The organism is Streptomyces sp. NPDC091371 (assembly GCF_040684275.1).
Taxonomy (GTDB): domain Bacteria; phylum Actinomycetota; class Actinomycetes; order Streptomycetales; family Streptomycetaceae; genus Streptomyces.
In genome coordinates this window covers 1-229,493 of the sequence record NZ_JBFBFP010000008.1, presented here as the reverse complement: position 1 = coordinate 229,493, position 229,493 = coordinate 1, and the positions used below count along the sequence as shown (strand labels likewise).

Genomic DNA, 229,493 nt, shown 5'->3' with positions numbered 1-229,493 from the left:
ACTGCCAGAGCTGTACGCGGGCGATCTCGGCGGTCGCCGCGTCCTCCATCAGCCCGTCGAGGGCGACGGCTCCGCTGCCGCGCAGCCAGGCGTCGAAGTACCGCAGGGCGACGGAGACGTTGGCGCGGATGCCTTCGGGGCTGGGCGGACCGGAGACGCGCCGCACCGAAAGCAGTTCGGCGGCGGTGACGCGGACGTCGTCGCGCAGCCGGTCGAGCTGGTGCGGCCGTGCTCCGAGCACCCCGTCGAAGACGGTGCGGCAGACGGGGACGAGCCCGGGGTGGGCGACCCAGGAGCCGTCGAATCCGTCCTCGGCCTCGCGTTCCTTGTCCAGGCGGACCTTGGCGAGGGCCGCCGCGTTGGCCTCGGCGTCCTTGCCGGGGACGTGGGCGGCCATGCCCCCGATGGCGTGTGCGCCCCGCTTGTGGCAGGTGCGGACGAGCAGTTCTGTGTACGCCCGCATGAAGGGGGCGGTCATGGTGACCTTGGCGCGGTCGGGCAGCTGGAAGTCCGTACGGTGGCCGAAGGTCTTGATGAGGCTGAAGAGGTAGTCCCAGCGGCCCGCGTTGAGTCCGGCGCTGTGTTCGCGCAGTTCGTAGAGGATCTCCTCCATCTCGAAGGCGGCGGTGACCGTTTCGATGAGGACGGTGGCGCGGATCGTGCCGCGGGGGATGCCGAGGAGCTCCTGGGCCAGTAGGAAAACGTCGTTCCAGAGGCGGGCCTCGTAGCGGTTCTCCAGTTTGGGGAGGTAGAAGTACGGGCCGTGGCCGGCGTCGATGCGGGCCCGCGCGCAGTGGAAGAAGTACAGCCCGAAGTCGACCAGGGAGGCCGGGACGGGCCGGCCTTCGATCTCCAGGTGCTGCTCGGTCAGGTGCCAGCCGCGCGGGCGGACCATGATGGTCGCGAGCTGCTCGCCGAGGCGGTACTCCTTGCCGTCGGGCGCTGTGAAGTCGATCCGCCGCAGGCACGCATCGAGCAGGTGCAGCTGGCCGCCGATGAGGTTGTCCCAGGTGGGGGCGGTGGCGTCCTCGAAGTCGGCCATCCACACGCGGGCGCCGGAGTTCAGGGCATTGACGGTCATGCGGCGCTCGGGCGGGCCGGTGATCTCCACCCGCCGGTCGGTCAGGCCCGGCGCCGGCGGGGCGACCTTCCAGGAGGGGTCCTCGCGGACGGCCGCGGTCGCGGGCGAGAACGTGAGCGGGGAGCCGGCGGCGAGCCGGTCCGTGCGGCGGCGGCGCTCCTTGAGCAGGTCCAGGCGCCGGTCCGCGAAGGCCGCGTCGAGCCGTCCGATGAAGTCCAGTGCCTCGGGGGTGAGGATCTCTTCGTGGCGCTCACCCGGCGCGCCGAGGACCCGGACGGTGCTGGTCAGGGGCGAGAGGGACATGCGGTGCTCCTCAGGTCGGCGGTACGGCCGCAAGTGCGGCGGGGCGGCTCAGTGGAACTGCTCTTCCTCGGTGGAGCCGGAGAGCGCGGTGGTGGAGGAGGCCGGGTTGACGGCGGTGGAGACGAGGTCGAAGTAGCCGGTGCCGACCTCGCGCTGGTGCTTGACGGCGGTGAACCCGTGCTCCTGGGCGGCGAATTCGCGTTCCTGGAGGTCGACGTAGGCGGTCATGCCGTGCTCGGCGTAGCCGCGGGCGAGGTCGAACATGCCGTGGTTGAGGGAGTGGAAGCCTGCGAGGGTGATGAACTGGAAGCGGTAGCCCATCGCGCCCAGCTCCCGCTGGAACTTGGCGATCTGGTCGTCGTCCAGCGCGGCCTTCCAGTTGAAGGAGGGCGAGCAGTTGTACGCGAGCATCTGATCGGGGTACCGCGCGTGGATCGCCTCGGCGAACTCGCGGGCCTGCGCCAGGTCCGGGGTGCCGGTCTCGACCCAGATCAGGTCGGCGTAGGGGGCGTAGGCGAGGCCCCGGGCGATCACCGGTTCCATGCCGCCCCGGACCCGGTAGAAGCCCTCCGCCGTGCGCTCGCCCGTGGTGAACCGCGCGTCGGTCTCGTCGACGTCGCTGGTCAGCAGGGTCGCGGCGAGGGCGTCCGTGCGGGCGATGATCAGGGTCGGGGTGTCGGCGATGTCCGCGGCGAGGCGGGCCGCGTTGAGGGTGCGGATGTGCTGGGAGGTGGGCACGAGGACCTTGCCGCCGAGGTGGCCGCACTTCTTCTCGGAGGCGAGCTGGTCCTCGTAGTGGATGCCGGCCGCGCCCGCCGCGATCATCGCCTTCGTCAGCTCGAAGGCGTTGAGCGGGCCGCCGAACCCGGCCTCCGCGTCGGCGACGATCGGCGCCAGCCAGTCCGTGGTGTCCGTGCCGCCCTCGGCGGTGGCGATCTGGTCGGCGCGCAGCAGCGCGTTGTTGATCCGGCGTACCACCTGCGGCACCGAGTTGACCGGGTAGAGGCTCTGGTCCGGGTAGGTGTGCCCGGCCTGGTTGGCGTCCGCCGCGACCTGCCAGCCGGAGAGGTAGATCGCCTGGAGTCCCGCCCGGACCTGCTGGACGGCCTGGCCGCCGGTGAGCGCGCCGAGCGCGTGGACGTAGTCCCGCTCGTGCAGCTGCCGCCACAGGCGCTCGGCTCCGCGCCGGGCCAGGGTGTGCTCCTCGCGGACGCTTCCGGAGAGCCGGACCACGTCCTCGGCGGAGTAGGTCCGCTCGATCCCGGCCCAGCGCGGGTCCGTCGCCCACCGCTGTGCGAGCTGCTGGGCCGCCGCCGTCGTCACCGTCGTCGTCACCGTCATCGTCGCCGTCTCCATGAGTCGCTTGATCTGCCAATGTTCCGGCCGGTTGCGAAAGCACTGGCACCAGATGCCAGTACGAAGGGTCGCCGCCACGGAATCCGCCCGTGGACCTGGCCGCAGGACAGACTCTGGCAGCGGCACTCAGTGCCAACAAGCAGGGACGAATGTCAAGTTGTGCGAATCTTCCACCGCGCTTTTGCCAAGATTGCGAACGCCCACGGCGCCGGGATTCCGCATAGGGTGACGGCAGTCCCGATCACACGAGGAGCACGGTGGGCAAGACGTACGCGGGCGCGCGGCTGCGGCGGCTGCGCGAGGAGCGGCGGATGAGCCAGGCCGAACTGGCCCGCGTCCTCGCGATCTCGCCGAGCTACCTCAACCAGATGGAACACGACTCGCGTCCGCTCACGGTGCCCGTACTCCTGCGCCTGACCGAGGCGTTCGGCGTCGACCCCGGCTTCTTCTCCGAGCGTGACACCAGCCGTCTCGTCGCGGACCTGCGCGAGGCCCTCGCGGCGGAGGTCGCCGAGGCCCGGGTGTCCCCTTCCGACCTCGCGGAACTCGCCACCCGGATGCCCGCGGTCGCCGCCGTCCTGCTGGACCTCGGCCGGCGCGGCCAGCTGCTCGCCGAACGGCTCGCCGGGGCCGCGGACGGCCGGGACGGCACGACGGAGCTCCCGCGCTCGCCGCACGAGGAGATCCGCGAGTTCTTCTACCGCCGGCAGAACTACCTCCACGACACCGATCTCGCCGCCGAGGCGCTGGCCCACGAGATCGGCATCCGCCCGGGGGACGTCGTACGTGTCCTGTCGGCGCGGCTGACGGAGCGTCACGGCGTGCGCCTGGCCGTCGATTCGGACCGGCTGCACCACTACGACGCCCGCTCCCGCGTGCTGCACCTGTCGAGCCGGCTGCGGCCGGGCCAGCAGGCCTTCCGGCTGGCCACCCAGCTGGCGCTGCTCGAGTACGGCGAGGAGCTGGACCGGCTCGCGGCGGAGGACTTCCCGCCGGACTCCCCGGCCCGTGCGCTGGCCCGGATCGGCATCGCGAACTACTTCGCCGCGGCGCTGATCCTCCCGTACCGCGCCTTCCACGCGGCCGCCGAGGAGTTCCGCTACGACATCGAACGGCTCGCCGACCGCTTCGGCCTCGGCCACGAGACGGTCTGCCACCGGCTGAGCACCCTCCAGCGTCCGCGGCTGCGCGGGGTGCCCTTCTCCTTCGTCCGCGTGGACCGCGCCGGGAACATGTCCAAGCGGCAGTCCGCGACCGGCTTCCACTTCTCCCGCGCGGGCGGCACCTGCCCGCTGTGGAACGTGTACGAGGCCTTCGCCGCGCCCGGCCGCATCCACGTCCAGGTCGCCTCCATGCCCGACGGGCAGCGCCACCTGTGGACGGCCCGCGCGGTCACCCGGCACCGGGGCGGCTGGGGCGAACCCGGCAAGACCTTCGCCATCGGCCTCGGCTGCGAGATCCGGCACGCGTCCCGGCTCGTCTACTCCGACGGCCTCGACCTCGGCAACGCCTCCGCCGCCACCCCCATCGGCATGGGCTGCCGGCTCTGCGAACGCCTCGACTGCCCCCAGCGGGCCGTTCCGCCGCTCGGGCGCGCGCTCGCCGTCGACGAGCACAGCAGCACCTTCGTGCCGTACCCGGTGGTGCCCGACCGGGGGTGCGCCGGGCCCGGCCCGGACCTACGCTGATCAGGTGACCGGCTGCGCGTGACGCGGCCGGACGGAGGTGGTGCCCGATGTCCGCATCCCGGGCAGCCGCGGCCCGTCGCGCGGCCGCCGGAACCGTCTGCCTGCTGCTCTTCTCGGGCGCGGGCGCGGCCGCGGGGGCCGCCCGGGCCGATGACAACGGCATCGCCGACAAGAGCGCCCAGGCCATCGCGGAAGCCGCGCGCGAGGCCATGTCCGGGGCCACGTCCATGCGCATGGTGGCCAAGGTGACCGACCCGTCGGGCACCACCGCGCTGGACCTCAGGTTCGACGAGCGGGGCGACTGCGCCGGCACCGTCACGCCTCCCGGCACTTCGGGCACGGCCGAGATCATCAAGCGCGGCAAGGACGTGTGGATGAAGCTCGACGACTCGCTGCTGCGGGCCCAAGTGCCGGGCGCCGCGGCCGAGGACGCGATCGCGCTCATCAACGGCCGCTACCTGCACGGCACCACGGGCAGCCTCCTGTTGCGCGACTTCGCCGAGTTCTGCGACCTGGACTCCTTCAGGAAGGAGTTCTCCTCGAAACCGGTGAACGAACGGCTGACCAAGGGCTCGCGGACCACCGTCGACGGCCGGCCGGCCATCACCGTCACCAGCGTGCGCGACGGAGAGACGGGCACCTACCAGGTCTCCACCGAGGACACGCCGTACCTGCTGCGGATCCAGGGCAGCGCAGAGTCCGGCGAGCGGGTGGACGCCTCCTTCTCCGCCTTCGACGAGCCCGTCCAGGCCACGCCCCCCGCACCCGCCGACTCCGTCGACCTGTCCCAGCTGCAGTAGCGGATCAGCCGGTGAAGGAGCCGTGCCGCCCGGCGCCGCCCGCGAACCGGTCCGCGCCGGCCCGGGTCTCGCCCGCGGTCAGCGGGACGAGGCCGTGCCGGTATTCGGCGGCCAGCGCCTCCGGCTCGCCCAGGCCGTGCTGTTCCCGTACGGAGAGCCGGTCGTGCCGCAGGCACAGCTGCGGGAACCCGGCGATCTCGTGGGCGAGCCGCTCCGCCTCCCGGCGGGCTTCCCCGGGCGGTACGAGGCGGTTGACGAGGCCGATCGCGTACGCCTCGGCGGCGGTCACGGGGCGGCCGGTGAGGATCAGGTCCATCGCGCGGCTCTCCCCGATCAGGCGCGGCAGCCGCACCGTGCCGCCGTCGATGAGCGGCACGCCCCAGCGGCGGCAGAACACGCCGAACGTCGCGTCCTCCTCGGCCACCCGCAGATCGCACCACAGGGCCAGTTCGAGCCCGCCCGCCACCGCGTGGCCGCCGACCGCGGCGATCACGGGTTTGGTGAGGCGCATCCGGGTGGGCCCCATCGGCCCGTCCCCCTCGGGGAGCACCCGGTTGCCGCGGTCGGTGCCGACGGCCTTGAGGTCGGCGCCGGCACAGAACGTTCCGCCCTCGCCCCACAGCACGGCGACGGACGCCTCCTCGTCCTCCTCGAACGCGCGGAAGGCATCGGCGAGTCGGGCCGCCGTCGGCCCGTCGACCGCGTTGCGGACCGCGGGCCGGCTCAGGATCACCGTACGGACGGGACCGTCGCGCTCGATCCGGACGGCGGGCGGGTCGGCGGGCGCCGGCCCTGACGTTTCAGCGGTCGTGGCCACAGCGGAACTCCAGGGGTCCATGGGCGGTGTCGGATGCGTGGGAGGTGCGGAGGACCACTCTGAAGCAACCCGTCGGGTCAGTCCACGCCCAGCAGCCGCCTGAGGTCATCGGGGCGGGACGCGAGGTCCGCGCAGGACGCCTGGTGGACGATGGCGCCCTTCCGCATGACCACCACGCTCCGGGCGGCGGAGAGGGCGAGTCCCAGGTTCTGCTCGACGAGGACGACCGACATGCCCTGCGCGCTCACCTGGCGGATCACGTCCCCCACCTGGGAGACGATCGCGGGCGCGAGGCCGTCGGAGGGCTCGTCGAGGAGCAGCAGGCGCGGGTTGCCGAGCAGGGCCCGGGCGATGGCGAGCATCTGCTGTTCCCCGCCGGAGAGCTGGTCGCCGCGGTGCCCGAGCCGCTCTCCCAGCCGCGGCAGCAGGTCGAGGACGCGCGCCCTGGTCCAGGGTCCGCGGACCGGGCGCCGGGCGGCGATGGTGAGGTGTTCGTCCACGGTCAGCGGCGCGAAGACCCGGCGGCCCTGGGGGACGACGCCGACCCCCGCCCGGGCGATGGTGTCGACGCGGGCGCCGGCGATCTCCCGGCCGTCGAGGGTGATGCTGCCTCCGTAGGGCCGGACCAGCCCCATGACGGTCGACACGAGGGTGGTCTTGCCGACGCCGTTGCGCCCGAGGAGCGCGACGGTCCCGCCCGCGTCGAGGTCCAGGTCGACACCGCCGAGGACGATGCCCCCGGCGTAGCCGGAGCGCAGCGCACGGATGCGGAAGAACGGCTTCATGAGGGGACCTCCACGGTGCCGAGGTAGGCGGTCTGGACTTCGGCGGAGGCCCGTACCTCGTCCGGGGAGCCGGTCTTCAGGTGTCTGCCGAGGTGCATGACCGTCACGGTGTCGGCGAGCTCGAAGACCATGTCGAGGTCGTGTTCGACGAGGAGTACGGTCACCTCCCGGGGCAGGGCGGCGATCAGTTCGGTGAGCCGCTCCGTCTCCGCCGGTGACATGCCGGCGGCCGGTTCGTCCAGGAGCAGCAGCCTGGGTTCGGTGCCCAGCGCCACGGCGACCTCCAGCTGGCGCCGTTCGCCGTGCGAGAGCTCGGCGGCGGTGACGCCGTGCCGGGCGGGCAGGCCCACCCGGTCGAGCAGTTCGCGCGCCCGCGCGAGCGCCGGGCCGGCGGAGCCCGTCCGGCGCTGGACGGCGAGCAGTACGTTCTCCAGTACGGTCTCGCGCAGGAACAGGCTGGAGTGCTGGAACGTCGCCGCGATGCCGAGCCCGACCCGGCGGTCCACGGGCAGCCGCGTCACGTCCCGGCCGTCGAGGAGGATGGTTCCGGCGGTGGCCGGGAGTGTTCCGGAGATCAGGCCGAAGAGGGTCGACTTGCCCGCTCCGTTCGGCCCGATGACCGCGTGCCGGGCGCCCGGGCGCACGGCGAGGTCGACCTCGTCGAGGGCCCGGAAGGAGCCGAAGTGCCGGGAAGCCCCGCGCAGTTCCAGTAGGTCGTGGTCTGTCACGCCGTCCTCTTCCGGGTGGGCTTGGGCGGGATCCGTACGCCGGCCAGTCCTCGGGGCAGCGTGTACACGGCGATGACGAAGAGCAGCCCGAGCAGCAGGGGCCCGCGCCCGGCGAGGGCTTCGAGGTTTCCGAGGTAGTCGCGGGTGAGCCAGACGAGCGCGGCGCCGGCGCAGGCTCCCGCCATCGAGCCGGAGCCGCCGATGACGACGGCCAGCAGGGCCAGGGCGGCGGTCTCGAATCCGGCGTCGCCGGGCGAGACGAACCGCTGGACCGAGACCCACAGGGCTCCGGCGGCGCCGGCCAGTGCCGCGGCCGCGCAGTAGGCGGTCAGGGCGTAGCGCCCGGTGGGGTAGCCGATCGCCCGCATGCGGGGCTCGTTGTCGCGGATTCCGCGCAGGGCGAGGGCGAAGGGCGTCCTCCCGAGGCGGGCGATCGCCGCGAAGAGGAGGAGGAAGACGGCGAGGACGTAGAAGTAGACCAGACCGTCGAGCTCCAGGGCGGGCACGCCGGGCAGCGGTACGACGGGCGGGATGCCCGACATGCCGTCGGTGCCGTTCGTCAGCGACTTCCAGTTGACGGCCGCGCTGTAGGCGATCTCGCCGATGGCCAGCGTCAGCATCAGGAACACCACGCCCCGGGCTCTGACCGCGAGCCATCCGGTCGGCACGGCGACCAGCGCGGAGACGCCCGCGGCGATGAGGAGTTGGAGGATCCCGATGTCACTGACCCCCGTGGCCACGATCGCAGCCGTGTAGGCGCCGACTCCGAAGTGGGCCGACTGGCCGAGGGTCGGCAGTCCGGTCAGGCCGGTGAGCAGGTTCACGCTCATGGCGAGGAGGGCGAACACGAGGATCCGGGACAGCGTGCCGATGGCGTACGGGCCGAGGAGGAACGGCGCCAGGGCGAGTACGGCGACCACCGCGCCGGTCAGCGTCCGCCGGGTCGCGGGTCCGGCGGGGACCAGGGCCGGGCTCATGCGCGCACCCCCGCCGGGACGAGGCCGTTCGGGCGGACCACGAGGACGAGCAGCATGGTGCCGAACAGCAGGAAGGGGGCGTACTCGGGGAGCAGTGCCACCCCGAGGGTCTGTACCTGGCCGATGAGCAGGGCTCCGGCGAGGGCGCCGCGCACCGATCCGAGGCCGCCGACGACCACGACGACGAGCGAGAGGACGAGCACGGTCTCGTCGACGCCCGGCCCGGGGCCGAGGATCGGGGCGCCGAGGACCCCGCCGACCACCGCCAGGGCCGCGCCGGACGCGAAGACTCCGTACAGCACCTTGCGGACGTCGACGCCGAGTGCGCGCACCATGTCCCGGTCGGCGACGGTGGCCCGGACGAGCGCTCCGAGCGAGCTGCGTTCGAAGACCAGGTACACGAGCAGCGCGAGGCCGGCCGCGACGCCGATGAAGACCAGGCGGTAGACGGGGTAGGCGTGGCCGAGGAGTTCCACCGTGCCGCGCAGCGGCGTGGGCGGGTCCGTGGGCAGGACGTCTCCGCCGAAGGCCGCGGCGAGGAGGTCGGCGACGATGAAGGTGATGCCGAGGGTCAGCACGGCCTGGTCCAGGTGGCCGCGGCGGGCCAGGGGCTGGGTGAGGAAGGTCAGGGCGGCCCCGCCCGCGGCTCCGACGAGGACGCCGGCCAGCAGGGCGAGGAGCAGGCCGGCCAGGGTCCCGTCCGAGAGCGCGTAGGCGGTGTAGGCGCCGGCGAGGTAGAGGGTTCCGTGCGCCAGGTTGAGTACGTCCATCATGCCGAAGACCAGGGAGAGTCCGACGGCGATCGTGAAGAGCAGCAGACCGAAGGCGACCCCGTCGATGACGCTGACGGCGTTGCCGTCCAACCATCCGTACATGTCAGCCGCCCAGTCGGCCGAGCTCGGAGCTGACGGTGTTGGCACCCTGCTTGACCTCGCGCAGGTACCAGGGCTGGACGGGCGTACCACCGCCGTTGAAGCGCCAGGTGCCGCGCGGGCTGTCGATGTCGCCGAGCCCGGCGATGGCGGCGTTGACGGACTGCGACGTCACCGTTGCGCCGGCCGCCGCGATCGCCCGGTCGAGGACCTGCGCCGCATCCCATGAGGCCATCGCGTAGGTGGTCGGGGGCGTGCCGTGGGCGGCGGTGTAGGCGGGTGCGAACTTCTTGTTGGCCGGGTTGTCCAGGTCCGCGCTGTAGTTGAGCGAGGTGAGGATGCCGGTGGCCGCCTCTCCCTGGCCCGCCAGCACGCCGCCCTCGGTGAGGAAGCCGGGCGCGTAGAGCGGGATCCTGCCCGCCAGTCCGAAGTCCCGGTACTGCTTGACGAAGTCGACGGCGGCGCCTCCCGCGTAGAAGCAGAAGACGGCCTTCGCGCCCGACTTCTCGATCTGCGCGAGGTACGGCTGGAAGTTCTTGGTCCCGGGGAACGGCGTGTAGACCTCCTCCCCCGCGAGCGTGCCGCCCGCCGGGAGGAAGGTGGACTTGAAGCCCTCCACCTCGTCCTTGCCCGCCTGGTAGCCCGCGGCGATCAGGAAGACGGGGCCGCCCGCCTTCTCGGCGACGTGCTTGCCGAGCGCCTTGCCGGGTTCGTCGTTGACGTAGGACGTGCGCCAGATGTACTCGGTCCCGGTCAGCGTCGTGGGCGAGGCGTTCGAGCCGACGAGCGGGACCTTGTTGCTCTCGAACAGGTCCTTGACCCCGTTGATGGTGGCCGAGCTGACGACGCCGCTCACCGCGAGGACCCGGTCCTGCTTGACCAGCTTCTCGGCCGCCGCCTTGCCCGAGTCGGCCGTCTCCCCCTCGTCGGCCACCACGATCTCCACTTCGCGGCCGCCGAGCTTGCCGCCGTGCTGCGCGAGGTAGAGCTCGAAGCCCTGTTTCATGTCGTCGCCCAGCGCCTTGTAGGTGCCCGACCGCGGTACGAGGAGCCCGATCTTCACGGGCCCGCCGTGCGCGTCCCCGCCGCTGCCGAGGCTGGCACCACCACATGCGGTGGTCATCAGGAGGGCCGCCGATGCGGCGACCAGACCAACGGGACGGAATCGACCTGCCATGGAAACTCCGAACGTCGTCAACCAGCCCCGGAGGGCTGGATGTTGCTGAGTGACACGTGTCTATCGCGTCTTTCCGACGCCCGTCAAGACTTCTCAAGATTTGAGGTGCGCCGACACACCCGGCCCTTGACCTGGACCAGAGGCATGTCGCAATACTGACCCTCGTCAAATTTCCGCCATGTTCCATTCTGGCAACGGGCCACGATCAGTCAGGGAGTGAAGCACCATGACCGACGATCCATCACGGCGCAAAGTCCTCCGGAACTCCGGGGTGTTGGCAGGCGCCGCGCTGTTCCCCGGGGTGTCCGGCGCGCGGGCCGCGCAGGCCGCCCCGCGCGCGGACGAGCCCTCCCCCGTCGTGCAACTGCCGTCGGGCCGGCTGCGCGGGAGCACGGAAGGCGGCCTCGCCGTGTTCAAGGGCGTGCCCTACGCCGCGCCGCCGGTCGGCGCCCTGCGGTGGCGGCCCGCCCAGCCCCATCCCGGCTGGCAGGGCACGCGCGACGCGACCGCCTTCGGCCCGAGCGCACCGCAGCCCTACCGGGAGGGGGGCGACCAGGTGCTCGGCACCCACGGCTCGCCCCCCTTCGACGAGGACTGCCTCACCCTCAACGTCTGGACCCCCGGCGTCGACGACGCCAAGCGGCCGGTGATGGTGTGGATCCACGGCGGCGGCTTCATCTCCGGGTCCGGCTCCATGCCGCAGTACTCCGGAGAGACCTTCTCCCGCGACGGCGACCTCGTCGTCGTAACCGTCAACTACCGCCTCGGCCCGCTGGGTTACCTGTACTTCGGCGAGGACGGCGCCGGGGGCAACTTCTGGCTGACCGACCAGCTCGCCGCACTGCGCTGGGTGCGCGACAACATCGCCGCGTTCGGCGGCGACCCGGACGACATCACCCTCGCCGGCCAGTCCGGCGGCGCGTTCTCGGTCGCGGCGCTGGCCGGCGCCCGCCCCAAGGGCCGCCCGCTGTTCCGCCGCGCCGTCCTGCAGAGCCCGCCGCTCGGGCTGCGGATCCCCACCCGCGCCGAATCCCTCGAGCGCACCGCCGCCTACCTCGACGTCCTCGGAGCCAGGAACGTGACGGAGCTGCGGGCCGTGCCCTGGCCCCGCCTGATCGCCGCCACCTTCGAGATGTTCGGCCGCACCGGACGGTGGGGCCACTGGTCGACCCCGTTCCTGCCGGTGCTCGACGGGGTCACGCTGGACCGCGACCCCGCCGATCTGCTGCTCGGCGGCGCCGGGGCGGACATCGACGTCCTGATCGGCTGGACCAGGGAGGAGGCCAACTTCGCCTTCGCCCTCAGCGAGCCGTACGCCGCCGCGACCAGGGAGCAGGTGGTCGCCCGGGCGCGGGACACCTTCGGGAACCGGGCGGAACAGGCGTACACCGCGTACGAGGACTCCCGGCCGGGCGCCCGCCCGGTGGACGTCCTGATGGACCTGGTCACCGACGAGCTGTTCCGCATGCCCGCCGTGGCACTGGCCGAACGGCGGGCCGCGCGCGGACGGCCGGTGTGGGCCTACCAGTTCAGCCTCCCGACGCCCGCGCACGGCGGCCGGCTCGGCGCCGCGCACTGCCTGGAGCTGCCGTTCGTGTTCGACAACTTCGACAAGTGGTCCCAGGCGCCCTTCCTGGCAGGGCTGGACCCGAGGGTGCGTGACGGTCTCGCCACGACGGTGCACGCGGCCTGGATCTCCTTCATCCGCACCGGCGACCCCAACCACCGACCCGTGCCGCAGTGGGACCGCTACGACCAGAACTCCCGTACGACGATGGCCTTCGACTCGGTCACCGCCGCCGTCGGCGACCTCACGGGCTACTGGCGGCGCCTGCACCATCCGGCGGGGCGGTAGCCGCCACGGGATCCGCCGGTCCGGCGGTCCACGGCCAGGCGGCCTCGCGGCCGGCCTCGATGAGGCCGACCATCCGGAACGCGGCGTCCGTGAGGCCGCCGAAGGTGTGCCGGTGGGGGCCCGCGGGGCCGTGGGCGGGCTGGTACCCCGCCAGGTTCCAGGTGTAGACCGGGATCTCGGCCGGTACCGGTTCCGCCGGGCCGCGGGGGCCGTAGTACACGGCCTGCTCGTCGGTGACGATCAGGACCCGGTCCTGCCCCTTGTAGTGCTTGCGGACGGCCTTGGTGGTGTCGGTGCCCCCGAGAGAGTGGAACCGTTTCAGTACGTCGAGCACCGGTTCCCCGGCCTGGAACGGCACCTGCGCGCTGGACCCGCCGAACTCCACCAGGTCCGCCTGCTCGGCGCGCAGGGCCAGCGCGGCGCCGAACACGGCGGCCGCGTCCGCCCGGGTCAGGGTGGAGCGCTCGGAGACGGTGTCCCAGAACATGGAGTCGGACCGGTCGACCAGGATCAGGGTCCGGCCGGGCAGGGCCGGTACGTTGGCCAGGGAGTGGCCCAGTGCCCGTTCCAGCGCCTCCGCCCAGCGCGCGGACGGCGCGTGCTGGTGGGCGGCCAGGTAGCGGAAGGGGAACTGCCGGGACCGGGCGACCTCGGCGGCGCCCGAGATCCGTGCGGCGACCTGGGCCGCCACCTCGTCCGGGACTCCCGCCTCGTCGAAGTTGCGCAGGTTCCGCACCAGCGCCATCGGCCCCATCGAGGGGATCACGGCCTCCCAGACGGCGGCGTCCATGGGCCCCTGGAGCCGGCCCGCCACGGCCTCCCAGGTCATGCCCGCCGCGGCCAGCCGCTCGGCGCCGTCCGGCCCGGTCACCACGGCCCGCCGCTCGTCCACCGAAAGCGCCATGAGGGCCCGGTGCGCGGTCAGCAGCCGGTCGGAGGCCGGCGGAAGGGCCTGCTCGGGGTGGTGGCGGCGGTCCAGGGCGTACCGGAAGATCGCGCCCTGCCAGGGCTTGTCGGGGTCGGGGGAAGCGTGCACCAGGTTGAGCACGTCACCGAAGCGGAAGCCCTTGGACGCGGTGTCGTACTTCAGCAGCGACCGCGAGGAGTACAGCCGGCGTACGGCGTCGGCGATGCCGCGCTTCACGGGCTGCGGCACGTTCCGCCCGTACTCCGAGGTCCAGTGGGCGAGCAGCTCGCCGGGCTCGTCGGCGCGCTGGAGCACCGAATCGATCACGGACCGGTTGGACGGCCCCCCGGACGCCCCCGCCTCGAGCCGGGCCCGGACGTACGCGGCCGCGCCCACCAGGGACGCCGTGCGCATGTTGCCCTCGCCGCGCAGCCAGCGCAGCAGTCCGGCCGTCCATACGGGGTCCTCGACGGCGAGTTCACGCACGAGCCGGGTGTACCGCGCGTCGCGTTCCCGGCCGCTCTCGTAGAAGGTCTGCTGGGTGACGAAGTTGCCGACGGCCAGCAGGAAGAGCTCTTCCCGGGGCTCCCGGGCGTAGGCCGCGCCGCCTTCATAGGTGCGGAAGTCCGGTCCGGCGGGCCGGTGGTGGAGACACGGTGCGGCCTGGGTGTTCCGGGCGGCCGCCGCCGATACGTGCGGGGCCACGAGCATCTCGGACCAGACCTTGGAAACGCGCTGGGTGTAACGAGGCAGGGAATCCCCCCGGATCCAAAAGGAGCGGAAAGCCCCGGCCGGAAGGTCTGACGACGGGCACGGGGCGAACACGGCCGCGCCACCCGAGATCAAAGGAGGCCGCGGCGTCACTTGAGTGTCAGAAAGGAAGTAGCCGCAGCCGGGCGCATCGGGGGCGCGGTCGCACCGTCACTCTAGGAGGACCGCCGAACCGCGCGCCAGCGATTAAATCCCGGCCCGTTCCCGAAAGGTACGCGCTGATCCGCCGGACACCCCCTATGCCTCCGGGGTCCCCTCGGTCAGGCCGGTGACCTCTTGTACGTGTCGCAGGCTCGGCTCTGCGAGCACCTCGTTGAGCTGCTGGAAGGTCTGGCGCGCGGCGACCGCGTTCCAGTCGGCGGGGAGCAGTTCGGCGGGCAGGCCGGGGTCGAGGTAGGGCAGCCTCCGCCACTGCGTGAGCATGGGGACGTAGTGGCGGAAGGCCTCGGCGCCCTCGATGTCGCGCTGCTGCGTCAGCGTGCCGGCGACGGGTCCGTACGCCCGGGTGAATCCGGCGTACTGCTCCTGGATCGCCGGGAAGTCCCACCAGGAGCTGACCGTCCCGGGCAGGTCGCTGAAGGCCGCGTAGTCGGCGGCGAACAGGTGGACGTACTCGCTGAGCCCGCGACGGACGAGCATGTCGCGGGCGTCGTCGAGGAGCCGGCCGGGGGCCAGCCACACACCGGGGGCGATGTTCCCGAAGCCGAGCCAGGTGAGCCGGGTGCGCAGCTGGTACCGGTAGGACCGCTCGGACTCGGGGACGGAGAAGACGGCCATCGCCCAGCCGTCGCTCAGCTTGGCCGGTTCCAGGCTGCCGAAGATCCGCCGGTCGCCCTCGTCGAAGACGGGACGCGCGGCCGGGCTCAGCCGGTAGCCCGTGGCGCCGCGGCGTTCCGGTTCGAGGACGCCCTTCTTCTTGAGCCGGGAGATCGCCGAGCGCGCCGCCGGGCCGTCGACGTCCAGTTCGGACATCAGGGTGATCAGGTCGGCGACGGAGATCCAGCCGCCGAGGCGTCGCAGGAACGCCCCGTAGACCGTGTTGATCAGGGAGCTGGGCCGAATCGGACTGTCCGCCATGATCGCCTTCCGTCGTATGCGGTGGCGATCCTATCGAGCCGGGCGGACGGGGTGTCGTCCAGGTGCAGGTCAGGGCTGTCAGGCGTAGGCGCCGGACAGCAGGTGGCCCGCTCCGGGGGCGACCGCCGGCAGGTCCAGGGCGCGCAGCATCTGGTGGGCCGTGCAGACGGCCGCCGAGACCACGGGCTTGCCGAGGAGCTGTTCGGCCTCCTCGATCGCGCCGAGGGAGGGCATCTGTACGCAGGCGGAGAGGACGACGACGTCGGCGTCGCTGTGGTTCAGCGCCTTGGCGAGGCCGGGGAGGCGGGCGGGGTCGTGTGCGGCGACGTCGAGGTTGTCGGGGATCTCCAGGGCCTCGTAGTCGAGCACCTCGATGCCCTCGTGGGTGAGGTAGCCGACGACGGTCTTCGTCAGCGGGCGCATGTACGGGGCGATCAGTGCGATCTTCTTCGCCCCGAGGGTGTGCAGACCGTGGACGAGGGCTCCGGCGCTGGTGACGACGGGCGCGGGAGCCGCGTTCTCCACGGTGCGCAGGTGGAGCCGCTCCTCGGAGGTGCGGTGGTAGCCGAGGCCCATGCTCATGATGGCGACCAGGCAGGCGTAGCCGAGCACGTCCACGTGCGCGTCGGAGAGCTCGACGGCGCACCGGTCGGAGTCGGCGTCCATGGCCCTGAGCTGCTCGGGGGTCACGTGGGTCATGCGCATGCGGCTGGAGTGGAAGGTGAAGCGTTCGGGCGCGACGGATTCCCGGGCGCGCAGGATCGCCGGGACCTCGGTCTCCATGGTGACGTTGGAGCTCGGCACGATCTGGCCGATGCGGTAGGTGCGCGGTGACATGTTTCTCGCTCCTCAGCGGGCGTCGACGACGGGGTTGGTGAGGGTGCCGATGCGCTCGACCGTGGCTTCGACGGTGTCACCGGGGTGCAGGAACTCCGGCGGGACCATGCCCGCTCCGACGCCGGCGGGCGATCCGGTGGCGATGACGTCACCGGGTTCGAGGGTGACGCCGGAGGAGATGTCGGCGATGAGGCGGGCGATGGGGAAGAGCATGTGGCGGGTGTTGGACTTCTGCTTGGTCACCCCGTTGACGCGCAGCGAGAGGTCGAGGTCCATCGGGTCGGGGACGTCGTCTGCGGTGACCACTGCCGGGCCGAAGGGGGCGTAGGAGTCCTGGCCCTTGGAGAAGAACCACTGGCCGGAGCGGCGCTGGTCGCGGGCGCTGATGTCGTTGACGATGCTGTAGCCGAAGATGTGGTCGTACGCGTCCTCCTCGCTCACGCGGAACGCGGTGCGGCCGATGACGACGGCCAGTTCGCACTCCCAGTCCAGCTGGGTGGTGAGGTCGGCGTTGTGGAGGATGGGCTGCCCGGGGCCGGTGACGGCGGTGGCGGGCTTGCTGAACAGCACGGGGCGCGTGGGCCGTTCCTTGTCGGTGTCCAGGCTGCGGCTGGACTCCTCGACGTGTTCGACGTAGTTGAGCCCGACGCCGATGATCTTGCCGGGGCGCAGCGGGGCGCGCAGCGTCACCTCGTCGATGCCGTGCACGGCGTCGACGGGCCAGGCTGCCGGTCCGGCCGCCAGCAGGCGGCGCGCGGTGTCCTGGGCGGGGGTGCCCGCCTGGATGAACGACAGCAGGTCGGAGGGGAGTTGTACGCCGGCCCGGCTCGCCAGGACGGCGAGGTCGACCACGCGGTCGTCGCTCTGGGCGCCGAGGCGCAGGGGCGGTCCATCGAGGGTGTAGGTGACCAGCCGCATGGGTGGTGCTCCTTGTGTGTGGTGGGGAAAGGGGGTGCTCAAGAGGTGGGCTGGTGCCCGCCGTTGTCGGTGTACGCCTCTTCCCGGAAGAAGCTCAGGGAGCGCATCACGGGGAAGTCGTTGAAGGAGAAGAGGCAGGCGTCCTCGGCGGGGTCGAGGTTCGCGTGCTCGTGCCAGGCCCAGGAGGGGACGCAGAAGATGTCGCCCTGCTTCCACTCGAAGCGCTGTCCGGCGATCACCGAGACGCCCCGCCCCTTGGCCGCGGTGTAGATGACCGAGCCGGTGTGCCGGTGGGCGAGCGTGGCCTGCCCGGGGCGCAGGAGCTGCATGTGGGCGCCCATGGTCGGCATCACGGAGCCGCCGGTGAGGGGGTTGGTGTATTCGGCGATCACGCCGTCGTACGGGGAGCCCTCGGTGGCCCCGGCCAGGTTGCGCAGGGCTTCGTAGGTGGGCTCCCAGGGGAAGGCGAGCAGCGGCGAGTAGGGGCGCGTCCACTTCTCCAGGCCGTAGGGCAGCAGGTTGCCGCCGTAGCTGAGGACGGAGGAGTTGATCACTTTGCCGGGGGTCTGGTAGAGGTCGGGGTGGACTTCGTAGAAGCCGGCGTCCAGTGCGTTGACCAGGGGGATGTCGAGGCCGTCCTGCCAGATCACGGGTACGTCCGCGGATTCGTTGCCGTGCTCGTGCCAGGTTCCGTTCGGGGTGATGGCGAAGTCGCCGGGGGCCACCCGCAGCTTCTGGCCGTCCACGATCGTCCAGGCGCCGGTGCCCTCGTGGACGAAGCGCAGCGCGGCGGCCTGGTGGCGGTGGGCGGTCATGGATTCGCCGGGGCCCATGATCTGCAGGCCGGTGTAGAGGAGTCCGGCGGCCGCGCTGACGTCCTTGCGGCCGGGGTTGACGAGCATGACCACGCGGCGGCCCGCGTCGTCGGCCTTCACGAGCGGCAGGGCCTTGTGGACGAGCGGCCGCAGTTCGTCGTACCGCCACAGCACGGGGACCGACTTGGGCTGCGGATACCAGGGCTCGATGTCGTTGGCCACGGTCCACAGGGCGCCCGCGTCGAGTGCGGCGAGTTCCCCGTAGTACGCGGTGAGTTCGGGACTCTCCGATACCCGGGCGCGGCCCAGCCGGCTGTCGTCGTACTCGGTGGTCATGAGTCCTCCTTGATCGGGCCCGGTGCTTCGGTGCGCGGGGGCGCGACGGCGCCCGCGGGGTCGGTCGCGAAGGTCACCGGGGGGCGGGGGCGGTTGTCGACGTGCAGCTGGAAGACGTCGAAGCGGTTGTAGTGGCCGACGATGTCGTGCATCTGCTTGGGCTGGATGCAGCGGGCGAGGTCGATCTCGGCGTAGACGATGCCTTCGTCGTCGACGAGCGGTTCGGTGACCGGGCGGCCGTCGGGGCCGAAGATCCCGGACAGGGCGCTGCGGGGGCGGGTGAACTGCTTGCGCAGCTCCTCGTCGTCCCCGGCGAGGGTGTCGACGATCTCCGGGGAGATCGTGGAGCAGGCGACGACCGAGAAGACCTTGCCCTCGAAGCTGTGGGCGGCGGTGCGGACCGCGATGGCGTCGGCCATGTCGTAGTCGGCGGGCGCCACGGGCAGGGCGATGTAGCAGGAGGCGTGGACCAGTTCCCCCTGCGCGAGGAGGGCGAACCGGGCCAGGGTGTTGGTGTTCTCGCCGCAGGCGAGGGCACCGAGCGGGCCGACGGGCGTCTGGTGGACCTTGAGCGAACTGCCGTCGCCGCCGGTCCAGGTGAGCTTCTCGGCCCAGGTGGGGACGAGCTTGCGGTGGATCCCGAGGAGTTCGCCGTCCGGGCCGATGGTGAGCAGGGTGTTGTACAGGACGCCGAGGCTGTGCGGGCCGCGCTCGTTGACGCCGATGACGACGACGACCTCGTGCCGGCGGGCCGCCTCGCGCAGTTGATCGACGTAGGGGCCGGGGACGTCGATGGCGGAGCGGTAGAGGAGCTCGAACCAGGGCGAGCCCTGGACCGGGTTCATCGTCCAGTTCCAGTACGGGTATCCGGGGACGAACACCTCGGGGAACACGATGAGTTCGCCGCCGTGAGCGGCTGCCTCGGCGATGAGGCCGACGGCCTTCTCGACGGTGGCGGCGGTGTCGAGGTACACGGGGGCCGCCTGGACGGCGGCGGCGGTGAAGCGTGGCAGGTCGTCCATCGGTTCTCCAGGTCAACGGGCGGCCGCGGCGGCGGCCTGCGGGTGCGGAACCCAGCGCTGGTGCACGGGCGGCGAGGCCTCGCGCAGGAGCTGGAGGCGGGGCGGTATCCGGTCGGCGCGGGCCCCCGGCGGCCGGGCGCTGCCCGCCCGCCAGGAGGCGGGCCAGGGTGCTGCCGGACCGCTGTAGCCCTGGGCGGCCGCGGCGTGCAGGGTCCACAGGGGGTCGTGCAGGTGGGCGCGGCCGACGCCGCACAGGTCGGCCCGGCCCGCCAGGATGATCGAGTTCACGTCGTCGTAGGTGGAGATGGCGCCGACGGCGATGGTGGGCACCCCGGTGGCGTTGCGGATCAGGTCCGCGTACGGGGTCTGGTAGCTGCGGCCGTACCGGGGCCGCTCGTGCGCGACGACCTCGCCGGTGGACACGTCGACCGCGCCGGCGCCGGCTTCGGCCAGCGCGCGGGCGATCTCCACCGCGTCGGCTTCGCTGGTGCCGCCCTCGGCCCAGTCCGCGGCGGAGATGCGGACCACGAGCGCCTTGCCCTCGGGCCAGACGGCGCGCACCGCGCGCAGCACTTCCAGGGGGAAGCGCAGCCGGCCGGCGAGGCTGCCGCCGTACCCGTCGGTCCTGGTGTTGGTCAGCGGGGAGAGGAAGCCGGACATCAAGTGGCCGTGGCCGTACTGCAGTTCCAGGGCGTCGAAGCCCGCGCGGTGGGCGCGGGCGGCCGCGGCGGTGAAGCACCGGGCGATGCCGTCCATCTCCTCGCGGGTCGCTTCCCGCGGGATGGCGGCGGATTCGCTCCAGGGCAGCGGGGAGGCGGCGACGAGCGGCCACCCCTCGCGGCCGAGCGGCGCGGCCCTGCCGTCCGGCCGGGGCACGCCGGTCGCGGCGCGGCGGCCGGCGTGGGTGAGCTGGATGCCCAGGCAGGTGTCCGACTGGCGGTGGACGAAGTCGGTGACGCGCCGCCAGGCGGCCTCCTGCTCGTCCGTGTACAGGCCGGGGCAGCCGGGGGTGGCCCGGCCGTCCGCGCTCACCGCCGTCATGCCGGCGAAGACCAGGCCGGCGCCGCCGAGCGCCTGGGTGCTCAGGTGGACGAGTTCGAAGTCCCCGGGGACGCCCTCGCGCGCGGTGTACAGGGCGGTGGGCGGTACGACGACGCGGTTGCGCAGGTGCAGGCCGCCCAGCCGGAACGGGCGGAACATCGGCGGAACGGTGCTGCCCGCGCCGCCGGGCCGGGTGGCCGTGAGCGCGCTCAGGCCGGCGTGCCAGGAGTCGACCGCGCCGGTGAACTCCTCGTCCCGTACGCGCAGGTTGTCGTAGGTGACGCGGCGGCTGCGGGTGAGGAGGTTGAAGGCGAACTGCCGGGGCTCCTGGTCGGTGTAGCGGCCGACGTTCTCGAACCATTCGAGGCTCGCCTGGGCGGCGCGCTGCGTGGACTCGACGACCGGCCGCCGCTCGCTCTCGTACGCGGCGAGCGCGGAGGGCACGTCGGCGTGTTCGTGCAGGCATCCGACGAGGGCGAGCGCGTCCTCCATGGCGAGCTTGGTGCCGGAGCCTATGGAGAAGTGGGCGGTGTGGGCGGCGTCGCCGAGCAGGACGACGTTGCCGTGGCGCCAGGAGGCGTTGCGGACGGTCGTGAAGCGGATCCACTTCGAGGCGTTGGGGATCAGGCGGTGGCCGTCGAGGTGGCCGGCCAGGATCTCCTCGCACAGGCGGACGCTCGCCTCGTCGCTCTCGCCCCGCGCGAACTCCCGGTCGGCGAAGGCCTCGAAGCCCGCCCGCCGCCAGTCGTCCTCCGCCATCTCCACGATGAAGGTGCTGCGTTCGCCGTCGTACGGGTAGGCGTGGACCTGGACGCTGCCGAAGTCCCGCTTCTCCACGATGAAGGTGAACGCCTCGAAGACGCGGTCCGTGGAGAGCCACATGTAGCGGCAGTGCCGCTCGTCCAGCTCCGGGCGGAAGCTCTCCGCGTACGTCTCGCGGACCGTGGAGCGGATTCCGTCCGCGGCCACGACCAGGTCGTAGTCGGCGGAGAGCTCCGCCACGGGCGGCGCCTGGGTGCCGTAGCGGACGTCCACCCCGAGCTCCTCGCAGCGCTGTTGCAGGATCTCCCGCAGCCGGTTGCGGTCGAGGGCGGCGAAGCCGTGGCCGCCGGAGACGTGGACCTCCCCGTCGTAGCGGACGTCGATGTCGCTCCACCGGGCGAACTGCGTGGACATGGCCGCGAACACCGCGGGGTCGGCCTGCGCGATGCCGTCGAGCGTCTCGTCGGAGAAGACGACGCCGAAGCCGAACGCGTCGTCGCGGGCGTTGCGCTCCCAGACCGTGATCTCCCAATCCGGGGAGAGCTGTTGGGCCAGGGCCGCGAAGTAGAGCCCGCCGGGCCCCCCTCCGATGACTGCTACGCGCACGGTGTTCCTCCTAGTGGTTCCAGAGCAGAATATGTCGCTCATTTGGCGAGCGTCAATAATGCGGCACATCGCATTGGCCCTGCGGCCCGCTCCTGCGATCACGCGAAGAGCTCCGGGGCCTGCGGACCGGCCTGGGTGAGGACCGCGCGCACGTCGTCGGGCCAGGCCGTGGAGCCGGTGGCGCGGGCGGCCGAGTGGGCGATGACCATCCGGCCCACGGCGGCCGTCCCCTCCCCCTCCCCCCGGACCGTGAAGGCGTAGTGCAGGGAGCTGGTCCCGACCTTGGTGACCTCCAGTTCGACGCGGACGGTCTCGCCGAACCACAGCCGGGCCCGGTAGTCGGCCTCGAAGCGGACGCGGGGCGTGCTGCCGAAGAGGTGGTCCAGCCCCAGCCGCCGCAGCAGGACGGCCTCGGCCGCCTCGACCCAGCGCACGACGGTGGAGTGGTGGTAGTGGCCGGCCGCGTCCGTGTCGGGCCATTCGACGCGCCGCTCGACGACGACGCTCGGCAGGTTCTCCGGGGTGGACAGGGCGCGCTTGCGCAGCTCGGCGCGCTGGAGCTTTCCGTTGCTCGTGCGCGGGAGGTCGGGGACGAACTCCACGGCGCGCGGGTACTTGTAGGGCGCGACGATCCGCTTGACGTGGTCCTGGAGCTCCTTGACCGTCGCCCCGTCGGGCGCGACACCGGGGCGCAGGACCACGTACGCCTTGACGAGCATGCCGCGGCGGTCGTCCGGGGCTCCGACGACGCCGCATTCCTCGACGTGGGGATGGGCGGCGAGCGCCTTCTCGACCTCGGGTCCGGCAATGTTGTAGCCGGAGGAGACGATCATGTCGTCGCTGCGGGCCACGTACCAGAAGTAGCCGTCGGCATCACGGATGTAGGTGTCGCCGGTGATGTTCCAGCCGCCCCTGACGTACGTCGTCTGCCGCGGGTCGTCCATGTACCGGCAGCCGGTGGGGCCGGTGACCGCGAGGAGTCCGGGCTGCCCGTCGGGGACGGGCTCGCCGCTCTCGTCGACCACCCGGGCCCGGTAGCCGGGAACGGGCCTGCCCGTCGAGCCGGGGCGGATCTCGCCGTCGGAGGCCGAGATGAAGACGTGGAACATCTCGGTGGCGCCGATGCCGTCGATGATGCCCAGGCCGGTGGCCGCGCGGAACTCCTCCCACACCGCCGCCGGCAGCGCCTCCCCCGCGGACACGCAGCGCCGCAGCCCCGCCAGCCGGTCCACGGCGCCGGCGGCCATGATCGCGCGGTAGGCGGTGGGCGCGGTGAAGAGCACGGTGACGCCGTGCTCCGCCACGAGGTCGGCGAGCCGGCGCGGGTCGGCCTGCTCGATCAGCAGGGTGGCCGCACCCACGGACAGGGGGAAGACCACCAGTCCGCCGAGCCCGAAGGTGAAGGCCAGGGGCGGGGTTCCGGTGAAGACGTCGTCCTGGCGGGGCCGCAGGACATGGCGGGAGAACGTGTCTGCGTTGGCCAGTACGTCCCGGTGGAAGTGCAGGGTGGCCTTCGGCCGTCCGGTCGTTCCCGAGGTGAAGGCGATCAGGGCCACGTCGTCGGCCGCGGTGGCGACGGTGGAGAACCTCCCGTCCTTCGTCGCGCAGCGCGCGACCAGATCCGCCTCGCCCGGGCCGCCGTAGGTCAGCACGGCCGGCGGGCCGGAGGCGTCGGACTCACAGGACGCGTAGGACGTTGCGGCGGCGAGTTCGTCGAGGTAGCGGTGGTCGCACACGGCCACGGCCGGCCGGCTGATCCCGTACAGCTCGGCGAGCTCACCGGCGCGCAGGAGCGGCATGGTGGTGACGGCGACGCCGCCGGCCTTCAGGACGCCGAGCCACGCGGCCACCAGCCAGGGGTTGTTGGGGCCGCGCAGCAGGACCCGGTTGCCGGGGACCACGCCGAAGTCCTCGGTGAGCACCTGGGCGACCTGGTTGGCGCGCCGCAGCAGGTCGCCGTAGGTCCACCGCTCGGTGGGGGTCAGCAGGCAGGGGCGGTCGGGACCCCAGCGCCGGACGGCGTCGTCGAGCAGGCGCTGGGCGCAGTTGAGCCGGTCCGGGTACTGCAACTCCGGCAGGTCGAAGTGCAGTTCGGGCCAGAGGGGGAAGGGCGGGAGCCGATCACGGCAGAACGTGTCGACGTGCGCGGAAGGGGAGAGCTCCATGGGGCGGCACCTCAATCTCGGGGCAGCGGGGAGAGTGGAGCAAGTATCTCGCCATTTTGGCGACCGTCAATGAACCTCAATATCTGGATTCGATAACGGCGAGTCATACGTATAACTCGCTGCGTGAGAGGGAGAGTTCGAGGTCACCCGGGGGTGCCGGCCACCGTGTGGCCGCCACCCCCGGCCGGGCCGCGGTCAGCCGAGCCGCAGCCCGTGACCGTAGGGGAAGAGCGGGTCGCCCGAGTCGTTGGGCACGTCCTCGTGCCCGGCGGCGACGCTCTCCATCGAGCGGGGCAGCTCGAAGGGCAGCCGCCCTTCGGCGGCCACCCGGCCGAAGATCACGTCCAGCAGGGCGCGGTCCGAGGCGCCGAAGTTCGCGACGAGGGCCGCCGCCCGGTCCGCGATCTCGGGTATCACCGCCGCCCGGTCGAGGAAGATGTCGACGACGGTCGGAACGGCGGAGGCGACGTCGAGCACGGGCCTCAGCTCGTCCTCGGTGAAGTCGAGGCGGCCCGCCCGGAAGAACGCCTCGAAGCCCGTCGTCCGCTCCTTGTCGTACGGGGCTGCGATGCGCAGCACCGCCACGTCCGCCTCCCCGGGCGTCTCCACGACCGTCGCGTACCGCGCGGCGACGACGCGGTCGACCCCCTCCGTGTAGATCCGGAGCCCGGGAGCGAGCGGCAGCAGGGGCCCCGCGGCACCGTCGGGGCGGTCCTTGAGGATGGTGACCGAGCGGCTCTGAGCGGCCAGGCCGGCCGCGGTGAACTCCGGGTTCCCGCAGATCCGGGCCGCGCCGTCGGGGTCCGCGTACGGATCGTCGAAGAGCCCGAGGACGAACTTCTCCTTCAGCAGCCGCAGGGCCGAGCGGTCGATGCGCTCGACGGCCACCCGGCCGGTCCGGACGAGCTCCACGACGAGGTCCGGGGCCGCCTCGCCGCCGAGCTGGTCGGCCCCGGCCTCGAGGATGCGTTCCACCCGGGTGAGCCGGTCCAGGTCCTCCACGCCCCAGGCGCGGGCGGGGAAGGGCGCCCCGAAGATCTGCGTGTCGGTGACCAGGCCCCAGTCGGTGCAGATGATGCCGTCGAAGCCGTACTTCTCGCGCAGCATGCCTTGGATGACACCCTTGTTGAAGGCGAAGCCGACCTCTTCGAGGTGCGTGCCGACGGGCATGGCGTAGTACGGCATGACCTGCGAGGTGCCTGCGGCGAAGGCGGCCTCGAAGGGGATCAGGTGGTAGTCGAAGTTGCCGCCGGGGTAGACCTGCTCCCGCCCGTACGGGAAGTGCGCGTCCTCCCCGTTCAGCTGCGGCCCCGCGCCGGGGAAGTGCTTCGTCATGGCCGCGACGCTGCCGGTGCCGAGCGCCTCGCCCTGGAGCCCCCGGACGTACGCGGCGACCATGCGGGCGGCCACGTGGGCGTCGGAGCCGAAGGTGCCCAGGACGCGTGGCCAGCGGGGTTCGGTGGCCAGGTCGGCCGTCGGGTGGAGGGCGAGGCGGATGCCGACCGCGAGGTACTCCCGGCGGACGATGTCGGCGTGCTCGCGCACGAGTTCCTCGTCGTCGACGGCGGCCAGACCCGGCGGCTCGGGCCAGAGCGAGAACCCCTCGGTGTGGACGCTCGCCGCGGGATTGTCGACGAAGCCGTTGCGCGGGTCGGTGGAGACGGTCACCGGGATCCCGAGGCGGGTGGCGGCGGCGAGGTCCTGGAGGCGGTTGTTCCACTCGGCCATGCGGCGCGGCGCCGCGGCTCCGAACAGGTTGAAGTGGTTCATCGACCTGCCGGTCACCATTGCACTGGTGGAGGCGCGCATCGGGTCGTCGTCCGGCGCTCCGGGCTCCGGTTCCACCAGGGAGCCGTCGGGGTTGATGGTGATCATGGTGTGGAAGAGGAGGCCGGCCTTCTCCTCCAGCGTCATGCGCCCGAGGAGGTCCGCGGCCCGCTCGGCCGCGGGGAGACGGGGATCCTCGTAGGGCTCCATCACGCCGTTGCCGTTCAGGTCACGGAACTCCGTGCCGTCCGGAGCGGTGAGGATGCGCGGCCGGGCCGCCGGGGTGTGTGCCATCGAATTCTCCTCGATCGTTCACAAGGCGTACGGGTCGCCCGTGCGGCCGCGGGCGTCATCCGACGGCCCCTGCCGCGGGGCCGCCGGCTCCCGGCGGCTCGCGATCCGGGCGCCCCGTCGGTCCCGGGCGCTCCCAGCACGCCCGGGACCGACGCGCCGCACCTGTGCCGCGGCGCCCCTGGAACGTGAGATTACACGTGTAACACGCCGGCGAACAGCACCTGCGTTCCGCCGGCGCCCGAGCACCGGCGGCGAGGTGCCGGGCCGCTGCTCAGCCGGCCATGAGCGCGTCCCATTCCGCTCGGGTCGGGCCGTCGTACTCGGGCGCGAAGTCCGGGCGGGCGTCCAGCCAGGCGGTGACGTGCCGGTCCACCTCGTCGGTGCCGTAGGCGTCCCGGGCCGGCCGCAGGAGGTGGCGCACCTGGGCCCGGGCCCTCATGACGACGGGGTCGTCGAAGGCGCAGGCGCCCACGGCGGCGGCCCGCCGGTCCGAGGGCGGCGCGCCCTCGGCGAGGCGCTGCCCGGTGCCGCGGTCGGCCTCCACCTGCGCGTCGAACCACGGGCGCAGGGCCTCTGCCGTCCAGGCGTGGTAGCCGGTGGGGGCCTCGGCGATCCGGTCGGCGTGGGCGGCGAGGTACTGGGCGGCGCGCAGGCCCAGGGATACGCCGTGACCCGAGGTGGGGTTGGTGTGGACGAGGCTGTCCCCGGCGTTGACCAGGCCGGTGACGACGGGTCCGGCGTCGTCGGCGAGGGCGGTCCAGCGGTTGTCCAGGCCGGCCATCGCCAGGACGGCCGACCGCGGTTCGGGGTCCAGGCCGAGCCAGGCGGCGGTGGCGGGGAACCGGCGGGCGGCGGCCTCGAACACGGCGGGGTCGGTGAGCGCGCCGCGGGTCGGATCACCCGTGGAGAGCACCAGGTTCACTGCGATGGTGTCGTTGTCGGAGGGAAAGACGCCGGCGATCGCGTACGGCGCGGCCGAGCCCGTCTTCACCCGCCCGGGGTCGCGCGGGCCATCGGCACGCAGCCGGTACCAGCGGCACAGATAGGCGATTCCGGCGCGGTGGCTCTCGACCACGGGCGGGCGGCAGCCGGCTTCGATCAGCCAGGCGGGGACCGGCGAGCGACGGCCGGACGCATCGACGACGAGGTCGGCGCCGTGCGTTTCCGCACCCACCCGCACGCCGGTGACCCGGGGAGGGCTGCCCTCCTCTACGGCGAGGCCGCTCACCCGGCAGCCCCGCCGCACGTCGACGGCGCGCTCCCGCCGCACGGCGGCGGTCAGGGCGGCCTCCAGCACGATGCGGCGGGTGCGCAGGGTCACCAGGTCCTCGTCGCCGGCCCGGTGCGGCGGGTGCTCACCGAACCAGTCGAACTCGTGGTACTCCCGGGCTCCGCGTGCCAGCAGGTCGGCGTAGACGTCGGGTATCTCGGCGCGCAGCACGGCGCGCACCGGGGCGAGGAGCGAGTGGGGCTGGACGGCCTGCGGGATCCGGGGCCTGTCCCAGTGGAAGAAGTCCTGTTCCAGGTCCTCTCCGGCCTGCCGCGCGTCCTGCTCGAACAACGTGACCGCGTGGCCCCGCCGCCCCAGCATGAGCGCCGCCCCCAGCCCGCTGATACCCCCGCCGACCACCGCAACCCGCGCCACTGAACTCCCCTTCGCGTCGTGTTGCGGAGCGAGCCTACCGCTAAATGATCTACGGGCCGTCAGAGCTTGCGGCACAGCAGGGCGTCGGGGGTCTTGCCCTTGGCCCAGGCACCCGTGAAGGCCACCCCGGCCGCGTACTCGTCCGTACCGCACTGGCCCTTGTGGTTCCCGAGGGCGAACTCGCCGCCCGGCCCCCCGGCCGGGCGATTGTCCCCGCGGTCGAACCAGACGGTGCGGCCGCTCGTCCCCAGGGTCCGGCCGGCGTCCGCGCACAGCACTGCCGACACCGCCTGGCCCCGCACGCTGTACCCGGTCATGAACTGGTCCGGCCCGCACTGGTACTTGGTGTAGCCGCCGGCCCAGTCGCCCTGCTGGACGTACCGCTCGTCCCGCACCACGGTGGACGCGCGCGGAGCGGCCTGCCCCCGGGCCCCGGCGTCGGTGCACAGGCCTCGGCCGTCCCGGTGGGCCAGGCCGATGATCCGCTGGCCGTCGGGGCACGCCCCCTTGCGGGCTCCCGGGTCCCAGTCCCCGCCGGCGCGCGCGGCGAGCGACTGGACCGCGTCGGCGTGGTCGAGGTTCAGCATGTCCCACGTGTCGGAGGCGGCGACCGGGCCGCTCTTCCCGGCCGCCCCGGCCAGCCGGGCCCAGTCGGCCGCGCGCCAGTCTCCGCCGTCGAGGATCCCGGAACGGCGGCCCTGCGCGTCGTAGTTGAGGATCGACCAGGAGCCGTGTCCGGTCCATCCGACGAGCGGCCAGTACGCGAAGTCCGCATCGCGCTCGATCAGGTAGTCCACGAAGTTGCCGAACCACGCCCGCGCCTGCGGGTTCGTCTCGTCGCTGCCGATGCCGAACTCGCTGACCCACACGGGAGCGGTGAAGTGCCGGCCGCCGCCCTCCCCCGCGACGAAGAACGCCTGGCGGTCCAGGGTGGCGAACAGGTCCTGCCGGGACAGCTCCTGGTAGCGCGGATCGTGGGTCTCGCCCATACCGGTCGCCCCGGTGTGGTTCGGGCCTGTGTACCCGTAGAAGTGCGCCGAGTAGACCAGCTTGTTCGAGGCCACCAGCGTGTGCGACACCGTGCGCGCCGGCTCCAGCGTCGGGCGCCCGTGGGAGAAGCCGTCCAGGGGTATGCCCTGCCAGTTGATGCCTTCGACGATCACCAGCAGGTCGGGGTTGGCCTCGGTGAGGAGCCGGTCGCCCAGGCGCTGGGAGGCGGTCCACCAGTCGTGGTCGTTGCCCCAGTTCCAGTTGGCGTCGTCGGTGACCGTGCGGCGGACCTCGTTGTAGAGGTCGGCGCCGACCACGCGCTTGTCGTCCTTGTAGCGGCGGGCCAGGGCGATCCAGTCGTCCTCCCACTGCGTGGTGGACTGGCTGGTGTTCCAGCGCTCGTTGCCGTCCAGTCCGCAGCAGAACCTCGAGGTGTTGGTGTGGTTGTTGAGGATCACCGCGAAGCCCTCGGCCGTGGTGGCGGCGACGACGGCGTCGAAGACCTGGAGCGGGGTCTTGCCGCGCAGCTGCGGATTGGCGGCGACCGAGGCGTCGGAGACGGGCCGCTGGTCGTGCAGCATCTCGTTGGAGAAGGGCAGGCGGATGCTGTTGATGCCCAGCGCGCGGAATCCGTCGAGGATCACGCCGACCGGTGCCCGGTCGAGGCCGAGCGGCATCTGGTCGGCCTTCTCGCCGTCGTGGTGGTTCGCCGGGGCGCCGATGTCCCCCGATCCGTTCCAGGAGCCTTGTGCGCCCTGCCAGTTGGCCGACTTGAGCTTGAAGCGGTTGCCGGAGGCGTCGACGACGTAGCGGCCGCGGGTGCTCAGTGGCGCGGTCCACGCGCCGACGGCCGCCGGAGCCTCCGCGGCGGGCGCCGCGGAAGAAGCCGCGGGGGCGCCCCACGCCCCGAGGAGCAGCACCCCGGCGAGCAGCGCCGGTAACGAACTTCGTTTCACTCTGTCCTCCGGAGGAACGGGCATCGGTCACCAGTGCGATGGACGCGGACGCAGGTTACTCGCGATTCACATGGCGCGTCCCCGCTTTCGGCGCTGCTGTTCCCCCGGAAGTGGGGGACGCTGGTGGAATGGCTTCCTGGACGGACCGACAGCGTCTGGAGGCGCGGCTGCGGCTCATGGAAGAGGCCGTGGAGCGGATCGGGACGTCCTCCGACGAGCGGGAGATCTGCCGGGAGCTGACCGGCTTCCTCGTCCGTACGCTGTGCGACGCCGCGGCGGTGGAGCCGACGGGCGGGAGCGCGGCGACCGGGCTCGTCGCCGCGGCGGGCCCCGCGGAGCTGCTGGACGCCGGCGCGCTGCGGCTCCCCTCCGCGGTCCGGGCCCTGGACCGGGGCCATCCCGTGCGGGTCTGGGCGGGGAGCGCCGCGGCCGGGCCCGTGTGCCTGGTCTCGGTCCCCCTGATCGCCCGGGACGAGGTCTGCGGAAGGCTGCTCGCCGCCCGCCTGCACGGCGGCTTCGGCGATCACGAACTGGCCGCCCTGCACTTCGCGGTCCGGCTCGCGGGCATCCACATCGGACACGCCCGGCGCCTGGCGGCGACCGAGAAGACCGCGGTGGACCTCCAGCGGGCGCTGGTCACCGAGCCGGGCCGCCCGCACCCGAACCTGGAGATCGCGAGCCGCTACCTGCCCCTCGGGGGCCGGGCCCTGGTCGGCGGCGACTGGTTCGAATCGGTACGGCTGCACTTCGGCCGCACTCTGCTCGTGGTCGGGGACGTCATGGGCCACGGTCTGGACGCCGCCGTGGACATGAACGCGTACCGCGCCGTCCTGCGCGAGATCGCCTCCACCGATCTGGCCCCGCACCGGGTGCTGCGCCAGATGGACGCGCTGTCCGCCTCCGACGAGGCCCGCCGGCCGGCGACCTGCCTGCTCGTCCGGGTCGATCCCGCCCGGGGCATGGCCGTCTACGCGAGCGCCGGACACCTGCCGCCCGCGGTGTTCGGCCGCGAGGGCGGGGGCGAGCTGCTGGACGTCCCCGTCGGCCCGCCGCTCGGCACGGGCATCGGCGGCTACGAGGCCCTCAGCCGGCCGATCGGCCCCGGGCAGACCCTGCTGCTCTACACCGACGGCCTGGTCGAACGCCGCGGCGAGGACATCGACACCTCGCTGGCCAGGCTGACCGCGCTGCGCATGCCGCCCGATGCGCGCCCCGAGGACGTGGTGGACGCGGTCTGCGAGGGGCTCGACGCGCAGCACGCCGAGGACGACGTCGCGGTGGTCGCCGCCCGGCTGCGTACGCGCGCCCCGGCCCCGTAGGGCCCCTAAGGCAGGGCCGGCAGGGCCGGGAGGGCCGGCTCGTACAGCCAGGCCCTGAACAGGTCGTCCATCGGCTCGGCCGCGTAGCGGGCCGCGTGCGCCGTGAAGCCGGCCGTGGTCACCACCGCGTTCCGGTGCACGGCCGCCCAGTCGCGCAGCATGCGGAAGAACGCCGCGTCGCCCAGGGCGAGGCGGATCGCGTGCACGGTGAGGCCCCCGCGCTCGTACAGCCGGTCGTCGAACATGAGCTTGCGGCCCGGGTCGGCCAGCCGCAGGTCCTGCGGCTGCGAGGCCAGCAGCCGGTGCGCGGCGGCGGCGAGCTCGTGCGCGGTGCGGCCGCCGGAGCGCTCCGACCAGAGCCATTCGGCGTACTTCGCGAGGCCCTCGTTCAGCCAGATGTGCCGCCAGTCGGCGATGGTCACGCTGTTGCCGAACCACTGGTGCGCGAGCTCGTGGGCGACGAGGCGCTCCGAGCCCCGTCCCCCGTCCACGTGGTTGACGCCGAACAGGGAGAGCCCCTGGGCCTCCACCGGTACGTCCAGTTCCTCGTCGGCGATGACCACCGTGTACTCGCCGAAGGGATACGGCCCGAACAGCTCCTCGAACAATCGCATCATGGCGGGCTGCCGGGCGAAGTCCCGGGAGAACTGCGCCAGCAGGTGCGCCGGCACGTGGGCGCTCTGCGGCACCCCGCCGAGCCCGGGGTCGCCGAGCAGCACCGTCTGGTACATGCCGATGGCCAGGCCGACGAGGTAGCTGGAGGTGGGCGCGGACTGCTCGTACACCCAGGTGGTCGTGCTGGCCTTCGTCGTACGGGTGAGGAGCCGGCCGCCCGCGACCACCGTGTAGGCGGAGGGGGTGTTCACCGAGATCTGGTACGAGGCCTTGTCGGCGGGGCGGTCGTTGCAGGGGTACCAGGAGGGCGCGCCGACCGGCTGGCTGGCCACCAGGGCGCCGTCGGTCAGCTCCTCCCAGCCCAGGCCGCCCCAGGGGCTGCGCACCGGCTTGGGGTTGCCCGCCCAGTGCACCTCGACGGTGAAGGCGGCGCCGGCGGGCAGCGGCTTGGCCGGCCGGATGCGGAGCCTGCCGCCGCGGTGGGTGTAGTGCGGCGCCCGGCCGTCCACCAGGACCCGGCCTATTTTGAACTCGGCCAGGTTCAGGTGGAACTCGGTGAGCGGGGCCCGTCCGGCGATGGCACTGAGCCGGGCCGTCCCGGCCAGCCGGTTGGGGCCGGGACGGTATTCCAGAGCGAGTTCGTACCGGTGCACGCGGTAACGGGCGTCGCCGTTGGCCGGGAAGTACGGGTCCGCTACCGCTGTCTGCTGGCCGCTCACTGCCGGTTCCGCTCCCTGCGCTGTGCTCGTACGACGTGCTGGTGCGGGCGGCCCGTTCAGGAGCGCCACGCCTCGATCGGATTGCCCAGCCAGCGGGTGTCGGCGGGGACGGATTCCCCGGCCATCACGAGGGACGCGGGCCCCAGCGTGCTGCGGGCCCCGACCGTGCTCCCGGGCAGGACGATGCCGCCCGGGCCCAGGGTGGCGCCCTCGCGGAGGACCACAGTATCCGTCCTCAAGATCCGGTCGTGGAAGAGGTGCGTCTGCAACACACAGCCGCGGTTCACGCTGACCGCGTCGCCCAGCGTGACCAGGTCCGTCTCGGGCAGCCAGTAGCTCTCGCACCACACGCCGCGGCCGATCCGCGACCCGAGCCCGCGCAGCCACAGGGCCAGCACCGGGGTGCCGGGGACCGGTCCGACGAGCCATGGCACGGCCAGTACCTCGACGAAGGTGTCGGCCAGCTCGTTGCGCCAGACGAAGCCGCTCCACAGCGGGTGCTCGCCGGTCCGGTGCCGGCCCACCAGCAGCCACTTCGCGGCGACCGAGACCAGGCAGGCGGCGAGGCCGGCGGCGAGCAGGACGGCTCCGGACAGCAGCGCGGCTCCCCAGGTCCCGAGGCCCGTCAGGGTGGCCAGCGCGCAGAGCGCCGCCACGGTGAGCACGGCCAGCGCGGACGAGCAGAAGACCGGGACGAGCCGGCACAGCTCCACCAGGCCGCGCGCCCAGAGCAGGCGGGCGGGCGGGTCGTACGTACGGCTCTGGTCGGCGTCGGCGGCGGAGCGCGGCAGCTTCACGGGCGGCAGGCCGAGGTACGAGCTGCCCTTCTTGGCCTTCTTCGGGGTGGCGGACAGGACGCCGACCAGCCCGTCGTCGGGCACGGTGCGGCCGGGCGCGGTCATGCCGGAGTTGCCGAGGAAGGCCCGGCGGCCGATCTCGGAGTGTCCGATCCGCATCCAGCCGCCGCCCAGTTCGTAGGGGGCGGTCAGGGTGTCGTCGGCGAGGAACGCGCCTTCGCCGACGGTGGTGAGGCTCGGCAGGGCGAGCACGGTGGAGACCTCGGCGCCGCGGCCGATCTTCATGCCGAGCATGCGCAGCCACACGGGGGTGATCAGCCCGGCGTACAGCGGGAAGAGCGTCTCCCGGGACAGGTCCATGAGCTGGGTGACGGTCCAGGCCTGCCAGCCGACCCTGCTGTGCGTGGGATGGCTTCCGGTGCGCAGGCCCAGGCTCAGCAGGCGTACGGAGACCAGCAGCAGCAGCGCGTACGCCAACCCGTAGGCGAGCGCGCCGGGGACCACGGCCGTCAGTGCTCCGAGCAGCGCGTCGAGGAGCCCGGCGTCGGCGGGTACGAACCGGCTGACCACGAGGAGGGCGGGCAGGGCGCAGACGACGGGCAGGGCGGTGAGGCAGAAGCCGGTCGCCCCGTATATGGCCCGCCAGGCGAGCCCGCGCGGCGGGCGTTCCTTGGGCCAGTTGTGCTTGGCCCGGCCCAGTTTCACGGCGGGGGCGCCGGCCCAGCGCTGGCCGGTCGGGACCTGTCCGGCCACGGCCGAGCCGGGGGCGACTTCGGCCCGCTTGCCGACCCGGGCGCCGGGGAACAGCATGCTGCGGGTGCCGACGACGGCGCCCGCGCCGACCTTGACCGGGCCGATGACCAGGCGGTCGCCGTCCAGCCAGTGCCCGGACAGGTCCACCTCGGACTCCACGGCGCAGCCCCGGCCGAGCTTGAGCATGCCGGTGACCGGGGGCAGCGAGTGCAGGTCCACCTCGGGGCCGACCTTGGCGCCCAGGGCCCGCGCGTAGCGCTCCAGCCAGGAGCCGGTGAGCGAGGTCGCGCCGACGTACTCGGCGAGCCGCTCGGCCGTCCACAGCCGCAGGTGCACGCTCCCGCCGCGCGGATGGCGGCCCGCCTTCACGCCCCGCAGCAGCAGGCGGGCGCCGCCGGCCGCGAGGGCGAGCCGGCCCGGCGGGCTGAAGAGCAGGGCCGCGCCGGCGGCGACGAGCCACCAGGAGGCGGTCGGCGCCCACGGGTAGGGCCCGAACCAGTGCAGGACGTTGCCCAGCGCGAGCAGCGCCACCGTCCAGCGCAGGCCGACCAGGGTGAACAGCGGCAGCAGCAGGAGCGACTGCACCGCCTGGGCGCGGCGGGGGACCGGGGCGACGGTGCGGGCCGTGCCGTCCTCCTGGGCGGACTTCTCCAGGCGTCGGGCCAGCTTGCGCAGGACGGGCTGCTGGTAGATGTCGAGGACGGCCGCGCTCGGGTAGCGGGTGCGCAGCCTGGTGGTGAGCTGGGCCGCGGCGAGGCTGTTGCCGCCGATGGCGAAGAAGTCGTCGGCCGCGTGGGTGACGGCCACCCCGAGGGTCTCGCTCCACTGCTCGGCGAGCCAGGCCTCGGTGCCGTACAGCTGCTCGGCGGGGCCGGTGGTCTCCAGTTCGGGCAGCGGCCAGGGCAGTGCGTTCCGGTCCACCTTGCCGGAGGTGCGCGTCGGCAGCTCCTCGACGGGTGCGAGCAGCGGGACGAGGGCGGCGGGCAGCTCGGCGCGCAGCCGCTCGACGGCCGCCGCGTGGTCCCAGCCCTCCTGGGTGACCAGGTAGCCGACGAGGAGCTGGTTGCCGCTGCGGGCGGTACGCACGGCCGCGGCCGCGCCGGCGACGCCGGGCAGGGCCTGGAGCGCCGCGTCCACCTCGCCGAGCTCGATGCGGCGGCCGCCGAGCTTGATCTGCTCGTCGCCGCGGCCGAGGAAGACCAGGCCCTCCGGTTCGGCGCGGACGAGGTCGCCGCTGCGGTAGGCGCGCTCCCAGCCGAGGGATTCGAGCGGGGCGTACTTCTCGGCGTCCTTCTCGGGGTCGAGGTAGCGGGCCAGGCCGACGCCGCCGATCACGAGCTGGCCGCTGCCGCCCATGGGCACGGGCTCGCCGGACTCGTCGACGACGGCGAGTTCCCAGCCGTTCAGCGGGAGGCCGATGCGGATGGGTTCCTCGCCGGTCAGCAGCGAGGCGCAGGCGACGACGGTCGCCTCGGTGGGGCCGTACGTGTTCCAGACCTCGCGGCCCTCGGTGACCAGGCGCTGGGTGAGCTCGGGCGGGCAGGCTTCGCCGCCGAAGATCAGCAGCCGGACCTCGGCCAGGTCCTCGGGGTCCCAGAGCGCGGCGAGGGTGGGCACGGTGGAGACGACGGTGATCTCCTGCTCGACCAGCCAGGGGCCGAGGTCGGCGCCGCTGCGGACCTGGGAGCGGGGTACGGGGACGAGGCAGGCGCCGTAGCGCCAGGCCAGCCACATCTCCTCGCAGGAGGCGTCGAAGGCGACGGACAGTCCGGCCATCACCCGGTCGCCGGGGCCGATCGGCTCCTCCACGAGGAACAGCGCGGCCTCGGCGTCCACGAACGCGGCGGCATTGCGGTGGGTGACGGCGACGCCCTTGGGCTTGCCGGTGGAGCCCGAGGTGAAGATGATCCACGCGTCGTGCTCGGGGCCGGGCCGCCTCGCGGCAGCTTCGTCGGCTTCGGCGGCCGGGGTCGCCGGGTTGGCTCCGGCGCCGGCGCCGTCGGCCACGTCGATGCGCTGCCCGCCGCCCAGTACGGCCCGTACCCCGGCTTCGCCGAAGACCAGTTCGGCCCGCTCGTCCGGGTCCTCGGCGTCGACGGGTACGTAGGCGGCGCCCGCGGCGAGCACGGCGAGGATGGCCACGTAGAGCTCGTTGGTCCCGGACGGCACGCGTACGCCGACGCGGTCGCCGGCCCCCACGCCGGCGGCCGCGAGGGCGCCGCGGCGGCGCTCGACCTCCACGGCCAGCGCCCGGTAGGTCAGCCGGGCGGTGCCGTCGTCCAGGGCGAGTTCGTCGGGGTGGGCTCGTACGGAGGCCTCGAAGATGTCGACGAGGGTGCGCGCCGGCGCCGCGGGCCCGGCGGAGAACCGGGCCGATTTGCCGGACTCCTCCTGATGCTCCCCGTCGTCGAGCAAGGTGAGTTCGCCGCTCTGAGGTGTGGCTGCCATCGGCCCTCGCGTCTCGTTCCCGGAAACGTCCGGGTCGCCGGCGGAGCCCAGGTCTGCCCGGGTTGTTCCGATCCAGCGCCAAACAGCCCGCCAGTTTAGTCCTTGCCTGGGGATTTCCCGGCGTACGCCTTGCGCGTGGCCGGGAATCGGCGGTAATGGGGCCGCGAGGGCACGAGGCAGCCGGTGCGTCAGTCGGTGCGTCAGCCGGCGACGCGTGCCGCGTAGTCCCCGGCCGCTTCCACGGCCGCGATCAGCGCTGCGGGGTCGACGTCGGCACCCCGTTCCAGCCGCACCGCGCAGCGTCCGCGGCGGGTGTCCGTGGTGGCCGACGCGACTCCGGGCACCTCCTCCAACTCGTCGTCGATGAGCAGGCCGCAGCTGGTGCAGTGCATGCCCTCGATCAGGAGGTCCACGCGGCGTCCGGTGTCCGGTTCGGGGTCGGGCCGGCCGCTCTTGCGGCCGAACAGGTTCCGTACGTTCACCGCGGATCCTCGCTGAAGTCGATGGCGCCGGTCTGCATGCCCATGGCGCAGGAGAAGAGGAGGGTGCCGGGCTTGCGGCTGCCCAGGTCGATCTCGGTGTCGCCCTCGCGCTTCACGATCTCCTGGACTCCGAGTTCGGGGATGGTGAACGCGCGGGCGCAGCCACCGGAGTCCCGGCCGTGCAGCACGAGCGTGGTGGGCACTCCGGCCTTCGCGGTGAACTGCGTGGGGCTGTAGAAGTCCGTCACGGTGAGCGTGACGATCTGCCGCCCGGAGGCGTCGGTGCGTACCGGCGACCCGGCTTCGGGTGCCCCGCCCGCGCCCCCGCCCGCGGAGCCGCTGCCGTCGCCGCCCTCCACGATGAACGGGCCGGTCGCCGTGCTCGGTCGGCTCGGGGTGTCGAAGGAGGCCCAGCCCCCCGCCTGCACCGCGGACAGCATCGTCCACGCCGCGACCGCCAGCACCACCACTCCGGTGAGCCCTGCCAGTTGGCCCGACAGGGCCTGGCTGCCGCGCCGGAAGAGGTAGCCGAGCGCCGCGAACAGCGGTGCCGTGCCCACCACGAAGCCCGCCATCACGGCGGCCCCCGCCACCGGGGACCCCGAGGTGACGGCCAGCAGCTCCATCGACAGCGTCACCCCGCACGGCACCAGCACCGTGGCGAGGCCGATCAGCGCCGGCGTCGCCACCGAGTCGGTCTTCGCGCTGCGGCGCATCAGCCGGCCGAACGCGGCGGGTGGTCGCGGCACCAGCCACCCGACCCCCTTCAGGCCGAACAGGTCGAGTGCGAACAGCACCATGAGCACACCGGCGGCCAGCATCAGTACGGCCTGCGTGCGGGGGCTGGGCCGGAGGGTGTTGCCGAACACACCCAGCAGCGCGCCGAGGAGGGTGTGGGAGAGCAGCTTGCCGGCGAGGAACGCGCCGACGGGCGCGAGCGGCGGGGGGACCTCGCGCCGGTCGGGCCGCCGTTTGGCGGGGGACTTCGGGGCGGGGGTGCGGCGGCGGGTCACGGCACCGGCCAGCAGACCCCCTTGTACGGCGGCGCACGAGGCACCCCCGGCGAACAGACCGGTGCTCACACCGGTGATCAGCAATGCGGCGGACGACGGCATGCGTCGTTGCTCCTGTTCTGCGACGAGGACATGGGAAGACGGCGTCCCGCAACGCGTCAGCGCCGCGGGCAGCCTGTCGTCACGTCCGTGACACGCACAACCGGTGGAGGTCGGGAGGGCCCGTATCGGGCGGCGGGGCGTGGGGCCAAGCGGCCCGTACCCGCGGGGCGGATGCCGCCGCCGCGGAGGCGGCCGACGGAACCTGTGCCGTCGGGACGTCATGGCCGAGCGTGACCTTGGGCGCCGCGCACTGCTGGTCGGCCGCCGGGCAGTCCGCGCCATGCGCCGGCTCCCCGGCAACGGGCCCGGCCATCGCTCCGGGCCCGGACTCCGTCATGGCCATCGCCCCGGGAACGGCCTGAGGCTCGGGCGCGGGCGCGGGCATGGACATGGACATGGACATGGGCATGGGCATGCCCATCGCCACGGCCGGGCGCGCCAGCCCGGTCAGACACGCGAAGATCGCCCACACCAACAGCGCTCCGGACCAGGCCCGGAGCGACAGGGGCAGGCGTCGCGGCATGCGCGCCATGCTAGGCGACGGCCCAGCGCCCCGATGACCCCGGCCCGTTGCCGGGCGCCCCGCCCCACACCCCCCTGCCCGTGCGCCCGTCGGGGCCGACGCGCGGCGGCCACCGCGCCCGGGCCTCGGTCGCATCCCGGCCAGTGAGCCGGGAGCTGCCCGGGCCGGGCCGCACCACGCCCGGCCGGCAGGGCGGTGCCGGCGCCGACGAAGCCCATCCGATGAAGCTGTCGCCCGCGCCGGCCTGCGCCCGGTCGCGCGCCACCACCGGATCTGCGTGTGCCGCCGGGGGTGTTCCGGCGCGCCGGAACCGTCAACGGCGCCGGGAGCCCGACGGGCCGGCAGGCCGGCGGCGGGGCCGGGCGGCGGCTGTTTCCGGACACCCGGTAGGGTGCCGGCATGGTCACGGCCCGAGCTGCATCCGGCGCGCCGCGGACCCGCCACCGGGCGGGCCCGCTGCGGCTGTTGTGGCTGGCCGCCCTGTTGTTCGGCTTCCTCTACACCCACGCCGCCGGGGCCGACAGCGCCTCCGCGCACGTCACGGGCGGCGCCGTCACCGTGGCCTACGCCGCGTCCGCCGAGGGGGACGACCCCGGCCACCACGGCGAGCGGACGCCCGAGAGGGACGAGGAAGGCAGCGGGCACTCCCACCCCGCCGAGACCTGCGCCTCCGGGCACCCCCAGCACGGGGTGGACCTGCCCTGCCCGCCACCGGCACCCCTCGCCGACGCCTCGCCCGGCTTCGCCGCGATGACGGCGGGTTCCTGGGCCCGGACGTCCCCGTCCACATTGCCCGCTTTGCACAGTTCCCTCGGTTCCGTGGTGCAGCGCGTATAGGTCCGGGCGTTTTGCCCAGATCTGTTCCGACCCTCATCACCCGCCCCGGCCCGCCCCTCGACGGCGGACCGGGCGATGAGCCACGCCTGCACCACCGAAGGAATTCCGCAGTGACCACGAACCAGCTCCTCGACACCCGGACCCCGGACCCGGAGGCGGCCGGCTCCGCCGTCGGCCGGACCGCCCGGCGCCGCGTCCAGCAGGCCCGCAAGCGCTCCCTGGCCGCCCGCTACCTGGGCTACGTCGGCTATTTCGTCGGCGCCGGCCTCATCAGCGGCGCCGTCGTCCACCACCCCCTCGACCCCGACCGGTACACCCGCATCGCCGGCTACGGCGCCCTCGTCTTCCTCGCCGCGACCGTCCTCAACGAGTTCCTGCTCACCCGGGAACGGCCCGGCCTCCCCCGGATGCTGGCGGTCATCGGCTCCTCGCTGCTGCTGTCCTTCGGCATCGGCATGCTCAGCGGCGGCCTCCAGCACTTCGACGACTTCCCCGACCGCGGCGCCGTGCTGATCCCGCTCGGCCTCGTCGTCTCGTTCACCGCGTTCGTCCTCAAGGACGCGGACACCCCCTGGCACCGCGTCTTCAGCCTCCTCGGCCTGGCCGTCCTGATCACTGCCTCGCTCGCCTTCCTCGGACTGCGTCAGATCGCCGCTTCCATGGAGACCGCCCCGGGCGGCCACGACCACGGCACCGCCGGAACGAAGGAACCGGCCGGGAGCGACCACGCGCCGGCCGCCCCCACGGCTCCGACCGGTCCGACCGCCCCGGCGGCCCCCACCTCCGGCGGCTCCCCGTCGGCCAAGCCCGCCCCGACGAAGGCCCCGGACGACGGCCACGGCCACGGCCACTGAGCTGGTCAGCGGAGCGTAGGGACGGCGCCGCCCTCGGCCCGGGCGATGTCCACACCGGGCACTCGGCCCACCCAGTCGGCTACGACGCCGGCCAGCCGGACCGCGTCCGGCGGGGTGCGGCCGAGGCCGACCGCCAGGCACGCCCGGCCGGGGCCGGTCTCGAACTCCCGGGGCCACGCGGCGGCGTCCGCCGTGCCCGCCCGCGCCAGAGCGCCGAGCAGCTCGGGAAGCCGCTCGCGTACGAGGTCCAGGCGTGCGCCGAGTTCCCCGCCCGGCCCCGCTCGCACGGTCAGTACGGCCCACGCGGCGTGGTGCCGGTGCGAGGGCGGGGCGCCCGGGGCCCCGCCCTCCGCCGGGGAACCGGGATCGGGCTGCCACCGCACCTCGCCCGTCCCGAGGGCGACCGTGGCGCGTGGCCGCATCGGCTCCTCGGCGCGCCGCGAGAGCACGACCAGCCGGTCGACCCGGGCCGACGTGCTGCCCAGCCGCGCCGCGCACTCCGCGGCCAGCCCGCGCGGGTCCCGGGTCCGGCCGAGGGAGAGGTGCGGGGTGAAGCGGGGGGCGCCGCCGAGCGCCGGCGGGAACCGCTCCACCAGCGCGCGTTCGAGCCCGGTCCAGGGGGCCGGGCCGGCCGCGGCGGGATCGAGCCACACGGTCGCGTAGGCGCGGTGCCGGAAGCTGTGCACCCCGCTGAGCCTGGCTTCGAACGGCGCGCACCCGGCCGCCGCGGCCGCCAGGGGCGCGGCGGCCGCCTCGAAGTCCGACTCCGGGACGAAGCCGAAGATCAGGTTCACGTGCGGGGGCCACCGCAGGATCTGCGGATCGTGCTCCTCGCGGATGCTCTGGATCGCGGGCCAGAGTTCCGCCGGGGGCAGCCATGCCACGGCGGTCCGCGGCGTGCGTCCTCCCTCGAAGACCTCCGGCACGCCCTAGGCGGGAGGCGCGGGACGGGTGGTCCCCGGGAGGCACCTCACCGCCGAGTTGAAGGTCTCGTAGGCCCCCAGCGGATTGTGCTTCCAGAGCCACAGGTGCAGGGCGTAGTGAACCGGCTGGCCGGGGAAGTTCCCGCGCTGCGGGCCCTTGAAGGACGTGCCGAACATCGTGGGGCGGTCGTCGTCCGTCGCCGGGTTCCCGTCCCGGTCGAAGACCACCCACTGGACCCCGGCGAGGCGCTTGCCCCCGTGTCCGTCGTCCTCGTAGTACAGCGCGGCCGGTTTGGCCGGGTCGACGGAGTTGTCGTAGGCGTGGTTGAAGTGCGGATAGCCGATCGCACCCTGCCCTTGCCGGTTGGCGACGCAGTACTTGTCCGGTACGTAGCCCGCGCGCACCGCCTCGGAGTGCTGGTGGAAGCGGGCGGTCGCCCGGTAGACGAGGGCGCGTGCCGCGGCGGCCCGGCCGAGGTCCGTGTCGGAGGCGGCGGAAGCGGGGGAGGCGAGGGCCGGCAGGGCAAGCGAGGCGGCTGTGGTGAGGACCAGGGCGAAGCTTCGGAGCATGTGCGGACTCCTCGGGGGGCGGGCCGGCCGGACAGGCTGGCCGACTGGCTGGACGAGGAGCATGTCCCCGGTCCGCCGGGTCCGCCACACCGTCGGACCGGAACGGCTGACGGCCGATCGGCTGACCGCCGGGCGCGCACCCGTCCGGGCGGGCCCGCACGGAGGGCTCGTACCGGCGGGGAACAGCACCACTCCAACGGGACGGCGGACGTTTCGCGGGCCGGCCCGGCCGGGAAACGGTGTGTGGCCGAAAACGCGAGTGTCACGGAAGGTGCGGAGCATGGCGCAGGAGAAGACGGCACGGGCGGGTGGCGAAGGCCTGGAGGAGATCGTGGCCGCCGTGGCCGGCGGGTCGCCGGCGTACCGGGCGTGCCCCCATCCCGCGTACGCCGCGCTGCGCGAGCAGGCACCGGTGTGCCGGCTGACGCCTCCGCACGGCATCGACACCTACCTGATCACGCGCTACGACGATGCCCGGGACGCGCTCGCGGACCCGCGGTTCAGCAAGGACATGCACGGCGCCCTCGACACCTACCACGCGGTGTACGGCAGCGTCTTCGACGCCCTCGACGACAACGTGCTCTTCGCCGACCCGCCCCGGCACACCCGGCTGCGGCGCAGTCTCCGCACCGCCTTCACGCCCCGCCGGGTGGAGGAGATGCGGCCGAGGATCACCCGGATCGCGGAGGTCCTCCTCGACCGGTGCGCCGAGGAGGACCCGGTCGACCTGATGTCGTCGTTCGCGTTCCCGCTGCCCATCGCGGTGCTGTGCGAGCTGATCGGCATCCCCGACGGCGACCGCGCGGAGATCACGGAGCAGTTCTCGATCGTGGCGCGGTCCCGGTTCGATCCCCGTCTGAAGGAGGAGCTGCTGGCGGCGGAGGAGTGGCTGCGCGGCCGCTTCACCCGGCTGATCTCGTACACGCGCGAGCACCCCTCGGACTGCTTCCTCAGCGACCTCATCCGCGCGGAGGAGGGGCTCGACGAAACGGAGCTCCTGTCCTCCCTGTGGGTCATCTTCTTCGCGGGCCACAAGACCACCGCGTTCCAGATCGGCAACACCGTCCTGAACCTGCTGCTGCGTCCGGACCAGTGGGAGAAGCTCCGGCGGGACCCGCGGCTGATTCCCGGGGCCGTGGAGGAGAGCGTCCGCTTCGAGGGATCGGTGGAGTCGTCGACCTTCCGGTACGCGGCCGAGGACGCCGAGGTCCGCGGGACGGTGATCCCCGAGGGGTCCCTCGTCCAGATCGCCATCTCCTCCGCGAACCGGGACCCCGAGAAGTTCGACCGGCCCGACGTGCTGGACGTGACGCGCGAAGGCCTCCAGGGTTCGCATCTCGGCTTCGGCTACGGAACGCACTACTGCCTGGGCGCGCCGCTGGCGCGGCTCGAACTCGAAGTCGCGCTCGCGGCTCTCCTGCGGCGGTTCCCCGGTATGGAGCTGTGCGACGCGGAAGCGAGCAAGGGCGCCTGGATCAAGGGCCCCATGGCGGCGTTCCGGGGCTTGTCGGAGCTCCGGATCGTCCTGGATCCGTCCCGGGTCGACCGGGAACTCGCGGCGGTGCCCACGGCGGGAAGTTGGCCCAGACCCAACGGACGGACGGACGGCGGCTCGGTATGACCGACTCTGTGAGCACCTCTGAACTGCACCTGCCCGGAACGCCCTTGGCCGAGGCCGGGGCCGGGCACGCGGTGCAGTCGAAGATCGACATGCACCATCATTTCTGCGCGCCGGAGTGGCGCGAGTGGGCGGAGCGCCACGGGCTGGTCAAACCGGGGCAGCTGCCGCCGTGGGCGCGGTTCGACGCGGAGGACTCCGTCCGCTTCATGGACCGGGTGGGGATCGCCACGGCCGTGCTCAAGCCCATGCTGCCGGCCAGGTACCACTCCTCCGCGCAGCTGCGCGAGGCGATCAACATCACGCTCCTGTCGATGCTCGAGGTGACCGGCTCGCATCCCGGCCGGTTCTCGTTCTACGTTCCCCTCTTCCTCGACGACCCGGAGGCCTCGTCCTGGGCGATCCGCCGCGGACTCGGCCAGTTCGGGGCGGTCGGGGTGAACGTGACGGCCAACTACGGCGGCGTGTACCTCGGGGACCCCTCCTACGACCGGCTGTTCCACGAGCTGGACGACCGCGGCGCCGTGGTGGACACCCATCCGCACAACCTCCCGGGGAGCCCGCCCGGCGCTACGGCCGTCCCCGGCATTCCGAGCTTCATGTGCGACTTCCTGCTGGACACCACCCGGGCCGCCCTCAACATGATCAGCAAGAGGACGCTGGACCGCTTCCCGAACCTCTCGGTGATCCTGCCGCACGCCGGCGGCTTCCTTCCGTACATCGCGACGCGCGTCCAGGCCCTGGGAGGGTTCTGCGACCCGCCCATCGACCCCGGCGCGGTCCATGACCACCTGCGGCGGTTCTACTACGACACCGCCGGACCGATGGCACCCGCGGCCACCCTCCTCACCCACGTGCCCGCCGACCGCATCCTCTTCGGCACGGACTGGCCGGCCGCTCCGGCCGCCACGGTCGTGGACCTCGCGCTCCCCGCCCTCGACGCGGACCCGGCCTTCACGCCGGAGCAGCTGTCGGGGATCTACCACGACAACGCGCTGAGGCTGATCCCCCAGTTGGCGACGGTCTGACCGGAGGACCGGGCCGCAATAACCTGGATGCATGCAGGGTGATCCGATCACGCTGTGCCTCGCCGGCGACGTCATGCTCGGGCGGGGGGTCGACCAGATACTCCCGCACCCGGGTGATCCGGCGCTGGCGGAGGCCTACCTCCGTGACGCCCGCTCCTACGTCGAGCTGGCGGAGGCCGCGAACGGCCCGATTCCGCGGCCGGTCGACTTCTCCTGGCCCTGGGGCGACGCGCTGCGGATCCTCGAGCGGGCGGCGCCCGACGCGGTGGTGCTCAACCTGGAAACGAGCGTCACGCGGAGCGACGATTTCGCCCCGGGCAAAGGGGTCCACTACCGCATGCACCCCGCGAACCTGCCGTGCCTGGCCGCCGCCCGCCCCGACGTGTGCGTCCTGGCGAACAACCACGTACTGGACTTCGGCCGCCGCGGGCTCGCGGAGACCCTGGACGTACTGGCGGGCGCCGGGTTCGCCGTGGCGGGGGCGGGCCGTGACCGGGCCGGGGCCCGGCGGGCCGCGCGCGTCGCCGTCGGGGACGGCCGGCGGGTCCTGGTCCTGTCGTTCGGCATGCCGTCCAGCGGGATCCCGCCGAGCTGGGCCGCCGCCGCGGACCGGAGCGGCGTCGACTACGTGGCCGAGGCCTCGGACGGCGCGGCGGCCGAGGTCGTCGGCCGGATCAGGCGGGTGAAACGGCCGGGGGACATCGTCGTCGCCTCGGTCCACTGGGGGTCCAACTGGGGCTACGCCGTCCCCCGCGACCAGGTGCGCTTCGCGCACGCGCTCGTGGACGGCGGCGCGGACGTGGTCCACGGGCATTCCTCGCACCACCCCCGGCCGCTGGAGCTGTACCGGGGCAAGCTCATCGCCTACGGCTGCGGTGACCTGGTCAACGACTACGAGGGCATCAGCGGCCACGAGACCTACCGGGACGATGTGCGGCCGCTGTACTTCCCCTCGCTCGATCCCGACGGCGGCACGCTCCGCGAACTGCGCGTCGCCGCCTTCCGGGCCCGGCGGATGCGGCTGTGCACGGCGACACCGGAGGACTGCCGGTGGCTCCGGGGCCTGCTGGGCCGGATCAGCCTCGGCTTCGCCCCGCCGCTCGCGGACGAGCCGGAGGGCACCCTCGCCCTCCGGCCGCGGATGGCCGGATGAGCCCGGACGGGGGGATTCTGGAACTGATGGAAGCAGCGGCGACCGGAGCGCGAGGAGGCAGGCCATGACACACGCCGAGGAGTGGAAGGTGGGCGTCTACCTGACCGAGGAGGACGGGACGACCAAGGCCCGGGCCGTGCTCGACAACGGGAAGACGACGATGGTCGGCCGCGGCAAGGCGCGGTGCAATCCGCAGGACGTGGAGGTCCCCGCGATCGGTGACGAGCTGGCGGCGAGCCGGGCGATGCGCGATCTGGCCGGTCAGCTGATGCGGGCGGCCGACCGGGACCTGGCCGCGGTGGGCGCCGTACCCGAGCCGCCGCGCACCGGCTACGGCTGGCCGGACGACACGGGGCCGGCCAGGTAGCCGGCCCCCCGGCGGGGTCTGCCGCCCGGCTGCCCCGCCGCCGGTCCCGGCTCAGCCGGCCGCCCGCAGGGCCGCGACCGCCTCGGCGAACTCCGCGAGGGTGGAGTCGCGGAACTCCGCCTCGCCGATCTTGACGCCCAGCCGCTCCTCCACGGCCATGGCCAGCTCGACGACCATGAGCGAATCCTCCAGCAGGACGCGCATCGGCGCGTTCGCCCGCACTTCCCCGGCCGGCACTTCGAGCGTCTCGGTGAGCAGTTCGGTGATCACGTCGATGACGGATCCCTGCGCGGAAATGGTCACGGCACCTCTCATGGAACGGAAGGATCGAATCTCGTGGTGGAATAAGTATCACGTCGGCCAATTCGCGTAAAACCCGTGACCGGGCCGGTTATTGACGAACCGACAGATCAGAGCGGGAGTTCTTCATGTCCGAAAGCCTGACCGATTTGCTCGAAGCGGCCTCGGTCGAATTGCGGGCGCTGCGAAGGCTGTTCGGCGAGGTGGGCGAGATCGCCTGGGACCGGACTCTCGACTGGCTGGTCGACGAGTACTTCCGGCTGGACGTCCTGGGCCTGGAGAACGTTCCGGCCGAGGGTGCGGCGGTGCTCGTGGCGAACCATTCCGGCTCCTGGGGGCTCGACGGCTTCGTACTCCTCAAGGTGCTCACCCGCAGCCTGCGCCGCCCCCTCCACATTCCGGCGACCCCCCTGACTTTCCGCGTCCCGGTGCTCGGCTCGTACGCCCGCAAGAAGGGCGCCTTCCCGATCGACCCGACCCTCGGAATGGAACATCTGAACGCGGGGGAACTCGTAGGAGTGTTTCCCGAGGGAATCGCCGGTCTCGAAAAGCCGCTGCACGAGCGCTATCGGCTCCGTCCGTTCAGCCCCGGATTCGCGGTGACCGCGGTCCGCACGGGCGCCCCCGTCGTACCGGTGGCGATCGTCGGTGCCGAGGAGGCCTATCCCAAGCTCGGGGACGTCCCGGCCCTGGCACGCCTCTTCGACCTGCCCTACTTCCCCGTCACCCCCGCGTTCCCGCTGCCGTCGAAATGGCTCATCACCTTCGGCGAGCCGATTCCGGCGCCCGCGCGGCCCTCGTCCCTCGCCGAGCGCTCGGCCGCGGCCCGCACGCTCTGCGCCGACGCCCAGGCCGCCGTGCAGGGCATGCTCGACCACGAGGTCGGGCGGCGCGACACGCCGTTCTGGTAGGGCGCGCACGGCGGGCGGGCCCGGATACCGCCGGGCCCGCCGGCCGCCCGCCCGGCTCAGCGCGGCCGGCTCAGCCCGCCAGCCTCCGTGCCGCCCGCCGTACGTCCGCCGCGGCCTCGGCGCACCGCTCCGCGTGCCCCAAGAGCACCATGCGGAAGTGCTCGCCGGCCTCGTCGGCGTTCCAGCCGGTGTGGGCGGCGCAGGCCTCGAGGCTCTCCGCGTGCCGTTCCAGCCGCTCCGCGCTGGCCTGTGCCAGGGCCCCGTACGAGGCGGGCGCGTACCCGGATGCGGCGGCCGGCAGTGCCGACCGGGACTCCGCCACGACCGCGCGTACGGTCTCCACCGCGACCAGCACCGCGAACGGCGCCCACGCGCAGCCCGCGGGGGCCGTGCAGAGCGCCCCCGGCCAGGGCGCCGGGCCGTCACCGCCCGGGGGGTGCGGCAGCAGGCCGGGCGCGCACAGGATCTCCGTACCGGCCTCCACCGCCAGGTCCTGCCAGGTGAACGGCGCCCGCACCGGGTGCGCGGCGGCGGCCACGGGCGGGTAGCGGCGCAGCGCCTGCGCCACGGCCCGCTCCGGGGAGTCCGCGGCCCGCCCGGCGAGCAGGGCCAGCGCCTGGAGCGCGGTGCCGGAGGCGGCCTCGGACACCAGGGCGAGCGCGTGCGCCACGACGGGGACCGCGCTCTCGGCGGCCTGGCCCCCGGCCATCAGCCGGCCGACCAGCGACGCGGGGTCCGGGTCGGCCAGGTACGGCGCGAGCCGCCGGCCCAGGGCCGCGGACCTCGCCTCGTACGAGCGGCCGTGCACGGCCGCCGTCGCCGCCGCGAGCACCTCGCTCAGCAGGGTGTCCTCGGCGGCCGGGGCGCCCAACACCACGCGCCGGGCCAGGCGCAGCACCCCGGCGCTCCAGACCTGCCGGTCGAGGGTGCCGTCCCCGCGCCGGGCGCCCGTCAACCGGTCCGCGTCCTCGCGGAGGAGCTCCCGCAGGGCGGCGGCGGGCGGGGCAGCGGCCCGGGCGCGGGAGTCCTCGGGGGCCGCGTGCGGGGAGAGCCCGTAGCGGCGTCCCCCGGCGTCGAGCCCGGTCGCGGGCCCCAGGGCGCCGGCCTGGTCCCCCTGGCGCAGCAGCGCCTCGGCGTCGTCGGCGCCGAGCGGTACGAGGAAGGACCCGAACGGGGTGCGCAGCCGCACGGGCCGCCCGGACCGGGTGCGCCGCAGGTGCGCCAGCAGGGCGCGGGCCATCCCCTCGCGGGTGAGCGCGTCGAGCCCGAGCGCGCGGGCGGGGGCGTCCGTCCAGGGCAGCCGCTGGGCGAGCACGGCGGCGCTGAACAGGGCGTTCTCCAGGGGCCAGGCGCCGGCGGGCCCCCGTACCGCCGTCGTCCCGGCGTCCGGGCCTCGGGTGTGGTCGTCGGTCATCGCTGGGTCCCTCTCCCTCGCGGTCGCGGTCACTTGTCGCGGAGCATGTACGGCTGGTTGCCGGTGATCTCGCCGTCGTAGGCCCGGATCAGCGCGTTGACCCGTTCCCGGTGGTGGGCCATCGGGCCGCGGAGGCTGTCGGAGTACGCCTGGGGGGCGTGCGACAGCGGATAGTCGTACGACTCGTCCAGCCAGGTCAGTTCGACCCAGTCGGCGGGGATGTCGTGGGGCGAGGCCGGTCCGCGCCCGTCCAGCGTGGGGATCACGTCGTGCTTGTTGGCCAGGTTGACCACCCTGGTCGTGTGGTCGGCGGGCCGCTTGCCGTCGATCGGGGAGCCCACCGCGATCACGTGGGTGAGGCGGTAGGTCGCGGCGAACTCCGGGTCGGAGGCGAGGTTCATCGCGGTCAGGCCGCCGAGGCTGTGGCCGACGATCATGAGGTCGGTGCCGGCCGGTACGCCCGCCCGTTCCAGGAGGTTGCGGGCGGCGCGGGTGTAGGTGGTGTCGGTGCGCAGCAGTCCGTCGAAGGCGCCGATCAGGTCCTGGGGCGTGCTGTTGCTGAGCAGGGCGAAGCTGGTGCCGGGCAGCAGGAGCACGTACCGGTCGGCGCCGTCGGCGCACCGAACGCGGCGCAGCAGGGCCAGTCCGTGGTTGCCGAGGGCGCCGATGTCGTTGACGTAGCTGACGACGTCGTTGCGGGAGGTCGCCAGGACGTTCGCCAGGATGGCGTCGGGCTCGGTCCGCTCGGCGCGCCCCGGCCCGGGGTTGAAGTAGCCGATCAGCGAACTCGGCAGCCCGAGGAAGGGGTCGGTGGTGGGTACTCCGCCGGCGAGGGTGACCCAGGAGAAGTCGTCGTTGACCGGGTTCTCGTCGAGCAGGCCCAGCAGGGCGAGCAGCTCCATCATGACGGGGCTCACGGTGGTGAGGGCGCGGGTGATGCCCAGCCGTTCGACGAGCCCGTGCAGGGCGCGGAGGGCCTCGATGCGGTGGCCGGCCACCATCGCGTCGGTCAGGCGCCGGGCCGCCGGCGCGTCGAGGTTCGGGTGCGCGGCTGCGGCGGCCTTGATGCGGAGGGCGAAGGCGTCCACGGCCATGGCCACTTGGGCGGGCCGGCGGTACGTCATGCTCCCGGCGATCCGGGCCAGTTCGCCGAAGAGGCCGCCGTTCGCCCCGAAGCCGAGGCCCGCCGGGCTGGTGAGGGCCTTGGCGCAGGAGAACGCGGCGCCGAGCGCCCAGGCGGGGCGGCGCAGGGCTTCGAGCCCCAGGCGCCGGCTGCCGAGGGCGCCCGCCAGTTCCGCGCCTGCCTGCCGCGCCGTGAGGGCCGCGTCCGCCAGCAGTACGGAGGCCGCGATGAGCAACTCCGGTTCGGTGCGGTCGGGTTGCGGCGGCGGTGCGGGTGCGTCCGTTGCGTCCGGTGCGTCCCGTGCGGCTGCTTTCGGCTGCTGCTGCCCGGGAAGGCGCCGCGTCGCTTCGTCGACCACCTGAGGGGCCACTTCCCCACCTCTCGTCCGTGCCCGGCGGCCGCGCGCCGTCCGTGCCCGATGTGTGCGCTGGTTGCGCACGCATGGTGGCACCGAACGGGGGCTCCGCGGCCCGGCGGCGACGCCGCGCGGGCGGGCGCACCTGCGCGGATGCGGGGCGGGGCCGCGTGCCCGTGGGGCCTTCGGCGGCCGGTGGCCCCGGCGGCACCGGGCGGGCCGCCGGGGGTGAACGCCGCGTCCCCGTGTTGACCCGGGGCGGTCCGGTCCTGCGGGACCGCCCGGCGGGCGTCAGCCCAGGCGGGCCGGGGAGGAGGCGCCCGGGGCCAGCAGGCGCGGGCTGCCGCTGCCGTCGGCGGGCACGGTCCACAGGTCGGTGCTGTCGACGGCGCCCTCGGTGGGCAGGGCGTAGGCGAGGGTCCGGTCGTCGAGCCAGGCGGCCTGGTCGTCCACGCTGCGCTTCTCCGCGAGCGGCGTCTCGCGCAGGGTCCGCAGGTCCAGGACGTGTTCGCGCCACAGCGAAGCCCCGCGCTGCACCCGCTTCTTGTAGACGACGCGGGTCTCGTCCGGAGACAGGGAGGGGCATTCGACGTTCTTCGCGAGGGTGGTGACGCTCCGCCCGGAGATGGATCCCTTGACCAGGTGGGTCTGGTTGTCGGTGCCGAGGGTGGCGTAGAAGGTGTCGTCGTCCTTGGAGAAGGTGACGCCCCAGAAGTTCACGTCCCCCGAGGTGTACTTCTTGCCGTCCATGAGGATGGTGAACTTCTCCAGGTCCGGTTCGAGCTGCCAGGTGGTCGTGTCGACGATGGCGGTACGGGTGGAGAAGAACGCGGCTCCGTACGACTCCCCCGCGACGAAGACCGTCCACGCGGCGAAGCGGCCGCTCGGGGAGACCCGGGCCCGGCTCGGCGTCCCGGCCAGGGGGAAGCTGCGCCGGGTGCGCAGGTCGGCGTCGACGATCAGCGCCACGTTGTCCTGGGCGAGGGCGCCCGGTGTGGAGCGCAGGCACACGCCGGTGCCCGCCGCGGCGTGGAACCTCTGGCAGCTCAGGTCGGAGGCGGTGCGTCCGCCCTGGGGGTCCGCGGCCGGGACGGTGGCGAGGGTGCCGCGGTGCGGGCCCTGGGCGGTGTTGAGCAGGGCCAGCGCGCCCGGCCGGTTGAGCGTGACCTGGCCCGCGGTGACGGCGGGCCCGCCCTGCTGCGGCCGCTCGGCCCGGGAGGCGGCGCGCAGGACCATCGCGGTGGCGGCGCCGCCGAGGAGCAGCACCGCCAGGGCGAGGACGAGCAGGCGGCGCTTCGGCGAGAGCGGCATCGGGCGGTTCCTCACGGGCGTCGGGTGGCGTCGGTACGAGGTGTGCCGCGCGGGTCGCGCAGGACGAAGCCGGCGACGGCCGCGCAGCACAGCAGTCCGGCCGCCGCGGCGGCGAGGGCCGGGCCGGGGCCCCACAGGGTCCAGGCGCCGCCGAAGGCCAGTGAGCAGGCGACCCGGGCGAGGGCCTGGCCGGTGCCGACGAGGGCCAGGCCGGTGCCGCGCAGCTCCGTGGGGACGGTGGCGGCCACGGCTGCGGGCAGGACCCCGTCGGTGGCGGCGTAGAAGAGGCCGTGCAGGGCGAGGACGAGGTAGGGCAGGGCCGGCCAGTCGGGGGCCCGGAGCAGCAGCCCGTATCCGGCGAGGAGGAGGGCGTGCCCGGTGAGGAACACGGTGCGCCGGCCGATCCGGTCGGCGAGGGCCCCGGCCGGGACGGCCAGCAGCAGGAACACCGCGGCCGTGCCCAGCGGCAGCAGCGGGAACCAGCGCTCGCCGATGCCGGTGCGGCTCTGCAGCAGCAGGTAGAGGAAGGCGTCGCTGACGGTGGTGAGGCCCAGCAGGGCGGCGCAGAGCGCCAGGGCGCGCAGCCGGGGCAGCCGCAGCAGGGCCAGGGCCTCGCGCAGGCCCACGGCGGGTGCGGCGGACCCCTCGGGGAGGGCCTGCGCGGAGCCGGCCTGCGCGCGGCCGGCCTGCGCCGGAAGGGCATGCGCTGGGCGCCCCTCGCCCGGGCGGGCCTCCGCCGAGGCCGCCGCGGTGCGGCCCTGCGGGCCGCCCCCGCCGGAGCGGGACTGCGCGGGGACGCCTTCCGCGGTGCCGGGCCGCGGGGCTCCGGCCCGCGCTGGGCCGGGGTGGGCGGTCTTGCCCGGTACGAAGAGCACCAGTACGACGACGCCGAGAGCGGCCACGCAGGCGCTGACCCCGAAGACGGCGTCGTAGCCGCCGACCGCCGCGCTCAGGATGAAGAAGGCGGCGAGGGGGCCGAGGAGCGCCCCGGTGGTGTCCATGGCCCGGTGCACGCCGAAGGCGCGGCCCTGCGCTGCGGGTGGCGTGGACAGGGAGATGAGCGCGTCGCGCGGGGCGGTGCGCAGTCCCTTCCCGGTGCGTTCCAGCGCGAGGACCACGCCGATCGGGCCCGCGCTGTGGGCGAGCAGCAGCAGCGGCTTGCACAGGGCGGACAGGCCGTAGCCGAGGCCGGCGATCAGCTTGTGGTTGCGGACCCGGTCGGCGAGGTGCCCGCCGGTGAGCTGGACGAGGGCGCTGACCCCGTTGTAGACGCCGTCGAGGGCGCCGAAGCCGAGGGGGCTCAGGCCGAGCCCGGCGATCAGGTAGAGGGGCAGGACGGCGGTGACCATCTCGGAGGAGACGTCGGTGATCAGGCTGACCGTGCCCAGCGCGAGGACGGCCGGGGCCACCACCCGGGTCCGCCCGGGGCCGCTCGGCGCGGTGTTCGCCCCGGCGGGGGCGGAGCGGTCCGCGAGGTACATGCTCAGGCGCTCCCCGTGTCCTGCCGGCTGCTCTCGTCCCGCAGCCAGGTGGAGAAGTCCCCGTCCCGGATGGCCTTGCGGGACCCCCTGCGGGCGGCGAGGGCCGCGGTGACGAACACCAACACCCCCGGGAGCAGCCGCGGTTCGGCGCGCAGCACGGCGCGCAGGTCCCCGGTGCCGGTGCGCGCGGACGGCGCCGGCGGCGAGGACGGGGACGCCTGGGCGGCCTGTACGCGTTCCAGCTCGGCGGAGGAGGTCGACGCGCGGACCTTCCGCTTGATCAGGTCGGCCCAGGTGCGCGGCGGGCGGACCACGACCCGGGCCGCCTCGACCACGGTCCGCTCCCCCGGTCCGAAGGCCAGCGACGCGGCCAGGTCGTCGGCCATCAGCGGCGGCAGCGCGGCGATCCTGGCGTGCCCCGCCTGCGTCACGGCGATCACCCCGCGCCCGAACAGCCCCTCGCGGACGGCCGGGAGCCGCTGCCAGACCCGGTAGTACGCCCGCACCGGCCAGGCGCAGCCGGCCAGCGGGATGTCCCGGCCGGGGGCGGCGGCGAGGAGCTCCGGGGTTCCGTCGAGCGCGCCGACGAGGGCCCGTACGTCGCCGGCGCCGAGGATGACGTCGGCGTCCACGTAGAGCCGCGGGAAGCCGCGCGCGTGCTCGTCTCCGACCCGAAGTGCCGCGTGTTTGGAGGGGGTCGGGATGTCGACCACCCGGACGCGCGGCCCGCGCGCGGCCGCCACCCGGGCGGTGTCGTCCGTACAGCCGTTGCACACGACGACGATGTCGCCCGCGTCGGAGGTGTCCGCCAGGAGCGCGTCGAGGAGTCGGCCGATGACCCGGCCCTCGTTGTGGGCCGGGATCACGATGCTGGTCACCCGGGCAGTATGCACGTTCGATCATCCGAGTCGGGTGTTTCCCCCAACTCTCCCCAGGCGTAGGCAAGGTGGTCTAGATTGAGCGCGCTGTACGGGTTCGGTCGCCTGGGGGAACACGCGGCCGGTCCGGGGGGCGGAAGCACGCGGTTTACGCAGCATCGGTTGTGGGGGGCCATCGCCGTTGAACGGGTCATGCACGGGTCGCGCGGGCGTCCGGCCTGCCCTCGACGGCACGTCCCTCCCTCATACGTGCCCCGGCCGTGAGTTGTCGGCACGCCGCCCGGCGTGCGCGGAGGGAAGGGGAACGCTGTGAAGGACACCGCGAAGGAGGCGGGGCGGGGCACCGCCGCCGCCGGCCGGGCACCCGGGGACCCGTTAGGCGTTGCCGTGGTCGGTGCGGGCTACTGGGGCCCCAATCTCGTCCGCAACTTCCAGTCGGGTCCGGACTTCCGGCTGCGCTGGCTCTGCGACCTGAACGTGGACCGGGCCCGGCAGGTGCTCGGTGCGTACTCCACCGTCCAGGCCACCGCCGACTACGCGGCCGTCCTCGCGGACCCCGAGGTCGACGCGGTCGCCGTGGCCACCCCGGCCGGGACGCACCTGGACGTGGCCCTGGCGGCGCTGCGCGCCGGCAAGCACGTGCTCGTGGAGAAGCCCCTCGCGGCCACCTACGAAGACGGGCTGCGGCTCGTCCGGGAGGCCGAGGAACGCGGTCTCACGCTCATGTGCGACCACACGTACTGCTACACCCCGGCCGTGGCCCGGATCCGCGACATGGTCCGCTCCGGGGAGCTCGGCGACATCCAGTTCGTCGACTCGGTCCGGATCAACCTGGGCCTGGTGCAGAAGGACATCGACGTCCTGTGGGACCTGGCGCCGCACGACCTGTCCGTGCTCGACTTCATCCTCCCGGACCACGTGCAGCCGGTCGCGGTCGCCGCCCACGGGGCCGATCCCATCGGGGCCGGGCAGTCCTGCGTGGCCTATCTGACGCTCCAGCTCAGCACCGGCGCCATCGCGCACGTGCACGTCAACTGGCTGTCCCCGACGAAGGTCCGCACCACCATGGTCGGCGGATCCAAGCGCACGCTGGTGTGGGACGACCTCAACCCCTCCCAGCGGGTCGCGGTGTTCGACCGCGGAGTGGATCTGACCGCGCCTCAGGAGATCGGCGAGGACGAGCGCCGCGACATGCTCGTCTCCTACCGGACCGGGGACATGGTGGCGCCCGCGATCGGCGAGAAGGAGGCGCTGCGCAGCATGGTCGAGGAGTTCGCCGCGGCGATCAGGACGGGGCGGCCCGCGCTGACCGACGGCCGGGCGGGCCTGAAGGTGCTCGACATCCTGGAAGCGGCCTCGCGGAGCCTGGAGTTCCGTGGCGCGGTGGTGGGACTGCGCACCGGGCGCTGACCGTCGGCCGGGCCTCGGGCCGGGCCGTTCGCACGACAGACGATGAACGAATCAGTGGGGGCGGGGCGTTGAGCAGCGTACGAGGCAAGAGGATTCTGGTCACCGGAGGGGCGGGGACCATCGGGTCGCACGTGGTGGACCTCCTGGTGGACAACGGGGCGCGCGAGGTCGTCGTACTCGACAACTTCGTGCGGGGGCGCGCCTCCAACCTGGCCCGCGCCCTGCCGAGCGGTGTGGTGGAGGTCGTCGAGGGCGATGTGCGCGACGTGGCCGCCGTGCGCAAGGCCACGGACGGCGCCGAGCTGGTGTTCCACCTGGCCGCCATCCGGATCACCCAGTGCGCGGAGGAACCGCGCCTGGCGAACGAGGTGCTGGTGGACGGCACGTTCAACGTGCTGGAGGCGGCGGCCGCCGCCGGGGTGGGCAAGGTGATCGCCTCGTCGTCGGCCTCGGTGTACGGCCTGGCGGAGGCCTTCCCGACCACCGAGCGCCACCACCCGTACAACAACGACACCTTCTACGGCGCGGCGAAGGCCTTCAACGAGGGGATGCTGCGCAGCTTCCACGCCATGTACGGGCTGGACTACGTCGCGCTGCGGTACTTCAACGTCTACGGCCCCCGGATGGACATCCACGGGCTGTACACGGAGGTGCTGATCCGCTGGATGGAGCGGATCTCCGCGGGCGAGCCGCCGCTGATCCTCGGTGACGGCACCCAGACCATGGACTTCGTCGACGTCCGGGACATCGCGCGGGCCAATCTGCTCGCGGCCGAGTCGGATCTGACCGACGAGGTGTTCAACATCGCGAGCTCCACCGAGACCAGCCTGCTCGACCTCGCGCTCGGCCTGCTGGCGGCGATGGACGCGGACGGGCTGGTGCCGGTGCACGGGCCGGCCCGCGCCGTGAACGGGGTGACCCGGCGGCTCGCCGACACCTCGCTGGCCACGGGCCGGCTGGGGTTCACCGCGGAGATCGACCTGCGGACCGGGCTGCGGGACCTCGTGGACTGGTGGCGGGCCGAGCGCGCCGGCGCCTCCGGCGGGGAGACCCGTTGAGCGCCGCCGGGGACCGTATCCCCGTCATGGTGCCGTGGCTGGGTGAGGAGGAGGCGCGGGCCGCCGCCGACGCGGTGCTGTCCGGCTGGGTCGCACAGGGGCCGCGGGTCGCGGAGTTCGAGCGGGCCTTCGCGGAGCGCGTGGGCGCCGAGCACGGCATCGCGGTGAGCTCGTGCACCACCGCCCTGCACCTGGCGCTGATCGCGCTGGAGCTGGGGCCCGGCGACGAGGTGGTCGTACCCTCCCTGTCGTTCATCGCCACGGCCAACGCGGTGCGCTACGTGGGGGCGCGGCCGGTGTTCGCGGACGTGGAGGAGGCCACCGGCAACCTCACCCCGGCCACCGTCGACGCGGTCCGCACGCCCCGCACCAAGGCGGTGCTCGCCGTCCACCAGGGCGGGGTGCCCGCGGACGTGCACGCGCTGCGCGCGGCCTGCGCGGACTGGGACCTCGCTCTGGTGGAGGACGCGGCCTGCGGCATCGGCGCGACCGTCGGCGGCAAGTCGGTGGGCCACGGGGCGCTGCTCGCGGCCTGGTCCTTCCACCCGCGCAAGGTGATCACCACCGGCGAGGGCGGCATGCTGACCACGGACGACGCCGAGTGGGCGCGGCGGCTGCGGCGGCTGCGCGAGCACGGGATGAACGTGTCGGCCGCGGACCGGCACGCGAGCGGCAAGCCGATCGTCGAGAGCTACCTGGAGGTCGGCTACAACTACCGGATGACCGACATCCAGGCCGCGGTGGGCCTGGTGCAGCTGGGCAAGCTGGACGAGATCGTGGCCCGGCGCCGGGCGCTTGCCGCCCGCTACACGCGGCTGCTGGCCGAGGTCCCGGGCCTCACCCCGGTCGCGGATCCCGCGTACGGCCAGGGCAACTTCCAGTCGTACTGGGTGCTGCCGGCCGAGGACTTCCCGGTCGGCCGGGACGAGCTGCTGGCCGCGCTCGCCGAGGCCGGGGTGTCGGCCCGCCGCGGGATCATGGCCTCGCACCTGGAGCCGGCGTACGCGGGACACGGTTCGGCGCCGCTGCCGGTGACCGAGCGGATCAGCCGCGACTCGCTGATCCTGCCGCTGTTCCACACCATGACGCACGCCCAGCAGGACCGGGTGGTGGCGGTGCTCCGCGAACGGGCGGGCGGATGAACGCCCGGCGGGCCGGCGGCCGGCCGGACAGTGAGGACCTGCTGATCGTCGGCGCGGGCGGCTTCGCGCGGGAGACGGCGCAGGCGGTACGGGACGTGGCCGCCGCGGACCTGGCGCAGGGGCGGCCCCCGCGCTGGCGGCTCCTCGGGTACCTCGACGACGACCATTCCCTGCACGGCCGCGAGGTGGACGGCGTACCGGTGCTGGGCGGCTGCGATCGGGTGCACGAGCTGTGGGACGCCCGGGTGGTGGTCTGCGTCGGCAGTCCGCGCGACTACGCGGTCCGGGCCCGCCTGGTGCGGCGCATGGGGCTGCCGGTGAACCGCTACGCGACGGTGGTCCACCCGACGGCGGTGGTGTCGGATTCCTCGATGCTCGGCGTGGGGTCGGTGCTGCTCGCGCAGGTCGTGCTGACCGCCGCCGTCCGCGTGGGATCCCATGTGGCGGTGATGCCGCAGGTGGTCCTCACCCATGACGACGCCGTCGGGGACTTCGCCACGCTCGCCTCGGGGGTCCGCCTCGGCGGCGGGGTGCGGCTGGGGCGGGGTGCGTACGTGGGTGCGGGATCGCTGGTCCGCGAGTACACGACGGTCGGCGCCTGGTCGCTGACCGGTATGGGAAGCACGGTCCTGGCCGATGTGCCGCCCGGCGAGGTGTGGGCCGGCAGTCCGGCCCGCCGGCTGCGGACGGCGGGCGGCCCGGCCCTCGACGAGCTGCGGGCCGATGGGGGCGAGGCGACCGGCCGGTGGCCGGAGACACGGATGGGGAGTCCACTCGTATGAACCAGATACCGCTCGTCGACCTGAAGGCGGCGCACGCCGAGGTCGCGGAGGAAGTGCGCGCAGGGTTCGACCGGGTGCTGGCCGGCACCGCCTTCATCGGCGGTGAGGAGGTCGCCGCCTTCGAGCGGGAGTACGCCTCCTTCGCCGGGGCCGGCCACTGCGTGGGCGTAGCCAACGGCACCGACGCCCTCGAACTGGCCCTGCGCGCGAGCGGGGTGGGGGTGGGCGACGAGGTGGTGCTGCCCGCGAACACCTTCATCGCCACCGCGGGCGCCGCCGCCCGCATCGGGGCCCGTCCGGTGCTCGTCGACTGCCTCCCCGACACCCTGCTGATGGACCCGGGGGCCGCGCTGGACGCGGTCGGGAAGGCCACCCGCGCGGTGGTCCCGGTCCACCTGTACGGGCAGTGCGCGGACACCGCCGCACTGGCGGGGGGGCTGCCGGGGCACGTCCGGATCGTCGAGGACGCCGCGCAGAGCCAGGGCGCGACCCGCGAGGGCCGCTCCCCCGGCAGCGGCGGGATCGCGGCGACCAGTTTCTACCCAGGCAAGAACCTGGGCGCGTACGGGGACGCGGGCGCGGTGGTCACCGACGACGCGGAGACGGCGGCCCTGGTGCGGGCGCTGGCCAACCACGGCGGCGTCGCCAAGTACCGGCACGACGTGGCCGGGTTCAACAGCCGGCTGGACGGTCTGCAGGCGGTGGTGCTGCGGGCGAAGCTGGCGCGGCTGGCCGAGGGGAACGCGGCCCGCCGGGCCGCCGCCGCCCGGTACGACGCCCTGCTGGCCGATCTCGCGGCCGCCGGACGGGTCACCCTGCCGGTGACGGCGGAGGGCAACGTCCACGTGTGGCACCTGTATGTCGTACGGGTCGACGAGGCGTCGGACAGGGACGCCGTCGTCGGCAAGCTCAATGCGGAGGGCATCGGCGCGGGCGTGCACTATCCGGCACCCGTGCACCTCACCCCCGCCTACCGTCACCTCGGTCACGGCCGCGGCGACTTCCCCCACGCCGAGCGGGCCGCGGAACGGATGCTGTCCCTTCCGCTCTTCCCGCAGATCACCGCTGCCCAACAGCAGCGGGTCGTCGATGCGCTCGCGGGCGCGCTGCGCTGACGCAAGAAGAGGTTCAGATGAACAGACGGAGAAGGCTCCTCCGGTACGGTCTCTTCACCGTGATCGCGGCCCTCATGGCCACGGTCCTGCCGCCCTCCACGGTGGCCAGTGCGGCCGACCCGTGCGGTCCCGGTTCGAACGCGATCGTGTGCGAGAACTCCAAGCCGGGCACTCCCATGTCCGACTGGTTCGCGGCCGGCGCGTACGGCGACATCAAGGGGTTCCCCGCCCAGTCCAGCGTCCAGGCCGGCGAAACGGTGCAGTTCAAGATCCAGTCGCCGACCGCGTACCGCGTCTCGGTCTACCGGCTCGGCCACTACGGGGGCAACGGGGCCCGCCTGATGTCGACCGCTGCCCAGGCGGCCCAGACGTACCCGGCGAACTTCGCGCCGGGCGGCAATCCCAAGAGCTGTACGACCAAGGCCTCCACGGGCCTGGTCGACTGCGGGAACTGGCCCGTCACCGCGACGTGGACCGTGCCGGCCGACGCCGTCTCCGGCCTGTACATCGTGAACTTCGACCAGCTGGACGGCAACGGGGTGATGCCCTACCCGTTCGTCGTCCGCAACGACTCCAGCCACTCCGACATCGTGGTGCAGACCAGCGACCAGACCTGGCAGGCGTACAACAACTACGGCGGCCAGGACCTGTACGACGGCGCCGGGCCGGCGCCGGACGGGCGGGCGTACGAGGTCAGTTACAACCGGCCGATGGACATCGGCGGGGAGAACGGGATCTACGGCTCCGAGTACCAGATGATCGCGTGGCTGGAGCGCAACGGGTATGACCTGAGCTACGTCTCCGGAATCGACATGTCTACCCGCGGTGCCGCGCTGATGGGCAACCACAAGGTGTTCATGTCCTCGGGGCACGACGAGTACTGGACCCAGGAGCAGTTCACCAACGCGCTGAACGCGCGCCGCGCCGGGCAGCACCAGACGTACTTCGCGGGCAACGAGATCTTCTGGAAGACCCGCCTCGCCCCGAGCATCGACGGCGCGAACACCGCCAACCGGACACTGGTCTGCTACAAGGAGACCAAGCTGTCCTTCCCCGTTCCGAACGGCGTGCCCGACCCGAGCGGGATCTGGACGGGTACTTTCATGGACCCGGCCAGCGGCACCAACGGGCGGACCTACCAGCCGCAGAACCAGCTGACCGGCTCGCTGTTCAGCGTGAACGGCTCCCGCTCCGACGCGATCACCGTGCCGGGCGCCTTCGCGAAGATGCGGCTGTGGCGGAACACCACCGTCGCGAACCTGACGCCCTCCCAGACCGCCACGTTCCCGGTCGGCACCCTCGGCTACGAGTGGGACAGCGACGTGGAGGACGGCTACCGGCCGCCCGGCCAGATCCAGCTGTCGTCCACCACCGTGGACATCAACGACGGCAAGTACCGCCTCGACTACGGCAACAACTACGGCAACGGCACCGCGACGCACAGCCTGGTCGCCTTCCGTGACCAGACCTCGAACGCCCTGGTGTTTGGCTCGGGTACGGTCCAGTGGTCCTGGGGTCTGACGAACATGCCCACCGGCAATCCGGACGACGCCGTGGTCACCGAGGACAAGCGGATGCAGCAGGCCACGGTCAACATCTTCGCCGACATGGGCGCCCAGCCGAAGTCCCTGCAGAGCAACCTGGTCGCCGCGACGGCCTCGACCGACACCGTCGGCCCCGCCGTCACCGTCACCACCCCGGCGGCGAACGCCACCGTGCCGGCCCTGAAGCCCGTGACCATCAAGGGAACGGCGGCGGACACCGGCGGCGGCGTGGTGGCCCGCGTGGAGGTCTCCACCGACGGCGGGACCACCTGGAAGGCGACGACGGGCGTCGGCTCCTGGACGTACACGTGGACGCCCACCGCCCTGGGCGCGGCCCAGATCAAGGTGCGCGCGGTGGACGACAGCGTGAACATCGGCGCCACCACCACGGTGCCGCTGACCGTCGGGCCCCAGCAGTGCCCGTGCACCGTATGGCCGGCCGCGACCGTGCCCGGTACGGTCAACGGCGGTGACGGCGGCTCCGTCGAACTCGGTGTGAAGATCCGCTCGTCGGTGCCCGGCTCCATCACGGGCATCCGGTTCTACAAGTCCCCCTTCAACACCGGCACCCACACCGGCAGCCTGTGGACCAGCAGCGGCCAGCGCCTGGCCACCGGCACCTTCACCAACGAGACGGCGTCCGGCTGGCAGCAGCTGAACTTCTCCTCCCCGGTGCCGGTCAAGCCCAACACCACCTACATCGCCTCCTACTTCGCACCCAACGGCGGCTACTCCTACGACCCCACCTTCGCCTCGTCCGGCGCTGGTCTGGCCCCGCTCACCGCGCTGAAGAGCGGCACCGACGGCGGCAACGGCGTCTACCGCTACACCACCACGGGCGGCTTCCCGAACAACGCGTCCAACGGCAGCAACTACTGGGTGGACGCGGTCCTGGACACCGCGACGGCCAGCACGACGCCACCCACGGTCACCTCGATCTCGCCGCAGTCCGCGGCGACCGGGACCCCGATCACCACGTCGGTGACGGCCACCTTCAGCGGGGCCGTCGACGCGGACACGCTGGTGTTCACCCTGAAGGACTCCGGGGGCAACTCCGTACCGGGCACCAAGGTGCTCGGCGCGTCGAACAGCGCCACCTTCACCCCGGCCGGCGAGCTCGCGCTGAGCACCACCTACACGGCGTCCGTGCAGGCCTCCGACCTGTGGGGCAATGCCATGGCCGCGCCGGTGACATGGAACTTCACCACCAGTACGACACCGCCGACGGTCAACTGCCCCTGCACGCTGTGGACCGGCACGACGACCCCGAGCACCGCCAACGTGGGCAACGACCCCAACTCGGTGGAGCTGGGCACCCGCTTCCAGTCGGCGGTGAACGGCTACATCACCGGCGTCACCTTCTACAAGGGGCCGAACAACTCCGGTACCCACACCGGCAGCCTGTGGGCCGCCGACGGCACGCTGCTGGCCACCGGCACCTTCGGCAGCGAAACCCTGACCGGCTGGCAGCAGCTCAAGTTCGCCACCCCCGTGCCGATCACCGCGGGGACCACGTACGTGGCCTCCTACCACGCCCCGAACGGCAACTACTCGGTGGACGGGGGCTACTTCGCCACGGCGCACCGCTCCTACCCGCTGGTCGCCCCGGCCGACGGCACGGGCGGGGCCAACGGCCTGTACAAGTACGGCGCGTCGACCGCCTTCCCCAACAACACCTTCGGCTCCGTGAACTACTGGGTCGGACCGGTCTTCACCACGACCCCGCCCGCGCTCGCCGAGTCGGCCGCCGCCTCGGAGGTGTCCGGCCAGTGAGCACGGTCAGCGTGGTGATCCCCTGCTACAAGTACGGGCATTTCCTGGCGGACTGCGTCAGGAGCGCCCTGGACGAGCAGGAGGGCGTCGACGTCCGAGTCCTGATCATCGACGACGCCTCGCCCGACGACTCCGCGGAGGTGGCGCGGGCCCTGGCGGCGAAGGACCCGCGGATCGAGGTGCGGGTCCACGAGCAGAACCGGGGCCACATCGCCACCTACAACGAGGGTCTGCTGGAGTGGGCCGACGGTGACTACGTCGCGCTCCTCTCGGCGGACGACCGGCTGGTCCCCGGGGCGCTGGTGCGCGCCGCCGCCCTGCTCGACGCGCACCCCGAGGCGGGCTTCGCCTACGGCAGGCCGCTGCGCTTCCGGCACGGCGGCCCGCTGCCCGCCGCCCGCACCCGGTCCACCGGGTCGGTGGTCTACCCCGGCCACTGGTGGCTGGAACGCCGTTTCCGGGAGGGCACGGGCTGCATCACCTCGCCGGAGGTGGTGGTGCGTACGAGTCTCCAGCGCAAGGTCGGGGGCTACGATCCCGAGCTCCCGCACGCCGGTGACATCGAGATGTGGATGCGGCTCGCGGCCCACGCCGACGTCGGCTACGTCAGCGGCGCCGACCAGGCGTTCTACCGCGTCCACGGCAACAACATGTCCACCACGGAGTTCGGCGGGCAGCTCGACGACCTGCGCCAGCGCCTCGTCGCCTTCGACTCGGTGCTGGAGAAGTGCGGCGGGCTGCTCCCGGACGCCGACCGGCTGTCCCTCTCCGCCCGCACCCGGCTGGCCCGGTACGCGCTGCGGCGTGCCTACCGGGCCTACGACCGGGGCCGTACCGGGGTGGTTCCGGTGGACGAGCTCGTGGCGTTCGCCGCCGAGTGCCTGCCCGGCGGCTACACCGGGCTCGGCGAGTACCGGGCGCTGCGCACGCGGCGGCGGATCGGGGCGCGGGTGATGCCGTACCTCCAGCCGCTGGTGCTCTCCGCGGTCGCCGACCGGGGGCGCGAGTGGCTGTGGTGGCGGTCCTGGAAGCGCCGAGGGATCTGATGACCCGTCTGTTCCAGTCAGCTGCTCGCCCGTCGGGACCGGCGGGCGAGCAGCTGGTCGGCCCACAGGGCCGCCGGTACTCCCACGGCAACGGCCAGCAGGGCCAGCCCCGCCAGCCCGCGGCTCTTCGTGCCGGTCTGCGCCACGGAGTTCGGCGGCACCAGGAGGGTCACGCTCATCCGCGCCGCATCGGGTATGCCCTGCTTCGTCTGCAGGTCCGTCAGGTGCTTCGTGTAGAGCTCGATGATCTTCGCCACGGTCGCGTCCGCGGCGGCCGGCCCGGACTGCTCGGCCTGGATCTGCAGGGAGGGGATCAGATAGCGCGGGGTCACGCTGGTCCCGCTGTTGCGGGGGATCAGGCGGTAGGTGCCGCTGACCCCCGCGGCGCGGAGCTCGGCCGCTCCGGCGGGCGACTCCAGCTGTCGTACGGCCGCGTAGGAGACGGCGGCGAGCGGCGGCTGCAGGTTGGCGTACTGGTTCGGCTGGGTGCCGGTCACGGGCGGTTTGAGCACGACGATCGCCGAGCTCAGGTACGTCGGGCTGGGGCGCAGCACCTGGTGGGCTCCGGCGGCCGCCAGCGCCATCGCCACGACCAGGACGTACCAGCGCCGACGCAGCGCGCGAACCAGCTCACCAGGCGACACACGATTCCTTCCGTTCCCCACGTCGTGATCGATCCTGTCAGGACACGTGTCGGCGCGCCATCAAATCCGGTACGGCTCGGGAGCGTTCGTGACCATCGGTGAAATCCTCGCGGTGCTGAGGCGGCGCTGGTACGTGATGGTGCCGATGGTGCTGATCGGCGTGCTCGCGGCCGGCCACCTGTACCGGTCGGTGCCGGTGTCGTACCAGTCGCAGAGCTCGGTGGCGCTGACCGACTCCAAGGCGGTGGCCGAGCTGGCCCCCTCGTTCGGCAATCCCATCGCCAACGCGGGCGGCACGCTGGTGGTGACCGCGGACGTGCTGATCAGGACCCTGTCGGGGGCGGACGCGGCCCGGGACCTGCACGGCCTCGGGGTGACGGACCCGTACACGGTCTCCTTCGCCGCCGGCGCCTCGGGCCCGATGCTGACGCTGACCGTCACGGGTACCGACCGGGAGAAGGTCCTCCGGGAGACCACCATCCTCACCAACTTCGCCGGGGAGCAGCTGGGCGCGCTCCAGGCGGCGGCGAAGGTCGAGCCCGCGTTCTTCGTGCAGACCACGCCCGTGGTGCTGCCGCAGATCCCGCGGCCCCAGCTCAAGACCCGCTACCAGCAGGTGCTGAGCGTCCTCATCCTCTGCACCACGGCCGGGTTCGCGCTGTCCTTCGTGACCGAGACCCTGGCCGTGGCGGTGCGCCGCAGGCGCGCGAACGGGTCCGCCGGCGCGGTGCGCGCGTGGCGTGCGCGCAGGCGTGCCCGGGGGCGTCAGCTGGACGCGGTCACGCTGCTCACCGGCTATCTGGCGCTGGCCTTCTTCATCCCCTCGAACATGACGCTGCCGGGGATGGGCGGGGTGGGCACTCCGGCCAACGTGTTCGCGCTGCTGGGCCTGTTCTGGTACCTGGCCGCGTGGATCACCGGCCGGATCCGGCCCGCCCCGGGCACCCGGCTGCCCCGGGTGGTGATGCTCCTGCTGGCGGTCGCGGTGCTGGCCGCGTACCTGGCGAACGCGACCCGGGGCGCCTCCCGCAAGGAGGTCCTCGGGGCGGACCGCGGACTGATCGGGCTGCTGGTGTGGGTGTCCCTGGTGGTGCTGGTCTCCGCGGCGATCCAGGAGCGGGCCCGGCTCGACACGCTGCTGCGCCGGGCCGTGGTGATGGCGTCGGTGGTGGCCGCCATCGGCTACTACGACTTCTTCGCCGCCACGAACATCGCCGACCAGATCAGCATCCCCGGGCTCTCGTCGAGCGTCCCCCAGCTCGCCGCCATGGACCGCGGCGCCTTCACCCGCCCGCGCTCCACCACGGCGCACCCCCTGGAGTTCGGCGGGATGCTCGCCCTGCTGCTGCCGTTCGCCATCCAGCAGGCCTTCGATCCGGTGCGGGCTCACCTGAAGTGGTGGCGCCGCTGGCTGCCGGTGGTGCTGGTGGGCGGCTCGCTGCCGCTGACGGTGTCGCGCACGTCGATCATCGGGGCGCTGATCGTGGTGCTGGTGATGGTGCCGCGGTGGAAGCCGCAGCGCCGGTGGACCGCGATCGGTCTGCTGCTGGGTTCGGTGGCCTGCTTCAAGGTGATCGTCCCCGGGCTGATCGGGACCATCACCACCCTGTTCGGGTCCTTCCTGGCCAACTCCGACAGCAGCACCCAGGCCCGTACGGTCAAGTACAGCGCGATCGTCCCCTATCTGGAGGGGCGGCCCCTGTTCGGGCAGGGTCTGGGGACCTTCATCCCCGAGCTCTACTTCTTCACCGACAACCAGTACATGCTGACGCTGGCGGAGATGGGCTTCCTGGGGCTGATCGCCCTCGTGGCCCTCTTCCTGACCGGGATCCACCAGGGCGGCGCCATCCGCCGGCTGGCCCGGGACGAGTCCGACCGGGAGCTCGGGCAGGCGTTCTTCGCCTCCGCCCTCGTCGCCCTGGTCAGCAGCGCCACGTTCGACGCCCTCAGCTTCCCGATGTTCGCGGGGATGTTCTTCCTGACGATCGCCGCCGGAGGCAGTTGCCTCGGCTTCATCCGGCGCGCGGCGCCGAAGCCCCTGACCATGGAGTCCTCATGCGGTTCGACAGTCCAGCCTCCCGCCGTCCGGCCGGCGGTACCGGTCCCGTAGCGGTCGTCGTCGTCACCTGGAACAGCGCCGAGGTGCTCCCGGAGTTCCTCACCTCCCTGCCGGAGGCCATGACGGGGCTCGACTGGCGGCTCGTCGTCGCCGACAACGATTCGGCCGACGACACCGTGGACGTGATCCGCTCGCTGGCCCCGGACGCGACGATCGTCCAGACCGGGCGCAACGCCGGTTACGCGGCCGGGGTGAACGCCGCCCTCGGGGCCGCCTCCGACTGGGAGGACGGACCGCGGGCCGCCCTCGTCTGCAATCCGGACATCCGGATGCGGCGGGGCTGCGCCAAACTGCTGGTGGACGGGCTCGGCGCGCCCGCGGGCGACGGCGGCCGCGTCGGGATCAGCGTGCCGCTGCTGTACGAGGAGGACGGCCGCACCCTCCTGCACTCGCTGCGCCGGGAGTCGAGCGTGACGCGCGCCCTCGGTGAGGCCGTCATCGGCAACCGCCGGGCCGGGCGCTTCCCCCACCTGAGCGAACTGGTCACCGACCCGTCCGCGTACGGGCGGCCCACGTCCGCGGACTGGGCGACCGGGGCGCTGATGGCGCTCTCCGCGGACTGCCTGGCCGCCTGCGGCCCGTGGGACGAGTCCTTCTTCCTCTACTCCGAGGAGACCGAGTACTGCCTGCGTGCCCGGGACCGGGGGTACGTCACGCAGTTGGAGCCGACGGCCGAGGCCGTTCACCTGGGGGGCGACTCCCAGGTGTCGCCCCGGCTGTGGACTCTCCTCACCCTCAACCGCGTCCGCCTGTACGGGCGCCGGCACGGCCCCCTCGCCACGGCCGCCTTCCGGACCGCTGTCCTGCTCCGGGAGACATCGCGCGCCGCGCTCGGCCGACCGGCCAGCCGAGCGGCCGCCGCCGCGCTCGCCCGGCCGGGCGCCCTGCGCGCCACGCCGGGGCCGTGATCAGGGGCGCGTTCTGCGGCGTCCCAGTCGCCGCATCACGGGCACCTCCACGAACCGGTGCATGAGCCCCGCGAGCGCCACGGAGAGGGCGAGCGCTCCGATGGTGAGCGTCCAGGCCTGTGCCGGCGGCGAACCCTGGGCGTCGAGCCCCCGCATCAGATCCACGATCACGGACTGATGGATCAGGTAGAAGGCGAAGGAGATCTCTCCCAGCCACACCGCGGTCCGGGTCCGCCACACACTCGCCTTCCCCTCGATGTCGGCGACGGCCACGGCGGGGATGAGCAGCGCGAACGGGATCACGGTGACGGCCGACGTTTCCGCGTCCGGCGGGAAGTACGGCGTCACGGCGTAGGCGACGACGAGAAGTACCGCGACGGACCACACGGGGATCCGCGGCCATCGCCCGCTCTTGACGACCAGCGCCATCAGGATCCCGAGCACGAACTCCAGCAGGCGGACCGGCGGGAAGATGTAGACGAACCAGTAGTGCCGCTCGGCGGGCAGCAGCACCGCCACCACGGGCACCGCGAACACGGCCGCCGCGCACGCCGCGGCGCTCGCCCACAGCCGCTCCGGTCGGATGCGGCGCAACACGGGCAGCAGCGCCGGGAAGAGGGCGTAGAAGAACGCCTCGCAGGCGAGCGACCAACTGACCGAGTTCGCGCCGAAGTAGACGGCCGGGTCCGGCCACCACGCCTGGAGGAGAGCCAGGTTCGACGCTCCGACGAGGAACCCGACGGCGTGGCCGGTCGCGTACAGGCCGACGACGGAGATGGCGAAGGCCAGGACATAGTTCGGGTAGATCTTCGCCGCGCGACGCCGCCAGAAGGCACGAGCGGGGTCTCCTTGCCGTGCCGACCAGGTCAGGACGAAGCCGCTGAGGATGAAGAAGAACGAGACGCCCACGGCTCCGGCGCCCGCCATGCGGGCGAACGCATGCTGCGTCGACGACGGAGCCAGGAGCCCCGATATCGAGACGTGGAAGCAGAAGACGAGGAACGCGGCGACGAACCGGAGCCCCGTCAGAGAGGGGAGCCTCGATCCACCGTCCTGCCTTCCGGCGGGCCTGTCCGGTCTGCCGGTGACGTCAATTGCGCTCATGAGCGCTCCGCGGTCGGCAGACCATGGCGATGAAGTCGTGCCCCACCTCCGGGAGCGCCGCGTCCTCGGCGGCGAAGCACTGCTCCAGCAGCTCCAGCGTCTCGGGCTGCTGGTCCCGGAAGTTGTGCGCGATGCCGGAGAAGGCGATGTGGAGCACCGTGCCCCCGTACGGCCGTTCCTCGACGACCTCGAAGTGGCGTCGCAGGCCGGGCAGCAGCGCGGCGGCGTCGACCGCCTCCGAGGGGTCGTCCAGCACCATCGAGAGCCTGCTGGGCCGCACGACGCGGCGCTTGATCCGGCCGTCGGCCAGGCGCCGCCGCTCCTCGGGGAGCCGGGCCAGCAGCGCGTTCGCCGCGTCCAGCTGGGCGTCGGTCCACTGGAACCGGGTGGGGCCGACGAACTCGTCGATCACGAACGTCCCGCCGGGCTCGATCAGCTGGGACAGCCTCGGCAGGGTCTCGCCGAGGTTGTCGAAGTGGTGGAGCGACTGCAGGCCCAGCAGCACGTCGAAGCGTTCCCCGTCGCTGGTCATCCGGTTGACGTCGGTGACCCGGAAGCGCAGGACGTCGGCGAGCCCCTCCTCGGCGGCGGTCCGGGTGGCGAAGTCGATCCGCTGCTGCGCCACGTCCACGCCCTCCAGGAGGCCGAACGCGCCGGTCTTTGCCCAGAGCAGTTCGTTCCCGCCGGTGCCGCACCCCAGGGAGAGGCCGCGCAGGTCGGTGCGCGGCGCGAAGTGCTCTGCCGCCACGTACTGGGGGAAGGAGGTGTCGGCGTCGCCGGTCATCAGCAGGTTCCAGCGCTTGATGACCGCCGGGATCGCCCACCACTCGGTCAGCGACGGGTCGACCTGCGACCAGTGCTGGACCACGCGCGCCCCGCCGCGTACCCGCAGCTTGGCGAGCACCGGGTCGAGTTCCAGCCGTCGCACCTTGCGCAGCAGCCGGTCCGCATCGTGTCGGTTGATCAGGTTGTTCAGCATGCGCGCTCCGTTCGTACGGCGGTCAGCGACTTCGTGACACCGAGCACCCGCTCGCTCAGGAGCACCGACTTGGGGAACAGGTAGCTCATTTCGGCGCGGCCCAGCAGCTCGATGTTGACCACGGCGTTCATGGCGGACTCCGGGCTGTCGGGACGGCTGTGGACCAGCGGCCAGTGCCGTACCAGTCGCGTCCTGGCGGCCAGCGGCAGGAACTGGAAACCGGGCGCGACGAAGTGCGGCTCGACCGGGAAGTAGCGGTAGGGCGTCTGGATCCAGTGCAGCGGCGCCAGTTGCTCGACTGCGGCGACGAACCGCCTGCGCTGGCTGTGGCCGCCGACGTGCTCGATGGTCGAGTTGGAGAACACCAGGTCGTAGCCGCCGTGCTCGCTCAGTTCGGCGGCGACCGCGGGGTCGGTGACGTCGGCGTTCTCCGCGGTGATCCAGTCGGGCAGTTCGGCGGGGTGTTCCTCCAGGTTGACCAGGTGGACGTGCTTGGCGCGCACGGGTGCGCGCAGCCACATCTCGGCCGTACCGCCCAGGTCCACGACGCGCATGTTCTCGATGCCGGGGAAGCAGCGCTGGAATCGCTCCCAGCGGGCGGTGCGCAGTCGTTCGCCCAGTGAGCCGGGTGCGTCGACGAACTTGTTTCGGAGGGCCCGGGATCGGGGCATCGGATCAACCACCTGTGGTCGGAGCGGAAGAGTGGCGGGCTTCAAGTGGACTGTTGCCATTGCGTGTAGAAGCTCGCCGGGTTCATGAGGTAGCGGACGGTGGGGTGTGGCACGTGGCGCACGCGGTGCCGGCGGCCGTACCGGCGGATCAGCTCCCAGTCCTCGCGGGGCAGCACCTCCGGTGTCCGGCGCAGACGGCTGAAGTGCAGGGAGCGGTTGCGGCGGGCGACGAAGGCGTTGGTGTCCAGGAAGGCGTGGCGGGCTGCGCGGCGGCGGTCGTAGGGGACCGACAGGACGTCCTGCTCGCTGCCGTCGGGCAGGACGCGGCGCAGCGCGGTGTAGACGCCGTCGGGCCCGCCCGGGGACTCCAGGACCGCCAGCGTCCGTTCCAGGTGGTCGGGTTCCCACTGGTTGTCGTCGTCGAGGAATGCCACGTACCGCGAGCGGGTGAGGCGGATGCCGATGTTGCGCACGACGCCCGCCACGCCGGTGTTGTGTGCGAGGGATACGGCGAACAGGCGGGGGTCGTCGGGGAGTTCGGGCAGTCCGGCGCCGTCGTCGACCACGATGACGACCTGGTCGCGGACGGTCTGGTCCAGGGCGGAGCGCACCGCGGCACGCAGTTCCCCGGGGCGCCGGTGGGTGGCGATCACCGTGGCGACCAGCGCCGAGGGCGGCGATGGCAGGCCGGCGGCCAGCCGTCGGGTCTCGGCGTCCTCGATCCGGCGCAGCCGCACCGCGGTGGGGGCGAGGAGGACCTTGTTCCTGGTCTCGAAGAGCACCAGCCAGCCGAACACCGCCTTGAGCAGCGTCCAGGGCGCCCGCACGACACCGCGGACGACACCGCGCACGAGGCCGCTCACGAGGCCGGCTCGGGCTGGATGGGGCGGCCGTCGGACATCCGGTTGTTCCGCCACACGTTCCCGGCGCCGCCGTGGTTCCAGTGGGCGACCACGCCGTAGCCGCCGGAATGCGGGTGGTACTGGGTCGAGAAGACGTTGTCGGTGACCTTGATCCCGGTGGCTCCGGTGCTGCCGCCGTAGAGGGCGTACGCGCCGCCGGCGATCCAGTTGTCGTCCACGGTGACGTTGCGGACCACCCCGGTGTCCGCGAACAGGCCGATGCTCCCGGAGGCGCCCTGCGTGAGACTGGTCGCGTTCAGCAGGGTGTTGTGGCGGATGATCAGCTCCCCGGTGTTGCCGCCGCCGCTGATCACCGCGTTCGTGTGCTGCCATTCGCCGCCCAGGTTGACGAACGGGGCGAGGTCGTGGACGTAGTTGTCGTGCAGGTTGCCCTGTCCCATGGCCAGGGCGTCGCCGAAGACCGAGACGTCGCACCAGCCGACCTCGATGGAGCTGCCCCCCATGTTCGACACCGCGTAGTCCACGCCGCCGTTGTCCGGGCCCTTGCCGGGGACGGCCGTGATGGTGGAGTGCAGGACCCGCAGGCCGCTGAAGCCGGGACGCAGGTTGATGCCCCACCAGTTGTCCGAGGTGATCTTGCTGTCGATGACGGTGACGTCGTTCGCGTAGATGTCGAGCGAGCCGGTGATGTCCCAGCCGCGGATGACGAGCCCGTTCTCACGGACGGCCATGTACCCGGTCTTGTGGGGCGTGAGGGGGATCCGCGGACCGGTGGTGGAGGCGTCGGGGAACCCGCAGGCGCCGGGAGAGGCGCAGGCGGTCTTGGCCGCGGGTGTGCCGGACGGACTGGCGGCGCCTGCCGTCGCGGTGGGCTTCTGCGTCGGGGACGCGGAGGCGGTGGGGCTGTCCGTCGCCCGGACGTCCGCGGTCGGCGGACCCGCGCTCGGTGCGGCCGGGGAGCCGCTCGGGGGGCAGGTCCGTGCGGCGTCCGGGCAGTCGGGCAGCGCGGACGACCGGTCGGGTCCCGAGCAGGCCACGCTCAGGACCGCGAGTAAGGCCGCGAGGAGCAGTCCCGCGAGCGGGTTCCTGCTGATGTGCCGTGACATCGGGTTCACCTCAAGTCCTGTCGGGTGGCCGGCACCTGTGCGGACGGCCGGTGCCGGCCGCGGTGGAGCCGGTCGCCGGCGTCGGCGCCGCGCAGGAAGCCGCGGCTGGGCAGTACGCACACGGTGTAGCCGGCCAGGGCGATCGTGCCGAGGGCCAGGAGCGCGGGCAGGCCGTCGCCGAACCGGTGCTCCAGGCCCAGGATGAGCGCGGCCATCACGGCCCCGCCGAGGAAGGGCCACGCGCAGGCCCTGGCGATCCAGCCGACACCGATGCCGCCGCGGCTGAGGGCGTAGAGGAAGACGGGCACCACCAGGCCGCCGGCGACCAGGACATGGGCCTGCGAGGCTCCGACGATGCCGTTCAGGCGGGCGCCGACGAGCAGCACCGGGATCAGGGCCACCAGCCACAGGCCCTGCACCAGGAAGAGCGACCGGCGCTGTCCGATCGCGACCAGGCAGTCGTAGGCGAGTTCGCTGCCGATGCGGATCAGGCCGAGGGCCATCAGCCAGGGCAGGGCCGCGGCGGCGGGCGCCCACTTGCTCCCGTAGATCAGCTCGATCGCCGGCCCCGCGAAGCCGGCCAGCAGGACGCACAGCGGGACGGTGCCGGTGATCACCACGCCCAGGGCCCGGCTGAAGCCCTGGGCGAGCGCCTGCGGCGAGTCGGCCAGGCGGGAGAACCCGGCGAACGCGACCCTGCGTGCGGCCTCGGAGATGATCCGCACGGGCCAGCCGGAGATGTTGAAGGCGAGTACGTAGAAGCCCAGGGACACGTTGCCCAGCGTCGCGCCCACCACCATGGTGTCGACGTTGACCACCGCCAGGGCCAGCATGCTCGCCCCTGCCAGCGGAAGCCCGAACCTGAGCAGCGCCCTGGCCTGTCCGCGGTCCCAGCCGAATTTCAGGGTGCCCGGTGCGGCCAGCCCGCAGCCGATCAGCGTCACGACGTTCCCCGCCACGGCTCCGCAGGCGAAGCTCATCGCGCCCCAGCCCTCGAAGGCCAGCAGTAGCGTCACCGAGGTGCTGAGGACGAAGTTGAGTCCGTCGATGATCATCCGCTTGCCCTGGGCGAACTCGCGGGTGAGGAAGCCCCCGGGCACGTGTGCCACCCCGTCGATCACCACGCACAGGCACATCACCCGCAGGACCCCGGAGGCCTCGGGTGAGCCGAGGACGCCGGCGACGGCCGGGGCCGCCGCGAACAGCGCCGCGTAGAGCAGGCAGCTGGACAGCGCGCTCAGCGTGAGGACGGTCGGGGCGAAGCGCCGCGGATCGCCCTCCCAGCGCACGATGGCGAGCGATACGCCGAGTTCGTTGGCGGAGAGCAGGACCAGCAGGACCGTCTGGGCGATGCCGTACACGCCCCAGGCCTCGGGCCCGAGGAAGAAGCGGGCGAGGACGATCCCGGTGGCGAAGTTGCCGAGGCGCATCACGACCGTGTTGACCAGGCTCCACCTGGCCGCGACGCCGACCTTGCGCCCCAGCGCGGGGGGCGGAGGGGCGTTCTGCCCGTCCGTGACGGAGCCGGTCGCTCCGGAGCCCGTCACTTGGGCCCGGCCGGGGCGCCGGCCGCCGGACGGTGGACCTTCATCTGCAGGGTGTCCGACGGGTCGCGGGAATCGTCCGCGGCCGGTCCGGCTTCCCCTGCGCCGCCTCCGTCACCGGCCCCGTCTCCCGGCTCCTCGGCCTGGTCGGGCCGGTGCCTGCCGGGGCCCCGGGGACGTTTGCGGGCCTCCACGAAGAAGGTCGCGACCAGGCTGAGCACAAAGCCCAGTGCGCCCGCCATGACGAGGAACTGGATCCGGGACTTGGTCTGGGCCTCCGGCTGCTGGGGGGGCACGATCGTGTCCATCCTGATCATGGCATCGGGGGCCACCGACTGCTGGGTCTGGAACTCCTTCAGCCTCTTCTCCGCGTACTCGGTGAAGATCTGGTCCGACGTGAGGACGGCCGCGGGATCGGTTCCGGTGACGGTCAGCCACATGAACGGCCCCAGGGCGTTGTCGGCGATCTTCGCTTCGGGCGTGCCGGTGACGCCGAGGGCCTTCAGGTCGGCGACGGCCCCGTCGGAGTTCAGGTTGCGGGCCAGGGCGTCGGCCATCCCGGTGAGGGAGGTCTGGGTGCTCAGGAAGGGGTTGCCGTCGAAGGCCTTCGTGGCCTTCTCCGAGTTCAGGAGGGTCACCGTGCTCTGCGACTGGTACTTCACCGGGACGAGGAAGTACACGGCGGCGGCCAGCGCCGCCGTGATCACCAGTCCTGGTATCAGCACGTACCAGCGCCTGCGCATGACCCGCCAGATTTCGGCGAGATCCATGGTCTTCCCCTTCTCTGAACTGCCTGGCTGCTGTGGTGGGACGGACTACTGCGGGACGAGGTCGGTGGGCCGGGGCCGGGTGTGCCCGCTCCCGCCGTCCAGCAGGACCGCGGCGATGCGGTCGCTCGCCCGGCCGTCCCAGAGTTCGGGGCAGCGGGGCGGGGGCGGATCGTCGAGCACCCGGTTCACGGTGGCCAGGACGCGGTCCGGATCCGTGCCCGCGAGGACGTTGGTCCCCTGCTCCACGGTGATGGGGCGCTCGGTGTTCTCGCGCAGGGTCACGCAGGGCACGCCCAGTGCGGTGGTCTCCTCCTGGATGCCGCCGGAGTCGGTGAGCACCAGGCGGGCGGCGTCCTGCAGGGCGATGAAGTCGAGGTATCCGGCGGCCGGTACGAGCTTGATGCCGCCGGGTACGCCCAGTTCGGCCAGCTGCGCGGCGGCCCGCGGGTGCACGGGCAGCAGCAGCGGGCACCGGTCGGCGATCTCGCCGAGGGCCTTGAGCAGGCCGCGCAGGGCTTCCGGGTCGTCCACGTTGGCCGGCCGGTGCAGGGTGACGAGGCCGTATCCGCCGCGGGTCAGGCCGTGGCGGTCGAGGACGTCCGACTGCCTGGCCCGCTGCAGGTTGGCCAGCAGCGTGTCGATCATGACGTTGCCGACGAGGTGGATCTGGTCCTCGCGGTAGCCCTCGGCCCGCAGGTTCGCGACGGCGTCGGGCGAGGGGGCCAGCAGGTAGTCGCTGAGCCGGTCCGTGGCGACCCGGTTGACCTCCTCGGGCATGCTCCAGTCGCGGCTGCGCAGCCCCGCTTCCACGTGGGCGAGCAGCGGGCCGGCCTTCGCGGTGACCAGGGCGCAGGCCAGCGTGGAGTTGATGTCGCCGACCACCACCACGGCGTCCGGGGCCAGTTCACCGACCAGCGGCTCGAAGGCGGCCATCACCCGGCCGGTCTGTTCGGCGTGGGTGCCGGAGCCGGCGCCCAGGTACCGGTCGGGGGGCCGGATGCCGAGGTCGCGGAAGAACACGTCGTTCATGGACGCGTCGTAGTGCTGGCCGGTGTGGACCAGGACCACCTCGGCGCCGCGGCGCTCCAGTGCGTCCATCACCGGTTTGATCTTCATGTAGTTGGGCCGCGCTCCGGCGACGCAGATGATCCTCTTCGGTCCGCTCACGGCTCAGAGCACCTCCACGTTCGGTCCGGACAGCCGGTTGCGGCAGTCCAGTACGTACGAGGCGTGCTCGGCCACGGCCGCGTAGTCGAAGGAGTCGTGGTCGGTGATCAGGACGACCACGTCGGCGGCCGCGATCTCCTTGCGGGTCGGTTCGACGCGGACGAGCCGGGCGTCGACCTCGATGCTCTCCACCACGTGCGGGTCGGCGGCCCGGACCTTGGCGCCCATGTCGATGAGCAGTTGGGAGATCCGCACCGCGGGCGACTCCCGGGCGTCGCCGGTGTTCTTCTTGTAGGCGAGCCCGAGCAGCAGGACCCGGGAGCCGTTGACGGAGCGGCGTTTGGAGTTGAGCGCGTCGATGACGCGGCGCGCCACGTACTCGGGCATGTGGCTGTTGATGTCGTTGGCGAGTTCGACGAAGCGGAAGTTCTGGCCGAGTTCCCGCTGGACGCGCCAGGAGAGGTAGGAGGGGTCGATGGGCAGGCAGTGTCCGCCGACGCCGGGGCCGGGGGTGAACTTCATGAAGCCGAAGGGCTTGCTGGAGGCGGCTTCGATGGCCTGCCACACGTCGATGTCGAGGTGCCGGGCGAACATCGCTATCTCGTTGACCAGGGCGATGTTCACGTGCCGGAAGGTGTTCTCCAGCAGTTTGGCGAGCTCGGCCTCCTTGGGGGAGCTCACGGGCACGGTGGTGTCGACGAGGTCCCCGTAGAAGGACTCGACGGCCTTGAGGGAGGCGGCGTCGACGCCGGAGACCACCTTGGGGGTCTGCTGGAAGCCCCAGACGGCGTTCCCCGGGTCGATGCGTTCGGGGCTGTAGCCCAGGTGGAAGTCGGCGCCGGCGGTGAGGCCGGAGCCGTCCTCCAGGATCGGCGCGAACAGCTCCTCGGTGGTGCCCGGGTAGGTGGTGGACTCCAGGACGACGGTGGCGCCGGGGCGCAGGTAGCGGGCGAGGGTGCGGGCCGACTCCTCGATGTAGCGCAGGTCCGGTGTGCCTTCGCGCAAGGGGGTGGGGACGGTGACGACGGCGACGTCGAACCCCCCGCAGTCCCGGGCGAGTTCGCTGGGCCGGTAGGAGCCGCGCTCCAGGGCCCGGGCGATCCGCTCCGAGGAGACGTCCTCCACGAAGGACTCTCCGGCGGCGAGGCTCTTGACCCGGCGGGAGTCCACGTCGTAGCCGATCACCTGGTGGCCGACCTCGGCGGCCCGGATGGCGAGCGGGAGTCCGACGTATCCCTGTCCCACGACGACGACGCGCATCAGTGACTCCTGTTCGCAAGACCGGCAGGCGGTGTGCGGCGGACGAGTTCCCGGGCCGTCATGGCGAGGAAGGCGGCATTGGTGGTGAGGTAGCGCTTCCCGAGCCGGCGCGGCTCCTGGAGGGCGCGGTAGAACCATTCGAGTCCCATCCGCTGCCAGCGCAGGGGGGCCCGCTTGGTGATCCCGGCGAGGATGTCGAAGGAGCCGCCGACGCCGTGCACGACGTGGGCGCCGGTGCGCTTGCCGTAGCCGGCGGTGAAGATCTCCTTCTTGGGCGAGGTCATGCCGAGGAACAGCAGCCGGGCCCCGCTCTGTGCGACGGCGTCGGCGATCGGCCCCTGTGCGGAGTCGTCGAAGTAGCCGTTGCGGCTGCCGGCCACCCGCAGCTTCGGGAACCGCTCGGAGATCCGCCGGAGCATCTGCTCCAGGACGTCCTGCCGGGCGCCGAGCAGGTAGACGGGGATGTCCGCGACCTCGGCCGCCGCGAGCAGCCGCATGAACAGGTCGATGCCCGCGACCCGTTCGGGCAGCCGGACGCCGAGGACGCGGCCGGCCCAGACCACGGCCTGCCCGTCCGCGAGGACGAGGTCGCAGCCGGCCACGGCCTCGGCGAGGCGGGGGTCGCGCCGCATGTTGACCAGCTTCGCGGCGTTGACCATGCCGATCTCGATCTGCTCGCCGCGCCCGACCGCGTCCAGGCAGCGCTGTACGGTCTCGTCCATGGTCAGGGGGTCGAGTCCGACTCCGAAGAGGAATTGTCGCGTCATCTGTGCGGCCCCCCGAGCCAGGCGAACAGCATCCAGCCGAACTCGTACGGGCGGCACTCGCGGTCCACGGAGAGGGGCCGGAAGATCCCGTCGAGCGGTGCGAGCCGCGCCCGGGGCGCCACCCGGGTGGTGAGTCCGCGGGCCGCGCGGACGGCCTTCTTCGGGTCGCCGCGGTAGACCTTGCGCCAGGTGACGCCGAGCTCCTCGCGGATCATCGGCTCGCGCGGGGTGCCGGTGGGCCCGGCGATCTCCGGGACCTCCGTCATCCAGCGCAGCCCGCGGCGGATCTCCGCGCCGAAGTCGGTGCCGCCCGCCTCGGCCAGGTCGAAGAGGGCGGTCGGGGCCATCGCGTGCTGGTGGACGCTGTAGACGGGGTAGCCCTCCACGACGGTGCCGTGCCGGGCGTCGTAGTGCCACCACCACTGTCCGCCGTCGCCCTGCAGGGCGCAGATGCGGGCGGCGCAGGCGTCGGCGGCCGCGAGGGCCTCCGGGTCCCCGTCGCTCGCGTGCAGCCTGGCCAGGGCCTGGAGCGGATACGTCTGGTCCGCGAAGCAGGCCACGTGGGAGCGGTAGCCGGGCACCAGTCCCGGCCCGGTGGCGTGCGGGAACAGCGGGCTGTCCCCGGTCCTGGCCGCCAGCAGGCGGGCGCGGGCGGCCGGGATCCGGCCCTCCACGTCCACCGTGCCGCGGGCGGCGGCGAGGGCGGAGAGCACCCAGGCCGCCTCGACCGTGTACTGCGGCCGTCCCGGCAGGTCCAGGGCGGCGACCCGGTCGAGGGCGTCGGACAGCTTGGCGTGGCCGGTCTCGGCGGCCGCCCAGGCGATGAGCGCCGCGTCGCCGAGGTTGACCACCTCGGGCAGCCGCTGCACGAGCAGTCCCGTGAACTCCTCGGCGGTGCGCCCGCCGAACAGGGCGCGCTGGCGCTCCTCGGGCAGGAACCGGGCTCCGAGCGCGGTGATGGCCGCGTACCGGGTGCTGGTCCCGCGCTGCTCCAGGCCGCGGGTACCGTCGGGGGCCGCCTTGCCGACCCGGGTGAACACGAAGGTCCGCTCCCCGGGCAGGTACATCGCGGGCAGCCCCGATTCGGCCAGTGCGAGCAGCCGCTCGGCGAGGGCGTGCAGCGACGGGTCCTCTTGGGCCAGTGCTCCTAATCGTTTGGTGGTCATCGGGCCCCCACCCCGACTCCCCGGGTGCTGCGCGCACCCCGCATGTCCGAGCCGTAGCGCTCCAACACACTGATCCCCTCTGATCGTTCGGCGGAGGGGGATTGCGCGCACGTCGCCCGCGCCCTCGGCGTCGTCCCGCCGACGGCACGAACCGTCCCACGGCCGCGTCTGGAACCCCCCAGCGATGCCGCGGACTGGGGCACACGTGATCGGCAGTGTCGTCGGGAGCGGTGTCGCCGCGCCCGGACATGACACTGCCCCGGTACCCTCGTCGTGTACAACCCCCCACTGAGCACGGCCTGTTGCCTGCTCAGATCCCGTTGTGCAGGGACACGGTATGCCCACGGATGTTCGTTGATTGTGGTTTTGAGGAAATGCCGTTGCCCTAAATTGCCGACATTCCGTCAGCTGCGCTCGGCGAGCGTGCCGTCCTTCTCCTCGTACAGCGCGCCGGTGCTCGGGCACTCCCATACGCCCGGCTCGCCCGCGCGCTCCACGAGGCGGACTCCGGCCTTCCCCACCCAGCCGGTGCGCCGGGCCGGCACCCCGGCCACGAGGGCGAAGTCGGGTACGTCCCGGGACACCACCGCGCCCGCCGCGACGAGCGCCCAGCGCCCGATCCGTACGCCGGCCACGCAGACGGAGCGGGCCCCGAGCGAGGCCCCCTCGGCGACGACGACACCCGCGGCCTCCCAGTCGCCGTCGCGCTTCAGCTTGCCGTCCGGGTCGACCGCGCGCGGGTAGAAGTCGTTGGTGAGCACGGCGGCCGGGCCGATGAACACGCCGTCGCCGAGCACGGCGGGCTCGTACACGAGCGCGTAGTTCTGCAGCTTCACGTGGTCGCCGATGCGCACGCCCGGCCCGACGTAGGCCCCGCGCCCCACGATGCAGCCGCGCCCGAGCCGGGCCTCCTCCCGTATCTGCGCGAGATCCCAGATGGCGGTCCCCTCACCGAGCTCGGCCGTCTCGTCGACCTGGGCGGTGGCTTGAATGCGGACACTCACGGCGCGTTTCCCCCTACGGTTCGCGAGGCCCCCCGACACGCGGGCCTACGGGCGGAGCATATGCGCCGCCGGCCGAACGCACCCGGCGGATCAACAGACGCCTCGCCCAACGGACTTGGGGGTGTCGGGGGCGGCACCGCCCCGCCCGGATCGCCTGGGGATAAGCTCCCTGACCTGGGGTTTCAACGGACGGGCGAGCAAGGCGGGGGCAGTTCATGACATACCGACGCGCGGGGATACCGGCACTGGCCGGAGGACTGCTGATCACCGCACTCCTCTGGTGGGCCGGGGCGAGCGCCGAGGCCCTGCACCTGCCGGGCAGCTCCGGCGTGTTCGGCCGGGAGGCCTCCATCGAGCTCGACCGCTGGCTGCTCCCCTGGTCGTACGAGCCCGCGGCGGCGCTGCGGATCGGCGCCGGGGTGTCCGACGGGAACTGGGTCGAGGCCGGGCCCGGCAGCGGCCGCTACCTCGCGCTGTACTCGACCGGGGCACAGATCCGGTTCGCCGCGGTCTTCGCCTTCTTCGTGCCGGGGGCGCTGCTGCTGCTCCGCCGGCTGCCGCCCGTGGACGGCCGGACGCCGGCCGCGCTGCTCGCGGTGTGGGCGTGGGGGCTGGTGGCCGGGATGCTGGCGATGACCGTTTCGGCGCCGTGGCTGATCGCCTCCATGGGGCACGGCAGCTACCGGCTGCTGCCCCAGCTGTCGAGCGTGATCGCCTCCGGGCGGCAGGTACTGGTGGTGGCCGCGCTGGTCGCGGCGGTGGTGACCGTGCTCGCGGCGCGCGTCACCGCCAGGGGTGCCGGTCCGGTGCCGCAGAACGTGGTCCCCGCGCGCGCCGCCCGGCTGGCCGCCACCGTCGGTACCGCGGTGATCGCGGTCTCCCTGGTGGTCCTCTCGTACCAGCCGGTCGCCGCCGAGATCCAGATGATCTCCCCGGACGGCGGGCTGTTCGCGGAACCGGGTGAGCTGCTGCGCCAGTGGCTGCTGCTCGGCGCCTGGGACCTCCCGGCGGGCAGCTCGGCCGGGAGCTGGCTCCTCTACCGGACCCCCGACGTGCTGCTGCTCGTCGTGGTGTGGGCGGCGCTGCGGCGGCTGCCCGTGCTGCTCACCCGGGCCACCGTGCCGGCGATGGCGGTGGGCGCGGTGGCCGCGACCGTGCTCGGGCTGCTGGCCGGCCAGTTGCTTCAGGTGGGGGTGAACGGGTCGGGCATGCCGTACGGAGTGCTGCAGTTGTTCTCCGGCCTCGGCGGCGGCATCCCGGCGGCCCTGCTGTTCGGGCTGGTGGCGGGCGGCGCGGCCACCGTGACGCTGCGGGTGGCCGTGGGCCGGGCGGAGGCCGCCGGGCCCACGGCCTGACCTCTTACAGGCCGGCGTCGCGGTGGGTCGGCCGGCCCGCCAGCACCGTGAGCAGGACGGGCAGGTCGGGCAGGTCGGTGGCGGCGGTCGTGAGGGGGTCGTCGGCCAGCACCGTGAGGTCGGCGCGGTGGCCGAGCGCGATACGGCCGGCCTCGTGCTCCTCGCCCGCCGCGTAGGCGGCGTTGACCGTCATGCCCTGGAGGGCCTCCAGGGCGGTGAGGGCCTGTTCGGGGCCGTGCGGGGGCTGCGTCAGGTCGCGGCTCGGGCGGCGGTGGCGGGCGCCCGCCATGACGCCGAGCGGCGGGTGGGGGGCGATGGGCCAGTCGGAGCCCAGGACCACGGTGGCGCCCGAGTCCCACAGGTCGCGGCAGCGCCAGGCGCGGGAGGCGCGCTCCTCGCCGAGGCGGCGGGACCAGTTGTCACTGTGGTCGGCGCGGGTGAAGTCGCAGCAGTGGGTGGGCTGCATGGAGGCGACGACGCCGAGTTCCGCGAAGCGGCGCAGGGTGTCGTCGGGCACGGTCTCGATGTGCTCGACCCGGTGCCGGACCGCTCGCCCGTCGCCTGCCCGGGCCTTCTCGACTCGCGGCCGCCGCGACCGCCGCCTTCTCGCTCGTCGAGATGGCCGGCCTCGCCACCGGCACCGGCGTCAAGATCGCCGTCATCCTGGTCATCGCCGTGCTCACGCTGGCGATCAGCGTCTACGGACACGCCCTGATCGTGCGGCTCTACCTCCCCATCACCCTGGCGCTCACCGCCGCCTTCGCCGTCGTGGCCTTCGGCGTCCTCGGGCACGCGGACTTCTCGTACGCGCCCGCCGAGCCGCTGACCGGCATCGGCCTGTGGGCGACCCTCGCCGCCGGCGTCGCCCTCATCGCCTCGGGCCCGCTGTCCTACACCATCAGCGCGGACTTCTCCCGCTACCTGCCCCGCACCTCCTGGTCGAAGGCGGTCCTGGGCTGGACGGCCCTCGGCGCCTTCCTGCCCAGCGTCATCGTCTGCTCGCTCGGCGCCTTCGCCGCGACCGCGGTGGACATGAGCGACCCGCAGACCGCGCTGCGGGCGCTGCTGCCCGGCTGGTTCTACCCGGTCTTCCTGCTCGCGCTCGTCCTCGGCACGATCTCCGTGAACGCCCTGACCGCCTACAGCGCCGGCCTCGCCCTCCAGGCCGTCGGCGTCCGCATCCGCCGCTCCGTGAGCGTGATCTTCGACGGGGTCGCCGCCGTCGCGCTCACCCTGTACGGGCTGCTCGTCTCCAACCTCCTCGACACCGTGAGCAACGTCCTGCAGCTGATCGTCGTCCTGATCGGCCCGGCCATGGCGGTGTACGCCACCGACGTCGTGCTGCGCCGGGGCCGCTACGACGGCCCGGCGCTCATGGACGAGACCCCGCGCGGCCCCTTCTGGTACACCGCCGGCGTCAATCCGGCCGGCGCCCTCGCGCTCGGTGCGGGCGTGACCGCCGCGGCCCTGTGCGTGGACACCCTCTACTCGGGCCCGGTCGCCGCCGCGCTGGGCGGTGTGGACCTGTCCCTGCCCGCCGGCATGGTCGTGTCCGCGGCCCTGTACGCGGCCTTGATGCGCCGCTCCCCCACCGTGCGCGCCGCCCGCGGCGCGGCATGAGCAGGGGGCCACCGGACCGCGGTCCGGTGGCCCCCTTCACTCACGGGCCGGTCAGCCCAGCAGGCCCTTCATCTTGTTGATCTCGGCGGTCTGCGAGGTGATGATCGCGTCGGCCATCGTCTTGGCGTCCGGGAACGCCCCGCCCGACTGCTCGGCGCGGGCCATCGACACGGCGCCTTCGTGGTGCTTGATCATCAGCTGCATGAAGGCGGTGTCGAAGGCCTTGCCGGAGGCCTTCTTGAGGTTGGCCATCTCCTCGGCCGTCATCATCCCGCCCCCGTCCGCGCCGTGCGCGGAGTGCTCCGCCGGGCCCTCTGCGGGCACCTGCTCGCCCCAGGAGGTGAGCCACCCGGAGAGGGTCTTGATCTCGGGGTCCTGGGCCTTCTTGATCTGCTCGGCGAGCTGCTTGACCTCGGCCGACTCGGCGCGGGAGGGGGCGAGGTCCGCCATCTCCACGGCCTGCCGGTGGTGGGGGATCATCCCCTTGGCGAAGGCCACGTCGGTGGAGTTGTGCTGCCCCTGGGCGGCGGGGGCGGAAGCCGTCGGCGTCTGGCTGCCGTGGCCGCCGTGCCCGGCGGCGCCGTCCTCGCCGGACCCGCAGGCGGCGAGGACGAACGAGGCGGCGGCCACGGCCACGACGGCGGCGGTACGGCGGATGAGCGAACGGTGCGTGTTCATGGTGGTGCGACTCCTTGTACGGAATTGAGGATGCGACGGAGCGCGGCACAACCCCTGGGGGTGTGCCGTGCGGGTCGTCCTAGATCCGCAGGAGTTGCAGTTCGGCCAGGTCGGGCGGTGCCCGCCCGCTCTGCGCCGACGCCGGGGCGACGGCGTGGGGCGCTTCGGCCCCGGGCACGCCGTCGAGGGCGGCGGCCGGCGCGGGCGGCGCGTACGGCGTGCCGATACCGGTCGCCGCGCAGGTGGCGTCCGCGTGGTGCGTGTGGTCCGATCCGCCCGCGGTGTGCGAGCAGCCCTCGGCCGCGTGGACCGCGCTCCCGGCCGGTTCCTGGTGGCCCATCGCCATGGCGTGGCCGCCGACGGCCGCCGGGGTGCGCGCGGAGGCGGGCCCGGGGCCCAGGCCGTGCATGGCCAGCACTCCGGCCAGCACCGCGAGTACGAGCAGCACGAAGCCGCGCCCTGCCGGGCGGCGGCTCGAGGACTGCACGCGGGAGATCACGGGATCATCGTACGAAAGCCATGGGCCTGCCACCGCGGCGGCCCACATCCTGGGACCGCGTGTCGCGGTCACCCACTTGCACATCCGCCGCAGAGGGAGTTGCGTGGATTGTGTCTCCCCTGGACGGGGGTGAACGAAGGTGTTCTTCACCGATAGGGCCGACGCCGGCCGGCGTCTTGCCGCGGCGCTACGGCATGTGGCGACGGAGGATCCCGTCGTCCTCGGGCTGCCCCGGGGCGGAGTACCGGTGGCCTATCAGGTGGCGCGGGAGCTCGGCGCCCCGCTCGATGTGATCGTGGTGCGCAAGCTCGGGGTCCCCTACCACCAGGAGCTGGGGTTCGGGGCCATCGGGGAGGGCGGAGTACGGATCATCAGCGAGGACATCGTCCGGCAGGCGCGGGTCGCCCGCGAGGACGTCGCCGCGGTCGAGCGGGCCGCGCAGGAGGCGCTCGGCCGGCAGGCGCACCGTCTGCGCGAGGGCCGGCCGCGGGTCCCGCTCGTCGGGCGCACGGTGATCGTGGTGGACGACGGGATCGCGACCGGTGCCACGGCCGCCGCCGCGTGCGAGGTGGTCCGCGCGCAGGGCGCGTCCCGGGTGGTGCTCGCCGCACCGGTGGCCCCGCCCGACGCGGTCGCGTGGCTGCGCACCGAGGCGGACGAGGTGGTGTGCCTGTCCACGCCGCGCGCCTTCCGGGCCGTCGGCGAGTGGTACCAGGACTTCTCCCAGACCCCGGACGAGGAGGTCGTCGCGCTGCTGGCCGAGGCCGGGACGGGCGCCTCCCCCTCGCCGCCCGCCCCGCGCCGCGGCGGGGTCGAGGCCGGGGTGGAGGTCGTCGTGGACGGGGGCGCGCTGAGGCTGGCCGGGGACCTCGCCCTGCCGGAGGAGGGCGCCGGGGGCGCCGGCCCGGTCGTCATGTTCGCGCACGGCTCCGGCAGCAGCCGGCGCAGCCCCCGCAACCGCGCCGTGGCGGCCGCGCTGAACCGGGCGGGCCTGGGCACCCTGCTGTTCGACCTGCTCACGCCGTCCGAGGAGGCCGACCGGTCGAACGTGTTCGCCGTCGAGCCCCTGGCCGGCCGGCTCGCGGACGCGACGCGCTGGCTGCGGAACGGGCACGCGCCCGCCGCGATCGGCTACTTCGGCGCGAGCACGGGCGCCGCGGCGGCGCTGCTGGCCGCCGCCGACCCCGACGCGGAGATCGACGCCGTGGTCTCCCGCGGCGGCCGCCCGGATCTCGCCGGGCCGCGGCTGGGCGACGTACGGGCGCCGACGCTGCTCATCGTCGGAGGCCGCGACACGACGGTGCTGGAGCTCAACCGGCAGGCGCAGGCGGAGCTGCGCTGCGAGAACCGGCTCGACGTGATCCCGGGCGCCACGCACCTCTTCGAGGAGCCGGGGGCGCTCGACGAGGTGGCGGAACTGGCCCGGGACTGGTTCACCCGGCACCTGGTCCCGTGACCGGCGAACGCGGCACGATAACACCCTTGTCCGGGCCCGCCCGATTGTTTGTCCAAGGGTGATGGTCCTCGCGCACAGGCACCGGCAGTGGCCTAGCGTCCCGTGACACCCACGGAGCGAGGAGGCACTGTGCTGTCACTGCGGTGGCGATCCATCAACAGCCTGTCGGTGGCCACGCGGCACACGATCGCGAACGGCATCGTCATCACCGCCCTGGCCGTCACCCTGATCGCGCTGCTGGTTCCCGTGGAGGGATTCGGCAGCCGGGCCCAGGCCGGGGCCGCGGCCGCCGGCCCGGCGGGCGAGGACGACGGCGCCGGCACCATGAGCACGGCGTACGGGCCCCTGACCGCGACGGACCGGGACTTCGTCCGCAAGGTCCGGCTGGCCGGGCTGTGGGAGCTGCCCGCCGGGCGGCAGGCCCAGCAGCGCGGGACGCGACCCGCGGTGCGCACGGCCGGGGAGCACCTCGTCGACGGCCACACGGAGCTGGACCAACAGGTCATCCGGGTCGGCCAGGCGCTCGGCGTCGACCTGCCCAACCAGCCGACCCGGCAACAGCAGGAGTGGCTGGGGCAATTGACGCAGGCTCAGGGAGACGCGTACGAGCGGCTGTTCATCCAGCTGCTGCGCCGGGCACACGGGAAGGTGTTCACGCTGCTGGCCGGGGTGCGGGCGCAGACCCGCAACTCGATGGTCCGCTCCCTCGCCACCTCGGCCAACGCCACGGTCCTGGACCACATCTCGGTGCTGGAGGAGAGCGGGCTCGTCGACTTCGACGCCCTCTCGGACTCGGCTCCGCCCGCCACGCCGGCCCTCCCCTCCCCGGTCCTCTCCTCCCCCGCTCCTCCGATCCCATCGAGGAAGAAGCCATCACATGAGTCGACAGGGTCATGAACGCCGCCGGCTGCCGGGCACGCTGCTCGTCGTGGTCTCCGCGCTGGTGCTGGGCGCCGGCGGGGTCGCCGTCGTCGCCGACAACGCCTCGGCGGGCCAGGACGGCGACGGGCCACGGCAGTTGACGGCCACCATCGACTGCCCCGACATCGGGGAGCGGCTGACGTCCGTCCCCGAGCAGGCGAAGGCCGAGGTCGACGAGGGCCTCGCCCAGCTGGACGTCCAGGTGGCCGACGCCTACCGGCGGCTCGCCGCCGGCGAGGCGCGGGGCGAAACCCTCCTCGGCGAGCTCCGCGAGCAGCGCGGCACGACCATCAACCGGCTGGCCGACGCGATAGGCCGGTCCGCCGGGCGGCCCGAGGAGCTCACGGCCCTGAGCGGCTGCCGGATGAAGGAGGCGCCCGCGGAGGACGCATCGGCCCAGGAGCCCGCTTCCGTGCGCAAGGGCGGCCCGGCGCGCGGCGACTTCGTGTCCATCACCAAGGTCCGGCCGAACGTACGGACCCCCGCGCCCTCGGCGGACGCCTCCAAGGGCTCCTTCGCCTCGCGGTGCGGCCGCAACGAGAACGGCCACTTCAACCCCGACAACGTGATCGTGGCACCCGGCGTCTCCAACGGCGCCCACCACATGCACGACTACGTGGGCAACCTGTCCACGGACGCCTTCTCCACCAACAACAGCCTCGCCGCCGCCGGCACCACCTGCGGCAACGGCGACCAGTCCAGCTACTACTGGCCGGTGCTGCGGCTGCGCGACGGAAAGGCCGAGCGGGACGCCAAGGCTCCGGGCGGCGGCCAGGACGGCAACGTGGGCACCATCCTGCGGCCGAAGCAGGTCACCCTCACCTTCCAGGGCAGTCCCGTCGGCCGGGTCACGGCCATGCCCCGCTTCCTGCGCGTCATCACGGGCGACGCGAAGGCCTTCACCAACGGCACCGCCAATGCCAACGCCTCGTGGAGCTGCACCGGCTTCGAGGACCGGCAGCTGAAGGACAAGTACCCCATCTGCCCCAAGGGCAGCGACGTGGTCCGCACCTTCACCTTCCAGAGCTGCTGGGACGGGCGGAACACCGACAGCGCCAACCACCGTACGCACATGGCCTTCGCGGACCGCTCCGGCCGCTGCCCGAAGGGTTTCACCGCGGTGCCGCAGCTGGTGCAGCGGATCACCTACGGCGTCGCGCCGGGGGCCCGGTTCGCGGTGGACAGCTTCCCCGAGCAGCTGCACAAGCCGGTGACCGACCACGGTGACTTCATCAACGTGATGGCGCCGGGCTTGATGGCCCGGGCCGTGGACTGCGTCAATTCCGGCCGCAGCTGCCGCTGAGCTCCCGGGCCGGGCGCCCCCTCCCCCATCCGCCGCGCCCGCCCGGGAAAGGTGTTGGCCCGGAGCCGTCAGGCTCCGGGCCGACACCGCGTTCTCCCCTTCCCGTTGCGTGGGCTACAGCCCGTTGACGCGGGCCATCCGGCCGACGACCACGGGGGTGAAGTCCGCCGTGACCACGCGCGGCGTCCTGCGGCCCACCCGCACGTGCTGGCGCCGCACTTGGGCCATCAGCCGACGGCTGCGCAGGGCCATCTCCAGTTCGAACCGGGTGCGGGGGTCCCGTAGCCCGGTCCCGAAGAGCTTCTCCAGCTGGCGCATGCGGTACCGCACCGTCTGGGGGTGGACGCTCAGGGCCTTCGCCGCCTCGGGGGCTCCGCCGCCTTCCAGCCAGGCGAGCAGGGTCACCTCCAGCCGCTCGCTCTGGCGGGGGGTCAGGTCCGCCAGCGGGCGCAGCCAGCGCGCGGCCAGCGCGTGGGCCAGGGGCTCGTCCTGGAGCAGCAGCAGGGTGGAGAGGTGGTCGTCCACGAAGACGGTCCGGGCGTCCGGGCCGCCGCGGGCGGGGGTCAGGGAGAGCAGGCGCAGCGCCCAGCGCAGCGAGGACGCGGCGTCGCGGAGGGGGACGGCGTGGCCGACGGCGGCGCAGCGGCCGCGCAGTGCGAGTTCCAGGGGGGTCCGGGCGTCCGGGTCGGCGGTCGGGACCAGCAGGCAGGGGCGGCCGGCGAACACGCCGGCGAGGGCGTCGTCGAAGAGGCCGGCCGGCGGACGGGTTTCGCCGGGGACGGCGAGCGCGACGGCGCGTACGGCCATGGGGAGGGGCCATCCGGCCGCCTGGGCGAGTTCGGCGAGGGAGCTCGCGGATGCGGCCCGGTCGTCGGTGAGGGCGGCGAAGAGGTCCTGCCGGGCCTGGTCGGCTAGCCGCGGTTCCGCGGTCTCGGCGTCCGCGCTGCCGTCGGGTACGGGTACGGGTTCGGGTGCGAGTACGGGCTCGGGATCGGGGCCGGCTTCCGCGTCGGGATCGGCGTCCGTGTCGGCTTCCGCGTCGGCGTCGGCCGGGTCGCGGTAGCCGAGTGCGGTAAGGAGTGCCTCCTCCACCTTCTGTCTGAGCAGTTCGCCGTCGATGGCATCGTTGTCATCGACAAGTGCGGAAAGTTCCGGATTTCCATGCAGAAGCTCCTCCACTACCTCGGCCGCCAGCGCGGGGAGCTCCCGGCGCAGGACACGGGTCCACTCGCCGCGCGGGCGGGACCAGATGCGGTTCAGAAGTTCGCACATCGTTACCTCGTTCGTGCCGGTGAGGTCTTGACGAAGGGGAGTCTTCCGGTCTTGTTCGATGCGCCGGAGACGCGGTGCGAGAAATTATCACGTTTCGATAAATCCTGTGGAGGTGCTGCACAGGTCCACGATGCTTCTGCACTCCGACCCCAAGACCCGTCTGTCGGCTCGGAGTTCACAGGAGAACCGGATGCCTCTGCCCCAGCCGCACCCCTCCCGCCCGCACCCGCCCCGCCCGCACCCACGCCGCTCGCTCCCCCGCCGCTCGCACCGGGCCCGCCGCCGTCACCCCGGCGCGCTCGGCGCGGCGGCCGCCGCCCTGTTCTCCGCCGTCGTGGCGGCCCGCGCGGGCGTGCTGACGCACCTGTGGGAGTTCCTCGACTTCGGGGCGGGAGTCCTCTCGCTCGTCTCGCTCACCGCCACCGTCCTGTGGGGGCTGGTGGCCACCGACCGGGCCCTGCTCGGGCCGGGCCACCGGCTGCTCGCCCAGGGCGTGCACCGCGGGCTGGCCGTGGCGGGGCTGGGCTTCCTGGCCCTCCACGTCTGGGTCAAGGTGGCGGAGGGGCGAACGGGCGCGGTCCCGGCGGCGGTTCCGTTCGCCGACGGGGACCGGCCGTTCCTGATCGGGCTCGGCACGCTGGCCGGGTACCTCTTCGTGGCCGTCGCGGTGTCCGGCGGGGTGCGCAGCGCGTTCGCCACCCGGAGCCGCTCGCTGTGGTGGCGCGCGCTGCACATCGGCGCCTACCCCGCGTGGGGCGCCTCCCTGGTGCACGGCCTCAAGGCGGGCCGCCCGGCCGGCGCGTGGGTGACGGCGGCCTACGCGCTGTGCCTGGCCGGGGTGGCGGCCGTGCTCGTGCTCCGCCTCAGGTCCGTGCTGCGCGGGGTGGCGTCACCGCCGATCGCGCCGCCCGCCGGGGGCCGGGAGAGCGCCGGGCGCCGGGCGTCGGTGCGCCGGATCTCCGTGCGCGGGGCCGTCGTCGGCACCCCCCGGGTTGAGCAGCTCGCGGGCCGGGAGCGGTGGAGGTGACCGGCGGGCCGCGCCCCGGCCTCGGCTGCGTGGGCGCTCCCAGGCTGCTGGCCGGCCTCGACCGGGCCGCCCGGCTGGACCGCGAGGCCCATCTGGCGGTGCACGGCACGCTGCCCCGCCACCACCCGGACGAACTGGTCGCGCTCGCGGACGACATCGACCTGCGGGGGCGGGGCGGAGCGGGCTTCCCCTTCGCCCGGAAACTGCGCGCGGTCGCCCGGTCGGCCCGGGGCCGCGACGGGGGCACCGCCGTGGTCGTCAACGGCAGTGAGGGCGAGCCGAGTTGCCTCAAGGACACGGCGCTGCTGCTGCACACCCCGCACCTGGTGCTCGACGGGGCCCTGCTGGCCGCCGCCGCGCTGGGTGCCGAGGAGGTGGCCGTGGCCGTCACGAGGGCGGACGTGGAGCAGTCGGTACGGGAAGCGGTCGCGGAACGCGGCCCGGCGGGGCGCCGGGTCCGCGTGGCGCGGCTCCCCGAGCGCTTCGTGACGGGCGAGGGGACGGCCCTGGCGGCCGGCCTGAACGGCGGTGCCGCGCTGCCGTCCGGGCAGAAGGTGCGCACCAGCGAGCGGGGCCTGGGCGGTGCGCCCACCCTGCTGTCGAACACCGAGACCTTCGCCCAACTCGCCGTCGCGGCACGGCTCGGCGCGCGGGAGTACCGTACGGCCGGCCTGTCGGCCGAGCCGGGCACCGTACTGCTGACGGTCGCCGGTGCCACGGTCGTCGAGACGCCGTCCGGGACCTCGCTGTCGTACGTCCTCCAGGTGTGCGGCACCGGGCCCGGGCAGGGCGTACTGGTCGGCGGCTACCACGGCAGATGGCTGGACGCGGGCTCCGCGCGCTCCGCCCAGCTGTCCCGGCAGTCCCTCGCCGCCCTCGGCGCGGTCATGGGGGCGGGGGCGGTGCTGCCGCTGCCCGAGGACACCTGCCCGGCCGGGGAGGTCGCCCGGGTCACCCGGTGGATGGCGCGGGAGTCGGCGGGCCAGTGCGGGCCCTGTGTACGGGGGCTGCCCGCGCTGGCCGACGTACTGGAGGAGGCCGTTCGGGGCGGGGGCCGGGCCGCCCTCGAAGCGGTGGAGGCGCGGATGCGGGCGGTCCTGGGCCGGGGTGCGTGCAGCCATCCCGACGGGACCTCGCGGTTCGTGGGCTCGGCGCTGGCCGCCTTCCCGGACGAGTTCCGCGACCACGCCCTCGGCAGCGGCTGCGGGCGGCGGGTGCTGGGGGCGCTGCCGCTGCCCCGCGACGAGAGTCCGGAGCGGCTGGTCGTGGACTGGACGCTGTGCCGGGGCCACGGGCTGTGCGCGGACATCCTCCCCGATGTCGTACGGCTCGACGCGGACGGCTATCCGGCGGAGGCGTCCATGGCGGTGCCGGAGCAGCTGCGCCCGAAGGCCCTGCGCGCGGTGCGGCGTTGTCCCGCCCTCGCGCTGCGCATCCAGGGCTGAGCCGTTTCTTGGCGCGATCGGACAAATTCCGGGTGATGTCCACTGCCGCCGCCCCTTTCCCCGTATCAATGTCGAAGGCCCTCGAGAAATCCGAAGGAGCGATCGATCGTGAAGAGAATACGACGCGGGATATGCGCCGGTTCGGCTGTGGCGGTCCTGCTGCTGACTGCCGGATGCGGCTCCGGTGACGAATCCACCGGGAAATCGGGCGGCGTCAAACCGGTGGCCGACAGCGGGAAGATCGGGTCCGTCTACGATGCCGCCGGCGGCGGGTACGGGAGCGATCCGGGCACCGTCACGGCGGCCGGGGCGGGGCGGTTGAAGGTGCGGGACATCCCGGCCGTGGGCGCCGCGGTCACCGACGGGGAGGGCCTGACCCTCTACCGGTTCGACAAGGACACGGCCAAGCCCCCCGCGTCCAACTGCGATGGGGACTGCGCCAAGGCCTGGCCCCCGGTGGCGGCGGACGACGCCACGGCGGGCGAGGGCATCGAGGCGGGCCTGCTCGGATCGGTGGCGCGGGCCGACGGCAGCAGGCAGCTGACCCTCGCCGGCTGGCCCGTCTACCGCTACGCCAAGGACACCGCGCCGGGCGAGGCGCTCGGGGAGGGCGTCGGCGGGACCTGGCACGCGGTGGGAGCCGACGGGAAACCGGCGGGCGCCGGGGCTGCCGCGGCCGGGCCGAAGAAGGGCGCCGGCCTCTCGGTCGCGCAGAACCCGACACTCGGCGGAATTCTCGCGGACGCCGCGGGACGCACCCTGTACCGCTTCGACAAGGACAGCGCGTGGCCGATGAAATTCGGCTGCCTGGATTCCTGCCTGGACGCCTGGAAACCGGCCCAGCCCGTAGACAGGGCGAAAGCATCCGGAATAGCCGCCGAATTGATCGGATCGGTGAAGCGTCCGGACGGTTCGGAGCAATTGACCATCGACTGCTGGCCGGTCTACACGTTCACCGGCGACAAACAGCCCGGTGACATCAACGGGCAGGGAAAACAGGGACTCTGGTTCGCGGTGACGGACCAGGGGAAGAAGGCGAAGCCATCCGTATAGCGGCGGCCCCGGCCCTTCTGGTCCCGGTGGCGGCGTGCGTCGCGCTGATGTGCGGCGGCTGTGCGTCGCCGGGCCCCGGAAAGGGCCCGGCGGCGCACTCCGTCTCGATCGAGGAGATCGCCACGGCCATCGGATGCACGGCGGAAGTGAGCGTGGAGGCCGAGGAGCTGCGCCAGGGCGGCTGCGAGACGGGGCAGGGTGCCTCCCACCGGATGGCCACCTTCGCCACCGCCGAGGGCCTGCGGGCCTGGCTGGCCGAGGCCCGGATCTACGGCGGCAGCTACCTGGTCGGGAACCGCTGGGTGGTCACCACCGGGGAGACTTCCGCGCTGGAGTCCCTGCGCGACCGCCTGGGCGGCTCCCTGGACACCGGTACCCCGCACGGGAACCACCACCCCTGAAGCCCTGCCCTGGCGGGTCACCTCGTACTGCTCTCCAGGACGGCCGCTTCCCGGGTGGCCCGGACGACGGCGGACCTCGACAGGGCCCGGGACAGGCGGACGAGGCCGAGGGTGCTGGTGGCGGAGGCGAGCAGCGGTCCGTCGCCGGCGTGCTGCACGGGGGATGCGTTCCCGTCGGCCGCGTGCCGGGTCCACATGACGATGGCGTGGGCCAGCACGGCGGCATCCGCGATGACGGCCGCCTCCTCGTCCGTCGGGGCCGTCTTGCGTGCTTCGAGCAGGGAGAGTTCCCGTACTTCCGGGTTGAGGAAGGGGTGGACGCTGAGGATGCCGTCGTAGATGTCGGATTCGATCTGGGTCACCCGCACGTCGATGGGTGTCGAGATGCCGCCGGCCAGGTTGATGCTGCGACGGGTCGCCACGCGCAGTTCCCGCCAGGCGGGTTGCAGCTGGTGGTAGCGGCGCCACATGCCCGCGTAGTTCATGAGGCGCTGGGACAGCAGGGGCAGGACGAAGCCGATGCCGATCAGCAGGGCCGAGACGGCGGCGAACGGCGGGGCGATCGGCCAGCTGAGGCGGTCCAGGTCGTGGCCGGTCCAGCGGGCCCCGAGGGCGGTGAACTTCAGTGCGTCGTAGGCCAGGTTGAGGAGGTAGCCGACGACGATGAGGATCAGTCCGGCACGCAGGGGGCCGTGGACCTCGCGGGCCCAGCGGGCGCACAGGAAGGTCATCGTGACGGCGGCCGCGGTGTGCGCCAGCAGGTAGAGGACGATCATCTCGCGGATGTACGGCGTGTTCGCGTAGTACGTGTCGAGGTCGACCAGCCGCTCCACCGGCGCCTCGCCCAGGGCGAAGAGCCCGTTGATCGCGGCGATGACGGCCAGGGTGGCCCAATTGCAGCGGCGGGCCCACCGGGCCGCCCGTTCCGCGTCCTCGGGCCCGCTGCTCCAGCGGATCATGAGCACCAGGTTGGACCCGGAGAGCGCGGTCAGGACGGTGTAGACGACGGGCGCGGCCGCGTTCGGGATTCCACTGAGCCGGTTGATGGCCACGATGGACGGAACCGCGGCGACGGCGAACACGCCGGCGGCCACGAAGAGCAGCACGCACACGGACCGCAGCAGCTCGTCCTTGGGATTGCGCCACAGGGGCGGCAGCTTGAGGCAGCCCGCGAGCAGCAGCAGCGCCCCCGGGATGTAGAACACCGCACCGTTGGGATTGGTCACGCCGCGCCCCCGTCCGGCTCGTCGCGCGGCCGGACCGCCTCCGCCTCCACCTCCGGCTGGCGTTCCCGTCGACGCGGGCTCCTCGTCATCCCCACCCCTTCTTCGTGGTCACTTCTGCTGGTCGTTCATGATGAAGTCCAGCAGGTCCCGCATCTTGGCCAGGGTCTCGGGGGCGCCCCTGAACGCGATCGACCGGAGCTGGAACCTCTCCTTGAGCTCCCGCAGATCCACGAGCTGGCGGGCCTGCTCGCCCGCCAGCTTCTCCTCCAGCGCACGGTTGAGGGCCTGGGAGGGCGTAGCAGTCAGGAAGCCGCGCGGGACCTTGAAGAAGTCCTCGATGCGGGCGGCCAGTTCCAGGCTCGGCACCTTGCGGCCCTTGAGGAGTTCGCCGACCCACTGGGGCGTCACGCCGGCACCGTCGGCGATTTCGGCCTGCGAGTACGGGAGGCCGTCCGGGCGGCGGCGGGTCTCCCGGAGGAAGTCGAGCCGCTGCGCCACCTGCTCCTGGAAGTCGGTCTCGTGGAGCGGACCCCGGCTCAGGCCCGACCGGACGACGCTCACGGGCAGGCCGGTGCTCAGGGAGAGCGGCGCCGGGTCGAGGACCGCCGCCCGGTCGAGGTCGGCCTTCTCGATCAGCTCTTCGAGGAGCCCCAGGCTCTTCAGGTGCGGGGCACCCTCGTCGGTCACGGATCCTCCTGGCGGTTGGCCTGCGAAGCCTTAGATCAGAACGACGATCGATTCTACAGCTGAAACGATCGTCCACCTCCGACTCACCCCCGTCATCCATCAGTTCGGAACCGAGGCTCCCGGGCCTCCCGGACGGCTCGGCAACGGCGACGGCGCGTCGGCCACTTGTCCGGATTTCAGCTCGTTCGTGAGGAGCACAAGGTCCCGCCCTTCGGGATGATTCGCCCGGCGCACGGGTGCAACAGGGTGGTCGGGCAAACGACTTCGGCGACCCCCGAAGTCACCGACTCACCGACTCACCGAAGGGAAGGAACGGCCACGTGCGCATGAAACGCCTCGCACCGCTGCTCGCATCCGCCGCACTCCTCGCCACCACCGTGCCCCTGCTCGCCGCGACCGGCGCCTCCGCCGCCCCGGCGGAGGACTACTCCCGGCAGAAGCCGGACTGGCACCGCTGCAGTCCCGAGCAGCCGGCCTCGTACGAATGCGCGACCCTCAAGGTCCCGCTCGACCACCGCCGTCCCGAAGGGCGGAAGATCGACCTCGCGATATCGCGGGTCAAGAGCGGGAACCCGGCCAAACGGCACGGCATCCTGCTGATCAACCCGGGCGGACCGGGCGGTTCCGGGCTGGGCATGTCGCTGGAGGTGAGCCAGGCGATGCCCCAGGAGGTACGGGACCGGTACGACCTGATCGGCTTCGACCCGCGCGGGGTCGGCGCCAGCAGTCCCGTCTCCTGCGGACTGACCGACGCCGAGCAGAAGTTCGACCGGCCCTACCGCCCGGAGACCTTCGCCTCGGACGTGGAGTGGGCGCGCACCGTCGCAGAGAAGTGCCGCGAGAAGGCCGGCGACGTGCTGCCCCACATCACCACCCGCAACACGGCCCGCGACATGGACGCGATCCGAGCGGTACTGGGCGAGCGCAAGCTCTCGTACCTGGGCTACTCGTACGGGACCTACCTCGGCGCGGTGTACTCGCAGATGTTCCCGCAGCGGACCGACCGCTTCGTGCTCGACAGCGGGGTGGACCCGCAGCGGATCTGGCGCGGCATGATCCAGGTGTGGGCGACGGAGGCCGAGCCCGCGTTCGCCCGCTGGACGCGGTGGGCGGCCGAGCGGTCGGCCGAGTACGGGCTCGGCGACAGCCCGCAGGCCGTGTCGGACACCTTCTGGGGGCTGGTGGCGCGCGCCGACCGGGAGCCGGTCGACTTCGAGGGCATGAAGATCACGGGCGATGACATCCGCACCGCCCGGGCGGTGTTCTTCTACCCGGCGCAGGCCACCCCGCTGATCGCGGCCCTGAAGGCGGCGGCCGAGGGCAAGCCGCTGCCCGCGGGCACCGCCGGCCCGGAGCTGAAGAAGCTCCTCACCGGCGGCCGGAGCGCCGAGCCGGCCCCGGACAACAGCACCGCCGTCTTCTGGTCCGTGGTGTGCGGGGACACGGGCACCTGGCCCCGCTACCCCGAGCAGTACGAGCGGGACGCGGCGAAGGACAAGGCGAAGTACCCGCTGTACGGGGACTTCGCGTCCAACATCAAGCCGTGCGCCTTCTGGCAGCGGCCGGTCGAGGCAGCCACGCCCATGCGGACCCGGGCGGACGTGCTGACCGTCCAGAACGAGTGGGACTCGCAGACCCCGCTGTCCAGCGGGCAGGGCCTGCACCGCGCGCTGAAGGGCTCGCGGATGGTGCTGGTGGAGGGCGGTGAGGGCCACGGCGTGTACCTGGCCGACCCGAACTCCTGCGCCAACGCGCACGTGAACGCGTACCTGGCCACGGGCGTGCTGCCCGGCAAGGACGTGACCTGCCGCAACCCGGAGCCGCCGGCCGCCGCCGCTAGCCCCGGGGCCCCGGTTCCGTCGGGTCCGCTGCCCTTCCCCGCCGGACCCGGCCGGTTCTGACCGGGCCCGGACCGTACGGACCCCGCTGCGCGGCGGCCCGCTCGCCGCGCAGCGGGGTCAGCAGCGCGCCGCCGAGGATGAGCAGGCACAGCGCTCCGGCGCCCAGGCTGACCGCGGGGACGCCGTATCCCTTGGCGAGCAGGGTGAGCACGGCCGCGCCGATCGGGCCCGAGGCGTTGTGCACCGTCCAGAAGGCGGAGGTGACCCGGCCGAGGAGGTGGTCCGGGGTGACCTCCTGACGCAGGGTCATGGTGCAGACCCCGCCCAGGGTGAGCCCGAACATGAACAGCGCCGCGAGTCCCGCGATCACCGGCACGCTGCGGCTGAGGCCGATGCCCGCCACCGACACGGCGATCAGGGCCAGCGAGGCCGGCCAGCAGACGCCGATGCCGAAGATCCGGCGCAGCCGCCCGGCGGCGAGGGCCGCGACGCCCGCCCCCGCCCCGCTCACGGCGGTGACGTAGCCGAGGGTGACGGCGTCCCGCTGCAGGTCCTCCATCACGTGGAAGATCAGCAGGTCGGCGGCGCCCATGGTGACGAAGGTCAGCAGGGTGAGCTGGATGGTGAGCGGGCGCAGCAGCGGGTGGCTCCACAGGAAGCGGAAGCCCACCAGGAACATCTCGCGGAGCACCCCGGCGCCGGCCTCCGGCCGTTTCCCCGCTTCGTCGGGCGGCCGCTGGAAGGTCACCCAGGCGAGGCTGGCGGCGGAGACGAGGAAGGTGGCGCCGTCGATGGCCAGGGCCCGGTCCGGGCTGGTCCAGGTGGCGATGAAACCGGCGACGACCGGTCCGAGCAGGGTGCCGAGGGCGAAGGTGCTCATCAGTCGCCCGTTGGCTGTGGTGAGGTGCTCGGGGCGCACCAGTTGGGGCACCGCCGTCACGTACGCCACGTCGAAGAGGGTCTTCAGGACGCTGACGACCGCGGTCAGCACGTACAGCAACCAGATCCGCGGCCCCGCCAGCCACACGAGCGGTACCGCGCCGAGCAGCACCGCCCGCGCCAGATCACAGACGATCATGAGCCGGCGGCGGTCCACCCGGTCCACGACGTATCCGGCGAACAGGCCCGTGCCGATGGCGGTGGCGCCCGCGACGGCGGTGAGCAGGCCCAGCTGGACGATGGACCCGGTGGCGGCGAGGACGATCATCGGCAGCGCGATGAACGTGACGGAGCCGCCGAGGACGGACAGACCCTGGCCGAGCCAGAAGACGTTGAAGTTCTTGTTCCGGCCGAGCGAGGGGCCCGTACTCATCCGAGCAGGGCGTAGACGGTCGAGGCCGTGGCGGCCGGCTCGTCGGATCCCTCGGGGGTCAGGGTGATGTCGGCGAAGGCCATCCGCTTGCCGAGCTTGGTGACCCGCACGTGGATGATCACGTCCGTGCCGACGACGGGGCGCTGGAAGCTCGTGGACTGCTGGACGGTGGTCATCGGCCCGTACGCCCCGCGCGCGGCGGAGACGGCGATGACGGTGGCGGTGTCGGCGGCCGCCATCATGGCCTGCCCGGAGAGGCCGCCGCCGTCCCGGGCCAGTTCGTCCGACCAGGGCAGCCGCAGCACGGCGTGCCGGTCGCCCGTCTCCTGGACGGTGAGGCCGAGGGCGAGCACCCACGGGGCGAAGTTGTCGGCGAGGACCTTGTCTGCGTCTGCGGGGGAGAACGTCACCGGGAGATTGTGGCGGCCCGGCCGGGCCACCACAATCCCCTCTCGTCGAACCGGCTCAGAGGGCGGCGGCCAGCTCCGTGCCCTGGCGGATGGCCCGCTTGGCGTCGAGCTCGGCCGCCACGTCGGCGCCGCCGATCAGGTGCGCCTCGACGCCGGCCGCGCGCAGCGCCTCGTACAGGTCCCGGCGCGGCTCCTGCCCGGTGCACAGGACCACCGTGTCGGCGGGTACGAGGTGCTGCTCGTCGCCGACGGTGATGTGCAGGCCCTCGTCGTCGATGCGGTCGTACGCGGCCCCGGCGACGGAGACGACACCGCGGTGCTTCATCTCCGCGCGGTGGATCCAGCCCGTGGTGGTGCCGAGGCCGGCGCCGACCTTGGTCGTCTTGCGCTGGAGGAGGTGCACCTGGCGCGGCGGCGCGGGGCGCTCGGGCTTGGTGAGCCCGCCGGGGCCGGTGTAGGCGGTGTCCACGCCCCAGTGGCGGAAGTACACCTCGGGGTCCTGCGAGGCGCCCTCGCCGCTGTCGGTGAGGTACTCGGCGACGTCGAAGCCGATGCCGCCGGCGCCGACGACGGCCACGCGCTCGCCGACGGGGGCGCCGTCGCGGAGCACGTCGAGGTAGCTGACGACGTGGGGGTGGTCCACGCCCTCGATGTCGGGGGTGCGGGGGGTGACTCCGGTGGCGACGACGACCTCGTCGTAGCCCTGGAGGGTCTCCACGTCGGCGCGGGTGTTCAGGCGGACCTCCACCCCGCTCTCCGCGAGCTGGGTGCCGAAGTAGCGGATGGTCTCCTCGAACTCCTCCTTGCCCGGGACGCGCCGGGCGATGTCGAGCTGGCCGCCGATGTGGCCGGAGGCCTCGAAGAGGGTCACGGCGTGGCCGCGGCCGGCGGCGGAGACGGCGCAGGCGAGACCGGCCGGGCCGGCGCCGACGACGGCGACGCGCTTCTTCGTCCGCGTGGGCGACAGCACCAGTTCGGTCTCGTGGCAGGCGCGCGGGTTGACCAGGCAGCTGGTGATCTTGCCGCTGAAGGTGTGGTCGAGGCAGGCCTGGTTGCAGCCGATGCAGGTGTTGATGGTCTCGGACCGGCCGGCGGCGGCCTTGGCGACGAAGTCGGCGTCGGCGAGGAAGGGCCGGGCCAGCGACACCAGATCGGCGCGCCCGTCCGCGAGCAGCTCCTCGGCGATCTCGGGGGTGTTGATGCGGTTGCTGGTGACGAGGGGGACGGACACCGCGCCCATCAGCCGCTTGGTGACCCAGGTGTAGGCGCCGCGCGGGACGGAGGTGGCGATGGTGGGGATGCGGGCCTCGTGCCAGCCGATGCCGGTGTTGATGATCGTGGCGCCGGCCGCCTCGATCTCCTTGGCGAGGCGGACGACCTCTTCGAGGGTGGATCCGCCGGGGATCAGGTCGAGCATGGAGAGGCGGTAGATGAGGATGAAGTCCTCGCCGACGGCCTGGCGGGTGCGGCGGACGATCTCCAGCGGGAAGCGGACGCGGTTCTCGTACGCGCCGCCCCAGCGGTCGGTGCGCTTGTTGGTGGCGGCCGCGATGAACTCGTTGATCAGGTAGCCCTCGGAGCCCATGATCTCGACGCCGTCGTAGCCGGCGGACTTGGCGAGGCGGGCGGCCCGGACGAAGTCCTCCACCGTCCGCTCGACCTCGATGTCGCTGAGCTCGTTCGGGACGAAGGGGCTGATGGGGGCCTGGAGCGCGCTGGGGGCGACCAGGTCCTTGTGGTACGCGTAGCGGCCGAAGTGGAGGATCTGCATCGCGATCTTGCCGCCCTCGGCGTGCACCGCGCCGGTGATCACCCGGTGCTCGGCGGCCTCGTCCTCGGTGGTGAGCCGGGAGCCGCCCTCGAAGGGCCGGCCCGCGTCGTTGGGCGCGATCCCGCCGGTGACGATGAGACCGGCACCGCCGCGGGCACGCTCGGCGTAGAAGGCGGCGAGCCGCTCGAAGCCGCCCGCGTGCTCTTCGAGGCCGGTGTGCATGGAGCCCATGATCACGCGGTTCGGCAGGGTGGTGAAACCGAGGTCCAGGGGGCTCAGCAGGTGCGGGTACCGGCTCTGGGAACTCATGGAGGCGCCTCCTCGCGCGGGGGTGATGCACCTGTTCTAGCGAGGGCGGCACGGTTTTGCAACTAGGTGCAAAACCGAGCGGGGGCCCGTCGCCCCGGGATTCCGGGAAGGCGGGCCCCCGCTTGTGGCGGAGTTCACGCGGCCGCGCTCGAGGCGGCCGCGTCAGGAGGTGGCTACCAGAGGCCGAGGATGGGCTTGTCGCCCGGGATGCCGAAGCGGATGTTGTAGATCACCGTGTTCGAGTCCTTGGCGGCGCCGAAGAAATCGGACTCGGCCGGCCGGTAGACGCCCACCTTGTCGGTGCCGTCGCCGTTCCAGTCGCCCTTGATCGGGACATCACCGGGGTTGCCGAACTTCACGGCGCGATCGACGTTCGCGGTGGAGTTGGAGTCGCTCAGATAGAAGAAGGTGTCCGAGGGACGGTAGACGCCGACCGTGTCCTTCCCGTCGCCGTTCCAGTCACCGACCATCGGAGTGTCCCCCTCGACACCCATCCGCCGGACGTGGGCGACCGTCTCGTTGTCGTTGGTGAGGTAGAACGTCTGGTCGCTGGGCCGGTAGACGCCGATCGTGTCGGTGCCGTTGCCGTCCCAGTCCCCGACGACCGGGACGTCACCCGGGTTGCCGAGCTTGCGCGACACGGCGACCACCCCGTTGACGTTGGAGAGGTAGAAGCTCTGATCGCTCGGCCGGTACACGCCGAAGGTGTCCCTGAGGTCGCCGTTCCAGTCCCCCGTCAGCGGGACATCGCCCTGCGCGCCGAACGTCACGGACCCCGCATAGTTCCCGCTGCCGTCCGACACCGAGAACGTCTGGTCGCTGGGCCGGTACACGCCGGCCGTGGAGCGCTTGTGAACCGGGTACGGAACCGCGCGGTCGGCACCGAGTCCGGCCGCGGGGCCGCAGATGCGCCAGGCCTGTTCACCCTGCCCGGCAAGGATCTTCTCGGCGATGAGGATCTGCTGCTGCTTGGTCGCCTGGTAGGGGAAGGTCGCATACTGCCCGCCGCCGTAAATACCCCAGATGTCGAAGGAAATCCGCAAGCCGCCGTAGTACGGCGAACCGGTCTGTACGTGATTCCAGTTGCCGCCGGTCTCACACTGTGCGACCTTGTCCCAGGTCGAGACGGATGCCGCGTCGGCCTGTACGGCGGACAGGGGCAGCAGGGTGGCAACGCCCAGCGCGGCGGCGGCTATTCGGGCACGGGTGTGCAGGGTGATGGCACGGGCCGAGTTGGACTTGATGGGCAAGGCGATCTCCTTGAGGAAGGCCGTATGAGCGGCCGGCCGAGGTGTCTCGGCGAAATGTGGTGTGCTCCGCGGCTGTCCGCAGCCGTGCCGGGTCGCCCCCGCCGCGCAACGCGGTCTACGGGGGACGGCACTTGTGGCGGCGCGCCGTTGGTGAGCGGTGCTGCGATCAGTGGTGGAGCGTGACCGAGAATCCGCGGGCGCCGGAGGGGTCGGAGGCGAGCGCGGCGGTCATGAGACATCCGGCCTTGGCCTGCGCGATGTCGGCGCCGGCGGCGCGGATGAAGAGGACGATCCCGATGCCGGCCGGGGTCGCGCGGGCCCAGATGTGTTCCAACCCGCATTCGGGTCTGGCGTGGGCCCACAGAATGTCGACGAGGGCGTGGGCGTGGTCCTCGGTGGGCGCTTCTTCTCCTCCCGTTCGCACCAGGGTGAGGTGGACGGGCACCACAGGGGTCAGTCCCAGCCGATGCCGGCCTGGCCCGTCGCAGCGTGTGCCGTCGACGTCAGGGGCGCCGCGACGCCGGACAGGACGCAGGCGGTGAACGCGGCGGTGAGCAGGCGAGCGGTTCTCGGCATGGCTGTACCCCAAAGTGGTGGTGTCGGTGAGGTGATCGGGGGCTGCCGTCCGGGCTGTTGGCCTGGAGACCCGGCTGGGGACTTGGTGTCCGCGCCCTTTCCGTGAACACCATCCTGCCGACCGCGCGGACCCCCCGGGAAGTCGATCGGCCCGTCACCATCCGGCCTGGCCGCATCAGGACGCAGTCCGTGCCGACCTTCCGTTATGACCCGGTACGGGCCTCCTCTGCCGTGGCCGCCGGTGAGGTGACGCCCTGGCCGCGGGACAGTTGCCCGTAGGCCGCGGCGACCTTGAGCAGCCAGGCGATCTCCTCACCGGGAGTCCTGGCGTCCGACGGGAGCGGGATGACGGTGTGGCCGGCGTCGGAGTCCTCGTGGAGTGCGGCGAACAGCCACGCCGCTTCCGCGCCGGCGTCGGATACCTCGCCGCCGAGCGGCGCGCCGGAGTCGGCCACCGGTCCGTCGGGATGGGTCGCGGCGAACCGGTCGCGCAGGACGAGACAGGCGTCGCGGATCTCGAAGGCGCGGTGGGCCACGTCCAGGGTCCGGTCGCCGAGGATGAACAGATCGCGCGTGCGGCCCACGCGCGGACCGAACGCCACCGCCGGTACGGCCTGGAGCAGGTCCGACCACAGGGGGTGCAGCCGCCACAGCGCGTACTGGTCGTGGAGGTAGCGGGCCAGCGTTCTCATCGGCGGCAGGACCAGGCCCGCCACGAGCAGCAGGAGGGCGACCACCGGCAGGGTCTCGGAGACCGGGTCGAACGTTCCGGGCCCGGGGTCCTGGGGGCGGCTCTGCTGGCGGGCGAGGAAGACCACCCGGTAGGCGGTGTAGACGAAGCCGAGCGCGCAGCCACCCGCCAGGCACACGACTCCCGCGCGCAGCAGCCCTTGCGGCATGCTGCGCCGGTTCGACCAGAAGAGCTTCGCCGACAGGGCGGTGGAGGTGCCGAGGTAGGCGTAGACGATGCCTTCGTACAGGCGCACCGCCGGGTCGCCGAGGTGTGCGTCCGTGACCCGGCTCGCCGGGCCGTCGGGGTCGTGCTCGAAGAAGAAGACGAACAGCACCGTGAGGGCCAGCCCGGCCGTCACCGCCAGGACGATCCGCAGGCGCTCTCTCGCCGCCCGCCGCGGTTTGCGCCCGTGGACCGTGATCACGTACTCCAGCATGAACCAGTTCGCCGCCAGGCCGACGAGGTGCTTGACGAGGACGGACAGGTCCGGTGACCCGGTGGTGATCCGGATGAGGTGCTCGACCGCGGGCACCCTGGTCGTCAGCGTCACGGCCATCGCGATGAGCAGTCCCCACAGGAGCCGGGAGGGGTGTGCGCCGCTGAATGCGGACGGGGCGCGCCAGATCACCAGCGCCCACATGAGCGCGGGCAGGGTGAACTCGTAGACCGCGTACATCAGTCTCCTCGCCAGCTCCGCAGGCGGCGTATCGGGTGCGCGAGGCTGGTGGCCAGTCGGCGCGAGGACGGGGTGCCGATGCGGTCGGCGCCGGCCAGGTCGGCGAGGAGCACCGCGATCATCTCGGCCTCCTGCTCCTCGACCGTGTCGAAATTGCTGCGCGCCGCGCCGAGCGTGTGGGCGAGCAGTTCCGGAGTCAGTTCGGTGAAGGCCTGGGCGATCCGGGCGAGTTCGACGTTCTGACTGTGCCCGCACAGCACATGGCCGAGCTCGTGGAGTTTGATCAGGTCCTGGTGTGCCGGACTGGTTCGCCGCTCGTAGAAGACGACGTCCACGCTGGGCAGCGCGATCCATGCCCCGCAGGGGGATTCGAGGCCGAGCGGGGGCAGCGGCTCCATCACGATCGGCCGCCCGCGGTGCCGGGCCAGTGCGTCGCGGAAGGAGTCGACCGTGAACGGATCGGGTAGTTCGATCCCGGCCAGGATGCCCTCACAGCGCCTGCGCAGACCCCGGGGTACAGGCATGCGGGAGTGGATCCCTCCGTCAACGGGTCGGTTCGCCGGTCAGCCTACTAGTGGCCGTTCTCCTCGGGACCTGCGGCCGTGCTCGCATCCCCGGCCGCCTCCGCCTCGAGCGCGCTCAGGCGGTCGGCGAGCGCCACCAGCATGTGGAGGCTGTTGTTCGACAGCCCTGACGCGCGCTGCGCGAGGCCGATGACCCCGGCGTTCCCCGTGGCCGCTCGGATGTCGGCCAACTTGTCGAGGCCCAGCAGTTGTTCGTCCACGGCGGCGGCCTTGGCGTCGTCCAGGAAGTACGTCGCCCCGGAACGGATGCCGAAGGCGAGGCCCATCCAGTCCAGCGTCTCGACCGTGGGGTTGGGGGGCTGCCCCTTCTGCGTGCTCGCCTGGTGCAGATTGCGGATCGTGTCGCGGGAGATCACGCTGCGTCCGGCGATCCGGTTGACCCGGTCGGCCAACTCCCGGTACGCGGGCGCCTTCCCTCCGGCCCGGGCGGCTTCCCGGGTGATCAGCGCGTCGAGCCTCTCGGATATCTTGCGGGCACGGTCGGGCGGCGAAGCCGGGTGCCGGCCGTCGGCGGCTTCCTCTGTATCCATCCCCGCCAGCTCCGTTCAGTCGAGACCCCTGGCCCCCCAAGGCAACGATTTTACTCGCCGAGCCATATGCCGTTCAACCGGACCAGGGGACCAGAGCGTTCAATTCCAGACTCCGTCCCGCTCGCTGTCCGCTGCTTGATCAACCGTCACATCGACCCTATGCTGATGGCGATTTTAATCGTCATGCGAGCCGGGGGGCTGGGCGGATGTTGGACATGCTCGGGCTTGACCACGTGTCGGAAGCCGTATACCGCGCGATGCTCTCCCACCCGGAAGGCGGCGTGCAGGAGCTCTGCGAGCAACTGGACCTGCCCGAGAGCGCCGTGCGCGACGCCCTGGACAAGCTCGCCGACCTCAGGCTCCTGCGCGCCTCCCGGGACGTACTCGGTGTCATGCGGCCGGTCAGCCCGGAGCTCGGCCTGGAGATGCTCCTGCGACGCCAGGAGGAGGCCCTGCTGCGCCGTCGGCAGGAGCTCGAACTGAGCAAGGCCGCCGCGGCGCGGGCGATCGCCGAGTACGCCGACCTGCGACCGACCGCCCCGGCCGCGCCGGCCGCCCCGGCCACCGAGCGCCTGCTGGGTCTCGACGCCATCCAGACGAGACTGGAGGTGCTCGCGCGGGAAGTCTCCGCCGAGTGCCTCTCCGTGATGCCGGGCGGAGCCCAGTCACAGGCCAGCCTCGACGCGTCCAGGCCGCTGGACGACACGGCCATGAACAAGGGGGTCGCCCTGCTGACCCTCTACCAGGACAGCATGCGCCACGACCCCCCGACCCTCGCGTACGCGCGGTGGATGACCGAGCGCGGCGGCGTGGTGCGCACCTGCCCCACCCTCCCCCCGCGCATGCTCGTCTTCGACCGCCGCGTCGCCGTGGTCCCCATCGATCCGGCCGACACGAAACGCGGCGCGCTGTGCATCCGCGAGGCGGGGGTGGTGGCGTCGCTGGTCGCGCTGTTCGAGCAGACGTGGAGCTCCGCGATCCCGCTCGGCGCCGACCGCTGCAAGGACGCCGACAGCGGTCTCACCGCCTCCGAGGAGGAGCTGCTCAAGCTCCTCGCGTCCGGCCTCACCGACGAGGTCGCGGGCCGGCGGCTCGGCATATCCGCCCGCAGCGTCCGCCGGCAGATGGCGGCGCTCATGGAACGCCTCGACGCATCGAGCCGCTTCGAGGCCGGACTGAGGGCGGCCCAGCGCGGCTGGATCCACTAGCCGGCCCCGTCGGGCAGGGGCCGCCCGGCGTCCTGCGGGCGGTCAGTCGTCGGGCGGCGGAGGCGAGTGCATTCCCTGGGGCCCCAGGAGCCGCGGCCGCTCCGTGTGGGTGCCGGGTGCGGGCGCGTAGACCTCCGCATGCCTGAGGAACTGCTGCGCGGCCGCCTCGACCACCTGCGGGAGGATCTGGCCGAGGGTCTCCACACTGGCCACGCCGTTGGCGGCGGCCCGGCAGGCGGCCCGGCCCTGCCCCATGGTGACGGGCAGGGTCTCCTCCAGCCGCCGGGCCAACTCGGCCTCCTTCCCCCGGCCTTGGTAGTCGTACCGGTTCCACGGCACGACCACGTTGACCCACGGGCGGTTCCCCTGATCGAAAGCGGCCAGTCGCCGGCGCCTGCGTTCGTCCTCCACCGCCCACCGGTCGAGGAGGAGGATCTCCGGCCGGGCCGGCGGCTGCCCGGTGTCGAGCTGCTCGACCTCGTCGTCGAAGGAGCCGAGGGTCACCCGGTAGTTCAGGTTCCTGGCCAGGTCCTCGATCACGTGGGCGATGGGCCGCTGCGACTCCGGGTGGTACGGGTTCCAGTCCAGCGCGCTGTCCCCGTAGTACTCGGGGCTCCGCCCCTCCGGCAGATCGTGCCGGGAGGCCGCGGCGACGACGACGTGCAGGGATCGTGTGGGGCTCCCCCGAAGGCCGGCGGATGCGCCGAAAGCGCTGGGGACCGTCCGGTAGTCGAGCGGGCGCACGGGCGTGAGGCTGGAATCGGCTGCCTTGACGATGCGCTTGGCCAGTTCGTACACGGCCCGCTCGTACTGTTCCGCGTAACCGCGCAGTTTGATCAGTCCGTACAGCCCGTCGGTGAGGTAACGCGGTCCGAATGCGGTCTGGTCGAACCGGTACCCGTCGGCGAACCCCGGCAGCCGGGAGGGCGGCACCGGCACCCACAGTGCGGGCACGATGGCCTCGGCCCGCTCGTTGCTCGCCGCGCGGTGCCTGACGGCGCGCTGCGCGAAGGCGTACCACTCCTTCCCGCACGCTTCGCTGGCGAAGTAGCGCGGCGAGAACAGGGGGACGAAGACCCGGCTGGTGGCGAGCGCCTCCCCGAGCCGGTCGGACCAGCCCTCACCGCTGCGCACCTCCCGGTCCATGAAGCCGACCGGGTAGCCGGCGGGCAGGTCGGTCATCGCCATCACATGGGCGCAGAGATCACGGAAGAGGCGCTCCACCCACATGTCCGGGTCGGGGCCGCCCGCCCCGTACCTCGGTGTGTGCGCGTAGCTGAGGAAGAAGTACGGCGGCGCGGCGGCGCGGGTGCCCGGGCCGCGGCCGATGCCGCCCGGTCGCGCAGTGGCCGTGATGGCCGTCGCCTCGACGGGGCCGCCCGTCGCGGTGCCGGGGCGGGGCGCCGGCCGGGGGCCGCGCCGGCGTTCGACCAGGCGCCCCGCGTAGTACGGCAGGCGCTCGCGCAGCAGGCGCACGTCGCGCACCCCGAGCGAGGACTGGACGTGTTCGCGGACACCACTGTGGAACCGCAGTGTGGTCGGCTCGTCGTCGGATACGGAGAACAATCCGCCGACGAGGATCTCGGCGAGGTCGGAGGTGGTGGCCTCCGGTTCGAACTTCTCGGCCATGGACCGTAGTTGTGCCAGATCGACTTCCGTGTAGGCCGCGCAGAGGACGGCCAGTCTGGCCGCTCTGGGTGAGGCCAGCAGCAGGAAGGAGTCGGTCAGGCCGGCCGCGGTGCGCGGCGGTTCGTGGAGTGGGGGCGGGTTCCACGCGGCGGGGCCGGGCACCAGCAGCGCGTCGCAGCCCAGGGGCCGCGATCCTGTCAGGGACTCCGCCCACTGCCCCAGGGAGTGGGCGGTCAGGGAGGCCACGGGCAGGGGCAGCCACGAGGGTTCGTCCGGTCCGCCCCCCGGCAGGGTGCCGAGGAGCGGCGGGAGGCGGAACTTGAGGCCGGCATTGCTGATGACCGGCGCCCGGGGCGGTTCGACGCGCACGGCGGGCAGATCGAGCCCGGTGCGGCGCCAGAGTTTCGGCGGCAGCGGGTTGATCAGTGCCGTGGGCTGGTGGCGGAGGAGCGCGTACAACTCCTGCCACCACTCCGGCCTGCGCCACCGCGGGGAGGCGCAGTCGGAGACCAGGAGCACCAGCCGGTCCCCGGCCGGGCCGCCCGGGAGCCGGGTCTCCAGGATCCCGACGGAATGCAGGCGGCCCGTCCGGACCTCGTGGAACGCCCTCAGCCTCGTCAGTGACCGGATGAACGCGTCGAGGTCGCCGCGCCATACGGACATGGTCCGCGACCCGTCGACGAGGATCCGGGCACCGAGACGGGGGTACACCGCGTCGCCCCCGATCCACTGGTCCCGGAACGGCAGCAGGGCTCGGGCCAGCCGGTCGGCGGCGGTGACAGGGGGGCGCCCGGGGCCGCTCATGAAGGCCCCGTGCTCGTGCCCGACGCCCTGATCCGGTCGCAGAACGACAGCCATTCCCGGTCGTCCCAGACCAGTCGCAGCACCGCGATGTCCTGGGTCGGGGCGCCGCTCCACTCGCACCGGTAGCTGTCCAGGAGGCTGTCGGGCAGGGTGCGCCAGTGGTCGTCGAGCTGCCCGTGCAGCGGCGGCGCGAAGCCGTCGGCGCCGTGCGGCCAGACCAGTACGGGGGTGTAGGCGAGCAGCAGGTCCAGCAGGGCCGCCTTGTCCCGCGCCGGACGGCGGACCAGCCCCACGGCGCCCGCGCCGTACTGCCCCCGGGCGAGGCGGGCGCCCAGGGCCCGGGGATCGGCGGTCTCCTGCGCCGACAGCCAGTCCAGCGGTGCCGACGCGGCGGTGTGGTTCTCGATCGCCGTCCAGCGGGCGCTGACCGCCGCCTCGGTGAGCCTCAGCAACCGGGACGGCGCCAGGCGCTCGCTCCAGTGCATGACGACGTCGTGGTGGACTCCGAGCAGCAGCGCGGATCCGGATTCCTCGGGACGCCAGGTGGCCAGCAGGGCGCTGGGGGCCGCCACGTGGACCCGGGTCAGCGGCAGTTGGAGCTTCGCCGCCGCGTCCCGGGCCCACACCACGGCGCTGCCGAGCGCGTCCTCCACGCTGTCGCGGTCGACGGGGCCCTGCGTCTCGGGAAGGCAGCTGAAGGTGTTGCGCTCGCAGATCTCCCCGTCCAGGAGCAGCCAGGTCTCCAGGGTTTCCGGCCAGGCCCCGGCGACCGACGCGTGGAGGCTGGTGACGAGGGAGAGCCGTTGCCCGGCGTGCCGGCTCCGGGCGTACTCCACGGCGTCGTTGAGTTCCTGCCGGGCCTTGATCTCCTCCGCCCAGCGGACCAGTTCGGGGTCCTGATCGCTCCGGCCGGCGGCCCGGGCGAGGAGCAGGACGAAACGGGTGACCCACGGGCGGCAGTCGTCGTGGGCGACGGGATGGTCGAAGGCGAGGTAGTCGAGGACGTCCACATCGGTGGCGCACGCCGCGGGAGGGCCGGAGGGGAGCCGCCGCTCGCCCGCGAGCAGGGCGCTGAGCGCGCGGCGGATCCGCGGGGTCGTGAGTTCCGCGCCGATCCAGGCCCGTAGGAACTCCACCGTGCGGACCGCCACGTACAGCTGGTCCGCGGCCTGCGCGGCCCGGTCCCAGGCTCCGTCCTGCCGGGGCGGCCGCCCTTCCTCCAGGCCGCGCAGCAGGGCGCGTACGGCCGCCGTGTCGTACGCCCTCGGTGCGGGTAACGGCGGATGCAGCGCGCCCAGGGCGGCGGCGAGCTCCTCGGCCGCGAACGGCCCGCTGAGGACGCCGGGCGTGGAGCCGCGGTGCCGGGAGTTGCGGGCGATCCAGAGCGGCTCGTCGACGAAGGGCTCACCGTTGTAGTGCGCGTCGGTGATGTCCTGGCCCTTCACGTGCCGTCGCAGTTCCCGGGCTACGTGGCTCACCGACAGGGCCTTCTCGTCGACGGGGATGCCGCGGCGCAGCAGGGCGGTGAGTTCCCGGGAGAGCGCCAGGTCGTAGGCGGGCTGGCTGCCGGCCGAGGCCATGAGGAGTGACATGCGGGTGCGGCCGTTGCGGCTGCCCGCCGTCAGCTGGGTCGCCGCCGGTATCGCCCCGGCCGCGTGGCAGGTGTCGATGATGCCGATCAGGCCGCCGACGCCGTTGTGGTCGGCCGCCATGGTGACCAGTGCGCTCACGTCCACGGCTCCCCGGCGTACCTCTTCGACCGAGTCGGCGGCCATCAGGTGGAGCGTGCCGGTCCGGCCGACCACGAACCCGTGCCCGAGCAGGGCCAGGACGAGGACCGCGTCGCGGTCGGCGGCGTGCTCGACCGCGCTCTCCACCAGGGCCAGGATGTGCCCGCTGGTCAGCCCGTCGCCGGAGAACAGCGACTCGCCGCCCGGGAGGCCGGGAGCGCAGCCGCCGAGGGCGCCGTCCCTGAGCGCCCGGTCGAGCTCGCGCGCGGCCGGTTCGAGGGACTCCAGCCGCGGCATGGACGTGCACTGGGGCGCGATGACGAGCAGGTGTCTGCGGGGGTCCGGTACGGCCGTCACGGGGCCTCCGCCGCACTGTCGCGCAGTGCGGCGGCGACGGGCCCCGCCAGCGCCGGCTGGGCGAGGTACTTCTGCGCCGGGTGCACCCACACGCCGTCGGAGTCCACGCGCCGGCTCTCCGGGACCACTCCCGCCGCGTTGGGCACCACGTCCCGTTCCAGGCGGGGCCGTACGGCGATCAGGTCGTCGCGGTCCCAGAAGTTCAGCCAGTTCCCCACGCAGGCGGGCGCGGCCGGCGGGTGGGGCCGCAGGCGCGGCCAGACGGCCGCGCGCGTCGAGATGGGGGAACCGAGGGTGACGAACAACGGTACTTCTCCCGCGTGCTCGTGCAGGGCTTCCATGGCCACGACAGATCCGAGGGAGTGCGCGACGACCAGGCTCGGGCCGTCCCCGATCGCGTCGAGCACGCGCGCTCTGATCCGCTCGTCCAGGCTGCCGCCGCCCGCCTGGTCCTCGCCGCGGGCGAGGTAGCGGGCCACCTGGGCCAGTTCGCGCACCATCAGCTTGGGGGCGACCCACGTCCCGACGGAGCGCCACGGCCTCAGCGCGAGGAGCGTGGTGGCCACGTCGAGCGCCTTGCGCAGGATCTGGCCGCTGCCCTGCGCCTGGGTCCCTTCCGCCAGCTGCGCCCGGGCGTGCTCCAGGACGCGCCGCTCGGCCCGCCGGCGATCGGGATCGGTTTCCGCGTCGTTCTCCTCCACCAGGGACGCCACCACGTCGCCGAGCAGCCCGGCCAGGATGTCCGCCTCTTCCCCGGTCGGACTCCACGCGCCGTCGCCCTGCGCCCCGGGCGCGGTGAAGAGGTCCCCGTAGTACGCGAACGCCCTGCTGCCCGGCGTGCCCGCCATCAGCCGCTCCGCCTGGTCGGCGTGACCGGCGGCGGACATCCCGGCGGCGAGTGCGGTGGACCACTGCTCCAGTTCCCCGGCGGGGTCGCGGGGGCCGCCGATGCCGTGAACGAACACCACACGTGCGGGCATCGCGACCTCCCCGTTGATCCGGCCACCGCGGCCTCCGTGACGTACCCGGCCGGGACAAGGCTATCGCCGCGCGGGCCGGGTTCCACACCGCGGGCGGAGACGTGGCGCAGCCAACACCCGTGGGAAGCGGCCGACTTGGAGCAGCTCGGGTCGTCCGGACGGCAAACCCGCAGCTCGCTCCCCAGTCATCGCGTTAGGATCACGGGACGGCGTGTAGCTCAGCAGCCAGAGCACCGACCTGCAAAGTCGGAGGGCGCAGGGGCAGGACCTGCCACGCCGGCCATGGACGAGAAAGATCCCCTGACGAGCCTGCCCCCGGGCGACGCCTTCGCCTACTGCCTCACCGACGAAGGCCGCGCCCGGCTGCGGTCGTTGCTGGACAGCGGACGGTACGAGCTGCGCGCGCCCGAGGAGGCCGCGCTGCTCACCGTGGCCTGGCTGGTGCGCGCCGGCGACGCCTCCGGTGCGGCGGAACTGGTCGAGGAGCTTCGGCCCCACGCGCACGAGGTCCGCTTCGCGCCGCGCCCCGCGGACCTCCCCTCCCCCGGCCCGGAGGCCGTGCACCACCGGACCGTCGGCGAGGCCGCCGCCCTGCTCGCGCTCCGGGGGCCCGACGAGGCCGTCGAGGCCCAGCGCGAGGCCCTCACCGTCTGGCGGCCGTACGAGGACGAGCTGCTCGCCCACTGGCTGCGCGCGGACGTGGACGGCCCGGAGTGGCGTACCGCGGGCGCCGCGCTGCTGGAGCGCCACCGGTCCCTCGCAGCCGCGCACACCCGCTGCACGAAGCACCTCGACCCGAAGGAGAACACCTCGATCCTGCGCCGCGCGCTGGAGGAGGCCCTCTCCGGCCGCACTCCGGACCCCCGGGCGGCCGGCCTGCTGAAGCACGCCCTGACCTCGATGGTGGCCAAGCGCGACCGGGCGCGCCCGCAGCCCGGACAGGACCGGCCGGCGCACCACGCCCTGGCGGCGCTGGTGCTGCGCCGACTCTCCGCGTACCCGGTGGACCGGGGCCTGCCCGAGGCGGAGGCCGCGGCGCTGGTCGGCCCGGTGACCGCCGAGGAGGCCGCGAAGAGCGGCCTGCCCGCCGGGGCCGCGATCCCGCGGGCGGTGCGGGAGGTCGCCGGGAGCGTCCTCGACGCGCCCGTGGAGGTGCTGCTGGAGCGCGGGCTGATCCCCTCCGCCGAGGTGCTGGCCGAGCTGGCGCCGCAGCTGATCGCGACGCGCTACGCCGAGGGCTATGCCGACGCGCCGCTGCGCACCCTGATGGCGGCCACGTACCGGGCCGCCCGGCGCAGGTCCATGCGCCACTGGATTCCGGCGTACCACGTGGGCGTGGCTGAACTGCCCTGGGTCCGCGCGGTCGACCGGTGGCACCGGGACGCGCCGGCGGCACGGGATCACGCGGTCCTCGCATGGCTGGCCGAAACCTCTTTGCGGGTCTTCCCCGGGGCCGGACTGCCCACCCGCCTCCTGCACGTGTTGTCCGAGCTCGAAGGCCGCACGGCGTTGCCCACGCCGATCCACGTGGACCCCTTCGCGGACGACTTCAGCGGGACGGCCTCTCCCCGTCTTCTCGACGCGGCCCGGAACGCCGCCGAACTGCTGTGCGGCACCCCGTACGAGCGCTACTACGGCATCGACTACGCCGCGGTGCGGGGTATGGCGGCTACGAACGACCGGAAGGGCTTCACCCGCCTGTGCGCCGGGCGCGCCGGCCGCACCCTGCTGACACTCCAGCCGAGTCCAAGTCACTGGACGGCCGGCCCCGCCCCGACCCGGGACCCCGCCGTCATCGAACAGGCCCGCATCCTCACCACCGGCAATCTCGCCACCCTGGTCCGCGACCTGCGCATCGCCCCCGAGCCCGGCTGGCCCGCCCTGGCCCGGGCGGCGTTCACCGAAGCCGCCCGTGCCGGGACCACAGCCAAGCGCTCCGCCCGCTCCTGGCGGCACCTGCTGTTCCACCTCTCGCTCTGCGACGCCGACGAGCGGGCCGGCGTACTCGCCTGGATCGACGCGGAGGCCGCCCGGCTCCCGGTGCGCGCCGCCGCCCGGATCGCCCTGCCGCTCGCGCACCTCCGGCTCGTGGCGTAGGCGGCCCGCGCTGTGAGGCGGTGACCAGCCGGCCCGCCGGGTCGCCCGCGGTGACGACCTCCTCGACCGTGACGTCGGGGTAGTGGCGGGTGCGGAAGGGCTGGAGCCGGATGCGCTGGTTCTCCGCGAGTTCCCGGCCGGCTTCCGGCCCGGCCGGGTGGTACGCCGACAGCGGCGCCGCGTGCTTGGAGACGGCCTGGAGCACCGCTCCCCGGCGGCGAGTTCGGTCAGGGTCGCGGCCGGGGTGCCGTCCCGGGAGACGTACGTGAGGGGCGGCAGGCCGGTCCGGTCCGCCAGCCTCGCCAGTACCGCCTTCAGCACGGGGTCGGTGTCGAAGACGGGCGGCGGCACCAGGGCCTCGTGCGGGGCCGTCATCCGCGGGTGGTCGGGCCGCACGTGGGCGACGTGGACCTCCGCGCCACGCGCGCGGGCGGCGTCCAGTCGAGGGTCATGAGGCTGTGGTCCGAACCGTCCACGGCGGCCAGGACGGGGAGGGCCGGTGCTGGTTGTGGCTGCATGGACCGAAGGCCCTACTTCATCGGGTACTCGGCCTTCTCCGCGAGCTTGCCGTCCTTGAAGCAGAACCGGAACACGGTCTCCTCGCCGTCCTTGGAGTCACCGCTGGAGATGTACCAGGCGCAGCTGCTGCCCTCGGGCTCGACCGGCCCGCCCTCCTTGAGGGCCCCCTTCACGAAGGTCTCGCCGGACGGGAGCTTGGCGCGGACCTCGCTCTCCGCGTCGCCCGCCTTCACGGCCGTGTAGACGCTCGGATCGACCAGGGTCTTGTCGGCCACGTCGATGAGCTTGCCGACGCCGAAGATCAGCACGGCTATCAGCCCGACGCCCACCACCAGCGCCGCTCCGCAGCCGATCAGACAACCCTTGCGCTGTGCCACGCCGTTCCTCCGTGCCGTACCGTCCGTGCCCGGCGTCGTTCGCCGCGCCATCCGGACGCTCCGACCTTCGCAGGGGCCGAGCCCCGTCCGCAGTCCTCGAAAGTCTCAGGCCGGCACGACGATCGTCGTGCGGCACATATCCGCTGGTGCGCGCCGCCACGCGCGGGGATCATGGGCTGCCGCCGTCCCGTGCCCGGGCCGGCGGTCGTTCGTGTACCGCCAGGGAGGGACCCTGTATGACCCTTGTGCCGTTCCTCCAGCGCGTGTTCGGCGACGGACCGTTCGCCGAGATCGGAGAGCCCGCGCTGGCCGTCGTCGACGATCGCTCGCGGCTGGTCGCGGTGGGAGGGGATCTCGGGCCGCTTCAGTGGGCCGGCGGCGCGACCGCCGACAGGAATTGGACCGGGGATCGGATCGGGGTCTACGAGCGGGACGGCCTGCGGTGCCGGCACCTGGTGCGGTCCCGGTATCCCGTGCGGTCTCTCGCCTTCCACCCCGTTCTTCCCCTGCTGGCGGTGGGGACGGGATGCTACGACGGCGGTTATTCGTTCGGGGGCGAGCTGCTGTTGATCCGCTTGGACACCGGCTCGGTGGTGTCAGCGCTGGAATACCCGCGGGAAGTGCTGAGCCTGGAATGGCTCAGCCGGACGGCCCTGCGTCTGCTCCTGGCGCCGTGCGACGACTGGCAGAACCCGCAGGCACACGAGCAGGGGCATGCGGCGGTGGTCTCGCGCGCCCACTGGGAGTCGGTCGGACAGCGGACGATCGAGGCGGCGGAACTTGCCGCGCCCGCGGAGCGGGCCGTCCCCACGGACTTCAGCGGAGAAGCGCACGAACTCCTGGGTGACCTCGCGAAGGCGACCGGGCGGCACTGGTCCGTGCGTCGGCGGGTGTGGGCTGTCGAAGGGCTGGAGGACGGTCGCGTGCCGGCCGCTCTGGACGGGCCCTGGCAGAATCATGGCTGCCGTCGGGAGAGCGGCAGTGGGTGGTCGAGGACGAGGAAGGCGGCCGGCAGCTGGTCCTGTCCTCCGAGGGCACATCGGTCTGGGCGAACGCCGAACGCCGCCCCCGCCGGTCGGGAACGCGCTGGGAGACACCGCCGTCCCATCTCGCCAGGATCTCCACCCGCACGGGACAGGTGTGGGAGACCCTGAGCCCGGATGTGTTCGCGGTTCTCGTCGCGGGCGGAGACCGGATGGTCCTGAGCCCGGTGGCCGGCCCCCGGAGGGGGTCCGAGCCGCCGGTGCTGTTCGACCTCGACGGCCCGGTGGCCGGAGCGGAAGTCGGCCCTTTCGACGTGTTCAACCATCCGTTCCCGGTCCGTCGCGCCAGTAGGCCTTTCGCCCTGGTGGGCACCGACCCGGACAAGCCGCACCGGAACAAGTGGGTCGCCACCCTGGACGCCGACGGGACACCGCGGCGGCTCTTTCCGCACTCCTGGGTGCCGACGGAGCACCATTTCGGCGGCCCGGCGGTCGCGATCGGTCAATCCCTGGTCTACGCCGGGGCCGTGCATGACGGCTACGGGCTCCAACCGGGTGGCGCCTACGTCGTACGGCGGTCCCTGAGCGGCGCCGTGCAGTGGGAGTACCGCACCGACCATCCCGCCACGTCCCTCGACACCGACGGGGACGCGGTCTACGTGGCCGACAACTCCGGTGCGCTGGCGGCACTGGATGCGGAAGACGGCTCGCTGCGATGGCGCACGGATCTCCAGGTGCACGGTGTCCCCACCGTCGCACTGTCGCTTGCCGTATCGCCGCGAGGCCACGTGCTGGCGGGGACCGTCGACGGCCGGATCCTGGAGTGTCAGGTCCGGCGATGACCCGGGAGTCGCCCCGGCCTCACGCCCCGGAGGTCGCCAGGTCGCCCGGGTCCGTGTTGGCCCCGCACAGGATGACCGCGACGCGCTCCCCCAGGGGCTCGGTGGCGGTGCGCAGGGCCGCCAGGGCGGTGGCCGCGCCGGGTTCGACGACGATGCGGTGCTCTTCCCAGAGGGCGCGCCGGGCCTGGCTGATGGCCGTGTCGGGGACGAGTACCGACCGTACGCCGTCCTCGCGCGCGGCGGCCAGTGCGTCGGCGGAAACGCGGGGGGCGCCGAGGGAGTCGGCGGCGACCGAGTTCACGGGCACGTCCACGGGGCGGCCCGCCTCCAGGGCCGCGTTCAGGGCGCGGCAGTTCTCCGGTTCGGCGGCAAGCACCCGTACGCCGTGTTCGCGGGCGGCGGTGGCCACTCCGGCGAAGAGTCCGCCGCCGCCGACGGCGACGACGACGGTGTCCAGACCGGGCAGGGCGGCCCGGACCTCGTCGAGCAGGGTCCCGGCGCCGGCCGCGATCAGCGGGTGGTCGTAGGCGTGGCTGCGCAGGGCTCCGCTCTCGGCGGCGAACTCCTGGCAGGCCGCGAGGGCTTCGGCGTACCGGTCGCCGACGAGCCGTACGTCGGCGCCGTAGCCGCGCAGCCGGTCCACCTTCACGCGCGGGGCGCTGCCCGGCAGGAACACGGTCGCCCTCACGCCCTGCGCGCGGGCCGCCCAGGCGCAGGCGAGCCCGGCGTTGCCGCCGGAGGCGATGGTGACGCCGGCGGCGGGGAGGGCGTCGGCCGCCGCGTGCGCGGCGAGGAAGTTGCGGGCGCCGCGGGCCTTGAAGGAGCCGGTGTGCTGGAGGTGTTCCAGTGCGTACCAGACGCCTTCACCGGCGGGGGCCACGGTCACGGGCCGGGTGGTCCCGGCGATGCGGTCGGCGGCGGCGCGGACGGCGGCGTAGTCGAGTTGCTGCTTCGGTTCCATGGTCGGTCTCCCCATCAGGTGGCGGGCCCGGCGGGCCGGGCGGCTTCGATCAGCTGGCGCAGGGCGCCGTAGTACACCTCGTGGTCGGTGAGCGGGGGCAGTACGTCGGCCACCGCGCCCGTCAGTACCGGGAATTCGGCGGGGTCCAGCGCGGCCAGGGCGGCCCGCGAGGCGGTGGTGGCGGCGGCCGGGTCGCGGTGGTCCACGAAGGCGGCGCTGCCGAGGGTGAGCAGGTACATGCGGCGGTAGACGGTCATCGCCTCGGCGGGGCTCATCCCGGCGGCCACGCTGTCGGCGAGCGCCGGTTCCACGAGCCGGGCCAGCAGCTGGCGGCCGAGCCAGGGCCGGCCGCCCCGCAGCACGAGCAGTCCGGGGTGGGCGGTGAGCAGCCGGTACAGCGCGCCGAAGCGCTGCTCGGTGGCTTGCGCCCAGTCCGTGCCGGCGGGGATCTCGGGGAGCCGCCCGGCCAGGTGCTCGGTGCAGAGGTCGAGGAGGCCCGCCAGGTCGGTGCAGCGGCGCTGGACGGTGGCGTGGGAGACGTCGAGCCGGTCGGCGAGGGCGCGGAAGCTCAGGTGCCCCGGCCCTTCCTCGTCGATGATCCGCAGGGCGGCGACGGCGATCGCCTCGGGGGTCGCGCGGTCCAGGGCGGCTGATCTTCTCGGCATGAGATACAGCGTATCGTACGACGTATCAGAAGGCTGATACACCTCCTTCGTGTGACAGCGATTACGGCCATATTGCTGGTCATCGGGTCATAATCAGCGACTTTCGTTGACAGCGGGTAGTCGCCTCGCTGCACTGGGCGCACGACTGCCCCCTCGTCAAGGAGACTCCGTGCCGCCTCGCCTGCGTGCGACGCTCCCCTGCCTGACCGCGGCCGCCCTGTTCGCCCTCGCGCTCTCCCCCGCCCCGTCGTCGGCGGCGGTGGCCGAGCCCGACGCGACCTCGGACACCCTGCTCGCGCTCACCCCGCCGATGGGCTGGAACAACTGGGCGCACTACATGTGCGACATCGACGAGGCCAAGGTGGTCGCGAACGCCGAGGCGCTGGTGTCCTCCGGGCTCGCCGCCAAGGGGTACGACACGGTGACCGTCGACGACTGCTGGATGACCAAGAGCCGCGACGAGCGCGGCGCCCTGGTCGTCGACGCGCAGAAGTTCCCGCACGGCATGGCCTGGCTGGGCGAGCATCTGCACGCCAAGGGCCTGAAGTTCGGCATCTACCAGGACGCCGGCTCGCTGACCTGCGAGAAGTACCCGGGCAGCGGTGCCCCGGAGGGCGGCGGCGCGGACCACTACGCGCAGGACGCCCGCCAGTTCGCCTCCTGGAAGGTGGACTACGTCAAGATGGACGGCTGCAACCTCTGGGTGCCGGAGGGGAAGACGAAGGAGCAGGCCTACCGCGACGCGTACGGCGCGGTCGCGAAGGCCCTGCGCGCCAGCGGCCGCGACATGGTCCTCTCCGCCTCCGCGCCCGCCTACTTCCAGCAGGGCGAATGGGGCGGCCCGGACTGGCACAAGGTGCTCGGCTGGGTCGGCGAGACCGGCCAACTGTGGCGCGAGGGCCGGGACATCAAGGTCTACAAGCCGGCCGCGCCCGACACCTCCCGATGGACCTCGGTACTGGGCAACTACGGCTACAACCGCTGGCTCGGCCGGTACGCGGGCCCCGGCAACTGGAACGACCCCGACTTCCTGATCGCCGGCGCCCCCGGCCTCACCGCGGCCGAGAGCCGCAGCCAGGTCGCCCTCTGGGCGATGATGGCGGCGCCGTTCATCCTGTCCTCGGACGTCTCCAAGCTGACCCCGGAGGGGCTCGCCGCCCTCGGCAACACCCGGATGATCGAGCTGGACCAGGACCCGATGGGCCGTCAGGGCGCGGTCGCCTCCTCCAACGCCACCTTCGAGATCCTGGTCCGGCCCCTCGCGAACGGCGACCGCGCCGTGGCCGTGCTCAACCGCTCGGCGGCCACCCGGGACATCCGCGTGCCGCTCGACGAGATCGGGCTGCCCTCCTGCTCGGCCGAAGCGCTGGACCTGTGGAGCGGCCAACGCCGCGAGGTCACCGACACGTTGACCGGGAAGGTGGCCGGGCACGACACCGGGGTCTGGCGGCTCACCCCGCACACGTGCGCCGACGCCGTGCCCACCGGGCAGATCGTCGGTGACGGCGCGAAGTGCGCCGACGGGGCCAACACCACGGGCGTCGGCGCCGTCGTGATGGCCGCCTGCACCGGGGGGCCCGACCAGCGGTGGACGCTCGGCGGCGACGGGAGCGTGCGGATGGCCGGCGAATGCCTGTCGGCGGGCGCGAACGGCCTGGTGGAGCTGGTCGACTGCGCTCCCCCGCAGGCGCAGCAGCCGACCGGCCAGAGCTGGTCGCACCGCCGTGACGGGACCCTCCTCGACGAAGCGAGCGGAACCTGCCTCACCGCTCCGGCCCCGGTCACCACCCCGGACACCCCGGCCGAGCGGCTGCGACTGGCCCCCTGCGGCGACCACCGCGTCGACCAGGCCTGGTCCCTGCCGGTCTGACCTGCCGGTCTGACCCCAGATCACTGATCCGCCGGACACCCCTAGCGAACGGACACGGATGAGGATCCCGCTGCCCCGGAGGGGGCTCCGCCGCCTGCCCGGCCCCCGGCCGGTCGCCCTCGCCGCCCTGCCGGCGGCGCTGCTGGCCCTGGTCTGCGCGGCCGCCGCGCCCGGAGCCGCCGCGCCGGGCGCGGGCCCGGCCGCGCGTGCCGACGTACGAACGGATGCTCCCGCACCCAGGGGCGCGGCCTTCGACCTCGCGCCCGCGCGGGCCTCCCTGGAGCGGCTGCTGCCGCGCCACTCCGGGCAGTTCACGCTCGTCGCCGACGCGGGCGCGGCCGCCGACACCTTCACCGTCTCCGGGACCGCCGGCGCGATCACGGTGCGCGGCGGCACCGGCGCGACCCTCCTCACCGGGGTCGGCTGGTACCTCCAGCACGTCGCGGGGGCCGACATCGGCTGGCCCGGCGACAGCATCGGGATGCTGCCGGCCGAGCTGCCCGCCGTCCCCGCACCGGTCACCCGCAGCGCCCTCGTGCCGCACCGGTACGCGCTCAACGACACGGACGACGGCTACTCCGGCCCGTACCGCTCCTTCGAAGAGCACCAGCGGCAGATCGACCTGCTCGCCCTGCACGGGGTGAACGAGGTGTTCGTGCAGGTGGGCGCCGAGTACCCGTACTACCGGGCGCTGCAGGACTTCGGCTACACGGCCGAGGAACTGCGGCAGTGGATCCCCGGCCCCGGCCACCAGAGCTGGTGGCTGCTGCAGAACCTCAGCGGTTTCGGCGGGCCCGTCTCCGACCGGCTGGTCCGGGAGCGCGCCGAACTCGGCGGCCGGCTCGCGGAGCAGCTGCGGGGGCTCGGCATGACCCCGGTGCTGCCCGGCTACTTCGGCACCGTGCCCCCGGAGTTCGCCGCCCGCAACCCCGGGGCGGTCACGGTGGCGCAGGGCGACTGGGCGGGCTTCGACCGGCCCGACTGGCTGGACCCCGCCTCGCCCGCGTTCGGGAAGCTGGCCGCCGCGTACTACGCGGCGCAGCGCTCCGTGTTCGGGGACAGCACGATGTACCGGATGAGCCCCCTGCACGAGGGCGGCCAGACCGGGAACGTGGACGTGAAGGCCGCGGCGGGCGCCATCCAGCGGGCCCTGCACGCCGCGCACCCGGGCGCCCTGTGGGCGGTGCTGGGCTGGCAGGACGATCCGACCGCGGAGCTGCTGGCCGGGGTGGACACCTCGAAGCTGCTGATCCTGGACGGCCTGTCCGACCGCTACAACCGCCTGGACCGCGAAACCCGCTGGGGCGGGGTCCCGTACGCCATGGGCTCCATCTACAACTTCGGCGGGCACACGACCATCGGCGCCAACAGCTCGGTGTGGATCGACCGGTTCGGCGCCTGGCGGGCGAAGGGCGGCAGCGCGCTCGCCGGAACCGCCTACATCCCGGAGGCCACCGGCACCAATCCGGCGGCCTTCGACCTCTTCACCGATCTGGCCTGGGAGCCCGGGCCGGTCGACCAGCGGCGCTGGTTCGCCGAGTTCGCGGCCCGCCGCTACGGCCGGCCCGACGCCGCGGCGGCCGCCGCCTGGGAGGAACTGCGCAAGGGGCCGTACAGCACCTCCTCGGGCCTGTGGTCGGAGTCCCAGGACAGCCTGTTCACCGCCCGGCCCTCGCTGAGCGCGGCGGGAGCGGCGTACTGGAGCCCCAAGTCGATGCGCTATCCGGCCGATTCGGTGCGCCGGGCCCTGGACCACCTGCTCAGGGTGGACCCGGCGCTGCGCGGTTCCAGCGCCTACCGGTTCGATCTGGTGGACACCGCCCGCCAGGCCCTCGCCAACCACTCCCGGGTGCTGCTCCCGAAGATCAAGGCGGCCTACGAGGCCAAGGACCTGGCCCGCTTCCGCGAGCTGACCGCCCAATGGGCGGAGGCGGAGCGGAAGCTGGACGCGCTCATCGGCTCGGACCCCCACTTCCTGCTCGGGGACTGGCTCGGCAAGGCCCGGTCCTGGGGCGCCGACGAGGCCGAGCGGGACCGGTACGAGTACGACGCCCGCTCGATCCTCAGCGTGTGGGGCCGCCGCAGCACGAGCGAGGGCGGCTTCCTGCACGACTACGCGAACCGCGAATGGAGCGGCCTGGTCTCGGAGTTGTACGCCGGGCGGTGGAAGCTCTACTTCGACTCGCTGGAGGAGGCGCTGCTGCGGCAGGCCGCGCCGCGGGAGATCGACTGGCACGCGTACGAGGAGGAGTGGGCCCGGCGCACCACCCGGCACCCGGCCCGGCCGAGCGGGGACCCGTACGAGCTGGCGGTCGGGATCGCCGCGGCCCTGCCGGCGGCGGGGTCTAACTGACCACTCTTCCGGGGGAATCGCACTCCCCTTCCGGGGTACAGGACAGCAGGAGCTCCGCCGTCCCGGACGGACCCGGAAATGATCAGGGGCATGACCGAAACCGCATCACAGCCCGCGGCGGCTCCGGAGCCGCCGGCCCCCGACCGGTTAGGCGCCTGCCCATGGCCCCACGGGGTGGTGGAGCTGCGCAAGCGCCGGAGGACGGGCACCTGGCACCTGGCCTCCGCCGAGACCCGCGCGGAGGTCCGTGGGAAGGCGACACCGGATGAACCCAGCGGACCCGGCGAACCCGGCGGACGCAGCTCGGCCGACGGGCCCGGCGGGCCGGGGCGCGCGGCCGACACCGGGCCGTAGACCCGGCCGGCTGCCGCTGCTCGGGGCCCTCGGCGGAGTGGTGGCGGCCTTCGCGGGGCTCGCGGCAGCGGAGTTGGCCGCGGCCGCCGTGCGGCCCGAGGCCGCCCCGGTCACGGCCGTCGGCGGGGCGGTGGTGGACCTCACCCCGCAGGCCGTGCGGGAGTGGGCGATCCGGCTGTTCGGCACCGCGGACAAGACGGTGCTGGCGATCGGCATCGTCCTCGTCCTGGCGGCGGTGGCCGCCGGGGCCGGGTTGCTCGCCCTGCGGCACCTGCCCGCGGCGATCGCCGTCACCGGCGGCGTCGGGCTGCTCGGGGCAGTGGCCGCCCTCAGCCGTCCGGAGTCCTCCTGGAAGGACGCGCTGCCCTCGCTGGTGGGCGCGCTCGTCTCGGCCGCGGTGCTGTACCTCCTCGTCACGGCCGCGACCCGGCCCCGGCCGGCCGGGGCACCGCCCGCCGGGACCTGGGCGATGGACCGGCGCGGATTCGGCCGGCTCGCCGCGGCGGTCGTGGCGCTCTCCGCCGGGGCCCTGTACGCCGGCCGGCGGCTGGGCGCGTACGGCTCGGCGGGGGCGACGGCCTCCCGGGCCGACTTCGTCCTGCCGCGGCCCTCGGTGCCGGCGCCGCCCGTCCCGGCGGGCGCCGAACTGCACGTCCCCGGGCTCTCCCCCTTCCTCACCCCCAACCGCGACTTCTACCGCGTGGACACCGCCCTCGTGGTGCCGCGCGTGGACGCGGACACCTGGCGGCTGACCGTCCACGGCGAGGGGGTCACCCGGCCCCTCACCCTCGACCTGCGGGAGCTGCTGAGCCGCCCGCTCGTCGAGCACGACATCACCCTCACCTGCGTGTCCAACGAGGTCGGCGGCCCCTACGCGGGGAACGCCCGCTGGCTCGGCGTGCGCCTGGCCGACCTGCTCCGCGAGGCGGGCGTCCGCCCGCCGTCCCAGGGCGGCCCGGCCGACCAGCTGGTGGCCCGCTCGGTGGACGGCATGACGATCGGGACCCCCGTGGAGGCGGTGATGGACGGCCGGGCGGCGCTGCTGGCCGTCGGGATGAACGGCGAACCGCTCCCGTTCGCGCACGGGTTCCCGGTGCGGATGGTCGTACCGGGCCTGTACGGGTACGTCTCGGCGTGCAAATGGCTCAGCGAGCTGCGTCTGACCACGTTCGCCGCGTACGACGCCTACTGGGTGCGCCGCTCGTGGGCGCAGCAGGCCCCCGTCAAGACGCAGTCGCGGATCGACACCCCGCGGGCCGGCGCCGAGCCGCGGGCGGGCCGGGTGGCGGTCGCCGGGGTGGCGTGGGCGCAGCACCGCGGGATCGAGCGGGTGGAGGTACGGGTGGACGGCGGGCCATGGCAGCAGGCGCGGCTCGCGGCGGCCGACGGCGTCGACACCTGGCGCCAGTGGGTGTGGCCGTGGGAGGCGGCGCCGGGCCGGCACACCCTGGAGGTCCGGGCGACGGACGGCACGGGAGCCGTCCAGACGGGGGTGCGCGCGGGGACGGTGCCCGACGGGGCGACCGGGTGGCACGCGGTGGAGGTGAGCGTCCGCGCCCCGGGCTGATGCGCCGGTACATTGACGAAACAAACGGACCATCCGCCACCTCACTCACATTTCACCTGCTGCGACAGTCGGGAGCCGGGGCCGTGGAGCTGACCAGTACCTCGTTCCTCGTCACACTGATCGTCGTAACGGCGCTGGCCGTGCTCGCCGCACTGCTGCTGTGGAACCGGATCCCCGGGCCGGGCTGGGTGAGGTGGCCCGCGCGCCTGCTGATGATCGGCCTGTGCCAGCTGACCGCCATCTGTGTGGTCGCCACCTGGATCAACGGCAGCTACGGGCTCTACTCCTCCTGGGACGACCTGCTGGGCACCGACGAGGGGCAGGAGCTCGGCGCGATGACCGGCCCGCCGGTGGGCCGGGCCCGGTTCACGCAGGGCGGCGACGGGACGCGGACCACCTACTTCCGGGGCTCCCACTCGAAACTCGCCGGGCAGGTCACCGTGTGGACTCCCCCGGAGTACAGCGCCCCGGGCGCGGCCCGGACCCGGTTCCCGGTGCTGATGCTGCTGCACGGCTACCCGGGCACGCCCCGTACCTGGATCGACCTCGGGAGCATGCCGGGCGCGCTGACCGACCTGGTGAACCTGGGGGCGGCGCACCCGTTCATCCTGGTGATCCCGGAGATCTACCCGGGCGGGGTGAACACCGACTGCAGCAACACCCCGGACCGCAAGATCGCCGACTGGCTGGCCGAGGACGTGCCGGAGCTGGTCGCACGGAACTTCCGTACGCTGCCGGCCCCGGGCGGGTGGGGGCTGATGGGCGTCTCCACGGGGGCGTTCTGCGCGGCCAAGCTGCCGCTCCAGTACCCGAAGGTGTTCCGAGCGGGGGCGGCCCTCGATCCGGACCCGCTGACGGGCGACCCCGAGGTCTTGTCCGACCCGGTGCTGCGCGAGCGCAACAGCCCGATGTGGCTGGTCGAGCACACGAGGAAGGCGGACGTCGGGCTGTTCCTGGCCACCTCCGCCCAGGACAAGGACAGCCCGCCGCAGCAACTGGCGGCCTTCGCCGAGGCGGCGGCAGGCAGCGGGGTCCGCGTCAAGACCCTCGTCCGGCCGACAGGCGGGCACAACTTCCAGACCTGGACCGGCATGTACCCGGACGCACTGGGCTGGCTGAGCACGGAGCTGGGCCCGCCGACCGCGTCCTGACGGGGGCGGCGGGTGTCACATTCCGAGGGGCTGTCCGGTCCGAGCGGGTGTACCCGACACCCGCGCGGGGCCCGGTCACCTCCGGGACCGCGCCCACCACGGAGGTGGCACTCGTGCAGAACTCGAACCCGAACCCGAACCCGGAGCGCGCCCCGGACCAGGACCCGGCCGACGGTGAGGGCACCCGAACGGACGCGTGGCTCCGCGTCGGCCTGGCCTTCCTGACGGCGGTGCAGTTCGGCGTCGGATGCTGGGCGCTGCTGTTCCCGTACTCCTTCTTCTCCGTGCCCTGGGTGGGCATGGGAATGGCGTACAACGTCCATCTGATGACGGACTACGGAGCCATGAGCCTGGCCACCTCCGTGGCCCTCGGCGCGGGAGCCGTCACCATGCAACGGACGGTGATCCGCACCGGCCTCGCCTCGTACCTCGTCTTCGCCACCGCGCACCTGGCGATCCACATCGGGCTGGTGGACCACCTGCCGCCCGGCCGACGCGTACCGCTGCTGGCCTCGCTGGCACTCGCGGCCGTGATCCCGGCGGTGCTGCTGGTGCTCACGGGGCGCACCGGCAGGACCGCCGGGACACGGGCGTCCGGCTAGCCGACGAGGTCGTCGACGGTCGGGGCGACGGTGCCGAACACGTCGCCGATGGTGACCAGGGCGGCGGTCTGGAGCGTGGCGGCGGGCAGGGCGGTGCCGTCGGGGGCGGCCAGCGAGCGGGTGGCGGTGGCCTCGGCGACGACGGTGGGGCGGTAGCCGCGGTGGAAGGCGCCTTCGGCGGTGAAGGTGACGCACATGTGGGTCATGAAGCCGGCCAGGACCAGGTCCTTGCCGGCGCCCAGGTCGCGCAGGGTCTTCTCCAGCTCGGTGTCGTGGAAGCCGTTGGGGACCTGCTTCACGACCACCGGTTCGCCCTCGGCGGGGGCGACTTCGGCGCAGATGGCGCCGGGCTCGGAGTCGAGGTCGTAGCCCGCGTCGACGACGTGGACGACCGGTACGCCCTCGGCGCGGGCGGCGGCCAGCAGCCGCGCCCCGGCCGCGAGCGCCTCTTCGACGCCGTCGAGGGCCATCACGCCGCTGCGGTAGGTGTTCTGGAAGTCGATCAGGACGAGGGTGGTCTCGGCGAGGCGGGGCAGCCGGCTGTCGAGGCCGATCACGTCACGCAGGCTCTTGGAAACGGACATGGCAAAGCACTCCTTCTTCGGGAAGCGGTGAACCGGTTGAGCGGTAAGGGGGTCAGCCGGCGGTGCGGAAGCGGCGGCGGTAGGCCGCCGGGGTGATGCCGATCTGCTTGCGCAGCGCCCGGTGGAGGGTTTCCACCGAGCCGAGCCCGCAGGCGGCGGCCACCTCGTCCAGGGGCTGGTCGGTGTGCTCCAGCAGGCGGCGGGCCGCCTCCACCCGGGCGGCCTCGACGTAGGCGGCCGGGGTGGTGCCGGTCTCCTGGCGGAACACCCGGGCGAAGTGCCGTTCGCTCAGGCACATCCGCTCGGCAAGGGCGGTCGCGGACAGGTCGCCGTCCAGGTGGTCGGAGATGTGCATGCGCAGTTCGTCGATGTCCCGGCGGGAGGCCGCGGGCCGGCTCAGCGGGACCGAGAACTGGCTCTGGCCGCCCTGCCGCTTGAGGTACATCACCAGCTGCCGGGCCACCGACAGGGCCACCTCCTCCCCCAGGTCCTCGGCGACCAGTGCCAGTGCCAGGTCCATGCAGGCGCTGATCCCGGCGCCGGTCCACACGTTCCCGGACCGGACGAAGATCGGGTCGGGGTCCACCGTCACCGCCGGGTGGTCCGCCGCCAGTTGGGCGGCGGTCGACCAGTGGGTGGTCGCCGTCCTGCCATCGAGCAGGCCGGCCGCGGCCAGCAGGTGCGCGCCCACGCACACCGACGCGACCCGCCGGGCCAGCGGCGCGGCCGTCTTCAGCCACGCCACCACCTCCGGGTCGATCCGGGCGACGGGCCCGCCGGGGCGCAGATCCACCGCACCGGGGACGAGGAGGGTGTCCAGTACGCCGTCCACCTCGGCGAACGACAGGTCCGCGACCAGCCGCACCCCCGCCGAGGTGGCGACCACCCCGGGCGCGGGAGCGGCGAGCTGCACCCGGTAGCCCGCCCGGCCACCGGTCTCCCGGTTGGCCAGCGCGAACACCTCGGCCGGGCCGGTCACGTCGAGGAGGTCGACATCGGGGAAGACCGCGATGACGACGCGGCGGTTCGTGGACATGCACCCATCGTCACAGCCGCCCCGGATGGCCGCAATGACGGCGTTCTGTCACATCCGGACACGGCCGGGGGCCTTCACGGACCGGGGAGAATACGTCCGTGACTGACACGCTCGGCGCGATACCGCCCCGCCGCCGCACGGGGGAAGAACCCCTGCACCTGGACGGCGCCACCCACGGCAGCCTGCGAGGCTTCTGGGAATGGGCCTATTCGGGCCTGGTGGGCAACACCCTCCGCGGAGTGCCGGCCGAGTACATCGTCGCGCTCGCGCTCGGCCGGGCCGACGGCACCCGGGTGGACTTCGACTCGGTGGACATCCGCATGCCCGACGGGCCACAGGTCGAGGTCAAGTCGGCGGCCTACCTCCAGGAGTGGAGCCAGTCCAAGCCGTCGGCCATCTCCTTCTCCATCGCCCCGGCCGAAGGATGGAACGCGGTGACGGGAGAGGTGGACCCGGCCCGCATGCGCCGCGCCGACGTGTACGTCTTCTGCCTGCTGCGGCATCAGGACAAGGGGACGCTGGACCCCCTCGACCTCACCCAGTGGACCTTCTACGTCCTCCCCACCCGCGTCCTGGACGAGCACCGGCCGGAGCAGCGCACCCTCACGCTCTCCTCGCTCCTCGCGCTCGACCCGCGGCGCACGGACTTCCCGGGGCTGCGCACCGCGGTGCTCCACGGCGCGGAGCACCGCGGCTGACGCCTAGCCGCGGGTGAGGCGGACCGGCAGGGACGTCACGTTGTTGCTGATGAAGCTGCGCTGGTAGGGGAGTTCGGCATCGGGGACCGCGAGGTCGAGGTCCGGGAAGCGGGTGAAGAGCCGCTCCAGGGCGATCGTGGCCTCCATGCGGGCGAGCGGGGCGCCCATGCAGTAGTGGGCCCCGTGGCCGAAGGAGAGGTGGCGGGCCGCCGTGGGGCGGGTGATGTCGAAGCGGTCGGCGTCCGGGCCGTGGAAGGCCTCGTCGCGGCCGGCCGCGGTGTACCCGGCGAGCACCGGGGTGCCCTGCGGGATCACGGCGCCGTCCACGGTCAGGTCGCGGGTGGGGTAGCGGAAGGGGAACCAGCTGACGGGGCCGTCCCAGCGCAGGGTCTCGTCCACCACGTCCGACCAGGTCGCCTTACCGTCCAGGACGAGCGCGAGCTGATCGCGGTGGGTGCACAGGGCGCGGACGGCGTTGACGATGAGGTTGAGGGTGGTCTCGTGGCCGGCGACCAGCATCAGCCGCATGGTGCCGATCAGTTCGAGCTCGCTGAGCCGGTCTCCGTCGCCCTCGCGGACGGCGATGAGGGCGCTGGTGAGATCGTCGCCGGGCTGCTCCCGCCGGGCCGCGGCGATCGTGCCGATGAGCGCGACGAGTTCCTGGAGGGCGGCCATCTTCTCGGCCGGGGTGATGTCGGTCGCGATGATCACCGTGTTGGTGAGGTGGTGCAGCCGGCCCCGGTGCTCGGGGTCCACGCCGAGCAGCTCGCAGATGACGTTCATCGGGAGCGGCAGCGCGAAGTGCTCGTACAGGTCGGCGACCCCGTCCGGGGCCTCGGCCGCGGCACGGTCTAGGTCGTCGAGCAGATCGGCGGTCAATTCCTCGATGCGCGGCCGCAGTTGTTCCACCTGGCGGGCCGTGAAGGCCTTGCCGACCAGCGAGCGCAGGCGACGGTGGTCGGCGTCGTCGGCGGTGTGCATCCCCTGGGCGTTGGCGAAGACGCGCAGCGGCCAGTCAGCGGGGATCGTGCCGTCGTGCAGGGCGGGGAAGTGCCGGGCGTCCTTGGCCACGTCGGGGTGCGCGAGGAACTCCTTCAGCGCCTCGTGCCCCAGGACGACCGCCCCCGGCACCCCGCCGGGGAGTACGAGCTCCGCCACGGCGCCCCGCTCGGCGCGCAGCCGGGCGTTGAGCGCGTGCGGGCAGCCACCGGCGGGGTCGATGACGTGCGGGGCGGGCGGGACGGGCGGGACGGGCGGGACGGGTGAAATGTGGGAGGACAAGCCGACTCTCCTGACCTGATGAACGAAACTCGGTCAACAGTGCGGGTTCGTCGGCGTGTTGTACAAGTCCGTCCCGGACGCGTCTCAGAACCAGTTCACGGTCAGCGCGAAGGACGTGCCGGCGGTGGCTCCAGTGGAGTCGGTCGCGGTCGCGGTGACGGTCACGGTGCCGACCGCCCAGGGCTTTCCGGTGATGCGTCCGGAGCCGGCGTCGAGGGTGAGCCCCCAGGGCAGGCCGCCGACCGCGTACGTGACGGGGGCCTTGCCGCCGCTGGTGGCCAGCTGGATGGTGCACGACTGGTTGAACTTGCATGTCTGCACGCCGGGGTTGGTGAACTTCAGGCCGCCCGGTGTGGGAGTGGGAGTGGGGGTGGGCGTCGGGGTCGGTGTGGGGGTTGGCGTCGGGGTCGGGGTAGGCGTGGGGGTCGGGGTAGGCGTGGGGGTCGGGGTCGGGGTCGTGCCGCAGCCCGGCGTGGCCTCCGGTGGCAGCGGTACCCGCCAGATCTGGGTGTCGTTCTCCGAGCCGACGAGCAGGCTCGCGCAGTCGGCGTACGTCACCGTCTCCCCCTGCGACTGCGCAGGCAGGGCGACGTCCGCGAGTTTGGCCCCTGCCGTGTCGTACACGGTCGCGGTGTTGGCGCCGAGCGGCCCGCCACTGCGCAGGGTGTACGAGGCACCCGTCGGGGAGAACGCGCCGTCGGTGGCGAACACCGGGCCGGGACGGACCGCCGTGAGGGTGTTGACCTGGCCGGTCACGGGTGGCAGCGGGGCCTGGTACAGCTGGCCCGCGGCGCCGATGAGCTTGCTCGCGATGTGGATCCGTCCGGTGACGGGGTCGGCGAGCAGGGACTCGGCGTCGTGCTTGCCGTCCGCGTAGGCGAAGCGGTAGGTCACCGGCGTCACCGTGGCGTTGGCGAGCTGGTCGGGCTCGGCGAAGGAGTGCACGGTGATCTCGGCGCGGCCGCTGAAGTTGTCCCCGATGTCGCCGACCAGGATGGCGGGGCCGCCGCCGGCGTCCTTGCCGATCGCCAGGCCCTCCCAGTCGGTGTTGCCGACGCCGGAGACCGTGTAGGTGGCCGCGAGCCGGCCGGTGGCGGTGGTGCAGTCGATGGCGAAGACCTGGTTGGTGTTGCCGCTGTCGTTGACCACGTAGAAGACGCCCGGGTGCTTGCGGCTCATGGCGAGCCCGCTCTGTTCCGCCAGGCCGGCGGGGAGGGTGCACTTCTTCTCCGGCGCCAGGGCGTCGGCGGCAACGGTGGTGGTGGTCGTGGCGGGCGGGGCTGCCGGGGAAGCGGTGGCGCTGGTCATCCAGGCGACGGCGGGCAGGATCGTGGCGAGGACCGCCGTCGCGAGGGCGGCGGCCCGGTGGGGTGTCGGTGCGAGGAGTCGGGACATGCCCACAATGTGACGGCACATCAGTTGGCGGTACAGACCCAATCCCTTCCCGTTTGAGCACCGTTCAATGCCGCGGCGGCATGTCCGCTCAGTTCTCCGGCTCCCGCACCGGCGCCTTGTGCCGGGTGTGCGCGATGAACGCGCGGGCCGCCCGGGTCAGCGGCCGCCGGGCGTGCGCGATGCCCACGGGACGCAGCAGGGGCGGGGTGAAGGAGCGCACCTCCGCGCGGCTGCCGAACGCTCTTAAGACCACGTCCCGGTACCAGATCAGTGAGCCTCGGCCGTCGGTCACGCCCGTCACCCAGGCCAGGCGCTCGTCGACCTCCAGACTGGGTACGGGGCGCACACCGAGACAGCTGAACATGGCCTCCATCTCGGTCCGCCGGCCCGTCCCCGGGGTGGGCAGCACCATCGGCAGCCCGTCGAGCATGCGGAACGGCACCGGGTCGGGCAGCCGGGAGCCGACCGGCGAGATCAGCACCACCTCGCGCTCCTGGATGAAGTGCGTGGAGAGTTCCTTGTCCACGGGCAGGTCGACCAGCGCCAACTCCGCGCGCCCCTGGTTCAGCTCCTCGACCACCGCCTCGCGGCTGTCGTGCTGCTGGAGCCGGACGTCGACGGTCGGGTGCCGCTCGGTGAAGGCGGCGATCAGGCCGGTGGCCAGGTCGAGGGCGAGGGTGGGGGTGGTGACGACGGTCAGGGCGGCCCGGGCGTCCTTGCCGTGCGGGGTCCCTATGTCGTCGATGGCCTCCACCGCGTTGAGCACCGTACGGGCCAGCCGGACGACCCGGGCCCCCTCCGGCGTGAGGTCCACCCCCCTCCCCCTGCGTGCGAGGAGTTCGACGCCGAGATCTCGTTCCATGGCCTGAACGGCCCGGGACAGGGCGGACTGGGCGACGAAGACCGAGGCGGCAGCGCTGGTGATGGACCGGCAGTCGGCGACGGCGACGAGGTAGCGGAGCTGCGCGAGTGTGGGGGTCATGGACGGACGGTAACGGCGTGGAGCTGTACCTGTAAGGGCTCGTCGGGTGAACAACTTCCCGAATCCGGTGTGGCGTTCATACCGGGTGGGCGGGGATGGCATGCCGGTCCGGCATGCCCGCGAGGATGCCGTACGAGGGCACGCGCGCCGGGGTCGGCCCGGGCGCGGCGGTAATCCCCGCAGGTCACCGGCTCGGCGGGGGTGCGTGGGGGCTCCACCCGGGGCGGGTGCCGGGTCCTCCGGGCGGGCCGGTGGGGCGAAGGCGCGCATCGCGCAATGCTGTTGACAGTGCACGGCGGCCCCCGCACGATGCATCGCGGCGTGAGGGTGTTTGACCACTGTTCAAGCCCGCCTTGTCGGCGGCGGGCCGCCCGGCTGATGCGAGGGAGACGCTGCATCCCCCCTTCGCCCTTGCTCCCGCCGTCACGCTTTTCCGTCGGCCCGCCCTCGCGTTCGTGCCGTTCCGTCGTTCCGTCGTTCCGTCGTTCTGCCGATCTGCCGTTCTTCCGCTCTGTACCGCGCCATGTCACACAGCACTGGAAGAGGAGCGCCCGTGACCCCCCAGCCCCCGCAGTCCGCCGCCACCCGTGACCTCGTCGTCGCGGTCAGCCCCTTCGAGGAGCCGCACCCCGGGATCGTGGCCGCCGCCGAGCGCGCCGGAGCCCTCGGGCTGCTCGATCTCGGCCGGGACCCGGACGCCGCACGGCGCGGCTTCGCGGAGCTGGCCCGCCGGCTCGGCGGTGGAGGTGGCGGTGGCGGCGGCCCGTACGGGGTGCGGGTGCCCGCCGGCTGCCGCGTCCAGCCCGGGGAGCTGCCCGCCGCGGTGGACACGGTGCTGCTCGCGGACCCGGACTACTACACCCCGGCGGAGGTGTCCGCGTGGGCCTCCGCTGCCGGGAAGCCCCGGGTCTGGGCCGAGGTCACCAGCCGGGCGGAGGCGGCGCAAGCCCTGGCCGCCGGGGTCGGCGGGCTCGTCGCCAAGGGCCACGAGGCCGGCGGCCGGGTCGGCGAAGCGACCACGTTCGTGCTGCTCCAGCAGCTGCTCGGCGACCCCGGCATCGCCGTGCCCGTGCGGGCCCTCGGCGGGATCGGGCCCCACACGGCGGCCGCGGCCGTCGCGGGCGGAGCGGCCGGGGTGCTGCTCGACGTACAACTGGCCCTGACCGCAGAGGGGGAGGCGGTACCTCCCGCCGAAGTGGCGGCGGCGCTCCGTTCGATGGACGGCTCAGAAACCCGACTGGTCGATGGCTACCGGGTGTTCACCCGGCCCGATCTGCCCCTGCCCGAGGGGCCCGTGGCCGCGCTCCTCGGAGCCCGGGAACTGCGGGCACAGCTGCTGCCCGTGGGGCAGGACGGGGCCTCGGCCGCCCGGCTGGCGGCGCGGTACCGGACCGCCGGTGGCGTGCTCCAGGCCGTACGGGCGGCCATCGCCGGGCACCTGACCGCGGCCGCCGGGGCCCGGCCGCTCGCCCGGCCGCTGTCCGTCGCCCAGGGCCCGATGACCCGGGTCAGCGACCAGGCGGCCTTCGCCGGGGCGGTGGCCGGCGCGGGCGGGATCCCCTATCTGGCGCTCGCGGTGATGGAGGGCCCCGACGTGCGCCGGCTGCTGACCGAGAGCGCCGAACGGCTCGGCGCCCTCCCCTGGGGCGTGGGCCTGCTCGGCTTCGCCCCGCCCGAGCTGCGGCGCGAGCAGCTGGCCGCCGTCGCCGAGGCCCGCCCGCCGTACGCGATCATCGCCGGCGGCACACCGGCGCAGGCGGCCCCGCTGGAGGCGGCGGGGATCCGCACGCACCTCCACGTGCCCTCGCCGGGGCTGCTGGAGCGGTACCTCGCCGAGGGCGCGCGGCGGTTCGTCTTCGAGGGGCTGGAGTGCGGGGGGCACGTCGGGCCCCGGGCGTCGTTCCCGCTGTGGGAGGAGCAGATCGAGCGGCTGCTGTCCTGCCCGGAGCCGGCGGCGCTGGACGTGCTGTTCGCGGGCGGCATCCACGACGAGCGCTCCGCGGCGATGGCGGCCGCGGCCGCGGCGCCGCTGGCGGAGCGGGGTGCGCGGGTCGGGGTGCTGATGGGCACCGCGTACCTCTTCACGGAGGAGGCGGTGGCGGCGGGCGCGGTGGTACGGGGCTTCCAGCGTGCGGCGCTGGACTGCGAAGGGACCGTGCTGCTGCACACCGCCCCCGGCCACGCCACGCGCTGTGCGGCCACCCCGTACGCCGACACCTTCGAGGAGACCCGCCGCCGCCTCACGGACAGCGGCACCGAGCCGCGCCGCCTGTGGGAGGAACTGGAGGGCCTCAACCTGGGCCGCCTCCGCCTCGCCAGCAAGGGCCTGCGGCGACCCGTGCCGGCCTCCCCTGCGGGGGGCTCGGCGGGCGATCCAGCCCCTCCGGCGTTTGAGGAGCGGGGTCCGGGGCGGAGCCCCGGCGGCGGAGCCGCGCCCGAGGCCGGGGGCACCCCGCCCGATGGCCACCGCCTGGAGGCCGTGTCCGAGGACGAGCAGTACGCCGAGGGGCTGTTCATGCTCGGGCAGGCCGCCGCGCTGCGGTCCGAGACCACCACCGTGGCCGCGCTGCACGCGCAGGTCACCGAGGGGGCGACGGAGCTGCTGGCGCGGCGGGCGCAGGACTTCGCCACCCCGGCCGGGCCGATGTCGGCGGACCCCCTCGACGTCGCCATCGTCGGGATGGCCTGCGCCTACCCCGGCGCCCCCGATCTCGCCGCCTACTGGGCCATGGTGCTCGCCGGCACGGACGCCGTGACCGAGGTGCCGGCCGAGCGCTGGGACCCTGAGCTGTACTACGACGCCGACCCCGCCCGGGCCGGCGAGCGGACCCCCTCGCGCTGGGGCGGGTTCCTCGGTCCGGTGCCCTTCGACGCCCTCGCGCACGGCATACCGCCCACCTCCCTCACCGGGATCGAGCCCGTACAGCTGCTGGCCCTGGAGATCTCCGCCCGGGCCCTCGCGGACGCCGGGTACGGCAGGGGCCGGGAGTTCGACCGGTCCCGGACCTCGGTGGTGTTCGGCGCGGAGGCCGGCACCGAGCTGGCCGGCGCGTACGGGCTGCGCGCCCTGCACCCCGCCTACCTGGGCGAGCTGCCACCCGCGCTGGACGAGCAACTCCCCCGCCTCACCGAGGACTCCTTCCCCGGGATCCTCGCCAACGTGATCGCCGGCCGGGTCGCCAACCGCCTCGACCTCGGCGGCGCGAACTGCACGGTCGACGCCGCCTGCGCGTCCTCGCTCGCCGCGCTGGACCTCGCCTGCCGGCAACTCCGCGACGGGGACTCCGACATGGTGCTGTGCGGCGGCGCCGACGTGCACAACGGCATCAACGACTACCTGATGTTCGCCTCCGTCCGCGCGCTGTCCCCCGCCGGCCGCTGCCGGCCCTTCGACTCGGCCGCCGACGGGATCGCCCTCGGCGAGGGCGTCGGCGCGCTCGTCCTGAAGCGGCTCGCCGACGCCGAGCGGGACGGGGACCGGGTGTACGCCGTGATCAAGGCGGTCGGCGCCTCCAGCGACGGCCGCTCGCTCGGCCTGACCGCGCCCCGCCCGGAGGGCCAGCGGCGGGCGCTGGAGCGGGCCTACGCGCGGGCCGGGGTCACCCCGGGCGAGGTGGGCCTGGTCGAGGCGCACGGCACCGGCACCGTGGTCGGCGACAGTACCGAACTGGCCGTCCTGAGCGAGCTGTTCACCGCCTCCGGCGCCGCCGCCGGATCCTGCGCGCTGGGCTCGGTGAAATCTCAGCTCGGGCACACCAAGTGCGCGGCCGGCCTGGCCGGGCTGATCAAGGCGGCCCGGGCCGTCCACGCGGGCGTGCGGCCGCCGACCCTGCACATCGACACCCCGAACCCGGCCTGGGAGGCCGGGAGCAGCCCCTTCTACTTCGACGCCGAGGCCCGGCCCTGGGCGGTGCCCGCGGAGCGGCGCGTCGCCGGGGTCAGCGCGTTCGGCTTCGGCGGCACCAACTACCACGCGGTGCTGACCGGTTACGCCGGTGCGGAGGAGCCCCGGCACGGGCTGGAGGAGTGGCCCGCCGAGGTGTTCTTCTTCCGCGGCGAGGACCGGCGCGCGGCGGGCCGGGCGATGGCGCGGCTCGCGGCCCGCCTGGAGGAGAACGAGGCGGCCGGGCGGCCGTGGGCGCTGCGCGACCTCGCGGCGGAGGTCGCGGCCGACCCCGGGCCGGTCCACGTGGCGGTCGTGGCCGCCGACCTCGACGAGCTGGCGGCCCGGCTGGAGCCGGCCCGGGCCTTTGCCGCGGGCGCGGGGATCCACGTACGGGAGGAGTCCGCGCGGCCGGGGCGGGTGGCGTTCCTGTTTCCCGGGCAGGGCAGCCAACGGCCCGGGATGCTGGGCGAGTTGTTCATGGCGTTCCCGGCGCTGCGCAGCCTGCTGGACGAGGCGCCGGGGTCGGTGGTCTCGGCGATGTTCCCGCCGGCGGCGTTCACCGCCGAGGAGCGGGCCGCACGGCGGGCCGCCGTCACCGACACCCGGGTGGCCCAGCCGGCCCTCGGGCTGGCGGGGGCGGCCGCGCACCAGCTGCTCGGCGAGCTCGGCGTCCGGCCGGACTGCGTGGCCGGGCACTCGTACGGGGAGCTGGCCGCGCTCTGGGCCGCCGGGGCGTACGACACGGAGAGCCTGCTGCGGCTGAGCACCCGGCGGGCCGAGGCGATCGTGGCGGCGGCCGGAGCGGATCCGGGGACGATGGCCGCGGTGTCGGCGGCCCCGGACGACGTGCGGGAGGTCGCTGAGCGCGCCGGATGCGTGGTGGCGAACCACAACGCGCCCCGGCAGTGCGTGATCTCGGGCCCGACGGAGGCGGTCGCGGCGGCGGTGTCGGAGCTGCGCGAGGCGGGCCTCTCGGCCGAACCCCTCCCCGTGGCCTGCGCGTTCCACAGCGAGGTGGTCGCGGGGGCGGTGGACGCCCTCGGGGCCGAGCTGGCGGAGACGGCGGTGTCCGCGCCGGGCGTCGAGGTGTGGTCGAACTCGACGGCCGAGCCGTATCCGTCTTCTCCTGACGATGTACGAAGCCTTGTCGCACGCCAACTCGGCCTGCCGGTCCGCTTCGTGGAGCAGGTGGAGGCCATGTACGCCTCCGGCGTCCGGACCTTCGTGGAAACGGGCCCCGGCCGCGTGCTCTCCGCGTTGGTCGCCCGCATCCTCGGCGAGCGCCCGCACACGGTGGTGCCGCTGGACGTGCCGGGCGAGCACGGGCTGCTCCGGCTGGTCCGCGCGCTGGCGGAGCTGGCGGCGGCGGGCGTGCCGGTGGCGCCGGAGGCGCTGTTCCGCGGCCGGACCTCCCGCCTCCCGGACCGCGCGCCGCGCCGCCCGGGCTGGCTGGTCGACGGCCACCTGGTCCGCACGGCGGACGGCACCCCGCTCCCGGGCGGCCTCCAACCGGCCCGTCCCGTACCTCCGGCCCCCGCCTCCAGCACGACCTGGGACTCCGGCGCCTGGGCGACCGCGGCGGCCCGCGCGACCGCCGCCGGCCTCACGGCCCCGTGGACAACCCCCACCACCGTCCCGGGCGTCGTCCCGGACCCCGCCCCCTGGGCAACCCCGAACCCCGGCGCGAGCACGGCCGCACCCACCACCGTCGTCCCGGACCCCGCCCCGGACCCCGGCGCGAGTACGGCCGCACCCCCGTGGGCAACCTCCGTCACCGGCCCGGGCGCAGGCCCGTGGGCGGCCCCCGCCACCGCCCCGTGGGCGGCTCCCGGCACCGGCGCTGCGGTGGCCGCGGCCGGCGACCGGCGCGAGGAGGCGGTGCTCCACTACCTGCGCGCTTCGCGTGAACTGGTGCAGGCGCAGCGGGACGTCCTGCTGGGCTACCTGGGCGCGACGGCCCCTGCCGGGGCGGGCGTTCCGGCCCCGGGCACGTGGTCCGGCGGCGCCGCGGGCCACGCCTGGGCGGGCGACGTGCCCGGGCTGTCCCAGCCGAACGCCACCCACCCGGCGGGTACGGTGTTCAACCCCGCCGGACCCGCGGCCGGCACCCGGGCGGAGCCGGGCTCCCGGCCCGGCGTCGGCGCCCCGGCCCCGGGCCTGCCCTGGGCCCCCTGGCCCGGCGGCCCCGGACAGGCGGCCCCCGCCACCTGGCCCGGCAGCACTGCCACGGGAGCGGGCGCGCCCGGAGCTCCCTGGCCCGGCGGGGAGTCGGGCGCGGGCAACGGACCGGCCGGTGCGGCCCCGGATCCCCTCGCGCCCGCCGCCGGAGGCGCCCGGTCGGCCGAGGAGGTCATGGAGGTCGTGCTGGAGATCGTGCACACGCGGACCGGGTACCCCCGGGACATGCTCGACCCGGCGCTGGATCTGGAGGCGGACCTCTCCATCGACTCCATCAAGCGGGTCGAGATCATCGGCGCCCTCGCCGACCGCATCGGGCTCCCGCAGGGCCCCGGCGGGACCTCCCAGGACGCGGTCGAGGAGCTGTCGCGGATCAAGACCCTGCGCGGGATCGTGGACTGGGTCGTCTCCCACACGGGCGGGCCCGCCAGGGAGCAGGAGCCGACGCGGGCGCACACGGCGGCGCCCGCCGGGGTCCCGCTCGCCGCGCCGCCGGCGGACCCGCCCGGCCCCGGAACCGCCGCGGCGCCGGTCAGCCGGCTCCGGGTCGACTCGCTGCCCGAGCCCCCGGCCGCCGGGAACCCCGGGAGCCTGCGCGGCCTGCGCATCGGGGTCGTCGGGGACGGCCACCCGGTGGGGCTCGCGCTCGGCGCGGCCCTGCGGGCGCACGGGGCCGAGGTACGGGCCCTCGACGCGGCGGAGGCCGGGCTGGACGGCATCGTCGACCTGTCCCCCCTGCAAGCTGACGCCCCGGAGGGGCCGGAGGCCGAGCCCCTGCTGCCCGAGGCCTTCCCCGGGCTGCGCGCCGCGCTGACGGGCGGGGTGCCCAGGCTGCTCCTCGTCTCCGCGCCCACCCTCCGCGGCGCGGGCCTGCACGGCTTCGCCCGCAGCGCCGCCCTCGAGTTCCCCGGGGCGCTGGTCCGGGCCGTGGAGGTCCACCCCAAGGAGGCCCCCGAGCAGGTCGCGGCGCAGCTGCTGGCCGAGTTGGGCTGCGACCCGGCGGCGGCCGACGCGCCCGCGTCCGTCGGGTACACCGCCGAGGGGGTGCGGGTGGCCCGCCGCCCGGTGCCCGCCGCCCTCACCCGGGACGACGGCGCCGCACCGCTCCTCGCCCCCGGTTCCGTGGTCCTGCTCACCGGCGGGGCCCGCGGGATCACCGCGCGGACCGCCCTCGCGCTGGCCCGCGCCACCGGCTGCCACATCGAGTTGATCGGCCGCACCCCAGAACCGGCGTCGGCCGAGGACGAGTTCGGCCAGGCCCACGACCGGGTCGCGCTGCGCGCCGCGCTGATCGCCACCGGGCTGCGCAAGCCCGCCGAGATCGAGGCGGCCGCCTCCCGGATCCTCGCGGAGCGCGAGGTACGAGCCACCCTGACCGAACTCGCCACTGCCGCGGCCTCCGTCCGCTACCACTGCGCGGACGTCACCGACGCGGCGGCCGTACGGGCCGTGGTGGCCGACGTCCGGGCCCGGCACGGCCGGCTCGACGGGATCGTGCACGGCGCCGGGATCCTGCGGGACGCCCTGCTGCGGGACAAGCAGCCCGCCGACTTCGCCGAGGTGTTCACCACCAAGGTGGCCGGTGCCCGCAATCTGGCCGCCGCGGCGGCCGAGCACGGCACGGCGCCCGCGCCCCGGTTCCTGGCCCTGTTCGGCAGCGTCGCCGGGGTGTACGGGAACCGCGGCCAGTGCGACTACGCGGCGGCCAACGACGCCCTCGACGGGCTCGCGCACACCTGGGCCGAGTCCTTCCCGGGCCGGGTGCTGAGCGTGGACTGGGGCCCCTGGGCGGCGGACGCGGGCGGGATGGTCACCCCCGAGCTGGAGCGCGCGTACGCCCGGCGCGGCATCCCGCTGATCACGCCGGAGGCGGGCACCGCCGCGTTCCTCGCGGAACTCGCGCACGGAACCGACGTACAGGTCGTCCTGATGGCGTCCGCGGCGGAGGGGCACGGCGATGAGTGAGCGCGAGCCGCGCCGCGGCCCCCGCCCGACCGACGCGGCGATCGTCGGGATGGGGGCCGTCTTCCCGGGGGCCGCCGACCTGGCCGCCTACCGGCGCAATCTCCTCGCCGGTACGGACTCCATCGGCGAAGTCCCCCCGGGGCGCTGGGATCCGGAGGTGTACTACGACCCGGACGGCGCCACCGGCCCGGTGTCCGGCGACCGGTTCTACTGCCGGCGCGGCGGCTTCGTCGACGGGCTCGCCGCCTTCGATCCGACCCGGTTCGGGATCATGCCGGCCGCGGTGGAGGGTGCCGAGCCGGACCAGATGCTGGCCCTGCACGCCACGGCCGAGGCCATCGCGGACGCGGGCGGCGAGAGCCGGCTGCCGGCGGACCGCTCCCGGATCGGCGTGGTGCTGGGACGGGGCGGCTTCATGGGCGTGGCCACCGCCCGTCTGGACCAACGGGTGCGCACGGCCCACCAGTTGGCCCAGACGCTGCGGGAGCTCGCACCGGAGCTCGGCGAGCGGCGGATCGCGCAGGTGCGCTCGGCCTTCCAGGAGGCGCTCGGCCCGGAGCGGCCGGACGCTTCGATCGGGCTGGTGCCGAGCTTCACCGCCGCCCGCACCGCGAACCGGCTGGACTTCCGGGGCCCCGCCTACACCCTGGACGCGGCCTGCGCCTCCTCGCTGCTGGCCGTCGACCAGGCGGTCGGGCTGCTGGCGGCCGGCCGCTGCGACGCGGTGGTCGCGGGCGCCGTCCACCACTGCCACATCGCCACGCTGTGGAGCGTGTTCACGCAGCTGCGGGCGCTCAGCCCGAGCGAGCGGATCCGGCCCTTCGACCGGCGGGCCGACGGGACGCTGCTGTCCGAGGGCACCGGTGTGGTGCTGCTGAAGCGGCTGGCGGACGCGGAGCGCGACGGGGACCGGATCTACGCCGTGATCCGGGGTACGGGCGTCGCCGGGGACGGGCGGGCGGCGAGCCTGATGAGCCCGCTCGTCGCCGGGCAGGTACGGGCGCTGGAGCGGGCCTGGCGGGAAGCCGGACTGGACCCGCGGGCGCCGGGCGCGCTGGGGCTGCTCGAGGCCCACGGCACCGGGACCCCGGTCGGGGACGCGGCCGAACTGGACACCCTGGCGCAGGTGTTCGGCCCGCCCTCGCAGTCGGAGGACGGGCGCGGGATCGGCTTCGGTTCGGTGAAGTCGATGCTGGGGCACACCATGCAGGCCTCCGGCATGGCCGGGCTGATCAAGGCTGCCCTCGCGGTGCACGAGGGGGTGCTGCCGCCGACCCTGCACCTGGAGGAGCCGCACGCGGACCTCGTGCGGACCCGGATGCGGCCGGTGACGGCGGCGGAGCCGTGGGAGCGCGGGCCGGCGCCGCGCCGGGCCGGGGTCAACGCGTTCGGCTTCGGCGGGATCAACGCGCACGTGGTGCTGGAGGAGGCCCCCGCGGCCGCCCGCCCGGCGGCTCCGGTGCGGCGGTTCCTCCCGCTGGGGGCCTCGGCCGCTCCGGTGGGCCCCGGCCCGGCCCGCGCCCGGGAGGACGTACTGCTGCTGGCCGCGGACAGCCCGGCGGAGTTGTCGGCGCTGCTGGCCTCCGGCGCTCCGGTGTCGGGGGGTGCCGGGTCGTGCCGGCTGGCGGTGGTCGGGCCGACGCCGCAGCGGCTCGCGCTGGCCGCGAAGGCGGTGGCGCGCGGCCGGGCCTGGCGGGGCAGGGGGGACGTGTGGTTCGCGCCGGAGCCGCTGGGCGGACGTACGGCGTTCCTCTTCCCCGGACTGGAGCCGGAGTTCGCACCGGTCCTGGACGACGTGGCGGACCGCCTCGGTCCCGCCCGGCCCCCGCTCACCCGGGGCTCGTCCCTGGTCGAACGGGCCCTGGACGCGATCGCGACCGGCCGGTTCTTCGCCGGGGTCCTGCCCGGGCTCGGCATCGGGGCCGACGTGCTGGCGGGCCACAGCCTGGGCGAGTGGGCGGCGATGGTGGCCGCCGGGATGTACCCGAAGGAGGCGGCCGACACCTTCCTCGGCTCGCTGCGGCCGGGCGACCTGCTGGTCCCGGACCTCGTGTACGCGGCGCTGGGCTGCGGTGCGCGGCGGGCGGAGGCGGCGCTGCACGGCCTGGACCGGGTGGTGGTCAGCCACGACAACTGCCCGCACCAGTCGGTGGTGTGCGGGGAGCCGGAACAAGTCGCCGCGGTGGTGGGCCGGTTGCGCGCCGACGGGGTGCTCGGGCAGGAACTGCCGTTCCGCTCGGGCTTCCACACCCCGATGTGGGAGCCGTACCTGGGGCAGGTGCGGGCCGCGTTCGGCCGGCTGCCGCTGCGGGCCGGTTCCGTTCCCGTCTGGTCGGCCACGACGTGCGCGCCGTTCCCGTCCGAGCCCGGTGACGTACGGGAGTTGGTGGTACGCCACCTCCTGGAACCGGTCCGGTTCCGCGAGCTGACCCTGCGGCTGTACGAGGAGCAGGGCGTACGGACCTTCGTCACGCTGGGCCCCGGCAGCCTGCCGGGCTTCGTCGAGGACACCCTGCGCGACCGGCCGCACCTGTCGGTGTCCGTCTCCTCCCCCCGCCTCGGCGGCCTGGCGGCCCTCCGGCGCGCCTGCGCCGCGTTGTGGGCCGAAGGCCACGCACCCCACTGGGACCGGCTGCACGAACCGACCGCCGCTTCGAACCCGGCGGGCTCGCCGGCACCCGGGCCGGTGGACTCCCCCGGCCCGGGTGCCGCCCGCCCTGAGACGCACCCGGGGTCCCTTCGTCGCGCCGACGACCCCGGTGCGGGGCCCGGCCCGGGCCGCAGTTCGAGCCCGGGCCGGGGCCACACCCCCGTCCCCCCACCCTCACCCGGCACCGGCACCCGCCGCGGGCTCAGCGTGCCCCTGGACCTCGGCTCTCCGCTGGTCCGGCTCGGGGAGGCCGCCCGGGCCTCGCTCGGCGGACTCCTGTCGCCGCCCGCGCCCGAGGCACCGGCACCGGCGCCGGCACCAGCGGAGCCGCCCGGCCCGCGGCCCGTGCTGCTGTCCGCCCTGGACGCCGTACTCTCCGACACCGGCACCGCCGCCCGGAGCGTCACCGAGGCGTGGGCGGCCGCGGCCGTGAGACCGCCGGACGCGCCGGTTCCCGGCGCCCGGCCCGGCCCCGCCGCGCCGCCGACCGCGGCGGGGCCGGATCACCACCCGCACCACGGTTCGGGAAGGGCCACGGGGAAGGAACTCCTGCGGCTCTCCCTCGCCGCGCTGCCCTACGTGCGGGACCACTGCGTGTACCTCCAGCCCGACGGCTGGCCGGAGGACTCCGACTGGTTCCCCGTCGTGCCCATGACCACCATGCTGGAGCTGGCCGCCGACGCCGCCCGGCGCACCGCTCCCCCCGGCCTCGCCGTCGTCGGCTACGAGGACGTACGCGCCCTGCGCTGGCTCGCCGTCGAACCCGCCGTGGACGTCGAGGTCACCGTCCGCGACGACGGCCCCGGCCGGCTCCGCGTGACCCTCGGGGAGTACGCGAGCGTGGTCGTCCTGCTCGGCGCGCGGTACGAGCCGCCGCCCGCGCCGGACGCCACCCCGCTGCGCGACCCGCGGCCCGCGCCCGTCAGCGCGGAGGCCCTCTACCGGGACCGGTGGATGTTCCACGGCCCGCGCTTCGCCGCCGTGCACGAGGTGCGGGCGGTCGGCGAGGACGGCATCCAGGGGGTCCTGCGGGCGCTCCCCGATCCGGGCGCGCTGCTGGACGCCGCCGGGCAGCTGTTCGGGCACTGGATGCAGCTGCGGCTGCCGGTGGACCGGCTCGTCTTCCCGGCCAGTGTGGACACGATCCGCTTCTACGGACCGGCGCCCGCCGAGCGGGACCTCGTCGCCGCGACCGCCCGCATCCGCGAGGTGCGCGACGTCACCGTGCGCGGCGACCTCGAACTGCGCCGCACCGACGGCAGCGGCAACGGAGGCGGCGCGGTCTGGGCGCGGATCGAGGGGTGGACGTACCGCCGCTTCGGCGCCGACGAGCGGGTCTGGCCGATGAAGTTCACCCCGGAGGTGTGCGGCATCGGCGAGCCCCGGCCCGAGGGCTGGTGCCTGGCCCGCCGGCGGTGGACCGACCCGGCCTCGCAGGAGCTGGTGATGCGCCGCTACCTCGGCGCCGCCGAACGGGCGGTGTACGAGCGGCTGTCGCCGCGCGCCCGGGCGCCCTGGCTGCTCGGCCGGATCGCGGCCAAGGACGCGCTGCGCGGGCTGCTGTGGGAGGCCGGGGCGGGGCCGGTGTTCCCGGTGGAGGTGCCGGTCGGCAACGACGCGGCGGGCCGCCCGCTGGCCGAGGGCCCGCTGACCGGCGGCTACCGGCTGTCGATCGCGCACAAGGACCGGATCGCGGTCGCCCTCGCCCATCCCTCCCGGGCGGTCGGCATCGACGTGGAGCCGGTGACCACCGACCCGGACGCGCTGGTCCGCATCGCGCTCGGTCCGGACGAACTCCGCCTGGCGCAGCGGCTGGCCGCCCGCGACGGCACCGGCCTGCCGGCCGCGCTGACCGCCCTGTGGTGCGCCAAGGAGGCCGCCGCCAAGGCGGAGGGCACCGGGCTCGGCGGCCGGCCCCGGGAGTGGCGGGTCACCGAGGACGCCGAGGACGCCGCGAACACCGGCAGCACCGGGAGCACCGGGAGTGCGGACCTCGGCCTCCTGCTGGTGCTTTCGCCCGGCGGACGCCCGTACCCGGTCCGCACCACCCTGCTCCACCTCGCTCCGCTCGACCACGTCGTCGCCTGGACCGCCGACCCGGCGGCCCCGCCCACCGTCCCCTTCCAGCTCACGGAGACCCGTCATGGCACCTGACATCCTCGCCGAGATCACCTCCATGCTCGTGGAGATCGTCGGCGACGAGTACCTGCTCGCGGAGGAGGTAACGATGGAGACGACCTTCAACCAGGATCTCGCGCTGGAAAGCGTCGAGTTCGTGGCCCTCGCCGAACTGCTGCACCACCGCTACGGCGCCGATGTGGACCTGATGGGGTTCCTGGCGGAGAAGGACATGGACGCCATCCTCGCGATGTCCGTCGGCGAACTCGTCACGCACATCGGCCGGATCACGCACGCCTCCCTCGCCCGGACCTCGGCGGCCGCCACCGCCGCGTCGGCCGGCTGAGCCCGCCATGGCCGTCGTCCACGCGGGCTCCCTGCGCTTCCACGTCCAGCGGCTCCCGGCCGACGCCGGGGCCGCCGGACCCGGCCGGCCCGTCGTCGTGTTCCTGCACGGGCTGGTCGTCGACAACCTGTCCTCCTTCTACTGCCCGCTGGCCGTGCCCGTGGCGCGGGCCGGGTACGAGACCGTCCTGTACGACCTGCGCGGCCACGGCCGCACCGAGCGGCCGGCCACCGGCTACGACAGCCGCACGGCCGTACGGGACCTGTTCGCGCTGCTCGCCGCCCTGGACCTCGGCGGCCACCCGGTCCACCTGGTCGGCAACAGCTACGGCGGCACCCTCGCCCTGCACGCCGCCCTGGCCCGGCCCGACCTCGTCGCCGGGCTCACCCTCCTCGAACCGCCGCTCAGCGGCGGCTGGGTGGAGAACATGGTGGACACCCTGTCCGCCGCCGCGCTCAGCCTGGAGGACAGCCCGGTCCCGACCGAGCTGGCCGGCCTGCGGCTGCGCAAGGCCGCGAACCTGACGGCCATCGCCGACGCCCTCCTCAACCGCACCACGCTGATCGACGACATCGCGGGGAGCCGCACCTTCACCCCGGCCGACTACGCCCGACTGCGCTGCCCGGTGCTGCTCGTCTGCGGCGAGCACTCCGAACTCGTGCCGGGCGCACGGGAACTGGTCCGCGCCGCGCCGGAGGTCGCGGCGCTCGAGATCCTGCCGGGCCTGGGCCACGACGTGCTGAAGGAGAGCAGCGGCGCGCTGCGCAAGACCGTACTCGCACATATCGACGCCACGGCCGGCCTGGCCGAGGACCGTACCCGGACGGGAGCTCTGGTCCCATGAAGGTGCTCTTCGCGGTCCCCCCGCTGGCCGGGCACGTCAATCCGACCGTGGCCGTCGGCGCCGAACTGGCGGCACGGGGGCACGAGATCGCCTGGACCGGTCCGGTCTCCGCGCTGGCCGGGCTGCTGCCGGCCCGGGCCCGGATCCTGCCGGCCGGTGAGGAGGAGGCCGGCCGGGAGATCGGCGGCACCTACGCCGAGCTGCACGAACGGTGGCGCGATCTGCGCGGGGTCGGCGCGCTGCGCTTCCTCTGGGAGGAGGCCCTCGTCCCGCTGGCCCGGGCCATGGTCCCGGGGGTGACCCGGGCGGTGCACTCCTTCGAGCCGGACCTGCTGGTCGCCGACCAGCAGGCCCTGGCCGGACCGATCGTCGCCCGGCGGGCCGGCATCCCGTGGGCCACCTCCGCGAGCACCTCCGCCGAACTGACCCGCCCCTTCGCGGACTTCCCGAAGGTCGGCGAGTGGGTGGCCGGGCAGATCGCGGGACTGGTCGCCGAGTTCGGAGCAGGGGGCCGGGCCACGGGCGGGACCGAGCACTGGGACCCCCGGTTCTCGGACCGGCTGGTGCTGGTCTTCTCCACCCCCGAACTCGTGGGGCCGAGCGAGGACTTCCCGTCGCACTTCGCCTTCGTCGGGCCGGCGTTCGGGGCCCGGCCCGCGCCTCCCTGCTTCCCCTGGCAGCGGCTGGACCCGGCGCGCAAGCGGGTCCTGGTGTCGCTGGGCACCCTCAACCAGGAGGCGGGCGGCCGCTTCTACCGCGCGGTGCTGGGCGCCGCCGAACGGCTGGCCGGGGAGGCGCAGCTGATCCTGGCGGCGCCCGCCTCACTGATCGGGGATCCGCCCGGGCACCTGCTGCTCCAGGAGCGGGTCCCACAGCTGGAACTGCTCCCGCACCTGGACGCGGTGGTCTGCCACGGCGGCCACAACACCGTCTGCGAGTCCCTCGCGCACGGGCTGCCGCTGGTGGTCGCCCCGATCCGGGACGACCAGCCGATCGTGGCCCGGCAGGTCGTCGAGGCGGGGGCGGGGGTCCGGGTGCGGTTCGGCAGGACCCGGGCCGAGGAACTGCGCGACGCGCTCACGGCCGTGCTGGACGACCCCGGCCCCCGCCGGGCCGCCCGGCGGATCCAGGCCTCATTCGCCGCGGCGGGCGGAGCCGCCGCCGCGGCCGACCGGTTGGAGAAGCTCCTATGACACCACCCCCGCTCCCCCGGATCCGCTGGGTCCCGGCGGTGCTGCTGGCCGCGCTCGGTGCGGGCACCGTGCGCACCCGGCGGCGGTTGCGGGCGATCCACGTACTGCCGGCGGTGCCGCCCGCGGCGACCGCCGTGCCGCGGGCCGCCGGGTGGCGGCTGCTCACCGCCCGGGGGGTGGAGCCCGACCCGGCCACCTTCCTCGCGGCCTGTGCGCACGCCGAGCGGGAGGGGCTGCGGGTGCTGGACCTGCTCCCCGCGGATCTGGCCGCCGAGCGGGTGCTCGGGCTGCTGCGGCTGGTGGACCCGGCGCGCTACCGGGAGGACCGGCTGGGCGAAGGGCGGGGGGCCGGGTTCGCCGTGCTCGTCGCGGAGGAGGTGCTGGCGCGGGCCGGGGTGGACGCGGGCGGGCCGTACCACGGTCCTGCGGAACTCCTTGCGCTCACCCGCCGCTTGAAGGAGTTCGCGGCCGACGCGACGGGGCTCGCCATCGCCCCGGCCCTGAGCTGCGGGCGGCCCGGGGAGGCGCGGGGGGCGGCCCGGGCCGCCGAGCTGCGGGCCCAGGGGCTGCCGCCGGGTGCGCTGGCCGCCGCGCAGCTGGGCGGGCTGGCGCTGCTCGCGGGTGCCGTCGTACGCCACGGCCGGTGGGGCGCGGCCGCGGCCGGGCTGTACTGCCTGCAGCCGTACCTCGCGCTCGGCGGGCCGGGCTCCCCGGTGCGGCCGGCCGATCTGGCCCGGGCCACCGCCGCCCGGCCGTTACGGTCCCTCGGTGCCGCCGTGCGCACGGCCTCGGCGGCGGCCCGCCACCGGGAGGGCCCGGACCCCGCGAGGGCCGCGGCCTACCGGGCGGACCTGGCCGCCGGCACCGACCGGTTCCTCGAACCGCGCCGCCCGGACTGCCCGTGGTGCGGCTCGCACCGGCTGGCCGTGCGGGTCCGCGTGCCGGACCTGCTCCAGGGCAAGCCCGGCCGGTTCACGCTGGAGCGCTGCGAGGACTGCGGGCACGTGTTCCAGAACCCCCGGCTGACCCCGGAGGGGCTGGAGTTCTACTACCGCGACTTCTACGACGGGCGCGGCGGCGCGGGGGCCGGCACGGTCTTCGGGCGGCTCGGGGCGGCCTACCGGAGCCGCGCCGAGATGCTCCGCCCGTACGCCGTCCCCGCGTCCTGGCTGGACGTCGGGACCGGGCACGGCCACTTCTGCAACGCGGCGCGGGCGGTGTGGCCGCGTACCCGGTTCGACGGGCTGGACATGGGCGACGGGGTGCGCGGGGCGGAGCTGCGGGGGTGGGTGGAGACCGGATTCCAGGGCCAGTTCCCGGAGTTCGCGTCGAAGCTGGCGGGGCAGTACGAGGTGGTCAGCATGTACCACTACCTGGAGCACACGCGGGATCCGCTGGCCGAGCTGGACACGGCGGCCGCGGTGCTCGCGCCCGGCGGGTACCTGACCATCGAGGTGCCCGATCCGCAGTCGCGGATGGCCGGGCTGCTCGGCCCGGCGTGGCTGCCGTGGTTCCAGCCGCAGCACCAGCACCTGATCCCGGCCGCGAACCTGCGGGAGGCTCTGGCCGACCGGGGGCTGACCGTCCTGGCCGAGCAGCACGGACCGGCCCACCAGGGCAACGACTTCTTCGGGGCGGTCGCCCTCACCGCGGCCCGGCTCGCCCCGGACCCGGACCGGCCGTGGGGGCCCCCGCCCACCCCGGCAGGCCGGGCCCGGGCCGGTGCCGTCCGGCTGGCCTCGCTCCCCTTCTTCGCCGCGGCGGCGGCCCTCGACGCCGTGCGCACGGCGGCCGCCCACCACACGGACGGCGGCAACGCCTACCGCCTCCTGGCCCGCAAGGACACCCCATGACCCACCCCACCCCGGGACTCCCGTCCCCCACCCACCCCACCCCGGGACTCCCGTCCCCCACCCACACGCCCCCGGCCCAAGCCGCCCCGGCCACTGCCCCGGCCCCCGCCGGCACAGCCCCGGCCGGCCGCGCCCCCGCCCGCGCGAACCCGGCAGCCGCCGGAGCGGACACGGTCACCGCCCGCACGGCCCCGGCTGCCGTCGGCACGAGCCTGGCCCACCCGGGCAGCGCCACGCCCGCCACCGGCACGCACCCCGCCGCCGCCCGCGCGCAGTCGGCCACCCCCGGCCCGCACGCGGCCGGTGCCCGTATGGATCCGCGGTCCGCCGGCACCGGCACCGACCCCGCCGACCCCGCCGACCCCGCCGGAGGCGATCTGGCTCGGCGGGCCACCGCCGATCCGCTGTTCCGGCTCGTCGCCTACGCCCTGGAGGCCGCGCACGGGCGGCGCCCGGCCGCCGTGTGGAGTGCCCCGTACGCCTTCCACCTCGGCTCCCCCGGGCTGGTCGCGGCGGCCGGCTGGCCCACGGCAGCCGCCGCGGCGCCGCGTGCCGACGGGCTGGTGCGGCTCAGCTCCCTCGCCCACCCCGCCGACAGCTGCGATCTGCCGCTGACCCTGACCGGGCCCCGGCCCGACGCCCCCGACTGGGCCGTGCGGCCGTACGCGGTGCTGCGGGCGCTGGCCCGGGCCGGCCACGGCCGCGGCGGGACGGACCTGCACGTGCAGGGTTCGCTCACGGCCGCCGCCGGGCTGGCCACGGAGGAGCCCGCGGACTGCGCGATCGCCCTGGCGGTCGCCGACGTACACGGCCGCCCGGACGAGGAGCCGGACCGCGCCCACCTGGCCCGGCTGCTGGCCGACGCCCTGCCCGACGGGGACGACACGCTGCGCCGGGCGGTGTTCCACGCCCGGCCCGGGCGGGCCCTGCTGCTGGGCCCGGAACCGCGGCGCAGGCGGCGGTACGTCGACTTCGACCCGGCCGGCTCGGGCGCGCGGCTGGTGCTGCTGGCCGTGCGCGGCGACCCGGCGGACCGGCCGGCCGAGCTGGCCCGGGCCGTGGCGTGCACGCGGGCGGCCGGGGCACTGAGCGCCTGGCAGCCCGGGCAGCGGCCGGGGCGGAGCGTACTGGTGCTGCTGCCCGAGGCCCGATTGGCGGCGGTACGGGCTGCGGTCGCGGAGGACTTCCGCGACCGCGGGCGGCCCGTACCGCGGTTCCTGAACATCGCCGTGGCCGGAGCGGCCCGGCGCGAGGAGTAACACCACACCCGAGGAGGCACCACCCATGTCCGCTCATTCACCCGGAACGACCGTGAGACGCGGGGCCCGACGCTCCGCGCTCGTGGCCGCCCTCGCCGCGATCGGCCTGCTGGGCGCCGTCACCGTGGCCAACTCCGAGGCCGCGGAGACCGGTTCCGCCGCCCCCACGGCTCTGGCCGCGGCCGCGGCCCTGCCCTCGTACGACCACGTGGTGGTCGTCGTGTACGAGAACAAGCAGTACGGCGAGATCATGGGCAGCTCGAACGCCCCGTACATCAACCAGCTGGCGGCCGGCGGCGCGAGCCTGACCGGCATGAAGGCGCTGACCCACCCCAGCCAGCCGAACTACTTCAACCTCTTCTCCGGCTCCACGCAGGGCATCACCGGCGACGGCTGCTACACCCCGCAGTCCATGACGGCGGCCAACCTCGGCCAGGAGCTGATCGCGGCCGGCAAGACCTTCGCGTCGTACAACGAGGACCTGCCGAGCGAGGGTTCCACGGCGTGCACGAACGGCCAGTACGCCCAGAAGCACAATCCGTGGTTCGCGTTCAAGAACGTGCCGCTGAACACCGGCAAGACCTGGGCCCAGTTCCCGCAGAACAACTTCGCGGCGCTGCCGAGCCTTTCGATCATCGTCCCCAACCAGTGCAACGACATGCACTCGTGCTCGGTCAACACGGGTGACACCTGGACGAAGAACAACATCGACGCCTACGCGCAGTGGGCCAAGGCCAACAACAGCCTCCTGGTGCTGACCTGGGACGAGGACAACTACCTGGGTTCGAACCAGATCGCCACCGTGTTCTACGGCGCGAACGTCAAGACGGGCACGTACTCCACCGCCTTCAACCACCACCACCTCCTGCGGACCTTCGAGGACCTCTTCGGCACGGCGACGCACGCGGGCAACGCGGCCAACGTGCAGCCGATCAGCGAGGTGTTCACCTCCGGCACCACTCCGACTCCGACCCCGACGCCGACGTCCACCCCGACTCCCACTCCGACCCCGACGCCCACCCCGACACCCACACCCACCCCCACGCCCACCCCGACCACGGGTGATCTGAAGCTGGCCAACCCCGGCCCCAAGACCTGCAAGTTCAACCAGTCCTGCACCATCCAGCTCACCGCCACCGGCGGTACGTCCCCGATCCGCTACGCGGCCACGGGCCTGCCCTTCGGCCTCACCGTCGATGCCGGCTCCGGCCGGATCAGCGGCAAGCCGTGGTCCGTCGGCACGGTCCAGGTCACCGCGACCGCCACCGACGCCACAGGCGCGACCGTGACCGCCGCGTTCCCGCTCACCGTCAACTGGTTCTGAGGGAGGCTTCCGTGTACCTGTCGACCAGCCGGGCCGCGGACATCGCCGGGCGCACCGCTCCTGCCCGAGGGCCCCTGCGGGCCGTCCCCGGCACGGTGATCGTGCTCGGCCTGGTCAGCCTGGTCACGGACGTCTCCGCGGAGATGGTGACCGCGGTCCTGCCGCTGTACCTGGTGGCCGGACTCGGCATGTCCCCGCTCGCGTTCGGCGCCCTGGACGGACTCAACCAGGGCGCCACCGCGCTGCTGCGCATCGCGGGCGGGCGGGTCGCGGACCGTACCCGGCGCCGCAAGCTCGTCGCGGGCACCGGCTACGCGCTCTCGGCCGTCTGCAAGGCGGGCCTGCTCGCCGCCACCACCCCCTGGTCGGTGGCGGCGGTGCTGGCCGCCGACCGTGCGGGGAAGGGGCTGCGCACCGCCCCGCGCGACGCGCTGATCTCCCTGTCCTGCCCGCCGCAGGAGCAGGGCCGGGCCTTCGGGGTGCACCGCGCGCTGGACACGGCGGGCGCGCTGCTGGGGCCGCTGGCCGCGTTCGGAGTGCTGTGGGTGGTGGTGGACGGCTACGACACCGTGTTCACGGTGAGCTGCTGCGTCGCCCTGCTCGGGGTGGCGCTGCTCGCGCTGTTCGTACGGGAGGCCCCCGCGCCCGCCGTGCCCGGGCCGGCCCGGGCGCCCGTGCGCACCCTCGTCCGGATCCCCGAGCTGCGGCGCCTGTGCCTGACCTCCGCCGCGCTCGGCCTGTTCACCGTCGGCGACGCGTTCCTCTATCTGCTGCTCCAGCGCCGGCTCGACCTGCCGGCGGCGTACTTCCCGCTGCTGCCCGTGGGCACGGCAGCCGTGTTCCTGCTGGCCGCGGTGCCCCTGGGCCGGTTCGCCGACCGGCTGGGCCGGCACCGGGTCTTCCTCGGCGGGCACGTGCTGCTGGCCGGCGCGTGCCTGCTGCTCCTGGCCCCGGGGCCGGCCGGGGCCCTGCTCGTCGTCGGCGTCCTCGCGTTCCTCGGCCTGTTCTACGCCGCCACGGACGGGGTGCTGATGGCCGCGGCGGGGGCGGTGCTCCCGGCCGACCTGCGCACCACCGGGCTCGCGGTGCTCCAGACCGCGCAGGCCCTGGCCCGGTTCGCGGGGTCGGTGCTCTTCGGGGCGGCGTGGACCCTGTGGGGGCCGGGCCCGGCGCTGGCCGCGGGGGCGGGCGGGCTGCTGCTCTCGCTGGCCGTGATCGCCGTGTTCGGCAGGCGGGGGCCGCACGTGCCGTCGTAGGGTCGGGGCATGTCTGGGACGGAACCTGTGGAGCGCACACTCGAAGGCCGGGTCGCCCTCGTCGCCGGTGCGACGCGCGGCGCGGGCCGCGGTATCGCGGTCCAGCTGGGCGCGCGGGGCGCGACGGTGTACGTATCGGGGCGCAGTACCCGGGGCCGGCGTTCGGAGTACGACCGGCCGGAGACCATCGAGGAGACCGCCGAGCTGGTGACGGCGGCGGGCGGGCTGGGGATCCCGGTGGTCGCCGACCATCTGGTGCCGTCGCAAGTGGAGGCGCTGGTCGGGCGGATCGAGGCCGAGCAGGGTCGCCTGCACCTCCTCGTGAACGACGTCTGGGGCGGGGAGCGGCTCTTCGAATGGGAGAGCCCGGTCTGGGAGCACGACCTGGACAACGGGCTGCGGTTGCTGCGCCTCGCGGTGGACACCCATGCGATCACCAGCCACTTCGCGCTGCCGCTGCTGCTGCGGGAGCCGGGCGGGCTGGTGGTGGAGATGACGGACGGCACCGCCGAGTACAACGGGAGCCGCTACCGCAACTCGTTCTTCTACGACATCGCCAAGTCCTCGGTGCTGCGCATGGCGTTCGCCCTGGGGCACGAGCTCGGCCCGCGCGGGGCCACGGCGGTGGCGCTGACCCCGGGCTGGCTGCGTTCGGAGATGATGCTCGACGCCTTCGGCGTGACGGAGGCGAACTGGCGGGACGCCGTGGCGAAGGTCCCGCACTTCGCGATCTCGGAGACCCCGTCGTACGTGGGCCGCGCGGTCGCCGCGCTCGCCGCGGACCCGGAGGTGGCCCGCTGGAACGGCGGTTCCCTGTCCAGCGGCCAGCTCGCGGGGGTGTACGGCTTCACGGACCTCGACGGCAGCCGCCCGGACGCGTGGCGCTACATGGTGGAGGTCCAGGACCCGGACCGCCCGGCGGACACGACGGGATACCGGTAAGCCCGGTCCCGTCCCGGCGGGGTCAGCGGCGGAAGGCGGACGGGTCGACGGAGGCCAGGCGCTTGACCAGTGCCGGTACGCCGCGGCCGTGGTCCTCGCGGTGTTCCACCGCGCGCAGCGCGGGGATGACCAGCCGGGCGCCCGGGTAGCGGACCGGTTCCGGGGGGATCCAGCCGCCCGCCGGGCGGGCGAAGGCCGAGCCCGACCATTCGTCCTTCGTGCCCAGGACCAGCGAGGCGAGCACCTTGGCCATCAGCCGGGAGGGGCCCACCCCGTCGCCCGAGTAGCCCGTGGCGTAGCAGACCCCGGGTACGGACTTCAGCCAGCCGGCGAAGGGCAGCGAGGTGGTCGAGTACTCGACCGGGGCGGTCCACGCCGAGTCGACGGGCGCGTCGGCGAGTTCCGGGAAGATCCGGGCGAGCTGCCGCCGGAGCTCGGCGGGCCGCAGCGCGTCGCCCCACAGGGTGTCGGCCCCGCTCCGGCCGAAGGCCACGCCGGAGCCGCCCTTGCCGAAGAGCAGCCTTCCGTCCGGGGTGGTGCGGTAGTAGTTCAGCCTGCGGCGGGAGTCGCAGACCGAGGTCCGGCCGTCCCAGCCGAGTGCCGCGAGCCGCTCCGGAACGGGTGCGGTCAGTACGGTGTCGCTGGCCACCGTCACCATCCGGCGGCCGAGGTCCTCCAGCTGCCCGGCCCAGGCGTTGATGGCCAGGACGACTCGTTCGGCGTGCACCCGCCCGTAGGGGGTGTGGGCGGTGGTGGCGCCGCCCCGGGCGCCCCGCAGGGCGGTCAACGGGGTGCGCTCGTGGATGCGGACGCCCGCTTCGATCGCCACCCGGCGCATGCCGCGGGTCAGCTTGGCGGGCTGGAGGGTGGCGCAGCCCGGGTCGAGGACGCCGCCGAAGTGGTTGCGGGTGCCGACCGCCCGCCGGGACTCGGCGGCGGACACCTCCTGCAGCGGTTCGGTGCCGGCCCGGCGCAGGTCCTCCAGGGTCTGCCGCCACGCCCCGCGCTGGGCCGGCGAGGAGGCGGCCCACAGCCACGGGCCGCGCGTGTACTCGACGTCGATGCCGTGGGCCTCGGTGAAGGCGAGGATGTCGTCGACGGCCTGGGCGGAGGCCTCGCCCAGCCGGCGCGCCTCCTCGGGCCCGCCGATCGCGACGAGGCTGCTGAAGCGGGCCCACATCGGCATCAGGTAGCCCGCGTTGGCGCCGCTGGCGCCGCCGCCGCACACGTCGGCCTCGATCAGCACGATGTCCGTGCCGGGCGCCCTGCGCAGGATCTCGAGAGCGGTCCACAGGCCGGTGAAGCCGCCGCCCACGACGAGGACGTCGCAGCGCACCTCGTCCAGCAGCTGCGGTGAACGTCCGTCGTCGGGTTCGGCGTGCAGGGCGTCCCGCAGCCAGCCGGTGCGCCGGGCCGGGAGCGGGGTGTCGATGCGGGGCCAGGTTCCGTTCAGGACGAGATCGGGATCGGTCACGGGTGCGGGTCTCCACGGTCGGTGCGGTGGGTGGGGCGGGTGGGTCAGTTCTGGCGGGCGCGGGTGGCCCGGCCGGCGGCGTCCAGGCGCTCCGCCGCGGTCAGCAGGTCGATGCGCGAGCTCACCCCGTAGGTCTTGAACAGCCTGCGGAGGTGGTAGTTGACGGTGTGGGGGGACAGCGCGAGGCGCCGGGCGATCTGCTGGTTGGTGAGGCCCTCGCGCACGAGGCCCACCAGCACCCGCTGCTGTTCGCTCAGTTCCGGTCCGGTGGGCGGCACCTCGCCGAACCCCGCCGTCGCCCGGAGCGCCGCCGCTTCCCGCTGGAGGGAGTGGCGCAGCGAGTCGGGTACCGAGTCCGCGATGAGCCGGCGCAGCAGCGGGTTGGAGAAGACGGCCCGGCCGCCCTCGTTGCGCACGACGCCGGTGGCCTCCACCTCCTCCAGGGCGGGGAGCAGGGCGGACACCGAGGTCCGCACCATCTGCGCCAGGTCCTCGTAGACCACCTCGCACCCCAGGAGCGAGGCCACGCACAGCAGTTGGCGGCAGGCCGGGGAGAAGCGCTCCAGGGTGGCCCGCACCCGGGTGGCCAGGCGGGCGGGGAGCTGCGAGGTCAGCAGCCGGACCTCGCCGTCGACGGTCTCCACGCCCCCTTCCTCCTGGAGGCCGGTGAGCAGTTCGATCAGCAGCCGGGGGTGTCCGCCGGCCTGGTCGATGAGCCGGACCAGGGCCGGTGCGGGCGGCGCGCCCAGCAGGTCGTGGGCCAGGTCGAGCGAGGGGGACGGTCCCAGCGGGCCCAGCGACAGCCGCTCGCTGCGGCCCGTGAGGGCGGCCGGCAGCTCCGGCCCCTCGCCGGGCCGGTGCGCCACCAGCCAGACGACGGGGTCGGCGCCGGTCCATTCGCGGCGGGCGAAGGGCATCCGCGGCGGCCCGTCCACGGCCCGCCGGTTGTCGTCGACGAGGACGAGGACGGGGCCCGCCAGGGCATGGCACCGGCCGGGCCGGCCGGGGGTGTGCCGGGCCGGGGCGGGGCGGCGCCGGCGGGGACGGGCGTCCGCCCACGGATCGGGGTGGTGTCCGGTGTAGCCGAGTCCGTCGGCGAGGAGGGCGGCTTCCCGGAGCAACCGGGTCTTGCCGATGCCCGGCATTCCCTCGACGGACAGGACGGCCGGGCCGGAGCGGCGGCCGTATTCCAGCACCTCGCGGATGAGCCGCAGTTCCCGCTCCCGCCCGCGCAGCGGCATGTGGGTGACCGTGCTGTTCATATGGACCCGCCGTAGCGGCGTACGCCGACGGTGTGGAAGCGGGCGGAGACGAACGCGGCGTCGCAGTACACCGCGTTCCCCGACGGGTTCATTCCCGTGCCGTGCAGATCGGAATAGACGGCCGACTGGGAGATGTACCAGTCGCCCATCAGGTTCGCGGAGAGCATCACCCCGGCCTCGGCGCAGGCCCGTTCCATCGCTTCTTCCACCTCCGGTGACGTGGAGTAGAGGCCGACGGACAGCGCGCCGCACTCGCGGGTGGTACGGGAGACCAGCGCGACCGCGTCGGCGACGGAGTCGACCGCCACGGCGAACACCACGGGGCCGAGCCATTCGGCGAGCAGCGTGGCCCGGTCCTCGGCGCGGTCGGCGTCGAGGGTCACGACGGCCGGGGTGCGGATGACGGCCTGGGGGTGCGCGGGATCGCGGACGGTGCGGGAGGCGACGGCCACGTTCCCGGCCTCGCCGGCCATCACCCGTTCGAGCCGCTCCAGGACCGGGGGGCCGAGGAGGGCGCCCAGGATGGCGGTGGCCTCGTCGTCGTCGGCGAGCAGCTCGGTGAGGGCGGCGCCGAGGTCGGCGACGACCTCCTCGTACGTCCGGTGCCCCTCGTCGGTGCTGATCCCGGCCCGCGGGATCAGCAGGTTCTGCGGGCTGGTGCACAGCTGCCCGCTGTAGAGGGAGACCGAGAAGGCGAGGTTGGCGAGCATGTCGCGGTAGTCGCCGGTCGATTCGACGAGCAGGGTGTTGACGGCGGACCCGGCGGTGAACACGCGTGCCTGGCGGGCGTGGTCCACGAGCCAGGAGCCGAAGGCGGTGCTGCCCGCGTAGTCGACGAGCCGGACCTCGGGGCGGGTGGCCAGCCTCCGTGCCAGGCCCTCGCCGGGGTGTTCGGCCGCGAGGCACACCAGGTCGGCGGGGAATCCGGCCTCGGTCAGCACCTCGCGGGCGGTCCGGACGGTGAGCGCCAACGGCAGGACGGCCGCCGGGTGCGGTTTGACCAGGACGGGGTTTCCGGTGGCCAGGGAGGCGAAGAGGGCCGGGTAGCTGTTCCAGGCGGGGAAGACGCTGTTGGCGATGACCAGGGAGATGCCCCGGGGCACCGTCTTGAAGGTCTTGGACAGGGTGACGGCCCGGCCGTCGCCCTGGGGCTTGCTCCAGACCGAGGCGGCGGGCAGCCGGGTCTGCTCGTCGAGGGCGCAGGCCACCGCTTCGAGACCCCGGTCCTGGGCGTGGACGGCCCCGGCGTGGAAGGCCATCAGGAAGTTGTGGCCGCTGGTGTGCACGGCCGCGTGGGCGAACTCGGTGCTGCGGGCGTTGATCCGGTGGAGGATCTCGGCGCAGACGGCCGCACGGGCCTCGGGGCCCGCGTCGCGCCATGCGGGCAGGGCGGCCCGCATGGCGGGCAGCAGGACGTCGGGATCGCAGTGCGGGTAGGACACCCCGAGCGGGGGCCCGTACGGGGAGCGCTCGCCGCCCGCTTCGGGGCCGGGGCCCACGGTGCCGTCCCGGCCGGGCTGCCCGAGGTCCACCGGCCGGCCGAGGAGCCTGGCGAAGGCGGCCTCGCCGTCGGCTGTCGCACCCCGGCCGTAGGCCTCGGGGTCCTCCGGGTCCTCGGAGTACGGCGACCAGTGCTCCCGGGTGCGGATGACCTCGCGGGCCCGCTCCAGGGTGGCGGCGTGCCGGGCGGTGAACCGGGCCAACGCGCCGCCGCCGGCGCGGGTTTCGGGATCGGGCTGCCGGGCGGTGTGCGCCATGGTCCTCATCCTTCGTCGAACGGTAGGGGTTCGGCCGGGTCCGGGCCGCCGGGGCCGGGCCGCCGCCGGATCCGGAAGTCCTCCGCGATCACGCTAATTCGGCGGGTCCGCGCCCACGGCGGAGTCAGGTCATCCGGGGATTTGACGGGACGTTCACGCGGCCGCGCCCTTCACCGGCGGCCGACCGGCCTTCCGGCCCCGAGGTGAGGGCGCCGAAGTCCCAGCCGGTTACGCGGCGTTGGGCACGCCCGCCGAGAGGAGGGGCGCAAACTGCGACGATGGCCATGTCCCGCGCAACGTGCCGCCGCCAGCCATCGACTGGCGCGATACGACCGGTCGCCGCCGCTCGGCGGGCGTGCCAACTGGCTTGTTCTGTACGGCCTCCTCGGCGGCCGCACCCATTACTCGGGCCGGATGCCCGGCTGCCCCGGCTACTCGGTGATCGGCCGCAGGTACCGGTCGAGTGCCGTGTCGGGCAGCACCCGTGCGAGCACGCTCACCTTCCGGGCGTCCGGACCCACGCGGTACCGGGTCCTGGGCCGCCGGGCCGTCAGGGCCTGGCGGACGGTCTCCGCGAAGTCCTCCGGACGGGTGGGGCTCTCCCGCGCCTGCCTCTCGTTCTGGTGCAGGAACCGGTTGAAGGGGATCCGGTAGAGCTCGGCCACCTGCTCGGGGACACCGTCCATCGCGGCCCGCGCCACGTCGGAGACCTTGCCCCAGATCGGCGTCATGATGGCGCCGGGCTGGACCAGCGCGACGTCCACCCCCTGCGGCGCCAGCTCGCGCCGCAGCACGTCGGTCAGGGCCTCCTTGGCGAACTGCGCCGCCGCGTACGCCCCGAGGAACGGGATCGCCACGCTGCCCAGGCCCGAGGTCACGTTGACCACCCGGCCCCGCGTGCGCCGCAGCAGCGGCAGGAACGCCTGGGTGACGGCGAGCTGCCCGACCACGTTGGTGTCCAGCTGCTCGCGCAGCCGCTCCGCCGACACGCACTCCAGCGGGGCCGAGACGCAGATGCCCGCGTTGTTCACGAGCCCCCACAGGCCGTCCTCGCCCACCTCGGCCGCGACCCGTTCGGCGGCCGCGGCCACCGACTTCTCGTCCGTCACGTCGACGAGCACCGGGACGATCCGGCCGTGCGCGCCGGCCTCGGCGAGCGCCAGGGCGTCGGCTTCCTTGCGGACGCCCGCGAAGACCCGGAAGCCGGCCTCCTCCAGTCGGAGCGCGCAGACCCGGCCGAGACCGGAGGAGGCTCCGGTGACGAGCACGGACCGGCCCCTCGGGGACAGGGAAGCGCCCTGCGCGACAGCTGACACGGAATCCCTCCAACGGGAGCCACGGGAGTCATGGGAGCCACGGGGGGCGGAGGCGCTCATCCGGCCACCGCCGGGAAGGTGAGCGCGTCTTCGAGCGTGCGGGTGAGCCTGCTCTGCGGCATGAACCGGAAGTAGGCGTCGCGCACGGGCCGGCGGAACGGGTCCTCGGACTGCTCGAAGGAGCTGATGCCGCGCGAGGCGGCGACCATCCCCCGGGTCCGTTCGCGGCGTTCGTCCTCGTACCGGCGCAGCGCCCGCGGCAGGTCGCTCGCGCCCTTCAGGGCCCGCCCGAGCACCACGGCGTCCTCGATGGCCATGCCCGAGCCCTGGCCGAGGCTGGTGAGCATCGGGTGCGCGGCGTCCCCCAGCAGGGTCACCGGGCCCCGTCCCCAGCGTTCCAGGAACGCCCGGTCCCGGGAGGGCACGGCGATGATCGACTCCTCGGGGGTGGCCAGGATCGCCTGGCGCACCTCGTCGGCCCAGCCCTCGTAGGAGTGCAGGATCTCCGCCTTGCCGCCCTTCCAGTCCCGCGAGAGTTCGGCGGGCATGTTCTTGGTGCCCCACCAGTACAGCCGCCCGGCGCCCATGTCCACGAGGCCGAAGCGCTTCCCGCTGCCCCAGAAGTGGGTCACCGAGCCCGGCGTGAAACGCGGGTGCGAGAAGGGCACGACGGCGAGCCAGCAGATGTAGCCGCTGTCCTGGGAGTCCTCCGGACCCACCAGCTGCGCGCGGATCACCGAGTTGAAGCCGTCGGCCCCGATCAGCACGTCGCCCTCGGCGGTGGTGCCGTCGTCGAACGCGACCCGCACCCCGCCGCCCGGTACTCCGTCGGTCTCGAAGCCCGTGGCCGCGGCGCCGAAGTGCAGGGGGATGCCTTCCGCCGCCTCCAGCAGCGACTGCTGGAGGTCCGCCCGGGTGATGAGCACGCTGGGCACGCCCAGCCTGCCGATGATCTCCGGGAAGGGGAACTCCCTGATCAGCCGGCCCGAGGCCGTCCTGACGTGGTAGGAGCGCAGGGCTTCGCCGCGCTTCTCCAGGTCGATGCCGACGCCGAGCGAGTCCAGTGCTCCGATGGCGTTGCTCATCACCGAGAGGCCGGAGCCCGCGGCCCGCAGTTCGCCCGCCCGCTCGTGCACCTCGACGTCGAGCCCCGCCTCGCGCAGGGCGACGGCGGCGGTGAGGCCGCCGATGCCCGCGCCGATCACCAGGGCCTTCTTGCGGTGCGCGTTGCCTGCCATCCGTGTCTTCCCTGTCATCTCACTGTCCGATCAGTTCGGTGACGACCCGGACCATGTGGGCCACGTACGGCTCCTCCATGATCGTGAGGTGGTCGCCGGGTACGTCCACGACGTCGAGCGCGCCGCTGGTGCGGTCGCGCCAGCCGTTGCTGGGGTCCGCGTGCATGCTCTCGATGGCCGTGTGCATCGAGTTGAGTACGTCGGGCAGCGGCTCCGCGGCGTGGATGAGGACCATGTCCTGGTCCACCACCTCGGGCCGGTAGGCGAACGCCGCCTTCCAGTTGGCCTCGTACACGTGGAACAGGCGGCGCACGACGGCCCCGGTGCTGCCCGCGGGCAGCACGCCCTCGTCGATGGCCAGCTGGGCGATGAAGTCGAACTTCTCCTCCAGCGTCGTCAGCCGGCCGGGGATGAGCTCCAGCGGGGAGTCGCCGCCGCGCCGCAGCCACAGGAGCTCCCAGAAGAACCAGCCGAGCAGGGCCTCGTCGTCCGTGGTCAGGCGGCGCCCCGGGTTGAGGGCGGTGGTGTCCAGCAGGACCAGCCGGGCGATCTCCTCGCCGGCCGCGCGCAGCTGCCGGGCGATCTCGAAGGCCACGAACCCGCCGAAGGACCAGCCTCCGATGACGTACGGTCCGCTCGGCTGCACCCGGCGCAAGGCCTCGATGTAGCTCGCCGCGATCTCCTCGACGCTGCGCAGCGGTTCGGTGCCGGGGTCGCCGCCGGCCGCCTGGAGGGCGTAGAACGGCTGGTCGTCCTCCAGGTACTTGGCGAACCGGACGTAGCAGAGCACGTTCCCGCCCATGGGGTGGACGAAGAACATCGGGCGCTTCGACCCGGCCGGGCGGATGGGCACCAGCGGGTCGAAGGCGGTCATCGCCTCGCCCGAGCGCAGCCGTGCCGCGAGCTCGGCCACGGTCGGCGCCGATACGAACTCGGAGAGCGGGACGCTGATCCCGTAGCGCTGCTCGATCTGGACCACCAGGCGCATCGCGGTGAGCGAGGTGGCGCCGAGGTCGAAGATGTTGTCGTGCACTCCGAGCGCGGGCAGCTGGAGCAGATCGCCGACGATCTCCACGAGGGTCTCCTCGTAGGCGTCGCGCGGGGCCGCGGCGGTGTCGGCGGCGGCCCCCGTGGTCAGCGGGGCGTCGCGCAGGGCCTTGTCGTCGCGCTTGCCGCTCGGTGTCAGCGGCAGGGCCGCCAGCCACTCGAAGTGCGAGGGCATCATGTACTCGGGCAGCACCGTCCGCAGCTGCTTGCGCAGGAGCGTGAGGTCGGCGCCGTCGGGGTCGCCCGTCAGGAAGGCGGCGAGGAAGGAGTCGTTGCCCTCCCGGCGCCGGGCGACGACCGCGGCCTCCGCGATCCCCGGGTGGCCGGCGGCGAAGCGGGTGATGGCCAGCTCGACCTCGGCCGGCTCCACCCGGTAGCCGCGCACCTTGACCTGGGCGTCGGCCCGGCCCAGGCACACCACGTCGCCGCTCGGCAGGGCGAAGCCCAGGTCCCCACTGCGGTACAGGCGCAGCCCGGCCGCGCCGGCCCCGGGGGACGGGTGCGGGACGAACCGCTCCTCGGTCAGGTCGGGGCGGCCCAGGTAGCCGTCCGCGAGGCAGGCACCCGACAGGTACAGCTCGCCGCGCACCCCGGCCGGGACCGGGCGCAGCCGGGCGTCCAGGACGTGGACGGCGGAGCCGGCGACGGCCCGTCCGATGGGTGGCAGGGCCGGGAAGGCGGCCGGGTCGCCCTGCATGGTGTAGGCGGTCACCACGTGCGACTCGGTGGGCCCGTACTGGTTCTCCAGGATCACCCCGGGCAGGGCGGCGCAGAGCCGGCGTATCTCGTCGGTCACGCGGAGCTGCTCGCCGGAGGAGAGCAGGGCCCGCAGCGAGCGGGGGGCGAGCCCGAGCGCGTCGGCGGTCTCGGCCAGCTGCTGGAGGGCGACGTACGGGAGGCAGATGCGCTCCACGCCCTCCCGGTCGAGCAGGCGCAGCAGGGCGGGCATGTCTCGGCGCTCGTCCTCGGAGAGCAGGAGCAGGGTGCCGCCGCCGGCGAGGGTGGAGAAGATCTCCTGGAAGGAGACGTCGAAACTCATGGGCGCGTACTGGGCGGTGACGCCTCCGACGACGCCGCTGGGGATGCCGTTCTGCCAGGCGACCAGGTGGGCCAGTGAGCGGTGCGGCATCTCCACGCCCTTGGGCGCGCCGGTGGAGCCCGAGGTGAACAGGACGTAGGCGATGGAGTCGGGGGTGATCTCCTCGGTCACCTCCGCCGGGATCCGGGGCAGGTAGGGCCGCTCGCCGTCCCCGGCGAAGATCTGCTCGGCGGCGAGGACGAGTCCCGGCCCGCCGAGGGTGGCGCCGTGGACGGCGTTCGCGATGATCCGGAAGGGGCGGGCCTGTTCGACCATGGCGGTCAGCCGGTCGGCCGGGTAGCTGACGTCGAGCGGCACGGTGGCCGCGCCGGCCTTCATGACGCCGAGGATGACGGCGATCGTCTCCGGCGAGCGGTCCATCGCGATGCCGATCCGGTCGCCGGGCCGCGAGCCGAGCGCGATCAGTTCGCGGGCCACCCGGTCGGCGGCGCCTTCCAGTTCGGCGTAGGTCCAGCGGTGTGCGCCGAAGACGAGGGCCGTGGCGTCCGGGGTGCGGGCGGTCTGCTCCGCCACGGCGCGTACGACGTCCAGCGGCGCGGCGGAGCCCTCCTTTTCCGGTGTCGCGTCGAGGTCCGGGCCGGGTGCCAGGAAGCCGAAGTCCACGGCCTCGTCCGGGTGGTGGACCAGCCGGTCCAGGATCGCCGTGAACCGCTCGGCGTACAGGTCGGCCTGGGACGGTGTGAAGGTCAGCCCGTGGTGGTCCAGCCGCAGCCGCACGGAGCCGTCCACCGGGTCGGTCATGGCGTTGACGAGCAGCTGGAAGTTGGTCTCCTCCCAGGTCTTGAAGTCCAGGAGGCGGACCCCGGGCAGCTCGAAGACGGCGGCCAGCTGGCGGAAGTGGATGTAGTTGAAGGCGGTTTCCAGGACGGTGGAGCCCCGGTCCTCCTGGATCGCGCTGAGCGGGTAGCGGCGGTGCGCGTGGCTCTGCTGCTCCTGCCGGAACGCGGCCCGGACCACGTCCGCCCAGCTGTCCGCGGCGGTGCCGAGGCGCACGGGCATCGTGTTGAGGAACAGGCCGGCGATGCGGTCGGCGTCCTCCAGCTCGGGGCGGCCGTGGGTGACGAGTCCGGTGGTGATGTCGTCGGATCCGGAGAACAGCCCGAGCGTCAGGCAGTGGGCCGCGAACAGCACCGACTTCACGGGCAGTGCCCGCTCCCGGGCGAACAGGCCGACCTGCCCGGTGAGTTCGGCTGGCAGGTCCACGATCCTGGTGATCTGGGTGTCCGGACCGGGGGCCTCGTGTCCGCGGAAGGCCTCCAGGCGCAGCAGCGGCGCGTCCCGCAGCCGCTCGCGCCAGAAGGCGCGGGTGCGCTCGGATTCCAGGGCCTCGCGTTCGGCCCGTACGTGGTGCGCCGCCGACGGCAGGGCCGTCTCGGTCACGGCCGCGATGGGGTGCCCCAGTCCGTGCAGGTAGTCCCGCAGCAGCTCGGCGACCAGGGTGGCGACGCTGCCGCCGTCGAGGATCGCGTGGTGGAAGCTGAGGACCAGCTCCAGGGTGTCCTCGCGGACGTGGGCGCGCAGGTGGTGGAGCGGGGCCTGCTCGAAGTCGTAGCGGTGGTAGCGCCGTTCGTCGATGTGGGACCGGATCTCGGCGAGCGCCTCGTGTTCCCGGCGGCCGCGCAGGTCCACGAAGTCGAAGCCGCCCGGCACCTCGTGGTCCACGATCTGGAGCGGCTCGGAGAAGGAGCCCAGATCGAAGGAGGACCGCAGGACGGGGTGGCGTGCGACCAGCCGCTCGAAGGCGTGCCGGAAGCCTTCCTCGTCCCACGCGGCCGTGATGCTGTACTGGAAGACGTCGCGGTAGACGGCGGAGTCCTGCTCGGCGCGGCTGTGGTAGAGCAGTCCGAGCTGGAGGCGGGTCAGCGGGTAGGCGTCGGCGCGGCCTTCGAGGCGGGCCCGGTCGACGCCCGAGACCAGGGCGAACGGGGCGAGTTCGGCGGCGGGCGCGGGGGCCGCGCCGCCGGTGGCCGACCTCGTGGCGAGCTGGGCGACGGTCGGCTGCTGCACCAGGTCCGTCAGGGAGAACACGATGCCGGCCTTCTCGGCCCGGGCGCGGATGCGCAGCATCGTGATGGAGTCCCCGCCGAGCGCGAAGTAGTCGTCGTGGATCCCGACCCGCTCCACTTCCAGTACCCCCGCCCAGATCGCGGCGAGCGCCTCCTCGGTGGCGTTGCGCGGCGCCGTGTACGCGGGGCCGGCGGTGGCCGAGGGGGCGGGAAGGGCGCGGCGGTCGGCCTTGCCGTTCGGGGTGAGGGGGATCGTGTCGATCCAGATGAAGTGCGCCGGCACCATGAACTCGGGCAGCGCGGCGGCGAGTTCCGCGCGCAGCAGGGCAGGGCTGAGTTCGGTGTCCGCCACGTAGTAGCCGACGAGCAGAGTGCCCCGGCTGCCCGACTGGTGGTCGACCACGACGGCGTCCCGTACGCCGGCCACGGAGGCCAGCCGGTTCTGGACCTCGCCGAGCTCCACCCGGTTGCCGCGGATCTTGACCTGGCCGTCGATGCGGCCGAGGTACTCCAGGGTGCCGTCGGCCAGCCACCGCGCGAGGTCGCCGGTGCGGTAGAGCCGGCCGCCCGGGGAGAAGGGGTCCTCGGTGAACTTCTCCGCGGTCAGTTCGGGCCGTTCCAGGTAGCCGCGGGCGACTCCGACGCCGCCGATGCACAGCTCGCCGGGGACGCCGGCCGGCTGGAGCCCGCCGTGCGCGTCCAGGACGTACAGCAGGGTGTTGTCAATGGGCCGGCCGATGGGGACCCGGCGGACCGGCCCGTCGGAGGCGGTGGGGCAGTCGTAGTACGACACGTCGACGGTGGCCTCGGTGGGCCCGTACAGGTTGACCAGCCGCGGGGCGCTCGCGCCGCGGGACCCGAAGACCCGGTTGAACTGCTCCACGCGCGCGCTGGGCAGGGCCTCGCCGCTGCAGAACACCTGCCGCAAGGAGGCGGCCTCGGCGCGGAGTTCCGGGCTGTCCTCCAGCAGGTCGAGGAAGGGGCCCAGCATGGAGGGGACGAAGTGCAGGGTGGTGACGCGCTGTTCGGCGATGGTGCGCAGGATCCCGCGCGGGTCGCGCTGGCCGCCGACCGGGAGCAGGGCGAGCCCCGCGCCCTCGATCGCCCACCAGAAGAGCTCCCACACGGAGACGTCGAAGGAGATCGGCGTCTTCTGCAGCAGGACGTCGTCCTCGCCGACCGGGTAGGCCTTCTGCATCCAGGCGAGCCGGTTGACCACCGAGTGGTGCTCGACCATGACCCCCTTGGGCCGGCCGGTGGAGCCGGAGGTGTAGATCACGTACGCGAGGTCGCGCGAGGTGGCAGCGTCCTCGAGCGGTCCGTCCGGGCCGGTCAGCAGCTGTTCGGTGCGCAGGACGGGGACGCCCTGGTCCCCGGCCGACGTGCCGCCGTCGGTGAGCACCACCTTGGCCCGGCTGTCCTGGAGCAGGAAGCCGATCCGCTCGGCCGGGTAGCCGGGGTCGACGGGCACGTAGGCGCCGCCGGACTTGAGGACGCCGAGGAGGGCGGTGATCAGCTGCGGGGAGCGGTCCATGAGGACGGCGACGCGGTCGCCGACGCCCACGCCCCGCTCGCGCAGGGCGTGCGCCACCTGGTTGGAGCGGGCGTCGAGGTCCGCGTAGGTCAGCGGCGGGGTTCCGTCGGCGCCGGTGACGGCGGTCCGGTCCGGGGTGCGGGCGGCCTGCTCGGCGATCAGGCCGTGCACGGTCCGGTCGTCGGCGTACGGGACCACGGGCCCCTGCCGCAGCCGTGTGAGGTCCTGGAACTCGGCCTCGTCCAGGATCGGCAGCGTCGCCGCGGGCCGGCCGGGCTCGGCGACTCCCCCGCGGATGAGGCGCAGCAGGTGCCCGGCGACGGAGGCGATGGGGTAGTCCTCGTCGAAGACGTCGACGGCGTAGTCGAGGTCGACCCGCAGGTCGGCGTCGTCCTCGAAGGCGTGCACCATCACGGACAGCGCGTCCTGGTGGTGGACGGGGGCCAGCACGGCGGACTCGACCGACAGGCCCGGGAGCGGGGCGGGCCGGGGGTGGCGCAGGTAGGAGAGGGTGACGTCGAAGAGGCGGCGGGAGCCGGCGCCGGTGGCCGGGAGGTCGCGGAGCAGGTCGCCGAGCGCGAGCCGCTCGTGGCCGCGGAGTGCGTCCGTGGTGCCGCGGACGCCGGCGGCCAGCTCGCGCAGGGTGGCGGTGGGGCCGACCGGCACGCGCAGCGGGAGGCTGTTGGCGAGCTGGCCGACGGTCTCGCGGTCCGCGTCCGAGTGCCGGTTGCGGAACGGGACGCCGAGCACCGGCTCCTCGGTGCGGTGCACGCGGGAGAAGTAGGCGGCGAACGCGGCCGCGAGGTACGCGAACGGGGAGCTGCCCCCGGCGCGGATCCGGCGGACCAGGTCGGCGTCGACGGTGAAGCTGTGGCGGGCCCGGCGCCGCCCGCCGTCCGCGGGGGGCACGGTGGCGCGGGTGAACAGGGCGGGCTGGACGCCCTTCAGCGCGTCGCGGAACCAGGCCCGGTCCTCTTCGAACGCGCCGGACGCGCGGTAGGCGGTGTCCGCCTCCACCAGCGCGGCGACGGACCCGGTGGCGGACGGGGCGGCGGGCGTGCAGCCGGCCGTGAGGCCGGCGTAGCGCTCCCACAGCTGGAGGCTGACCTGGTTCAGCGCCCAGGCGTCGGCGATCAGGTGGTGGGCGTTGAGGTGCACATGGACGACCGAGGCACTCTCACGCAGCACGGCGGCCGTGAACAGACGCGAACGCCGCAGGGTGAAGGGGTGCGTGAAGGAGTACTCCTGCCATGCCGCGCAGGCCGCCGCGGGGTCGGCCGCGCCGGAGAAGTCGACGTACTGGACCCAGGGGCCCGCCTCCTCCTCGGCCTCGGTCCCGGCCACCCACTGGAAGGGGACTCCGTCCTGTTCGTCGAACCGCAGGGAGAACGCCTCGTTGTTCCGCAGGACGCCTTCCAGCGACTCCCTCAAGCTGTCCGCGTCGACATCGCCGGCCAACCGCTCATGGATGACCACGTTGAACTGGGGGTCACCCGGCATGGTGGACTCGGCAGCCCAGATGTCCCGCTGGTAGGCGGACAGAGGGAGCTGGCGTGTTGCGAGCATCGGCCTTCCTTCGCTAATTCGGGCAGCCGGATTGTTTGCCGTCCGATGCTCAGGAGCCTACGTTTCCCGCAATCCGCTTCACCACTACTCGTGTGAGTAGAGGTGAACCACTCGTTTAGGTAGTCGAAATCGGGAAGGTGTGATCCGCGCGATATTCCTCAAGGTTTTCTCCGCTCCCTCGCTAACATCTCCGGCATGACCACTCCGCTCGCTTCCCAGAAGTCCGTCACCGTGTCCGGCAGTGGGCCGGGACTGCTGCTCGCGCATGGTGCGGGCAGCGACATCGAGGACAGTTACGGCCCGGTCCTGGAAAGTCTCGGGCGCCACCGGACCATCGTCGGGCCGGATTATCCGGGATCCGGGAATAATCCCCTTCCGGACCGTCCGCTGACGCTCGACCGGCTCGCCGACCACATTGTGGAAAGCGCCGTGCAATCCGGCGTGCATTCATTTGCCATTTCCGGGTTCTCGATGGGCGCCGCGGTGGCCGTGCGGGCCGCCGCACGCCATCCCGAACGCGTTACCGCTCTTGTTCTTTCCGCTGGATTCGCCCGCACGAACGCCCGCCTCGATCTCGCGATCGACACCTGGCGGGCACTCGGCGCACCGGGCGGGGACGGCAGGCTCCTGGCCTCCTACCTCTCGCTGATGGTCGGCGGCACCCGCTGGCTCGACGAACGCTCCCGCGAGGAGGTCGAGGACCAGGTCGAGCTGTTCGCCGCCGGGATGCCGCCGGGCACCGACGCGCAGCTCGCCCTCTTCGACGACATCGACGTACGGGCCGACCTGGCGCGGATCGCGGTCCCGGCCCTCGTCGTCTCGCCCCTCGGGGACCTCCTCGTCACTCCCGTTCACTCCCGCGAACTCGCGGAGGGCATCCGGGGGGCCCGGCTGGCGACGCTGGACTGCGGTCACGCCATTGCCGCGGAGCGGCCGGCGGAGTGGGCCGGGCTGATCACCGAGTTCCTCGCCGCCGTCGACGGCTGACGGCCGGGCCGGGCGGGCCGGGCGGTGCCGCCGAGGCCGGCGCGGGCCGGCCTCGGCCCGCGGAGGCCCGGCGCCCGGCCCCGCCGGCCCCGGGATCGGGGTGGCGCGGCCCGGGGGTGGGCGCCGGGCCCGGTCTCAAAGGCGGCCGGACGAAGGGGCCTTGCCCAGCGCCGTCACCGCGAGGGCCGTGACGGCGAGCCCGCCGCCCAGCCACATCACCGCGTTCACCCCCGCGCCGTCCGCGGCCAGCCCGCCGGCCAGTGCGCCCAGCGCGATCGCTCCATTGAACACGCCGACGAACAGCGAGGAAGCGGCCTCGCGCGCCTCGGGAGCCGAAGCCAGCAGCCAGGTCTGGGTGCTGACCGACACACCGCCGTACGACAGCCCCCAGACGGCGAGCAGCACACCTGCGGTCAGGACGGAGCCGCCGAGCACCGGTACCAGTGCGACCGTGGCCGCCAGTACCGCGCTGATCACCAGCAGGGTGTTCCGCGGGGACCGCCCGGCCCCCGCGCCGGCCGCGAAGTTGCCCGCGACGCCGGCCACCCCGTACACCAGCAGCAGCGTGCCGATCATCCCGGCGCTCGCCCCCGAGACCTCCTCCAGTACGGGGCGCACGTACGTGTAGGCGGCGAAGTGCCCGGTGACGAGCAGGGCCACCACCGTCAGTCCGGTCCGCACCCGCGCCTCGCCGAACAGCCGCATCACACCGCTGAGCCGTACCTCCTGCTCGGCGGGCAGCCGCGGCAGCAGGACCGCCAGGGCGACCAGCACCACCAGCGCCAGGGCGCCGACGGTCACGAACGCCGTTTTCCAGTCGGCCAGTTCGCCGATGTACGTACCGGCGGGGACGCCGAGCACCGACGCCACCGCGATACCGCTGAAGATCAACGAGGTGGCGGAGCCGATCGACTTGGGCGGCACGAGACGGACCGCGAGGCCCGCCGCGATCGCCCAGACGCCGCCCATGCCGATGCCCACCAGCACGCGGGCGGCCACCATCACCGCGAAGTTGGGCGACCAGGCGGCGAGCAGGTTGCCCACCGCGAGGACCGCCATCAGCGCACACAGCACCGTCCGCCGGTCGATCCGGCCCAACAGCGGTGTCAGCAGCGGCGCCGAGACCGCGCCGACCAGGCCGGTGATGGTCAGGGTCAGTCCGGCGGTGCCTTCGGTCACCTTCAGCGCGTCCCCGATGGGCGTCAGCAGGCCCACGGGCAGCATCTCGGACGTCACCACGGTGAACGTCGCGCTCGCGACCGCCGCGACGCCCAGCCAGCCGCGGGTCGCGGGGCGTTCCGGCACGCCGGTGGTGTCTGCAATTTCCTCAGTCTGTGCCATGCCACCAGCCAACCCGCCCCGACCTGCGGGAACAACGGCCGATCCCTCATCCTTCGATAAGCGGGGCTACTCGATCGGCCGCGCGGAGCGGGCGGTGTAGAAAGGAAACCATGAGCGGTGTCGAGATACGCGAGCTGGAGACGTTCCTCGTGCTCGCGCAGGAGTTGCACTTCGGACGGGCGGGCGAGCGGCTGTACGTGTCCCAGAGCCGGGTGAGCCAGCTCCTGCGCTCCCTGGAGGGCCGCATCGGGGCTCCGCTCGTCGAACGCACCAGCCGCCGGGTGCGCCTGACCCCGCTCGGGGAGAGCTTCCTCGCGGGACTGCGCCCGGCGTACGACGCCCTGCGCGCGACGGTCGACGAGGCGCGGGCCGCCGCGCGGGGCATGGGCGGGGAGTTGCGCATCGGCTTCCAGGGCACCGTCGACGACTACCTCAGCCGGGCGATCGCCCTGTTCGGGGACCGGTATCCCGACTGCGCGATCGACATCGTCGAGATCCCGCTGTCCGACCCCTTCGGGCCGCTGCGCCGCCAGGAGGTGGACTGCGCGGTGGTCCTGCTGCCGGTCGCGGAGGACGACCTCGTCCTCGGCCCGGTCTTCTCGCGGCAGCCGCAGACCCTCGCCGTGTCCGTCCGGCACCCGTTCGCCGCCCGGGAGTCGCTCTCCGCCGAGGAACTCGCCGACTGCCGCCTCATCGGCCTGGACGGCGGCGCCCCCGAGTACTGGCGCCGGGCCCAGGCCCCCGGCCTGACCCCGGGCGGCCTTCCCGTGCCGGCCGGGCCCAGCGTCAACACGCTCCAGGAAGGCCTGAGTCTGACGGCGGCCAATCGCGGCGCCATGCTGCTGTGCCGCTCCACGGCCGACTACCACGGGCGCCGGGACTCCCTCACCTTCGTCCCGGTGGAGGGCCTGCCCGACTCCGAACTGGGCCTCATCCGCCACCGCACCCGCCCCTCCGCCCAGGCGGAGGCCTTCGCCCTGGCGGTCACCGAGACAGCCGACCCGGCGGCCTGACCCCCACCCGGGACGCCGGCCCGTCGGCCTCAGAAGCCACGGAAGACGCCCTCGGGATCCTCGCCCGCCGCCGCCGCATAGTCCTCGAAGTCGAGGTTCGCGATCGAGAGGTTCGCGTGCACGTCATGGACGCCGGCGGGAGCGGTGCGGAACTCGCGGGCGGGCGGGTTCTCGACGAGCTCCTGGTAGTACTCGGGGTCGAGGTCGTCCTCCTCGTCCTCGGACCCGGCGTACAGGGCGAGCAGCGCCCGGTGGGGCGAGCGCATGGTGACGCGGTCGGCGAGGAACACCACGCTCAGCTCCTCGTCCCGGCCGACGGCGGCGAGGACCTCGTCCGGCGTGGCGTCCGCCCAGGCGGGGTCGTCGACGAGGTGGACGTCGGCTTCGTACTCCCCCTCTCTCCCCCACGGCCGGATCAGCTCCTCCACCAGGGCCCGCCAGGCCGCCTCCTCGCCGTAGTCGGTCCTGATGACCAAGGCGGCGAATTCGTCGCGTCCGACCACATCGGGCAACATCTCGGCCCCTCCTTCGTTCACCGGCGTGGCCCCGAGTCTCCCATCCGGGAATCGACCAGCCGGGCCAGGCCGTCCAGGACGCACCGGAGGCCGAAGGACCACACCGTGTCCGGGTCGTACGCTCCCACCGTGGTGCCGACGCGGCCGGCGAGGGGGTAGCGCTCGGGGTCCATGGCCCGTTCCAGCAGGGGGGCGCTGACCGCCCACCACTCCTCGTCGCTCTGGCGGCTGTTGTGGGCGGCCGTGTCGGCGGCGGCCAGGGCGTTCACGTGGACGAAGCCGAGGAGGTGGGTCAGGGCGGCGTCCATCTCGGTGTCGGTGAGGCCGATGCCCTCGAAGGCCGCCAGTTCGTACTCGTACTTCCCGATCACTCCGGGGCCCAGCGGCGGGCGGGTGACCGAGAGGTCCGCGATCCACGGGTGCCGGGCGAGCAGCTCCCGGTTGTCGTCGGCGACGCGGGCGACCCGGTCCTGCCACGGCTCCCGGTCGCCGGGGGGCCGGCGGGCCATCCGCCGGTACGCCTCGTCGAGCATCAGGTCGAGCAGCTCGGCCTTCCCGGGGACGTACGTGTACAGGGTCATCGGCGTCACCCCGAGGCGCTGGGCCAGGGCCCGCATGGTGAGCGCGGCCGGCCCCTCCTCGTCGGCGAGGGCGGTCGCGGCCACCACCACGGCGTCCACGCTGAGGCCCTGCCGCGGCCCGCGCCGCCCGGGCCGGGCCGGCTCCTGCCCCGGCTCCCGCCACAGCAGCTCCAGCGTGCGCACGGGATCGCCCGCACCGCTCCGGTCCTTGGCCATGCCGGTCCTCTCCGCCGATCATCCAAAACTCACTACGCCGTATAGAGTACAATGTATAGAGTTAGCTCGAAACACCGCCACCGCGAGGAGTTCCGTGCAGATCGCCAGCACCGCGATATCCCTGACCGTCGACGATGTTCCCGCGTCCGCCACCTTCCTGACCAGGCACTTCGGCTACACCGAGACCATGTCCGCCGAGGGCTTCGCCTCCCTCGGCCACCCCGGCGGCCCCCAGGTGATCTTCCTGCGGCGCGGCATCGAGGTGCTCCCCGAGGGCTTCCGCGACCAGCGCGCCTCCGGGCTGATCCTCGCCTTCACCGTGGCCGATCTGCCCGGCGAGTACGAGCGGCTGCGCGCCGAGGGCGCCCCCATCGCGATGGAGCTGCGCGAGGAGCCGTGGGGCGAGCGGCTGTTCCAGGTCAGCGACCCGAACGGGGTGATCATCCAGCTCGTCGACTGGGCCGGCGGTACGGGGGCGACCGGGGCGAACCCCGCCGACGGCCACCAGGTCATCCAGGTCCGCGGGGCCCGCGAGAACAACCTGACGGACGTCTCCCTCGACATCCCCAAGCGCCGCCTCACCGTCTTCACCGGCGTCTCGGGCTCCGGCAAGTCCTCCCTGGTCTTCGGCACCGTCGCCGCCGAGTCCCAGCGGATGATCAACGAGACGTACACCTCCTTCGTCCAGTCCTTCATGCCGAGCCTGGGCCGGCCGGACGTGGACGCCCTGCACAACCTGAGCGCCGCCATCGTCGTCGACCAGGAGCGGATGGGCGCCAACTCCCGTTCCACCGTGGGTACGGCGACCGACGCCTCGACCATGCTGCGGATCGTCTTCTCCCGCCTCGGGGCCCCGCACATCGGCACGTCCTCCGCCTTCAGCTTCAACACGCCCGAGGGCATGTGCCCGCGCTGCGAGGGCATCGGCCAGGTCTCCGACATCGACGTGGACCAGCTCGTGGACCGCGAACTCTCCCTGGGCGAGGGCGCGATCACCGTCCCGGGCTTCGCCGTGGACTCCTGGTACTGGCAGATCATGGCCAACTCCGGCTTCTACTCCCCCGATACGAAGCTCAAGGACTTCACCGAGCAGGAGTGGGCGGACTTCCTGCACAAGAGCGCGGTGAAGGTGAAGGTGGGATCGAACAACTTCACCTACGAGGGCCTGGTCACCAAGGTGGCCCGCACCTACCTGTCCAAGGACCGCGAGTCCATGCAGTCCCACATCCGCGCCTTCGTGGACCGCGCGGTCGTCTTCGCCGACTGCCCGGAGTGCGCCGGCACCCGGCTGTCCGCGGCCGCCCTGTCCTCACGGATCGACGGGGTGAACATCGCCGAGTGCTCGGCGATGCAGATCAGCGACCTGGCCGCCTTCGTCCGCCGGATCGACGACCCGTCCGTGGCGCCGCTGCTCGCGAACCTGGGCGACCTGCTCGACTCCCTCGTCGAGATCGGGCTCGGCTACCTCAGCCTGGACCGCCCCGCCGGCACCCTCTCCGGCGGCGAGGCCCAGCGGGTCAAGATGGTCCGCCACCTGGGCTCCGCGCTCACGGACGTCACGTACGTCTTCGACGAGCCCACCACGGGCCTGCACCCGCACGACATCAGCCGCATGAACGACCTGCTGCTGCGGCTGCGCGACAAGGGCAACACCGTGCTCGTCGTGGAGCACAAGCCGGAGGTCATCGCGATCGCCGACCACGTGGTGGACCTCGGTCCGGGCGCGGGCACGGCCGGCGGGCAGCTCTGCTACAGCGGGGACGTGGCCGGGCTGCGCGCCTCCGGCACCCTCACCGGCCGCCACCTCGAACACCGGGCGCGGCTGCGGGAGTCGGTGCGCGAGCCTCGCGGGACGCTGTCGGTGAAGGGTGCCGATCTGCACAACCTGAAGGACGTCGCCGTGGACGTGCCGCTCGGGGTACTGACCGTGGTGACCGGCGTCGCGGGCTCCGGGAAGAGCTCGCTGGTCCACGGCTACCTGGCCGGGCAGGAGGGCGTGGTGGTCGCCGACCAGTCGCCGATCCGCGGTTCGCGCCGGTCCAACCCGGCCACGTACACCGGCCTGCTGGGGCCGATCCGGACCGCCTTCGCCAAGGCCAACGGGGTCAAGGCGGCGCTGTTCAGCGCGAATTCGGAAGGCGCCTGCCCCAACTGCAACGGCCTCGGGCTGGTCTACACGGACCTGGCGATGATGGCCGGGGTGTCCTCGGTCTGCGAGGAGTGCGAGGGCAAGCGGTTCACGCCCGAGGTGCTCACGTACCGGCTGCGCGAGAAGAACATCAGCGAAGTGCTCGACATGCCGGTGGCGGAGGCGTACGAGTTCTTCACCACCGGCCAGGCCCGGGCCATCCTGGGCCGCCTCGCCGACGTGGGCCTGGGCTACGTGCGGCTCGGCCAGCCGCTCAGCACCCTGTCGGGCGGCGAGCGCCAGCGCCTCAAGCTCGCGATCAGCATGGCGGAGAAGTCCTCGACGTACATCCTGGACGAGCCGACGACCGGCCTGCACATGGCCGATGTCGACAAACTGCTCGCGCTGCTGGACCGGCTCGTCGACGCCGGGAACTCGGTGATCGTCATCGAGCACCACCAGGCGGTGATGGCGCACGCCGACTGGCTGATCGACATCGGCCCGGGCGGCGGGCACGACGGCGGCCGGGTGGTCTTCGAGGGCACCCCGGCGACCCTGGTGGCGGAGGCCGACACGCTGACCGCCCGCCACCTGCGGGAGTACGTCAGCAGGGGCGCAGGCCCGGGAAGGTGAGCTCGCGGCCGGCGCCGAGCGGGGCGAAGAACCGCTCCACCTCGGCGTCGGCGACGTCCTCCAGCCGGGCCGGGGACCAGCGGGGGTTCCGGTCCTTGTCGACGACCTGGGCCCGGATGCCCTCCACCAGGTCGGGCGAGGCCAGCGCGTTGGTGGAGACCCGGAACTCCTGCGCCAGCACCTGCTCCAGGGTGGTCAGGGCCGCGGCCCGGCGCAGGGCGGCGAGGGTGGTCTTGAGGGCGGTCGGGGACTTGGCCAGGACCGTTTCGGCGGCCTCCTTGGCGGCCGGGTCCCCTTCGGCGAACAGCCGCTCGACGATCTCCTCCACGGTGTCCGCCGCGTAGCAGCGGTCGATCCAGGCCCGCCGCTCGGCGAGTTCGCCGGGCGGGGGCGCGGCCGCGTACCGCGGGAGGACCTCCGCGACCGGGGCCCCGGCGAGTTCGGCGGTCAGTTCCGGGAGGCGGGCGGCGGGTACGAAGTGGTCGGCGAGCCCGCACAGGACCGCGTCGGCGGCGCCCACGGCGGAGCCGGTGAGGGCGAGGTGCGTGCCGAGCAGGCCGGGGGCGCGGCCGAGCAGCCAGGTACCGCCGACGTCCGGGACGAAGCCGATGCCGGTCTCGGGCATGGCGACGCGGGAGCGTTCGGTGACGACGCGGACCGCGCCGTGTGCCGAGACGCCGACGCCGCCGCCCATGACGATGCCGTCCATGAGGGCGGCGTACGGCTTCCTGTAGCGGGCGATGCGGGAGTTGAGCCGGTACTCGTCGCGCCAGAAGTCCGCGGAGGCGGTGGTGCCGGCCTTGGCGTCGTCGTGGATGGCGCGGATGTCCCCGCCCGCGCACAGCCCGCGCTCGCCGGCGCCGCGGATGAGCACCTGGTGGACGGCGGGGTCGTCCTCGCAGGCGGTGAGGGCCTCGTCGATCCGCAGCACCATGGGGTGGGTGAGGGCGTTGAGGGCCTTGGGGCGGTTGAGGGTGACCACCCCGGTCCGGCCCTCGATGGCGAACAGGACCGTGTCGTCGGTGTCGTCTGAGCTCTTCACACCGGCCAGTATGTAGCGTCGACCGGCAGGCGGAAGAAACCGCTCTTCCCGCCCGTCTACGAGCGGCCGTAAGCCCCCGGCGTATGCCCGAAGGCACGCCGGAAGACGTCGATGAACGCGCTCGCGGACGACCAGCCGCAGCGGTGCGCGACCACCGTCACAGGCGTGCCGACGGCCAGCAGCCGCAGCGCCTGGTGCAGCCTCAGCTGGGTGCGCCACTGCGGGAAGGTCATCCCCAGTTCGGCCCGGAACAGCCGGCTCAGCGTCCGCTCGCCGGCCCCCGCCCCGGCCGCCGCCGCCAGCGCGGCCAGCCCCCGCGGGTCCCCCGGGTCGGCGTGGAGCAGCGCGCACACCGCCGCGAGCCGCGGGTCGGCCGGGGCGGGCAGGTGCAGCGGCTGGAGCGGCGAGGCCCGCAGCTGGTCGAGCAGGACCGCGAGCAGCCGGCGCCGCTCGGGGGTGTCGTCCTGCGGGTCGCGGGTGTGGGCCAGGATCAGCTCGCGGAGCAGCGGGCCCACGGCGATGACGGCCGGCGCGTCCAGGGACAGCGGGTTGACGCCGGCGGGCAGGCCCACGAGGTGCAGGTCGGTACGGCCGAAGGCGCGGTGTTCGTGCACCGTCCCGGCCGGGATCCACAGGGCCCGGGTCGCGGGCGCCACCCAGGTGCCGGCGTCGGTGGTGATCGACAGGACCCCGGAACCGGCGTAGGCGATCTGGTGGTCGTCGTGGCGGTGCGGGTCGATCCCGGTGTCCGTGTCCAGGGCGCGGATGCCGGTGGCGGCGCGCGGGGTGTGGCGGATTTTCTGCATCACACGGCAATTTATCGGAAGCGCGACCATGCCGCCGACGACGATCCTCGACGGGTGAAGCCCTCGAACCCCACGAACCCCTGGCACCCCGGCCCCGGCCCCGGCCCCTCGCCGTCGTCGCATCCGGCGCCGGCCGCGGCTCCGGTCCGCCGCCGGATCGCCGCCCTCGCTGCGGGCCACTCCTGCGTGGACGTCTACCAGGGCGCCGCCGCCGCGCTCGTGCCCTTCCTCGTCGCGGAGCGCTCCTACGGCTACGCCGCCGCGTCGGGCATCGTGCTCGCCGCCTCGCTGCTGTCCTCCGTGGTCCAGCCGCTGTTCGGCATCCTGGCCGACCGCCGCCCGATGCCCTGGCTGATCCCCCTCGCCACAGCCGCCGCCGGGCTCGGCATCGCCCTCGTCGGACTGGACGCCGGGTATCCGGCCACGGTGGCGGCCGTGGCCCTGTCCGGGCTGGGTGCGGCCGCCTACCACCCGGCGGCCGCGGGCCTGGTGCGCACCGCCTTCGGCGGCACCGGGCATGCGGAGATGAGCTGGTTCGCGCTCGGCGGGAACATCGGTTTCGCCTGCGCCCCGCTGCTGGTCATGGGCGCCCTGGCGGTTCCCGGGCCGGGCGGCTGGTGCCTGCTCGCCGGGCCCGCCGCGCTCGGGGTCCTCCTGGGCCGGCCGCCCGCGCGGACCGCCGCGGCCGCGCTGGAGTCCCCGGGCAGCCGGCCGGAGGCTCTCCCGGTGGCCGCCCCGGTGTCGAACGGGCGGGCCTTCCTGCGGCTCTGCCTGGTGGTGATCGTCCGCTCGGTGGTGTTCACCGGCCTGAGCACCTTCGTGGTCCTGTACGTACGCGAACGCGGCGGCGGTGGAACCCTCGGCTCCGTGGCCCTGTTCGCCCTGTTCGCGGGCAGCGCCGCCGGCACCCTGCTCGGCGGCCGGCTGGCGGGCCGGTGGGGCCGGGTGACCGCGGTCCGCCGCGCGTACGCCGCCGCCGTGCCCGCGGTCGCCGGCCTCCTCTTCCTGCCGCTGCCCCTGGCGCCCGGCTGCGCGGCACTCGCCGCCGCCGCGCTGTACGTGCCGTTCTCCCTCCAGGTCACCCTGGGCCAGGACTACCTCCCGACGCGCATGGGCACGGCGAGCGGGGTCACCCTCGGCCTGACCGTCAGCGCGGGCGGCCTCGCGAGCCCGCTCATCGGCGCCTTCGCGGACGCCGCTTCGCTGCGCGCCGCCCTGCTGCCGCTGGCCGCACTGCCGGTGCTGGCGTGGGCCCTGGCCCGGCGGCTGCCGGAGCCGGGTGCGCGTGCCGCTGCCCGGTGAGGTCAGTGGCGGGGGCGCGCCCGGTGGGCCCGCCAGGCGTCCAGGGCTTCGGCGCGGGTGCCGGCGGGGTGGCTCGCGTGCCAGGCGCGCAGGAACCGGTTGAACTCGAACTGGGCTCCCACTTCCCGCGGTTCGGCCGCCCGGGCCCGGGTGGCGTGCCAGTGGGCGACGGCCTCGGCCAAAATGTGCCCGGCGTGCCCGGCGATGTACTCGCGCATGAACGCGTCGAAGTGGAAGCCGGGGCCGATCTCCCGCGTGAAGTACTCCCGGAGCACCTGGCTGCACCGCTGCCCGGGCGGGATCACGGTCTCGCCGTCGACGGGGGCGGTGAGCCCGCGCCCCGCCCTCCGGGCCGCGGGCGGCTCCGGTGCGGCCGCCGGTGCCGGGAGGCCGTCGAGGGCGGCGGCGAGCCGGGCGGTGACGGCCGCCTTGCCTCCCCCGGCCGACAGCCCCATCTCCCGCGCCAGCACGCCCAGTTCGGCCAACGTCCAGTACCAGCGCGCCAGTTCCGCTCCGGTCAGCCGGGCCGTCAGGGCCGGCCGGGACTCCCCCGCATTCGCACTCACGTTCGCAGGGTAGCGCGTGTCGCGCGCTGCCGGACCGGCACGGACGGCTTGCGCGGTCGACCCGCATTCCCCATATGCCGCTTAAGGTCGGACACGTCCGCCACCCGCCCGAAGGAGACCGCATGACCGCCACCACCCCCGGCCCGAACCGCCTCACCCTCGGCGAGGACACCGCTCTGGTCCTTATCGACCTCCAGACCGGCATCCTGGCCATGCCCACGGCCAAGCCCTCCGCCGAGATCCTCGCGAAGGGCGTCGAGCTCGCCGGGGCCTTCCGTGCCCGCAGGCTCCCCGTGGTCCTGGTCAAGGTGGCCTGGTCCCCCGACGGCGGCGACCTGCCCACCAGCAACGTGGACCGCCCCGGGCCCGCAGCCGCCCCGCCCGCCGCGTTCTCCGAGATCCCCGCCGAGCTCGCCGCCCTCGGCGACGTCGTCGTGACCAAGCGCCACTGGGGCGCCTTCACCGGCACCGAGCTCGACCTCCAGCTGCGCCGCCGCGGCATCCACCGCATCGTGCTCGCGGGCATCTCCACCAGCGTCGGCGTCGAGTCCACCGCCCGTACCGCCTGGGAGCTCAGCTACGACCTGGTCTTCGCCGAGGACGCCACCGCCGACCTGGACGCCGAGTCCCACGCCCACACCTTCGGCAAGATCTTCCCGCGCATCGGCAAGGTCAGCAGCACCGCCGAGATCCTCGCCGCCCTGGATTCCTGAGGGCCCTGGCTATTTTTAGGTCGATCGACCTAGAATCCGGATCATGACCGACTCACTGCGCCACGATCCCGCCGGCCCCGTACTGATCACCGGCGGGTACGGCACCGTCGGGGCCGAGATCGCCCGGATGGCCGCCGTCGACGCCCCGGTCCTGCTCACCGGACGCTCGCCCGAGCGGGGCCGGGCGCTGGCGGCCGAGCTCGGGGGCGAGGTGCGCGCCTGGAACCTCGGCGACCCCGCCCCCTTCAGCGCAGGCGTACGGGCCGTGATCAACTCGGTGAACGACCCCGACGACCGGGTACTGCGCGCGGCCGTCACCGCCGGGGTCCCGTACGTGGACATCACGCGCTGGACGGCCCGGTTGCAGCGGGCGGTCACCGTGGCCGCGCTGCTGCGGCCCACCGCCCCCGTGCTGCTGTCCTCCGCCTGGATGGGCGGGGTCGTGAGCCTGGTCGCGGCCTCGCTCGCGGCCGAACTGGGGGGCGCCGAGCGGGTGGAGACCGCCGTGCGGTGGGACATGGCCGACCGGGCCGGCGCGGACTCCGTGGAGTTCATGGACCGGCTCGGGGTGGGCTTCGAGGTGGTCGACGGCGGCCGGCGCAGGCTCGCTGCGCCGCTGACGGACTCCCGTTCCGTCCTCATCGGCGGCACGCCCGTACGCGTCGCCCGCATCGACACCCCGGAGCAGTTCACGCTCCCCCTGACCCTGGGCACCACCACCGCCGCCACCCGCATCGGCTTCAGCTCCCCCGCCGCCACCCGCGCGCTGCTCGCCCTGCGCGGGACGGGGTTCTTCCGCTGGGCCGGCGGCGAGCGCTGGGCCCCCGCGCGCCGCGCCCTGCTGCACTCGCCCGGCGAGGGGGGCACGGCCCTGCTCCGCGTGGACGTCTCGCACCAGGGGCGCGAGCTCGGCGCGACCGTCACCGACCCGCGCGGGCAGAGCCACCTGACGGCGGTCGGGGCGCTGCTGGGCCTGCGCCGCGTACTCGGCACCGACGGGTACCCGGCGCCGGCGGGCGTGGTCTTCCCCGAGCAGCATCCGGCCCCGGCCCACGCCACGGACCTGCTGGCGGCCCAGGGCGTCGCCCTCGCCGTGGACCGGTCGGCCTGCGAAGGCGAGGCCGCCGCGTGAGCGCCGCGCCTCCGGCCGGGCCTCCCGCCGGGCCCTCCACCGCGCCTCCCCCGGGGCCGACCCCGAAGGGCCGGCAGCGGCGGGAGGCCCTGCTGGACGCGGCGGAGCGGATCCTGACCTCCTCCGGGGGCGCCGAGCTGACGATGCGTACGGTGGCGGAGGCGGCCGGAGTCCGGCTCGGCCACCTCCAGTACTACTTCCCGACCCGCACGGACCTGCTGGCGGCGCTGCTCGACCGGATCCTCGCCGCCTCCCTGGAGCGCGTGGCCGGCCTCGCCTTCGTCCAGGGCGCAGGCCTCCCGGCCGTCCTCGACACCCTCCTCGGCGAGCACGAAGACCTGCCCCTGGTACGGCTGTTCGTCGAGGTCTGGGCCATGGCGGCGCACGACGAGGCGGCCGCGGAGGCCGTGCGCGGCTTCTACGGCGCCTACGCCGCGCACGTGGCCGAGTTCATCACCGGCCGCTCCCCGGCCCTGCCGCCCGACGAGGCACGGGCGCGCGCCGAGGTGTTCGTCATGCTGATGGAGGGATCGGCGCTGTTCCGCTCCGGCCTCGCCGGCCGCCCCGCCCCGGCGGGCGACGCCGTGCTGCGCCGCACGCTGCTCGGCCTCCTCGGGCACGGGGCGCCGGAGGGTCAGCCCCGCTCGTAGGTGCCCACCAGGGTGCCGGCGGCCAGTTCCCGGCCCTTCAGGGCGCGGTGCACGGCGTCGGAGCCGGGGCGTTCGGGGAGCGGGAGGGGTTCGGAGACGGCGTAGAGGCGGAAGAAGTAGCGGTGCCGGCCGTGCCCGGGGGGAGGCATCGGCCCGTTCCAGCCCACCCTCCCGAAGCCGTTGGGCCACTCGCGGCCGCCGGGCGGCACCGCGCCCTCGGCCGCGCCGGAACTCCCCGGGTCGATTCCGGTGACGAGCCAGTGCAGGAAGGTGCCTCCGGGCGCGTCGGGGTCCTCGCACACGAGGACCAGCTCCCGCGCCCCCTCGGGCGCCGCCGACCAGGTCAGGGGAGGCGAGACGTCGTCCCCCTCCCCACTGTGGCGCCGCGGGATTTCCTGGTGGTCGCGGAACGCCGTACTGCCGAGCTCAATCGCGGTCATGGCGGCGGCCCTACCCGCGCAGCAGCCCGTGCATCACAGGGCGGCACCGGAATGCGCCCGATCGGCCGAGCGGGCGGCCTTCGGCGCAGCCGCGCCGACCGCCGCGGCTAGAATTGCAGAGTTCTTCAATTCGCCATGTGCCGTGGTGATCAAGCACCTGGGAGGCGGTCGGAGTGGTCGGATTCGCCGAAGCCGCGCGCGAACGGGTGCGGCAGGCACGCGCCCGCCTCCGGGCCGCGCTCGACGAGCAGGACGAGTACGAAGCGGATCTGGCCCAGGACGAGCTGGAGGACGCGCTTCGGCTCGCCCGCAAGCACGGCATCAACACGGACGAGCCCGACGGGACCGGAGAAGGGGCGGCTGACCGGTGAGCGTGTCGGTACCGCTGTACCAGGCCAAGGCCGAGTTCTTCCGGATGCTCGGCCACCCGGTGCGCATCCGCGTGCTGGAGCTCCTCCAGGACGGGCCGATGCCGGTCCGGGACCTCCTCTCCGCCATCGAGGTCGAGCCGTCGAGCCTGTCCCAGCAGCTCGCGGTGTTGCGCCGGTCCGGGATCGTGACCGCCACGCGCGGGGGCTCCACCGTCGTCTACGAACTCGCGGGCGGCGACGTCGCCGACCTCCTGGCCGCCGCCCGGCGCGTCCTGACCGGCGTGCTCACCGGGCAGAGCCGGCTCCTGGAAGAACTCCGCGACGTGCGGCAGGGAACGGGTACGTGATGGGCGCCGGGCGCTTCCTGCCCTGGCGCCGGGGCCGGTCCGGAGCGGCGGTGGAGCACACCCGGCCCGAGGTGCGCCGGCACGTGGTCTCCCTCGCCGTGGAGCCCGGGGCCGTGCCGCGGGCCCGGGAGGCGGCCGCCGCCCGGCTCGCCCAGGCCGGGGTCGAGCCCTCGTCCGCCTTCGCCGACGCCGTGCTGCTGGTCGTCAGCGAGCTCGTGGCCAACGTCGTACGCCACGCCCACGACTCCCCCGTGGCGGAGGTGGGCATCACCGTGGGCTCCGGGCAGCTCGTGGTCAGCGTGGACGACACCGATCCCCGCCTGCCCGATCTGTCCCCAGAGGGGATGGGCCCGGGACTGCGCACGGTGTCGGAGCTCGCGGCCGCGTACGACGGCGAGCTCAGCGTGGAGCCGTCGCTCGCCCGCAAGGGCAAGATCATGCTCGTACGATTCCGGATTCCGGCCTGATGACACACCCGAACGACCATGGAGACCAGCGGATGAACGACGCGAACACGGCCGCCCCGGAGCCGGACGGCCCGTCCCGGGCCAAGAGCCAGGCCCGGTGGCTGGAGCGCGGCGTGGCGCTGCGGGCCTTCTTCTACATCTTCGGCACGCACGTGTTCGCGGGCTTCGTCTACCTGCTGTTCTATCTCGGCGAGCACGCGAAGAAGTAGACCGGCGCATGCCATGATCCGCGGATGAACGCGTACTCCTGGCCCGGGGAGGACGGACGACCCGTGCCCGACACCGCGGCGGCCTGGCCCGAGACCGTCCGCAAGCTGCCCGTCGGCACCCGCATCACGGGTGAGGTCATCGGCCGGCAGCGCTTCGGGGTCTTCCTCGCCGTCGACGACTGCCCCGGCGCCATGGGGCTGGCCAGGGTCTCCGAGATGCCCAGGTGCATGGAGCTGCCGATGCCGGGGCAGCGCGTCACCGGCCAGGTCGCCTGGCACTCCGACCGCGAGTACCAGGTGGGGGTCGTACTCGGCGAGTGGGCCGAGCACGAGGACCTGCTGCCGCGCTACCGCGCCGGTCAGGTCGTCGAGGCACGCGTCGTACAGATCGCGTCCATCGGAATCTTCGTCCACCTCGACGACTGCGTCGGGGGGCTCATTCCCCTCACCGACCAGCCTGCCTCCCCGGAGACCTTCCACGAGGGCCAGGAGCTGCGGGTGCGGATCGTGACGGTCGACCGCGAGCGGAACCGGATCCTGCTGGCCGGACCCGTCGCGTAGTCGCCGGCCCTAGCCGCCCACCGCGTCGTCGCAGGCCGCGCACACCAGGCTCGCGTGCTCCGGGGCGTACCAGGTGCCACCCGGGTGGTCGGCGGGCTTCCACGGGGACACCTCCATCGCGAAGGTGTCCCGGCCGCAGTAGGTCCGCGGCCCGGCGACGGCCGCCCTGCCGGGGGCACCGGGCACCGCGTGCACGCGGAGGACGGACGGTTCGGCGTCGCCCGCCGTCGGCTTGTCGAGCTCGTACACGACGACAATCTCGCTCATACCTCGACCGTAGGCCGCCCCGGGCGGGTCCGCTCAGCCGAAGCCGACGTTGAGCAGCACGATCCCGGCCAGGACCGTGGCGCTCGCGGCGAGCCGCACCCGGCCGAGCCGTTCCCGGAAGACCAGGCTGCCGATCAGGGCGGCGAAGACGATGCTCGTCTCGCGCAGGGCCGACACCCCGGCGAGCGTCCCGTACGCCTGCGCCCAGACCACCAGCCCGTACGCGGACAGCGAGAGCATCCCTCCGATCAGGCCGCGGGCCGCGACCGGCCGCAGCTCGGTCAGCAGGGACCGGCGGCGGACGGCGAAGGCGATCAGCGGGATGACCGGCGCCTGCAGCAGCAGGGTCCAGGCGACGTAGCCGGGCACGGTGTCGGAGTGGCGGACGCCGACCCCGTCCAGCAGCGTGTAGCAGGCGATCAGCACGCCGGTGCCGACGGCGGCCGCGAGCGCGGGCAGGTGGCCGCGGCCGGGTACGCCGTCGGCCAGGGTCAGCCCGATGAGCCCGGCGGAGATGACCAGGACGCCCGCCAGCTCCCACCCCGGCAGCGCCTGGCCCAGCAGCAGGGTGGCCGCGACGGCGACCACCCAGGGCGAGGTGCCGCGGGCGATCGGGTACATCTGGCCGAAGTCGCCCAGCTTGTACGCCTGCAGCAGCATCAGCTGGTACAGCACCTGGAGCGCGGCGGAGCCGGCGATGTAGGGCCAGGCGGAGGCGGGCGGCACCGGGACGAAGCAGGCCAGGACGATCGCGAAGAGCAGGTAGGCGAGGTTGATCAGGGCGAAGCCGAGCAGCTTGTCCTTGATCGCGTGCGCCACGGCGTTCCAGCTCGCGTGCATGAGCGCGGCGAACAGGACGACCACGGGGACGAGCGCCGTGAAGGCGGGTGAGGCCGGGAGGGCCAGGGGCATGAGGGTGTCCATGGGTACGGATCGCTGAACTCGTCGATCGGGCGGGCCACTCCTTCCCCGGCCTGGTCCAACTCGGTCTGCCCGGCACGGCGGATGGGCTGAGCAGCCTGAGCTCGGCGAGCCGGTCCGGGCTGGCGCGGGCGGCCCGCCGGTTGGGGTCAACCCGACGATCTTGCCGGTTGCCGTCACTCCAGGTGTGTACTCCAGATGAATTCCAGACGACCCGACGGACCTGCTCGGAGCGCCCGCCGAGGGCGCTGTCCGCACTGCGTTCGCCTGCGACCGCTATGAGTTGCGAGGGCCGCACGGCCGCACGGCCGCACGGCCGCACGGCCGCACGGCCGGCGCCCCGCCCCCGGCAGGCCGCCGGACCACCGCACAAGGCACGAGGAACGAGAACCCGATTGAGCACGACCCCCGCCCCCTGGGCCGAGATCACCCTGGCCGAGCTGCCGCTGCGCGACGAGCTGCGCGGCGAGGAACCCTACGGCGCACCGCAGTTGGACGTACCGGTGCTGCTGAACGTCAACGAGAACCCGTACGCGCCGTCGGAGCGGGTGGTCGCCGACATCGCCGCCGCCGTGGCCGGCGCCGCCCGGCAGCTGCACCGCTACCCGGACCGCGAGTTCCGGGACCTGCGGGGCGACCTCGCCGGATACCTCACCGAGGACACCGGAGTGGCGCTGGCCGCCGAGCAGGTGTGGGCGGGCAACGGCTCCAACGAGGTGCTGCAGCAGGTCCTCCAGGCCTTCGGCGGACCGGGCCGCACCGCCCTCGGTTTCGCCCCGCACTACCCGATGTACCCGGAGTACTCCCGCAACACGCTCACCACCTGGGTCGCCGGGCGGCGCGCGGACGACTTCGCCCTGGACCTCGGCCACGCCCTGGACACGATCGCCGAGCACCGGCCCGCCGTGGTCTTCCTGACCTCGCCGAACAACCCCACCGGCACCGCGCTGCCGCTGCGCGACATCGAAGCCGTGCTCGACGCGGCCCCCGGCGTGGTGGTGGTCGACGAGGCGTACGCCGAGTTCCGCCGCGACGGCGTGCCGAGCGCGGTGACGCTGCTGCCGGCCCACCCGCGGCTGATCGTGAGCCGCACGATGAGCAAGGCCTTCGCGCTGGCCGGCGGCCGGCTCGGCTACCTCGCCGCGCACCGGGCCGTGGTGGACGCGCTGCGCATCGTACGGCTGCCGTACCACCTGTCGGCCGTCGCCCAGGCCACGGCCCGCGCCGCGCTCGGCAACCGGAAGGAACTCCTGGGCCGGGTGGCGGAGTTGCGCGCCGAGCGGGACGCCACCGTGGACTGGCTGCGCGGCATCGGGCTGCGGGCCGCCGACTCCGACGCGAACTTCGTCCTGTTCGGCACCTTCGACGACCGGCACGCCGTCTGGCGCGGACTGCTGGACCGGGGCGTCCTGATCCGCGAGGCGGGCCCCGACGGCTGGCTGCGCGTGTCCATCGGCACCCCGGCCGACATGGCCGCGTTCCGCCACGCCCTCCAGGACGTACTGGGCGGCTGAGCCCCCAGCGGGCGGGGCAGCACCCCGCCCGCCCGGACCGCTTCAGGACGGTGGAGTGGGCCCGGGGGCCAGGACCACCACCGCCGTCTCGGACGGCCTGCGGGCCGCGTGGGCGTTCAGGTTCGGGTCGATCTCGGTCCAGCGGGCCCATAGCCGGGCTCGTTCCTCCCCCGTCGCGGCGCGGCCGTGGACCTGGCGGCGGCCGTCGGGGAGGTCGACGGTGGCGTCCGGGTGGGTCTGGAGGTTGAGCCACCAGGCGGGCTCGGCCTCGCCCCAGCCGTTCATCGCCATCGAGACCAGGTTCGGACCGTCCTCGAAGTAGCCGATGATGACGCTGCGCTGCTCGCCGGTGCGGCGCCCGGTGGTGGTCAGGCGCAGCGTGCCCCAGCCCTTGGCGCCCGGCCGCCACAGTCCGACGCGGCGTCCGGAGAGCCGGTGTACGGCGCGGTGCGCCGACCAGAACAGGCGGATGAACCAGCGCGGCGGGAGCCGCGGTGCCTTCGTCACGTACGGGACGATAGCCGCGGCCCCCGGCATCCGGTAGGCCTGCCGTCCGGCTCCGGTTCAGTGCACGTCGGCCCCCGCGGGGGTCTCGTCGAGGAAGCCGCCCGACTGGTGCTGCCAGAGCTTCGCGTAGGCGCCCTCCGCGGAGAGGAGCTGCCCGTGCGTGCCCTGCTCGACGATCCGGCCGCGGTCGAGGACCACGAGCTGGTCCATGCCGGCGACCGTGCTCAGCCGGTGCGCGACCACGAGGGCCGTGCGTCCCTCCATGAGCCGCCACAGGGCGTCCTGGACGAGGATCTCGCTCTCCGAGTCCAGGGCGCTGGTCGCCTCGTCGAGCAGCAGGATCGGCGCGTCGCGCAGGATCGCCCTGGCGAGGGCGACCCGCTGGCGCTGGCCGCCGGACAGCTTCACGCCGCGCTCGCCCACCATGGTGTCGAAGCCCTCGGGGAGCCCGTCGGCGAACTCGGTGACGTGCGCGGCCTCGGCGGCGCGGCGGATCTCGGCGTCGGTGGCTTCGGGCCGGGCGAAGGCGATGTTGTCCCGCAGCGTGCGGTGGAACATCGCCGGGTCCTGCGGCACGTACGCGATCATGCTGCGCAGGTCGGCCTGGGACAGCTTGCTGATGTCCTGCCCGCCGATGAGGATCCGGCCCGCGTCGATGTCGGTCATGCGCAGCAGCAGCCGGGTGAGGGTGGTCTTGCCGCCTCCGGACCGGCCGACGAGGCCGATCTTCGTACCGCTGGGCACGTTCAGGTCGAGGCCGTCGAAGAGCGGCTCCTTGCCCGCGCCCGCGTGGGCGAAGGTCACGTTCTCGAAGCGCACGTCGGCGGCCCGGGAGAGCAGCGGCTCCGGGGAGGCCGGGTCGAGCACGGTCGACGGGGTCAGCAGCAGTTCGGTGAACTGCGCGGCCTCCGTCATCGAGCTCTCCAGCCGCCGGTAGATCTGGTTGAACTCGAACATGATCCGGGTGGCGTTGGCGTAGTAGGTGAAGGCGACGATGATCGCCTCGACGCCGTGCTCCCCCGCGCCGAGCGAGACGGCGAGCAGCAGACCGATCGCGTTGGTGAGTACGGACATCGGCGCGACGACGGTGTCGATGCGCAGGTTGCCGTAGTCCCACGAGCGCAGCGTGAGCCGCCGCGACTCCGCGACGCGGGAGCGGTGTTCGGCGGCCTCGCGGTCCTCGGCCGCGAACGCCCGCACCGTGTCCATGTTCATGAGGCTGTCGGCGACGTGGCCAGACACCCGGGCGATGGCCTCCTCGCGCTCGGCGACGAGCGCCTGGCGGCGCCGGATCAGCGGCCTGACGCACAGCGCCGCCAGGGTGATCATCACCAACAACCCCACCACGAGGAGCGGTTCGTACTGCCACAGCACCACCGAGGCGAACAGCAGCGGCACGAAACTGCCCATGACCGAGAAGGTCAAGGTGTCGACGAACTCCTCGAAGCGGGAGGCGAAGCTCAGGACCCGCTTGGTCAGCGAGCCGGCGAAGTTGTCGTGGAAGAACGCGGCGTCCTTGGCGAACAGCTCGTCCATGCCGATCACGTACAGGCTCTCGATGCCACGGGCGTCGAGGCGGTTCAGGCAGTGGAGTCCGATGCGCCAGAGGGTCTCGGCGAGCAGGAGGACCCCGGCGAAGACGAGGACGTAGGGCAGTGCCGAGCCGATGCCGACGCCCGCACCGCCGTCCCCGACGATCCGGCCGACGAGCTTGGCGACGATCAGCGGTGCGATGTAGAAGATGCCGATGTTGCCCAGTGCGGGGAGCAGCTTGGCGGGGACGGTGAGCCGGCGGAGCCTGGCCAACTCCCGTCCGTAGTAGCGGAGCGCGAGGAGCACGGGGCCCCTGCGGGGGGAAACCTTCGATGATTCGGGTGATCCCATCTCAAACCCTGCGTTGAGGTACCAACAGGACAGGAGTCGGAGTGTCCCGCACGAGCGCTCGCGCGGTCCAAGGGTTTAATCCCGCCTCAGCTAACCGGCCAGCACGGCGGGGGTCGGGCCGTCCGGCCGGACAGTGATGCTGTACGCGGCCCCGCCCGGGACGGAGCGGAAGCGCGGGGCCCGGGCGGGCAACAGGTGTTCGAGGAGGACGGTCGTTTCCCGGAGGGCGAACTGCAGGCCCAGGCAGGCCCGGGGCCCGATGCCGAACGGCAGGTAGCTCCCCGGATGGGCGGGGCGGCGGCCGGGCGTGGTGAAGCGGGCGGGGTCGAACCGCTCGGGTTCTTCCCAGAGTCCGGGGTCCCGGTGCGTGAGGTAGGGGCAGACCAGCACATCGGTGCCGGCCTCGATCCGGTACCCGGCGAGGACGTCGTCCTCGGCCGCGCAGCGCGGCAGTATCCAGGCCGACGGGTAGAAGCGGAGCGTTTCGTGGACGAGCGCCTGGACGGCCTGCCGGCGCTCCGCGGAGCCCTCGGCGCCCGCCGCGAGGGCCTGTTCCCGCGCCCCGGGGTTGCGGTCCAGCAGCAGGTGGAGCCAGGTGAGGGTGGAGGCGGTGGTCTCGTGACCGGCGACCATCAGGGTGACCAGCTCGTCGCGGATCAGCCGGTCGTCGTACTCGGGGCGGGTCCCGGCGGCCCCGGTCAGGAGGTGCAGCAGGCCCGGCCCGTCGGGTCCGGCCTCGCCGGCGCGGGCGGCGGCGATCGCGCGGCTCGCCACGGCGTCGATCCTGGCCAGCTCGTCGGCGACGGCCCCCTGGGCGGCGACGCCGTCGGCGGGCAGGCTGGGCAGGGCGGCCACCACGGCGGGCACGGCGGCCAGTTCGCGTTCCGTGCCGGGGTCGAGGGGATGCCCGGTCAGGGCCCGCCAGATGGTGTCCAGGGCGAAGCGGCGCATCTCGTCACCGACGTCGAAGACCTCCCCGGTGCGGGCGTACGAGGCCCAGCGCGCGGCCGCCGTCCGCGCGGCCCCGGTGATCCGCTGCTCGTAGCGGCGCATCCCCGGGCCGGTGAACTGGGACTGCAGCAGCCGCCGTTGGCGCTGCCACGCCTCGCCCGTGGCGGCCAGCAGCCCGTCGCCGATCAGCAGCCGGGCGCGGTGCGAGCGCTTCACGTACCGGCCGGGGTGCAGCGCGAGCACGTGCTGCACGGCCACCGGGTCGGTGACCAGGACGGTGGGGCGCGGTCCGAGCCGGAACGCGGCGACACCGCCGAGGCGCTCGCGCACCTGGCCGAAGAGGTCGACGAGCTCCCCTCCCCCGGCCTGCCACCGCTCGACGAGCGCGGTGTCCAGCTCGGGCACGGGTCGGGCGTGGGTGGCCACAGTTCTGCTCCTGTACGTAGCGGGCATCACGCACTGTAGGGGACCGGCCGCACCCTGCGACACCCCGCCGGGGCCGGGTGTGCGGTGGGGCGCCCCCGCAGGGCTCCGAACGCAACCACGCTCGGCCCGCCGACCCCTGGAAACGTTCGGAGCCCGAGGAGGTGCCCCGCCGCGCGCCCGGCCCCGGCCCCCACCCCGCGGGGCGGCGGGCGGGGCCGCTGCGCGGGGCCTTCCCCCACCCCGCCCCTTCCCGAAACTGGGGGCTCCGCCCCCAGACCCCCGGTCCTCAAACGCCGGACGGGCTGGATATGCCCGGCCCCGGCCTCAGCCGGACACGGCGTTCCCCCGTTCGCGGCCGCGCCGGACGTCGTACGCGAAGAACCTCGTCACCGCGCCGCCGAGTTCGTCCAGGCCGGTGAAGCCACGGCGGGCCAGTTCGGCGTCCGGTGTCGTGCCCCGGCCTTGCCAATGGCGCAGGAACAGCTTCGCGCACATCGCGGGCGGCGGGACCACGAGCCGGGGCCGGGCCGCTTCCGTCGCCTCGTCGGCCCGGCCGACCAGCTCGCACCACTCCTCCCAGCGGTCGGATTCCCGCAGCCGGGCCAGCGCCGCCGGCCGCCAGTCCACCGACCGCCATACCGGCCACACCCGCACCATGAGAAGCCGGATCTGGTCCGCCACCGCGAGCCCGTCCCGCTCCGGCTCCGTGAGCCACCCGGCGAGTGAGCCCGGCAGCGGCGCACTCCCGTCGAGTCCGAGCTTGGCCGACGCGTACGCCTCGAACGTCATCCCCCCGGCCCCCGCGAGGTCCTCCAGCAGGCCGGAGAGGACCTCCTCGTGCAGCGCCGGGTAGGCGCCGTCGAACAGCCGGGCCGCGTCCAGGACGTCCAGGTCCGACATCCACCGGCCGGGGGCGTACTCGCGCCGGGTCCTGCGGACCAGGGACTGGGTCCGGCTGATCCCGGTGAACGGCACCTCCGCGGCAAGAGGAGCGGGCGCGGCGGCGCCTCGGCGGGCGACCGCCCGCAGCGCCGACATGGCGTCGAGCCGTTTGAGGTCCCAGACGCCGGAGCCGATCATCTCCTCCAGCGTGCGCAGGGCGTCGTGGTCGTGCTCGTCCAGCGCCCGCTCGATGTCCTTCCAGCCGCGGTGGGTGAAGGGCAGGGCCGCGGCCGCCGCCACGATCCGCCGCCCCGACTCCGCCGGGACCAGGCCGGTCTCGGCCCCCTCCTTGCAGCCGTAGCGCAGGTTGACCAGCGCCACGGTCTGCGCCGGGTACCCCATCTCGGCCGGACCGTGCAGGACGCCCACCTCGTCGTCGCCGTCGATCTCTCCCGAGGCGTACATCTCGTAGACGGCGCCGAGGCCCCTCATCCCGCAGGGGGCCAGTTCCGCGGCGCGCAGCGCTCCCATGCTCGCGGCGCCGACTACGTCCACGCCCTCGGTGAGCACCTGGAGGATCTCCTTGTGCCCGACGGACCGCCGTTCCCGGAAGTAGCCGTCGATGACGACCACGACGTCTCCCGGGCGCCAGGGGTCCGCCAGCAGATCTCCCCGCCCGGCGGGCGGCCGTACCTCCGCCTCCGGGAGCACCGCGCGCACGTCGGCCGCCGAGATCGTCGGCCCCGCGTGGACCACCACTTTGGGCGTGCTCACTACAACACCTCCGGACACACGCGGCTGCCCGGCGCGACGACCTTGACGACCGGGACCCCGATCTCGTCCCTCGTCAGGTCGACCACGACGGGCGGGTGGGAAAAGGCGGCGGCCGACTGCCGCACCACGTAGGCGAGGTCATCGACGAGGCCGTCGTGCCGGGGCGGCTCCGCGACGAGGCCGCCGATGTCGGCCTTCGCGCCGGTCCGCGCGTTCTTCAGCCGGCCGACGTCCACGTGGCCGAAGTCGCTGCTGAGGTCGTCGCGCGCCCCGGCGATGTACGCGAGCCGGGCCTGCGCCGCTTCGGAGATGGCGCGGGTGAGTGCGATCTCCGGGCTGAGGTGGCAGCCGAAGCCGAACATCGGGGCCGGGTAGTCGTGGCAGGCGACCCAGGACAGGAAGCACGGCAGGCCGGTGGGCGACGGTACGAACCGGACCTCGAGGGTGACGTCGGCGCGCTCGATCAGCGCGCACAGTTCCTCGGCGACCGCCGAGCCCGCCGAGTGCGGGTCGACGCGTACGCCCATCTCCCCGCCCTGTCTGACGGCCGCCGTCATCGCGTCCCGCTCGATGACCTCGCACAGCGCGTGCAAGGCGGCCTCCACCAGTGTGTTCCCGCTGGCCAGGCCGTTCGTAGACTCGAAGAACACCGGCGGGTTCCAGTCGGTGTTCTCCTCCAGCGTCAGCCGGGCGAGGCTCGCGGGGACGTAGGTCCGCGCGCCGTCGACCAGCGATCGGGCCGCCACCCAGTCCAGTGGCAGCCGGTCGTGCAGCAGACTCGGCGCGCTGGGCGCCAGGGCGGCCACGTCGTAGCCGAGTTCCGGGCCGATCTCGCGGGGTGCGGCCGTCAGGTCGGGCCGGGCCGGCTGTTCCACGTGCCAGGTCTCGACGGACTCCATCACCGCGGACAGCTTGGCCAGTTCGGGCGTCATCCCCTTGCCCTGGGAGACGGCGAGGGTCCTGGACAGGGGCCGGACGGCCTGGAAGGTCGGGATCCCGATGGTGTCGAGCCGGGTGATGTCGGCGACCCGGGTGACGCCCACCTTGGCGGCCGCTCCGCTCGCCATCTCCCAGGTGGCCGCCGGGTGCCGGGCCCTGTTCGTCCCCGGCAGGCAGAGCACGGAGCGGTCTTGCGGCGAGGCGAGCCAGGACAGGCAGGACAGGGGCGGGTCTTCGGTCTGCACGGTGAGGGACTCCCTGCGGGTCAGAGGTTCCGGGTGCGCCGCAACAGCGCGCGGCCGGCGACGACATTGGCGACGAGGGCGACGGCGGCGAGGATCAGCAGGGAGGGCCACGCCTTCTCCAGGCCGAAGATCGCGGCGTCGCGCATCCCGTTGACCGCGTAGGACACCGGGTTCACCGTCGAGATCCACCGGAGCACGGTGGGGAGCTGCTCCGTCGGGGACAGCGACGGCGCGGCGAAGACGAGGACCGGCATCGACACGCTGGTGAGCACCATGAAGGTGCGGTAGTCGCTGATGAGGATCGCCGCGGCGAGGTACAGCCCGTTGAACGCCGCCGAGGACAGGACCAGCGCCGCCAGCAGCCAGATCCAGTGGGACGCGTGGAACGGGTAGTCGAAGATGAGCGCGGCGACGATCAGGGCCAGCACGCTCTGGGCGAGCACGAGCGAGACGCCGGCCAGCAGCTTGCCGGCGAGGAACCGCGACCGGCGCAGCGGCCAGCTCCACAGCTGGGTCGAGACGCCGCTCATCTCCTCCTGGAACATCGCCATGCCGGTCGTCCCGGAGGCGCTGACCACGGACATCGCCAGCACCATGGGGAGGAGGAAGACCGCGAACGGCAGGGTCTCGCCCCGGTAGGTGATGTCCCCGACGACGTTGCCGAGCGAGGTGTTCACCAGCAGCAGGTACACGAGCATGGGGGTCAGGCCGAGGATGAGGTTGACCCTGTTGCGGGCGAGGAGCGCGTACTCGCGGTAGAACACGGCGGTGAAGTCGGCCGGGTTCCCCGTCCCGACCGGTGCCCTGTTCTTGAATCCCAGGTCGGTCACGGTGTCAGCCCTCGTTCCCGGTCATGCGCAGGAAGACCTGCTCCAGCGAGTCGGTGACGGTGGAGATCCCCGAGATCACGACTCCGGCGTCGTGGCAGTGCTGCGACAGCTGCGGCAGTACATCCCTGACCTGCGCGTTCTCTATGCGGACCTCGGTGTCCTGGGCGGTCGCGGCCAGCCCGGACGTACCGGCCCACTCCTTGACGACCTTGGCCCCGACCGCGTCGTCCACGGTCACCAGCAGGTGCGCGCCACCGAACTCCCGTACGAGCTCGCTCGGCTGGGCGAAGCGGACCACCTGGCCCTTGTTGATGACCAGGACGCGCTGGGCGTTGCGCTCCAGCTCCTCGATGATGTGGCTGGTCCAGATGACGGTCATGCCGTTCTCCTCGCGGAGCCACCGCACGAACCGCTCGATCTGGTGCCGTCCGGCCACGTCCAGGCCGGCCGAGGGCTCGTCGAGGATCAGCAGCCGGGGGATGGTCAGCAGGGCCCGTACGAGCTGGAGGCGCTGGCGCTGTCCCCCGGACAGTTGGAAGACGAGCCGCGACAGGGCGTCCTTCAGGCCGAGGTACTCGGCCACCTCCAGCGCCCAGGGCCGGGTGGTGCGCCAGGACAGGCCCTTGAAGCGGGTGGCGATCTGCAGGTTGTCCAGGGCCGAGAGCATCTCGTCGTACGGGGCGGACTGGTGCATCGCACCGATGCCGCTCTTGGCGGCGACGGGGTCGCGCGCCGGGTCCGCGCCGAACACCCGGATCGTCCCAGTGGTGGGAGGGGTGACGCCGCAGATCATCTTCATCAGGGTCGTTTTCCCGGCACCGTTGGGTCCCAGCAGCCCGATGGTCTCGCCTTCCGCGATGTCGAATGAGATACGGTCGACAGCCGGCGTCTCTTTTCCGCGGTAACGCTTCGTCAACTCTTCCGCGTTCACCACACCATTCGCCACGATCCCTCCCTCCACAATGCGCTTGATGGTTCTTCAGGAATCAGGAATGCCGATCGAGCAGCTGCGGGTGGGACGTTACGCCTGTCGGCCGGTGTGGAAGCGGCAGCTGTCCAAGCTGCCTTGGAACTGCCTCCGTTCTGCCGCCCCGCCCGCGGCGCCGTTGGCTAGCATTCGCAGCATGAGCCGTTCGGGAAATGCGGATGACCACGACGGAAAACCCGTCGTGGTTCTCGTGAATTGCGCGGGCGGCCCTGAATTGGAGGTCGTGCGCAATGCGTTGACCGGGCCGCTGGAAACTCCGACGGTACTGGTCCGGCAGGGCGATATCCCGTCCACGCCCATGGCGCTCGACGTGGACACCGGCCTGCTGGACGTCGCCGGGCGCCGGGTCAGGCCCGCCGTGGTGTGGGTCCGTCACGGATCGGCCTGCGCGATGCTGGCGCAGGCGCGGCCGGCGGGCTCGGTGACCCCGCTGCAGGCGGAGTCGTGGTCGGGGTTCCTCCGGCAGGTGGCCGGGGCGGCAGCCACCGCGCTGCCCGGCGGCACGGTCGTGGGGCCGGGCCAGTTGGCACAGGCCCGCCGGCTGGGGGTGCGGATCCCCCGGACGGTGATCACCAACGACGTCCCGGCGGGCGCCCGCGAGGTGGGGGCGCCGACGGTGATGGTGAAGACGCCGGACTTCCGGCTGTTCGAGCCGGACCGGCGGAACTGGCCGGCCTGCCTGCCCTCGGTCGGGGCCCCGGCCGCCGCTGCCGCCGGGCCGGCAGGGGCGGCAGGGGCGGCCGACGGACGTCCCGTGGTCGTCCAGGAGTACGTGGCCCACACCCGTGAGCTGCGCGTCTACCACCTCGACGGCGGGATCTGCGCCTTCGAGGTCCGCAAACCCGATCCGTCGAGCCCGATGACGGATCCCGACAGTGTCACGGTGACCCGGGTCGACTGCCCGCGGCCCGCGGCCGACGCGGTGCGCACGATGTGCGCCGCGTGGGACCTGCGGTACGGCGCGTTCGACCTGCTCGTGTCCGACACCGGGGAACCGGTGTTCCTGGAGGCCAATCCGGACGGCGACTGGCTCTGGTTCGAACGCAAGGCGCGCTGGCACGGCGTCTCGTTCATGGCCGCCGTCATGGTCCGTGAGTTGTTCGTACGCAGTACGTCGTGAGGAGCTCGCATTGATGACGGCGATACGGGGTCCCGAGATCTCCACCCGGGGCCAGGTGCTCGTGGCCATGGTGGCGCGGGGTCACACGACCGACCGCGTGGCCCGTGCGCTGCGCCTGAGCAGACACACCGTGGGCGAGGAGATCAGTGTCCTCCTCGACCGGTTCAACTGCAGGAACAGAGCGGAACTGGTGGCCTACTGCTACGTCCACCGGATCCTGCCGATCGGTATCTGGCCGCCGCCGTGCGGCCCCGTGAAAGAGGTGAGTGACGTGTTCGACCCTCTGGCCAGCCTGCGTGAAGCAGGTCTCCCGGTCGACCAGTTGAGCGCCGCGCAGCGGGAGGTGCTGGCGCGCCTGACCGAGGAGGAGACCGCCGTCGTCGTGTCCGTGCAGCACCGCCTGAACGAGGCGGACGCCGGGTCGGACGCCGAGGTGTGGGCCCACAACCTGAAGCTGCTCTGATCCCCCGGCCCACCGACCCGCCGCACGGCACCGACCCTTGGAGGAGGACCGGCCATGAGCCGCAGACTGGTGGTGGTTCTCTTCCTCGACCTCGTCGGGTGGACGCGGCTGGCCGAGCGCGTGGATCCGGAGCCGCTGCAGCAGCTCCTGGACCAGTACTACGAGATCTGCTCGGCCGCGGTGGAGGAACACGGCGGGGTCGTGGAGAAGTTCATCGGCGACGCCGTCATGGCGGTCTTCGGCGCGGACACCTCCCAGGAGGACGACGCCCCGCGGGCGCTGCGGGCGGCCACGCGGATCCGCGCCGAGGTCCGCGATCTGCGCACGCCGGCCGCCGACGCGGCGCCGGTGGAGGTCCACTGCGGAATCGCGGCCGGCGAGGCCCTGGTGACGCGCTCGGCCCGGGCCGGCATCCGGGTCGTCGGCGACGTGGTGAACCTCGCCGCGCGCCTGCAGTCGGTGGCCGTCGCCGGGGAGATCATCGTCAACGAGACCGTGGCGCACCTCGCCCGCCCGCACTACACCATGGACCCGGTGCTGCCGGTGACCCTGAAGGGCAAGGCCGAGCCCGTGCCCGTACTGCTGGTGACCGGCGAGGCCGCCGTCGGCGGGCCGGGCGAGGGGCCGGGCGACGGCTCGCCCATGGTGGACCGCAGGGCCGAACGCCACCGGCTGCGCCAGATCTACCACCGGGTGGCCCGCGAGCGGCGGCCGGAGCTGGTGACCGTGGTCGGGCCACCCGGGATCGGCAAGACCCGCCTCGTGCGGGAGGCCGTGGACGATCTCGTCGCGGCCGGGGCCGGGCCCGTGGCCGTCTTCGGCAGCTGCCCTTCGTACGGCACGAACGGGAGCCACGCGGCGCTCGTCGAAGTACTGGACGCGCTGATCCAACAGGTGCCCGCCGGCGCGGAATTGCTGCGGTCGGACCCGCGGATCGCGGCGGTGCTCGCCAGCCTGCGCGACGCCTCGCTCTCCCGCCTCTGCGACTCCGTCCCGGGACCGGGCGTGGAGGAGGTGTCCTGGGCGGCGCGCGAACTGCTCACCGCGGCGGCCGCCCGCCCGCTCGTCGTGGTGTGGGACAACCTCGCGTGGGCGGGGCAGTCGCTGCTGCGGCTCATCGAGGAACTGAAGGGAAGCCTCCCGGACGTCCCGCTCCTGATGGTCTGCGTGTGCAGACCGGAGCTCGCGTGGTTCCCGGACGAGGACGTGATCGACGTCGGTGCGCTGGTCCCCATCGACAGCGCGCGGCTGGCGATGTCCCTGGCCGGTCGCAGCAGCGGCGACGAGGTGGAACTCCACGACCTCGACGTGGTCGACCGGGTCGCCGGGTACAGCGCCGGCAACCCGCTGTACATCCGGCTGATGATGGACTGGCTGCGAGACGGCCGGACCCTCGACGAGGTGCCCCCGACGATCACGGCCATGGTGGGCGCGATGATCGACCGGCTGCCCGCGCCCGCCCGGCGGCTGCTGGGCGCGGCTTCCGTGATCGGTCCGGCCTTCACCCTGGAGCAGCTCGCGCTGCTCGGCGAACCGGTGCCGGCGGCCAACGTCGAGGCCCTGGCGGCGCGGCGGCTGTTCCACGCGACGGCCGAGGAGGGCGGGTACCGCTTCGTCCAGCAGCCGGTGCACGAAGTGGCGTACGGCCGGCTGGAGAAGGAGCAGCGGATCACGTGGCACCGGCGCCTGGCCGAGCGCGGCTTCAACCCCGGCTTCCACCTGGAGGCCGCCACACGGCTGCTCGGCGGTCTGCGCCCGGACGACACGGAGCTGCCGCGGCTGGCCCGGCAGGCGGCCGAGGCGCTGCTCGCCGAGGGCACCGTGGCGCTGCGGCAGCGTGACGTGCCCACCGCGATCGGGCTGCTCGAACGCGCGCTCATGCTCGCGCCGAACGGTCCGGACCGGTGCCGGTCGGTCGCGGCCATCCGGCTCAGCGACGCCCTCATGCTCTCCGGGGACACCCGGCGGGCACTGGACGTGGCCGAGGACGGAGCGCGGCCCGGACCGGACGGCGCGGGGCAACGGCCCTGTCTGGTGCAGCGGTACCTGTTGGCGGCGCGCCTGGGCCGGGTCACCGCCGCCGACGTCGCGAAGCTGCGGGCCGAGCTGGAGGCGGGCGAGCCCGACCGGTTCGCCTGGTGCCGCTTCGAGCAGCTGCGGATGCTGCTCGACCTGGACCAGGGCCGGTTCGGCGCGGCCGAGGAAGCGGCGTGCGCCGCGCTCGGACACGCCCGGGCCGTCGGCGACGCGTACGAGGAGGACCGGCTCCTGGTGGCCCTGTGCGAGGTCCGGCAGTGGTCGCCGGCCCCGATGGCGGAGAAGCTGTCGGGCTGCGCGGAGCTCCTGGACCGGTTCGCCGCCGACCGGTTCCTGGCGCTGCCCGCGCTGGCCGCGCGGGCCCGCTGCCTGGCCCTGACCGGGGACCGCCCCGGGGCCCGCGAGGCACTGGCCGAGGCCGAATCCGTCGTGGCACAGCTCCGGTTGACCATGGGTCGGGTCCTGGTGGACCAGGTGGCCGGGCTGGCCGCCTCGCTGGAGGGTGAGCACGAGGAGGCCGAGCGGCGCTTCCGCGGCGCCGCCGACGCGCTCGCGCAGGCCGGCTACATCCCGGTCGCGCTGACCATGCGGGTACAGGCGGCGCGCGCGTGCGCCCGTGGCGACGCCGGGGCGGGTGAGGCGGCGCGCCAGATCGCGCGGCTCCTCGGACGGCGTGCGGAGATGGACGTACGGGGGCGGGTCCTGTGCATGGCGGCAGCCGTGCTGATCGCCGCCGAGGAGGGCCGGGCCGACCCGATGCGCGCCGAGGTGCTGGCCTTGCTGGAGGACGTCGACGACCCGTGCCTGCGCGGCGAGGTCTTCTTCGATCTGGCCCGGGCCCGGCGCCGGCTGGGCGACCGGTCCGACGCCCTCGTCATGGCCGGGCGGGCCGTCGCCGGATACGCCGCGGCCGGTGCCACGAAGCCCTTGGAGGAGGTGCGGGAATGGATGTGAACGGGGTCGCGCCCTGGCGGCGCGAGCGGCTGCCGCACGCGTCCGGGATGCCCGCGTGGAGCATGCCGGCCGACGGTGATCCAGGCGAGCCCCTCCCCACGGCCCTGTTCGACGGGATCGACTCCCGCTGGGCCTGGGAGGGCGCGACCGGTGAAGGAGTCCGCGTCTGCGTGCTGGACAGCGGCGTGGACGGGTCCCATCCGCTGGTCGGCCCGGTCGAGCGGGCGTGGCGGGTGGTGACGGCCGAGGGCCGGGCGCCGCGCGTGGAGGAGTGCGAGCCGCAGGACGGCGCCGGACACGGCACGGCGTGCGCGGGGATCATCCGCGGTATCGCGCCGGCGGTTTCGCTCAGCTCGCTCAAGGTCCTCGGCGACGGGAGGTCCGGCAGCGCCTCCGCGCTGATCGCCGGACTCGCCTTCGCCATCGAGGAAGGGTTCGACGTCGTCAGCATGAGCCTGTCGACGAACAGGGCCGAGTTCCGCGACCGGCTGGGCGAGCTGTGCGACCGCGCCTACTTCCGCCGCACGACCGTGGTGGCGGCGGCGCACAACCTGCCGATCGAGAGCTTCCCGTGGAACTTCGCCTCGGTGATCTCGGTCGCCAGCCATGCCGAGCCGGACTCCATGCGCTTCTACTACAACGCGGCGCCGCCGGTCGAGTTCCGGGCCCGGGGGGTGCGCGTGCCGGTGGCGAGCCCGGGCGGCGGCACCGTCCGCAACACCGGCAACAGCTTCGCGGCGCCGCACATGGCGGCCATCGCCGCGCTCGTCCTGAGCAAGCACCCGTGGCTCACGCCGTTCCAGCTCAAGAGCGTCCTGTATCACTGCGCCGCAAACGTATCGGTCCAAGGAGGCGGAGAATGAAGCCCTGGTCGCACGAGCTCATGGCCACCGAACGCCAACTGCTGCAGTCCGTCGTCGCGGTCGCCCGGTACATCTACGGTGCCGCCGCCTCGTCGGTGTTCATGGTGAGCCCCGACACCGGTGAGCTGGTCTTCGCCGCGGTCGCGGGCGAAGGCGAACAGGCCCTGGTCGGCAAGCGCTTCGAGGCCGGCACCGGCATCGCCGGCTGGGTGGCGGCCAGCGGCCAGCCGCTGATCACGGACAACGTGGCGGGGACCGACCAGTTCGCCGGCGACGCCGCGGCCTCCACGGGTTACGTTCCGGCGAGCATCATGGCCGCCCCGCTCATCGCGGACGGGGAGTGCATCGGCGTGATCGAGGTGCTGGACCGGCACGCGCACGACGCGAACGCCCCCGGCCGGGAGCTGGACGACATCGAACTGCTGGGCCTGCTCGCCACGCAGGCCGCGCTGAGCCTCGCGCTGCTGCGGCGCAGCGAGCAGGCCGCGAGCGCGGCGCCGCGCATGGGGGATCTGGTGGCACGGCTGTCGGAGCACGCGGTCATGGACGCGTCCGACCCGCTGGCCGTGTCCCTGCTGAGCATCTCGCTGGACCTGCTCGACCGGCGTGCGCACGCCGCCCCGAAGCCGGGCTGACGGCGGCCGGAGACGCTCGGCAGACGGTCGGCAGACGGCGGGCAGACGGCCGGCAGACGGGCCGGCGACGCGGCGGCGACGCTGCCGGAACGGACCCTGCCTACGCTCCCGCCCATGGTCAACAGAGCCGAGGCCGAAGCGCCTTCGTTTCCCGAACTGCTGCGCCACAAGCGTATCCAGGCCGGCCTCACGCAGCGGACGCTGGCCGACCTGTCGACGATCAGCCCGCGGACCATCCGCGCGCTGGAGTCGGGCCGGGTCAACGCGCGGATGCAGACCGTCCGCCTGCTTGCGGACGCCTTGCGGCTGGAGGGCCTGACGCGGGAGCTGTTCGTCGGCTCGGGCCTGGGCAGCCGGCGACAGGCTCCGCCAGTGGCCGATCCCGGCCTGGCGGTGCCCAGATCGGTCAACGCGCTGCTCGGGCGTGACGTCGAGGTGCGGGCCATGGTGGGCGCCCTGGCCTCGGACCACCGCCGCATGATCTCGCTGTCCGGGCTGCCCGGATCGGGCAAGTCGAGGGTGGCCGCGGAGGTGGCGGTCCGGCTGAGCTCGCGCCGCGGGTGGCCGGTGCTGTGGATCGGGGCGGGCTCGGTGGACCTCGACGGTCACGGCACGGCGTTCGGCTCCTTGCTGAAGTCGCTGCGGCTGCTGGTCGAATCGGGTGCGGAGGACGTTTCCGCGGTCTGCCGGCTCATCGGCCGGCACGAGGTGCTGCTGGTGCTCGACGGGGTCGCCGACGCCGGGAGCCCCGTCGGCGTGGAGGAGCTGCTGGCGTACTGTCCGGGCATCCGCGTGGTCAGCACGTCACGGGCGCCGTGGCACGTCGCGGGGGTGCAGGGGACCGTGGTCCCGCCGCTGGCCGTGCCGGGGCCGGACTGGGACACGACCGGCTCGCTCGACGTCCTCATCGGCGTGCCGGCGGTACGGCTGCTCGTGGACCGGCTCTCGGAGGTCCGGCCGGGGTTCACGCTCGGCCGGGCCGACGCCGCAGCGGTGGTGCGGCTGTGCCGGAGGCTGGACGGCCTGCCCGTCGCGCTGGAGGCGGCGGCCGCCAGATCCGGCGTGCTGGGCCTGCGGCAGCTCGCGGACCTGCCGCCGCCGGACCTGCTCGACCTGCCGGTGGCGGCGCGGCCCGCCGGCGGCCCCCAGACGGTCGGCGGCCTGGTCCGGGCGGGCTTCGAGCAGCTGGACACCGCTCGTCGGGCGATCCTCCGGGAGCTGGCGGGCTTCGACCGGGCGCCGACGGTCCCCGAGGCCGCCGAGGCACTGCGCCGGCCGGTGAACCAGGTGCTGGACGACCTGGGCACGCTGCTCGGCCGTGGACTCGTACGGTCCTCCCACGAGGAAGCGGAGACGCGCCTGCACCTGCCGAACCTGCTGCGGGCGGTCCTGACCCGGGCGTGAGGGCACGGCGTACGGGACGCGTTCATCCCATGTGCGCGGCGAGGAACCGTTCGACGGCGGCATAGTAGACCTGCCGGTTGCCCGGGCGGGCCAGGCCGTGCCCTTCGTCGGGGAACAGCAGGTACTCGTGCGCGAGCCCGTTGGCCTCCAGCGCCGCGACGATCTGCTCGGCCTCCGCGCGGGGCACCCGGACGTCGTTCGCGCCCTGGACCACCAGGACCGGGATGCGGATCTCGTCGGCCCGGGAGAGCGGGGACCGCTCCCACAGCATGTCGCGCTCGGTCTCCGGATCCCCGACGTGGGCGTGCATGAACGCCTGCAACGGGGTCCGGGTGGGCGCCCCGGCCGCCAGCATCGTCAGCAGGTTCGACGGGGCGCAGAGGGCTATCGCGCAGGTGAACGCGTCCGGAGTGAACGCCGCCCCTACCAGCGCCGCGTACCCGCCGTACGAGCAGCCCATGATGGCGACCCGGGAGGCGTCGACCCGTCCGTCCGCGGCGAGATGGCCGAGCGCATCGAGCAGGTCGGTCTGCATCGCTGCGCCCCACTGTTTGGCGCCCAGGTTGCGGAAGTGCTTGCCGTAGCCCGTGGAACCGCGGAAGTTGACCTGGACGCACGCGTAGCCGCGGTTGGCCAGCAGCTGTGCCTCCTCGTCGAAGGCGAACGTGTGCCGGGCCCAGGGGCCGCCGTGGACGTTCAGCACGGCCGGCAGGCCGCGGCGTTCGAGGCCGGGCGGCCAGGTCACGTAGCCGTGCACCGCGACCCCGTCGCGCGCGGTGAACGCGAAGGGCTCCATCCGGGCCAGCCGGTACCGCTCCAGCTCCGGCTGGTGGCTGAAGAGGTGGCGCAGGCTTCCGTCCGACCGGTCGTACACGTAGTAGAGGACGGGGCCGGCGCCGGTCACCACCGAGACCGTCCACAGCCGGTCGGAGCGGTCGGTGCGGTCGATGTGCACCTCGCCGTCGACGGCCCGGAGCGCGAGCTCGCCGCGGATCCGTTCGAGGTCCTTGCCGAACTCCTCGTCGAGGAAGACCCACTCGGCGCGGTCCTTGGCGAACAGCACCGCCTGCGGCCGGCGGCTCACCGGGTCCAGCTCGACCTGCTGGACGTCGTAGACCGGGTCCTGCGCGAGCAGGGTCCGCCGTCCCGTCGCGACCTCGATCTCGAACAGCCGGGTGGCGTTGGCCCCGATGGAGGACAGCAGGTAGCAGGTGGCGCCGTCGCGCGCGAAGCCGATGACGCGCGTGCCCACGGCGTCCTCGTAGGGCACGTCGAGCCAGGGCCGCCCGCCGTCCTGGGTGTCCGGGGCGTCCGGCCCGTCCTCGGGGTCGAGGAAGACGGCCGTGCCGCCGTCGGGCCGCATCCTCGTGCCGCCGCGGACCCGCAGGTCGGTGTCGATGATCCAGCTCAGGTAGCCGGGGTTCTCCGCGACCTTGGTGAGCCGGCCCGTCACCAGGTCCAGGGCGTAGACGTCGTGCAGGGCGGGCCGGTCCTTGTTCAGCCCGATCAGCACGGTGGTGGGGTGCCAGCGGTTGTGCGCCAGCACCCGCGCCTGGACGCCGTCGAACGGTGTGGCGCAGCGCTCCTCGCCGGAGTCGAGGTCGACGAGGTACAGCCGCCGGCTCTCGTCGCCGTTGTCGTCGCGCAGGTAGAACAGCGTGCGGTCGTCGTGGCAGAGGCCGTACGTCCGGATGCCGCGGCCCCGGTCGTGCGTCACGGCCCTCGCCTCGTCCGGCCGGTCCACCGGCGCCGTCCAGACGTTCAGCACGCCGTCGTCCGGTGCCAGGTAGAGCAGGCGGGTCCCGTCCGGCGAGATCTCGGGCACCAGGTACGACGGGTTGCCGAACAGGACGGAGTGCGGAATCAGCGCTGCGGCTTCAGTGGTCACGGCTCTCTTCCCGGCTGGGTTGCTGACGTCGGCCTCCCGAGAACCACCACTCGGAAAGCCCGGGGAACTGCGCGACCGCCGCGTCGGTGTCGAGCGGCGGGCGCGGGCGCGGGCCGGCGGACGGCGCCCGGAGGGCGGGCGGGTCCGCAACGGCCCGCGGGGGAACCAGCGTCTGGGCGCGGAAGAGCTGCGTCATCAGCGCCGGGCTGCCGAGTACGGCCGTGGCCATCATGGCCCTGGCCTGCCGGCCGACCGCGGACTCGGCGGCCCCGGCGGCCCCGGCGGACTCGGCGGCCCCGGCGCCGTTCGAGCCGGCCCGCACCCGGTCCTGCTCGGTCGCCATCCGCCACGACCTGTCCGCCACCTCCGCCACGGCGGCCTGGAGCGCGGGCAGGACGGCGGGCTCCGCGCCGCGCGCCGCCAGCTCGCCGTCCATGCGCAGGGCACTGAGCAGGGCGATGGACATGCCGTGCGAGTAGACCGGGTTCACCGCCGTGAGCGCGTCGCCGACGACCAGGAAGCCCTCGGTCGGGGGCCGCCGTTCGAAGAACCTCCTGCGGTTCGCGGTGGCGCGGTACGGCCGGACCCCGCCGAGGGGTTCGGCCGCGGCGAGGAGCTCCGCCACGATCGGCGAACGCAGCGCGTACGCGCAGTCGGTGAACCCCTGCGCGTCGGTCGGCGGCGTCGCGGCCCGGGTGCCGGTCAGCGTGACGATCCACCGGCCGCCCTCGATGGGGAACAGCGTCGCACCGTACCCGGGCCGGCCGGGCTCCGGTCGGGGGTGCACCATGACCGCCGGGATCTCGTCGGCAAGGCCGGCGGGCGCCCGGTAGATCCGGGTGGAGTACGCCAGACCCGGGTCGACCACCTCCTCTCCGACCCCGGGCCCGCCGAGGGCCGCCAGCCACTGCCCGGCCCGCGACCGCCGGCCCGTCGCGTCCACCACGAGGTCGGCGTGGACGGTCTCGGCGGCGCCGTCCCCGCCCGCGACGACGACCCCGGTGACCCGCGAGGGGGTTCCGGCCAGTCCCAGGACCCGGGTGCCCTCCCGCACCGCCACCGCGCCGACGGCCAGCGCCCGCTGCCGGACCACGTGGTCCATGAGCCAGCGGCTGCAGGAGACCACGAAGGCGCCGGTGTCGTGGCGCCGGAACCAGCCGTCCGAGCTCAGGATCAACGCTCCGTCCGGCAGGCCCCGTCGGTGCGCACCCCGGGCGAGGAGTTCCTCCAGGGTTCCCGGGAGGAGCGTGTCCAGGGCTTCGGCGCCGGCGGTCACGAGCACGTGGCTGTGGTGCGCCTGGGGCAGCCCCGTCCGGATGCCCGGGGCGGCCGGGTACCGGCCGCCTTCGACCACGGTGACCTCGTCGACGTGCCCGGACAGCACCTTGGCCGCCAGGACGCCCGCGAAGCCCCCGCCGAGCACGACGGCCTTGGTCATGGCCGCGCGGCCGCCCGGCCCGCTTCCGTCTCCTGGAGCAGCTCCGCCTCGATCATGGAGGTGATGAAGGCGTCCACGTCCGCGCGGATGCGGGCCGTCAGCACGGTGTTGCTGCCCCCGAACAGGAGGGACAGCTTGCGGATGACCGCCTCCCGGTCCCCGTCCTCCTCCAGCAGCGCCCAGATCTGGGCCGCGGACGCGTTCAGGGTGCGGAACTCGCCGGACTCGGTGTGGTAGAGCGAGATGCCCTCTCCGCTCTCCTGCCAGATCACCGCGTCACTGATGCTGATGTGCGGGGACATCGCCCGACCTCCTGTTCACCGGCATGATGGGGATGAGCTCGCCGACCTTGATCGCGGGCTCGGGCGTGCGGACGTAGGTCTTCCACTGCTCGTGGACCGCGTGGACCTCGCCGGTGGCGACCATACGGGGCACCGTCATGTCGAGGTCCTTCAGGGCGAGCTCCGCACGGCTCACCCCGGTTTCCTGCCAGAGCTGCGTGGTGATGCCGTGCCGCAGGATCCGGCACAGGTGGCGGCTGTTGCGCCGCAGGTCACCGGATTCCGACATGTGCGCGGCCCGGCAGCCGCCGCCGCAGTTGGCCTTGATGTAGCACTTCTCGCAGTCGGCGTGGTACTCGCCGCCGTACACGGTGCTCCTGCGCATCGCCGCCATGACGGGACTGGCGTACATCTCGGACAGCCGCTGCTGCCTGATGTTGCCCGCGTACTCCCCCTTGCCCGTGACGAGCTTGCACGGGTACATGTCGCCGAGGGAGTTGATGTAGATCTCGTTGCCGCCCATGCCGCAGTTGCCCTTGACCGAGCACGCGGTCACCGGCCTCGGGCCGTCGGGCTTGAACTTGCCCGCGACGGGCGAGGTCCAGACGAGCTGCTGCACCCGCAGGTGGTCCTGCCAGCCGAAGTCGTACTCGTCGCCGGCGCCCCGGCCCAGGTCGTTGTGGTTCATCAGGCGGACGCTGTGGATCTCGATCCCGTCGAGGAACGAGGCGAAGCCCTCCAGCTCGTCGATGTTGTCCGAGGTGACGATGTGGTTGATGGCCGGGGCCACGCCGGCTTCGTTGAGCAGCTGGACCGCCCGGTGGGTCTTGGCGAACGCGCCCTTGCCGCGGGTCCGGTCGTGCGTCTCGGCCGTGCCGCCGTCCAGGCTCACCGTGACCATGTTGAACAGCTCGGCGAACCGTTTCGCCGTCGCCTCGGTCCGGATCATCGTCGCGTTGGTGATGATGTTGGACTTCATGCCGGTGCCGTTGGCGTGCTCGACGATCCGGAACAGGTCCTTGCGGAGCATCGGCTCCCCGCCGGTGAAGACGATGGTCTCGCTGCCGAAGTCGGCGATCTGCGAGACCAGGTCCATCGACTCGGCGGTGTCGAGCTCGCCCGGCAGGCACTTCTCCGATGACGCGTAGCAGTAGGGGCAGCGCAGGTTGCAGCCGTCGGTGATGGCGTAGTACGCGATGCGCAGCGGCGGTTCACCGAGCCTGATCCGGGGCTTGTTGCCGTTGAAGTAGACGATCCAGTTCAGGATGAGCTTGGCGAGGACGCGCTCCGTCTCGCCGCTCGGCTCCAGCGACGGCTGTTCGCCGCGGGCCCGGGCCGCGGCCAGGGCCTGGAGGACCCGGAACTCGCGTCCGTCGAGGACGCACCGGGCGCCCACTTCCGGATTGACCACGAGGTGGTCCTCGTCGTGCACAAAGTACGTCAGGTCTTCCGGCACGTCGAACGACGACAGGTTCCGGACCAGATTCCCGCGCATCGCGCCTCCCTCTCTGGGCTGGCACAGGCGGGGCCCGACGCGAGTGGCCGTCGGGCCCCGCCCGTGGACTGTGGTCCTACTGGGCGGCTTCGCCGGAGCCGGACCAGATGCCGCAGGCACAGAGCATGGCCGCGTCGAAGCCCTCCTTCGCGGCCTCGGGCGAGGACCACTCCTGGGAGTGCGCCACCACGTCGGGGAGGATCGCCGCGAGGCGGTTCTTGGTCGAGATGAGGACCTGGGTCTCCTCCTGGGTCAGGCTGGCGTAGAACTCCTCGAGTGCGGGCGCCATCGTGCCGCCGATGACGCCGGCCGCGCGGAGAGACTCCAGGGAGTTGAAGCTCATGTTTCCAACCCTTCGCTGTCACGATCGGTACGGGACGCAACCGAGACTGCGCGTGGCGGTTCGGTGAAACAACCCCACGAATGTGGGTTGTCCCGGAGGCATGACCGGGACATACGCGCGCGGGTGGCACCGGCTCCGGCGACACTCGAGGAGCCTGTGCCGGCACCACTTCTGACACTCCGTGAGGCACCCGGCCGGGCACCGGATCCGGGCGTCGGGAACCGGCCACGCGGGGGTGTTGACGATCTCCATGCCGTGCCTCACGCTCATACCACAGCTCTTGTGAAGCTCATGTGAAGCGACCGTGGAAATCAGCACCGGAGATCACTGACACGCCCAGTCGGCGGCCAACGGTCCGTCGGACGACCCGAGAGGTGCGATGAACCCCACAGGCTCCGGCATCGTGCACATATCGCTTCTGCCAGGCTTCGTATGCCGCACGGATCAGCGGGTCGCCGAACTGAGCGACATCCAGCAGCGGCTCGTGGTGGCCCTGGTGCTCGGCGAACGCCCGATGCGGCGCGGCGACTTGGCCGCGCGGCTGTGGCCCGACGTCCCGCCGGCCCGGGCAGGGGCCCGATTACGCCAAACCCTGTGGCGCCTGAACCAGGCCACCCCGGGGCTGTTGGAGACCACGCACACCACCGTCGCGCCGGCCGACCACGTGGAGGTGGACTACAGAACGGCCGCACGGCTGGTCTCGGCGGTGTCGGGAACCGGTGGAGGAGCGGTCGGCGGCGCATGGATGCCCCACGCGTGGAGCGTGTTGCGGCACCCTCTGTTGCACGGCTGGGACCACGATTGGCTCGTGCCGTTCCAGGAGAAGTGGAAGTTGCAGCGCGTCCAGACGCTCGAGCAGCTTGCCGAGACGTTCCTGCAACGCCGGCAGCACTCCACGGTGCTCGAACTGGCCGACGCCGCGGCCCAGGCCGACCCGCTGCGGGAGGGCCCCCGGCGCATAGCCGTCCAATCGTGCCTGTACGCGGGCGAGGTGGCCGACGCCCACCGCCGCTACCGCCACTACCGCGAGCTGCTCTTCTCCGAGCTGGGCGTGGCCCCGAGCGGCGCCATCCCGCAGCTGCTCAAGCAGGACCGCGAACGTCAACTCTCCCTGGCGGCCGAGTACTGACGGACGGCGCGTCGGAGCGATCGTGGTGGACTCGGCGAGAGACCGTCACCATTCTGTGAAGCCCCTGCGGGACGCTGGTGCTCAGCCGGCGCACTTCGCGCCCCGCATTCAGGGGAGCAACACCATGAGCAACGTACGCAGAGCCGCTGTCGTCCTCTCCGCCCTCTCCGCCCTGGCCCTGACCGCCTGCGGGCCCGCCGAGGACGACGCGGCCGCCGGGACCGGGACGCCGACCGCGAGCCCGACCACGTCCGCGTCCGCCGCACCGTCGGCGACGGCGGCACCGTCGAAGGCGGCCAAGCCCCCGGCCTCCCCGAGCAAGGGCGCGCCGTCCGACCCCGACTTCAACGTGTTCCCCTGCGGCACGAACGACCTGAAGTTCACCGCCAGCCTGGCGGACCCCACGACCAGCAGCTACCTGCTGAAGATCACCAACAAGGGCACCAAGCCGTGCAAGGCGCTGGGCCACCCGGTCGTGACCTTCGGCGATCTGGACGGACAGGCCACCGAGCGGGGCACGGCCCCCGGCATCGAGGCCGCGCTCCGGCTCGCCCCGGGCCAGACGGCCTACGCCGGTCTCATGGGCGGCGCCAAGGACGGCAAGGGGAAGACCGTCAACTGGATCGCGATGACCATGAACACCGAGTCCGACCTGGAACAGACACCGCTCAAGGCGTCGACTCCCGGCCTGTACGTCTCCCCCGACAAGAACTCCGTGACCCCGTGGGTCGACAACGCGGAGGACGCGCTCAGCCTGTAGCCGCGGCGCGCGCCGGCCCGGACCTCAGAGGGCCCAGGGCTGGACTGTCGCGGCGCAGGCCGCCCAGAGCGGCAGGACCAGCAGCACGACGAACCCGTCGTGCTGCACGCGGGAGTACCAGCGCCGGCCGCGTTCCGTCAGGCGGGCGCGGCGCAGCGCCGAGCGGGCGATCTCGTGGCCGCACTCGCGCGAGACGAACAGGGCGGCGGGGACCGCCGCGACCGTCACGCTGGCGTAGCCCCAGGGCTCGGACCGGGGCAGGAGCAGCCCGCCCACGAGGACGAGGCCGCTGATCACGAACCATCCGGACGCCCTGAAGCCGAGCATCCCCACGGCCTGCTCCCACAGGGACTCGGCTTTCGGCCTGATCCGCCCGGCGGACGCGGCCCGCGTCGCCCCCACCGCCTCCTCGATCTCCGCGAGTTCCCGCGCGGCCTCCGCGCGCTCGCCCCGTGCCGCGGCCAGGAGGACGAGGTAGGTGAGCGCGCGGTCGGCCCGCTGGAAGGGGCTCGTCGACCGGACCGGGCGCTTCGGCGGCGCCATCAGCGGGCTCCTCCGGTCAGGCCGCCGCCGCGCGACGCCGCGGTGACGGCGAACCGCAGAGCATCGTTGTCCTCGACCACCAGTACGCGCACGGGGGAACCATAGCCCCAGCCGTCCGCGCCGCAAGCCCGGGCGGGAGCCGGACCCGGCGGGGGCCTCGTACGTCCCGCCGCGGAAGACGGCCGGTACGTTGCGGTGTGGTGCGGATCACGGGAACGCCTCGGGGAGCGCGGACAAGCCTGGATGTGGAATTTTTGATGCACGCCCGGCTGCGGGCGGGGGAGCCCGAGGCGTTCAGAGAGCTGTTTCGCGACCACTCCCCACTGGTCTACCGGCACGCGGTGCGGGTGACCGGTGACTGGGCGATGGCCCAGGACGTCGTTTCCCTGACCTTCCTGGAGGCGTGGCGGCTCCGGGACCGACTGCGCGACGAGGGGGACAGCCCCCGGCCGTGGCTGATGGGGATCGCCACCAACGTGCTGCGCAACATGACGCGCGCGGCCCGGCGCCACGAGCGAGCGCTGTCGCGCATGCCCGCACGGGACGCCCTGCCCGATTTCGCCGAGGAACTCGTCGGGCGGATCGCGGACGCGGAGCAGATCAAGGCCGCCCACACGGCGCTGGCGCAGCTGCGGCGCGCGGAGCGCGAGGTGTTCACGCTCTGCGTGTGGTCGGGCCTCGGCTACGCGGAGGCCGCCGAGGCCCTCGGCGTGCCGGTGGGGACGGTCCGCTCGCGGCTCGCGCGGGCCCGGACCCGGCTGCGCAAGCTCGCCGCGAAGGAGCTGAAGAGGCAGCAGGCCGTCAGAACGAACAGGGAACCCCTGGCCGGGGACGGACAAACACAGGACGGCCGCACCGATGCGGCCCGGTCGATGGAGGAGTGGAACCGATGACGCTCAACCCGTGGCGGCGGCAGGAGCCGCTCGATCATGCGGAGTTGGCCCGGCTGCTGCCGGCGCCGGGCGACCCGGCCCTCCCCCAGGACCGCCGACTCCTGCTCGAGGAGCACCTGATGCGAGAAATCCGGCAAGAGCAGCCCACCCCCGACGCCTCGACACCACCCCGCCGCTCCCGCAAGCGCCTGGTCTACTACGCCGTGCCCGGCGCTCTCCTCGCCCTGGCCGGCGGCGCCCTCGCCGCAACGACCCTGCTGGGCAGCTCGCCCGCATCGGAGCCGAACAGCGTCCGCTGCTTCATCGCGGCCGACCTGACCGCGCACTACAACAACGTGTCCATGGCCGAGCCCGCAGAGGGCCCCCCGCCCGGGGACATCAGCGCCACCGTCTCCGCCGCGGTCGGCGCCTGTGCCGGCCTGTGGGAAGCCGGCCTCATGCCGCCGGGGTCGATGGCCTCCCCCACCGCGCGGCCCGGCGAGCCCTTGGTGATCCCCTCGGGCACGCCCGGGCAGGGACGGGTGCCACTCCTGACCGCGTGCGTACTGGAGTCGGGGGAGGCCGCCGTCTTCCCGGGCGACGGCCGGAACCTCTGCCAGAACCTCGGCCTCGCGCAACTCACCGACCGGCCGTAACACCGGCCACGCTCCAGGACCTCGGCCGCGTACGGATGTCATCCGTACGCGGCCTTTCCTTGTCCGTGCACGAAACTGCTCGATGATGGCCAAATACCGTCATTGTCAAGCGGTCAATGAGCAGACTCCACACCCACGTTCCGACCGCCGCAGCCCGCAACTCCGGCCGGCCGATGACTTGACGGGGCGCGCACCGACCCCCGAAGCTGCTCCACGCGTGCTTGAACATGCTCGATCACCGAACGTTGTAAGCATGTTTACGCAGCCACCGATCAGCGACACCCCCGAAGGATGTGCGCGGACGCGCACGGAAAGGCCCTCATGACGCACGTCGAGCAGGAGATCGCCAGCCAACCGGAGTACTGGCGGCGGGTCATGGAGAGCGCATCCCCCGAAGGGCTGCCGGAGCGCGGCGAGCGGGTGGCCGTCATCGGCTGCGGCACCTCGCTGTACGTGGCCCAGGCCTACGCCGCGCTGCGCGAGGGCGCCGGCCACGGCCAGACCGACGCCTTCGCCGCCTCCGAGTTCCCCGTCACCCGCCGTTACGACCGGGTACTGGCCATCAGCCGCTCCGGCACCACGACCGAGGTGCTCACGGCGCTCGGCGGCTGCGCCCCGACACCCGCCACCGCGCTGACAGGCGACCTGGCCACCCCGATCCGCTCCGCGGCGGACACCGTCGTCGACCTCGGCTTCGCCGACGAGAAGTCCGTCGTCCAGACCAGGTTCGCCACCACCGCCCTGGTCCTGCTCCGCACCCACCTCGGCCTCACCCCGGCCGGCCTCCCCCGCCAGGCCGAGCGGGCACTGACCGGCGAACTGCCCCACGGCGCCGCCGAGGCCACCCAGTTCACCTTCCTCGGCACCGGCTGGACGGTGGGCCTGGCCCACGAGGCGGCCCTCAAGCTCCGCGAGTCGGCCGGCGCCTGGACCGAGTCGTACCCCGCCATGGAGTACCGGCACGGCCCGGTCAGCGTCACCGCGCCGGGGAGCCTGGTGTGGTTCTTCGGCGAGCCGCCCACCGGGCTGGTCGACCAGGTGCTGGCCACCGGCGCCACCGTGTCCGTCACCACGCTGGACCCGCTCGCCGACCTGATCCGCGCCCAGCGGCTGGCCGTCCGACTCGCCACCGCCCGCGGCCTGGACCCGGACCGGCCGCGCAACCTCACCCGCTCGATCGTGCTGACCCAGCCGTGAGCCGGCGCAGCGGGCGACCCGGCGGGGGTGCCGCCGTGATCGCGCTCGACGTCGGCGGCACCTTCATCAAGGGCGGCGTGGCCGACGCGGACGGCGAACTGTTCCACAGCGCGCTCTGGTCCACGCAGGCCGAGCACGGCCCCGACGCCGTCATGGACACCCTCCTGGGCTGCGCCGCCGAACTGGCCGACAGCTTCCGGCCGGCCGCCGCCGGCGTCACCGTCCCGGGCCTCGTCGACGAGGAGTACGGCACGTCGGTGTTCGCCGCCAACCTCGGCTGGCGCGACACCCCGGTGCGGCTCTGGCTGGCCGAACACCTCGGCATACCGGTCGCGTTCGGCCACGACGTCCGGGCCGGCGGGCTCGCCGAGGCCCGCAGCGGCGCCGGCCGCGGCAGCCGCAACTTCCTGTTCGTCCCCGTCGGCACGGGCATCGCCGCGGCCGTGATGCTCGACGGCCGCCCGCTGACCGGCGGCGACTCCCGGGCCGGGGAACTCGGCCACGTGGTGGTCCGCCCAGGCGGCGAGCCCTGCCCCTGCGGCGGCCGCGGGTGCCTGGAGACGGTGGCGTCGGCCGCCGCCATCGCCCGCCGCTACGCCGCGGCCACCGGGCAGGAGGACGTCAGCGCCCGGCAGGTGGGCGAGCGGGCCGCCGCCGGGGAGTGGACCGCGGCCGCGATCTGGCGGGAGGCCGTGGAGGCCATGGCCGACGGGCTGGCCATGGCGATCACCCTCCTCGACCCCGAGCGCATCGTGATCGGCGGTGGCCTCGCCCGGGCCGGGGAGGCCTACCTCGCGCCGCTGCGGCGGGCGGTCGAGGACCGGCTCGGCTTCCGGACGGGCCCGGTGATCGTCCCCGCCGAACTGGGCTACCAGGCCGGCTGCCGGGGAGCGGCCCTGCTCGCCCGGGACCTGCTGGACGGACAGGCCCGCCCGTGACCCTGACCGGCACCGGCCGCATCGTCGGTCCCGCGGCGAGCGCCGCGCGCGGGGTGGGGGCGTTCAACGTGATCCAGCTCGAACACGCCCAGGCCATCGTCACCGGGGCCGAGGCCGCCGGAGCCCCGGTGGTGCTGCAGATCAGCGAGAACGCCGTCCGCTACCACGGGGCCCTCGCCCCGCTCGGCGCCGCCGTCCTGGCCGTCGCCGGCGCGGCCGCGGTCCCGGTGGCGGTCCACCTCGACCACGCGACCTCGCCCGGACTCGTCGCCGAGGCCGTCTCCCTGGGCTTCTCCTCGGTGATGTTCGACGCCTCGGCGCTGCCGTACGAGGAGAACGTACGCGCCACCGCGGAGGTGGCCGCCCGGTGCCACGCGGCGGGGGTCTGGGTGGAGGCGGAACTCGGCGAGGTCGGCGGCAAGGACGGCGTGCACGCGCCGGGCGTCCGCACCGACCCGGCCGAGGCGGCCGCTTTCGTCGGGGCCACCGGGGTGGACGCGCTCGCCGTAGCCGTCGGCACTTCGCACGCCATGCTCACCCGTGACGCCGAGCTCGACTTCGACCGGATCGCCGCGCTGCGCGGGGCCGTACCGGTGCCCCTGGTCCTGCACGGCTCCTCGGGGGTGGCGGACCGGCACCTCACGCGGGCCGTCGAGCACGGCATGACCAAGGTCAACATCGCCACCCATCTCAACCAGGTCTTCACCGATGCCGTCCGCCGTTCCCTCGCCGGGGACCCCCGGCTCGTGGACACCCGCCGCTACCTCGGCGCCGGCCGGACCGCCGTGGCGGGCGAGGTCACCCGCCTGCTGGGCGTCCTGAAGGCCACCGGGCGGCACCGGTGACGCGCACAGCTCCTCCGACCCCCCATACGAGAGGGACTCCCATGCCTCCATCGAGTGGCACCGCACGAAGTCGGCTGACACGCGCCGTCGCCCGTGTCATGCGCCGTCGCTCCCTGCCCGTCGGCCTGGTGGCGGCCTTGGTGGCCGCGGCCGCCACCGCCCTGGCCGGACCGGCACCGGCCGAGGCGGCTGCGGGCCGTACGGCAGGCCAGGTCACCGGCTTCAGCCAGTCCGGCGCGACCTCGACCATCTCCACCTCCTCGGGCGCGGCGGTGCGCGTGGTGTTCGTCCGCGGTGACGTCTTCCGGATCTGGCTCGCTCCCGACGGCAAGTTCACCGACCCGGCGGGCAGCGACATCACGGTGAACACCTCGTTCCCCGCCCCCGCCGTCACCGCGTCGGACGCCGGCTCCCACCATCAGATCAAGACCGGCGCGGTCACCCTCCGCGTGAACAAGAACCCGCTGACCTTCGCCGCCTACCGGCCGGACGGGACGCTGCTGTGGCAGGAGTCCGCGCCGACCGACTGGACCAAGTCCCGGACGACGCAGCACCTGGCGCGGGGCGCGAGCGAGCAGTTCTACGGCACGGGCCTGCGGCTCGGGCCCTGGGCGCTGCGGGACATGACCGTGCCGATCGCGGGCGACAACACCTGGAAGGAGAACAGCAACGCCAGCCCGGCGCCGTTCTACATGTCCTCCCACGGGTACGGAGTGCTCCGCAACACCTGGGCGCCCGGCTCCTACGCGTTCACCAGCCCGGTCGCCACGACCCAGAACGAGAACCGCTTCGACGCGTACTACTTCGTCGGCGACGGCCTCAAGGGCGTACTGGGCGCCTACACCGACGTCACCGGCAAGCCGTTCCTGGCCCCGCAGTGGGGACTCGAACTGGGCAACGCCGACTGCTTCAACGCGTCCAACCCCGACTACCGCGGCGACCACAGCAGGCCGCGCCACCAGACCACGCCGGACGTGGTCGGGTACGCGAACGACGCGCGCGCCGCCGACATGCCCTCGGGCTGGTTCCTGCCCAACGACGGCTACGGCTGCGGCTACACGCAGCCGCTGAAGTCCACCGTCGACGCGCTCAAGGCCAAGGGCTTCCACACCGGCCTGTGGACCTCCACCGGCCTGTCCGACATCGCCACCGAGGTCGGCACCGCCGGCTCCCGCGCCGTGAAGACCGACGTGGCGTGGATCGGCGGCGGCTACAAGTACGCCTTCGACGGGGTGCGGCAGGCCGTGGACGGCATCGAGAAGAACTCCGACGGCCGCCGCTTCGTCTGGACCGTCGACGGCTGGGCCGGCACGCACCGCAACGCCGTCGTGTGGACCGGTGACACCAGCGGCGACTGGGCCACCATGGGCTGGACCGTCCCCGCGGTCGTGGGCGCCGGCCTGTCCGCCCACAACTACGCCTCCGGCGACGTGGACGGCATCTTCGGCGGCAGCCCGGAGACCTACACCCGGGACCTCCAGTGGAAGGCCTTCACCCCGGCGTTCATGACCATGTCCGGCTGGGGCGCGACCAACCCGTCCGCCGGCTACCAGGACAAGCAGCCCTGGCGGTTCTCCGAGCCGTACCTGTCCGCCAACCGCAAGGCCCTGCAGACCAAGATGCGGCTGATGCCGTACCTGTACACGATGAGCCAGGTCGCCAGCACCACCGGCGTGCCCTCGACCCGGGCGCTGGTGCTGGAGTACCCGGACGACCCGGTGGCGCAGGGCAACGCGACCTCCCAGCAGTTCATGGCGGGCGACTCCTTCCTGGTGGCGCCGATCACGTCGAGCACGACCAGTCGGGACAACATCTACCTGCCGGCCGGGACGTGGACCGACTACCGGACCGGCACGGTGTACCAGGGCCCGAAGACGCTCAACGGCCACGAGGCACCGCTGGACTCGACGCCGGTGTTCGTCAAGGGCGGCGGCATCGTCCCGATGTGGCCGCAGATGAACCACAGCGGTGAGAAGCCGGTCGACGTGCTGACCTACGACCTGTACCCGTCCGGGACCTCCACCTTCACCCTGTACGAGGACGACGGCATCACCCGCGCCTACCAGAACGGCGCCTCGGCCACCCAGAAGGTGACCATGAACGCACCGGCCTCCGGCACCGGCACGGTCACCGTCGACGTCGGCGCCAGCGTGGGCTCCTACGCGGGCAAGCCGGCCGGCCGCGGCTACGAGTTCAACGTCCACCTCGGCGGCGCGCCCAGCACCGTGGCCCTCGGCTCCGGACAGCTGGCCGAGCTCGCCTCCAAGGCGGCCTACGACTCCGCCGCCACCGGCTGGTTCTTCGACGCGGCCGACCGCGGCGGCGTCCTGTGGGTGAAGGCCGGCCACCAGACCGGCGCCTTCACGGCCACCCTGTCCGGTGCGACCCTGCCCGCGCCGACGACCGGCGGCGGCTCCTCGCCCGTGCTGGACAAGGCCTCCTGGAGCCTGGTCTCGGCCGACAGCCAGGAGACCTCGGCCGAGAACGGGGCCGCCGCCAACGCGTTCGACGGCAGCACCTCCAGCATCTGGCACACCGCCTGGTCCTCCGCGCAGCCCGCCCCGCTCCCGCACGAAATCCAGATCGACCTCGGCGCCCGGTACGCCGTCGACTCCTTCCGCTACCTGCCCCGGCAGGACGGCGGCATCAACGGCCGCATAGGCCAGTACGAGGTCTACGTCTCCGACTCCCCCGGCACCTGGGGCACCCCCGTGGCCACCGGCACCTGGGCCGACACCGCCTCGGAGAAGTCGGTGGCGTTCCCGGCCAGGGCGGGCCGCTACCTGCGGCTGCGCGCCCTGACCGAGGCCGGCGGCCGCGGTCCGTGGACCAGCGCGGCCGAACTGTCCGCGACCGGCGTCCCGGCCGCCGCGGGCGGCTGATCCGGCACCGCCCGGCGGGCGCACCGGGACACCGGTGCGCCCGCCATGGGCGGGGCTAGACTCCGTTCATGCTCAAAGCTGATCGCGCCGCTCGGATCCTGTCCCACGTCACCGAGGCGGGGAGCGCCGATGTGCACGCGCTCGCCGAGCTGCTCGGGGTGTCGGGCGCGACCGTGCGCCGGGACCTCCAGGAGCTGCACGACCAGGGGCTGCTGCACCGCACCCGCGGGGGTGCGGTGACCGGTTCGGTCAACATGGAACTGCCCCTGCGGCACCGCAGCCACAAGCAGCAGGAGGAGAAGCGGCGGATCGCCCGGGTCGCCGCCGAACTGGTCCCGGACGGCGCGGTGGTGGGGCTCACGGGCGGCACGACCACCACCGAGCTCGCCCGCATCCTGGCCGAGCGCGGCGGGGTGACCGTGGTGACCAACGCCGTGAACATCGCGGCCGAACTGATCGTGCGCCCGGAGGTCCGCCTGGTGGTGATCGGCGGGATCGCCCGCTCGGCCAGCTACGAACTGGTCGGCCCGGCGGCGGACCGCATGCTCTCCCAGTACCACTTCGACATCGCCTTCATCGGCGTCGACGGCCTGACGGCCCAGGAGGGCTGCACCACGCACGACGAGATGGAGGCCCAGACGGACCGCGCCTTCATCCGCAGCAGCACGCGCTCGGTCGTCCTCGCGGACAGCACGAAGGTCGGCCGGGTGACGTTCGCATCGCTCTGCCCGCTCTCCGACGTCCACGACCTGGTGACCGACGACGGCCTCACGGACGACCACGAGAAGTCCCTGACGGACTCGGGCCTGCGCGTGCACCGGGCCTGACCGGCAGCCAGAGCTCCTCAGCGGGAACCCGGAGGTTCGATGAGGAGCCCGGCTGCCCCCGCCGTCAGACGTCGGCCCGGCGCTTGCCCCGCTGGCGGCGCGGGTACGGGAACAGCCGCGGCGAGCGCTTGGCGGCGACGTCCTCGATCCAGCCGAAGGTCAGCACCAGCAGGCCGATCAGCGGGATCGCCACCAGCAGCATGAGCCATTTGCTGGCCAGCAGCCACGAGAGGTTCGTCTCGAAGAACGGGACGCCCCAGAGCAGGTCGATCAGCGGGACGGCGGCGACCAGCGCGACGTTGTGCCAGAGGTAGACGCTGACGGCGCGTGCGTTGAGCAGGCTGACCAGGCCGTTCCAGCGTTCCAGCCGCCTGGGCCACTCGTCCCAGGACGGGCTCACGTGGAGCAGTATGGCGACGAAGCCAAGGGACCACAGGGCCTGGGCGATCGGCCAGGTCTCGATGTCGGTCGCCTCTGCGGGATCGACGGGCCGGGTCTGGAGGTACCAGAACCCGGCCACCATGATCAGCGGCGCGATGGAGGGCACCACGTACTGCGGGATCTTCTTGAGCAGCCCCTCCTGGTGGGCCATGCCGAGGATCCAGCACGAGCCGAACATGGTGAAGTCGCCGGCGGTCTCCCAGACACGGCTGTAGATGAACTCCTGGTCGGCGAAGAACGTGCCCATGACGATGGTCAGCGCCAGGGGCGTGAACAGCGTCACCAGGGGCATGCGTCGCAGTGCCCAGAGCATCAGCGGCGAGAGCAGCACGTACCACAGGTAGGCCCGGAGGTACCAGAGCGGGACCATGATCTGCGTGGCCCAGGTGCCTTCCAGGAAGCCAAAACCGGGCAGATCTTCCGCGTACGGCGGATTGCTCAGCGGCAGGATCCAGAAGGCCAGCTTGCCCCACCACCAGTTGGCGTGGCCGTCGGAGCCGGGTCCCCAGGTGTCGAGGATCTGGAGGGTGATCATGATGCCGCCGAACAGCCACATCGGCGGCAGCAGGCGGCGCAGTCGGCCGCGGATCACGCTCAGGGCGGGCCGGCTGAGCGAGCGGGCCATCAGCGAGCCGGCCAGCGCGAACATCACGCCCATCGACGGGAAGACGAGGGGCAGCCAGGCCCAGGTGAAGTTGTGGTAGAGCACCACGCGGCCCAGTGCCAGCGCGCGCAGCAGGTCGAGATAGCGGTCCCGGCCGCCCGTGCGCTTGGCCGGTATCTCCGGCTCGGGCTCCGGCTCGGGCCACGGCTCAGGCAGCCGGGGGGCGGGGACGCGGATCTGCATCGTGTCCTGGATGCGCCCGAAGTCGAGGGGTGAAGTCACGGGTCAGGCCTCCACCGGTGCAGCGACTTCGCCGGTGCGCCGGAGCTTCTGCCAGCGCAGTCGGCCACCGGTCATCGCCGTGATCGCGGACTGCAGCAGGACGATGTACATCAGCTGTCTGTAGACCAGTTGCTGGATCGGCAGACTGATCAGGTGCCAGGGCTTCTCGCGGTCGAGGTGGAAGGCGTACCACGACAGCACGGCCTGCACGAGGATGAAACTGCCCCAGCCGGTGAGGGTGACCGTGGCGTCCACGAACAGCACGCCGTACAGCAGGAACAGGTCGACCAGCGGCGCCAGCATCGGGGCGACCACGCCGAACAGCACGATGAGCGGCATCCCGAGCCGGCCGAAGCGCCCGGCCGGGCCGCGGGCGGTCACGGCGCTGCGGTGCTTCCACATCGCCTGCATGCTGCCGTAGCTCCAGCGGTAGCGCTGGGACCAGAGCTGCTGGAGGCTGGCGGGAGCCTCGGTCCAGGCGCGGGCGTGCTCGGCGTAGACGACCCGCCAGCCGTCGCAGAGCACCGCGATGGTGATGTCGGTGTCCTCGGCGAGGGTGTCGTCGCTCATCCCGCCGACCCGCTGCAGGGCCTCCTTGCGGAAGGCGCCGACCGCGCCGGGGATGGTCGGGATGACGCCCAGCACGTCGTACATCCGGCGGTCCAGGTTGTGGCCGAGGACGTACTCGATGTGCTGCCAGGCGCCGATCAGGCTGTCGCGGTTGCCGACCTTGGCGTTGCCGGCGACGGCGCCGATCCCCGGGTCGGCGAAGGGCTGGACCAGTTCGCGCACGGTGGACGGCTCGAAGACCGTGTCGCCGTCCATCATCACGATGATCTCGTGCGAGGCGGCCGCGATACCGGCGTTGAGCGCGGAGGGCTTGCCGCCGTTCTCCTTGCGGATCAGCCGGACGAACGGCAGGTCCATCTCCTCGACGATGTCCGCGGTCTCGTCCGAGGAGCCGTCGTCGATGACGATCACCTCGATCGGATAGTCGCTGGCGGCGAGGGAGTTGAGGGTGTTGGCGATGCACTCGCGCTCGTTGTAGGCCGGGACGAGCACGGTGACCGGCTCGGTGACGGGCGGCCCCCAGCGGTCCGGCCGCTTGGCGCGGCGGGCGTGGAGCGGTGCGAGAACGAGCATCAGGGCGAAGCGGCCGAAGTTGAGGAAGCCCACGACGGCCAGCAGCCCGATCAGCACCGGCAGGGTGTGCACGGCGAACTGGGTGGCCCAGACGTATCCCTTGCCCGCCCACAGCTGGTAGCCGTGCACCGGCACGGTGGCGCTGGAGGCGCCGAGCGCGTCGGAGATGGTGGTGAAGCGGTAGCCCTCGGCCTGCAGCTTGTCGATCATCTGCTCGAGCGCGGCGAGGGTCTGGCTGCGGTCGCCACCCGCGTCGTGCAGCAGGATCATCTCGCCCTCACCGGGCTTGGACGGCATCGCCGCCTTGACGATCGCGTCGACGCCGGGGCGCTTCCAGTCGTCGGTGTCCTTGTCGATGAACGCGGTGAGATAGCCGCGCGCGCCGACGTACTTGACCACCGGATAGGTCAAGTCGTCGAGCGCCGAGGCCTTGGAGGAGTACGGCGGGCGGAACAGCGCGCTGTGCACGCCCGCGACGCCGGCCAGCGCCAGCTGCGTCTGCGCCAGCTCCCAGGTGACCCGGGTGCGGGACTGGTACACGAGATCGGGGTGGGTGAAGGTGTGCAGGCCGATCTCGTGACCATCCGCGACGATGTCCCGGATCAGGTCGGGATGGCGCGTGGTCATCGCGCCGGTCACGAAGAAGGACGCTTTGACGTTGCGGGACTCGAGCAGTTCCAGGATCTTCGGGGTCCACTCCGGGGAGGGGCCGTCGTCGAAGCTCAGGACCACGGTGCGGTCCGGGATCTTGTAGCTCACGGGGTTCGCGTTCTTGCTGCCGCGAGCGTCGATGACCGGGCCGCCCTCCAGCAGGTTCCGCGGCACGCTGGTCTTGTCGACCGAGTCCGCGATTCGCGTGTCGCGGAACGCCTCGTTGGTGGCGAGACCGCGCAGGACGAGCAGCGCGAGCAGGCAGGCCAGCAAGGAGAGCGGCATGAAGAAGCGCAGCGGGGGCGCGGCCAGTCGGCGCGGCCTCAGCAAGGACTGCCGGCGGCGCTGGTGGCGGGACAATGGCGCTCCTGGAGATGGGTGGTGCGGACGATCAGGGTTGCTTGGCCGGTGGCCGGCCCGAAGGCGTTGCCGCGCGAGGCACGTTGGCCGGGGGCTTCGACGTGTTGGCTCCGGGCTTCGACGGCGTGGTCGCCGGTTTCGATGTGCCGGCGGAGTTCTTCGTCTGGGGGGTCCCGGACGAGGTGGGCGTCCGGGGTGAGGACGTCGAGGACGACGAGGGCGACGCGGTCGAGGTGGTGGGCGACAGCGATGGCGCGGGTGAGGGCGCCGGAGCGGGCGGCGCGGGTATGCCCATCGCCGGGGCGTCCGCCTGACCACCGACCAGGCTGCTGCCCATGGCGACCGCGAGGATCGCGCCGACCACGGAGACCGGCCAGGCGAAGCCGCGCAGCAGCCGCCCGCGCGTACCCGACTGGTCGACGAACACCGGTGCTGGAGCGGGCTCCTCGTGGTCCGAGAAGTCAGGCTCGGACATTTCGGGCGGAACCTGGTACGACGATCCGCGTTCGATGGGAGTGATGACTGGGCGCACCTTGCGAGGCCTTTCAGTGCAGGGTACGTATACCGCGGGATCGCAGGGCGAACGCTAGTGCACCGGCCCGAATCGGCCTGGGCTCGATGTCTGTATTTAGGATGATCTCTTCTGACGTTGTGACCGGATCGAAATGCCGATCGGCAGTACCGGCCAGTAGTCGCGCCCGGGCGGTCACAGCAACGGTCACCCCAGGTCTTAGGATGACCCCCTCATCCGATCAGACAATGATCCTCATGCAAAGGGCGTGTACAGGTACCGCCTCTACGCCCCAAGGAGCCCGTGTGAGCCAGCCCCGCCGCACCTCTCGTCGCCGCGCGTGGACCGCGCTCACGCTGCCCGCCCTCTTGTGCGTGCTCGCCGCGTGTTCCGGCGGCCCCGCGTCCAGTGGGGGTGACGATGCCGCCGGGCCCTCCCGCAGCGCCTCGCCGACCCCGACCGGACCGCCGGGAACCATGTTCGACAACTTCCAGTACAACGGCCCCGCCGACCCCGCGCTCGCCTCCCACGGCTGGGAGGTCCGCAGCGGCGAGGGCGGCCCGGGGATCAAGGACACCTGGAACACCGCCGGCGCGAGCTTCCCCTCCGACACGACCGCCCAGGGGGGCAAGGTCCTGCAGCTGCAGTCCACGACCGACGGCACCCAGCAGGGCACCAAGCAGGTCGAGGTGCACAGCACCGCCACGAACCTCTTCCAGGGGACCTTCGCCGCTCGGGTCTACTTCAGCGACAAGCCCGCGAGCGGTCGGGGCGGCGACCACGTCGTCCAGACCTTCTTCCCGATCTCCCCCTCGGACGCCTCCGCCAACTACAGCGAACTCGACTTCGAGTACCTGCCGAACGGCGGCTGGGGTTCGGTCGGTCCGCGACTCGACAACGTCACCTGGTTCAAGGCCGATCCGCCGGACCGGGTCCACAACACGCTCAAGCAGCGCCTCGAGGGCTGGCACACCCTGATGATCACCGCCATGAACGGGAAGGTCGTCTACTCCCTGGACGGCAAGGAGGTGTTCAGCAGCTCCGGCAAGTACGTCGCGCGGGAGAAGATGGACATCCACTTCAGCAACTGGTTCATCGACCTCACCTCCGGCAGCGGTCCGCGCACCTGGAACATGAAGGTCAACTGGTTCTACTACAAGGCCGATGAGGCCGTCTCCCAGGCGGACGTCCAGAAGACGGTGGACGGCTTCTACGCCGCGGGCACGAACCACGTCAACACGCTGCCGAAGTCCTGACCCCCGTATGGCCGGTCCAGGGTCAGGCCACCGGCGGTGGTACGACGACGGTGACACCGGCGCGGGGTGCGTCGACGGCCCAGCGGACCACGGAAGCGGCCACGTGTTCGGTCGGCACGGCTCCGATGGCGGCCGTGGGGCCGTTGACGAGATCGGTACGCATCTTCGGCGCCCGGAGCACCAGGACCGGAAGGTCGTGCGCGCGGGCGAAGTCGGCGGTGAGGGCCTCCAGGGCCGCCTTGGCCGCGAGGTAGTGCGGCCAGTGCGGCACCGGTTCCGTGACGGCGGTGGAGGAAACCGCGACCAGCCAGCCACGGCCCTGCGCCAGGAGGGGGCCCACCACGCTCAGCGGGGCCATGACCAGGGCGAGGCTGTCGCGGACGAAGTCGAGGTGCGCGGAGGTCGCATCGGGGTGCAGGGGGAGGTTCCGCAGCGGCGGGGTCGCCAGGAGTGCCAGGCCGTCGATTCCGCCGCGGGCGCGCAACGGCTCGACGGCGCGGTCCAGAGCGTGCGGATCGGCAGCGTCGCACCGCAGGGGTCTGATCTGGTCCGCCCCGAACTCGCGGATCAGTCCTGCGACATGGGTCTGGCTGCGGTGGTAGGCGATCCAGACGGTGGCACCTTGAGTGGAGAGCGTGCCGGCCAGGGCGGCACCGAGACCGCGACTGCCGCCGACCAGCAGTACATTGCGCCCGTCCAGGGCGCGGCCGGGCAGCATGTGGCGGGCGACGGAGGCGCGGGTGGGCGGTGCGACGGGGCGGAGCAGGAACGCGTCGAGCACGGCATCGGCGCCGGGCGCGCCGTCGGGGCAGTAGCTGCCGTGTACCCGCACGGCCCCGGTACGGGGGCCGGTCGAGGCGACACCGAGCCGGGTGACAGGACCGGCGGGCGATGGTGCCGCTTCCGGTTCCGGCGCCGGGACCCGGGCGAGCGCGAGCGGGTGAAGAGGGCGTCGTGGCCCGGAGCCCGCATGCCCACCGCCCAGCTGGCCCAGGCGAGCCATGCCAGGACCGGATCGCAGACACCCACGCCGCCCAGTCGGTGGGACAGCCTGCGCAGGGCCGCGAGGTCCGGCCGGTACGGCTCCTGCCAGGCCAGCCCCTGGAGTTCGGCGAGGGTGTGGCGCAGTGGCGGGCCTGGCGGTACGTGGGGCCGCGGGTCATCGCCGGCGGGCGGCGGTGTGCAGTCCTGCTCAGGCGTGTAGTGGGCTTGGGCGGTCAGTGCGAGGGCGCCCTCGCACCGGACGCTGAACCGGACGGTGCCGATGTGGCCGGTCGAATCGGTGCATGCCTCGACGCTGACGTCCGCGGTGGTGTCGAGGGGCACGGGCCGGTGGAAGGTGGCGGTGAGCCGGGCCGGTGGTACGGAGGAGGCCGACGGCGGGGAACTGAGCGCCGCGAGCAGTACGAGGGCACCGTGCGCGATGGGCCGTCCGTAGGGGGTGTGCCGGGCGAAGGACGGATCCAGGTGCAACGGGTTGCGGTCGCCACTCGCCTCCGCGAAGGCCTCCGCGTCGGTGGAGCGCAGCTTCATGCGGTGCCGCCGGGCCCGGTCAGCGCGCCGCGCTGCGGCTGCCCAGGGCCTGGTGCGCCTGCGCGACCAGGTCCCCCAGGGTCGTCCGGGTGGTCAGGGCTTCGTCCGGGAGGGTGACCGAGAGGCGTGTCTCGATGGCGGCGACGAGGTGGACCTGGGCGAGCGAGTCCCAGGCGGCGATGTCGGCCGGGGTGGTCTCCACCCCCCGGGGAGCCTGCGTCCCCACGGTCTCGGCGAACGACTGCAGGACGGCATGGTCGGGCGTGATGTCCGGCTCGGAGGTGCTCATCATGGCCTTACTCGGAGGGTGTCGCGGATGTGCGGGGTGTCGGGTACGGGGCCGGCGGCGAGGTCGAGGATGTAGCGCACGCAGTTGTCGTCCCCGTCCGCCTGCGGCACCGGCGCGATGCCCGCGGCAGGACGGAAGCCGAGTCGCGGGTACAGGTCCGCTGCCAGGTCGTTGCGGGCGGTGGGCCGATAGCTGCCCACGAGCCGGCTGCAGTCGGCATCGCGTGCCATGCGGGAAGCGGCGGCCAGCAGCCGTCGTTCCGCGGTCCGCCCGATGACCCGGCAGGAGAGCAGCAACGAGTCGATCTCGGCAACTCCGCCCTCACCGATGTGCAGGATCAGCAGGCCGACGGGGCAGGTCGTCGGAGGTCGCCCGGGCCACGGCCGCCGACATGTCGAGGGAGTCGAGGAACTCCTCCATTGCCGCTGCCGGGTCCCGCACGGCCTCGGCCCGGGCAAGTGCCTCGTACGAGGCCGCGCGCTGCCGGTCGAAGGAGTTCGGCGGCGCCGCCGCGAGCGTGGGACGGTCGGTGAGCGCACGGACGTACTGGGCCGGATGGGGCGGCAGGGCGATGACGTCGACCTCGGGCAGGGCGGCGAGGACCTCCGCGCACTCGGCCGGGTTGTCGTCGGCGAAGGCGAGGGAGGACAGCCCGAGGCGGAGTTGCCCGGCGATCTGCCGGATCTGCTGCGACTTGGGCCGCCAGTCGGCGACCACGGCCGCGAAGTGTTCGCGTCGCAGACGCATTCCGGGTACCCGGGAGAACGCCTCGTCGACGAGCGGGGCGTCGTTCTTGCCGGCCACCGCGAGGACGATGCCACGGCGGCGCAGGGCGAGGAGGTAGTCCTGGAAGCGCCGGAAGCACTCCCCCGTCCCGGCCTCGCCGAGCACGACCCCGGTGTGCCCGAGTTCGCCCAGGACACCGCCCCACAGGGTGTTGTCGAGGTCGACGACGATGCAGCGCCGGGTGAGCCCCAGGTCCGCGGCGAGCGCCCCGGCGGTGGCGGCGGCCAGGACGGGCCGTGCCCGTGCGGAGACCGGCATCCGCAGCATGGCCCAGGCGCGTGGGTCGAACCAGGAGTCGCGGCCGTTCTTGGCTGCCAGCCGCGCGCAGTCCAGGATCAGCACGTCGTCCCCGGCGCGCCGGACCAGTTCGCGGTTGACCTCGGTGGTCAGCCATTCCGGTGCGCCGGGTACCCGGCAGCCGAGGTTCCCGTACGGGTCCTCGTCGGGGACGGTGAAGGTGTGCTGGAGGATCCTGCTGCCGGGACCGGAGCGGATGTGGTCCCAGCAGGCCGTCCACCGCCGTACCAGGGTCTGGACGGCCGCCTCCGGATCACCATCGGGATCCGGAAGGGCCAGGTCGGCGGGGGTCCCGGCGAGCGAGACGTAGTCGGGCCGGGCCGCACTCAGGGTTGAGGCCGGCCCGATCAGCTCCTGCTCGACCGATCCGTACGGGAACCGGTGCAGGGCCAGGTCGATTCCGACCTTGAGCGCGGCTACGGGAAGCAGTTCGGCGTAGAAGTCGGTCGTCGCCGTCGAGAGCAGGGCCAGACTCACGGCGCGGGCGCCGAGCCCCGCGGCGGCGTCCGGTTCGGCGCGCAGCCGGGCGGCCGCGGCCCGCCACAGCACGGGGTCGGTGTCGCCGCGCAGCCGGTTCAGCAGCTCCGGCCAGGCCGAAGGCGCCGGTGTGCCCGTTCCCCCGGAGGTCTGGAGGCTCACGGCGTGGCCGGAACGGTACTGCTGTTCCAGTACAGCGTGCCCTCGGACCACACGTAGTGAGTGCCTTCCCATTTCATCGCGGACGCCACGTCGGGGAAGAAGCCGCTGCCGGAGAGGTTGGCGCTGGTGTTGCACAGGACGGGGAGCCCGGACAGCGCCTCGTACGCGGTCAGCAGCCGGTGCAGCAGCGGATGGTCGGGGCCGACGGTCTGGAGCCGGGCGCTGTCATCGGCGTGTACGACGGCGGGAACACGGTCGCGCCATTCGGGCCGCACCCGGTGCTCGAAGAGCATGTACGGGTCCCGGGTGCCGGGTGTGAACACCTCGGCGGCGCGGTCCTCCAGGCAGGTGGGGGCCACCGGCCGGTACCACTCCCGCCCCTTGATCTCGTTGAGCCTCTGCCGCATGTCCTTGCCGTCGGCGGGAGCGATGATGCTGCGGTGTCCGAGAGCGCGGGGCCCGAGTTCGGCCCGGCCGGACAGGACCACCACGGGCTCGCGACTGGGGTGGAGCAACTGGGCGAGTTCCTCGACTGTGCAGGGTCGGGAGTGCCGGTGCGCGGGGGCGGTGTCCGCGGGTTCGAGGGCCGGGCCGCTGAACACCGACCAGTCCAGTGCGGCCGGTCCCCCGTGGCGGACGATCGACGCGGCGGCCGCACCGATGGCCGATCCCGCGTCGTTCGGGAACGGTGGCACCCAGACGTCCTGGAACAGGCCGGAGTTACGCAGTCCCGCGTTCCACTTGATGTTCAGGGCGCACCCACCGCGAGGCACAGGGGAAGCCCTTCGAGACGGCGGCCGGCCAGTTCCCGCTTGAGCCCCGCCTCCAGGAGCCGGTACAGGTGCTGTCCGAAGGACGCGAGCATGGTGGCGTCGCTCAGTCCGGGGGGCCGCAGCCGCGCCAGAACCCGCCTGCTCCACAGGTAGGCGGCGATCACGTCGCCGACCGGCGTCTCCGCGCTCACCTCGGCCATCACCACGACGGCCTCTTCGGACACGGCGTCGAGCGACGCGTAGGCCATGGCCTTGCCGGAGATCGGAAGGAGGTACTCCAGACCGTGGGCAGCGGAGCGCCGCCGCTCGTCGACGGCGAAGGGCTCGAAGTGGGAGGCGAACACCGGGTAGAGGTTGCCGACGACCGGCGCCAGCGGCGCGAGCAGGTCCAGTCCCGACGGCGTCGTTGATCTCTCTACCGTCACCCTCTATCCCACCCTCGGACTGGCGGTCAGATCCGGATCACGAAGCCGAACTCTTCCCAAATACCAGGACCCAATTCTGGCCCGCCCACACTGAGTAGCAGCGGCGACAGCCCCAACAGGTCGGCCGCCAGGTCCTCGCGGCCGCTGTGTTGCACCTGCCGCAGCCACGTACGGACGATCAGCCAACGGTCGGAGAGGCCGAGTTCCTCCCAGCGGCTGGCCGCCCGAGCCCATACGACCGCACGCGGGCCGAAGGCTCCTGAGCCGAAGCCGCCCATCTCGGCCGTCACGTGCTCCGCCCAACGGACGAGGCTCGCGGCCGGCAGGAACTCGGCCATGCCAGCAAGGGCGTGCGACCGCTCGGTGGCGAAAGGAATTCCGGGCAGCAAGGCGAACGCCGCGGCCGTCTCACCGAGTTCGGCGTACCTCACCGCCGCTGCCGCCAAGAGGTTCCCGCGTGCCACGGGGGACAGCCGCACGTCCCCCACCCAGTGCTGCGAAGCGATGGGGAACAGCCGATCCAATTGCGTGGAGTCGAAGGCCGTCAGCAGCCGGGCCAACGCTTTCGCCCATAGGTCGCTCTTGTAGAAAAGGCTCTCACCCCTGAGCAACCCGGCGGGCAGCAGGCCATCCAGATGTGCGCGGCGCATCTCTCCCGGGACGGCGAGCAGGAACAGCCTCCCCAGGCGGGAGTCGACCTCCAGCAACTGACGCGGAACGTGGTCGGCGAGTACCCGTTCGGGGTCGTCTGCCGAGATCAGTTCATGCAGGACGGCGTCTGCGAGGTCGCTCCCGGTGCCCGTACTCCATGTGATCTGGCAACCCGCACGTGAGGTTGCTACTGCCGCCAGCGCATCCGATAGGGCCCGTGGCAGCGGATGGAGAGACCGGGCCGCGTTGCGCGCACCCTCGAAGCCGTCCCGGGCCGCGATCCTGGTCAGATGGCGCAGCAGGATGTCGTCAAGCTCCGGGTGCTCCCCGAGCAGGCTGAGCGTCTCGGAGATCGCCCGGAACTCGGCGGTTGCCAACTGGTCGACGGCAATCCGGGGAAGCAGTGCCCGTAGCGTTTCTACGGCGAAGTGATGACTCCGGAAGGTCCGGATGACACTCAGTGTCTCCTCTGCCGATATCGTTTGTGAGGGTGGGAGCACCGTTAGGGCGGCGCAGCGCAGCGAGTCCACGCCAATGTCGGCGATCTTGGCGATTGGTGCGGGCGGCACCGACAGGGTCCTCAGAAGTGCCTCCGACGCGTCCCCGTACGGGCTGCCGGTGCGTGCGAGTTTGAGGGCCTCCATTGCTTCCTCGGTGCCGGCGGCCGCCATTGCGGCGAGGACGGCGCCCTCAGGCGGTGCGCTCAGCTGGGCGCTGCCAGTCCTCAACAGATGCCACAACGTCCTGGCCTGGTGGGCGTCCAGGTATTCGGTGATGGCGCCTAGGCCGTGTCTTCAAATGGTTCTGATGAGGGATCATGTCGGCATGGTGCGTCGTCATGAGCTGACGGATGTGGAGTGGGGAGTGCTGTCCGGGC

At 73.4% G+C, this 229,493-nt stretch carries 184 protein-coding genes, 1 tRNA gene and 5 pseudogenes (1 of these 190 running past the window's edge); 80 read left to right on the top strand and 110 right to left on the bottom strand.

The window, feature by feature from the left end:
- Positions 1-1,384, bottom strand: partial view of a malate synthase A gene (gene aceB, locus AB0O21_RS12710; protein WP_365169993.1) — the 5' portion only. It extends 209 nt beyond the left edge of the window; 1,384 of the gene's 1,593 nt are visible here — the first part of the coding sequence; it begins with the start codon at positions 1,382-1,384; the stop codon falls past the left edge of the window.
- A gap of 48 nt (positions 1,385-1,432) precedes the next feature.
- Positions 1,433-2,740: an isocitrate lyase gene (gene aceA / locus AB0O21_RS12705; protein WP_365169990.1), complete on the bottom strand. Its 1,308-nt coding sequence runs from the start codon at positions 2,738-2,740 to the stop codon at positions 1,433-1,435.
- A 257-nt stretch (positions 2,741-2,997) separates the two neighbouring features.
- Between aceA and AB0O21_RS12700 the strand changes: the two genes are divergently transcribed.
- Positions 2,998-4,428 carry a short-chain fatty acyl-CoA regulator family protein gene (locus AB0O21_RS12700; RefSeq protein ID WP_365169987.1) on the top strand — a complete coding sequence of 477 codons (1,431 nt, stop codon included), beginning with the start codon at positions 2,998-3,000 and terminating at the stop codon, positions 4,426-4,428.
- A gap of 47 nt (positions 4,429-4,475) precedes the next feature.
- Positions 4,476-5,228 carry a hypothetical protein gene (locus tag AB0O21_RS12695; protein ID WP_365169984.1) on the top strand — a complete coding sequence of 251 codons (753 nt, stop codon included), beginning with the start codon at positions 4,476-4,478 and terminating at the stop codon, positions 5,226-5,228.
- A gap of 4 nt (positions 5,229-5,232) precedes the next feature.
- On the opposite strand, the gene AB0O21_RS12690 is transcribed toward AB0O21_RS12695, so the two are convergent.
- From AB0O21_RS12690 to AB0O21_RS12665, 6 genes are all read right to left on the bottom strand, one after another.
- Entirely contained in the window at positions 5,233-6,045 is an 813-nt protein-coding gene (locus AB0O21_RS12690) for a crotonase/enoyl-CoA hydratase family protein (protein ID WP_365169981.1), read from the bottom strand.
- A gap of 77 nt (positions 6,046-6,122) precedes the next feature.
- A complete protein-coding gene (locus AB0O21_RS12685; RefSeq protein WP_365169979.1) occupies positions 6,123-6,830 on the bottom strand; it encodes an ABC transporter ATP-binding protein in 708 nt (235 codons plus the stop codon).
- Positions 6,827-7,558, bottom strand: coding sequence for an ABC transporter ATP-binding protein (locus tag AB0O21_RS12680; RefSeq protein ID WP_365169976.1), 732 nt, complete (start codon positions 7,556-7,558; stop codon positions 6,827-6,829). Before AB0O21_RS12680 ends, AB0O21_RS12685 begins: the two co-directional genes overlap by 4 nt.
- Positions 7,555-8,535: a branched-chain amino acid ABC transporter permease gene (locus tag AB0O21_RS12675; RefSeq protein ID WP_365169973.1), complete on the bottom strand. Its 981-nt coding sequence runs from the start codon at positions 8,533-8,535 to the stop codon at positions 7,555-7,557. The genes AB0O21_RS12680 and AB0O21_RS12675 overlap by 4 nt, the downstream gene beginning before the upstream one ends.
- Complete coding sequence (locus AB0O21_RS12670; RefSeq protein ID WP_365169970.1) at positions 8,532-9,410, bottom strand: branched-chain amino acid ABC transporter permease; 879 nt, start codon at positions 9,408-9,410, stop codon at positions 8,532-8,534. Before AB0O21_RS12670 ends, AB0O21_RS12675 begins: the two co-directional genes overlap by 4 nt.
- A 1-nt stretch (position 9,411) precedes the next feature.
- Positions 9,412-10,584, bottom strand: coding sequence for an ABC transporter substrate-binding protein (locus AB0O21_RS12665; RefSeq protein WP_365169967.1), 1,173 nt, complete (start codon positions 10,582-10,584; stop codon positions 9,412-9,414).
- 226 nt (positions 10,585-10,810) lie between these two features.
- Here AB0O21_RS12665 and AB0O21_RS12660 point away from each other — a divergent pair, with 226 nt between their 5' ends.
- Entirely contained in the window at positions 10,811-12,439 is a 1,629-nt protein-coding gene (locus AB0O21_RS12660; RefSeq protein WP_365169964.1) for a carboxylesterase family protein, read from the top strand.
- Here AB0O21_RS12660 and AB0O21_RS12655 read toward each other — a convergent pair.
- The 12 genes and pseudogenes from AB0O21_RS12655 to AB0O21_RS12600 all read right to left on the bottom strand — a co-directional run bounded on the left by AB0O21_RS12655 (position 12,396) and on the right by AB0O21_RS12600 (position 29,372).
- Entirely contained in the window at positions 12,396-14,057 is a 1,662-nt protein-coding gene (locus AB0O21_RS12655; RefSeq protein WP_365169961.1) for a TROVE domain-containing protein, read from the bottom strand. The two genes, AB0O21_RS12660 and AB0O21_RS12655, sit on opposite strands and share 44 nt — an antisense overlap.
- 297 nt (positions 14,058-14,354) lie before the next feature.
- Positions 14,355-15,194, bottom strand: coding sequence for a PaaX family transcriptional regulator C-terminal domain-containing protein (locus AB0O21_RS12650; protein ID WP_365169958.1), 840 nt, complete (start codon positions 15,192-15,194; stop codon positions 14,355-14,357).
- Positions 15,195-15,272: 78 nt separating this feature from the next.
- Complete coding sequence (locus tag AB0O21_RS12645; protein WP_365169955.1) at positions 15,273-16,031, bottom strand: Asp/Glu racemase; 759 nt, start codon at positions 16,029-16,031, stop codon at positions 15,273-15,275.
- A 12-nt stretch (positions 16,032-16,043) separates the two neighbouring features.
- The gene (locus AB0O21_RS12640; protein WP_365169952.1) at positions 16,044-16,949 is read right to left on the bottom strand and encodes a fumarylacetoacetate hydrolase family protein; all 906 of its coding nucleotides are present in this window, start codon (positions 16,947-16,949) and stop codon (positions 16,044-16,046) included.
- 38 nt (positions 16,950-16,987) lie between these two features.
- Positions 16,988-18,100 carry a cupin domain-containing protein gene (locus AB0O21_RS12635; RefSeq protein WP_365169949.1) on the bottom strand — a complete coding sequence of 371 codons (1,113 nt, stop codon included), beginning with the start codon at positions 18,098-18,100 and terminating at the stop codon, positions 16,988-16,990.
- Entirely contained in the window at positions 18,097-19,122 is a 1,026-nt protein-coding gene (locus tag AB0O21_RS12630) for a carbon-nitrogen hydrolase family protein (protein ID WP_365169947.1), read from the bottom strand. Before AB0O21_RS12630 ends, AB0O21_RS12635 begins: the two co-directional genes overlap by 4 nt.
- Before the next feature lie 12 nt (positions 19,123-19,134).
- The gene (locus AB0O21_RS12625) at positions 19,135-21,531 is read right to left on the bottom strand and encodes a bifunctional salicylyl-CoA 5-hydroxylase/oxidoreductase (protein ID WP_365169944.1); all 2,397 of its coding nucleotides are present in this window, start codon (positions 21,529-21,531) and stop codon (positions 19,135-19,137) included.
- 98 nt (positions 21,532-21,629) lie between these two features.
- Positions 21,630-21,977: pseudogene (locus AB0O21_RS12620) on the bottom strand (acyl-CoA thioesterase); the annotation flags it as partial.
- 93 nt (positions 21,978-22,070) lie between these two features.
- Positions 22,071-23,696: pseudogene (locus AB0O21_RS12615) on the bottom strand (AMP-binding protein); the annotation flags it as partial.
- Positions 23,697-23,891: 195 nt separating this feature from the next.
- Positions 23,892-25,757 (bottom strand): glycoside hydrolase family 3 N-terminal domain-containing protein, encoded by a 1,866-nt coding sequence (locus tag AB0O21_RS12610; RefSeq protein WP_365169941.1) that lies wholly within the window; start codon positions 25,755-25,757, stop codon positions 23,892-23,894.
- A 271-nt stretch (positions 25,758-26,028) separates the two neighbouring features.
- The gene (locus tag AB0O21_RS12605; RefSeq protein WP_365169938.1) at positions 26,029-27,402 is read right to left on the bottom strand and encodes an FAD-dependent oxidoreductase; all 1,374 of its coding nucleotides are present in this window, start codon (positions 27,400-27,402) and stop codon (positions 26,029-26,031) included.
- Between the two features lie 59 nt (positions 27,403-27,461).
- On the bottom strand, positions 27,462-29,372 hold the full coding sequence (locus AB0O21_RS12600) for a cellulase family glycosylhydrolase (RefSeq protein WP_365169935.1): 1,911 nt from the start codon (positions 29,370-29,372) through the stop codon (positions 27,462-27,464).
- A 104-nt stretch (positions 29,373-29,476) separates the two neighbouring features.
- On the opposite strand from AB0O21_RS12600, the gene AB0O21_RS12595 reads away from it, so the two are divergent.
- Complete coding sequence (locus AB0O21_RS12595) at positions 29,477-30,667, top strand: PP2C family protein-serine/threonine phosphatase (RefSeq protein WP_365169932.1); 1,191 nt, start codon at positions 29,477-29,479, stop codon at positions 30,665-30,667.
- A gap of 5 nt (positions 30,668-30,672) precedes the next feature.
- Here AB0O21_RS12595 and AB0O21_RS12590 read toward each other — a convergent pair whose 3' ends face one another.
- From AB0O21_RS12590 to AB0O21_RS12570, 5 genes are all read right to left on the bottom strand, one after another.
- Positions 30,673-32,001 carry a M1 family metallopeptidase gene (locus AB0O21_RS12590; RefSeq protein WP_365169929.1) on the bottom strand — a complete coding sequence of 443 codons (1,329 nt, stop codon included), beginning with the start codon at positions 31,999-32,001 and terminating at the stop codon, positions 30,673-30,675.
- 56 nt (positions 32,002-32,057) lie between these two features.
- Positions 32,058-35,999 carry a Pls/PosA family non-ribosomal peptide synthetase gene (locus AB0O21_RS12585; protein ID WP_365169926.1) on the bottom strand — a complete coding sequence of 1,314 codons (3,942 nt, stop codon included), beginning with the start codon at positions 35,997-35,999 and terminating at the stop codon, positions 32,058-32,060.
- Positions 36,000-36,199: 200 nt separating this feature from the next.
- Positions 36,200-36,481 (bottom strand): cation transporter, encoded by a 282-nt coding sequence (locus AB0O21_RS12580; protein WP_365169923.1) that lies wholly within the window; start codon positions 36,479-36,481, stop codon positions 36,200-36,202.
- Positions 36,478-37,596: a sulfite exporter TauE/SafE family protein gene (locus tag AB0O21_RS12575; protein WP_365169920.1), complete on the bottom strand. Its 1,119-nt coding sequence runs from the start codon at positions 37,594-37,596 to the stop codon at positions 36,478-36,480. Before AB0O21_RS12575 ends, AB0O21_RS12580 begins: the two co-directional genes overlap by 4 nt.
- A gap of 79 nt (positions 37,597-37,675) precedes the next feature.
- Positions 37,676-38,119 (bottom strand): hypothetical protein, encoded by a 444-nt coding sequence (locus tag AB0O21_RS12570; RefSeq protein ID WP_365169918.1) that lies wholly within the window; start codon positions 38,117-38,119, stop codon positions 37,676-37,678.
- 399 nt (positions 38,120-38,518) lie between these two features.
- Here AB0O21_RS12570 and AB0O21_RS12565 point away from each other — a divergent pair, with 399 nt between their 5' ends.
- Complete coding sequence (locus tag AB0O21_RS12565) at positions 38,519-38,956, top strand: hypothetical protein (RefSeq protein ID WP_365169915.1); 438 nt, start codon at positions 38,519-38,521, stop codon at positions 38,954-38,956.
- 110 nt (positions 38,957-39,066) lie between these two features.
- Positions 39,067-39,810 carry a hypothetical protein gene (locus AB0O21_RS12560; RefSeq protein WP_365169913.1) on the top strand — a complete coding sequence of 248 codons (744 nt, stop codon included), beginning with the start codon at positions 39,067-39,069 and terminating at the stop codon, positions 39,808-39,810.
- A gap of 5 nt (positions 39,811-39,815) precedes the next feature.
- Here AB0O21_RS12560 and AB0O21_RS12555 read toward each other — a convergent pair whose 3' ends face one another.
- Both AB0O21_RS12555 and AB0O21_RS12550 read right to left on the bottom strand, forming a co-directional pair.
- Entirely contained in the window at positions 39,816-40,694 is an 879-nt protein-coding gene (locus tag AB0O21_RS12555) for a 2'-5' RNA ligase family protein (RefSeq protein ID WP_365169910.1), read from the bottom strand.
- Positions 40,695-40,739: 45 nt separating this feature from the next.
- Positions 40,740-41,303 (bottom strand): hypothetical protein, encoded by a 564-nt coding sequence (locus AB0O21_RS12550; protein WP_365169907.1) that lies wholly within the window; start codon positions 41,301-41,303, stop codon positions 40,740-40,742.
- 280 nt (positions 41,304-41,583) lie between these two features.
- On the opposite strand from AB0O21_RS12550, the gene AB0O21_RS12545 reads away from it, so the two are divergent.
- The 4 genes from AB0O21_RS12545 (at position 41,584) to AB0O21_RS12530 (ending at position 45,469) form a co-directional block, all read left to right on the top strand.
- The gene (locus AB0O21_RS12545) at positions 41,584-42,924 is read left to right on the top strand and encodes a cytochrome P450 (protein ID WP_365169904.1); all 1,341 of its coding nucleotides are present in this window, start codon (positions 41,584-41,586) and stop codon (positions 42,922-42,924) included.
- 8 nt (positions 42,925-42,932) lie between these two features.
- Positions 42,933-43,949: an amidohydrolase family protein gene (locus AB0O21_RS12540; RefSeq protein WP_365169901.1), complete on the top strand. Its 1,017-nt coding sequence runs from the start codon at positions 42,933-42,935 to the stop codon at positions 43,947-43,949.
- A gap of 31 nt (positions 43,950-43,980) precedes the next feature.
- The gene (locus tag AB0O21_RS12535; RefSeq protein WP_365169898.1) at positions 43,981-45,102 is read left to right on the top strand and encodes a CapA family protein; all 1,122 of its coding nucleotides are present in this window, start codon (positions 43,981-43,983) and stop codon (positions 45,100-45,102) included.
- A 64-nt stretch (positions 45,103-45,166) separates the two neighbouring features.
- A complete protein-coding gene (locus AB0O21_RS12530) occupies positions 45,167-45,469 on the top strand; it encodes a DUF1876 domain-containing protein (protein WP_365169896.1) in 303 nt (100 codons plus the stop codon).
- 51 nt (positions 45,470-45,520) lie between these two features.
- Here the strand turns inward: AB0O21_RS12530 and AB0O21_RS12525 are convergent, their stop codons facing one another.
- On the bottom strand, positions 45,521-45,772 hold the full coding sequence (locus AB0O21_RS12525; RefSeq protein ID WP_365169893.1) for an acyl carrier protein: 252 nt from the start codon (positions 45,770-45,772) through the stop codon (positions 45,521-45,523).
- 125 nt (positions 45,773-45,897) lie between these two features.
- Here AB0O21_RS12525 and AB0O21_RS12520 point away from each other — a divergent pair, with 125 nt between their 5' ends.
- Positions 45,898-46,680 carry a lysophospholipid acyltransferase family protein gene (locus AB0O21_RS12520; RefSeq protein ID WP_365169890.1) on the top strand — a complete coding sequence of 261 codons (783 nt, stop codon included), beginning with the start codon at positions 45,898-45,900 and terminating at the stop codon, positions 46,678-46,680.
- 70 nt (positions 46,681-46,750) lie between these two features.
- On the opposite strand, the gene AB0O21_RS12515 is transcribed toward AB0O21_RS12520, so the two are convergent.
- The 5 genes from AB0O21_RS12515 to AB0O21_RS12495 all read right to left on the bottom strand — a co-directional run bounded on the left by AB0O21_RS12515 (position 46,751) and on the right by AB0O21_RS12495 (position 53,242).
- A complete protein-coding gene (locus AB0O21_RS12515) occupies positions 46,751-48,094 on the bottom strand; it encodes a hypothetical protein (RefSeq protein WP_365169887.1) in 1,344 nt (447 codons plus the stop codon).
- A gap of 29 nt (positions 48,095-48,123) precedes the next feature.
- Positions 48,124-49,587, bottom strand: coding sequence for a hypothetical protein (locus AB0O21_RS12510; protein WP_365169884.1), 1,464 nt, complete (start codon positions 49,585-49,587; stop codon positions 48,124-48,126).
- Positions 49,588-49,863: 276 nt separating this feature from the next.
- A complete protein-coding gene (locus tag AB0O21_RS12505; RefSeq protein ID WP_365169882.1) occupies positions 49,864-50,883 on the bottom strand; it encodes a TolB-like translocation protein in 1,020 nt (339 codons plus the stop codon).
- A gap of 11 nt (positions 50,884-50,894) precedes the next feature.
- A complete protein-coding gene (locus AB0O21_RS12500; protein WP_365169879.1) occupies positions 50,895-52,364 on the bottom strand; it encodes an MFS transporter in 1,470 nt (489 codons plus the stop codon).
- 2 nt (positions 52,365-52,366) lie between these two features.
- Complete coding sequence (locus tag AB0O21_RS12495; protein ID WP_365169876.1) at positions 52,367-53,242, bottom strand: glycosyltransferase; 876 nt, start codon at positions 53,240-53,242, stop codon at positions 52,367-52,369.
- Between the two features lie 309 nt (positions 53,243-53,551).
- Between AB0O21_RS12495 and AB0O21_RS12490 the strand changes: the two genes are divergently transcribed.
- The 7 genes from AB0O21_RS12490 to AB0O21_RS12460 all read left to right on the top strand — a co-directional run bounded on the left by AB0O21_RS12490 (position 53,552) and on the right by AB0O21_RS12460 (position 63,112).
- On the top strand, positions 53,552-54,652 hold the full coding sequence (locus AB0O21_RS12490; RefSeq protein WP_365169873.1) for a Gfo/Idh/MocA family oxidoreductase: 1,101 nt from the start codon (positions 53,552-53,554) through the stop codon (positions 54,650-54,652).
- Positions 54,653-54,720: 68 nt separating this feature from the next.
- Complete coding sequence (locus AB0O21_RS12485; RefSeq protein WP_365169870.1) at positions 54,721-55,710, top strand: NAD-dependent epimerase/dehydratase family protein; 990 nt, start codon at positions 54,721-54,723, stop codon at positions 55,708-55,710.
- Positions 55,707-56,852 carry a DegT/DnrJ/EryC1/StrS family aminotransferase gene (locus AB0O21_RS12480; protein ID WP_365169867.1) on the top strand — a complete coding sequence of 382 codons (1,146 nt, stop codon included), beginning with the start codon at positions 55,707-55,709 and terminating at the stop codon, positions 56,850-56,852. Before AB0O21_RS12485 ends, AB0O21_RS12480 begins: the two co-directional genes overlap by 4 nt.
- On the top strand, positions 56,849-57,634 hold the full coding sequence (locus tag AB0O21_RS12475; RefSeq protein WP_365169864.1) for a NeuD/PglB/VioB family sugar acetyltransferase: 786 nt from the start codon (positions 56,849-56,851) through the stop codon (positions 57,632-57,634). Before AB0O21_RS12480 ends, AB0O21_RS12475 begins: the two co-directional genes overlap by 4 nt.
- The gene (locus AB0O21_RS12470; RefSeq protein ID WP_365169861.1) at positions 57,631-58,749 is read left to right on the top strand and encodes a DegT/DnrJ/EryC1/StrS family aminotransferase; all 1,119 of its coding nucleotides are present in this window, start codon (positions 57,631-57,633) and stop codon (positions 58,747-58,749) included. Before AB0O21_RS12475 ends, AB0O21_RS12470 begins: the two co-directional genes overlap by 4 nt.
- Before the next feature lie 17 nt (positions 58,750-58,766).
- Positions 58,767-62,066, top strand: a complete 3,300-nt coding sequence (locus AB0O21_RS12465) for a DUF4082 domain-containing protein (RefSeq protein ID WP_365169858.1) — start codon at positions 58,767-58,769, stop codon at positions 62,064-62,066.
- On the top strand, positions 62,063-63,112 hold the full coding sequence (locus AB0O21_RS12460) for a glycosyltransferase (protein ID WP_365169855.1): 1,050 nt from the start codon (positions 62,063-62,065) through the stop codon (positions 63,110-63,112). The genes AB0O21_RS12465 and AB0O21_RS12460 overlap by 4 nt, the downstream gene beginning before the upstream one ends.
- A gap of 17 nt (positions 63,113-63,129) precedes the next feature.
- Here the strand turns inward: AB0O21_RS12460 and AB0O21_RS12455 are convergent, their stop codons facing one another.
- On the bottom strand, positions 63,130-63,756 hold the full coding sequence (locus tag AB0O21_RS12455) for a hypothetical protein (RefSeq protein WP_365169852.1): 627 nt from the start codon (positions 63,754-63,756) through the stop codon (positions 63,130-63,132).
- 88 nt (positions 63,757-63,844) lie between these two features.
- Here AB0O21_RS12455 and AB0O21_RS12450 point away from each other — a divergent pair, with 88 nt between their 5' ends.
- Together AB0O21_RS12450 and AB0O21_RS12445 are read left to right on the top strand one after the other, a co-directional pair.
- Entirely contained in the window at positions 63,845-65,866 is a 2,022-nt protein-coding gene (locus AB0O21_RS12450; RefSeq protein WP_365169850.1) for an O-antigen ligase family protein, read from the top strand.
- A complete protein-coding gene (locus AB0O21_RS12445) occupies positions 65,812-66,783 on the top strand; it encodes a glycosyltransferase family 2 protein (RefSeq protein WP_365169847.1) in 972 nt (323 codons plus the stop codon). The genes AB0O21_RS12450 and AB0O21_RS12445 overlap by 55 nt, the downstream gene beginning before the upstream one ends.
- Here the strand turns inward: AB0O21_RS12445 and AB0O21_RS12440 are convergent, their stop codons facing one another.
- From AB0O21_RS12440 to AB0O21_RS12385, 12 genes are all read right to left on the bottom strand, one after another.
- Positions 66,784-67,887, bottom strand: coding sequence for an acyltransferase (locus tag AB0O21_RS12440; RefSeq protein ID WP_365169844.1), 1,104 nt, complete (start codon positions 67,885-67,887; stop codon positions 66,784-66,786). It lies immediately after the preceding gene.
- Positions 67,874-68,866, bottom strand: coding sequence for a class I SAM-dependent methyltransferase (locus tag AB0O21_RS12435; protein ID WP_365169841.1), 993 nt, complete (start codon positions 68,864-68,866; stop codon positions 67,874-67,876). The genes AB0O21_RS12440 and AB0O21_RS12435 overlap by 14 nt, the downstream gene beginning before the upstream one ends.
- Entirely contained in the window at positions 68,860-69,537 is a 678-nt protein-coding gene (locus AB0O21_RS12430) for a class I SAM-dependent methyltransferase (protein WP_365169839.1), read from the bottom strand. The genes AB0O21_RS12435 and AB0O21_RS12430 overlap by 7 nt, the downstream gene beginning before the upstream one ends.
- A gap of 41 nt (positions 69,538-69,578) precedes the next feature.
- Complete coding sequence (locus AB0O21_RS12425; RefSeq protein ID WP_365169836.1) at positions 69,579-70,400, bottom strand: glycosyltransferase family 2 protein; 822 nt, start codon at positions 70,398-70,400, stop codon at positions 69,579-69,581.
- Complete coding sequence (locus AB0O21_RS12420; RefSeq protein WP_365169833.1) at positions 70,397-71,506, bottom strand: hypothetical protein; 1,110 nt, start codon at positions 71,504-71,506, stop codon at positions 70,397-70,399. The genes AB0O21_RS12425 and AB0O21_RS12420 overlap by 4 nt, the downstream gene beginning before the upstream one ends.
- A gap of 5 nt (positions 71,507-71,511) precedes the next feature.
- Complete coding sequence (locus tag AB0O21_RS12415) at positions 71,512-73,053, bottom strand: oligosaccharide flippase family protein (protein WP_365169830.1); 1,542 nt, start codon at positions 73,051-73,053, stop codon at positions 71,512-71,514.
- Positions 73,050-73,820 carry a Wzz/FepE/Etk N-terminal domain-containing protein gene (locus AB0O21_RS12410; protein ID WP_365169827.1) on the bottom strand — a complete coding sequence of 257 codons (771 nt, stop codon included), beginning with the start codon at positions 73,818-73,820 and terminating at the stop codon, positions 73,050-73,052. The genes AB0O21_RS12415 and AB0O21_RS12410 overlap by 4 nt, the downstream gene beginning before the upstream one ends.
- Before the next feature lie 45 nt (positions 73,821-73,865).
- Entirely contained in the window at positions 73,866-74,987 is a 1,122-nt protein-coding gene (gene wecB, locus AB0O21_RS12405; RefSeq protein ID WP_365169825.1) for a UDP-N-acetylglucosamine 2-epimerase (non-hydrolyzing), read from the bottom strand.
- A 3-nt stretch (positions 74,988-74,990) separates the two neighbouring features.
- The gene (locus AB0O21_RS12400) at positions 74,991-76,247 is read right to left on the bottom strand and encodes a nucleotide sugar dehydrogenase (RefSeq protein ID WP_365169822.1); all 1,257 of its coding nucleotides are present in this window, start codon (positions 76,245-76,247) and stop codon (positions 74,991-74,993) included.
- On the bottom strand, positions 76,247-77,014 hold the full coding sequence (locus AB0O21_RS12395) for a WecB/TagA/CpsF family glycosyltransferase (protein WP_365169819.1): 768 nt from the start codon (positions 77,012-77,014) through the stop codon (positions 76,247-76,249). Before AB0O21_RS12395 ends, AB0O21_RS12400 begins: the two co-directional genes overlap by 1 nt.
- Positions 77,011-78,180, bottom strand: coding sequence for a hypothetical protein (locus AB0O21_RS12390; RefSeq protein ID WP_365169816.1), 1,170 nt, complete (start codon positions 78,178-78,180; stop codon positions 77,011-77,013). Before AB0O21_RS12390 ends, AB0O21_RS12395 begins: the two co-directional genes overlap by 4 nt.
- A 404-nt stretch (positions 78,181-78,584) precedes the next feature.
- A complete protein-coding gene (locus tag AB0O21_RS12385) occupies positions 78,585-79,184 on the bottom strand; it encodes an acyltransferase (RefSeq protein ID WP_365169813.1) in 600 nt (199 codons plus the stop codon).
- Between the two features lie 215 nt (positions 79,185-79,399).
- Between AB0O21_RS12385 and AB0O21_RS12380 the strand changes: the two genes are divergently transcribed.
- Positions 79,400-80,539: a hypothetical protein gene (locus AB0O21_RS12380; RefSeq protein WP_365169810.1), complete on the top strand. Its 1,140-nt coding sequence runs from the start codon at positions 79,400-79,402 to the stop codon at positions 80,537-80,539.
- A 4-nt stretch (positions 80,540-80,543) separates the two neighbouring features.
- Here AB0O21_RS12380 and AB0O21_RS12375 read toward each other — a convergent pair.
- A pseudogene (locus AB0O21_RS12375) lies at positions 80,544-81,086 on the bottom strand (amidohydrolase family protein); the annotation flags it as partial.
- Positions 81,087-81,118: 32 nt separating this feature from the next.
- Here AB0O21_RS12375 and AB0O21_RS12370 point away from each other — a divergent pair.
- Positions 81,119-82,159: pseudogene (locus AB0O21_RS12370) on the top strand (cytosine permease); the annotation flags it as partial.
- A 51-nt stretch (positions 82,160-82,210) separates the two neighbouring features.
- On the opposite strand, the gene AB0O21_RS12365 reads toward AB0O21_RS12370, so the two are convergent.
- Both AB0O21_RS12365 and AB0O21_RS12360 read right to left on the bottom strand, forming a co-directional pair.
- Entirely contained in the window at positions 82,211-82,837 is a 627-nt protein-coding gene (locus AB0O21_RS12365) for a DUF305 domain-containing protein (protein WP_365169807.1), read from the bottom strand.
- A 79-nt stretch (positions 82,838-82,916) separates the two neighbouring features.
- The gene (locus AB0O21_RS12360; RefSeq protein ID WP_365170049.1) at positions 82,917-83,333 is read right to left on the bottom strand and encodes a DUF6153 family protein; all 417 of its coding nucleotides are present in this window, start codon (positions 83,331-83,333) and stop codon (positions 82,917-82,919) included.
- Between the two features lie 142 nt (positions 83,334-83,475).
- Between AB0O21_RS12360 and AB0O21_RS12355 the strand changes: the two genes are divergently transcribed.
- The 3 genes from AB0O21_RS12355 (at position 83,476) to AB0O21_RS12345 (ending at position 87,016) form a co-directional block, all read left to right on the top strand.
- Positions 83,476-84,792 (top strand): phosphoribosyltransferase family protein, encoded by a 1,317-nt coding sequence (locus AB0O21_RS12355; protein ID WP_365169805.1) that lies wholly within the window; start codon positions 83,476-83,478, stop codon positions 84,790-84,792.
- Between the two features lie 129 nt (positions 84,793-84,921).
- Positions 84,922-85,689, top strand: a complete 768-nt coding sequence (locus AB0O21_RS12350; protein WP_365169803.1) for a DUF4142 domain-containing protein — start codon at positions 84,922-84,924, stop codon at positions 85,687-85,689.
- A complete protein-coding gene (locus AB0O21_RS12345) occupies positions 85,670-87,016 on the top strand; it encodes a DUF1996 domain-containing protein (RefSeq protein WP_365169801.1) in 1,347 nt (448 codons plus the stop codon). Before AB0O21_RS12350 ends, AB0O21_RS12345 begins: the two co-directional genes overlap by 20 nt.
- A gap of 114 nt (positions 87,017-87,130) precedes the next feature.
- On the opposite strand, the gene AB0O21_RS12340 is transcribed toward AB0O21_RS12345, so the two are convergent.
- Positions 87,131-88,288, bottom strand: coding sequence for a helix-turn-helix domain-containing protein (locus AB0O21_RS12340; RefSeq protein ID WP_365169798.1), 1,158 nt, complete (start codon positions 88,286-88,288; stop codon positions 87,131-87,133).
- A gap of 190 nt (positions 88,289-88,478) precedes the next feature.
- Between AB0O21_RS12340 and AB0O21_RS12335 the strand changes: the two genes are divergently transcribed.
- The 4 genes from AB0O21_RS12335 to AB0O21_RS12320 all read left to right on the top strand — a co-directional run bounded on the left by AB0O21_RS12335 (position 88,479) and on the right by AB0O21_RS12320 (position 92,214).
- Positions 88,479-89,315, top strand: a complete 837-nt coding sequence (locus AB0O21_RS12335; RefSeq protein ID WP_365169795.1) for a hypothetical protein — start codon at positions 88,479-88,481, stop codon at positions 89,313-89,315.
- On the top strand, positions 89,312-90,760 hold the full coding sequence (locus AB0O21_RS12330; RefSeq protein ID WP_365169792.1) for an NADH-ubiquinone oxidoreductase-F iron-sulfur binding region domain-containing protein: 1,449 nt from the start codon (positions 89,312-89,314) through the stop codon (positions 90,758-90,760). Before AB0O21_RS12335 ends, AB0O21_RS12330 begins: the two co-directional genes overlap by 4 nt.
- A gap of 108 nt (positions 90,761-90,868) precedes the next feature.
- Positions 90,869-91,813 carry an SCO0930 family lipoprotein gene (locus AB0O21_RS12325; protein ID WP_365169789.1) on the top strand — a complete coding sequence of 315 codons (945 nt, stop codon included), beginning with the start codon at positions 90,869-90,871 and terminating at the stop codon, positions 91,811-91,813.
- Between the two features lie 26 nt (positions 91,814-91,839).
- Positions 91,840-92,214 carry a hypothetical protein gene (locus tag AB0O21_RS12320; RefSeq protein ID WP_365169786.1) on the top strand — a complete coding sequence of 125 codons (375 nt, stop codon included), beginning with the start codon at positions 91,840-91,842 and terminating at the stop codon, positions 92,212-92,214.
- A gap of 17 nt (positions 92,215-92,231) precedes the next feature.
- On the opposite strand, the gene AB0O21_RS12315 is transcribed toward AB0O21_RS12320, so the two are convergent.
- Both AB0O21_RS12315 and AB0O21_RS12310 read right to left on the bottom strand, forming a co-directional pair.
- Positions 92,232-93,440, bottom strand: a complete 1,209-nt coding sequence (locus tag AB0O21_RS12315; protein ID WP_365169783.1) for an MAB_1171c family putative transporter — start codon at positions 93,438-93,440, stop codon at positions 92,232-92,234.
- Positions 93,441-93,548: 108 nt separating this feature from the next.
- Entirely contained in the window at positions 93,549-94,127 is a 579-nt protein-coding gene (locus AB0O21_RS12310) for a helix-turn-helix transcriptional regulator (protein ID WP_365169780.1), read from the bottom strand.
- Positions 94,128-94,453: 326 nt separating this feature from the next.
- On the opposite strand from AB0O21_RS12310, the gene AB0O21_RS12305 reads away from it, so the two are divergent.
- Entirely contained in the window at positions 94,454-96,028 is a 1,575-nt protein-coding gene (locus AB0O21_RS12305; protein ID WP_365170046.1) for an alpha/beta hydrolase, read from the top strand.
- On the opposite strand, the gene AB0O21_RS12300 is transcribed toward AB0O21_RS12305, so the two are convergent.
- The 9 genes from AB0O21_RS12300 to AB0O21_RS12260 all read right to left on the bottom strand — a co-directional run bounded on the left by AB0O21_RS12300 (position 95,964) and on the right by AB0O21_RS12260 (position 104,119).
- Positions 95,964-97,280: an MFS transporter gene (locus tag AB0O21_RS12300; RefSeq protein WP_365169777.1), complete on the bottom strand. Its 1,317-nt coding sequence runs from the start codon at positions 97,278-97,280 to the stop codon at positions 95,964-95,966. The genes AB0O21_RS12305 and AB0O21_RS12300 overlap by 65 nt on opposite strands.
- Positions 97,277-97,690: a PaaI family thioesterase gene (locus AB0O21_RS12295; protein ID WP_365169774.1), complete on the bottom strand. Its 414-nt coding sequence runs from the start codon at positions 97,688-97,690 to the stop codon at positions 97,277-97,279. Before AB0O21_RS12295 ends, AB0O21_RS12300 begins: the two co-directional genes overlap by 4 nt.
- 55 nt (positions 97,691-97,745) lie before the next feature.
- Positions 97,746-99,770: an NADPH-dependent 2,4-dienoyl-CoA reductase gene (locus AB0O21_RS12290; protein ID WP_365169771.1), complete on the bottom strand. Its 2,025-nt coding sequence runs from the start codon at positions 99,768-99,770 to the stop codon at positions 97,746-97,748.
- A gap of 173 nt (positions 99,771-99,943) precedes the next feature.
- Entirely contained in the window at positions 99,944-101,020 is a 1,077-nt protein-coding gene (locus tag AB0O21_RS12285; protein ID WP_365169768.1) for a transglycosylase family protein, read from the bottom strand.
- Positions 101,021-101,186: 166 nt separating this feature from the next.
- Positions 101,187-101,444 (bottom strand): hypothetical protein, encoded by a 258-nt coding sequence (locus AB0O21_RS12280; RefSeq protein WP_365169765.1) that lies wholly within the window; start codon positions 101,442-101,444, stop codon positions 101,187-101,189.
- Positions 101,445-101,473: 29 nt separating this feature from the next.
- Positions 101,474-101,596 (bottom strand): hypothetical protein, encoded by a 123-nt coding sequence (locus AB0O21_RS12275; protein ID WP_365169763.1) that lies wholly within the window; start codon positions 101,594-101,596, stop codon positions 101,474-101,476.
- A 203-nt stretch (positions 101,597-101,799) separates the two neighbouring features.
- Entirely contained in the window at positions 101,800-103,005 is a 1,206-nt protein-coding gene (locus AB0O21_RS12270) for an MAB_1171c family putative transporter (protein ID WP_365169760.1), read from the bottom strand.
- Entirely contained in the window at positions 103,005-103,529 is a 525-nt protein-coding gene (locus tag AB0O21_RS12265) for a hypothetical protein (RefSeq protein ID WP_365169757.1), read from the bottom strand. Before AB0O21_RS12265 ends, AB0O21_RS12270 begins: the two co-directional genes overlap by 1 nt.
- Positions 103,530-103,576: 47 nt before the next feature.
- Positions 103,577-104,119 (bottom strand): hypothetical protein, encoded by a 543-nt coding sequence (locus AB0O21_RS12260; RefSeq protein WP_365169754.1) that lies wholly within the window; start codon positions 104,117-104,119, stop codon positions 103,577-103,579.
- 233 nt (positions 104,120-104,352) lie between these two features.
- Between AB0O21_RS12260 and AB0O21_RS12255 the strand changes: the two genes are divergently transcribed.
- Positions 104,353-105,327 carry a helix-turn-helix transcriptional regulator gene (locus AB0O21_RS12255; RefSeq protein WP_365169751.1) on the top strand — a complete coding sequence of 325 codons (975 nt, stop codon included), beginning with the start codon at positions 104,353-104,355 and terminating at the stop codon, positions 105,325-105,327.
- A gap of 42 nt (positions 105,328-105,369) precedes the next feature.
- Here the strand turns inward: AB0O21_RS12255 and AB0O21_RS12250 are convergent, their stop codons facing one another.
- From AB0O21_RS12250 to AB0O21_RS12240, 3 genes are read right to left on the bottom strand one after another with little or no spacing between them, the layout of a single operon-like run.
- Positions 105,370-107,760 carry a TIR-like protein FxsC gene (locus AB0O21_RS12250; RefSeq protein WP_365169748.1) on the bottom strand — a complete coding sequence of 797 codons (2,391 nt, stop codon included), beginning with the start codon at positions 107,758-107,760 and terminating at the stop codon, positions 105,370-105,372.
- Positions 107,757-109,847 carry a hypothetical protein gene (locus AB0O21_RS12245; protein ID WP_365169745.1) on the bottom strand — a complete coding sequence of 697 codons (2,091 nt, stop codon included), beginning with the start codon at positions 109,845-109,847 and terminating at the stop codon, positions 107,757-107,759. Before AB0O21_RS12245 ends, AB0O21_RS12250 begins: the two co-directional genes overlap by 4 nt.
- Positions 109,844-110,827 (bottom strand): hypothetical protein, encoded by a 984-nt coding sequence (locus AB0O21_RS12240; RefSeq protein ID WP_365169742.1) that lies wholly within the window; start codon positions 110,825-110,827, stop codon positions 109,844-109,846. The genes AB0O21_RS12245 and AB0O21_RS12240 overlap by 4 nt, the downstream gene beginning before the upstream one ends.
- Positions 110,828-111,034: 207 nt before the next feature.
- On the opposite strand from AB0O21_RS12240, the gene AB0O21_RS12235 reads away from it, so the two are divergent.
- Both AB0O21_RS12235 and AB0O21_RS12230 read left to right on the top strand, forming a co-directional pair.
- Positions 111,035-111,110: transfer RNA gene (locus AB0O21_RS12235), tRNA-Cys, on the top strand.
- Positions 111,110-112,924, top strand: a complete 1,815-nt coding sequence (locus tag AB0O21_RS12230; protein WP_365169739.1) for a hypothetical protein — start codon at positions 111,110-111,112, stop codon at positions 112,922-112,924. Before AB0O21_RS12235 ends, AB0O21_RS12230 begins: the two co-directional genes overlap by 1 nt.
- 530 nt (positions 112,925-113,454) lie before the next feature.
- Here the strand turns inward: AB0O21_RS12230 and AB0O21_RS12225 are convergent.
- Complete coding sequence (locus AB0O21_RS12225) at positions 113,455-113,820, bottom strand: hypothetical protein (protein ID WP_365169736.1); 366 nt, start codon at positions 113,818-113,820, stop codon at positions 113,455-113,457.
- Between the two features lie 985 nt (positions 113,821-114,805).
- Here AB0O21_RS12225 and AB0O21_RS12220 point away from each other — a divergent pair.
- The gene (locus tag AB0O21_RS12220) at positions 114,806-115,645 is read left to right on the top strand and encodes a PQQ-binding-like beta-propeller repeat protein (RefSeq protein WP_365169733.1); all 840 of its coding nucleotides are present in this window, start codon (positions 114,806-114,808) and stop codon (positions 115,643-115,645) included.
- A 19-nt stretch (positions 115,646-115,664) separates the two neighbouring features.
- On the opposite strand, the gene AB0O21_RS12215 is transcribed toward AB0O21_RS12220, so the two are convergent.
- Positions 115,665-116,606: a serine/threonine dehydratase gene (locus AB0O21_RS12215; RefSeq protein ID WP_365169730.1), complete on the bottom strand. Its 942-nt coding sequence runs from the start codon at positions 116,604-116,606 to the stop codon at positions 115,665-115,667.
- Positions 116,607-116,620: 14 nt separating this feature from the next.
- Positions 116,621-117,271, bottom strand: a complete 651-nt coding sequence (locus AB0O21_RS12210) for a TetR/AcrR family transcriptional regulator C-terminal domain-containing protein (protein ID WP_365169727.1) — start codon at positions 117,269-117,271, stop codon at positions 116,621-116,623.
- Between the two features lie 169 nt (positions 117,272-117,440).
- On the opposite strand from AB0O21_RS12210, the gene AB0O21_RS12205 reads away from it, so the two are divergent.
- From AB0O21_RS12205 to AB0O21_RS12185, 5 genes are all read left to right on the top strand, one after another.
- Entirely contained in the window at positions 117,441-119,141 is a 1,701-nt protein-coding gene (locus AB0O21_RS12205) for a ricin-type beta-trefoil lectin domain protein (RefSeq protein ID WP_365169724.1), read from the top strand.
- 58 nt (positions 119,142-119,199) lie between these two features.
- The gene (locus tag AB0O21_RS12200) at positions 119,200-121,494 is read left to right on the top strand and encodes an alpha-N-acetylglucosaminidase (RefSeq protein ID WP_365169721.1); all 2,295 of its coding nucleotides are present in this window, start codon (positions 119,200-119,202) and stop codon (positions 121,492-121,494) included.
- Positions 121,495-121,759: 265 nt separating this feature from the next.
- Positions 121,760-123,415 (top strand): molybdopterin-dependent oxidoreductase, encoded by a 1,656-nt coding sequence (locus AB0O21_RS12195; protein ID WP_365169718.1) that lies wholly within the window; start codon positions 121,760-121,762, stop codon positions 123,413-123,415.
- An 83-nt stretch (positions 123,416-123,498) separates the two neighbouring features.
- A complete protein-coding gene (locus tag AB0O21_RS12190) occupies positions 123,499-124,566 on the top strand; it encodes an alpha/beta hydrolase-fold protein (RefSeq protein ID WP_365169716.1) in 1,068 nt (355 codons plus the stop codon).
- A 113-nt stretch (positions 124,567-124,679) separates the two neighbouring features.
- Entirely contained in the window at positions 124,680-125,168 is a 489-nt protein-coding gene (locus AB0O21_RS12185) for a hypothetical protein (RefSeq protein WP_365169713.1), read from the top strand.
- Here the strand turns inward: AB0O21_RS12185 and AB0O21_RS12180 are convergent.
- Together AB0O21_RS12180 and AB0O21_RS12175 are read right to left on the bottom strand one after the other, a co-directional pair.
- Positions 125,165-125,752, bottom strand: a complete 588-nt coding sequence (locus AB0O21_RS12180) for an isochorismatase family protein (protein WP_365169710.1) — start codon at positions 125,750-125,752, stop codon at positions 125,165-125,167. The two genes, AB0O21_RS12185 and AB0O21_RS12180, sit on opposite strands and share 4 nt — an antisense overlap.
- 52 nt (positions 125,753-125,804) lie before the next feature.
- On the bottom strand, positions 125,805-126,788 hold the full coding sequence (locus tag AB0O21_RS12175; RefSeq protein ID WP_365169707.1) for a helix-turn-helix domain-containing protein: 984 nt from the start codon (positions 126,786-126,788) through the stop codon (positions 125,805-125,807).
- Positions 126,789-126,886: 98 nt separating this feature from the next.
- Here AB0O21_RS12175 and AB0O21_RS12170 point away from each other — a divergent pair, with 98 nt between their 5' ends.
- A complete protein-coding gene (locus AB0O21_RS12170) occupies positions 126,887-127,486 on the top strand; it encodes a hypothetical protein (RefSeq protein WP_365169704.1) in 600 nt (199 codons plus the stop codon).
- Positions 127,487-127,489: 3 nt separating this feature from the next.
- Here the strand turns inward: AB0O21_RS12170 and AB0O21_RS12165 are convergent, their stop codons facing one another.
- From AB0O21_RS12165 to AB0O21_RS12155, 3 genes are all read right to left on the bottom strand, one after another.
- The gene (locus AB0O21_RS12165; protein ID WP_365169701.1) at positions 127,490-128,767 is read right to left on the bottom strand and encodes a cytochrome P450; all 1,278 of its coding nucleotides are present in this window, start codon (positions 128,765-128,767) and stop codon (positions 127,490-127,492) included.
- An 84-nt stretch (positions 128,768-128,851) separates the two neighbouring features.
- The gene (locus tag AB0O21_RS12160) at positions 128,852-130,162 is read right to left on the bottom strand and encodes a putative Ig domain-containing protein (RefSeq protein WP_365169698.1); all 1,311 of its coding nucleotides are present in this window, start codon (positions 130,160-130,162) and stop codon (positions 128,852-128,854) included.
- Between the two features lie 88 nt (positions 130,163-130,250).
- Positions 130,251-131,144, bottom strand: coding sequence for a LysR family transcriptional regulator (locus tag AB0O21_RS12155; protein ID WP_365169695.1), 894 nt, complete (start codon positions 131,142-131,144; stop codon positions 130,251-130,253).
- A gap of 553 nt (positions 131,145-131,697) precedes the next feature.
- On the opposite strand from AB0O21_RS12155, the gene AB0O21_RS12150 reads away from it, so the two are divergent.
- From AB0O21_RS12150 to AB0O21_RS12105, 10 genes are read left to right on the top strand one after another with little or no spacing between them, the layout of a single operon-like run.
- Complete coding sequence (locus AB0O21_RS12150; RefSeq protein WP_365169692.1) at positions 131,698-139,173, top strand: SDR family NAD(P)-dependent oxidoreductase; 7,476 nt, start codon at positions 131,698-131,700, stop codon at positions 139,171-139,173.
- Positions 139,166-143,977 (top strand): beta-ketoacyl synthase N-terminal-like domain-containing protein, encoded by a 4,812-nt coding sequence (locus AB0O21_RS12145; protein ID WP_365169689.1) that lies wholly within the window; start codon positions 139,166-139,168, stop codon positions 143,975-143,977. The genes AB0O21_RS12150 and AB0O21_RS12145 overlap by 8 nt, the downstream gene beginning before the upstream one ends.
- Complete coding sequence (locus tag AB0O21_RS12140; protein ID WP_365169686.1) at positions 143,967-144,287, top strand: acyl carrier protein; 321 nt, start codon at positions 143,967-143,969, stop codon at positions 144,285-144,287. Before AB0O21_RS12145 ends, AB0O21_RS12140 begins: the two co-directional genes overlap by 11 nt.
- Positions 144,288-144,294: 7 nt before the next feature.
- Positions 144,295-145,131 (top strand): alpha/beta hydrolase, encoded by an 837-nt coding sequence (locus AB0O21_RS12135; RefSeq protein WP_365169683.1) that lies wholly within the window; start codon positions 144,295-144,297, stop codon positions 145,129-145,131.
- Entirely contained in the window at positions 145,128-146,324 is a 1,197-nt protein-coding gene (locus AB0O21_RS12130; RefSeq protein ID WP_365169680.1) for a nucleotide disphospho-sugar-binding domain-containing protein, read from the top strand. The genes AB0O21_RS12135 and AB0O21_RS12130 overlap by 4 nt, the downstream gene beginning before the upstream one ends.
- Positions 146,321-148,177: a class I SAM-dependent methyltransferase gene (locus AB0O21_RS12125; protein WP_365169677.1), complete on the top strand. Its 1,857-nt coding sequence runs from the start codon at positions 146,321-146,323 to the stop codon at positions 148,175-148,177. Before AB0O21_RS12130 ends, AB0O21_RS12125 begins: the two co-directional genes overlap by 4 nt.
- Positions 148,174-149,436: a hypothetical protein gene (locus AB0O21_RS12120; RefSeq protein WP_365169674.1), complete on the top strand. Its 1,263-nt coding sequence runs from the start codon at positions 148,174-148,176 to the stop codon at positions 149,434-149,436. The genes AB0O21_RS12125 and AB0O21_RS12120 overlap by 4 nt, the downstream gene beginning before the upstream one ends.
- Before the next feature lie 25 nt (positions 149,437-149,461).
- Positions 149,462-150,760, top strand: coding sequence for an alkaline phosphatase family protein (locus tag AB0O21_RS12115; protein WP_365169671.1), 1,299 nt, complete (start codon positions 149,462-149,464; stop codon positions 150,758-150,760).
- An 11-nt stretch (positions 150,761-150,771) separates the two neighbouring features.
- Positions 150,772-152,016, top strand: a complete 1,245-nt coding sequence (locus AB0O21_RS12110) for an MFS transporter (RefSeq protein WP_365169668.1) — start codon at positions 150,772-150,774, stop codon at positions 152,014-152,016.
- Positions 152,017-152,025: 9 nt separating this feature from the next.
- The gene (locus tag AB0O21_RS12105) at positions 152,026-152,958 is read left to right on the top strand and encodes an SDR family oxidoreductase (protein ID WP_365169665.1); all 933 of its coding nucleotides are present in this window, start codon (positions 152,026-152,028) and stop codon (positions 152,956-152,958) included.
- A 22-nt stretch (positions 152,959-152,980) separates the two neighbouring features.
- Here the strand turns inward: AB0O21_RS12105 and AB0O21_RS12100 are convergent, their stop codons facing one another.
- The 6 genes from AB0O21_RS12100 to AB0O21_RS12075 form a co-directional block, all read right to left on the bottom strand.
- Positions 152,981-154,432 (bottom strand): FAD-binding oxidoreductase, encoded by a 1,452-nt coding sequence (locus tag AB0O21_RS12100; protein WP_365169662.1) that lies wholly within the window; start codon positions 154,430-154,432, stop codon positions 152,981-152,983.
- A gap of 44 nt (positions 154,433-154,476) precedes the next feature.
- Positions 154,477-155,694, bottom strand: coding sequence for a LuxR C-terminal-related transcriptional regulator (locus AB0O21_RS12095; RefSeq protein ID WP_365169659.1), 1,218 nt, complete (start codon positions 155,692-155,694; stop codon positions 154,477-154,479).
- Complete coding sequence (gene paaN / locus AB0O21_RS12090) at positions 155,691-157,451, bottom strand: phenylacetic acid degradation protein PaaN (protein ID WP_365169656.1); 1,761 nt, start codon at positions 157,449-157,451, stop codon at positions 155,691-155,693. The genes AB0O21_RS12095 and paaN overlap by 4 nt, the downstream gene beginning before the upstream one ends.
- A 431-nt stretch (positions 157,452-157,882) precedes the next feature.
- Complete coding sequence (locus AB0O21_RS12085) at positions 157,883-158,767, bottom strand: SDR family NAD(P)-dependent oxidoreductase (RefSeq protein ID WP_365169653.1); 885 nt, start codon at positions 158,765-158,767, stop codon at positions 157,883-157,885.
- A 56-nt stretch (positions 158,768-158,823) separates the two neighbouring features.
- Positions 158,824-160,005 carry an NAD(P)/FAD-dependent oxidoreductase gene (locus AB0O21_RS12080; protein ID WP_365169651.1) on the bottom strand — a complete coding sequence of 394 codons (1,182 nt, stop codon included), beginning with the start codon at positions 160,003-160,005 and terminating at the stop codon, positions 158,824-158,826.
- Positions 160,006-160,024: 19 nt separating this feature from the next.
- Positions 160,025-167,257, bottom strand: a complete 7,233-nt coding sequence (locus AB0O21_RS12075; protein WP_365169648.1) for an amino acid adenylation domain-containing protein — start codon at positions 167,255-167,257, stop codon at positions 160,025-160,027.
- A 195-nt stretch (positions 167,258-167,452) separates the two neighbouring features.
- On the opposite strand from AB0O21_RS12075, the gene AB0O21_RS12070 reads away from it, so the two are divergent.
- A complete protein-coding gene (locus AB0O21_RS12070; protein WP_365169644.1) occupies positions 167,453-168,244 on the top strand; it encodes an alpha/beta hydrolase in 792 nt (263 codons plus the stop codon).
- Between the two features lie 135 nt (positions 168,245-168,379).
- Here AB0O21_RS12070 and AB0O21_RS12065 read toward each other — a convergent pair whose 3' ends face one another.
- A complete protein-coding gene (locus AB0O21_RS12065) occupies positions 168,380-169,585 on the bottom strand; it encodes an MFS transporter (protein WP_365169641.1) in 1,206 nt (401 codons plus the stop codon).
- A gap of 110 nt (positions 169,586-169,695) precedes the next feature.
- Between AB0O21_RS12065 and AB0O21_RS12060 the strand changes: the two genes are divergently transcribed.
- Positions 169,696-170,598 carry a LysR family transcriptional regulator gene (locus tag AB0O21_RS12060; RefSeq protein WP_365169639.1) on the top strand — a complete coding sequence of 301 codons (903 nt, stop codon included), beginning with the start codon at positions 169,696-169,698 and terminating at the stop codon, positions 170,596-170,598.
- A 29-nt stretch (positions 170,599-170,627) separates the two neighbouring features.
- On the opposite strand, the gene AB0O21_RS12055 is transcribed toward AB0O21_RS12060, so the two are convergent.
- Both AB0O21_RS12055 and AB0O21_RS12050 read right to left on the bottom strand, forming a co-directional pair.
- Positions 170,628-171,113, bottom strand: a complete 486-nt coding sequence (locus AB0O21_RS12055; protein WP_365169637.1) for a hypothetical protein — start codon at positions 171,111-171,113, stop codon at positions 170,628-170,630.
- Positions 171,114-171,130: 17 nt separating this feature from the next.
- Positions 171,131-171,910 carry a TetR/AcrR family transcriptional regulator gene (locus AB0O21_RS12050; RefSeq protein ID WP_365169634.1) on the bottom strand — a complete coding sequence of 260 codons (780 nt, stop codon included), beginning with the start codon at positions 171,908-171,910 and terminating at the stop codon, positions 171,131-171,133.
- A gap of 94 nt (positions 171,911-172,004) precedes the next feature.
- Between AB0O21_RS12050 and AB0O21_RS12045 the strand changes: the two genes are divergently transcribed.
- Positions 172,005-174,671: an ATP-binding cassette domain-containing protein gene (locus AB0O21_RS12045; protein WP_365169631.1), complete on the top strand. Its 2,667-nt coding sequence runs from the start codon at positions 172,005-172,007 to the stop codon at positions 174,669-174,671.
- Here AB0O21_RS12045 and AB0O21_RS12040 read toward each other — a convergent pair.
- Entirely contained in the window at positions 174,643-175,713 is a 1,071-nt protein-coding gene (locus AB0O21_RS12040) for an enoyl-CoA hydratase/isomerase family protein (protein ID WP_365169628.1), read from the bottom strand. The two genes, AB0O21_RS12045 and AB0O21_RS12040, sit on opposite strands and share 29 nt — an antisense overlap.
- A 56-nt stretch (positions 175,714-175,769) precedes the next feature.
- Entirely contained in the window at positions 175,770-176,519 is a 750-nt protein-coding gene (locus tag AB0O21_RS12035) for a helix-turn-helix transcriptional regulator (RefSeq protein ID WP_365169625.1), read from the bottom strand.
- Positions 176,520-176,675: 156 nt separating this feature from the next.
- Here AB0O21_RS12035 and AB0O21_RS12030 point away from each other — a divergent pair, with 156 nt between their 5' ends.
- Positions 176,676-177,821, top strand: a complete 1,146-nt coding sequence (locus AB0O21_RS12030; protein ID WP_365170043.1) for an MFS transporter — start codon at positions 176,676-176,678, stop codon at positions 177,819-177,821.
- 2 nt (positions 177,822-177,823) lie between these two features.
- On the opposite strand, the gene AB0O21_RS12025 is transcribed toward AB0O21_RS12030, so the two are convergent.
- Positions 177,824-178,387, bottom strand: a complete 564-nt coding sequence (locus AB0O21_RS12025) for a DUF6434 domain-containing protein (protein WP_365169622.1) — start codon at positions 178,385-178,387, stop codon at positions 177,824-177,826.
- Between the two features lie 122 nt (positions 178,388-178,509).
- Between AB0O21_RS12025 and AB0O21_RS12020 the strand changes: the two genes are divergently transcribed.
- Genes AB0O21_RS12020 through AB0O21_RS12010 form a run of 3 tightly spaced genes read left to right on the top strand, consistent with a single transcriptional unit; the run spans position 178,510 to position 180,882 of the window.
- Entirely contained in the window at positions 178,510-179,100 is a 591-nt protein-coding gene (locus AB0O21_RS12020) for a hydrolase (protein WP_365169619.1), read from the top strand.
- A gap of 43 nt (positions 179,101-179,143) precedes the next feature.
- Positions 179,144-180,232 carry a saccharopine dehydrogenase gene (locus AB0O21_RS12015; RefSeq protein WP_365169616.1) on the top strand — a complete coding sequence of 363 codons (1,089 nt, stop codon included), beginning with the start codon at positions 179,144-179,146 and terminating at the stop codon, positions 180,230-180,232.
- Complete coding sequence (locus AB0O21_RS12010; RefSeq protein ID WP_365169613.1) at positions 180,229-180,882, top strand: TetR/AcrR family transcriptional regulator; 654 nt, start codon at positions 180,229-180,231, stop codon at positions 180,880-180,882. The genes AB0O21_RS12015 and AB0O21_RS12010 overlap by 4 nt, the downstream gene beginning before the upstream one ends.
- Here AB0O21_RS12010 and AB0O21_RS12005 read toward each other — a convergent pair.
- Entirely contained in the window at positions 180,867-181,322 is a 456-nt protein-coding gene (locus tag AB0O21_RS12005; protein ID WP_365169610.1) for a YbhB/YbcL family Raf kinase inhibitor-like protein, read from the bottom strand. The two genes, AB0O21_RS12010 and AB0O21_RS12005, sit on opposite strands and share 16 nt — an antisense overlap.
- A 173-nt stretch (positions 181,323-181,495) precedes the next feature.
- Here AB0O21_RS12005 and AB0O21_RS12000 point away from each other — a divergent pair, with 173 nt between their 5' ends.
- The 5 genes from AB0O21_RS12000 to AB0O21_RS11980 are packed head-to-tail and all read left to right on the top strand — an operon-like array spanning position 181,496 to position 183,277.
- Positions 181,496-181,693: a hypothetical protein gene (locus AB0O21_RS12000; protein ID WP_365169607.1), complete on the top strand. Its 198-nt coding sequence runs from the start codon at positions 181,496-181,498 to the stop codon at positions 181,691-181,693.
- 2 nt (positions 181,694-181,695) lie between these two features.
- The gene (locus AB0O21_RS11995) at positions 181,696-182,040 is read left to right on the top strand and encodes a metalloregulator ArsR/SmtB family transcription factor (protein ID WP_365170040.1); all 345 of its coding nucleotides are present in this window, start codon (positions 181,696-181,698) and stop codon (positions 182,038-182,040) included.
- Positions 182,040-182,507, top strand: coding sequence for an ATP-binding protein (locus tag AB0O21_RS11990; protein ID WP_365170038.1), 468 nt, complete (start codon positions 182,040-182,042; stop codon positions 182,505-182,507). Before AB0O21_RS11995 ends, AB0O21_RS11990 begins: the two co-directional genes overlap by 1 nt.
- Before the next feature lie 32 nt (positions 182,508-182,539).
- On the top strand, positions 182,540-182,716 hold the full coding sequence (locus AB0O21_RS11985; protein WP_365169605.1) for a DUF6126 family protein: 177 nt from the start codon (positions 182,540-182,542) through the stop codon (positions 182,714-182,716).
- A 24-nt stretch (positions 182,717-182,740) separates the two neighbouring features.
- Positions 182,741-183,277 carry a S1 RNA-binding domain-containing protein gene (locus AB0O21_RS11980; RefSeq protein WP_365169602.1) on the top strand — a complete coding sequence of 179 codons (537 nt, stop codon included), beginning with the start codon at positions 182,741-182,743 and terminating at the stop codon, positions 183,275-183,277.
- Positions 183,278-183,286: 9 nt separating this feature from the next.
- Here the strand turns inward: AB0O21_RS11980 and AB0O21_RS11975 are convergent, their stop codons facing one another.
- Positions 183,287-183,544, bottom strand: a complete 258-nt coding sequence (locus AB0O21_RS11975; protein ID WP_365169599.1) for a hypothetical protein — start codon at positions 183,542-183,544, stop codon at positions 183,287-183,289.
- 33 nt (positions 183,545-183,577) lie between these two features.
- The gene (locus AB0O21_RS11970) at positions 183,578-184,468 is read right to left on the bottom strand and encodes an EamA family transporter (RefSeq protein ID WP_365169596.1); all 891 of its coding nucleotides are present in this window, start codon (positions 184,466-184,468) and stop codon (positions 183,578-183,580) included.
- A 392-nt stretch (positions 184,469-184,860) separates the two neighbouring features.
- On the opposite strand from AB0O21_RS11970, the gene AB0O21_RS11965 reads away from it, so the two are divergent.
- Entirely contained in the window at positions 184,861-185,979 is a 1,119-nt protein-coding gene (locus AB0O21_RS11965) for a histidinol-phosphate transaminase (protein ID WP_365169593.1), read from the top strand.
- Positions 185,980-186,021: 42 nt separating this feature from the next.
- On the opposite strand, the gene AB0O21_RS11960 is transcribed toward AB0O21_RS11965, so the two are convergent.
- The 7 genes from AB0O21_RS11960 to AB0O21_RS11930 form a co-directional block, all read right to left on the bottom strand.
- Positions 186,022-186,486: a nitroreductase/quinone reductase family protein gene (locus AB0O21_RS11960; RefSeq protein WP_365169590.1), complete on the bottom strand. Its 465-nt coding sequence runs from the start codon at positions 186,484-186,486 to the stop codon at positions 186,022-186,024.
- Positions 186,487-186,543: 57 nt separating this feature from the next.
- Positions 186,544-188,370, bottom strand: coding sequence for an ABC transporter ATP-binding protein (locus AB0O21_RS11955; protein WP_365169587.1), 1,827 nt, complete (start codon positions 188,368-188,370; stop codon positions 186,544-186,546).
- A gap of 90 nt (positions 188,371-188,460) precedes the next feature.
- A complete protein-coding gene (locus tag AB0O21_RS11950) occupies positions 188,461-189,747 on the bottom strand; it encodes a cytochrome P450 (RefSeq protein WP_365169585.1) in 1,287 nt (428 codons plus the stop codon).
- A gap of 324 nt (positions 189,748-190,071) precedes the next feature.
- Positions 190,072-191,403: a TfuA-like protein gene (locus AB0O21_RS11945; RefSeq protein WP_365169582.1), complete on the bottom strand. Its 1,332-nt coding sequence runs from the start codon at positions 191,401-191,403 to the stop codon at positions 190,072-190,074.
- Positions 191,403-192,587: a YcaO-like family protein gene (locus tag AB0O21_RS11940; RefSeq protein WP_365169579.1), complete on the bottom strand. Its 1,185-nt coding sequence runs from the start codon at positions 192,585-192,587 to the stop codon at positions 191,403-191,405. The genes AB0O21_RS11945 and AB0O21_RS11940 overlap by 1 nt, the downstream gene beginning before the upstream one ends.
- 20 nt (positions 192,588-192,607) lie before the next feature.
- Entirely contained in the window at positions 192,608-193,417 is an 810-nt protein-coding gene (locus AB0O21_RS11935) for an ABC transporter permease (protein ID WP_365169576.1), read from the bottom strand.
- 4 nt (positions 193,418-193,421) lie between these two features.
- Positions 193,422-194,348: an ABC transporter ATP-binding protein gene (locus tag AB0O21_RS11930; protein WP_365170035.1), complete on the bottom strand. Its 927-nt coding sequence runs from the start codon at positions 194,346-194,348 to the stop codon at positions 193,422-193,424.
- A gap of 280 nt (positions 194,349-194,628) precedes the next feature.
- Between AB0O21_RS11930 and AB0O21_RS11925 the strand changes: the two genes are divergently transcribed.
- The 6 genes from AB0O21_RS11925 (at position 194,629) to AB0O21_RS11900 (ending at position 201,881) form a co-directional block, all read left to right on the top strand.
- Entirely contained in the window at positions 194,629-195,525 is an 897-nt protein-coding gene (locus AB0O21_RS11925; RefSeq protein ID WP_365169573.1) for a hypothetical protein, read from the top strand.
- A gap of 13 nt (positions 195,526-195,538) precedes the next feature.
- On the top strand, positions 195,539-195,988 hold the full coding sequence (locus AB0O21_RS11920) for an aroma-sacti cluster domain-containing protein (protein WP_365169570.1): 450 nt from the start codon (positions 195,539-195,541) through the stop codon (positions 195,986-195,988).
- A gap of 54 nt (positions 195,989-196,042) precedes the next feature.
- A complete protein-coding gene (locus tag AB0O21_RS11915; RefSeq protein WP_365169567.1) occupies positions 196,043-198,979 on the top strand; it encodes an adenylate/guanylate cyclase domain-containing protein in 2,937 nt (978 codons plus the stop codon).
- Complete coding sequence (locus tag AB0O21_RS11910; RefSeq protein WP_365169564.1) at positions 198,970-199,842, top strand: S8 family serine peptidase; 873 nt, start codon at positions 198,970-198,972, stop codon at positions 199,840-199,842. The genes AB0O21_RS11915 and AB0O21_RS11910 overlap by 10 nt, the downstream gene beginning before the upstream one ends.
- Entirely contained in the window at positions 199,839-200,477 is a 639-nt protein-coding gene (locus AB0O21_RS11905; protein ID WP_365169561.1) for a GAF domain-containing protein, read from the top strand. Before AB0O21_RS11910 ends, AB0O21_RS11905 begins: the two co-directional genes overlap by 4 nt.
- A gap of 114 nt (positions 200,478-200,591) precedes the next feature.
- Complete coding sequence (locus AB0O21_RS11900; protein WP_365169558.1) at positions 200,592-201,881, top strand: helix-turn-helix domain-containing protein; 1,290 nt, start codon at positions 200,592-200,594, stop codon at positions 201,879-201,881.
- A gap of 22 nt (positions 201,882-201,903) precedes the next feature.
- Here AB0O21_RS11900 and AB0O21_RS11895 read toward each other — a convergent pair whose 3' ends face one another.
- The 5 genes from AB0O21_RS11895 to AB0O21_RS11875 form a co-directional block, all read right to left on the bottom strand.
- Positions 201,904-203,769, bottom strand: coding sequence for a S9 family peptidase (locus AB0O21_RS11895; RefSeq protein WP_365169555.1), 1,866 nt, complete (start codon positions 203,767-203,769; stop codon positions 201,904-201,906).
- Positions 203,759-205,207, bottom strand: a complete 1,449-nt coding sequence (locus AB0O21_RS11890) for an FAD-dependent monooxygenase (RefSeq protein ID WP_365169552.1) — start codon at positions 205,205-205,207, stop codon at positions 203,759-203,761. The genes AB0O21_RS11895 and AB0O21_RS11890 overlap by 11 nt, the downstream gene beginning before the upstream one ends.
- Complete coding sequence (locus AB0O21_RS11885; RefSeq protein ID WP_365169549.1) at positions 205,204-205,509, bottom strand: PqqD family protein; 306 nt, start codon at positions 205,507-205,509, stop codon at positions 205,204-205,206. Before AB0O21_RS11885 ends, AB0O21_RS11890 begins: the two co-directional genes overlap by 4 nt.
- A complete protein-coding gene (gene stsB, locus AB0O21_RS11880) occupies positions 205,484-206,983 on the bottom strand; it encodes a StsB family radical SAM/SPASM domain sactipeptide maturase (protein WP_365169546.1) in 1,500 nt (499 codons plus the stop codon). Before stsB ends, AB0O21_RS11885 begins: the two co-directional genes overlap by 26 nt.
- A 76-nt stretch (positions 206,984-207,059) precedes the next feature.
- Positions 207,060-207,326 (bottom strand): StsA-related sactipeptide RiPP, encoded by a 267-nt coding sequence (locus tag AB0O21_RS11875; protein ID WP_365169543.1) that lies wholly within the window; start codon positions 207,324-207,326, stop codon positions 207,060-207,062.
- A 379-nt stretch (positions 207,327-207,705) separates the two neighbouring features.
- Here AB0O21_RS11875 and AB0O21_RS11870 point away from each other — a divergent pair, with 379 nt between their 5' ends.
- Both AB0O21_RS11870 and AB0O21_RS11865 read left to right on the top strand, forming a co-directional pair.
- Positions 207,706-208,455, top strand: a complete 750-nt coding sequence (locus AB0O21_RS11870; RefSeq protein ID WP_365169540.1) for a BTAD domain-containing putative transcriptional regulator — start codon at positions 207,706-207,708, stop codon at positions 208,453-208,455.
- 124 nt (positions 208,456-208,579) lie between these two features.
- Positions 208,580-209,215: a DUF4232 domain-containing protein gene (locus AB0O21_RS11865; RefSeq protein ID WP_365169537.1), complete on the top strand. Its 636-nt coding sequence runs from the start codon at positions 208,580-208,582 to the stop codon at positions 209,213-209,215.
- 24 nt (positions 209,216-209,239) lie between these two features.
- Here AB0O21_RS11865 and AB0O21_RS11860 read toward each other — a convergent pair whose 3' ends face one another.
- Positions 209,240-209,758 (bottom strand): hypothetical protein, encoded by a 519-nt coding sequence (locus AB0O21_RS11860; protein ID WP_365169534.1) that lies wholly within the window; start codon positions 209,756-209,758, stop codon positions 209,240-209,242.
- 257 nt (positions 209,759-210,015) lie between these two features.
- On the opposite strand from AB0O21_RS11860, the gene AB0O21_RS11855 reads away from it, so the two are divergent.
- From AB0O21_RS11855 to AB0O21_RS11825, 7 genes are all read left to right on the top strand, one after another.
- Positions 210,016-210,651 carry an RNA polymerase sigma factor gene (locus AB0O21_RS11855; RefSeq protein WP_365169531.1) on the top strand — a complete coding sequence of 212 codons (636 nt, stop codon included), beginning with the start codon at positions 210,016-210,018 and terminating at the stop codon, positions 210,649-210,651.
- A complete protein-coding gene (locus tag AB0O21_RS11850; protein WP_365169528.1) occupies positions 210,648-211,286 on the top strand; it encodes a hypothetical protein in 639 nt (212 codons plus the stop codon). Before AB0O21_RS11855 ends, AB0O21_RS11850 begins: the two co-directional genes overlap by 4 nt.
- 321 nt (positions 211,287-211,607) lie before the next feature.
- Positions 211,608-212,483 carry a sugar isomerase gene (locus AB0O21_RS11845; RefSeq protein ID WP_365169525.1) on the top strand — a complete coding sequence of 292 codons (876 nt, stop codon included), beginning with the start codon at positions 211,608-211,610 and terminating at the stop codon, positions 212,481-212,483.
- Between the two features lie 35 nt (positions 212,484-212,518).
- On the top strand, positions 212,519-213,421 hold the full coding sequence (locus AB0O21_RS11840; RefSeq protein WP_365169522.1) for an ROK family protein: 903 nt from the start codon (positions 212,519-212,521) through the stop codon (positions 213,419-213,421).
- The gene (locus tag AB0O21_RS11835; RefSeq protein WP_365169519.1) at positions 213,418-214,266 is read left to right on the top strand and encodes a class II fructose-bisphosphate aldolase; all 849 of its coding nucleotides are present in this window, start codon (positions 213,418-213,420) and stop codon (positions 214,264-214,266) included. The genes AB0O21_RS11840 and AB0O21_RS11835 overlap by 4 nt, the downstream gene beginning before the upstream one ends.
- A 98-nt stretch (positions 214,267-214,364) precedes the next feature.
- The gene (locus AB0O21_RS11830) at positions 214,365-217,148 is read left to right on the top strand and encodes a TIM-barrel domain-containing protein (protein ID WP_365169516.1); all 2,784 of its coding nucleotides are present in this window, start codon (positions 214,365-214,367) and stop codon (positions 217,146-217,148) included.
- A 68-nt stretch (positions 217,149-217,216) separates the two neighbouring features.
- Positions 217,217-217,975: a DeoR/GlpR family DNA-binding transcription regulator gene (locus AB0O21_RS11825; RefSeq protein WP_365169513.1), complete on the top strand. Its 759-nt coding sequence runs from the start codon at positions 217,217-217,219 to the stop codon at positions 217,973-217,975.
- 64 nt (positions 217,976-218,039) lie between these two features.
- On the opposite strand, the gene AB0O21_RS11820 is transcribed toward AB0O21_RS11825, so the two are convergent.
- Both AB0O21_RS11820 and AB0O21_RS11815 read right to left on the bottom strand, forming a co-directional pair.
- Entirely contained in the window at positions 218,040-219,302 is a 1,263-nt protein-coding gene (locus tag AB0O21_RS11820; RefSeq protein ID WP_365169510.1) for an acyltransferase, read from the bottom strand.
- Between the two features lie 3 nt (positions 219,303-219,305).
- Complete coding sequence (locus AB0O21_RS11815) at positions 219,306-221,381, bottom strand: glycosyltransferase (protein WP_365170033.1); 2,076 nt, start codon at positions 221,379-221,381, stop codon at positions 219,306-219,308.
- A 74-nt stretch (positions 221,382-221,455) separates the two neighbouring features.
- On the opposite strand from AB0O21_RS11815, the gene AB0O21_RS11810 reads away from it, so the two are divergent.
- Positions 221,456-221,770 carry a hypothetical protein gene (locus AB0O21_RS11810; RefSeq protein ID WP_365169507.1) on the top strand — a complete coding sequence of 105 codons (315 nt, stop codon included), beginning with the start codon at positions 221,456-221,458 and terminating at the stop codon, positions 221,768-221,770.
- A 502-nt stretch (positions 221,771-222,272) separates the two neighbouring features.
- Positions 222,273-223,223 carry a glycoside hydrolase family 16 protein gene (locus tag AB0O21_RS11805; RefSeq protein WP_365169504.1) on the top strand — a complete coding sequence of 317 codons (951 nt, stop codon included), beginning with the start codon at positions 222,273-222,275 and terminating at the stop codon, positions 223,221-223,223.
- Between the two features lie 22 nt (positions 223,224-223,245).
- Here the strand turns inward: AB0O21_RS11805 and AB0O21_RS11800 are convergent, their stop codons facing one another.
- From AB0O21_RS11800 to AB0O21_RS11765, 8 genes and pseudogenes are all read right to left on the bottom strand, one after another.
- Positions 223,246-224,055, bottom strand: a complete 810-nt coding sequence (locus AB0O21_RS11800; RefSeq protein WP_365169501.1) for an SDR family NAD(P)-dependent oxidoreductase — start codon at positions 224,053-224,055, stop codon at positions 223,246-223,248.
- Positions 224,056-224,525: 470 nt separating this feature from the next.
- Positions 224,526-224,759, bottom strand: a pseudogene (locus tag AB0O21_RS11795) (MaoC/PaaZ C-terminal domain-containing protein); the annotation flags it as partial.
- 16 nt (positions 224,760-224,775) lie between these two features.
- The gene (locus AB0O21_RS11790) at positions 224,776-225,048 is read right to left on the bottom strand and encodes an acyl carrier protein (protein ID WP_365169498.1); all 273 of its coding nucleotides are present in this window, start codon (positions 225,046-225,048) and stop codon (positions 224,776-224,778) included.
- Positions 225,045-225,275 carry a hypothetical protein gene (locus AB0O21_RS11785; RefSeq protein WP_365169495.1) on the bottom strand — a complete coding sequence of 77 codons (231 nt, stop codon included), beginning with the start codon at positions 225,273-225,275 and terminating at the stop codon, positions 225,045-225,047. The genes AB0O21_RS11790 and AB0O21_RS11785 overlap by 4 nt, the downstream gene beginning before the upstream one ends.
- A 91-nt stretch (positions 225,276-225,366) precedes the next feature.
- Complete coding sequence (locus tag AB0O21_RS11780) at positions 225,367-226,767, bottom strand: HAD-IIIC family phosphatase (RefSeq protein ID WP_365169492.1); 1,401 nt, start codon at positions 226,765-226,767, stop codon at positions 225,367-225,369.
- Positions 226,764-227,540, bottom strand: a complete 777-nt coding sequence (locus AB0O21_RS11775) for a carbamoyltransferase C-terminal domain-containing protein (protein WP_365169489.1) — start codon at positions 227,538-227,540, stop codon at positions 226,764-226,766. Before AB0O21_RS11775 ends, AB0O21_RS11780 begins: the two co-directional genes overlap by 4 nt.
- A complete protein-coding gene (locus AB0O21_RS11770) occupies positions 227,516-227,965 on the bottom strand; it encodes a hypothetical protein (RefSeq protein WP_365169486.1) in 450 nt (149 codons plus the stop codon). Before AB0O21_RS11770 ends, AB0O21_RS11775 begins: the two co-directional genes overlap by 25 nt.
- Positions 227,966-227,991: 26 nt before the next feature.
- Entirely contained in the window at positions 227,992-229,260 is a 1,269-nt protein-coding gene (locus AB0O21_RS11765; RefSeq protein WP_365169483.1) for a hypothetical protein, read from the bottom strand.
- Between the last annotated feature and the right edge of the window lie 233 nt (positions 229,261-229,493).

Excerpts from the sequence above, each read along its gene's own strand:
- aceA (WP_365169990.1), bottom strand. The coding sequence starts at position 2,740 with ATGGAGACGGCGACGATGACGGTGACGACGACGGTGACGACGGCGGCG.
- AB0O21_RS12695 (WP_365169984.1), top strand. The coding sequence starts at position 4,476 with ATGTCCGCATCCCGGGCAGCCGCGGCCCGTCGCGCGGCCGCCGGAACC.
- AB0O21_RS12685 (WP_365169979.1), bottom strand. The coding sequence starts at position 6,830 with ATGAAGCCGTTCTTCCGCATCCGTGCGCTGCGCTCCGGCTACGCCGGG.
- AB0O21_RS12675 (WP_365169973.1), bottom strand. The coding sequence starts at position 8,535 with ATGAGCCCGGCCCTGGTCCCCGCCGGACCCGCGACCCGGCGGACGCTG.
- AB0O21_RS12670 (WP_365169970.1), bottom strand. The coding sequence starts at position 9,410 with ATGTACGGATGGTTGGACGGCAACGCCGTCAGCGTCATCGACGGGGTC.
- AB0O21_RS12665 (WP_365169967.1), bottom strand. The coding sequence starts at position 10,584 with ATGGCAGGTCGATTCCGTCCCGTTGGTCTGGTCGCCGCATCGGCGGCC.
- AB0O21_RS12660 (WP_365169964.1), top strand. The coding sequence starts at position 10,811 with ATGACCGACGATCCATCACGGCGCAAAGTCCTCCGGAACTCCGGGGTG.
- AB0O21_RS12655 (WP_365169961.1), bottom strand. The coding sequence starts at position 14,057 with ATGCTCGTGGCCCCGCACGTATCGGCGGCGGCCGCCCGGAACACCCAG.
- AB0O21_RS12650 (WP_365169958.1), bottom strand. The coding sequence starts at position 15,194 with ATGGCGGACAGTCCGATTCGGCCCAGCTCCCTGATCAACACGGTCTAC.
- AB0O21_RS12645 (WP_365169955.1), bottom strand. The coding sequence starts at position 16,031 with ATGTCACCGCGCACCTACCGCATCGGCCAGATCGTGCCGAGCTCCAAC.
- AB0O21_RS12640 (WP_365169952.1), bottom strand. The coding sequence starts at position 16,949 with ATGCGGCTGGTCACCTACACCCTCGATGGACCGCCCCTGCGCCTCGGC.
- AB0O21_RS12635 (WP_365169949.1), bottom strand. The coding sequence starts at position 18,100 with ATGACCACCGAGTACGACGACAGCCGGCTGGGCCGCGCCCGGGTATCG.
- AB0O21_RS12630 (WP_365169947.1), bottom strand. The coding sequence starts at position 19,122 with ATGGACGACCTGCCACGCTTCACCGCCGCCGCCGTCCAGGCGGCCCCC.
- AB0O21_RS12610 (WP_365169941.1), bottom strand. The coding sequence starts at position 25,757 with ATGGCACACACCCCGGCGGCCCGGCCGCGCATCCTCACCGCTCCGGAC.
- AB0O21_RS12600 (WP_365169935.1), bottom strand. The coding sequence starts at position 29,372 with ATGCCCGTTCCTCCGGAGGACAGAGTGAAACGAAGTTCGTTACCGGCG.
- AB0O21_RS12595 (WP_365169932.1), top strand. The coding sequence starts at position 29,477 with ATGGCTTCCTGGACGGACCGACAGCGTCTGGAGGCGCGGCTGCGGCTC.
- AB0O21_RS12585 (WP_365169926.1), bottom strand. The coding sequence starts at position 35,999 with ATGGCAGCCACACCTCAGAGCGGCGAACTCACCTTGCTCGACGACGGG.
- AB0O21_RS12575 (WP_365169920.1), bottom strand. The coding sequence starts at position 37,596 with ATGCCGTCGTCCGCCGCATTGCTGATCACCGGTGTGAGCACCGGTCTG.
- AB0O21_RS12570 (WP_365169918.1), bottom strand. The coding sequence starts at position 38,119 with ATGCCGCGACGCCTGCCCCTGTCGCTCCGGGCCTGGTCCGGAGCGCTG.
- AB0O21_RS12565 (WP_365169915.1), top strand. The coding sequence starts at position 38,519 with ATGGTCACGGCCCGAGCTGCATCCGGCGCGCCGCGGACCCGCCACCGG.
- AB0O21_RS12550 (WP_365169907.1), bottom strand. The coding sequence starts at position 41,303 with ATGCTCCGAAGCTTCGCCCTGGTCCTCACCACAGCCGCCTCGCTTGCC.
- AB0O21_RS12545 (WP_365169904.1), top strand. The coding sequence starts at position 41,584 with ATGGCGCAGGAGAAGACGGCACGGGCGGGTGGCGAAGGCCTGGAGGAG.
- AB0O21_RS12535 (WP_365169898.1), top strand. The coding sequence starts at position 43,981 with ATGCAGGGTGATCCGATCACGCTGTGCCTCGCCGGCGACGTCATGCTC.
- AB0O21_RS12530 (WP_365169896.1), top strand. The coding sequence starts at position 45,167 with ATGACACACGCCGAGGAGTGGAAGGTGGGCGTCTACCTGACCGAGGAG.
- AB0O21_RS12520 (WP_365169890.1), top strand. The coding sequence starts at position 45,898 with ATGTCCGAAAGCCTGACCGATTTGCTCGAAGCGGCCTCGGTCGAATTG.
- AB0O21_RS12515 (WP_365169887.1), bottom strand. The coding sequence starts at position 48,094 with ATGACCGACGACCACACCCGAGGCCCGGACGCCGGGACGACGGCGGTA.
- AB0O21_RS12505 (WP_365169882.1), bottom strand. The coding sequence starts at position 50,883 with ATGCCGCTCTCGCCGAAGCGCCGCCTGCTCGTCCTCGCCCTGGCGGTG.
- AB0O21_RS12500 (WP_365169879.1), bottom strand. The coding sequence starts at position 52,364 with ATGTACCTCGCGGACCGCTCCGCCCCCGCCGGGGCGAACACCGCGCCG.
- AB0O21_RS12475 (WP_365169864.1), top strand. The coding sequence starts at position 56,849 with ATGAACGCCCGGCGGGCCGGCGGCCGGCCGGACAGTGAGGACCTGCTG.
- AB0O21_RS12470 (WP_365169861.1), top strand. The coding sequence starts at position 57,631 with ATGAACCAGATACCGCTCGTCGACCTGAAGGCGGCGCACGCCGAGGTC.
- AB0O21_RS12465 (WP_365169858.1), top strand. The coding sequence starts at position 58,767 with ATGAACAGACGGAGAAGGCTCCTCCGGTACGGTCTCTTCACCGTGATC.
- AB0O21_RS12445 (WP_365169847.1), top strand. The coding sequence starts at position 65,812 with ATGCGGTTCGACAGTCCAGCCTCCCGCCGTCCGGCCGGCGGTACCGGT.
- AB0O21_RS12440 (WP_365169844.1), bottom strand. The coding sequence starts at position 67,887 with ATGAGCGCAATTGACGTCACCGGCAGACCGGACAGGCCCGCCGGAAGG.
- AB0O21_RS12435 (WP_365169841.1), bottom strand. The coding sequence starts at position 68,866 with ATGCTGAACAACCTGATCAACCGACACGATGCGGACCGGCTGCTGCGC.
- AB0O21_RS12430 (WP_365169839.1), bottom strand. The coding sequence starts at position 69,537 with ATGCCCCGATCCCGGGCCCTCCGAAACAAGTTCGTCGACGCACCCGGC.
- AB0O21_RS12420 (WP_365169833.1), bottom strand. The coding sequence starts at position 71,506 with ATGTCACGGCACATCAGCAGGAACCCGCTCGCGGGACTGCTCCTCGCG.
- AB0O21_RS12410 (WP_365169827.1), bottom strand. The coding sequence starts at position 73,820 with ATGGATCTCGCCGAAATCTGGCGGGTCATGCGCAGGCGCTGGTACGTG.
- AB0O21_RS12400 (WP_365169822.1), bottom strand. The coding sequence starts at position 76,247 with ATGCGCGTCGTCGTCGTGGGACAGGGATACGTCGGACTCCCGCTCGCC.
- AB0O21_RS12395 (WP_365169819.1), bottom strand. The coding sequence starts at position 77,014 with ATGACGCGACAATTCCTCTTCGGAGTCGGACTCGACCCCCTGACCATG.
- AB0O21_RS12390 (WP_365169816.1), bottom strand. The coding sequence starts at position 78,180 with ATGACCACCAAACGATTAGGAGCACTGGCCCAAGAGGACCCGTCGCTG.
- AB0O21_RS12380 (WP_365169810.1), top strand. The coding sequence starts at position 79,400 with ATGACATACCGACGCGCGGGGATACCGGCACTGGCCGGAGGACTGCTG.
- AB0O21_RS12365 (WP_365169807.1), bottom strand. The coding sequence starts at position 82,837 with ATGAACACGCACCGTTCGCTCATCCGCCGTACCGCCGCCGTCGTGGCC.
- AB0O21_RS12345 (WP_365169801.1), top strand. The coding sequence starts at position 85,670 with ATGAGTCGACAGGGTCATGAACGCCGCCGGCTGCCGGGCACGCTGCTC.
- AB0O21_RS12340 (WP_365169798.1), bottom strand. The coding sequence starts at position 88,288 with ATGTGCGAACTTCTGAACCGCATCTGGTCCCGCCCGCGCGGCGAGTGG.
- AB0O21_RS12335 (WP_365169795.1), top strand. The coding sequence starts at position 88,479 with ATGCCTCTGCCCCAGCCGCACCCCTCCCGCCCGCACCCGCCCCGCCCG.
- AB0O21_RS12305 (WP_365170046.1), top strand. The coding sequence starts at position 94,454 with ATGAAACGCCTCGCACCGCTGCTCGCATCCGCCGCACTCCTCGCCACC.
- AB0O21_RS12300 (WP_365169777.1), bottom strand. The coding sequence starts at position 97,280 with ATGAGTACGGGCCCCTCGCTCGGCCGGAACAAGAACTTCAACGTCTTC.
- AB0O21_RS12290 (WP_365169771.1), bottom strand. The coding sequence starts at position 99,770 with ATGAGTTCCCAGAGCCGGTACCCGCACCTGCTGAGCCCCCTGGACCTC.
- AB0O21_RS12275 (WP_365169763.1), bottom strand. The coding sequence starts at position 101,596 with ATGCCGAGAACCGCTCGCCTGCTCACCGCCGCGTTCACCGCCTGCGTC.
- AB0O21_RS12270 (WP_365169760.1), bottom strand. The coding sequence starts at position 103,005 with ATGTACGCGGTCTACGAGTTCACCCTGCCCGCGCTCATGTGGGCGCTG.
- AB0O21_RS12265 (WP_365169757.1), bottom strand. The coding sequence starts at position 103,529 with ATGCCTGTACCCCGGGGTCTGCGCAGGCGCTGTGAGGGCATCCTGGCC.
- AB0O21_RS12260 (WP_365169754.1), bottom strand. The coding sequence starts at position 104,119 with ATGGATACAGAGGAAGCCGCCGACGGCCGGCACCCGGCTTCGCCGCCC.
- AB0O21_RS12250 (WP_365169748.1), bottom strand. The coding sequence starts at position 107,760 with ATGAGCGGCCCCGGGCGCCCCCCTGTCACCGCCGCCGACCGGCTGGCC.
- AB0O21_RS12240 (WP_365169742.1), bottom strand. The coding sequence starts at position 110,827 with ATGCCCGCACGTGTGGTGTTCGTTCACGGCATCGGCGGCCCCCGCGAC.
- AB0O21_RS12230 (WP_365169739.1), top strand. The coding sequence starts at position 111,110 with ATGGACGAGAAAGATCCCCTGACGAGCCTGCCCCCGGGCGACGCCTTC.
- AB0O21_RS12215 (WP_365169730.1), bottom strand. The coding sequence starts at position 116,606 with ATGGAACCGAAGCAGCAACTCGACTACGCCGCCGTCCGCGCCGCCGCC.
- AB0O21_RS12210 (WP_365169727.1), bottom strand. The coding sequence starts at position 117,271 with ATGCCGAGAAGATCAGCCGCCCTGGACCGCGCGACCCCCGAGGCGATC.
- AB0O21_RS12200 (WP_365169721.1), top strand. The coding sequence starts at position 119,200 with ATGAGGATCCCGCTGCCCCGGAGGGGGCTCCGCCGCCTGCCCGGCCCC.
- AB0O21_RS12195 (WP_365169718.1), top strand. The coding sequence starts at position 121,760 with ATGAACCCAGCGGACCCGGCGAACCCGGCGGACGCAGCTCGGCCGACG.
- AB0O21_RS12180 (WP_365169710.1), bottom strand. The coding sequence starts at position 125,752 with ATGTCCGTTTCCAAGAGCCTGCGTGACGTGATCGGCCTCGACAGCCGG.
- AB0O21_RS12175 (WP_365169707.1), bottom strand. The coding sequence starts at position 126,788 with ATGTCCACGAACCGCCGCGTCGTCATCGCGGTCTTCCCCGATGTCGAC.
- AB0O21_RS12160 (WP_365169698.1), bottom strand. The coding sequence starts at position 130,162 with ATGTCCCGACTCCTCGCACCGACACCCCACCGGGCCGCCGCCCTCGCG.
- AB0O21_RS12155 (WP_365169695.1), bottom strand. The coding sequence starts at position 131,144 with ATGACCCCCACACTCGCGCAGCTCCGCTACCTCGTCGCCGTCGCCGAC.
- AB0O21_RS12145 (WP_365169689.1), top strand. The coding sequence starts at position 139,166 with ATGAGTGAGCGCGAGCCGCGCCGCGGCCCCCGCCCGACCGACGCGGCG.
- AB0O21_RS12140 (WP_365169686.1), top strand. The coding sequence starts at position 143,967 with ATGGCACCTGACATCCTCGCCGAGATCACCTCCATGCTCGTGGAGATC.
- AB0O21_RS12135 (WP_365169683.1), top strand. The coding sequence starts at position 144,295 with ATGGCCGTCGTCCACGCGGGCTCCCTGCGCTTCCACGTCCAGCGGCTC.
- AB0O21_RS12130 (WP_365169680.1), top strand. The coding sequence starts at position 145,128 with ATGAAGGTGCTCTTCGCGGTCCCCCCGCTGGCCGGGCACGTCAATCCG.
- AB0O21_RS12125 (WP_365169677.1), top strand. The coding sequence starts at position 146,321 with ATGACACCACCCCCGCTCCCCCGGATCCGCTGGGTCCCGGCGGTGCTG.
- AB0O21_RS12120 (WP_365169674.1), top strand. The coding sequence starts at position 148,174 with ATGACCCACCCCACCCCGGGACTCCCGTCCCCCACCCACCCCACCCCG.
- AB0O21_RS12115 (WP_365169671.1), top strand. The coding sequence starts at position 149,462 with ATGTCCGCTCATTCACCCGGAACGACCGTGAGACGCGGGGCCCGACGC.
- AB0O21_RS12105 (WP_365169665.1), top strand. The coding sequence starts at position 152,026 with ATGTCTGGGACGGAACCTGTGGAGCGCACACTCGAAGGCCGGGTCGCC.
- AB0O21_RS12095 (WP_365169659.1), bottom strand. The coding sequence starts at position 155,694 with ATGAACAGCACGGTCACCCACATGCCGCTGCGCGGGCGGGAGCGGGAA.
- paaN (WP_365169656.1), bottom strand. The coding sequence starts at position 157,451 with ATGGCGCACACCGCCCGGCAGCCCGATCCCGAAACCCGCGCCGGCGGC.
- AB0O21_RS12080 (WP_365169651.1), bottom strand. The coding sequence starts at position 160,005 with ATGGCAGGCAACGCGCACCGCAAGAAGGCCCTGGTGATCGGCGCGGGC.
- AB0O21_RS12075 (WP_365169648.1), bottom strand. The coding sequence starts at position 167,257 with ATGCTCGCAACACGCCAGCTCCCTCTGTCCGCCTACCAGCGGGACATC.
- AB0O21_RS12070 (WP_365169644.1), top strand. The coding sequence starts at position 167,453 with ATGACCACTCCGCTCGCTTCCCAGAAGTCCGTCACCGTGTCCGGCAGT.
- AB0O21_RS12065 (WP_365169641.1), bottom strand. The coding sequence starts at position 169,585 with ATGGCACAGACTGAGGAAATTGCAGACACCACCGGCGTGCCGGAACGC.
- AB0O21_RS12060 (WP_365169639.1), top strand. The coding sequence starts at position 169,696 with ATGAGCGGTGTCGAGATACGCGAGCTGGAGACGTTCCTCGTGCTCGCG.
- AB0O21_RS12055 (WP_365169637.1), bottom strand. The coding sequence starts at position 171,113 with ATGTTGCCCGATGTGGTCGGACGCGACGAATTCGCCGCCTTGGTCATC.
- AB0O21_RS12050 (WP_365169634.1), bottom strand. The coding sequence starts at position 171,910 with ATGGCCAAGGACCGGAGCGGTGCGGGCGATCCCGTGCGCACGCTGGAG.
- AB0O21_RS12035 (WP_365169625.1), bottom strand. The coding sequence starts at position 176,519 with ATGCAGAAAATCCGCCACACCCCGCGCGCCGCCACCGGCATCCGCGCC.
- AB0O21_RS12020 (WP_365169619.1), top strand. The coding sequence starts at position 178,510 with ATGACCGCCACCACCCCCGGCCCGAACCGCCTCACCCTCGGCGAGGAC.
- AB0O21_RS12015 (WP_365169616.1), top strand. The coding sequence starts at position 179,144 with ATGACCGACTCACTGCGCCACGATCCCGCCGGCCCCGTACTGATCACC.
- AB0O21_RS12005 (WP_365169610.1), bottom strand. The coding sequence starts at position 181,322 with ATGACCGCGATTGAGCTCGGCAGTACGGCGTTCCGCGACCACCAGGAA.
- AB0O21_RS11990 (WP_365170038.1), top strand. The coding sequence starts at position 182,040 with ATGGGCGCCGGGCGCTTCCTGCCCTGGCGCCGGGGCCGGTCCGGAGCG.
- AB0O21_RS11985 (WP_365169605.1), top strand. The coding sequence starts at position 182,540 with ATGAACGACGCGAACACGGCCGCCCCGGAGCCGGACGGCCCGTCCCGG.
- AB0O21_RS11980 (WP_365169602.1), top strand. The coding sequence starts at position 182,741 with ATGAACGCGTACTCCTGGCCCGGGGAGGACGGACGACCCGTGCCCGAC.
- AB0O21_RS11975 (WP_365169599.1), bottom strand. The coding sequence starts at position 183,544 with ATGAGCGAGATTGTCGTCGTGTACGAGCTCGACAAGCCGACGGCGGGC.
- AB0O21_RS11970 (WP_365169596.1), bottom strand. The coding sequence starts at position 184,468 with ATGGACACCCTCATGCCCCTGGCCCTCCCGGCCTCACCCGCCTTCACG.
- AB0O21_RS11955 (WP_365169587.1), bottom strand. The coding sequence starts at position 188,370 with ATGGGATCACCCGAATCATCGAAGGTTTCCCCCCGCAGGGGCCCCGTG.
- AB0O21_RS11920 (WP_365169570.1), top strand. The coding sequence starts at position 195,539 with ATGACGGCGATACGGGGTCCCGAGATCTCCACCCGGGGCCAGGTGCTC.
- AB0O21_RS11915 (WP_365169567.1), top strand. The coding sequence starts at position 196,043 with ATGAGCCGCAGACTGGTGGTGGTTCTCTTCCTCGACCTCGTCGGGTGG.
- AB0O21_RS11910 (WP_365169564.1), top strand. The coding sequence starts at position 198,970 with ATGGATGTGAACGGGGTCGCGCCCTGGCGGCGCGAGCGGCTGCCGCAC.
- AB0O21_RS11905 (WP_365169561.1), top strand. The coding sequence starts at position 199,839 with ATGAAGCCCTGGTCGCACGAGCTCATGGCCACCGAACGCCAACTGCTG.
- AB0O21_RS11900 (WP_365169558.1), top strand. The coding sequence starts at position 200,592 with ATGGTCAACAGAGCCGAGGCCGAAGCGCCTTCGTTTCCCGAACTGCTG.
- AB0O21_RS11890 (WP_365169552.1), bottom strand. The coding sequence starts at position 205,207 with ATGACCAAGGCCGTCGTGCTCGGCGGGGGCTTCGCGGGCGTCCTGGCG.
- AB0O21_RS11885 (WP_365169549.1), bottom strand. The coding sequence starts at position 205,509 with ATGTCCCCGCACATCAGCATCAGTGACGCGGTGATCTGGCAGGAGAGC.
- stsB (WP_365169546.1), bottom strand. The coding sequence starts at position 206,983 with ATGCGCGGGAATCTGGTCCGGAACCTGTCGTCGTTCGACGTGCCGGAA.
- AB0O21_RS11875 (WP_365169543.1), bottom strand. The coding sequence starts at position 207,326 with ATGAGCTTCAACTCCCTGGAGTCTCTCCGCGCGGCCGGCGTCATCGGC.
- AB0O21_RS11870 (WP_365169540.1), top strand. The coding sequence starts at position 207,706 with ATGAACCCCACAGGCTCCGGCATCGTGCACATATCGCTTCTGCCAGGC.
- AB0O21_RS11865 (WP_365169537.1), top strand. The coding sequence starts at position 208,580 with ATGAGCAACGTACGCAGAGCCGCTGTCGTCCTCTCCGCCCTCTCCGCC.
- AB0O21_RS11860 (WP_365169534.1), bottom strand. The coding sequence starts at position 209,758 with ATGGCGCCGCCGAAGCGCCCGGTCCGGTCGACGAGCCCCTTCCAGCGG.
- AB0O21_RS11855 (WP_365169531.1), top strand. The coding sequence starts at position 210,016 with ATGCACGCCCGGCTGCGGGCGGGGGAGCCCGAGGCGTTCAGAGAGCTG.
- AB0O21_RS11850 (WP_365169528.1), top strand. The coding sequence starts at position 210,648 with ATGACGCTCAACCCGTGGCGGCGGCAGGAGCCGCTCGATCATGCGGAG.
- AB0O21_RS11845 (WP_365169525.1), top strand. The coding sequence starts at position 211,608 with ATGACGCACGTCGAGCAGGAGATCGCCAGCCAACCGGAGTACTGGCGG.
- AB0O21_RS11830 (WP_365169516.1), top strand. The coding sequence starts at position 214,365 with ATGCGCCGTCGCTCCCTGCCCGTCGGCCTGGTGGCGGCCTTGGTGGCC.
- AB0O21_RS11825 (WP_365169513.1), top strand. The coding sequence starts at position 217,217 with ATGCTCAAAGCTGATCGCGCCGCTCGGATCCTGTCCCACGTCACCGAG.
- AB0O21_RS11815 (WP_365170033.1), bottom strand. The coding sequence starts at position 221,381 with ATGCCGCTCTCCTTGCTGGCCTGCCTGCTCGCGCTGCTCGTCCTGCGC.
- AB0O21_RS11810 (WP_365169507.1), top strand. The coding sequence starts at position 221,456 with ATGGCGCTCCTGGAGATGGGTGGTGCGGACGATCAGGGTTGCTTGGCC.
- AB0O21_RS11790 (WP_365169498.1), bottom strand. The coding sequence starts at position 225,048 with ATGATGAGCACCTCCGAGCCGGACATCACGCCCGACCATGCCGTCCTG.
- AB0O21_RS11785 (WP_365169495.1), bottom strand. The coding sequence starts at position 225,275 with ATGGCACGCGATGCCGACTGCAGCCGGCTCGTGGGCAGCTATCGGCCC.
- AB0O21_RS11765 (WP_365169483.1), bottom strand. The coding sequence starts at position 229,260 with ATGGAGGCCCTCAAACTCGCACGCACCGGCAGCCCGTACGGGGACGCG.